This is a genomic window from Clostridium tagluense, assembly GCF_003865095.1.
GTDB classification, from domain to species: Bacteria; Bacillota; Clostridia; order Clostridiales; family Clostridiaceae; genus Clostridium_AD; species Clostridium_AD tagluense.
The window spans coordinates 1-230,686 of sequence record NZ_BHYK01000001.1 but is presented as its reverse complement, the minus strand read 5'-3'; the positions used below and the strand labels follow the sequence as shown (position 1 = coordinate 230,686).

208 protein-coding genes, 9 tRNA genes, 2 rRNA genes, 2 pseudogenes, 1 riboswitch and 3 other annotated features (1 of these 225 cut by a window edge) are annotated in these 230,686 nt (G+C 30.9%); of the genes and pseudogenes, 39 read left to right on the top strand and 182 right to left on the bottom strand.

From position 1 onward, the window contains the following. Nucleotides 1-2,029: the 5' portion of a methyl-accepting chemotaxis protein gene (locus tag Ctaglu_RS01105; protein WP_124997187.1), read on the bottom strand. The gene continues 86 nt to the left of window position 1, outside the view; only the first 2,029 of its 2,115 coding nucleotides appear in the window; it begins with the start codon at nucleotides 2,027-2,029; its stop codon lies beyond the left edge, outside the window. Nucleotides 2,030-2,333: 304 nt separating this feature from the next. On the opposite strand from Ctaglu_RS01105, the gene Ctaglu_RS01100 reads away from it, so the two are divergent. Then, a complete protein-coding gene (locus Ctaglu_RS01100; RefSeq protein WP_185732557.1) occupies nucleotides 2,334-4,058 on the top strand; it encodes an FUSC family protein in 1,725 nt (574 codons plus the stop codon). 105 nt (nucleotides 4,059-4,163) lie between these two features. Here Ctaglu_RS01100 and Ctaglu_RS01095 read toward each other — a convergent pair whose 3' ends face one another. The 10 genes from Ctaglu_RS01095 to Ctaglu_RS01050 form a co-directional block, all read right to left on the bottom strand. After that, entirely contained in the window at nucleotides 4,164-5,039 is an 876-nt protein-coding gene (locus Ctaglu_RS01095; protein WP_124997183.1) for a sulfite exporter TauE/SafE family protein, read from the bottom strand. 298 nt (nucleotides 5,040-5,337) lie between these two features. Continuing rightward, nucleotides 5,338-6,213, bottom strand: coding sequence for a sulfite exporter TauE/SafE family protein (locus Ctaglu_RS01090; protein ID WP_124997181.1), 876 nt, complete (start codon nucleotides 6,211-6,213; stop codon nucleotides 5,338-5,340). A 271-nt stretch (nucleotides 6,214-6,484) separates the two neighbouring features. After that, nucleotides 6,485-7,489: a proline racemase gene (locus Ctaglu_RS01085; protein WP_124997179.1), complete on the bottom strand. Its 1,005-nt coding sequence runs from the start codon at nucleotides 7,487-7,489 to the stop codon at nucleotides 6,485-6,487. A gap of 3 nt (nucleotides 7,490-7,492) precedes the next feature. Next, nucleotides 7,493-7,966, bottom strand: coding sequence for a glycine/sarcosine/betaine reductase component B subunit (locus tag Ctaglu_RS01080; RefSeq protein WP_124997177.1), 474 nt, complete (start codon nucleotides 7,964-7,966; stop codon nucleotides 7,493-7,495). 68 nt (nucleotides 7,967-8,034) lie between these two features. Continuing rightward, nucleotides 8,035-8,799: a proline reductase cluster protein PrdD gene (prdD, locus tag Ctaglu_RS01075; protein ID WP_124997175.1), complete on the bottom strand. Its 765-nt coding sequence runs from the start codon at nucleotides 8,797-8,799 to the stop codon at nucleotides 8,035-8,037. 140 nt (nucleotides 8,800-8,939) lie between these two features. Further along, the gene (prdB, locus tag Ctaglu_RS01070) at nucleotides 8,940-9,665 is read right to left on the bottom strand and encodes a D-proline reductase (dithiol) protein PrdB (RefSeq protein WP_124997173.1); all 726 of its coding nucleotides are present in this window, start codon (nucleotides 9,663-9,665) and stop codon (nucleotides 8,940-8,942) included. Beyond that, a complete protein-coding gene (locus Ctaglu_RS01065) occupies nucleotides 9,665-9,919 on the bottom strand; it encodes a CBO2463/CBO2479 domain-containing protein (RefSeq protein ID WP_124997171.1) in 255 nt (84 codons plus the stop codon). Before Ctaglu_RS01065 ends, prdB begins: the two co-directional genes overlap by 1 nt. Nucleotides 9,920-9,928: 9 nt before the next feature. Next, nucleotides 9,929-12,034, bottom strand: a complete 2,106-nt coding sequence (prdA, locus tag Ctaglu_RS01060) for a D-proline reductase (dithiol) proprotein PrdA (protein WP_124997169.1) — start codon at nucleotides 12,032-12,034, stop codon at nucleotides 9,929-9,931. Nucleotides 12,035-12,056: 22 nt separating this feature from the next. Then, nucleotides 12,057-13,361: a proline reductase-associated electron transfer protein PrdC gene (gene prdC / locus Ctaglu_RS01055; RefSeq protein WP_124997167.1), complete on the bottom strand. Its 1,305-nt coding sequence runs from the start codon at nucleotides 13,359-13,361 to the stop codon at nucleotides 12,057-12,059. Between the two features lie 271 nt (nucleotides 13,362-13,632). Then, on the bottom strand, nucleotides 13,633-15,435 hold the full coding sequence (locus Ctaglu_RS01050) for a sigma-54-dependent Fis family transcriptional regulator (protein WP_233439646.1): 1,803 nt from the start codon (nucleotides 15,433-15,435) through the stop codon (nucleotides 13,633-13,635). Nucleotides 15,436-15,716: 281 nt separating this feature from the next. Continuing rightward, nucleotides 15,717-15,936: a binding site (T-box leader), on the top strand. Nucleotides 15,937-15,940: 4 nt separating this feature from the next. On the opposite strand from Ctaglu_RS01050, the gene proS reads away from it, so the two are divergent. Beyond that, nucleotides 15,941-17,434 (top strand): proline--tRNA ligase, encoded by a 1,494-nt coding sequence (gene proS, locus Ctaglu_RS01045; protein ID WP_444979565.1) that lies wholly within the window; start codon nucleotides 15,941-15,943, stop codon nucleotides 17,432-17,434. Nucleotides 17,435-17,547: 113 nt separating this feature from the next. Here proS and Ctaglu_RS01040 read toward each other — a convergent pair whose 3' ends face one another. Continuing rightward, nucleotides 17,548-19,251, bottom strand: a complete 1,704-nt coding sequence (locus tag Ctaglu_RS01040) for a methyl-accepting chemotaxis protein (RefSeq protein WP_124997161.1) — start codon at nucleotides 19,249-19,251, stop codon at nucleotides 17,548-17,550. A 282-nt stretch (nucleotides 19,252-19,533) separates the two neighbouring features. Here Ctaglu_RS01040 and dhaS point away from each other — a divergent pair, with 282 nt between their 5' ends. Beyond that, nucleotides 19,534-20,109 (top strand): dihydroxyacetone kinase transcriptional activator DhaS, encoded by a 576-nt coding sequence (dhaS, locus tag Ctaglu_RS01035; RefSeq protein WP_124997159.1) that lies wholly within the window; start codon nucleotides 19,534-19,536, stop codon nucleotides 20,107-20,109. Here the strand turns inward: dhaS and Ctaglu_RS01030 are convergent. Beyond that, the gene (locus tag Ctaglu_RS01030) at nucleotides 20,087-20,974 is read right to left on the bottom strand and encodes a LysR family transcriptional regulator (protein ID WP_124997157.1); all 888 of its coding nucleotides are present in this window, start codon (nucleotides 20,972-20,974) and stop codon (nucleotides 20,087-20,089) included. The two genes, dhaS and Ctaglu_RS01030, sit on opposite strands and share 23 nt — an antisense overlap. Nucleotides 20,975-21,123: 149 nt before the next feature. Here Ctaglu_RS01030 and Ctaglu_RS01025 point away from each other — a divergent pair, with 149 nt between their 5' ends. Further along, complete coding sequence (locus tag Ctaglu_RS01025; RefSeq protein ID WP_124997155.1) at nucleotides 21,124-22,131, top strand: YeiH family protein; 1,008 nt, start codon at nucleotides 21,124-21,126, stop codon at nucleotides 22,129-22,131. 117 nt (nucleotides 22,132-22,248) lie between these two features. Here the strand turns inward: Ctaglu_RS01025 and prfB are convergent. The 13 genes from prfB to Ctaglu_RS00960 all read right to left on the bottom strand — a co-directional run bounded on the left by prfB (nucleotide 22,249) and on the right by Ctaglu_RS00960 (nucleotide 34,443). Further along, nucleotides 22,249-23,353, bottom strand: a protein-coding gene (gene prfB / locus Ctaglu_RS01020) for a peptide chain release factor 2 (protein ID WP_185732556.1) whose coding sequence is annotated in 2 segments (ribosomal slippage) — nucleotides 22,249-23,274 and nucleotides 23,276-23,353 — 1,104 coding nt in all. Because the reading frame shifts where the segments join, the coding sequence is not laid out codon by codon here. 176 nt (nucleotides 23,354-23,529) lie between these two features. Beyond that, nucleotides 23,530-26,031, bottom strand: coding sequence for a preprotein translocase subunit SecA (secA, locus tag Ctaglu_RS01015; RefSeq protein ID WP_124997153.1), 2,502 nt, complete (start codon nucleotides 26,029-26,031; stop codon nucleotides 23,530-23,532). A 251-nt stretch (nucleotides 26,032-26,282) separates the two neighbouring features. Further along, on the bottom strand, nucleotides 26,283-26,819 hold the full coding sequence (gene hpf / locus Ctaglu_RS01010) for a ribosome hibernation-promoting factor, HPF/YfiA family (protein ID WP_124997151.1): 537 nt from the start codon (nucleotides 26,817-26,819) through the stop codon (nucleotides 26,283-26,285). A 554-nt stretch (nucleotides 26,820-27,373) separates the two neighbouring features. Then, nucleotides 27,374-27,973: a ComF family protein gene (locus tag Ctaglu_RS01005; protein WP_124997149.1), complete on the bottom strand. Its 600-nt coding sequence runs from the start codon at nucleotides 27,971-27,973 to the stop codon at nucleotides 27,374-27,376. Between the two features lie 53 nt (nucleotides 27,974-28,026). Beyond that, complete coding sequence (locus Ctaglu_RS01000; protein ID WP_124997147.1) at nucleotides 28,027-29,055, bottom strand: hypothetical protein; 1,029 nt, start codon at nucleotides 29,053-29,055, stop codon at nucleotides 28,027-28,029. Between the two features lie 30 nt (nucleotides 29,056-29,085). After that, nucleotides 29,086-31,329 carry an SF1B family DNA helicase RecD2 gene (recD2, locus tag Ctaglu_RS00995; RefSeq protein WP_124997145.1) on the bottom strand — a complete coding sequence of 748 codons (2,244 nt, stop codon included), beginning with the start codon at nucleotides 31,327-31,329 and terminating at the stop codon, nucleotides 29,086-29,088. A gap of 288 nt (nucleotides 31,330-31,617) precedes the next feature. After that, nucleotides 31,618-32,793: a methionine adenosyltransferase gene (gene metK, locus Ctaglu_RS00990; RefSeq protein WP_124997143.1), complete on the bottom strand. Its 1,176-nt coding sequence runs from the start codon at nucleotides 32,791-32,793 to the stop codon at nucleotides 31,618-31,620. A gap of 87 nt (nucleotides 32,794-32,880) precedes the next feature. Then, a riboswitch (SAM riboswitch) is annotated at nucleotides 32,881-32,982 on the bottom strand. A gap of 107 nt (nucleotides 32,983-33,089) precedes the next feature. Further along, a tRNA-Tyr gene (locus Ctaglu_RS00985) sits at nucleotides 33,090-33,174 on the bottom strand. 5 nt (nucleotides 33,175-33,179) lie between these two features. Continuing rightward, nucleotides 33,180-33,254 (bottom strand) — tRNA-Thr (locus Ctaglu_RS00980). Between the two features lie 28 nt (nucleotides 33,255-33,282). After that, a tRNA-Val gene (locus tag Ctaglu_RS00975) sits at nucleotides 33,283-33,358 on the bottom strand. 26 nt (nucleotides 33,359-33,384) lie between these two features. Further along, nucleotides 33,385-33,469, bottom strand: a tRNA-Tyr gene (locus Ctaglu_RS00970). Between the two features lie 5 nt (nucleotides 33,470-33,474). Beyond that, nucleotides 33,475-33,549: transfer RNA gene (locus Ctaglu_RS00965), tRNA-Thr, on the bottom strand. 210 nt (nucleotides 33,550-33,759) lie between these two features. After that, nucleotides 33,760-34,443 carry a hypothetical protein gene (locus Ctaglu_RS00960; RefSeq protein ID WP_124997141.1) on the bottom strand — a complete coding sequence of 228 codons (684 nt, stop codon included), beginning with the start codon at nucleotides 34,441-34,443 and terminating at the stop codon, nucleotides 33,760-33,762. 154 nt (nucleotides 34,444-34,597) lie between these two features. Between Ctaglu_RS00960 and yyaC the strand changes: the two genes are divergently transcribed. Further along, nucleotides 34,598-35,152 (top strand): spore protease YyaC, encoded by a 555-nt coding sequence (yyaC, locus tag Ctaglu_RS00955; protein ID WP_124997139.1) that lies wholly within the window; start codon nucleotides 34,598-34,600, stop codon nucleotides 35,150-35,152. Between the two features lie 106 nt (nucleotides 35,153-35,258). Here the strand turns inward: yyaC and Ctaglu_RS00950 are convergent, their stop codons facing one another. The 19 genes from Ctaglu_RS00950 to Ctaglu_RS00860 form a co-directional block, all read right to left on the bottom strand. Further along, nucleotides 35,259-36,293: a rod shape-determining protein gene (locus tag Ctaglu_RS00950; RefSeq protein ID WP_124997137.1), complete on the bottom strand. Its 1,035-nt coding sequence runs from the start codon at nucleotides 36,291-36,293 to the stop codon at nucleotides 35,259-35,261. Between the two features lie 126 nt (nucleotides 36,294-36,419). Further along, nucleotides 36,420-36,674 carry a sporulation transcriptional regulator SpoIIID gene (gene spoIIID / locus Ctaglu_RS00945; RefSeq protein ID WP_124997135.1) on the bottom strand — a complete coding sequence of 85 codons (255 nt, stop codon included), beginning with the start codon at nucleotides 36,672-36,674 and terminating at the stop codon, nucleotides 36,420-36,422. A 120-nt stretch (nucleotides 36,675-36,794) separates the two neighbouring features. Further along, nucleotides 36,795-37,574, bottom strand: a complete 780-nt coding sequence (locus tag Ctaglu_RS00940; RefSeq protein ID WP_124997133.1) for a M23 family metallopeptidase — start codon at nucleotides 37,572-37,574, stop codon at nucleotides 36,795-36,797. Between the two features lie 229 nt (nucleotides 37,575-37,803). Continuing rightward, a complete protein-coding gene (gene spoIID, locus Ctaglu_RS00935; RefSeq protein ID WP_124997131.1) occupies nucleotides 37,804-38,847 on the bottom strand; it encodes a stage II sporulation protein D in 1,044 nt (347 codons plus the stop codon). 217 nt (nucleotides 38,848-39,064) lie between these two features. Next, the gene (gene murA / locus Ctaglu_RS00930) at nucleotides 39,065-40,324 is read right to left on the bottom strand and encodes a UDP-N-acetylglucosamine 1-carboxyvinyltransferase (RefSeq protein WP_124997127.1); all 1,260 of its coding nucleotides are present in this window, start codon (nucleotides 40,322-40,324) and stop codon (nucleotides 39,065-39,067) included. A 27-nt stretch (nucleotides 40,325-40,351) separates the two neighbouring features. Beyond that, nucleotides 40,352-41,071 carry a YwmB family TATA-box binding protein gene (locus Ctaglu_RS00925; protein WP_124997125.1) on the bottom strand — a complete coding sequence of 240 codons (720 nt, stop codon included), beginning with the start codon at nucleotides 41,069-41,071 and terminating at the stop codon, nucleotides 40,352-40,354. 295 nt (nucleotides 41,072-41,366) lie between these two features. Then, complete coding sequence (locus Ctaglu_RS00920) at nucleotides 41,367-41,765, bottom strand: F0F1 ATP synthase subunit epsilon (RefSeq protein ID WP_124997123.1); 399 nt, start codon at nucleotides 41,763-41,765, stop codon at nucleotides 41,367-41,369. A gap of 43 nt (nucleotides 41,766-41,808) precedes the next feature. Next, a complete protein-coding gene (gene atpD / locus Ctaglu_RS00915; protein ID WP_124997121.1) occupies nucleotides 41,809-43,206 on the bottom strand; it encodes a F0F1 ATP synthase subunit beta in 1,398 nt (465 codons plus the stop codon). Nucleotides 43,207-43,221: 15 nt separating this feature from the next. After that, on the bottom strand, nucleotides 43,222-44,076 hold the full coding sequence (atpG, locus tag Ctaglu_RS00910) for an ATP synthase F1 subunit gamma (protein WP_124997119.1): 855 nt from the start codon (nucleotides 44,074-44,076) through the stop codon (nucleotides 43,222-43,224). Between the two features lie 94 nt (nucleotides 44,077-44,170). Continuing rightward, nucleotides 44,171-45,688 (bottom strand): F0F1 ATP synthase subunit alpha, encoded by a 1,518-nt coding sequence (gene atpA / locus Ctaglu_RS00905; RefSeq protein ID WP_124997117.1) that lies wholly within the window; start codon nucleotides 45,686-45,688, stop codon nucleotides 44,171-44,173. A 16-nt stretch (nucleotides 45,689-45,704) separates the two neighbouring features. Further along, complete coding sequence (locus Ctaglu_RS00900; RefSeq protein ID WP_124997115.1) at nucleotides 45,705-46,238, bottom strand: F0F1 ATP synthase subunit delta; 534 nt, start codon at nucleotides 46,236-46,238, stop codon at nucleotides 45,705-45,707. A 1-nt stretch (nucleotide 46,239) separates the two neighbouring features. After that, complete coding sequence (locus tag Ctaglu_RS00895; RefSeq protein ID WP_373861652.1) at nucleotides 46,240-46,719, bottom strand: F0F1 ATP synthase subunit B; 480 nt, start codon at nucleotides 46,717-46,719, stop codon at nucleotides 46,240-46,242. A gap of 66 nt (nucleotides 46,720-46,785) precedes the next feature. Next, nucleotides 46,786-47,031, bottom strand: coding sequence for an ATP synthase F0 subunit C (atpE, locus tag Ctaglu_RS00890; protein WP_164950408.1), 246 nt, complete (start codon nucleotides 47,029-47,031; stop codon nucleotides 46,786-46,788). A 32-nt stretch (nucleotides 47,032-47,063) separates the two neighbouring features. Continuing rightward, nucleotides 47,064-47,744 carry a F0F1 ATP synthase subunit A gene (locus tag Ctaglu_RS00885; protein ID WP_124997111.1) on the bottom strand — a complete coding sequence of 227 codons (681 nt, stop codon included), beginning with the start codon at nucleotides 47,742-47,744 and terminating at the stop codon, nucleotides 47,064-47,066. Nucleotides 47,745-47,748: 4 nt separating this feature from the next. Next, nucleotides 47,749-48,123: an ATP synthase subunit I gene (locus tag Ctaglu_RS00880; protein ID WP_124997109.1), complete on the bottom strand. Its 375-nt coding sequence runs from the start codon at nucleotides 48,121-48,123 to the stop codon at nucleotides 47,749-47,751. A 682-nt stretch (nucleotides 48,124-48,805) separates the two neighbouring features. Further along, nucleotides 48,806-49,933, bottom strand: a complete 1,128-nt coding sequence (gene wecB / locus Ctaglu_RS00875; RefSeq protein WP_185732555.1) for a non-hydrolyzing UDP-N-acetylglucosamine 2-epimerase — start codon at nucleotides 49,931-49,933, stop codon at nucleotides 48,806-48,808. Nucleotides 49,934-50,009: 76 nt separating this feature from the next. Then, complete coding sequence (locus Ctaglu_RS00870; RefSeq protein ID WP_124997107.1) at nucleotides 50,010-51,038, bottom strand: MraY family glycosyltransferase; 1,029 nt, start codon at nucleotides 51,036-51,038, stop codon at nucleotides 50,010-50,012. 78 nt (nucleotides 51,039-51,116) lie between these two features. Next, entirely contained in the window at nucleotides 51,117-51,605 is a 489-nt protein-coding gene (locus Ctaglu_RS00865; protein ID WP_124997105.1) for a deoxycytidylate deaminase, read from the bottom strand. 219 nt (nucleotides 51,606-51,824) lie between these two features. Further along, nucleotides 51,825-52,553: an ATP-binding protein gene (locus Ctaglu_RS00860; protein WP_124997103.1), complete on the bottom strand. Its 729-nt coding sequence runs from the start codon at nucleotides 52,551-52,553 to the stop codon at nucleotides 51,825-51,827. Between the two features lie 183 nt (nucleotides 52,554-52,736). Here Ctaglu_RS00860 and Ctaglu_RS00855 point away from each other — a divergent pair, with 183 nt between their 5' ends. Together Ctaglu_RS00855 and Ctaglu_RS00850 are read left to right on the top strand one after the other, a co-directional pair. Then, a complete protein-coding gene (locus Ctaglu_RS00855; RefSeq protein ID WP_124997101.1) occupies nucleotides 52,737-53,432 on the top strand; it encodes a Crp/Fnr family transcriptional regulator in 696 nt (231 codons plus the stop codon). Nucleotides 53,433-53,661: 229 nt separating this feature from the next. After that, entirely contained in the window at nucleotides 53,662-54,207 is a 546-nt protein-coding gene (locus Ctaglu_RS00850) for an NADH peroxidase (RefSeq protein WP_124997099.1), read from the top strand. Between the two features lie 85 nt (nucleotides 54,208-54,292). On the opposite strand, the gene upp is transcribed toward Ctaglu_RS00850, so the two are convergent. The 10 genes from upp to Ctaglu_RS00800 all read right to left on the bottom strand — a co-directional run bounded on the left by upp (nucleotide 54,293) and on the right by Ctaglu_RS00800 (nucleotide 61,917). Further along, on the bottom strand, nucleotides 54,293-54,922 hold the full coding sequence (gene upp / locus Ctaglu_RS00845) for a uracil phosphoribosyltransferase (RefSeq protein ID WP_124997097.1): 630 nt from the start codon (nucleotides 54,920-54,922) through the stop codon (nucleotides 54,293-54,295). A gap of 53 nt (nucleotides 54,923-54,975) precedes the next feature. After that, a complete protein-coding gene (gene rpiB / locus Ctaglu_RS00840) occupies nucleotides 54,976-55,425 on the bottom strand; it encodes a ribose 5-phosphate isomerase B (RefSeq protein ID WP_124997095.1) in 450 nt (149 codons plus the stop codon). Between the two features lie 79 nt (nucleotides 55,426-55,504). Continuing rightward, a complete protein-coding gene (locus tag Ctaglu_RS00835) occupies nucleotides 55,505-55,702 on the bottom strand; it encodes a hypothetical protein (protein WP_124997093.1) in 198 nt (65 codons plus the stop codon). Between the two features lie 53 nt (nucleotides 55,703-55,755). Then, the gene (locus tag Ctaglu_RS00830; protein WP_124997091.1) at nucleotides 55,756-56,802 is read right to left on the bottom strand and encodes an L-threonylcarbamoyladenylate synthase; all 1,047 of its coding nucleotides are present in this window, start codon (nucleotides 56,800-56,802) and stop codon (nucleotides 55,756-55,758) included. A gap of 32 nt (nucleotides 56,803-56,834) precedes the next feature. Further along, nucleotides 56,835-57,563 (bottom strand): ZIP family metal transporter, encoded by a 729-nt coding sequence (locus tag Ctaglu_RS00825; protein ID WP_185732554.1) that lies wholly within the window; start codon nucleotides 57,561-57,563, stop codon nucleotides 56,835-56,837. A gap of 98 nt (nucleotides 57,564-57,661) precedes the next feature. Next, nucleotides 57,662-58,255 carry a hypothetical protein gene (locus Ctaglu_RS00820; RefSeq protein ID WP_124997089.1) on the bottom strand — a complete coding sequence of 198 codons (594 nt, stop codon included), beginning with the start codon at nucleotides 58,253-58,255 and terminating at the stop codon, nucleotides 57,662-57,664. Between the two features lie 66 nt (nucleotides 58,256-58,321). Beyond that, nucleotides 58,322-59,398, bottom strand: coding sequence for a peptide chain release factor 1 (prfA, locus tag Ctaglu_RS00815; protein ID WP_124997087.1), 1,077 nt, complete (start codon nucleotides 59,396-59,398; stop codon nucleotides 58,322-58,324). A gap of 137 nt (nucleotides 59,399-59,535) precedes the next feature. Then, the gene (prmC, locus tag Ctaglu_RS00810) at nucleotides 59,536-60,390 is read right to left on the bottom strand and encodes a peptide chain release factor N(5)-glutamine methyltransferase (RefSeq protein ID WP_124997085.1); all 855 of its coding nucleotides are present in this window, start codon (nucleotides 60,388-60,390) and stop codon (nucleotides 59,536-59,538) included. Nucleotides 60,391-60,424: 34 nt separating this feature from the next. After that, entirely contained in the window at nucleotides 60,425-61,330 is a 906-nt protein-coding gene (locus tag Ctaglu_RS00805; protein ID WP_124997083.1) for a DUF1385 domain-containing protein, read from the bottom strand. Nucleotides 61,331-61,332: 2 nt separating this feature from the next. After that, complete coding sequence (locus tag Ctaglu_RS00800) at nucleotides 61,333-61,917, bottom strand: thymidine kinase (protein ID WP_124997081.1); 585 nt, start codon at nucleotides 61,915-61,917, stop codon at nucleotides 61,333-61,335. Nucleotides 61,918-62,089: 172 nt separating this feature from the next. Here Ctaglu_RS00800 and rpmE point away from each other — a divergent pair, with 172 nt between their 5' ends. Further along, the gene (rpmE, locus tag Ctaglu_RS00795; RefSeq protein ID WP_124997079.1) at nucleotides 62,090-62,317 is read left to right on the top strand and encodes a 50S ribosomal protein L31; all 228 of its coding nucleotides are present in this window, start codon (nucleotides 62,090-62,092) and stop codon (nucleotides 62,315-62,317) included. A gap of 48 nt (nucleotides 62,318-62,365) precedes the next feature. Here the strand turns inward: rpmE and rho are convergent, their stop codons facing one another. From rho to Ctaglu_RS00690, 22 genes and pseudogenes are all read right to left on the bottom strand, one after another. Further along, complete coding sequence (rho, locus tag Ctaglu_RS00790) at nucleotides 62,366-63,838, bottom strand: transcription termination factor Rho (RefSeq protein WP_124997077.1); 1,473 nt, start codon at nucleotides 63,836-63,838, stop codon at nucleotides 62,366-62,368. 253 nt (nucleotides 63,839-64,091) lie between these two features. Continuing rightward, nucleotides 64,092-64,436: a hypothetical protein gene (locus Ctaglu_RS00785; protein ID WP_124997075.1), complete on the bottom strand. Its 345-nt coding sequence runs from the start codon at nucleotides 64,434-64,436 to the stop codon at nucleotides 64,092-64,094. Between the two features lie 340 nt (nucleotides 64,437-64,776). Next, nucleotides 64,777-65,787: a VanZ family protein gene (locus tag Ctaglu_RS00780; RefSeq protein WP_124997073.1), complete on the bottom strand. Its 1,011-nt coding sequence runs from the start codon at nucleotides 65,785-65,787 to the stop codon at nucleotides 64,777-64,779. 360 nt (nucleotides 65,788-66,147) lie between these two features. Beyond that, nucleotides 66,148-66,713: pseudogene (locus Ctaglu_RS00775) on the bottom strand (IS3 family transposase); the annotation flags it as partial. Between the two features lie 416 nt (nucleotides 66,714-67,129). After that, the gene (locus tag Ctaglu_RS25815; RefSeq protein ID WP_233439645.1) at nucleotides 67,130-67,501 is read right to left on the bottom strand and encodes a hypothetical protein; all 372 of its coding nucleotides are present in this window, start codon (nucleotides 67,499-67,501) and stop codon (nucleotides 67,130-67,132) included. Beyond that, entirely contained in the window at nucleotides 67,458-67,787 is a 330-nt protein-coding gene (locus tag Ctaglu_RS25810; RefSeq protein WP_233439644.1) for a hypothetical protein, read from the bottom strand. The genes Ctaglu_RS25815 and Ctaglu_RS25810 overlap by 44 nt, the downstream gene beginning before the upstream one ends. A gap of 42 nt (nucleotides 67,788-67,829) precedes the next feature. Beyond that, entirely contained in the window at nucleotides 67,830-69,434 is a 1,605-nt protein-coding gene (gene pyrG / locus Ctaglu_RS00765) for a CTP synthase (protein WP_124997071.1), read from the bottom strand. A 552-nt stretch (nucleotides 69,435-69,986) separates the two neighbouring features. Further along, nucleotides 69,987-70,406, bottom strand: coding sequence for a YwiB family protein (locus Ctaglu_RS00760; RefSeq protein ID WP_124997069.1), 420 nt, complete (start codon nucleotides 70,404-70,406; stop codon nucleotides 69,987-69,989). A gap of 14 nt (nucleotides 70,407-70,420) precedes the next feature. Further along, entirely contained in the window at nucleotides 70,421-71,404 is a 984-nt protein-coding gene (locus Ctaglu_RS00755) for a tRNA 4-thiouridine(8) synthase ThiI (protein ID WP_124997067.1), read from the bottom strand. A gap of 37 nt (nucleotides 71,405-71,441) precedes the next feature. Next, a complete protein-coding gene (locus Ctaglu_RS00750; protein WP_124997065.1) occupies nucleotides 71,442-72,473 on the bottom strand; it encodes a D-alanine--D-alanine ligase family protein in 1,032 nt (343 codons plus the stop codon). Between the two features lie 275 nt (nucleotides 72,474-72,748). Continuing rightward, nucleotides 72,749-74,119: a germination protein YpeB gene (gene ypeB, locus Ctaglu_RS00745; protein WP_124997063.1), complete on the bottom strand. Its 1,371-nt coding sequence runs from the start codon at nucleotides 74,117-74,119 to the stop codon at nucleotides 72,749-72,751. Between the two features lie 79 nt (nucleotides 74,120-74,198). Then, the gene (gene spoIIR, locus Ctaglu_RS00740) at nucleotides 74,199-74,828 is read right to left on the bottom strand and encodes a stage II sporulation protein R (protein WP_124997061.1); all 630 of its coding nucleotides are present in this window, start codon (nucleotides 74,826-74,828) and stop codon (nucleotides 74,199-74,201) included. A 61-nt stretch (nucleotides 74,829-74,889) separates the two neighbouring features. After that, on the bottom strand, nucleotides 74,890-76,065 hold the full coding sequence (locus tag Ctaglu_RS00735; RefSeq protein WP_124997059.1) for a Ger(x)C family spore germination protein: 1,176 nt from the start codon (nucleotides 76,063-76,065) through the stop codon (nucleotides 74,890-74,892). Continuing rightward, entirely contained in the window at nucleotides 76,055-77,170 is a 1,116-nt protein-coding gene (locus Ctaglu_RS00730) for a GerAB/ArcD/ProY family transporter (RefSeq protein WP_124997057.1), read from the bottom strand. Before Ctaglu_RS00730 ends, Ctaglu_RS00735 begins: the two co-directional genes overlap by 11 nt. 33 nt (nucleotides 77,171-77,203) lie before the next feature. Beyond that, complete coding sequence (locus Ctaglu_RS00725; protein WP_124997055.1) at nucleotides 77,204-78,664, bottom strand: spore germination protein; 1,461 nt, start codon at nucleotides 78,662-78,664, stop codon at nucleotides 77,204-77,206. A 41-nt stretch (nucleotides 78,665-78,705) separates the two neighbouring features. Then, the gene (locus Ctaglu_RS00720) at nucleotides 78,706-78,897 is read right to left on the bottom strand and encodes a CLC_0170 family protein (RefSeq protein WP_124997053.1); all 192 of its coding nucleotides are present in this window, start codon (nucleotides 78,895-78,897) and stop codon (nucleotides 78,706-78,708) included. A 275-nt stretch (nucleotides 78,898-79,172) separates the two neighbouring features. Beyond that, nucleotides 79,173-80,015: a 4-(cytidine 5'-diphospho)-2-C-methyl-D-erythritol kinase gene (gene ispE, locus Ctaglu_RS00715; RefSeq protein ID WP_124997051.1), complete on the bottom strand. Its 843-nt coding sequence runs from the start codon at nucleotides 80,013-80,015 to the stop codon at nucleotides 79,173-79,175. Nucleotides 80,016-80,256: 241 nt separating this feature from the next. Further along, on the bottom strand, nucleotides 80,257-81,819 hold the full coding sequence (locus Ctaglu_RS00710) for a DUF3794 and LysM peptidoglycan-binding domain-containing protein (protein WP_124997049.1): 1,563 nt from the start codon (nucleotides 81,817-81,819) through the stop codon (nucleotides 80,257-80,259). A 272-nt stretch (nucleotides 81,820-82,091) separates the two neighbouring features. Next, nucleotides 82,092-82,349 (bottom strand): Veg family protein, encoded by a 258-nt coding sequence (locus Ctaglu_RS00705; RefSeq protein WP_124997047.1) that lies wholly within the window; start codon nucleotides 82,347-82,349, stop codon nucleotides 82,092-82,094. Between the two features lie 314 nt (nucleotides 82,350-82,663). Beyond that, entirely contained in the window at nucleotides 82,664-83,578 is a 915-nt protein-coding gene (yabG, locus tag Ctaglu_RS00700; protein WP_124997045.1) for a sporulation peptidase YabG, read from the bottom strand. A gap of 112 nt (nucleotides 83,579-83,690) precedes the next feature. After that, complete coding sequence (locus Ctaglu_RS00695; RefSeq protein WP_124997043.1) at nucleotides 83,691-84,437, bottom strand: DUF975 family protein; 747 nt, start codon at nucleotides 84,435-84,437, stop codon at nucleotides 83,691-83,693. A 171-nt stretch (nucleotides 84,438-84,608) separates the two neighbouring features. After that, nucleotides 84,609-85,613: a CotS family spore coat protein gene (locus Ctaglu_RS00690; protein ID WP_124997360.1), complete on the bottom strand. Its 1,005-nt coding sequence runs from the start codon at nucleotides 85,611-85,613 to the stop codon at nucleotides 84,609-84,611. Nucleotides 85,614-85,755: 142 nt separating this feature from the next. Between Ctaglu_RS00690 and Ctaglu_RS00685 the strand changes: the two genes are divergently transcribed. After that, nucleotides 85,756-86,883, top strand: a complete 1,128-nt coding sequence (locus tag Ctaglu_RS00685; RefSeq protein WP_124997041.1) for a glycosyltransferase family 4 protein — start codon at nucleotides 85,756-85,758, stop codon at nucleotides 86,881-86,883. A gap of 108 nt (nucleotides 86,884-86,991) precedes the next feature. Here Ctaglu_RS00685 and Ctaglu_RS00680 read toward each other — a convergent pair whose 3' ends face one another. The 4 genes from Ctaglu_RS00680 to Ctaglu_RS00665 all read right to left on the bottom strand — a co-directional run bounded on the left by Ctaglu_RS00680 (nucleotide 86,992) and on the right by Ctaglu_RS00665 (nucleotide 90,183). Continuing rightward, a complete protein-coding gene (locus Ctaglu_RS00680) occupies nucleotides 86,992-88,047 on the bottom strand; it encodes a CotS family spore coat protein (protein ID WP_124997039.1) in 1,056 nt (351 codons plus the stop codon). Nucleotides 88,048-88,135: 88 nt separating this feature from the next. Continuing rightward, nucleotides 88,136-88,900, bottom strand: a complete 765-nt coding sequence (locus Ctaglu_RS00675) for a spore coat protein (RefSeq protein ID WP_124997037.1) — start codon at nucleotides 88,898-88,900, stop codon at nucleotides 88,136-88,138. A gap of 49 nt (nucleotides 88,901-88,949) precedes the next feature. Continuing rightward, entirely contained in the window at nucleotides 88,950-89,168 is a 219-nt protein-coding gene (locus Ctaglu_RS00670) for a hypothetical protein (RefSeq protein ID WP_124997035.1), read from the bottom strand. A 4-nt stretch (nucleotides 89,169-89,172) separates the two neighbouring features. Next, nucleotides 89,173-90,183 carry a CotS family spore coat protein gene (locus Ctaglu_RS00665; RefSeq protein WP_124997033.1) on the bottom strand — a complete coding sequence of 337 codons (1,011 nt, stop codon included), beginning with the start codon at nucleotides 90,181-90,183 and terminating at the stop codon, nucleotides 89,173-89,175. Nucleotides 90,184-90,391: 208 nt separating this feature from the next. Between Ctaglu_RS00665 and Ctaglu_RS00660 the strand changes: the two genes are divergently transcribed. Next, complete coding sequence (locus tag Ctaglu_RS00660) at nucleotides 90,392-91,525, top strand: glycosyltransferase family 4 protein (RefSeq protein WP_124997031.1); 1,134 nt, start codon at nucleotides 90,392-90,394, stop codon at nucleotides 91,523-91,525. Between the two features lie 72 nt (nucleotides 91,526-91,597). Here the strand turns inward: Ctaglu_RS00660 and larB are convergent, their stop codons facing one another. The 7 genes from larB to Ctaglu_RS00625 form a co-directional block, all read right to left on the bottom strand. Beyond that, entirely contained in the window at nucleotides 91,598-92,344 is a 747-nt protein-coding gene (gene larB / locus Ctaglu_RS00655; RefSeq protein WP_124997029.1) for a nickel pincer cofactor biosynthesis protein LarB, read from the bottom strand. A 15-nt stretch (nucleotides 92,345-92,359) separates the two neighbouring features. After that, on the bottom strand, nucleotides 92,360-93,145 hold the full coding sequence (gene larE, locus Ctaglu_RS00650) for an ATP-dependent sacrificial sulfur transferase LarE (RefSeq protein WP_124997027.1): 786 nt from the start codon (nucleotides 93,143-93,145) through the stop codon (nucleotides 92,360-92,362). 310 nt (nucleotides 93,146-93,455) lie between these two features. After that, nucleotides 93,456-94,700, bottom strand: a complete 1,245-nt coding sequence (gene larC, locus Ctaglu_RS00645) for a nickel pincer cofactor biosynthesis protein LarC (RefSeq protein WP_124997025.1) — start codon at nucleotides 94,698-94,700, stop codon at nucleotides 93,456-93,458. 172 nt (nucleotides 94,701-94,872) lie between these two features. After that, a tRNA-Ala gene (locus Ctaglu_RS00640) sits at nucleotides 94,873-94,949 on the bottom strand. 158 nt (nucleotides 94,950-95,107) lie between these two features. Then, nucleotides 95,108-96,292, bottom strand: coding sequence for a glycosyltransferase family 4 protein (locus Ctaglu_RS00635; protein ID WP_124997023.1), 1,185 nt, complete (start codon nucleotides 96,290-96,292; stop codon nucleotides 95,108-95,110). Nucleotides 96,293-96,362: 70 nt separating this feature from the next. After that, nucleotides 96,363-97,352 (bottom strand): lysylphosphatidylglycerol synthase transmembrane domain-containing protein, encoded by a 990-nt coding sequence (locus Ctaglu_RS00630; RefSeq protein WP_124997021.1) that lies wholly within the window; start codon nucleotides 97,350-97,352, stop codon nucleotides 96,363-96,365. A 4-nt stretch (nucleotides 97,353-97,356) separates the two neighbouring features. Next, nucleotides 97,357-98,388 (bottom strand): glycosyltransferase family 4 protein, encoded by a 1,032-nt coding sequence (locus Ctaglu_RS00625; protein ID WP_124997019.1) that lies wholly within the window; start codon nucleotides 98,386-98,388, stop codon nucleotides 97,357-97,359. A gap of 281 nt (nucleotides 98,389-98,669) precedes the next feature. On the opposite strand from Ctaglu_RS00625, the gene Ctaglu_RS00620 reads away from it, so the two are divergent. Continuing rightward, on the top strand, nucleotides 98,670-98,876 hold the full coding sequence (locus Ctaglu_RS00620; protein ID WP_124997358.1) for a hypothetical protein: 207 nt from the start codon (nucleotides 98,670-98,672) through the stop codon (nucleotides 98,874-98,876). A gap of 36 nt (nucleotides 98,877-98,912) precedes the next feature. After that, the gene (locus Ctaglu_RS00615; protein ID WP_124997356.1) at nucleotides 98,913-99,173 is read left to right on the top strand and encodes a spore coat protein; all 261 of its coding nucleotides are present in this window, start codon (nucleotides 98,913-98,915) and stop codon (nucleotides 99,171-99,173) included. A 66-nt stretch (nucleotides 99,174-99,239) separates the two neighbouring features. On the opposite strand, the gene Ctaglu_RS00610 is transcribed toward Ctaglu_RS00615, so the two are convergent. The 15 genes from Ctaglu_RS00610 to Ctaglu_RS00540 form a co-directional block, all read right to left on the bottom strand. After that, nucleotides 99,240-99,905, bottom strand: coding sequence for an ABC transporter ATP-binding protein (locus Ctaglu_RS00610; RefSeq protein ID WP_124997017.1), 666 nt, complete (start codon nucleotides 99,903-99,905; stop codon nucleotides 99,240-99,242). Between the two features lie 10 nt (nucleotides 99,906-99,915). After that, entirely contained in the window at nucleotides 99,916-100,725 is an 810-nt protein-coding gene (locus tag Ctaglu_RS00605) for an ABC transporter permease (protein ID WP_124997015.1), read from the bottom strand. Nucleotides 100,726-100,732: 7 nt separating this feature from the next. After that, the gene (locus Ctaglu_RS00600; protein WP_124997010.1) at nucleotides 100,733-101,608 is read right to left on the bottom strand and encodes an ABC transporter permease; all 876 of its coding nucleotides are present in this window, start codon (nucleotides 101,606-101,608) and stop codon (nucleotides 100,733-100,735) included. Beyond that, on the bottom strand, nucleotides 101,592-102,782 hold the full coding sequence (locus tag Ctaglu_RS00595) for an ABC transporter substrate-binding protein (protein WP_124997008.1): 1,191 nt from the start codon (nucleotides 102,780-102,782) through the stop codon (nucleotides 101,592-101,594). Before Ctaglu_RS00595 ends, Ctaglu_RS00600 begins: the two co-directional genes overlap by 17 nt. A gap of 224 nt (nucleotides 102,783-103,006) precedes the next feature. Next, nucleotides 103,007-103,843: a CPBP family intramembrane glutamic endopeptidase gene (locus tag Ctaglu_RS00590; RefSeq protein ID WP_124997006.1), complete on the bottom strand. Its 837-nt coding sequence runs from the start codon at nucleotides 103,841-103,843 to the stop codon at nucleotides 103,007-103,009. A 90-nt stretch (nucleotides 103,844-103,933) separates the two neighbouring features. Then, nucleotides 103,934-104,395: a pyridoxamine 5'-phosphate oxidase family protein gene (locus tag Ctaglu_RS00585; protein WP_207669431.1), complete on the bottom strand. Its 462-nt coding sequence runs from the start codon at nucleotides 104,393-104,395 to the stop codon at nucleotides 103,934-103,936. Nucleotides 104,396-104,730: 335 nt separating this feature from the next. Then, nucleotides 104,731-105,030, bottom strand: coding sequence for a DUF4491 family protein (locus tag Ctaglu_RS00580; protein ID WP_124997004.1), 300 nt, complete (start codon nucleotides 105,028-105,030; stop codon nucleotides 104,731-104,733). Nucleotides 105,031-105,333: 303 nt separating this feature from the next. Then, nucleotides 105,334-106,119 carry a CAP domain-containing protein gene (locus Ctaglu_RS00575; RefSeq protein ID WP_124997002.1) on the bottom strand — a complete coding sequence of 262 codons (786 nt, stop codon included), beginning with the start codon at nucleotides 106,117-106,119 and terminating at the stop codon, nucleotides 105,334-105,336. A 215-nt stretch (nucleotides 106,120-106,334) separates the two neighbouring features. Beyond that, nucleotides 106,335-106,901 (bottom strand): TerD family protein, encoded by a 567-nt coding sequence (locus Ctaglu_RS00570; RefSeq protein ID WP_124997000.1) that lies wholly within the window; start codon nucleotides 106,899-106,901, stop codon nucleotides 106,335-106,337. Nucleotides 106,902-107,151: 250 nt separating this feature from the next. Further along, nucleotides 107,152-107,730, bottom strand: a complete 579-nt coding sequence (locus Ctaglu_RS00565; protein ID WP_124996998.1) for a TerD family protein — start codon at nucleotides 107,728-107,730, stop codon at nucleotides 107,152-107,154. Between the two features lie 282 nt (nucleotides 107,731-108,012). Next, on the bottom strand, nucleotides 108,013-108,561 hold the full coding sequence (locus Ctaglu_RS00560; RefSeq protein WP_124996996.1) for a GNAT family N-acetyltransferase: 549 nt from the start codon (nucleotides 108,559-108,561) through the stop codon (nucleotides 108,013-108,015). 482 nt (nucleotides 108,562-109,043) lie between these two features. Further along, nucleotides 109,044-110,264 carry an NAD(P)/FAD-dependent oxidoreductase gene (locus tag Ctaglu_RS00555; protein WP_124997352.1) on the bottom strand — a complete coding sequence of 407 codons (1,221 nt, stop codon included), beginning with the start codon at nucleotides 110,262-110,264 and terminating at the stop codon, nucleotides 109,044-109,046. A gap of 37 nt (nucleotides 110,265-110,301) precedes the next feature. Then, a complete protein-coding gene (locus Ctaglu_RS00550) occupies nucleotides 110,302-110,739 on the bottom strand; it encodes a 4Fe-4S dicluster domain-containing protein (RefSeq protein WP_124996994.1) in 438 nt (145 codons plus the stop codon). Nucleotides 110,740-110,756: 17 nt separating this feature from the next. Then, nucleotides 110,757-112,643 carry an anaerobic carbon-monoxide dehydrogenase catalytic subunit gene (gene cooS, locus Ctaglu_RS00545; RefSeq protein ID WP_124996992.1) on the bottom strand — a complete coding sequence of 629 codons (1,887 nt, stop codon included), beginning with the start codon at nucleotides 112,641-112,643 and terminating at the stop codon, nucleotides 110,757-110,759. A gap of 82 nt (nucleotides 112,644-112,725) precedes the next feature. Next, nucleotides 112,726-113,139, bottom strand: a complete 414-nt coding sequence (locus Ctaglu_RS00540; RefSeq protein ID WP_124996990.1) for an RrF2 family transcriptional regulator — start codon at nucleotides 113,137-113,139, stop codon at nucleotides 112,726-112,728. Nucleotides 113,140-113,494: 355 nt separating this feature from the next. Here Ctaglu_RS00540 and Ctaglu_RS00535 point away from each other — a divergent pair, with 355 nt between their 5' ends. The 6 genes from Ctaglu_RS00535 (at nucleotide 113,495) to Ctaglu_RS00510 (ending at nucleotide 121,679) form a co-directional block, all read left to right on the top strand. After that, complete coding sequence (locus tag Ctaglu_RS00535; protein WP_124996988.1) at nucleotides 113,495-114,217, top strand: hypothetical protein; 723 nt, start codon at nucleotides 113,495-113,497, stop codon at nucleotides 114,215-114,217. Between the two features lie 315 nt (nucleotides 114,218-114,532). Further along, complete coding sequence (pepF, locus tag Ctaglu_RS00530; protein ID WP_124996986.1) at nucleotides 114,533-116,347, top strand: oligoendopeptidase F; 1,815 nt, start codon at nucleotides 114,533-114,535, stop codon at nucleotides 116,345-116,347. A gap of 273 nt (nucleotides 116,348-116,620) precedes the next feature. Next, a complete protein-coding gene (locus tag Ctaglu_RS00525; protein ID WP_124996984.1) occupies nucleotides 116,621-117,304 on the top strand; it encodes a response regulator transcription factor in 684 nt (227 codons plus the stop codon). Beyond that, complete coding sequence (locus Ctaglu_RS00520; protein ID WP_185732552.1) at nucleotides 117,297-118,337, top strand: sensor histidine kinase; 1,041 nt, start codon at nucleotides 117,297-117,299, stop codon at nucleotides 118,335-118,337. Before Ctaglu_RS00525 ends, Ctaglu_RS00520 begins: the two co-directional genes overlap by 8 nt. 109 nt (nucleotides 118,338-118,446) lie before the next feature. After that, nucleotides 118,447-119,127 carry an ABC transporter ATP-binding protein gene (locus Ctaglu_RS00515; RefSeq protein WP_124996980.1) on the top strand — a complete coding sequence of 227 codons (681 nt, stop codon included), beginning with the start codon at nucleotides 118,447-118,449 and terminating at the stop codon, nucleotides 119,125-119,127. Continuing rightward, nucleotides 119,127-121,679 carry an ABC transporter permease gene (locus Ctaglu_RS00510; protein WP_124996978.1) on the top strand — a complete coding sequence of 851 codons (2,553 nt, stop codon included), beginning with the start codon at nucleotides 119,127-119,129 and terminating at the stop codon, nucleotides 121,677-121,679. Before Ctaglu_RS00515 ends, Ctaglu_RS00510 begins: the two co-directional genes overlap by 1 nt. A gap of 101 nt (nucleotides 121,680-121,780) precedes the next feature. On the opposite strand, the gene Ctaglu_RS00505 is transcribed toward Ctaglu_RS00510, so the two are convergent. From Ctaglu_RS00505 to Ctaglu_RS00480, 5 genes are all read right to left on the bottom strand, one after another. Then, on the bottom strand, nucleotides 121,781-123,556 hold the full coding sequence (locus Ctaglu_RS00505; protein ID WP_124996976.1) for a M3 family oligoendopeptidase: 1,776 nt from the start codon (nucleotides 123,554-123,556) through the stop codon (nucleotides 121,781-121,783). A 141-nt stretch (nucleotides 123,557-123,697) separates the two neighbouring features. Continuing rightward, nucleotides 123,698-124,480, bottom strand: a complete 783-nt coding sequence (locus tag Ctaglu_RS00500) for a pseudouridine synthase (RefSeq protein ID WP_124996974.1) — start codon at nucleotides 124,478-124,480, stop codon at nucleotides 123,698-123,700. A gap of 48 nt (nucleotides 124,481-124,528) precedes the next feature. After that, nucleotides 124,529-125,578, bottom strand: coding sequence for an O-antigen ligase family protein (locus Ctaglu_RS00495; protein WP_185732551.1), 1,050 nt, complete (start codon nucleotides 125,576-125,578; stop codon nucleotides 124,529-124,531). 388 nt (nucleotides 125,579-125,966) lie between these two features. Next, nucleotides 125,967-126,515 carry a phosphatase PAP2 family protein gene (locus Ctaglu_RS00485; protein WP_124996970.1) on the bottom strand — a complete coding sequence of 183 codons (549 nt, stop codon included), beginning with the start codon at nucleotides 126,513-126,515 and terminating at the stop codon, nucleotides 125,967-125,969. Between the two features lie 191 nt (nucleotides 126,516-126,706). Further along, the gene (locus tag Ctaglu_RS00480) at nucleotides 126,707-128,869 is read right to left on the bottom strand and encodes a DNA topoisomerase III (RefSeq protein ID WP_124996968.1); all 2,163 of its coding nucleotides are present in this window, start codon (nucleotides 128,867-128,869) and stop codon (nucleotides 126,707-126,709) included. Nucleotides 128,870-129,202: 333 nt separating this feature from the next. On the opposite strand from Ctaglu_RS00480, the gene Ctaglu_RS00475 reads away from it, so the two are divergent. Then, nucleotides 129,203-129,979 carry a 3'-5' exonuclease gene (locus tag Ctaglu_RS00475; protein ID WP_124996966.1) on the top strand — a complete coding sequence of 259 codons (777 nt, stop codon included), beginning with the start codon at nucleotides 129,203-129,205 and terminating at the stop codon, nucleotides 129,977-129,979. Between the two features lie 43 nt (nucleotides 129,980-130,022). Here Ctaglu_RS00475 and Ctaglu_RS25805 read toward each other — a convergent pair whose 3' ends face one another. From Ctaglu_RS25805 to Ctaglu_RS00440, 7 genes are all read right to left on the bottom strand, one after another. Continuing rightward, a complete protein-coding gene (locus tag Ctaglu_RS25805; RefSeq protein ID WP_233439641.1) occupies nucleotides 130,023-130,265 on the bottom strand; it encodes a hypothetical protein in 243 nt (80 codons plus the stop codon). 731 nt (nucleotides 130,266-130,996) lie between these two features. Continuing rightward, nucleotides 130,997-132,007 carry a phosphodiester glycosidase family protein gene (locus tag Ctaglu_RS00465; protein WP_124996962.1) on the bottom strand — a complete coding sequence of 337 codons (1,011 nt, stop codon included), beginning with the start codon at nucleotides 132,005-132,007 and terminating at the stop codon, nucleotides 130,997-130,999. A gap of 231 nt (nucleotides 132,008-132,238) precedes the next feature. Then, nucleotides 132,239-132,982 carry a LytR/AlgR family response regulator transcription factor gene (locus tag Ctaglu_RS00460; protein WP_124996959.1) on the bottom strand — a complete coding sequence of 248 codons (744 nt, stop codon included), beginning with the start codon at nucleotides 132,980-132,982 and terminating at the stop codon, nucleotides 132,239-132,241. 6 nt (nucleotides 132,983-132,988) lie between these two features. Next, entirely contained in the window at nucleotides 132,989-133,243 is a 255-nt protein-coding gene (locus Ctaglu_RS00455; protein ID WP_124996957.1) for a hypothetical protein, read from the bottom strand. Between the two features lie 5 nt (nucleotides 133,244-133,248). Beyond that, nucleotides 133,249-134,241, bottom strand: a complete 993-nt coding sequence (gene floA, locus Ctaglu_RS00450; protein WP_124996955.1) for a flotillin-like protein FloA — start codon at nucleotides 134,239-134,241, stop codon at nucleotides 133,249-133,251. Between the two features lie 55 nt (nucleotides 134,242-134,296). Then, nucleotides 134,297-134,815, bottom strand: coding sequence for an NfeD family protein (locus Ctaglu_RS00445; RefSeq protein WP_124996953.1), 519 nt, complete (start codon nucleotides 134,813-134,815; stop codon nucleotides 134,297-134,299). A gap of 134 nt (nucleotides 134,816-134,949) precedes the next feature. Further along, nucleotides 134,950-135,810, bottom strand: a complete 861-nt coding sequence (locus Ctaglu_RS00440; RefSeq protein WP_124996951.1) for a sensor histidine kinase — start codon at nucleotides 135,808-135,810, stop codon at nucleotides 134,950-134,952. Between the two features lie 254 nt (nucleotides 135,811-136,064). Here Ctaglu_RS00440 and Ctaglu_RS00435 point away from each other — a divergent pair, with 254 nt between their 5' ends. Further along, a complete protein-coding gene (locus Ctaglu_RS00435) occupies nucleotides 136,065-136,385 on the top strand; it encodes a DUF1540 domain-containing protein (protein ID WP_124996949.1) in 321 nt (106 codons plus the stop codon). A gap of 77 nt (nucleotides 136,386-136,462) precedes the next feature. Here Ctaglu_RS00435 and Ctaglu_RS00430 read toward each other — a convergent pair whose 3' ends face one another. From Ctaglu_RS00430 to Ctaglu_RS00405, 6 genes are all read right to left on the bottom strand, one after another. Then, nucleotides 136,463-137,008, bottom strand: coding sequence for an NADH peroxidase (locus Ctaglu_RS00430; RefSeq protein ID WP_124996947.1), 546 nt, complete (start codon nucleotides 137,006-137,008; stop codon nucleotides 136,463-136,465). 113 nt (nucleotides 137,009-137,121) lie between these two features. Further along, nucleotides 137,122-137,802, bottom strand: coding sequence for a pseudouridine synthase (locus Ctaglu_RS00425; protein ID WP_124996945.1), 681 nt, complete (start codon nucleotides 137,800-137,802; stop codon nucleotides 137,122-137,124). Nucleotides 137,803-138,022: 220 nt separating this feature from the next. After that, nucleotides 138,023-139,027 carry an isocitrate/isopropylmalate dehydrogenase family protein gene (locus tag Ctaglu_RS00420; RefSeq protein WP_124996943.1) on the bottom strand — a complete coding sequence of 335 codons (1,005 nt, stop codon included), beginning with the start codon at nucleotides 139,025-139,027 and terminating at the stop codon, nucleotides 138,023-138,025. Between the two features lie 4 nt (nucleotides 139,028-139,031). Further along, nucleotides 139,032-140,966 (bottom strand): aconitate hydratase, encoded by a 1,935-nt coding sequence (locus Ctaglu_RS00415; RefSeq protein WP_124996941.1) that lies wholly within the window; start codon nucleotides 140,964-140,966, stop codon nucleotides 139,032-139,034. 53 nt (nucleotides 140,967-141,019) lie between these two features. Beyond that, on the bottom strand, nucleotides 141,020-142,372 hold the full coding sequence (locus Ctaglu_RS00410; protein ID WP_124997350.1) for a hydroxymethylglutaryl-CoA lyase-like TIM-barrel protein: 1,353 nt from the start codon (nucleotides 142,370-142,372) through the stop codon (nucleotides 141,020-141,022). Between the two features lie 421 nt (nucleotides 142,373-142,793). Beyond that, nucleotides 142,794-143,636, bottom strand: a complete 843-nt coding sequence (locus Ctaglu_RS00405; protein WP_124996939.1) for a CPBP family intramembrane glutamic endopeptidase — start codon at nucleotides 143,634-143,636, stop codon at nucleotides 142,794-142,796. 395 nt (nucleotides 143,637-144,031) lie between these two features. Here Ctaglu_RS00405 and Ctaglu_RS26430 point away from each other — a divergent pair. After that, a pseudogene (locus tag Ctaglu_RS26430) lies at nucleotides 144,032-144,641 on the top strand (serine hydrolase domain-containing protein). A gap of 120 nt (nucleotides 144,642-144,761) precedes the next feature. Here the strand turns inward: Ctaglu_RS26430 and Ctaglu_RS00390 are convergent. Genes Ctaglu_RS00390 through Ctaglu_RS00375 form a run of 4 tightly spaced genes read right to left on the bottom strand, consistent with a single transcriptional unit; the run spans nucleotide 144,762 to nucleotide 148,372 of the window. Beyond that, nucleotides 144,762-145,706, bottom strand: a complete 945-nt coding sequence (locus Ctaglu_RS00390; RefSeq protein ID WP_124996935.1) for a siderophore ABC transporter substrate-binding protein — start codon at nucleotides 145,704-145,706, stop codon at nucleotides 144,762-144,764. 17 nt (nucleotides 145,707-145,723) lie between these two features. Beyond that, nucleotides 145,724-146,479 carry an iron ABC transporter ATP-binding protein gene (locus tag Ctaglu_RS00385; RefSeq protein WP_124996933.1) on the bottom strand — a complete coding sequence of 252 codons (756 nt, stop codon included), beginning with the start codon at nucleotides 146,477-146,479 and terminating at the stop codon, nucleotides 145,724-145,726. Further along, a complete protein-coding gene (locus Ctaglu_RS00380) occupies nucleotides 146,476-147,429 on the bottom strand; it encodes an iron chelate uptake ABC transporter family permease subunit (protein WP_124996931.1) in 954 nt (317 codons plus the stop codon). Before Ctaglu_RS00380 ends, Ctaglu_RS00385 begins: the two co-directional genes overlap by 4 nt. Further along, a complete protein-coding gene (locus Ctaglu_RS00375; RefSeq protein WP_124996929.1) occupies nucleotides 147,419-148,372 on the bottom strand; it encodes an ABC transporter permease in 954 nt (317 codons plus the stop codon). Before Ctaglu_RS00375 ends, Ctaglu_RS00380 begins: the two co-directional genes overlap by 11 nt. Before the next feature lie 166 nt (nucleotides 148,373-148,538). Between Ctaglu_RS00375 and Ctaglu_RS00370 the strand changes: the two genes are divergently transcribed. Then, nucleotides 148,539-149,315: a helix-turn-helix transcriptional regulator gene (locus Ctaglu_RS00370; RefSeq protein ID WP_124996927.1), complete on the top strand. Its 777-nt coding sequence runs from the start codon at nucleotides 148,539-148,541 to the stop codon at nucleotides 149,313-149,315. Between the two features lie 84 nt (nucleotides 149,316-149,399). Here Ctaglu_RS00370 and Ctaglu_RS00365 read toward each other — a convergent pair whose 3' ends face one another. Further along, entirely contained in the window at nucleotides 149,400-150,623 is a 1,224-nt protein-coding gene (locus Ctaglu_RS00365) for a hypothetical protein (protein WP_124996925.1), read from the bottom strand. A 301-nt stretch (nucleotides 150,624-150,924) separates the two neighbouring features. Here Ctaglu_RS00365 and Ctaglu_RS00360 point away from each other — a divergent pair, with 301 nt between their 5' ends. After that, nucleotides 150,925-151,893 (top strand): TIM barrel protein, encoded by a 969-nt coding sequence (locus Ctaglu_RS00360; protein WP_124996923.1) that lies wholly within the window; start codon nucleotides 150,925-150,927, stop codon nucleotides 151,891-151,893. A 35-nt stretch (nucleotides 151,894-151,928) separates the two neighbouring features. Here Ctaglu_RS00360 and Ctaglu_RS00355 read toward each other — a convergent pair. The 3 genes from Ctaglu_RS00355 to Ctaglu_RS00345 form a co-directional block, all read right to left on the bottom strand. Next, nucleotides 151,929-152,004 (bottom strand) — tRNA-Pro (locus Ctaglu_RS00355). Between the two features lie 189 nt (nucleotides 152,005-152,193). Then, on the bottom strand, nucleotides 152,194-154,278 hold the full coding sequence (locus Ctaglu_RS00350) for a methyl-accepting chemotaxis protein (RefSeq protein WP_124996921.1): 2,085 nt from the start codon (nucleotides 154,276-154,278) through the stop codon (nucleotides 152,194-152,196). Nucleotides 154,279-154,508: 230 nt separating this feature from the next. After that, nucleotides 154,509-155,576, bottom strand: a complete 1,068-nt coding sequence (locus tag Ctaglu_RS00345; RefSeq protein WP_124996919.1) for a mannose-1-phosphate guanylyltransferase — start codon at nucleotides 155,574-155,576, stop codon at nucleotides 154,509-154,511. Between the two features lie 187 nt (nucleotides 155,577-155,763). On the opposite strand from Ctaglu_RS00345, the gene Ctaglu_RS00340 reads away from it, so the two are divergent. Continuing rightward, complete coding sequence (locus tag Ctaglu_RS00340; RefSeq protein WP_124996917.1) at nucleotides 155,764-155,946, top strand: hypothetical protein; 183 nt, start codon at nucleotides 155,764-155,766, stop codon at nucleotides 155,944-155,946. Nucleotides 155,947-156,026: 80 nt separating this feature from the next. On the opposite strand, the gene Ctaglu_RS00335 is transcribed toward Ctaglu_RS00340, so the two are convergent. The 4 genes from Ctaglu_RS00335 to ileS all read right to left on the bottom strand — a co-directional run bounded on the left by Ctaglu_RS00335 (nucleotide 156,027) and on the right by ileS (nucleotide 165,037). Then, on the bottom strand, nucleotides 156,027-156,419 hold the full coding sequence (locus tag Ctaglu_RS00335) for a HipA N-terminal domain-containing protein (protein ID WP_124996915.1): 393 nt from the start codon (nucleotides 156,417-156,419) through the stop codon (nucleotides 156,027-156,029). Nucleotides 156,420-156,491: 72 nt separating this feature from the next. Then, the gene (locus tag Ctaglu_RS00330) at nucleotides 156,492-160,610 is read right to left on the bottom strand and encodes a PDDEXK-like endonuclease domain-containing protein (RefSeq protein WP_124996913.1); all 4,119 of its coding nucleotides are present in this window, start codon (nucleotides 160,608-160,610) and stop codon (nucleotides 156,492-156,494) included. Between the two features lie 118 nt (nucleotides 160,611-160,728). Continuing rightward, a complete protein-coding gene (locus Ctaglu_RS00325) occupies nucleotides 160,729-161,727 on the bottom strand; it encodes a LacI family DNA-binding transcriptional regulator (protein ID WP_124996911.1) in 999 nt (332 codons plus the stop codon). Nucleotides 161,728-161,935: 208 nt separating this feature from the next. Continuing rightward, nucleotides 161,936-165,037 carry an isoleucine--tRNA ligase gene (gene ileS / locus Ctaglu_RS00320; protein WP_124996909.1) on the bottom strand — a complete coding sequence of 1,034 codons (3,102 nt, stop codon included), beginning with the start codon at nucleotides 165,035-165,037 and terminating at the stop codon, nucleotides 161,936-161,938. Nucleotides 165,038-165,195: 158 nt separating this feature from the next. Beyond that, nucleotides 165,196-165,414, bottom strand: a binding site (T-box leader). A gap of 599 nt (nucleotides 165,415-166,013) precedes the next feature. Here ileS and Ctaglu_RS00315 point away from each other — a divergent pair. Then, nucleotides 166,014-167,912 (top strand): glutamine synthetase, encoded by a 1,899-nt coding sequence (locus Ctaglu_RS00315; protein ID WP_124996907.1) that lies wholly within the window; start codon nucleotides 166,014-166,016, stop codon nucleotides 167,910-167,912. 76 nt (nucleotides 167,913-167,988) lie between these two features. Here Ctaglu_RS00315 and Ctaglu_RS00310 read toward each other — a convergent pair whose 3' ends face one another. Continuing rightward, entirely contained in the window at nucleotides 167,989-169,797 is a 1,809-nt protein-coding gene (locus Ctaglu_RS00310) for an N-acetylmuramoyl-L-alanine amidase (RefSeq protein WP_124996905.1), read from the bottom strand. A 300-nt stretch (nucleotides 169,798-170,097) separates the two neighbouring features. Here Ctaglu_RS00310 and Ctaglu_RS00305 point away from each other — a divergent pair, with 300 nt between their 5' ends. Then, nucleotides 170,098-170,733, top strand: a complete 636-nt coding sequence (locus Ctaglu_RS00305) for an MBL fold metallo-hydrolase (RefSeq protein WP_124996903.1) — start codon at nucleotides 170,098-170,100, stop codon at nucleotides 170,731-170,733. Between the two features lie 46 nt (nucleotides 170,734-170,779). On the opposite strand, the gene nrdG is transcribed toward Ctaglu_RS00305, so the two are convergent. Then, complete coding sequence (nrdG, locus tag Ctaglu_RS00300) at nucleotides 170,780-171,277, bottom strand: anaerobic ribonucleoside-triphosphate reductase activating protein (protein ID WP_124996901.1); 498 nt, start codon at nucleotides 171,275-171,277, stop codon at nucleotides 170,780-170,782. Nucleotides 171,278-171,360: 83 nt separating this feature from the next. Further along, a complete protein-coding gene (nrdD, locus tag Ctaglu_RS00295; RefSeq protein ID WP_124996899.1) occupies nucleotides 171,361-173,469 on the bottom strand; it encodes an anaerobic ribonucleoside-triphosphate reductase in 2,109 nt (702 codons plus the stop codon). 549 nt (nucleotides 173,470-174,018) lie between these two features. Between nrdD and Ctaglu_RS00290 the strand changes: the two genes are divergently transcribed. Together Ctaglu_RS00290 and Ctaglu_RS00285 are read left to right on the top strand one after the other, a co-directional pair. Further along, nucleotides 174,019-174,219, top strand: a complete 201-nt coding sequence (locus tag Ctaglu_RS00290) for a cold-shock protein (RefSeq protein ID WP_071611001.1) — start codon at nucleotides 174,019-174,021, stop codon at nucleotides 174,217-174,219. A 219-nt stretch (nucleotides 174,220-174,438) separates the two neighbouring features. Beyond that, nucleotides 174,439-174,618: a hypothetical protein gene (locus tag Ctaglu_RS00285; RefSeq protein WP_124996897.1), complete on the top strand. Its 180-nt coding sequence runs from the start codon at nucleotides 174,439-174,441 to the stop codon at nucleotides 174,616-174,618. 91 nt (nucleotides 174,619-174,709) lie between these two features. Here the strand turns inward: Ctaglu_RS00285 and Ctaglu_RS00280 are convergent, their stop codons facing one another. The 13 genes from Ctaglu_RS00280 to Ctaglu_RS00220 form a co-directional block, all read right to left on the bottom strand. Then, on the bottom strand, nucleotides 174,710-175,543 hold the full coding sequence (locus Ctaglu_RS00280) for a YhfM domain-containing protein (protein ID WP_124996895.1): 834 nt from the start codon (nucleotides 175,541-175,543) through the stop codon (nucleotides 174,710-174,712). Nucleotides 175,544-175,757: 214 nt separating this feature from the next. Continuing rightward, a complete protein-coding gene (locus Ctaglu_RS00275) occupies nucleotides 175,758-176,342 on the bottom strand; it encodes a hypothetical protein (RefSeq protein ID WP_185732550.1) in 585 nt (194 codons plus the stop codon). A gap of 111 nt (nucleotides 176,343-176,453) precedes the next feature. Next, nucleotides 176,454-177,755 (bottom strand): DUF7922 domain-containing protein, encoded by a 1,302-nt coding sequence (locus Ctaglu_RS00270; RefSeq protein ID WP_124996893.1) that lies wholly within the window; start codon nucleotides 177,753-177,755, stop codon nucleotides 176,454-176,456. Between the two features lie 77 nt (nucleotides 177,756-177,832). Further along, on the bottom strand, nucleotides 177,833-178,669 hold the full coding sequence (gene rsmA, locus Ctaglu_RS00265; protein ID WP_124996891.1) for a 16S rRNA (adenine(1518)-N(6)/adenine(1519)-N(6))-dimethyltransferase RsmA: 837 nt from the start codon (nucleotides 178,667-178,669) through the stop codon (nucleotides 177,833-177,835). Next, entirely contained in the window at nucleotides 178,650-179,213 is a 564-nt protein-coding gene (rnmV, locus tag Ctaglu_RS00260; protein ID WP_124997346.1) for a ribonuclease M5, read from the bottom strand. Before rnmV ends, rsmA begins: the two co-directional genes overlap by 20 nt. A 167-nt stretch (nucleotides 179,214-179,380) precedes the next feature. Beyond that, a complete protein-coding gene (locus Ctaglu_RS00255) occupies nucleotides 179,381-180,421 on the bottom strand; it encodes a resuscitation-promoting factor (RefSeq protein ID WP_124996889.1) in 1,041 nt (346 codons plus the stop codon). A 282-nt stretch (nucleotides 180,422-180,703) separates the two neighbouring features. Continuing rightward, nucleotides 180,704-181,471 carry a TatD family hydrolase gene (locus tag Ctaglu_RS00250; protein WP_124996887.1) on the bottom strand — a complete coding sequence of 256 codons (768 nt, stop codon included), beginning with the start codon at nucleotides 181,469-181,471 and terminating at the stop codon, nucleotides 180,704-180,706. Between the two features lie 197 nt (nucleotides 181,472-181,668). Continuing rightward, nucleotides 181,669-183,186 (bottom strand): DUF445 family protein, encoded by a 1,518-nt coding sequence (locus tag Ctaglu_RS00245; RefSeq protein ID WP_124996885.1) that lies wholly within the window; start codon nucleotides 183,184-183,186, stop codon nucleotides 181,669-181,671. Between the two features lie 188 nt (nucleotides 183,187-183,374). Further along, complete coding sequence (metG, locus tag Ctaglu_RS00240) at nucleotides 183,375-185,315, bottom strand: methionine--tRNA ligase (RefSeq protein WP_124996883.1); 1,941 nt, start codon at nucleotides 185,313-185,315, stop codon at nucleotides 183,375-183,377. A gap of 149 nt (nucleotides 185,316-185,464) precedes the next feature. Further along, nucleotides 185,465-185,699, bottom strand: a binding site (T-box leader). 83 nt (nucleotides 185,700-185,782) lie between these two features. Continuing rightward, nucleotides 185,783-187,447: a putative ABC transporter permease subunit gene (locus tag Ctaglu_RS00235; RefSeq protein WP_124996881.1), complete on the bottom strand. Its 1,665-nt coding sequence runs from the start codon at nucleotides 187,445-187,447 to the stop codon at nucleotides 185,783-185,785. Beyond that, entirely contained in the window at nucleotides 187,440-188,165 is a 726-nt protein-coding gene (locus tag Ctaglu_RS00230; RefSeq protein ID WP_124996879.1) for an ABC transporter ATP-binding protein, read from the bottom strand. The genes Ctaglu_RS00235 and Ctaglu_RS00230 overlap by 8 nt, the downstream gene beginning before the upstream one ends. Before the next feature lie 193 nt (nucleotides 188,166-188,358). After that, on the bottom strand, nucleotides 188,359-188,889 hold the full coding sequence (locus tag Ctaglu_RS00225) for a spore maturation protein (RefSeq protein ID WP_124996877.1): 531 nt from the start codon (nucleotides 188,887-188,889) through the stop codon (nucleotides 188,359-188,361). Between the two features lie 50 nt (nucleotides 188,890-188,939). Then, nucleotides 188,940-189,515 (bottom strand): nucleoside recognition domain-containing protein, encoded by a 576-nt coding sequence (locus Ctaglu_RS00220; RefSeq protein WP_124996875.1) that lies wholly within the window; start codon nucleotides 189,513-189,515, stop codon nucleotides 188,940-188,942. A gap of 171 nt (nucleotides 189,516-189,686) precedes the next feature. Between Ctaglu_RS00220 and Ctaglu_RS00215 the strand changes: the two genes are divergently transcribed. Then, nucleotides 189,687-190,547 (top strand): putative ABC transporter permease, encoded by an 861-nt coding sequence (locus Ctaglu_RS00215; protein ID WP_124996873.1) that lies wholly within the window; start codon nucleotides 189,687-189,689, stop codon nucleotides 190,545-190,547. A gap of 109 nt (nucleotides 190,548-190,656) precedes the next feature. Next, on the top strand, nucleotides 190,657-190,842 hold the full coding sequence (locus tag Ctaglu_RS00210; RefSeq protein WP_124996871.1) for a hypothetical protein: 186 nt from the start codon (nucleotides 190,657-190,659) through the stop codon (nucleotides 190,840-190,842). Nucleotides 190,843-190,946: 104 nt separating this feature from the next. On the opposite strand, the gene Ctaglu_RS00205 is transcribed toward Ctaglu_RS00210, so the two are convergent. The 3 genes from Ctaglu_RS00205 to Ctaglu_RS00195 form a co-directional block, all read right to left on the bottom strand. Further along, nucleotides 190,947-192,626, bottom strand: a complete 1,680-nt coding sequence (locus tag Ctaglu_RS00205; RefSeq protein ID WP_124996869.1) for a PAS domain-containing sensor histidine kinase — start codon at nucleotides 192,624-192,626, stop codon at nucleotides 190,947-190,949. 257 nt (nucleotides 192,627-192,883) lie between these two features. Further along, nucleotides 192,884-193,621, bottom strand: coding sequence for a tRNA pseudouridine(38-40) synthase TruA (gene truA / locus Ctaglu_RS00200; protein WP_124996867.1), 738 nt, complete (start codon nucleotides 193,619-193,621; stop codon nucleotides 192,884-192,886). A 95-nt stretch (nucleotides 193,622-193,716) separates the two neighbouring features. After that, nucleotides 193,717-195,234: a YiiX/YebB-like N1pC/P60 family cysteine hydrolase gene (locus tag Ctaglu_RS00195; RefSeq protein ID WP_185732549.1), complete on the bottom strand. Its 1,518-nt coding sequence runs from the start codon at nucleotides 195,232-195,234 to the stop codon at nucleotides 193,717-193,719. 213 nt (nucleotides 195,235-195,447) lie between these two features. Between Ctaglu_RS00195 and cls the strand changes: the two genes are divergently transcribed. Continuing rightward, a complete protein-coding gene (cls, locus tag Ctaglu_RS00190; protein ID WP_124996863.1) occupies nucleotides 195,448-196,902 on the top strand; it encodes a cardiolipin synthase in 1,455 nt (484 codons plus the stop codon). A gap of 75 nt (nucleotides 196,903-196,977) precedes the next feature. On the opposite strand, the gene Ctaglu_RS00185 is transcribed toward cls, so the two are convergent. The 3 genes from Ctaglu_RS00185 to Ctaglu_RS00175 form a co-directional block, all read right to left on the bottom strand. After that, entirely contained in the window at nucleotides 196,978-198,537 is a 1,560-nt protein-coding gene (locus tag Ctaglu_RS00185) for a hypothetical protein (protein WP_124996861.1), read from the bottom strand. A gap of 124 nt (nucleotides 198,538-198,661) precedes the next feature. After that, complete coding sequence (locus Ctaglu_RS00180) at nucleotides 198,662-201,019, bottom strand: DUF5050 domain-containing protein (RefSeq protein WP_124996859.1); 2,358 nt, start codon at nucleotides 201,017-201,019, stop codon at nucleotides 198,662-198,664. A 199-nt stretch (nucleotides 201,020-201,218) separates the two neighbouring features. Further along, nucleotides 201,219-202,568 carry a GAF domain-containing sensor histidine kinase gene (locus Ctaglu_RS00175; RefSeq protein WP_124996857.1) on the bottom strand — a complete coding sequence of 450 codons (1,350 nt, stop codon included), beginning with the start codon at nucleotides 202,566-202,568 and terminating at the stop codon, nucleotides 201,219-201,221. Nucleotides 202,569-202,781: 213 nt separating this feature from the next. On the opposite strand from Ctaglu_RS00175, the gene Ctaglu_RS00170 reads away from it, so the two are divergent. Continuing rightward, nucleotides 202,782-203,354 carry an anti-sigma-I factor RsgI family protein gene (locus Ctaglu_RS00170; RefSeq protein ID WP_124996855.1) on the top strand — a complete coding sequence of 191 codons (573 nt, stop codon included), beginning with the start codon at nucleotides 202,782-202,784 and terminating at the stop codon, nucleotides 203,352-203,354. A gap of 28 nt (nucleotides 203,355-203,382) precedes the next feature. On the opposite strand, the gene Ctaglu_RS00165 is transcribed toward Ctaglu_RS00170, so the two are convergent. Further along, the gene (locus Ctaglu_RS00165; protein ID WP_124996853.1) at nucleotides 203,383-204,540 is read right to left on the bottom strand and encodes an N-acetylglucosaminidase; all 1,158 of its coding nucleotides are present in this window, start codon (nucleotides 204,538-204,540) and stop codon (nucleotides 203,383-203,385) included. A gap of 294 nt (nucleotides 204,541-204,834) precedes the next feature. Between Ctaglu_RS00165 and rluF the strand changes: the two genes are divergently transcribed. Further along, a complete protein-coding gene (rluF, locus tag Ctaglu_RS00160; protein ID WP_124996851.1) occupies nucleotides 204,835-205,620 on the top strand; it encodes a 23S rRNA pseudouridine(2604) synthase RluF in 786 nt (261 codons plus the stop codon). A 126-nt stretch (nucleotides 205,621-205,746) separates the two neighbouring features. On the opposite strand, the gene Ctaglu_RS00155 is transcribed toward rluF, so the two are convergent. Together Ctaglu_RS00155 and Ctaglu_RS24960 are read right to left on the bottom strand one after the other, a co-directional pair. Next, nucleotides 205,747-206,283, bottom strand: a complete 537-nt coding sequence (locus Ctaglu_RS00155) for a hypothetical protein (RefSeq protein ID WP_124996849.1) — start codon at nucleotides 206,281-206,283, stop codon at nucleotides 205,747-205,749. A 578-nt stretch (nucleotides 206,284-206,861) separates the two neighbouring features. After that, the gene (locus Ctaglu_RS24960; RefSeq protein WP_185732548.1) at nucleotides 206,862-207,011 is read right to left on the bottom strand and encodes a sortase family protein; all 150 of its coding nucleotides are present in this window, start codon (nucleotides 207,009-207,011) and stop codon (nucleotides 206,862-206,864) included. A gap of 123 nt (nucleotides 207,012-207,134) precedes the next feature. Between Ctaglu_RS24960 and ispF the strand changes: the two genes are divergently transcribed. After that, nucleotides 207,135-207,602 (top strand): 2-C-methyl-D-erythritol 2,4-cyclodiphosphate synthase, encoded by a 468-nt coding sequence (gene ispF / locus Ctaglu_RS00150; RefSeq protein ID WP_124996847.1) that lies wholly within the window; start codon nucleotides 207,135-207,137, stop codon nucleotides 207,600-207,602. A 67-nt stretch (nucleotides 207,603-207,669) separates the two neighbouring features. Here ispF and Ctaglu_RS00145 read toward each other — a convergent pair whose 3' ends face one another. From Ctaglu_RS00145 to arcC, 5 genes are all read right to left on the bottom strand, one after another. Beyond that, entirely contained in the window at nucleotides 207,670-209,583 is a 1,914-nt protein-coding gene (locus Ctaglu_RS00145; RefSeq protein WP_124996845.1) for an EAL domain-containing protein, read from the bottom strand. Between the two features lie 363 nt (nucleotides 209,584-209,946). Then, nucleotides 209,947-210,153: a hypothetical protein gene (locus tag Ctaglu_RS00140; protein ID WP_124996843.1), complete on the bottom strand. Its 207-nt coding sequence runs from the start codon at nucleotides 210,151-210,153 to the stop codon at nucleotides 209,947-209,949. A gap of 228 nt (nucleotides 210,154-210,381) precedes the next feature. Further along, entirely contained in the window at nucleotides 210,382-211,380 is a 999-nt protein-coding gene (gene argF / locus Ctaglu_RS00135) for an ornithine carbamoyltransferase (protein WP_124996841.1), read from the bottom strand. A 41-nt stretch (nucleotides 211,381-211,421) separates the two neighbouring features. After that, the gene (gene arcA, locus Ctaglu_RS00130; RefSeq protein WP_124996839.1) at nucleotides 211,422-212,630 is read right to left on the bottom strand and encodes an arginine deiminase; all 1,209 of its coding nucleotides are present in this window, start codon (nucleotides 212,628-212,630) and stop codon (nucleotides 211,422-211,424) included. Nucleotides 212,631-212,658: 28 nt separating this feature from the next. After that, the gene (arcC, locus tag Ctaglu_RS00125) at nucleotides 212,659-213,603 is read right to left on the bottom strand and encodes a carbamate kinase (RefSeq protein ID WP_124996837.1); all 945 of its coding nucleotides are present in this window, start codon (nucleotides 213,601-213,603) and stop codon (nucleotides 212,659-212,661) included. A 421-nt stretch (nucleotides 213,604-214,024) separates the two neighbouring features. Between arcC and Ctaglu_RS00120 the strand changes: the two genes are divergently transcribed. After that, nucleotides 214,025-214,210 (top strand): hypothetical protein, encoded by a 186-nt coding sequence (locus tag Ctaglu_RS00120; protein WP_124996835.1) that lies wholly within the window; start codon nucleotides 214,025-214,027, stop codon nucleotides 214,208-214,210. 68 nt (nucleotides 214,211-214,278) lie between these two features. On the opposite strand, the gene Ctaglu_RS00115 is transcribed toward Ctaglu_RS00120, so the two are convergent. Further along, the gene (locus Ctaglu_RS00115) at nucleotides 214,279-214,869 is read right to left on the bottom strand and encodes a DUF1836 domain-containing protein (protein ID WP_124996833.1); all 591 of its coding nucleotides are present in this window, start codon (nucleotides 214,867-214,869) and stop codon (nucleotides 214,279-214,281) included. A 319-nt stretch (nucleotides 214,870-215,188) separates the two neighbouring features. On the opposite strand from Ctaglu_RS00115, the gene Ctaglu_RS00110 reads away from it, so the two are divergent. Then, on the top strand, nucleotides 215,189-215,833 hold the full coding sequence (locus Ctaglu_RS00110) for a PspA/IM30 family protein (RefSeq protein WP_124996831.1): 645 nt from the start codon (nucleotides 215,189-215,191) through the stop codon (nucleotides 215,831-215,833). A 279-nt stretch (nucleotides 215,834-216,112) separates the two neighbouring features. Here the strand turns inward: Ctaglu_RS00110 and fsa are convergent, their stop codons facing one another. Next, nucleotides 216,113-216,757, bottom strand: coding sequence for a fructose-6-phosphate aldolase (fsa, locus tag Ctaglu_RS00105; protein ID WP_124996829.1), 645 nt, complete (start codon nucleotides 216,755-216,757; stop codon nucleotides 216,113-216,115). A gap of 668 nt (nucleotides 216,758-217,425) precedes the next feature. Between fsa and Ctaglu_RS00100 the strand changes: the two genes are divergently transcribed. Continuing rightward, a complete protein-coding gene (locus Ctaglu_RS00100) occupies nucleotides 217,426-217,671 on the top strand; it encodes an AbrB/MazE/SpoVT family DNA-binding domain-containing protein (protein ID WP_124996827.1) in 246 nt (81 codons plus the stop codon). Between the two features lie 150 nt (nucleotides 217,672-217,821). On the opposite strand, the gene Ctaglu_RS00095 is transcribed toward Ctaglu_RS00100, so the two are convergent. The 3 genes from Ctaglu_RS00095 to Ctaglu_RS00085 all read right to left on the bottom strand — a co-directional run bounded on the left by Ctaglu_RS00095 (nucleotide 217,822) and on the right by Ctaglu_RS00085 (nucleotide 220,750). Next, the gene (locus Ctaglu_RS00095) at nucleotides 217,822-218,922 is read right to left on the bottom strand and encodes a C40 family peptidase (RefSeq protein ID WP_124996825.1); all 1,101 of its coding nucleotides are present in this window, start codon (nucleotides 218,920-218,922) and stop codon (nucleotides 217,822-217,824) included. A gap of 212 nt (nucleotides 218,923-219,134) precedes the next feature. Further along, nucleotides 219,135-219,977 carry a 16S rRNA (cytidine(1402)-2'-O)-methyltransferase gene (gene rsmI, locus Ctaglu_RS00090; RefSeq protein ID WP_124996823.1) on the bottom strand — a complete coding sequence of 281 codons (843 nt, stop codon included), beginning with the start codon at nucleotides 219,975-219,977 and terminating at the stop codon, nucleotides 219,135-219,137. 29 nt (nucleotides 219,978-220,006) lie between these two features. After that, the gene (locus Ctaglu_RS00085; protein WP_124996821.1) at nucleotides 220,007-220,750 is read right to left on the bottom strand and encodes a tRNA1(Val) (adenine(37)-N6)-methyltransferase; all 744 of its coding nucleotides are present in this window, start codon (nucleotides 220,748-220,750) and stop codon (nucleotides 220,007-220,009) included. 198 nt (nucleotides 220,751-220,948) lie between these two features. Between Ctaglu_RS00085 and Ctaglu_RS00080 the strand changes: the two genes are divergently transcribed. Next, on the top strand, nucleotides 220,949-221,605 hold the full coding sequence (locus Ctaglu_RS00080; RefSeq protein ID WP_124996819.1) for a PIN domain-containing protein: 657 nt from the start codon (nucleotides 220,949-220,951) through the stop codon (nucleotides 221,603-221,605). 71 nt (nucleotides 221,606-221,676) lie between these two features. Here the strand turns inward: Ctaglu_RS00080 and Ctaglu_RS00075 are convergent, their stop codons facing one another. The 9 genes from Ctaglu_RS00075 to Ctaglu_RS00035 all read right to left on the bottom strand — a co-directional run bounded on the left by Ctaglu_RS00075 (nucleotide 221,677) and on the right by Ctaglu_RS00035 (nucleotide 227,744). Beyond that, entirely contained in the window at nucleotides 221,677-222,318 is a 642-nt protein-coding gene (locus Ctaglu_RS00075; RefSeq protein WP_185732547.1) for a LysM peptidoglycan-binding domain-containing protein, read from the bottom strand. Nucleotides 222,319-222,544: 226 nt separating this feature from the next. Next, nucleotides 222,545-222,796, bottom strand: coding sequence for a YkuS family protein (locus Ctaglu_RS00070; RefSeq protein ID WP_124996815.1), 252 nt, complete (start codon nucleotides 222,794-222,796; stop codon nucleotides 222,545-222,547). 166 nt (nucleotides 222,797-222,962) lie between these two features. Further along, nucleotides 222,963-223,166, bottom strand: coding sequence for a heavy-metal-associated domain-containing protein (locus Ctaglu_RS00065; protein ID WP_124996813.1), 204 nt, complete (start codon nucleotides 223,164-223,166; stop codon nucleotides 222,963-222,965). 10 nt (nucleotides 223,167-223,176) lie between these two features. Continuing rightward, a complete protein-coding gene (locus Ctaglu_RS00060; RefSeq protein WP_124996811.1) occupies nucleotides 223,177-224,088 on the bottom strand; it encodes a PSP1 domain-containing protein in 912 nt (303 codons plus the stop codon). Nucleotide 224,089: 1 nt separating this feature from the next. Continuing rightward, nucleotides 224,090-225,034 carry a DNA polymerase III subunit delta' gene (locus tag Ctaglu_RS00055; RefSeq protein ID WP_124996808.1) on the bottom strand — a complete coding sequence of 315 codons (945 nt, stop codon included), beginning with the start codon at nucleotides 225,032-225,034 and terminating at the stop codon, nucleotides 224,090-224,092. A gap of 57 nt (nucleotides 225,035-225,091) precedes the next feature. Next, nucleotides 225,092-225,421: a cyclic di-AMP receptor DarA gene (darA, locus tag Ctaglu_RS00050; protein WP_124996806.1), complete on the bottom strand. Its 330-nt coding sequence runs from the start codon at nucleotides 225,419-225,421 to the stop codon at nucleotides 225,092-225,094. 14 nt (nucleotides 225,422-225,435) lie between these two features. Further along, nucleotides 225,436-226,056, bottom strand: coding sequence for a dTMP kinase (gene tmk, locus Ctaglu_RS00045; protein WP_124996804.1), 621 nt, complete (start codon nucleotides 226,054-226,056; stop codon nucleotides 225,436-225,438). Nucleotides 226,057-226,104: 48 nt separating this feature from the next. Beyond that, nucleotides 226,105-227,553, bottom strand: a complete 1,449-nt coding sequence (locus Ctaglu_RS00040; protein WP_124996802.1) for an aminotransferase class I/II-fold pyridoxal phosphate-dependent enzyme — start codon at nucleotides 227,551-227,553, stop codon at nucleotides 226,105-226,107. Continuing rightward, a complete protein-coding gene (locus Ctaglu_RS00035) occupies nucleotides 227,532-227,744 on the bottom strand; it encodes a sigma factor G inhibitor Gin (RefSeq protein ID WP_124996800.1) in 213 nt (70 codons plus the stop codon). The genes Ctaglu_RS00040 and Ctaglu_RS00035 overlap by 22 nt, the downstream gene beginning before the upstream one ends. Before the next feature lie 282 nt (nucleotides 227,745-228,026). On the opposite strand from Ctaglu_RS00035, the gene Ctaglu_RS00030 reads away from it, so the two are divergent. Beyond that, nucleotides 228,027-229,169 carry a zinc-binding metallopeptidase family protein gene (locus tag Ctaglu_RS00030; RefSeq protein ID WP_124996798.1) on the top strand — a complete coding sequence of 381 codons (1,143 nt, stop codon included), beginning with the start codon at nucleotides 228,027-228,029 and terminating at the stop codon, nucleotides 229,167-229,169. A gap of 93 nt (nucleotides 229,170-229,262) precedes the next feature. Here the strand turns inward: Ctaglu_RS00030 and Ctaglu_RS00025 are convergent, their stop codons facing one another. From Ctaglu_RS00025 to Ctaglu_RS00005, 5 genes are all read right to left on the bottom strand, one after another. Further along, nucleotides 229,263-229,754 carry a DUF6106 family protein gene (locus Ctaglu_RS00025; protein ID WP_124996796.1) on the bottom strand — a complete coding sequence of 164 codons (492 nt, stop codon included), beginning with the start codon at nucleotides 229,752-229,754 and terminating at the stop codon, nucleotides 229,263-229,265. Between the two features lie 456 nt (nucleotides 229,755-230,210). Next, nucleotides 230,211-230,285: transfer RNA gene (locus Ctaglu_RS00020), tRNA-Cys, on the bottom strand. A gap of 5 nt (nucleotides 230,286-230,290) precedes the next feature. Next, nucleotides 230,291-230,366, bottom strand: a tRNA-Phe gene (locus Ctaglu_RS00015). A 5-nt stretch (nucleotides 230,367-230,371) separates the two neighbouring features. After that, nucleotides 230,372-230,488 (bottom strand): 5S ribosomal RNA (rrf, locus tag Ctaglu_RS00010). Between the two features lie 81 nt (nucleotides 230,489-230,569). After that, nucleotides 230,570-230,686: ribosomal RNA gene (locus Ctaglu_RS00005) — 23S ribosomal RNA — on the bottom strand; the annotation flags it as partial.

Here is a 230,686-nt window from a genome sequence, read left to right as displayed (position 1 = left end):
TTTCTACCACTATAGTAGATTTTTCAGCAATAGTAGAAGTCCCTTCTGCCCCTTCATTCGCAGCGGTCGTTACACCATCTATTACCTCTGACATATTCTTAATTGAATCAAGAATTTGGCTTGAGGCATCATTGAATTCTGAAACCATATTTTTAATAAAATCTGCATCCATACTATATTTATCCGTAGCCTCAAGCATAGTTTTATAATCCTTATTAACGTTATTTGTCATATAATCCATCATACCATTTGCACTCTGTGCCAGATTACTTACGGAACCTGTTACCTTCTGTGTTATTTCCTGAATCTTTGCAACTGCATTTTTAGAATCCTCTGCAAGCTTTCTTATTTCATCTGCAACCACTGCAAACCCTTTACCCGACTCACCAGCTCTAGCTGCTTCTATTGCTGCATTAAGAGCTAGAAGATTAGTTTGTGCAGTTATTTCCATTATGGTATTTGAAAGTGCACCGATTTCTTGAACAGATTTTGATTCTTCTAAAGCACTTTGAAGCTTTTCTCTTGTTTCTTCATAAACTTTTATCCCTTTTTTCTCAGACTCCAAAAAATTTACTCTAAGTCCCTTTGCCCTATCATTAATTTCTTTGGCTGATATTTCACCTTTTTTAGCCTTATCTGCTATAATTTCTACTGCTCTTTCTATTTCACTTGATGTAGCATTCATTTCTTCTGTAGATGCTGCTGTTTCTTCCATGCTTGCCGATAACTCTTCAGTAGTTGATGCCACATCTTCTATATTTAAAGTTAATTCTTGTATCTGCTTTACAGCATCTATAACTGCATTTTCCACATTTGAGGATTCTCCCTTAACTCCTACAACAAGCTCTCTAATAGAGTTTTGCATTTTATCAATTGATTTCCCAAGTCTACCTATTTCATCTTCTTTATTCAAAAACTCTTTTGGTACTTCCATGGTAAAATCGGCATTAGAGAGTGCCTCTAAATGATTGCATGCAAGACTTATAGGGTAAATAGCTTTTTTAATAAGCATAAACATTAACATAACTATAGCTAATGTAGCAATACCCGTCATTACCACTATTGTATAAAATAGTTTATCATATTCAGCATACATTTTTTCATCTGAAATTATTGACATAAATGCCCATTTACTATCTACCCCTTTTAAACTTATAGGCGTACAAGCTTTTAAAGATAAAAATCCTGTACCTACTGCTTTTGCATGCACTTCAAAAGCTTCTCCCTTAGCAATTTTTTCAACTATATCTGTTTGACTATTATCCACATCAAGTATTTTTTTACTAATAAGCTCTGGCTTTGCACCATTTGTAACAAAGGTTCCTTTATCTGTAACTATTGTTGCATATCCTCCCATAGGTTTTGCTTTAACAGTAAGTTCTTGAAGTGTTCTTAATTCAACATCTGCTCCTACAGTCCCCATAAACTTCCCATTTCCATCAATTATAGGTATTGATAAAGTAGTAATCAAAGTATCTTTACCATCCATTTTATACATATAAGGTTCTATTAAACAAGCTTTCCTTGTTTTCTTTGGAAGAAGATAATAATCTCCATCACCCTCTTTATCATATCCTGTACATGGCTCTATCTTTATATTTCCATTATTCAGTACAACATAGGGAACAAACCTACCTGTAGCATCATGTCCTTCTTTATTTATATAAGCACTATCTTTGCCATCAAATGCATTGGGTTCCCACACAGTGTGCACCCCTACTATGTTTTTATTCTTTTCTAGCATAGCTTTTAAAAGTTGGATTACCTGTTCTCTATTTAAGCTTCCTGATTTTTTAGAGAATACAATAGTATCTCTTATTCCCTCAACGGTAGCCTGCACTACTTTAAAGTCTCCCTGCACATCATTAGAAAAAGCATTTGATACCTGTTTCGCCTGTTCACTTGCCTGATTATAAGAACTTTGTTTAACCTTTTTAAGTGTGATTCCCCCAATAAGAACAATTCCTAAAAATACTATAGTACCAAGTATAATACTCAATTTTGTTGCTAACTTTAATTTTCTAAACATCCTAGTTTCTCCTTTGTAATAAATTATATATGTATATATGTAGAATAGTTACTTTAATATAATATACCATTTTATTCTATTATTCTACATTTTTCATCAAATTACTTTGTTTTTAACCTTTTTTTATTCCGTTTTATACTTTTCATATTAATTTACAATAGGCATGCTCAACAATTATATTTTTTAATATACAAAATAACTAAGCTGCTTTAACTTAGGTAGTCCTTATTAGGATTTTAAAATGTTGAAATATATTTTTCATTGTGATAGTATTGTTTCTTGTATACCAAAAGGGGAATGTAAAATGAATAAAAAAAAGATAATATCTAACACTATAATGTTCTTATCAATTATGTTATTTATAAATGTTTTTCAACGTCTGTTCGGAAATGAAAATACACTTGTTGGAGTAACCGTTATAACAGCAGCATTAGTTTTATTAGAGAGAGATTTAACCATATCACCCTTTAGAAATTTAATTAAGTTGCTTGGAATAAATATGCTTACAACCTTTGCTGCATATTATGCAAACAGCAACATGTGGCTTGGAATAATATTAAATTTTACAATATTATTTACCATAGGATATTTATTTAGCTATAATTTACGCAAATCAATCTTTGTACCCTTTGGTCTTCAATATTTGTTTATATTATTTAATCCTGTATATGGTGAAAGTTTTTTAAAAAGAATTTTAGCTCTAATTTTTGGAGCTTTTTTTGTAATGTCACTTCAATTTTTAGCTAACATGAATAAAATTTCTAAAACAGGCAGTAAAATAGTAGATACTATATGTGAAAATATATTATTAAAAATTAATTTATTAGAGAAAAATAAAGATGTAACTGGAGTAAATATCGATATAGTCCAATTTATAAATTCTCTTAAAAAAATAGTATATGACAAAAGAGTTGGAGATTTCTATATTACTAAAGCTGGGAAAATAACAACTAATATTTTATTTTCATTAGAAAGAATAAATATTCTATTAGATAAATTAAAAGAAGATGATTATGAAAAAGAATCTTATGTGCAGTTTTTAGGGACTATATATGAGAAGGTAGCTAGTATAAAGGAAAAACTATTTAATATAAGTGATATAGAAGCTATCTACTTAAATACTGATTTAAATAGAATATATATACATGAAATTATTAATTCAGTTCAAATCTTATATATAGAAATGTCAAAAATGAAAATGTTAGATAAAAAAAATAAGAACTCTATTGAGAATAATCATAAGATACCAATACATTTTAATAAAGTATCAACCCATAAAAAGAATTTTGAGTTTAACTCACTAAGGGTTTCCTATGGAATTAGATTGGGAATAGCTGGCTGTTTTACAGCTTTTATAACAGCTTATTTTCATTTGTCTGAGGGAAGATGGATGGTATATACTATATTTTCATTAATACAACCTTACGCAGAGATTTCTAATATGAAATCAAAACAAAGAATAGAGGGAACCCTGATAGGTGCTTTAATTGTATTTTTTTGTTTTTCTTTAATTACAAATACAACTATTAGATTTTTAATAGTATTATTGGCCGGCTATTTAAATCCATTCACTGTGAACTATAAAGCCTTAATTGCATGTGTTACAGTATCCGCGGTAGCCTCCTCAGCCATGGTAGGTGGTACTACTAAATTCGTTTTAAGCAGAATTGTGTTTGTAGCAATAGGTGCAGCTGTAGCTGCACTAATTAATAAATTTGTATTACCATACAAATTTGAGGATGGGAAAAAAGAATTAGTATCAACATATAATAATCTTGTAAATCAAATGCTTAGTGACATAAAGGATAATAATGATAATATTGAGGATATCGTGAAAAATCTATTCTTAATTCCTGCACTAATAGAGGATAGAATGAATGTTATTGATTTTGGTAAAAATTGCAGTAAAGAAAAAGATTTTATATATACTCAAAGAGTATTAGTAAACAACCTTTATAATTATTACTTATTGCTCAATAAAGATAAATGCATTAGGAAAAATATTTTTACTAATGATAAGATAATTTAATTCACAAAGCTTATTGTAATTCTACAGCTTGGCACACTAAAAAACACACCTTAAATCATGATACTTTAAGGTGTGTTTTTATTTAGTTACATATTTTTATAAATTCTATGCTTTTAATTCAGCTGGTTTTTTAAAAGACTTGAACATCATAGCAGATGTATAAATAATAACCACAATAACAACCCATCTAAGTATGTTAAGCGGTAATGTTTTAACAAGATATGCTGCAATAAATACCCCTAACACTCCAAATACAGTTATTGCCATAGACGCTTTTCTATCATAAGCTCCCTCTTTAACAAATTTAATAGATGCTGCTGGCATTAAAAATGCACAAGACCCCATCATAATTGGAAAAGCAACTGCTGGACTTAATCCTAGTGCATATACAAGTGCCATGCAAGGAGCATAAAGTCCTATTCCAAGCGTCATTAACGCTCCAAGGATAAAGTTAGCTATAACTGCAACTATTAATTTTATTCCAGAAAGACCAATCGCGTCTCCTCCAGCTGGGAAAATTTTCAATTGTTGTAGTATCATAATAACCGCTACAACCATTAATGCAACTCCCATAGCCAATTGAATTTTTTTCACATCAAGTTTAGCAACTACACCAGCTCCAAGAACTGCTCCTATTGCCGCTGCTCCAAGCAGCGCAACAAGTGTAATTGAGTCTACTTTTATAACTGTAATAAAAATAAATGCCTCCACCACTACCGGGATTGTAGCAGATACATTTAATGTTCCTGGTAACGTCCTATCATCTGTAAGTTTGAATTGTTTTAATAGTGCAGTTGTAGGTGCAAAGCTACCAATCCCTAGTGTATCAAAAAAATTGGTGGCAAATCCCACAGCTCCTGTAGCTAAAAAACTTGGCTTTTCAAGTCTGCCTTCCTTTAGTGCTACCATATAATCCCTAATAAAAATTATTGCAAAATAAAGGGTTAAAAGACCTAGTGCTGATAATACTGCAGTTAACATTTTAAATTCCTCCTTGGTTAATTAAATAGTTATTTAATTTTATTTAGACTAGTTAAAAAATAACGCACTTTTTTAATCGTCAAAACTTTATTTTACTACATTTTTCTACAATTGTCTACGAATTATTTAATTATATTTTGAAAAATATTAGTGAGCATGGAGGCTTTCGAGTTAAATGATACTTCTTTTATTAAAATGCAATAAACGTAAAAAAGATGAATTCTGTTCATTGAACAGAATTCATCTTTTAAACTTAGCCTGATTTCTTTAAAAAATTGTTTTAAACAAAGGGTATATTTTACGCTTTTTTTTCAACTGGTTTTGAATAAGATTTAAACATCATAACAGATGTATAAATAATAACCACAACAACAAGCCATTTCAATATATCAAGTGGTAATGATTGAACAATTTTTATTGCAACAATCACGCCTACTATTCCACCTACCGTTATTGCCATGGAAGCTTTTCTATCATAAGCTCCTTCTTTAACAAATTTAACGGAAGCTGCTGGCATTAAGAATGCACAAGAACCCATCATAATTGGAAAAGCAATTGTTGGGCTTAATCCAAGTGCAAATACAAGCGCCATACATGGAGCATAAAGACCTATTCCAAGTGTCATTAAAGCACCAAGAATAAAGTTACCTATAATAGCAATTATTAGTTTTATCCCAGAAAGACCAATTGCGTCTCCCCCAGCTGGAAATATTTTTAATTGTTGGAGTATCATAACAACTGCTACAATTAGTAATGCAACTCCCATTGCCAATTGAATTTTCTTTACATCAAGTTTTGCAACAAATCCAGCTCCAAGAATTGCTCCTACCGTTGCTGCTGCAAGCAGCGCAACAAGTGTAATTGGATCAACTTTTATAACTGTAATAAACATAAATGCTTCCACTACTACTGGAATTGTACAAGATACATTTAATGTTCCTGGTAGTGTTCTATCATTTGTAAGTTTGAATTGTTTTAATAGTGCAGTTGTAGGTGCAAAACTACCAATGCCTAACGCATCAAAGAAATTTGTGGCAAATCCCACAGCTCCCGTAGCAATAAAACTTGGCTTTTCAAGCCTACCTTCCTTTGAAGCTAGCATGTAATCCTTAACAAAAATTATTGCAAAATAAAGGGTTAAAAGACCTAGTGCTGATAATACTGCAGTTAACATTTTGAATTCCCCCTTGTTTAATTAATATATTATTAGCATGCACTCTTTAAAAAAAATTTTAAAGAGTGCATGTTAATCGTTACCACCAAGTATACATTTCTTGTTAAATTTTTAATGATTTAGTTAAAAAAATCACATAAAATTATAATGTTTAGACTTTCATTTTACTACATTCTACTTGTAATGTCTATAAATTATTCATTTAATAGACAATTCAGTTTATTCCACTAATGGTATATACTAATATTTAATACTAAATATTACCTGTTAATTATAGCTTAAATCCATATTTTAAAGGATCTTCATCGTCAATAACAAATTGATTGAATCCAGTAATATAAGCACTGCCTGTTATTTCTGGAATGACGCCTTTAAATTCACCTACTTGCACTTCTTCCAGTACTTTACCTTTAAACATAGTTCCAACAATACTTTCATATACAAATTCTTCATTTTGTTTCAAATGTCCCTTTGCATACAAATATGCAAGTTTAGCACTTGTTCCAGTTCCACAAGGAGATCTATCTACTTGTCCGTCGCCAAATATTACTACATTTTGAAGAGTAGCCTTTGGATTTTTAGCAGGTCCATATATTTCAACCAAATCTACTGTGTTTATATGAGGAAGTAATGGATGCTTAACAGAAACAGATGCGTTAATTGCATGTAAAATTTTGATTCCTACTTCGCATAGTTTTTGTGCATTTTTAGGACAAATATCAATATTTAAGTCAGTAGCTTTAACAAGTGCAAAAAAACTTCCTCCAAAAGAAATATCAAAAGTTATTTTACCCAGTTCAGGAACATCTACTTGTACGTTTTCCTTATAAAGAAAAGAAGGAACATTTTGGATAGAAACTTCTTTTACCTTTTCATTTTCTACTTTAACCTTTGCTTTAACAAGTCCCGCTGGTGCTTCTAAAGTTAGGTATGTATAAGGTTCTACCATAGGGATCATTCCAGTTTCTACAACCACCGTTGCAGCTCCTATAGAACCATGACCGCACATATTTAAATATCCGCCACCATCCATAAAAATAATTCCTAAATCAGCTTCTGGCATTGTTGGAGCAGTAATAATAGATCCAAACATGTCATTATGACCTCTTGGTTCAAGCATTATTGCTGTTCTTAAATAATCTAAATGTTTTTCCAAGTATTCTTTCTTTTCAGGCATAGTATTTCCTGGAATTACAGGCACTCCACCAGTTATAATTCTTGTTGGTTCTCCCATTGTATGTGAATCTACTGCGTTAATCATTCTCATTGCTTTCATAATTTATCCCCTCATCTTCCTATTTATTTTAAGTTTTAAAAGCGCTACTGCTTTTTTTGCATCTAATTCACAAACTGTATTTTCTCCTACTACTTCTGTTTCAATACCTTCTATTGATTTATTGAAATCAACAATTGTATCCATATATTTATTTGTAACTACAAACTGTGCTTGAGTGCCCACAAAGCTAAGCCCAACTACCGGTATGTTTCTCTTTCCAATTTCTTCGATAGTATTGGCATAGTCTACATGGCTATTCCCCCAACCGTCTACAGATATAATAACACCATCAGCTCTCATTGCTTCTGCCCATGCTGCCGCCCTTTGTCCAACGAATAATTTTTCTTCATTAGATTGGGGTGTTCCAACAATAATTATGCCTAACAAGTCAATATCCGCATCCTTAGATATAACATCCAGCAGTGGATCTCTAAAATGATGCAGTGTTGTTTCCTTTGTAGATGGACCAACTCCCATAGTATTCCTCCTCGCCAGAATTATATATTTTAACGAAACATAGGTTACAATGAAACTGGAAGTGACACTTAATGCATAGCCCTCAAAGCACCATCTCTATATTCATTTGGGCTTAGTATTATTGGTACATTTCCTAAATCTATAATGGATCTACCACTTTCAAAGCCACCCGGTTCTTTTCCAAGTAATTGCGTATCATACATTGCGCCTTGACCTGCTACCTGTTTTATAACAACTACCTTCTTTTTACCAAGTTTAATTTTATCGAAATATTCGAACTTTTCATCGTATAATTTTCCATTCATTTTCTTTAAAGACTCTCTTATTTCCTGAACTAATCTATCACAGGCCCTATGTGCTGCTGTAGGTCCTATCCTTACTGAGCCCATTCCATCTTTGAGTATTACATCTACATGAATTATAATATCTGTTTCATTTGGAGTACCTGCACGACCAAACACTACTTGCTCTGATAAAATGCCTTCTGAAGATCCAAATTCTGCAACTTGAATTCCCATTTCATCTATACCCGTGAGCATAACATAGACTCCTGTTAAAGTATGTGTTATTCCATCACCAATTTTCCCTAAAACCTTAGTTGCTATTGGTGAAAAATCCATAATGCTATTAACAAAAAAATCATGTTGTTTTGGATTTACTATTTTCACTTCGATACACTTTATAATATCTATAGATTCTTGTATTAAATCCATCTTTATATCTTCTCTTAAGTACAATATTTTATTTTGGATAAGAGTTTTTTTACCAAACTCTACTTTTTCAATATGGAATGTTTTAATCAATAATTTTCGCATTTCAATTTCATTTTCCATACATCTCACCACAATTCATTTTTTATATAGGAATGCGCCAAAATTAAATTTGGCGACATTCCTAATCTTTATTTAATTATAACCTTCGAAGCTGTTCATCACCTTCGGAGCTATTCATCACCTTCGGTGCTGCAATATCGTTAAACTTTTGCTGCATACTCAAATGGTAATGGAACAATTTTTCCAGCTGATGGTATTGCTACAAGTTGTAACAATGTAGCTTTTAATATACCTGTTTGCATTTCTTTATCGTTTGGTGCTCCAGCATTTGCTCCCATTGGAACAAGTGGTGCAACAGATCTTGGCGTTCCAGCCTGCCTAACTACTGGTGGTAATGCTGCAATAAGTATCGTAGGAATCCCTGATTCCTCTATCGCTCTCTGTACAAGTACAGCGGAGCGGTGACAAGTTCCTCAGCCAGCTGTTAAAACAACTGCGTCTACGCCTTCAGCTTTTAGTAACTTTGCAATAGCAGGACCAGTTTCGTTTTTAAACTTATCTTGGTCTCCGCCGCCGCCCATAAATCCATAATGCATTGGAGCAACTTCTTTTATAAATCCTTCAGCTGCAAGTTCTCTTAATCTATCAATGGGGAACATACAATTTATATCTTTATTTACATCTCCATTATCATATCCACCATGAGATACCATTAAATCACTAGATTTTGCATCACCTGGTACAGCTCTAAATGTAAAATCTCCTGCTAAATTAAATCTCTTGTCTGATTTTAAATGTACTCCTGAAGCTGTTGCAAACGCAACTGTCATTTCATTTAATGGTTTTGTTACAGGTGTCCAAACTGGTGGTGGTGTAATTGGTACAAATATTTCTGATTGTAATCCTTTAACGGTTGTTAAACTCATTATACTTTCCCTTCCTTTCTGTTTCTTGTCTCTATATTGCTAACGTATTTTTCGTTGGGTTCTTCAGAAAGAACCTCAATGAAACTCATTCTAAATCCGACTTCTTGACCTACCTGCACAGGATAATCTGTAATTAACATCCTCATTGGTATCTTCATGAAGCCTAATCTTCCTTTTAGATCAATTGAAACACATCCATCATGTACTTCTACTATAACTCCGTACATTTCTATTATCTTATCTCCGTATTTCATTGTATCTCCTTATTTTCCTGAATATTTTTCTAATCTTTTTTTACTTACTGGAATTGAAGTTTCATTTTCTACTCTTTCAATAGAAACTGCATATGCTTTCTCAACAGATTCAAGATTGCTTTCCTTAACATTCGCATTCCAATGTCTTTCTGCTGCTACTACTTCTTCTCCTGCTATTGCAGTTTTAAGCATTGCAAGTGCACGAATTGCATCTTCTTTGCAAAGTGTATTACATCCTAAAACTTCATTTTCAATTCCTGCTTCTGATTTATTGTTGTCAACCATGTACTTAGTATACTTATTACCAACAACTAGAGCACCTTGAACTCCACAGAAAGACATTCCTACAACGCCAATTCCACGCATACCTATTTGCTCAATATGACTTGCAAAGTCGATATGGTTATTTCCAAATCCTTCTGTTGTAACAATAGCACCTGCAACATCCATTGTCTCAATAGTCATTCCAAGTCTTTCAGATACATAAAACTTTTCACTATTAATTTGTGGGCTTCCTACAAGTACAACTCCACAAAAATCAACTTCTGGATCATTCATTGCTGCTATAACAAGTGGCTCTCTCCAATAATGTCTTGAGCACTCTTTTGATGCTGGTCCTATGCAAGTTAATGCATGAATTCCACCATCTAATACTTCTAGTGGTGAAAGTACGATTGGTAAATTTCCAAGATCAACGTTTGGTTTTCCACCAAGTATGCCAACTGGCTCTACTGGAAGAATTAAGTTATCATGCATTGCTCCTTGGCCCATGATTTCTTTTACTACTACTATTTTCTTTCTACCAGTTCTTCTGTATTGAACAAATTCTTCATTATTTACTACTAAGCTTTCATCTAGTACCTTTAGAGCTTCTCTAATTTCTTGTGTAATCATATCAGTTGCTTTATGAGCAGCAAAAGGACCTGGTCTTTCCATGTTTGTTCCTGCTACTATTGTAACTTGAGTTTTAATGAAAATTTCACCTTTATCTGGTGCGCTTGGTCTTCCCCACATAATATTTTCTTCTAAAATACCTTCTGAAGAACCAAATTCTCCAATTTGAACGCCATTTTCATCTGTTCCAGTAACCATAACGATAACGCCATCTAATACTCTTGTTACCCCTTGACCTAATTTATGATCTCCTTCTTTTGTAGCAATTGGCTGTACATCCATGATTGTTTCACTATATGTGTTGTACTTATCTGGTGTAATTATATCAATTTTTATATCTGTAACAAGTTGGCTTATTTTTACAGCGTCTGTGCAGATATTTTCTCTAATATAAAGTGTAGTTCCTTCAATTTTAGTTTCAGGACCAAACTTAACTTCTTCTATTTTGAAGTGTTTTTTTACAAGCTTTCTTACAATTTTGTCTTCAAGCTTTACTTCTGGAGTCTTACTTTCTTTTATAGTTTCTTTAGCTAAAGGCATTGCAGCAGTTGCTGTTTTTACTGTTTCTACCGCTTGCATTCCATTTTGACTAAATGAATTAAGAGGGATTTCTATATCAATACCCTTACCTTCTGCAATTTTAATTTTTAACATTCCACCACTTATAACAGATGACATTACTGGTGTTTCAGCTTTCATAGAAACTTCCTCCTTAAATCCTTCTAACATGCTTGGAGTTACAGGAGTTAATGCTACTGCATCTATTTTTAAAGTTGCACCAATTACTTCGCTTCTACTTAAAACACTCTCATCTAATTTTAGAAGTAGAGAGTCTTGTAGTTTATCAAAATGCATCGGGTTTTCTAAATCCTCAACTGTAATAACATCTCCTGCACTTTTATTATCTTTTAATACTGCCTTTTCATTACCATCAGTTAATTCTACTACTTTCTTTTCTTCTGTAGTATCAACTGCACCCTCTACTATTTCTGGTGTTAATGGTACTAGTGAATCAACTGTCTTAATAAGTTTCGCCCCAATAACCTGACCTATTTTTAAGCAGTTTCCAGGTATTGTTAATAATCCTGAATCCACTAAATCTGGGAATATTGATGGATCTTCTAAATTAGCTGCAGTAATAATTGTTCCCTCTTCTGTTCTACAACATACAACTGCGACTTCATTTTTAAACTCTGCTGCGTGCTCATCACTCATTGACATGAACATAACCTCCTTATTTTTTTTACTTTTCTTCCATTGCTAATCTTCTTGTAAGTGGATAATCTATTGTTCTAAATACATGATCTGTGTGGTGATATACTGGAATCCCCATTTTAGGAGCACAACACATTACTGTATTTGAGCAGTCACTACAATTTGCTATTAATACTCTTTTTGCACCTTGTTTTTTAAGGTAAAGTATTGCTTCTGCTTGCCCTGGACAATCTCCCGGAGTTAAGCATTTATTTAAACCTCTTACTTTAACTACATTTTTGCATGTTGCAACTCCAACTACTTCTGAATGCATTTTTTCTGCAACATTTCGTAGTCTTGTTTCATCTGCTGCACAAGCACATACAAGGAGTCCTATTGGTCCTTCATATTTTGGAAGTGGTATTGTAACAATTGCACCACCTGATGTTTTTGTAACAACTGCACTTTCTATATCTTCAGATTTTCCTGTGTATGGTCCACCAATAATGATTTCACCATATTCTCCATCTATTCCACCCGCTTTTTCAATTAGGTATTTAACTGGAGTTCCTACAGGTACCTGTAAGAAAACATGGCTTTCATTTCCGCCTTTTAATTTTCCAACTATTGTAACATCTTTATCTATTACTGGTTTACCTTTTTCCATAGCATTTGTTAGATTTTCTAAAGTTTCTCCATTTAGAACTACACATTTTGCTTCAAAAGGCAATTGATCAGGATTAAGCCATATTCCAAATATTTCATGAATCAATGCTCTTTCCTCACCCATCGGATATATATCTCTTAATTCTTTTACTTCTACATCCGTTGCTCCAGAAAGTGCTTTTTTGATTGATGCAATAGCTTTTTTATTTTTTGCTTTTACTGCTATATAACCCTTTGGTGCCCCAGTAGCAGTCATAGCATATCTTATTCCCTTGATAATAGACTCTGGTTTTTTTTCTAAAACCTCTATATTATGATGTAATGCTGGTTCACATTCAACACAATTTGCAATTACATATCCATCAGGCACCTGCGACTTTAATTTAATATGAGTAGGAAATCCAGCTCCACCGGCACCAACAATACCCGCTTCATAAGCAGTATCTTCTATTTTTCCACATTTTTTGATTTTTATGTACTCCGTACTCTGATTGTCGTCCGCTAAAATAAAGATTTCATTTTCCGTAATTTTAGTTACTTTTCCAGTGATACTAGAATGAATTTTAGCTCCTAATCCCTCTGGGTTTGCAATACACTCGCCTCTTTTAACAATTTGTCCTTCTTTTACAATTGTAGTAGAAGGTGCACCTACATGCATTTTAAGAGGAAATTTATAGATCATTGGCATAAAACCACCTCCATATTATTTCACTTAAATATATACGCAATTAGTATGCCAACTTTTGAATGATTTTATGCTTCACCTATAGATGTTGCAAATACTGGTTTATCAGTCTATAGGGTTCTTAAATACTCACTTTTCTTTTTTAATGAAAAAAAATAGCGTCTGTTTTCTGACACTATTTTCACATTTCCCTACTTAAAAGTCGTTTTATAGTGCTTTATAGTGGTATTTGGAGTGTCGAAAAACGGACATACTATTCAGTTTTCTGACACTATTAGCTTTGCTTTTCTAAAAGACCATATTGATTTAATTTGTAATATAAGGTACTTCTTTTTAAATTTAATATTTTTGCAGCTTTCTGTTTATTTCCACCCACAGATAGCAATACTTCTGCTATGGTGTTTTTTTCCACACTCTCTACAATTTTTGCTAAATCATATTTATTTTGCTCTTGTTCCAAAATTTCACTTTCATTAGTATTTAAAGCTAGCTTTTTTTTGTCTTCACTATTCTCTAGAATGTATTCCGGAAGGGTATCTAATGTAATTTTTCCTTCTGTAGAAAGTACAATCATTCTTTGTATTACATTTTTTAGTTCTCTAATATTTCCTTCCCACTTACAATTAACAAGCAGTGGGTATATTCTTTCATCTATGCTATTTATGTCTATATTTTCTTTATTAGCTACTTGATTTATAAATAAATCTGCCAATTCCTTTATATCTTCTTTTCGTTGCCTAAGTGGTGGCAATTCAATTTGAACAACTGCAAATCTATAATATAAATCCTCTCTAAATTTTTTTTCTTTCATTAAATCATTTAGATTCCTATTTGTGGCCGCTATGATGCGTGTATCTGTAACAACGCCCTTTTCACTTCCCACTCTATATACTATACCATCTTGAAGCACCCTTAAAAGCTTTACCTGCATTTCCATGGGCATATCCCCAATTTCATCTAAAAACAAAGTTCCATTACTAGCAAATTCAAATTTCCCCATTTTTCCTTTTCGGATGGCACCAGTAAAAGCGCCTTCTACATATCCAAAAACTTCGCTTTCAATTAAGTTCTCAGGAATTGCACTACAATTCACCGCTACAAAATTCCCCACTCTACCGCTAGCTTCGTGAATCGATCTTGCAAACACCTCTTTTCCTGTACCACTTTCCCCAGTAATTAATATACTAGCGGAACTTTGCGCTACCTTTTGTGACATTGCAATAGCTTCGATTATTTTTTTGTTTTTTCCCACAATTGAAGAAAAAGTATAGTTTGCTGCAATTTCTTTCTTATATGCAATCTGTAATAATTCAACCTTCCTTTTTTCTTTTTCTAATTGTTTTGATAACGTTACCACTTCCGTAACATCTCGGTCTGTAGATACTACCGCCACTAATTTCCCTATATTATTGAATATGGGTACTGTACTTAGAACAACAAATTTACCTTTAACAGGTTCATTCCCCTCATTATCTCTTCGTTTCCCATCTTTTAAAGTCTTCATAATCAATGCGTTAGGAAAAAAAGATCCAATATATTGTCCAAGTATGTTTTCAGCCCTTACACCATATAGTTGTTCTGAACTTTTATTCCAATAGTTCACTATTCCACTATCACTACAAATACATACTGCTTCGTGTAAGTTATCAATAATATTATTTTGAAGATCAAACATTTCATCAATTTTTAAATAAAAAGTGTCTCTTATATTATTGCTAGTAATTACTCCTTTAATTATTTTATTTTCTATTACTGGTAATCTTCCTATTCCATTCTCTATCATTAAATTTCTTGCAACTCTAGCAGAAGCATTCATGTCTATGGTGACTACATTTTTGTTAGTATATTTTATAACTTCTTCCTGAAAGGATATGTTCTTATTTTTTTTAATTTTAGCTATATCTTTTCTTGTAAAAACACCAATAAGCATACCTGCTGAATCTACTACTAGAACCTCATCTTTGTTTGCATCAATCATTTTATTTAAAGCTTCTTTGATGCTTTCACTAGCCTTTACTTTTATGAATTTTTTATTCATAATTTCCTTTACAGTGTAAAACATTTCTGCAATTACCAATTCATCACCTTCTTTATTATTTCCTATTTATTTCATTATACTAACTTTATTTAAAATAACAAAGCAAACCCTTGAATTATATAAAAAATATTAGGATTCTATGCTCTAAGTACTTTGCTCCATTCTTTAATATACATGCACTTCTTCAAGCATATTTCATTAAATTGTATGCAAAATGTTAAAACTCCTAATTTGAGGTAAAAATAGTCTTGACATATTATTATTTTTATTCTATGATTAATTCTAAAGTATAAAATAAACTATCATTAAAAGTGAATATACCCAATACAAAGAAAAGGATTAGTAAAAATGAAATCTTTTCACAGCGAGAAAATCATTGGTGTAAGATTTTTAAAAGATCATTTTGAACCCACCTTGGAGTTCTGTACGAAATGTTTTTTTTGCAGTAAGCTACAGCGGCTTTCTACCGTTATCTAGAATCTGAGTGGATATTTTTTATATCAACTAGGGTGGTACCACCGATAATTCTCGGTCCCTTTTGGGGATGGAGCTTTTTTTGTATTCATTTTTAAATATTTTGTTAAATGAGAGGAGATTAATTATGGAAAAAGAAAAAAAATTTGTAGAATCTATTGCCTCTATGGAAGATGATTTTGCACAATGGTATACAGATATTGTTAAAAAAGCAGAGCTTGCTGATTACGCAAGTGTTAGAGGTTGTATGGTAATTAGACCTTATGGATATGCTATTTGGGAAAATATTCAGAAAATTTTAGATCAAATGTTTAAAGATACCGATCATGAAAATGTATATATGCCAATGTTCATTCCTGAAAGTCTTCTGAAAAAAGAAGCAGATCACGTTAAAGGATTCGCACCAGAGGTTGCTTGGGTAACACATGGTGGTAACGAATTATTAGCAGAGAGACTTTGCGTAAGGCCTACTTCCGAAACATTATTTTGCGATCACTATGCAAAGATAATTCAATCTTACAATGATCTCCCTAAATTATATAATCAATGGTGTTCTGTAGTAAGATGGGAAAAAACCACAAGACCTTTTCTTAGAAGCTCAGAATTTTTATGGCAAGAAGGTCATACAGCTCATGCAACTGCGGAAGAATCAAAAGCAGAAACCCTTAAAATGTTAAATATATACGCAACTTTTTGTGAAGAAACCCTTGCAATTCCAGTTATAAAGGGCCAAAAAACAGAAAAAGAAAAATTTGCAGGAGCAAAAGACACTTACACAATTGAAAGTTTGATGCATGATGGAAAAGCACTGCAATGTGGTACTTCTCATAACTTTGGAGATGGTTTTGCCAAAGCATTTAATATTCAATATACAGATAAAACGGGTAAACTTGCTTACGTTCACCAAACTTCTTGGGGAATGTCTACAAGACTTATCGGTGCTATAATCATGGTTCATGGTGATGAAAGTGGTTTGGTTCTGCCACCAGCAGTAGCTCCAATTCAACTTATAATAGTTCCAGTTGCACTTCATAAAGAAGGCGTAATTGAAAAAGCTACAGAACTTAAAGATATGTTATCAAAAGTAGCTAGAGTAAAAATGGATACCAGCGACAAAATGGCTGGATGGAAATTTAGCCAATACGAAATGAAAGGTGTGCCACTACGACTAGAAGTTGGACCAAAAGATATAGAAAAAAATCAAGTAGTATTAGTTAGACGTGATACAAGAGAAAAAATCATTGTTCCAATTCCTGAACTAGAATCATTAGTACCAGAAATTTTGAAGGATATTCAAAATTCACTACTTGAAAAAGCTAGAAATATACAAAATAAAAGAACCTTTAGTACAACTACAGTAGAAGAGCTAAAAAATCTTCTAGATAAAACTTTAGGATTTGTTGATGCTCCATGGTGTGGAGATTTGGCTTGCGAAGAAAATGTAAAAGAAGTAGCTGGCGCGTCTTCTAGATGCATGCCACTGGATCAACCAGAGAAAAAAGGTGTTTGCTTATGTTGTGGAAAACCAGCTAAAGCTATAGTAACTTGGGGAAGAGCTTACTAAAATTAGACGTCCGCTCTAAGATTAAATTTAAAATATAAATAAAAATCGTATCACTTTATAAAAAAGTGATACGATTTTTTTACATTTTTTAATAAACACTGTACAATTTCCAACTAATTTACTATACAAATATCGGCCATGACAACTCCATTTATTTCACCATTACTATCTTTAAAAGGCACAGAAATAGCAATGCAATAATTATAAGAGACATTAGATATATATGGCTCACTCCTAAATTCTTTTCCTGCTACTGAGGCTCTAAAATAAGGCCTAAAGGAGTAATTATTACTACCTTTAATTATATTCTCTGTTGCAAATTTCACATTACCCTCTGAATCTATAACTCCAATATATTCAAATTGCATATATGAGTTTTTTCTATGTTTCAATAGCTCAGAAGTATGCTCTATTGAATACCCTTTTGAACTTAATTCTATGGCAATTGACTTCAATATCTCTAGCCCTTCTTTTATAATATTATTTTCTTTTTCTCCTAAGGTAATATTATTTGTAAAATTCTTTAACTGACCATCAATTTCATCTGCAGTCTTGTTCATCTTCCCGACTATCACGGACATATTATGCATTGTTGTGGTTTGTTCTTGCGCCGCTGCTGAAACTTCTTCTGTGATAGCTAGTGACTGCTGTGTTATTGAGCTTACTTTATCCATAAGTTCATTTACATATTCTGCTTCGTTGGCAGTTTCTACTGCTAGTATAGAAATTTCATCTACAGCATCATAGGTTAATTTCGTTGAATCAATTACTTTGCCAAAAGATTCCTTTGCTTGCTCTACAAATTCAACATTTTCTTCAATTTTTTTCACTTCCTCTTTAGCTTCTATACTTATTATAGAAATTTTTTCGATAATATTTGTGGTTATTTTACCAATGTCTCCTACTGAACTTGAGGATTGCTCTGCAAGTTTTCGTACTTCATCAGCCACTACTGCAAATCCTTTGCCTTGTTCTCCAGCTCTAGCTGCTTCTATTGCAGCATTTAATGCAAGTAAGTTGGTCCTTTCACTAATATCTGTAACAACTTGAATTATAGTATTAATCTTATGAATCTCATCTTGCAATGTCTGAATTGTATGCGCTAGTTTGGAATTAGATAATGCTGTGTCTTCCATTTTATCAGTGAATTTAGCAAACATCTCAGTATTGATCTGGATTGCCTGAATCATATTTTTCGCAATATTTTTTGCATTTTCTGCAAACCTAGCAATCTTATCCGCATTTTTCCACATCTGCTGCGTGTTTTCTTTTGTGGAAATTGAAGCCTCCGCTTGAGTTGTTGCACCTACTGCTACCTCTAAAATGGCAGTGGATATTTCATTGGCTGTTGTCTCTGTTTGCTCTGCACTACTCTGGAGCGTATCTGCAAGGTCTCTATTCATCTGTGATACTTGCATAACTTCGCACAATACCTTTTTTATATTTCGGACTATTTCATTAATATTTGTAGCAATAACCTCGCCTACTCCATCTGCTTTTACTCTAACTGTAAATTGCCCTTCTGCTATTTTTTTTGTTTGATTATCTATAGTTTTCATTGAGTGATTCATATTTTTAATTAATATTAAAATAATGCAAAATAGCACAATACTAAAAATCAAACTAAGTCCAATATTATATTTTACATAAATACTATTTATACCCAGTGATACAATTTCCAATTCCTTAGTTGGTATATTACCCTGAGAAAGCACTGCCTTGAACGATTTTGATGCTAAATTTAAAAATAACATATTAAAAACCGTTGCAGAAAGCAAAAAAAATAGTAAGCTAAATCCTGCTGTTTTTCTTTTCATTATTAATCCCCCTAAAGTATATTCTTATTTTTATTATTTGTTTTTAAACTATTTTAAAATTATAATTAAAAACAATATCTTCATTGTATTTCTTCTACATAATGGTATAGAATTCCTTCTTATTATAAATAAAACACATATATCCCAGTGGATACTTTCTTAATATTATACCATATATAAAAATTGCTTTTGTTGAATGCTCCTATTCTTTTTGTTATAATACTATTAGTAAAAGTTAATATTATTATCTTTTATTAATACTTATGTTTGTAGGTGGAAATAATGTCAGGATCACAGCTAACAAAAAAAGCTCTTGCCTTATCAATTAAAAAATTAATGGAAACAATCCCATTATCCAAATTATCAATACACGAAATTGTGGATAACTGTGGAATTAACAGACAAACCTTTTATTATCACTTTAAGGATAAATTTGATCTTGTAAATTGGATTTATTATACTGAGGCCATAGAAAATATAGATAATTGTAAAAACTATGCCCATTGGACTGATGGCATGTATAAAACTTTAGTTTATTTTTTGAGTAATAAATCTTTTTATATTAACGCCCTTAATACTCCAGGCCAAAATGCATTTGATGGATATCTTTTTGAAAAAACCTATGATCTTATTATGGGAGTAATAAACGATATATCCTCAAAAATAAAAGTTTCAGACAAAGATAAAAACTTTATTGCAGATTTCTATACCTATGCTTTTGTAGGTATAACCGTCCAATGGATAAAAAATAGCATGAGGGAATCCCCAAAAGCAGTTGTAGATAACCTAAATGAAATAATTGAAGGGAGTATGCTAAGCGCTTTAACTAGATATGCTACTTATCATAAAGAAAATTAAAACAAAAATCCATAAACTCCTCAATAAATTTTTCTTGGTACAGATAAACAAAATTAAATTCTCTTTTGATACGAAACCCCACAATTGCAACTTCTTTTATAGTTCCGATTTTAAGCTCTTTCCTTATACTTTCTCTTGATATAATTGTATACCCAAGATTTAACTCAACTAAAGATTTAATTGCGCTAATACTTCCTATTTCCATATAACCCTTTAAATCATTTAGTTGATAACCAAGTTTAATAAGACTATTTTCTAATATATCTCTAGTTCCTGACCCTTTTTCTCTTAATATAAGATTACCATTAATTACCTCTTCTATGTCAACTTCCTTTATTTTTGCAAAAGCATGATCTTTTGAAACAGCTAGAACTAGTTCATCCTCTTTAAATTTCTTATACTTAAATTTATTTTTATCAAATAATCCTTCAATCATTGCAAAATCGATTTTTCCATTTACTAGTTTTTTCAATATTTCTTCTGTATTATTTACTTGGAGCAAAATATCTATGTTTTCATATAATTTCTTATGCTCGCCTAATAAATAGGGTAAAACATAGCCTCCAATTGTCATACTAGCACCTATATTATAGGTTTTTATGCTTGCTGATTTATTCTTTAAATTCATTTCTAACCTTCTGTATAATACATCTATTTGCTCAGCGTATTTTAATAAGATTAAGCCCTCCTCTGTTAAATTAAAGCCTTTGCCCTGTTTTGCAATAAGACGAACTTCATAGCTTTCCTCTAAAAATTTTATATGCTGCGATACAGCTGGTTGCGTTATATTTAACAGTGCTGCTGATTTTGTAAAACTTTTAGTGCTGGCAAGGGTTATGAATGTTACAAGTCTAATATCTAGCAAATTTATCTCTCCAATCATAATAAATTGTTATATCTTATGATAACATATAACAAATGCTTATACTTGTATAAGCATTTATAATTTGATTTTAATTTAAACTGGTATTATTATTAGTAAGTGACAAGGATAAAAGATGAGGAGACGTTATTATGAATTGGTTTAAACAAAACATTCAAGGAATACTATTTGCATTTGTTATAGCACTTATTTCCACCTGGCTAGGAAGTATTTTACCTATAGTTGGTGGCCCTGTATTTGGTATTGTTATAGGTATTATTATAAATAATGTAATTGGGAAACCCAAAAATACTTTAAAAGGGATAGGCTTCACTTCTAAAAAAATACTTCAATGGGCAATAATTGTGCTCGGTGCCGGATTAAGTTTTACTAAAGTATTACAAACAGGTATGGATTCATTATCTGTTACCTTTTTCACCTTATCAGCAGCCTTTATATCGGCTTATGTCTTCGGGAAATTACTAGGCATTCCTTCAAAGCTAAAATCCCTAATCGGTGTAGGTACTGCCATATGCGGAGGGTCCGCCATTGCTGCAATAGCTCCTATAATAGAAGCTGATGAAATGGAAATAGCCTACTCAATTTCTACTATATTTTTATTTAATATTATTGCAGTTCTTATTTTCCCACCCCTTGGCCATTTACTTCATTTTTCCGATAAAGCCTTTGGACTTTGGGCTGGTACTGCTATTAATGACACTTCCTCAGTGGTTGCTGCGGGTTACGCTTATAGTAATGCAGCCGGAAGCTATGCAACTATAGTTAAACTTACAAGAGCTACTTTAATCATACCCATTTCAATTATATTTAGTATCGTAGTTGCTTTCAAAAAGAAAAAAGAAGCAAAAATCGATAATACTGTTAATTTTAGCATAGGTAAAATATTTCCTTGGTTCATATTATGGTTTTTAGTAGCTTCACTATTAAATACTTTAGGATTATTTAAAGGAAACAGCATATCTTACATAAATACTTTGGGCAAATTTATGATAGTAATGGCTCTTTCAGCTATAGGTTTGTCCTCTGACTTTAAAAAAATGATGAAAAATGGTGTTAAGCCTATCTTTTTAGGTCTTATAGTCTGGTTTACAGTTGCCATTGTTAGTATAGCTGTGCAAGTTATAACAAAACAAATGTAAAAACCTACATTTGTTTTGTTCCACTAATATTTTTAAATTCACCCTTTCTACTTAATTATCACGTATGTCTTAAATAAAATAATCCGGTAGAATAATTAAATATTCTACCGGATTATTTTATTTATTCATTCTAAGGTACTCTTCGATGAAAATATCTATATCCCCATCCATAACTGCATCTACATTTCCCATCTCTGTATTAGTTCTATGGTCTTTAACCAAATTATAGGGATGAAATACATAAGATCTAATTTGACTTCCCCAGCCATTATCTTTCAAATCTCCAGTTAAATCTTCAATTCTATCCTTTTTAGCTCTTTCCTTTAAATCTAAAAGTTTTGCCATAAGCATCTTCATTGCAGTTTGTTTATTACTATGCTGACTTCTTTCATTTTGACACTGAACTACTATGCCCGTAGGTATATGCGTAATCCTTATGGCTGACTCAGTTTTATTTACATGTTGACCTCCAGCACCACCAGACCTGTAAGTGTCTATTCTGAGGTCATCAGGTCTTATATCGATATCTTGACTTTCAGTGAGCTCTGGAAGCACTTCGCAAGAAGCAAAGGAAGTTTGTCTTTTTCCATTTGCATTAAAGGGTGAAATTCTTACAAGTCTATGCACTCCCTTTTCAGCTTTTAGATATCCATAGGCAAACTCACCAGTTATTTTTAATGTAACTGCTTTAATACCTGCCTCATCAGAGGGCTGATAATCTAAAACTTCAATTTTATATCCCTTCTTTTCACACCATCTTGAGTACATCCTATACAGCATTTCCGTCCAATCTTGAGCATCATTTCCACCTGCACCGTTGTGAAGGGTTAAAATAGCATTATTTATATCATATTTTCCAGACAGTAAAATTTCTATTCTAAACCTGTCAATATCATGGGCTACATCTCTTAATTCGCTTTTTATTTCTCCCATAGATGAATCATCTTCTTCCTCTGCACTAAGCTCAATTAGCACATCTAAGTCCTCTATTTTACTGATCAATAGGTTAAATCTATCAATTTTATCTTTAATCGCCTTAGCTTTCTGAGCAATTTCTTGTGCTAGGTCAGTATCATCCCAAAAACTAGTTTCTTGCATTTTAAATTCAAACTCTCTTAATTCTTTTTCCAATGTTGTTATGTCAAAGAGACACCCTGATTTCTTCTACGTTAACTTTTACTACATTTAATTCACTTACTATTTCTTCTATTTGTACTATCAATTATTGCACCCCTTTTTTAATTAAAAATTGACAGTAAACAGTTTAGTTTTCGTTTTTCCACTGGGAAAAATTTTATTAACTGTCAACTGTCATCTGTCAATTTTGAACTATTACTATTCCTTATTTTATCCATAATTACTAACCCTTGCTAAGTTCTCCGAAACAACTAATAATTATTAGCCTCTGCCACAGCAGTTTTTATATTTCTTCCCTGACCCACAAGAACAGTCATCATTTCTTCCTGGTTTAACTTCTTTTTTATTTGGTTCTTTTTTAGCGGAATCATCATGATTGGTTGATGTAATCTTGGCAACCATTTCTCTTTCAGGTGCTTTTTCTATTTGCACGTGGAATAAGTATTTAACTGTTTCTGTCTTTATGTTTTCAATCATTTCAGCAAACATATCGCTACCTTCCATTTGGTAGGCTTGTGATGGATCTTGTTGCTTATAAGCTCTAAGTCCAATACCTTGCTTTAAATGCTCCATATCATCAATATGATCCATCCACTTGCTGTCTACAACCCTTAGAAGAATAACTCTTTCAACTTCTCTCATTTGTTCCTCACCGAAATGTTCTTCTTTCTCAGCATACATTTTCACAGCTATATCTAAAAGAGTAGTCTTAATTTCTTCATTAGATGTTTTACCCAATTCTTCTATTGAAACAATTCCCTTTGGAAGATATATTTGTTCAAGGAAATTAATTAATTTTACTAATTCCTCATCAAAACTTTCCTCTATGCCTGTAATATGAGATTCCACTGCAGTTAAAACAACATCTTTTATCATTTCTTCAACTTGATCTTTTATGTTTTCTCCTTGAAGAACCTCTGTTCTTTGTCTATATATTATTTCTCTTTGCTGATTCATTACATCATCGTATTGAACAACATTTTTTCTTATATCAAAATTATTTCCTTCAACTTTCTTTTGAGCACTTTCTATAGCTCCACTTACCATTTTACTTTCGATAGCATCTTCATCAGTTAAACCTAATTTTTCTACTACTCCCTGAAGTCTTTCTGAACCGAATATTCTCATTAAATCATCTTCTAGTGATATGTAAAATCTTGAGCTTCCTACATCTCCTTGACGACCAGAACGTCCTCTAAGCTGATTATCAATACGTCTAGATTCATGTCTTTCAGTTCCAATTATCTTGAGTCCTCCAACTTCAACAACTCCATCTTCAAGCTTAATATCCGTACCACGACCTGCCATATTAGTTGCTATAGTAACCATGCCAAGTGCTCCTGCATGTGATATTATATCAGCTTCTTTTTCATGATATTTAGCATTAAGTACTTGATGAGGGATTCCACGTCTTTTAAGCATTTCAGATAATAATTCTGATTTCTCTATACTAACAGTACCTACAAGAACAGGTTGCTTAATTTTATATGTCTCAACTATTTCATCTACTATGGCCTTATATTTTCCCTTAACAGTTTTATAAACTAAATCTGCATTATCAACTCTTGCCAGCGGCCTATTAGTAGGTATTACTAATACGTCAAGTCCATATATTTCTCTAAATTCATTTTCTTCTGTAAGTGCAGTACCAGTCATACCCGATAACTTATTATACATTCTAAAATAGTTTTGGAAGGTAATTGTAGCAAGCGTTTTTGACTCTTTTTCAATTTTTACGCCTTCTTTTGCTTCAATAGCTTGGTGAAGTCCATCACTATATCTCCGGCCTTCCATAAGTCTTCCAGTAAACTCATCTACAATTATAACTTCCCCATCTTTATCCATGTAATCTTTATCTTTTCTCATGATATAGTTTGCTTTTAAAGCTTGAACCACATGGTGTTGTACATTCATATTTTCTGCATCAGTATAATTTTCTAAGTGGAAATATTTTTCTGCTTTGTCTATACCAACATCAGACATTATAACTGCACTAGCTTTTTCATCTATAGTATAGTCTTCTTCCTTCACAAGTCCCTTAACAAAATAATCTGCTACTTTATAAAAATCTGTAGATTTTTCCCCTTCTCCAGATATTATAAGTGGGGTTCTAGCTTCATCTATTAATATGGAGTCAACCTCATCCACCACTACAAAATTTAGTTTTCTTTGAACTCTTTCTTCTTTATAAACAACCATATTATCTCTTAAATAATCGAATCCAAACTCATTATTTGTTCCATAAGTTATATCTGAATTATAGGCCTCTTGTCTTTGAGTTTGGTCTAAATCATGAATAATTACTCCTACAGAAAGTCCTAAAAATTCATGTATTCTCCCCATCTCATCTCTATCTCTTTTTGCAAGATAGTCATTGACTGTAACTATGTGGACACCCTTTCCTGTTAGAGCATTTAAATATGATGGGAGTGTAGCCACTAGTGTCTTTCCTTCACCAGTTCTCATTTCAGTTATTCTTCCTTGGTGTAGTATTATACCACCTATTAATTGAACTCTAAAATGCTTCATGTTAAGAACTCTCCATGAAGCTTCTCTTACTGCTGCAAAGGCTTCAGGTAATACATCATCCAAAGTCTCTCCATTATTTAGCCTAGTCTTAAATTCTTCTGTTTTCGCTTTAAGCTCTTCATCAGTTAAGCTAGTCATTTTTGCATCTAATTCCTCTATCTTATCTACTGTTGAAATTATCCTTTTTATTTCTCTATCACTATAACTACCAAATAACTTATTGAAAAATTTCATAATTTTCATCCTCACTATTCATTTTAATAATTCCTATTAATAATTCGTAAATATATTATTTAAATTATACCACTTAATTTGCTCGTATTCAACTTATATGACTTGTTAATTGTAAAATTATTGTTAATACTCTTACATTGTCATATTGTGTAGAATACAGGTTTAATAAATGATTTTGAAAAAACATCATATTTTTTAAATAAAAAAGGACTAAAGTAAGTTTATCCTTACTTTAGTCCTTTTAATAAGCATTAAAATTCTGGCTCTATCAATCCATAGTTCCCATCTTTTCTCTTATACACTACGTGAACTTCTGATGTTTCATCACTCATATATACGAAAAAGCTGTGACCAACGAGCTCCATTTGAAGAACTGCTTCCTCTGCTGACATAGGCTTAAATGCAAATTTCTTTGTCTTTACTATTTTAGGATCCATGTCTTCTTCTTCTTGGCTACTACTATATAATGGTATGCCCTTAAATTTAAGAGAAGTTCCACGATTTCTTTTTTCTAATTTTGTTTTATGTTTTCTAATTTGTCCTTCTAATTTATCAACAACAAGATCTAATGAAGTATACATATCTTCATTTTCCTCTTCTGCTCTTAAAACAACTTCATTAAAAGGAATTGTAACCTCTATAGTATGTCTATTCTTATGAACACCCAAAGTTATCTGAGCTTCAACATCCGGATTAAAATACTTATCGAATCTAGATATTTTCTTTTCCATAATATTTTTCAAGGCCTCTGTTATCTCTATGTTTTTTCCTATTATTCTAACTTTCATACTGTCCAGCCCCTTTCTAATATCTATACAATGCTAGATTGCTAAGCATGTTATATAGTGTATTTCTATAATATTACTTTTAATACTAAATAGCAACCATTAAAATCAGAATTTACATAATATTATTGCAATTTAAAGCATGTTATCACAATATTGCTTATTATTCCCCTGTTTATTTACGTATATTGTACATTGTTTATAGTCTCACCTTATGGTATAGTTAAATTACACGAATTTTGAAAAAACATATTCAATTATATATATATATATATATATCACATATTCTTATATGCTAAAAAAATAAAAACCCCTAATATGATATTAGGAGTTTTTATGTATTAAGTTAGTTGACCTGGTCTTTGACCCCACACTCGCCTGCTGGAGCTTTTGCTACCCGGAATTAACCTCTCACTACTTACACTCTCGTCTACTAAACGGCAGGACTAACCTCTAAGCCGCACCATGCTCGCTAAACTTTGTTTAACTTACGTGGATCGTTTCGCCTGCGACTGGCATCGACTTTCAACCACAAACCTAACTTACTACAATAAGTATTATACCTTACTTTTGGCTATAGTCAATATGCAAACATTATTTATTCCACTTTTTTTTAACCTGTGTGCACAATTAAAGGCTGTAGCCCCAGTAGTCATAACATCATCAACTATTAAAATATTTTTATTTTTTATAATTTTATTTTCTTTAATCTCAAAACATTTTTCCATGTTACTCCAACGCTCTTCACCACTTAGACCTATTTGATCCTTAGTATCCATAGTTTTAATTAAATTACAAAATACAGGAATATTTAAAAACCTTGATAAATAATTTGCCAAAAACTCACTTTGGTTATACCCTCTATTTTTTTGTGCTTTTTTAGTCATGGGTACGTAAGCTATTAAGTCAAACTTTAGTTCATTGCTTTTTACAAGTTCTAGCATATACTTTGCTAAAATCTCTCCACATGCAAAATCACTTTTATATTTTAGCCTGATAATTAACTCTTTTACTATATTTGAATAATAAAACACTGACCAAACAAGATATTTTTCTTCATTATGGCATATATAAAAGCTTTCGGTGCATCGCCTTAATTTTTTCCTACAATGAGTGCATAATGGTTCGCACTCATTGGTATATTCATTGCAGATCACACAATTTTCATCACCTGAATATATAAGCTGAACTAAACAATAAATTAGATTTTTTATATATTTAATAATCCTTTTTCCCACGCTTTCTTATTAAATTTTCTAGCTATATTTTGAGCCTTATCCATTTGCGTAGTTTCAACATTAGCTAAAAATATTGCCTCACCCCTTTGTATATTTTCATACCTTCCAACCTTACTTGATAGATATAACAGTTGCTTATGAGTAAATTTAATATTATCAGCAAAATAGACTATAACATCCACGGCATGGAATTCTAGATAACTTTCTTCAAAGTCATTAGTTACTATTATTCCCTTATCTTTATTCATAAACACTCTGGGAATACTCGCATCACTTTTTTTACTAATATATAAAAATAAATCCTCACTCAACTTTTCTTTCAAATTGCTTAAATACTTAAATAAAGCCTCTGCTTTTTCGGCGTCTGGCGTAAAAATTATTACTTTTCTATTAGATATAATTGACCAATTTAGATATTCATAAACTACCAAAGGTATGTCAATATTAAGATTTATTCTAGTAGTTATGATTCTAGGCTCTATAATCGGAATTTTATTGTTTGTTAACGGGAAGATAATAGTTGTACCTTCACTTAAAATATTCTCTACTGAAAAAGCTATAGCTGTACCTTCTACGCTGCACATCTTCAATAATATTTTTTTTATTTGTTGTTTGTTATATTTAGGAAAATTTCTAATCTCATTATAAATAACCAAATCAAATTTTTCTTGGAGTCCTAATGCACTTTCATGATTGCATATATATAAATGCTCATTGACACTGCTATAATTTGATCCACTGGTATGTACATATTTTCCTAAATTACTAAAATTATTTATAAAGTAAATAATATCAATTTTGCGCACATCTTCATTAGTTATATACAATATATTTTTCTTTTCATTAGCATATGCAATTATAGTTTCAAGCAATATATCAGATGAATTATAAAACATGGACACAACATCAATTCTTTTTTTGCCATTTAATGAACAGTTTAAAATTTCTTTGCTAATTTCATCTTTTTCCTTACTAAGGTTTAAATTTGCGTAGAAATACATGTAAAATCTCCTTTACAGCTAAATATTAATTTAATTGTGCTGATTTTCATCATGGCTTAAATCCGCATCTACTATTTCTCTTATTCTCCATCCTAGAGCAGAATATCTTTCAAAACTTCTATTATTATCCTTCATAAAATTAATAGCTTTTATTTTTCCCACTAAAACAACCATGTTTTTCGCCCTAGTTATTCCTGTATAAAGCAAATTTCTGTTCATTAAAAGTGGTGGTCCCATAAACATAGGCATAATTACAACTTCAAACTCACTACCTTGACTTTTATGTATAGTAATAGCATAAGCTAAAGTTAGTTCATCTAAAAATACTCCCTCATATTCTACCCGCTTATCGTCATCAAAAACTACAATGACATTTTCATTATCTTCATCGATATCGCAAACATACCCTACATCCCCATTAAAAATTCCAACGCCATCTTTTTCATGATTTGCACTCAATTTATTCCATTTCATAGAATAATTATTTTTAACTTGCATGACCTTGTCCCCTACCCTAAATATAGTATTCCTATATTCCTTTTCTTTCTTATATTTAGACTTTGGATTCAATATTGCCTGAAGCTTTTCATTTAAATTTTCTATACCTAGTATTCCTTTTCTCATAGGTGAAAGTATTTGAATATGTTTCATTTTGTCCCACTCTTTGTTGAATTTCGGAAGCCTTGTATTAATTAACGTGATTATACTGTCTAAAATTTTGTCTGGCTCATCATTTTCAATAAAATAAAAGTCCTTATCCTTTTTGTTTAAGATAGGCATTTCACCATTATTAATTTTATGAGCATTTACAATAATCATACTTTCCCTAGCTTGCCTAAAAATCTCCTTAAGCTTAACCACTTTAACGCAGTTGCTGTCAATTATGTCCCTTAATACATTCCCTGGCCCCACAGATGGCAATTGATCCACATCACCCACAATTATAAGTCTAGTTCCTATGCTGATAGCTTTTAATAAACTATTCATAAGCATTATATCTATCATAGAAGCTTCATCGATAATTAGCACATCACAATCTAAAGGTGTCTCCTCGCCTCTAAAAAACTGCGACCCATCATCGCCGCTCATTCCAAGCTCGAGTAACCTATGTATAGTTTTAGCTTCCCTGCCAGTAGCTTCTGTCATTCTTTTAGCTGCCCTCCCAGTAGGCGCAGCCATAAATACTTTCATTCCTGCTTTTTCAAACACATCTATAATACAATTGATTATAGTAGTTTTGCCTGTTCCAGGACCTCCAGTTATAACCTCCATACTATTTGCCGCCGCACCACAAATAGCAGCTTTTTGAGACATTGCAAATTTTATGTTTTTTTCGCTTTCAAATTTTTCAATTTCCTCTTCAATGTCTAAATCTAATTTTTCATATTTTGCTATAGATAAATTTATAACTTTTTTAGTAATACTTAATTCACAATAGTAGAAAGGCATAGTGAATACACATTTTTCTTCATCAATGTTCTCCACTTTCAATCTTCCCTGCACAACATTGTCAAAAATATTCTTCTCAATTTCTTCCTCGGAAACTCCAAGAATGTTTTCAGCTTCCTTATGTAACCTGACCAGTGGCATATAAGTATTTCCCATAGCACAAAATTCATTAACAACATAATTAATTCCACTTTGTATTCTAAAAGGTGATTCTTTGTCAATACCTAAACTTCGAGCTATCTTATCAGCAATTTTAAATCCTACGCCAGCAATAGTTTCCGTTAACACGTATGGATTATCTTGTACTACCTTTATAGAGTCTCCTCCATATTTTTTATAAATCTTAACGCATTGATTAGGTGTTACTCCATAGGTTTGAAGAAATATCATTATGTTTTTAACTTCTCGTTGCTTAGAATAAGATTCCAAAATTAATTTAATCTTTTTTTCTCCTACACCATCAATTTCCCTTAGCCTTTGGATTTCATTATCTAGTATATTCATGGTATTTTCTCCGAAGTGCTTTACAATTTTTTTAGCAGTTACTGGTCCAATTCCTTGAATAACTCCTGAAGCTAAATATTTTTCTATACCTGCAATAGAACTAGGTATTATTTCCTCACAGGAAACTATTCTAAATTGCTTTCCAAATTGAGGATGATTAACCCATTCTCCCGTTAATTTTAAATTTTGACCTTCACTTATGTAGGGTACAATTCCTACAACGGTTATTTGCTGCTTTACAGCATGCAAATGAGCAATAATATACCCATTTTCTTCATTGTGAAATACTATATCTTCTATGATTCCTTGTATTTCTGGCATAAAATCTCCCCTATTTATAAATTTATATAGTAGCAATACTTATATTAATATTAATATAAGTATTGTTCTTATTATATCATATGTACTTTACGTTTTTCACCTTCAGTATACCCCTATCTTAAGTTTTATCAAAATACCATTTAATAATCCAAATAATAAAATAAAATTTGATATATTTATAATTATCTCAATTGCCTTGGAGTAATTTTTTTTATTACTTAGAAAAAAGAGGGATAACAATTAATAATTGTTATCCCTCTTTTCATTGTAAATATTTTCTATTGCATTTTATAAATATTTTTTTATTTGTTCAACCTTGTTTAGTCTTTCCCATGAAAGGTCTAAATCAGTTCTTCCAAAATGTCCATAAGCTGCTGTCTGTTTATAAATAGGTTTTCTAAGGTCTAACTCTCTTATAATAACAGCTGGTCTTAAATCGAATACTTTTCCGATTATTTCAACAATTTTATCGTCTTCAATTTTTCCAGTTCCAAAAGTTTCAACTTCTATAGATACCGGTTTAGCTACACCTATAGCATAAGCTAACTGGATTTCTAATTTATCTGAAACTCCTGCTGCTACTAAGTTTTTAGCAACCCATCTTGCAGCATATGCAGCAGATCTATCAACCTTTGTTGGGTCTTTACCAGAGAATGCGCCACCGCCATGTCTTGCGTATCCACCATAAGTATCTACTATTATTTTTCTTCCTGTTAAACCAGAGTCTCCTTGCGGTCCTCCAATTACAAATCTACCTGTAGGATTTATATAATACTTAGTGTTTTCGTCTAATAATTCACTTGGAACTATAGGCTTTATTACTTGTTCTATTAAATCACTTTCAATTTGATCATGAGTTGCATCTTCTCCATGTTGAGTTGAAATAACAATAGTATCTATTCTTACTGGCTTATTATCTTCATACTCTACAGTAACTTGAGTCTTTCCGTCTGGTCTTAGATAGTTAAGCTTGCCATTCTTTCTTACTTCACTTAATCTTCTTGCCAGTCTATGAGCCATAGCAATTGGAAGTGGCATGTATTCCGGCGTTTCATTAGTTGCAAATCCAAACATCATACCTTGATCTCCAGCGCCTGTAGAGTCTATCTTATCCTGCGTGCCTTTCTTAGACTCTAATCCTTCGTTAACTCCCAAAGCTATATCTGCTGACTGTTCTCCAATAGATGTTAGAACTGAACAAGTACTAGCATCAAATCCATATTTTGCTCTAGTATATCCTATACCTTCAATAGTATTTCTAACAACCTTAGGAACATCTACATAACAACTAGTTGTTATCTCCCCCATAACTAAAACCATCCCTGTAGTAACTGCTGTTTCACAAGCAACTCTAGCATAAGGATCTTGCTCTAAAATAGCATCAAGTATAGCATCTGAGATTTGGTCACAAATTTTATCTGGATGTCCTTCTGTAACTGATTCTGATGTAAATAGTCTTTTCATTATAATTCTCCTTTCTAATACGGAAAAATTTTGTTTTTTAAAAAATAAAACCCCTTCTAATTATAAGAAGAGGTGTTTTAACCATCCTTCTTATCTCGCAGAATAAATCTACAGGAATTGGCACCATGGTACATTGACCGGTTGCCGGGTTTCATAGGGCCTTTTTCCCTCCACCTCTCTTGATAAGAGTTATCAATATTAAGTTTTAATTATAATACCACATAAGCTTTTCAGTGTCAACAATTCCTATTTGCTTTAAAATTAAATAAATAAAAAAGACATCTACAGATGTCTTTTGGTGGAGGAGGACGGATTCGAACCATCGAAACATTACGTAACAGATTTACAGTCTGCCCCCTTTGGCCACTCGGGAACTCCTCCATATATGGAGCTGGCAATAGGAATTGAACCTACAACCTGCTGATTACAAGTCAGCTGCTCTACCGTTGAGCCATGCCAGCATATATTTTATTTTTAAAAAAATTATTATGGTGGGAACAACAGGGTTCGAACCTGTGACCCTCTGCTTGTAAGGCAGATGCTCTCCCAGCTGAGCTATGCTCCCATAATTTATTGTAAAGCTAATGAAAATGGTGGAGGAGGACGGATTCGAACCATCGAAACATTACGTAACAGATTTACAGTCTGCCCCCTTTGGCCACTCGGGAACTCCTCCACTTTTGGAGCTGGCAATAGGAATTGAACCTACAACCTGCTGATTACAAGTCAGCTGCTCTACCGTTGAGCCATGCCAGCATATTTTGTTTTTATCTCTTTACCCTGTCGACAAGAATTATTATATAACTATAATCATTTAATTTCAAGCTCATTTTCTTCCAAATAGCGATTCCTTCTCTACATTGCTATGGCATTCACATATTTACTCTATTTTAAGCATTAATACAACTTATTATTCGTACTAAAAAAAAAGATACCTCTTTCTTATACTAATTACCACAATATAATTTATTTTAGTCTTTCTGCCGCATCCATATCTATAAACTTTCCAGCTATTTTTCTCACTTTTTCATATTCTTTTTTTGATAAATCGTCTTTTAATAACTTAAGGGCTTTAAGAACTCCTTCCTCGGCATCCACTGCATATAAATATTCTTCCATTTTTTTATAATTCTCTTTGCCTAACTGAAGGCTTACATATAGTAATTTTATTTTATCAGAAGTTGTTAGATTTTCTTGTATTTTCCCTGTTGAGACTTTAAATACTGATTGTGCCTGCTTTTTACTATTATAATTTAATTCCCCTAGACTATCCTCTTTCCCAGGTGAATATATGTCATTGAGCATATCTTCATCCGATTTTTTTTCAATATCTTCCCTTAATGGATTTATGCTCAAATTATCACTACCTTTTTCTTCATCGCTTAATTCCTTCTTAGCCAAATCCTCTTTTCCTGATTTTTTTTTTACATTAGAATATTCTTCCTCATCTTCTTTCACCACTTTACCCTGGTTATTATTTGTATTTTTGGGGCAGATATAAACCTTTTTACATTCAGCTACTACCTGTTTTCTTAGGTTGTTTTCTTCATAATACTTCGCCTTAATTGCAACGCTACTGTAATACACCATATTAAATACGCTTACAACAGTAGAAAATATAATAACAAAGAGTAAATTTTTTTTCTTCATGTTAATATCACCTCAAATAATTAATATATATATAGATTATTTTCCAATTTATCGCTTTTTTATTCTTTTTTCATAATAATACACAGAATTTTTTCATATAAATTATTGGTAAGAAAATAATTTATTCACAGCGCAATACAAGGAGGTATATTTCTTGAGTAAAGCTAAAACCCATTATAAAGACCCTTTAGCATACTATACAATTTCTAACTTTCTAAAAGACTATATTGACCAAAACACTTTAGTTGTTTGCATAGGCACTGATAGATGTATAGGTGATTGTCTCGGACCACTGGTGGGTACATTTTTAAAAGATAGCTCCTTCCCACTACCTGTATATGGCACTATAGATAACCCAATCCATGCCTTAAACATCGATAGTAAATTATCTAAAATAAATGCACTACACCCAAATTGCACTATAATAGGTGTAGACGCATGTTTAGGAGACATATCGAATATTGGTGAAATTCAAGCTAGAAACTATCCAATTCATCCTGGTAAAGGTGTAGGAAAAACACTTCCTAAAGTAGGTAATGTTTCATTAATAGGTATAGTAGATTCAAGTGATGATAGTGAATTATTCACTAATCGAAACATAAGACTTAGTTTAGTAATGGAAATTGCTTCTGTTTTGAGCCGTTCACTTTTGCATTCATATTATTTATATTCACTTAATAATGAAGATAAAAATTCAAATCCAATTTAATAATTACTCAGAGTTTTAAATTGAAAGTGCATTATATAACAAAAAAATAAGCAATACAATTATTAGTTTAATTGTATTGCTTATTCATATAGCTTGTTTACACTTTTTAGTCTGCTAAATATTTTTCTCCACCATTAAATGAACTATCTAGGTTATCCATATAATCCAATACTTTACCTGTTCCCAGTGCTACGCATGAAACGGGATCCTCAGCAAGGTATACTGGGACCTTAGTGATCTCTTGTATAAGTTTATCTAGTCCTTTTAACAGTGAACCTCCACCAGTCATAATTATACCCTTGTCAGCTATATCAGCTGAAAGCTCTGGTGGCGTTTTTTCTAACACTGAATGCGTGCATTCTGCTATTGAATTCACAGCCTCTTTTAAAGCTTCTCGCATTTCTTCCGAGGTTACTTGTAAGTTTTTAGGAAGTCCTGTGATTAAATCTCTTCCTCTTATTTCCATTGTAGTCTCTTCATCTTGTTTATAAGCACAGCCTATATTGATTTTTAAATTTTCTGCAGTTCTCTCACCAATCATTAGCTTATGTTTTCGCCTTATATACTTTATAATATCGTCATCAAACTTATCTCCAGCTACTTTAATTGATTCATGTACAACCATGCCGCCTAAAGAAATAACCGCAACATCTGTAGTCCCTCCACCAATATCAATAACCATATTACCACTTGCACGAGTAATATCAAGTCCTGCTCCGATTGCAGCCGCTAGTGGTTCCTCTATAAGATAAACCTTCTTAGCTCCAGCATTTCTACCTGCATCTTGTACCGCTCTTCGTTCTACCTCAGTTGCCTCGCAAGGAACGCATATGACAACTCTTGGAGCTGACAGCTTTCTTTTACCACAAGCCTTACTAATAAAATGCTTCAACATTTTTTCTGTTATATCATAATCTGAAATAACGCCATCCCTCATAGGACGTATGGCCACAATATTGCCTGGTGTCCTTCCTATCATCTGCCTCGCTTCTTCTCCTACTGCCAATACCTTATTGTTATTTCTATCTATGGCAACAACAGATGGCTCTTTTAAGATAACACCCTTTCCCTTGATATATACAAGCACTGTTGCTGTACCTAAATCTATTCCCATGTCTGTACCCATTCTAAAAAAAAACATCTCAAAACTCACTCCTGCTCTTTAGTATATTCATTATTTAAATTATACTAAACTCTATTCTATAAAGCCATAAAAAAACCCTCTTTTTTTAGCTTTAATATTTTTTTGTTTTTGCTTGAAATGTTTTTATCCTTCTACTGCCTTATATTTAAGTCTTGTTGCTCTTCCTCCCCTAATATGCCTTTCAGATTTATTTAAGTCCAAAATTATTTTTGCCTCGCTGGCAATTTGAGGATTTATTGTAGGCAATCTTTCCGTCATATCCTTGTGTATAGTACTTTTGCTAACTCCAAACACTTTGGCAGTTCTTCTTATTGTAGCTTTTGACTCAATAATATACTTAGCAACTTCTAGTACTCGATCTTCAATATAGTCTTTCAAAGTGTTACCTCCTTGACCCTTCTCTATTTATAAATATGCATTAACTCCATTTTAAATTCCATTCCAATTAGTCATTTTGCCATATATTTCGGAAAAATGACTAATTGATATGGCTATTGGTTATTGTTTTATTACTACCGGTTGATATTTCTCATATTTTACATATCTAGCAGGATCAATATTCTTACTACTTTGCAAAACTTCAAAATGTAGATGTGATCCATAGTCTTCTTTATATGAGTTTAAACTAGTGTTTCCTACAGAACCAATTTTCTGTTTTTTGGTGACTTTATCATTTATCTTTACTAATATTTTTTCTTCCAAATTGGAATATTTAGTAATAAAGCCATTTCCATGATCTATTATAACCATCTTACCCTTTTGCTTAGCTAAGTCAGTTCCAACTTCTTTAACTATTCCGTCCATAGCAGCTATTACTGGCTCACCTATATTTGCCTTAATATCAATACCTAAGTTAGTTCTATAGCTTCCATCGGTCTTCCACACAACTGGATCAATATCTTTTGAATATGCTCTTGCTAAGAGTCCATTAGCTACAGGTTTTTCAAATATAGCATTAACTGATTTAGAAACTGGTGCAGTTAAATTTCCAGTTGTAACCTTTTTAATATTAGGTACTGGTTTAAGCCCCTTAGTCTTAGCCAAATTTTCTTTTTTTACTTGAAGAGCGTCTTGATATTGTTTTTCTTGTTCTTTCAGAACGTCCCCTGCATTTGCTTGTTCCTTTTGAATTGCTGCTTGCTTACTTGAAAGTTTTTTATTATTACCTGCCGTTATAGTTGCTACTGTTGCTACTATACATAAACAAATAAATAAAACTACATAGAAGCCTTCTTTCTTAAAAAAATTTAATGTCTTATTGTTTGCTTTGTTATCCATACAAACACCTCCATTTGTATTTTTGTCCATATTGTATTAAAACATACATATTTTATAAATTTTTTTTGCACTTATTTAACATTTTTATTTTATTTCTTCAAATTTACCTTCTATAGGTTGAAATATAGTCTATATTTAACATTTTTTATTTTTTAATATTATAAGTTTCTCCAAAAAAATTAAGCCAGTTATCTTTATAAAAAGGATAACTAACTTATTAGTATAATTTTTATTTGGATATAACCGTTCCAATGTAATAATGATTTAATATTTGAGTATAGTTATTGCCTTCCTTAGCCATAGCATCTGCACCCCATTGGCTCATTCCTACCCCATGGCCATAACCAGTGCAATCTATTTCTACACCTTTTAAATTAAACACTATTTCAAAATTTGATGAATTCAGTCCTAGCATAGTTCTAAATTTACTGCCTGTCATAGTTATATTACCTGTTTTGATATTTTTAACACTTCCGGCCTTGGTTCTATCAATTATTACTATTTGCTTTTTTATGCTAGCCGAAGTCAACTTAGCATTACTATAATTGTTATTTATAATCTGACTTAGCTCATTGTACCCAAAAATTTTACTACTCTTAAACTTTGGTGCTCCTTCTTCACCTCCGCTTTTTACACTCCTTAAATAAGGTATCTTATTGCTAAATACCTCTTCTGAGTTTTCCGTTTTACCACTGCTAGTTGCAAAATAATAAGGCTCCATTACCAAACTATTGTTATAGGTTAGAACTTGCCCTTGTGTACATTCAACCGCCGTTTTAATCTTATCCCAATATTTTCTACCATCCTTAACCCATAACTTTATGCGATCTTCTTTGTTCATATAGGCTTGACAATGGACTGTATCGCATAAATTTGCTCCATTAGCATTTTTACATAGTATTCCACCTAATTCAGTAACATGAGCCAAAGCGTAAGTCCTAGATGCCACTGCTTGAGCTTTTAAAGCTTCCAGCTCAAATTCTGCAGGCATTTCAGATGCAACAACTCCAGTAATGTATTCTTCTAAATCAATTTCTTTTATAGTGTTTTCCTTTGATATGAGTACTTTCATCTTATAATTTTTTGGAATTGAGCTACTTTTAATAATGTTTTTGTATTCTTCTGATTTAATTTTATACTTTTCACCTTTATTTAAGCTTTTATTATCCCCTACTCCCACTATTAACACAGAAGCTATAACTATAAAAGAAATAAATGCAACACTTAATAGAATAAAGTTTTTCAAGTGTACTGTAATAAAAACTCTTCTCATTCTTTTCTCCTCTCGTTATAAAATAAATATCACTTTATACATATTAAATAAATATAAATAATATTACTTTTTTTAAATCGCTAATTCTATAATGAAAAAAAGAATTGAAATATATTAATAACTTATATCTCAATTCTCTAAATTCCATATTAAATTATCACCTTTGAAACTATAATATTAACTGCATATCCCATTATAATTTGGTTTCTCCACTATTTTAAGAACTCACCCTTTCTATATCTGCACCTAACCCCTTTAATTTCTGTTCAATAGAAACATAACCTCTATCAATATGATATATATCACTTATTGTAGTTGCCCCCTCTGCAGTAAGCCCTGCAAGGATTAATGCCGCTCCCGCTCTTAAATCTGTAGCTGTGACCTCTGAACCTGTAAACGTGTCGACACCTTCTATTACTGCACTTCTACCATCTATTTTTATATTTGCTCCCATTCTCTTGAGTTCTACGGCTTGCATAAATCTATTTTCAAATATAGTTTCTGTAATTATACTTGTACCTTTTACAGTACATAATAAACTCATCATCTGAGCTTGCATATCTGTAGGAAATCCAGGGTATGGCATAGTTTTTATATCTACGGGGTTTAGTTTTTTCCTTCCATCGACTATTATGCTATTCTCATTTATTTCTATCGCAACTCCCATTTCTGTAAGCTTTGCTATTATTGGTTTTAAATGGACTCCATCAGCACCATTAATTTTAATGAGACTTTTGGTAATCGCTGCGGTTATCATAAATGTCCCCGCTTCAATTCTGTCATATATAGGCTTATAAACAACTTCTTTAAAATCTTTAACTCCTAGAATCCTTATAGTGTCTGTTCCTTCGCCACTTATCTGTGCTCCCATAGCCCTTAAAAACCTGGCTAAATCTACAATTTCTGGTTCTTCAGCCGCATTTCCTATTACTGTCTCCCCATCTGCAAGTGTTGCTGCCATCATTATATTTTCTGTAGCACCTACTGAAGGATAATCTAAGTATATATTGCTACCTCTTAATTTCTTTGCTTTTGCTTCCACGTACCCGTGTCCTACTGATATCTCTGCTCCCAGTGCAGATAATCCTTTTAAATGAAGGTCAATCGGCCTAGTTCCAATATTGCATCCCCCAGGTAGTGATATTTTGAAATTTCCAAACCTTCCAAGCATTGGACCCATTATTAAAAAAGATGCCCTCATTTTTCTTACTAATTCATCGTTTGCGTCATTATCAAATAGGTTAGCAGTATTAATTTTCACCTTATTATTTATTTTATCTATACTAACATTTGCTTTAAGAGATTTCAGTACTTCACAAATTACAAATACATCTTCAAGCATAGGCGCATTTTCAATGGTACAATTATTACCGTTTAATATGGTTGCTACAAGTATAGGAAGCACTGAATTTTTAGCTGAGCTAATATTCACTTCACCTTGTAATTTTTTCCCACCTTTTATAACTAATTTATCCATTTTTTTCCTCCATTATATTGTTAGTTTTTAATAAGTTGTAATTATTTCAGGTGTGCCTATAATAATGTACCTTCCAGATGAATAATTACATACAGCATAATTAAAATCAATTAGCTTGTTATTGTTTACCATGCTACCGTACTGTTTTGTATATGCTATAGTACTTAGTCCGTTGTTTATATTTACAGTCTCAATATTACAAGTTCCATGAGATTTTAAAATTTTTATTATCCTTTTATTAACAGCATAAGTATCTTCATTGAATTCACTTATACTACTCTCTAGTATTTTCGCCTTCAAGTATTGAAAGTATTTAATGTTTTCGCCTCTACTGGGAATAGCATGACTAATTTTATTTTTAAGAGACTCTAAACCATTTTGATTATCTATCTTGCTTATGCTTATTGTTATAACATTCTCATTATTGTGTTTTAAGGCTTCTATATACCCCTTAAGACTTCCATTTGAGAATTCTATACAATATGAATCTTCATTTTCATAATTGTTTGATTTTATTTCACTATTGTCAAATTGTAAATTTTTAATTAAATAATTACAAACTGTTTTTGGGTCTTCCCCAGTTTTAAAACATGCTTTCAATCCGTATTCTACAGTTTTGCTTTTAGTTTGTACTAATATTTCATCAAACAAATTAACTTTCTCCTGTGCATTGGACGATATAACATTAATCTGTAAAATAATCCGGCACAATACTATACACAAAAGTGCAATGCTTTTTCTTTTCATTTTAATCCCCCTACCCTTCAATTAAATTGTTGACCATAATTTATTATTTTATTCTATAAATAATGGTTTTTAAATATTTTTACTATTAATAAAATCATCCCTCAGCACAAATGTGAAGAGGGTTATTCCATTGATTATATTAGTAGGGGTATTTTACCAATTTGTTTTATTACAAATCTATTCACTATATTACTAATATATAAAATTTCAATGAAAATGTGCTAAAAAAAATTTAACCAGATTTTTAAGCATAAAAAAAAATGGAAATAAATTAATATCTCCATTTTGTAATCTATTATTCTTTTGTCTTCATTCTCATAATTGATCTTAATATAGCATTTTCTGCTCTTTTAAGATCAATTCCATCAGTATGAAGTAATCTTTCTTCTGCTCTTTCCTTGGCCTTTTTTGTTCTTAAAATATCTATATCTTCCGGCCACTCACAGGCACTGCATAATATTTCTACGTTGTCCGTATATACTCTCAATATCCCTGTTGATGTAAAGACTTTTAATTCTTTACCAGCTAAATCTGTAAATATTGTAACTGTTGGTTTTAATGGAGATACCATAGGAACATGACTCGCAAGGATAGTAAATCTCCCATCCTCACCTTCCGTGTTTAGCCTCAGGATTTCGCCACTATAAAACTCTTTTTCAGGAGTAAGTATAGTTAGTTTTATATTTTTTGCCATATAAAAACACTGACCTTTCTAGCTATATATTCTTAAAAGTATCTTATTCACTAGCCATAGTTTTTGCTTTTTCTATTGCTTCTTCTATAGTTCCAACAAACATAAATGCTGCCTCTGGTAACTTGTCATGCTTGCCTTCAAGAATTTCCTTAAATCCTCTTACTGTTTCTTTTACAGGTACAAATTTACCCTGCATTCCCGTAAATTGCTCAGCTACAGTAAATGGTTGTGATAAAAATCTTTGAACTTTTCTTGCTCTTAATACTACTATTTTATCTTCCTCAGATAATTCATCTAGCCCTAATATTGCAATAATGTCTTGAAGTTCTTTATATCTTTCAAGAATATGTCGAACTTTTATTGTAACATCATAATGTTCTCTACCAATTATTCTAGGATCAAGCATAGTTGAAGTAGATTCTAGTGGATCTACTGCTGGATAAATTCCAAGTTCAACTATCCCTCGAGATAGCACTGTAGTAGCATCAAGATGACTGAATGTAGTAGCCGGAGCAGGATCTGTTAAATCATCTGCTGGTACATATACAGCTTGAACTGATGTAATAGAACCTTGTTTTGTTGAAGTAATTCGTTCTTGTAATTCTCCCATTTCTGTCGCAAGTGTTGGTTGATAACCAACGGCACTTGGTATTCTGCCCAGTAGCGCAGATACTTCTGAACCAGCCTGTGTAAATCTAAATATATTGTCTATGAATAACAATACATCTTGCCCATGATCTCTAAAATACTCTGACATTGTAAGACCAGTTAATGCAACTCTCATTCTAGCTCCAGGTGGCTCATTCATCTGACCAAAAACTAAGGCTGTTTTAGATATAACTCCTGATTCTTTCATTTCATTATAAAGATCATTACCTTCACGAGTTCTCTCACCAACTCCGGTAAATACCGAAAGTCCATTATGTTCTTTTGCAATATTATTCATAAGCTCTTGAATAAGGACAGTTTTTCCAACTCCCGCTCCACCAAAAAGACCAATTTTTCCACCTTTTTGATATGGTGCTATTAAGTCTATTACCTTAATCCCTGTTTCAAACACCTCAGGCTCAACAGACTGCTCCTCAAAAGTTGGGGCTAATCTGTGAATAGGCATATATGTATCTACTTTAACGTCTCCCATTTCATCCATAGGCTTTCCAAGAACATTGAACAGCCTTCCCAGTACTACATTTCCAACTGGTACTGTTATTGGATTACCTGTGTCAAGAGCCTCAAGTCCTCTCCTTAAACCTTCAGTACTTTCCATAGCTACTGCTCGTATAATATCGTCACCAATATGTTGCTCAACCTCAGCTACAACTACTCTATCTTCCATCTGAATTTCAATGCTGTTATAAATATTAGGAAGACTATCTGAGTCAAACTTTATGTCTATAACAGGGCCTATTATTTGAACGACTTTTCCTATATGTCCTGGCATTGTCTTCTCTCCTTTTTACCTTTGAGCTTCTGCTCCTCCAACTATTTCTGCAATTTCTTGTGTAATTGCACTTTGTCTAATTCTATTATAACTTAAATTAAGCTTATCAAGTATATCATTAGCGTTGTTAGTAGCTGATCCCATAGACTCCATTCTAGCCCTGTGCTCACTAGCTTTTGAATGTAGCAATGAATTAAGCATTTTGCCACCTAGAAATAAAGAAATAATTTCATAAAATGTTTTTTCATTTATTTCACTAATGTCTACATAGGCTTTATTACTGCTATCTTTGTTATCAAAATTTAGAGGAAGTAGCTTTTCAATTTTAACTTCATTTTTTAGCGCTGAAACAAGCTTTTTATAAACGATGTAAACTTCACCCACTTCACCACTTATATACATACTAAGCGCATGATTAATAATAGTAGCAGCTTCCTTTTCAGAAGGTGGATCAGAAATTTCAACGTATTCAGCCACCGTTTCAATGTTAAGCTTTTTAAATATAATTCGTCCCTTTTGACCTACAATAATTATATTATAATCTTCTTTACTAATTTTTAAGCTATCAATAATTTTATTTGCTACTGACCAATTAAAGCCGCCACAGAGACCTGTGTCTGAGGTCAATACAACATACAGTTTTTTGCTGTTATTATTTCCTCTCATATAGATACTATCTTCTTCATAATTTTCTTTAACTTGGTTAATAGTTTCCTCAAGCGCATAAAGATAATCATTATTAGTATCTACTTTTTCCCTTATTTTTTTATATTTAGATGTGGCGACTAGTCCCATGGCTCTGGTGATCTTAGTAGTGTTTGTTATGGATTTTATTCTTCGTTTAATTGCAAGAAGCCCCATACCTGCCATGTTTCACCTCTCCTCCGCCTCCATAAATATATTATGAAGGCAAATTAATTATCACCTAAAGGTGGTGTATCAAGTATTTCCTTTTGAAATGTAATTAATACTTTTCTATTGAAAATATTTTTTTAAACTCTTCTATAGCATCAATAAGTTGTTGCTTTATTTCATCATTTAGTGCTTTTACATCTCCTATTGCCTTACCTATATCTCTATGATGTGTATCCATGTACTGCAAAAATTCATTTTCGAATCTGGTAACTTGATGTACTGGAATATCCATAAGATAATTATTAGTTCCAGCAAAGAAAATCATAACTTGATTTTCTACTGATACTGGCATATATTGATCTTGCTTTAATATTTCAATTAATCTTTTTCCTTTTTCGAGTCTCATTTTGGCATCGCTATCAAGATCCGTACCAAATTGTGCAAAAGCTGCAAGTTCCCTATATTGAGCAAGTTCTAGCCTTAAAGTTCCTGTAACTTGTTTCATAGCTTTTATTTGAGCATTTCCACCAACTCTTGATACAGATATTCCAGCATTAACAGCGGGTCTTTGTCCTGAATGGAATAGTTCCGCCTCAAGAAATATTTGACCATCTGTTATGGAAATAACATTAGTTGGTATATAAGCCGTAACGTCTCCTGCTAGAGTTTCTATTATAGGAAGAGCAGTTAATGATCCCCCACCCAATTTATCTGAAAGTTTTGCTGCTCTTTCTAATAATTTTGAATGAATATAGAATACATCTCCTGGGTATGCTTCTCTGCCTGGCGGTCTACGAAGTAATAGTGACATAGCTCTATAGGCTACCGCGTGCTTAGATAAATCATCATACACTATTAATACATCTCTACCCTTGTTCATAAAGTATTCTCCCATGCTGCATCCAGCATAAGGTGCCAAATACTGAAGTGGTGCTGAATGAGAAGCTGTTGATGCTACAACTATTGTATAATCTAAGGCTCCCATTTCAGATAACGTATTAACAATATGTGCAACAGTAGATTGTTTTTGACCAATGGCAACATATATACATACAACATCTTTGCCCTTTTGGTTTAAAATAGTGTCTATAGTTAAGGCTGTCTTACCTGTTTGTCTATCCCCAATTATAAGTTCTCTTTGTCCTCGCCCAATTGGTACCATAGAGTCTATTGCTTTTATGCCTGTTTGAAGAGGTACTTTAACGGATTGTCTTTCAATAACTCCAGGGGCTTCTACTTCTACCGGTCTTGTCTCTGTAGTCTTAATCGGACCCTTTCCATCTATTGGAACACCTAGAGAATTTACAACTCTTCCAATTAGTGCTTCCCCAACGGGAACTTCAACTACTTTGCCACTTCTCTTTACTACGTCACCTTCTTTGATACCTTCTCCGCTTCCAAGTAGCACACATCCCACATTGTCTTGTTCTAGATTTAGAGCCATGCCATATACTCCACCTGGGAACTCTAAAAGTTCACCTTCCATGCAATCATCCAAACCATATACTCTAGCAATCCCATCACCTATTTGAATTATGGTTCCTGAGTCAACAGTGTCAATTTTCTTTTCATATCTTTCTATTTCTTTCTTTATTATGGATGTTATCTCTTCTGGTTTTATATTCATAAACTCACCTCTATTCCTATTTAAACATTAATTTTTTCATTTCGTCTAATTTGTTTTTTATTGTACCATCAATAACGTCATCGCCAACCCTAATATATACTCCACCTATAATGTTTTTATCTAGCTTTTCATGAAAGATAATCTTCTTATCATACATTTTAAATAATTTCATTCGTAAGTTTTCTCTTTCAGAATCGTCAAGAGGTATTACTGTTACAACATCCACCAGTAGGGTATTGTTACGCTCTAAGTGGATTTTTTCCATTTCTTTAAGTTTTTCTTCAGTATACATTATTCTATCTTTTTCTATAAGAATAAGTAAAAAAGATAAAAGATCCTCATCAATTCTGCCCTTAAAAATATTTATAAACATTTTCTTTTTTGCAGAAGTACTTATTTGTGGATATTTAATAACTTTAAGAAACTCATCATCGTTCTTCATAAGTGAAACAATTTCCCTGAGGTCATTTAAATATTCTTCTACTTTTCCTTTTTCCTCAGCAACTGTGTATAGTGCTAGTGCATATCTTTTGTCTAAGTATTCATACATTTTAGCTACCTACCTTAAATATAAAGTCCTCAATCAATTTTCTATGTTCTTTTTCATCTATATGTTGCTCTAGAGCTTTTTCAGACAATATTAAAGATAAATCTATAACTTGTTTTTTAATTTCACTTTGTGCTTTTTCTTTTTCTCTTTCAATTTCAACTCTTGATCTTTCCAAAATTAGATTTGCTTCTTTTCTTGCGTCTTCGACAATATCCTGGGAAATATTCTCCGCATTAACTTTGTATTCCTCGACTATTTCTCTTCCTTTTATCTTTGACTCATGCAATAATCTTTCTTTTTCTTTTCTTGAAATTTCTGCTTTTTGTTCATTATCTTTAGCATTCTTAATAGATGTATTTATTCCATTTTGCCTGTCATCCATTATCTTATTTACTGGTTTACTAAAAAAGTACTTTAAGATATATAGCAATAAAATAAAATTTATTATAGTGAATATAATTGTAGAAAAATGTATGCTCAAATTCATAATCTATTAAAGCCCCCTTTAGTCCTAATTTCAAAATTTTTCATTTTGATATGTACCATATTACTTAAATGCTAAAATTAATGCTATTAAGAATGCATAGATAGCTGTAGCTTCTGAGAAAGCAGCACCTATAACTAACGTACTAATTATAGATCCCCTAGCTTCTGGTTGTCTTGCAACGCCCTCTACAGCTTTAGCCGCGGCATTACCTGTTCCTATTCCTCCTCCTATACATCCTATTGCTGCAAGACCTGCGCCTATTGCAGACATCGCTGTGACAAGTACTTTTGGATCGATGTTATTCATATTGAATTCCTCCTTATTTTTTAAAACTAGATTTAATGTTCTGCTATGACTTTTATATTAACCATTGTCAACATAACAAAAATAACCATTTGAATAATTCCATCAAACAAATCAAAATAAAAATGTAAGGGTATTGGGACAATTAATTGGGCAAGCCCATTTAAACTAAATAAACTTTTATATGCCAAATCTATTATTACAACACCTGCAGTCATGTTTCCAAATAATCGAAAACTTAATGATACTGGTAACATAACTCTCTCTATTAGGTTAATAGGTAATATAAATGCATATGGTTCAACATATCCTTTAAAATAGTGTCCTAGGCCTATCTTTTTAATAGCAAACCATTGAACAACAACGAATGTTATTAATGCTAATGCTAATGCTACACTATAATCTACTGTTGCAGGTGTAACACCTATCAATCCCGTGAGATTTACAATACTTAAGAAAATTACTATTGTTGCTACATAAGGTACAAACCCCATATACTCTTCTCCCATATTATCTCTAACAAGATTGTTTATAAAATCCATAATTATTTCTATTATATTCTGCTTCTTATTGGGAATTACTTTTAAGTTTCTTGTAAGGCATATACATAATATAGCTACTATAGCTATTATGCACCACTGAACAAATATACTTTCTACAATTCCAATACTGTACCCAAAGAATTTAATATGAAATAACGGCACTACTTTATCCATTAAATCACTTCCCTCCACTATTCTTATTATTTAACCCGTAACACACTAAAGATATAAATTGTGAACTATATCCGAAGATATATGCAATTATATTGAACATATTGTGTCTGCCTATTGCAAACCCAATAACACTCACCAATAAAACCCTAATGAAAGACCCTATTACTATTATGCCTGTATTTTTTACATTTTTACTATCAAGAGAATACTCCACTGTAATTCCATTAACATAAAAATTTATTACTGCTACTAATAGCCCTAATAAAAAAAATAATACATATGGCTTGGCTGTAAAATAAATCACCGCAGTAAAAATTAAGGAAATAAAAAAATCATACATAAGAATTTTTTTAAACATATTTTTAAAATCACTATTCACTTTTTCCTTCTCCTCGCCACATACTAACAAATTCTATTATAGTCTACTAATTTTCATAAATAAAACCTAGAATTTCTCAATTATTTGATGTATAGGAGCATTTGAGTTTGTTTTTTAAAGAAAATCGCCTCTTTCCTCTGAATATGTCTATATTATGATATATTACGACTTTTCACATAATTTGCAGTTATATTTTTCAATTATTCTATTTCTTTTAACATGCTTAACATTCATAATATTCTTAATATTCAGGCCAAAATTTTCAATACTACTGGGTTTGTCAACATTCAAGAACTTTTTATTATAATTTTTATTCAGTTAAACATTTACAAAAATCTTATAAAAATAAAAATTTTTCGTTAATTTTTTTATTTTTATAAACAATTGCAATATTACATTTTTTATAATTCATTTTTTCACTATATTATTTTTATTATTTATTATATTTTTATCATTCTTCACTAAAAATATGCATTAAATTATTCTTATTTCACTCACTATAGGCTTTTAAATACCGCATATCAGGATAAATAATACTTTTAAGTGCCTCCGTTTGTTGTATTTCGATATGATTTTCTTAACAATGAAAACTTTTACTTTTAAAATTTTCATTTGTGTAAGATACTAAAAAAATAGGTTTAATAATTTAATTTCTAAATTATCAAACCTATTTTAACAATATTTAGTATATCTTAAAATACTTTAATAGTGAATCTACTATTTTAGCAGAAGCATTTCCATCACCATAAGGATTAATTGACCTACTCATGTGATTATACGCCTCTGAATTTCTTAAAAGCTTATTAGCATTTGATACAATTTCCCCCACATCTGTTCCAACTAACTTTACTGTACCAGCATGCTGCGCTTCAACTCTCTCTGTAACATCCCTAAGCACTAAAACCGGTTTACCTAAATGAGGAGCCTCTTCTTGAATTCCTCCTGAATCGGTCATTACTAGGTAACATTTTTTCATTAAATTGTGAATTTCACCCGTGTCAATAGGGCTTAGCAAATGTATTCTGTCTACACCTTTTAAAATACTGCTTACCATATCCTTCACTACTGGATTGGGATGAACTAGATACAATACTTCTACATCTTTATTTTCGCATACAACAATTTTCAATGCATTACATATATTCTCAATTCCACTTCCCCAATTTTCTCTTCTATGAGCCGTAACAATTATAACTTTTTTATTTTTATAATTAATTGCATTTAGCTCATTATTTTCAAAAATATACTTTTCTTTAATTGTATACTTCATAGCATCTATAACTGTATTTCCTGTAACAAAAATAGAACTCTCGTCTACTCCTTCTCTTAATAGATTTTCCTTAGATGTAGTAGTAGGCGCAAAGTGTAAATCTGCTAGTGCTCCAGTTAGCTTCCTATTAATTTCTTCTGGATATGGGAAAAACTTGTTATGCGTTCTAAGACCAGCTTCTACATGCCCAACTGGTATTTTTCTGTAAAAAGCTGCAAGGGATGCAGCAAATGTAGTGGTAGTATCTCCATGTACAAGAACTATATCCGGCTTCTCACTTTCAAAGATTTCCTCTAAACCCTCAAGTACAGAGCAAGTTATCCCTGTTAAGCTTTGTTTTGATTTCATTATGTTTAAGTCATACTGAGGCACTATATTAAAAAGTTCTAAGACTTGGTCTAAGAGTTCTCTATGCTGAGCAGTTACGCATACCACACATTGTATTTGAGGATTTTTTTCTAATTCTTTAACTAGAGGTGCCATTTTTATAGCCTCAGGTCTTGTACCAAATATTACTACAACTTTAATGCTTTCCACCATATGACCTCCTAATTTAACTCAATTTAAACTATAACCACATGAAAATTAATAATTATTAAATCCATAGATATACAAGCTACTCTTTATGCTGGAAAATACCATATTTCCAGGCTGCTGAAACTGTTATAACTGCTGTAAGTCCTAACAAAAAATACGCCCTTTGATTACTCATCTGCATTGCTATAATTGCAATCCCACCTAGCACAGCACTTATAAAATACATAATAATAACTGCTTGTTTTTGGCTGAGTCCCATATCCAAAAGCCGATGGTGCAAATGACCTTTATCTGCTTGCATCATAGGTTTGCCACTAGCTTTCCTTCTAATCATAGCAAAAAGGGTGTCATAAATGGGTAATGCAAAAGCCAAGATTGGTACCGCTATAACAAATGCTGTTGCAGATTTAATAGCACATTGAATTGAAATTGCAGCTAGTAGAAACCCTAGTAATTGAGAGCCCGTATCCCCCATAAAAATAGAGGCTGGATTAAAATTATAGGGTAAAAACCCTAAAATCGCTCCACTTAAAACAGCTGTTAAAAATGCTGCCTCCAGCCTTCCACTAATTATAGATACTATCATTAAAGTAACACAGGCTATAAATGCTATCCCTGCTGCCAAGCCATCTAATCCATCTATTAGATTAAAAGCATTAGTCACACCTACAATCCATATTATTGTTACCGGTATACTAGCCCACCCTATGTTTAGATAAGGATAAAATTCTCTAAAAGGATTAGTTAAAATTGATATTTTTACACCTGACATTAAAAGGCATACAGCAGCCATAATTTGTATTAGAAGCTTGTATTTAGGACTTAATTCTTTAATATCATCTATCATTCCACCCATAACAATTATAGTCGCACCAACAATTATACCTAGTTGAGAAGGTGTTAAAATTCCATTATATAAAATTGCTCCTATAACAAAAGATATATATATAGCGAGGCCTCCCATAATTGGGACAGGTTTCTTGTGAACTCGCCTTTCATCCTTAGGAATATCTATGGCATTAACAAGTATTGCAAATCTCTTAACTAAAGGGGTAATTATAAAAGAAATTAAAGCTGTAATTATCGCTAAAATATAAATATTACTCATAAAAAAACCTTTCTTTCACAAAAACAGTGTTTTTATTTGATAAATATAGTTTAAATCATCACCTAGGGTGCTGACATATTAATATCCACCATCACTTTGAAGTGAATCATCATTTTCTATCCATTCTTCTACATATACGATTTTATACTGTATTTTGCTATCTCTAATTATTACCTTATCTATACCCGAATTAATTATAAATCTCTTGCATAAAGAGCAAGGAGATGCATTATTAACTAATTCACCATTACTAACTTCTTTTCCGACTAAATACAAAGTTGACCCTATCATATCATTTCTTCGAGCTGATATAATTGCATTTTGTTCTGCATGTACCGATCTACAAAGTTCATACCTTGTGCCTCTTGGAATTTTCAATTCTTCTCTTCTACACACCCCTAAATCGGAACAATTCGCTCTACCTCTAGGTGCTCCTGTGTATCCAGTAGAGATAATTTCATCATTCTTTACTATTATAGCTGCAAAATTTCTCCGCATACAAGTCCCTCGTTCAGATATGGTTTCACATATATCTAAATAATAATTATGTTTGTCAATTCTTACCATAAATATACCTCACATAAATATATTTTAATTATGTAGATGAGAAATCAAAACTAAATCTATAATCTAATAATCAATCTATACCATTTTACACTAAAAAATCAAGAATTTAAAGTGTTTAATACTGTATTTATATTAATTTACTATAAACTAAAGAAAGTATATATTATTTTTCATAATATATACTTTCTTAAATATAGTTTTAAAGAGTAGCTATAAGTGTTAAATTATTACTCCGCTTATACCAATAGTTACCTCTTTATAAGGTACTATTATTCCAGCCTCAAGCATAGCTCCCTTTACAGAACTAACAATACCTGCGCAACAAGGTACTTCCATTCTAACTACAGTAATACTCTTAATATCATTGTTTTTCAGTATTTCACAGATTTTTTCTTTATAATAATCATTGTCATCAAGCTTTGGACAGCCTATCAAAGTTACCCTTCCCTTGATAAACTCCTTATGAAAATTTCCATAAGCATAAGCTGTGCAATCTGCTGCAATCAATATATCTGCACCATTCAAAAATCCAGCCTTAGAATTAACTAACTTTAACTGCACTGGCCATTGATTTAATTCAGAAGATACTGATACTTCCGCCACCTTATCTATTTTATTAGGCATCTGTTTTATCTTTAAATCAACATTTCTTTTTATGGACTTTTCCATTGTACCAGGGCATCCACAAGGCAAATTAGGCTTCGCAGCATGTTTCTCTTTTTTTATAGAAACGGCCTGTAGATCATAGTCTGCAGCATCTCTTTGGATTATTTTAATAGCATCTGTAGGGCACTGCGGTAGACAATCCCCCAGTCCATCACAATACTCATCGCTTATTAATTTAGCCTTGCCACAAACGAGCTCTATGGCACCTTCATGACAACCGCTTATACATATTCCACAACCATTACATTTATTTTCATCTATACTAATAATATCTCTTTTCATTTTAACGCCTCCTGAATTTTTTTATATATTTTCTTTAAGTTACATTTAAATAAATAACACTTAATTTCATTTGTTTTATCGAACCCAGCAATGATTTAATTGACTGTATATACAAATTATATTAGAATTACTTATGATAATATGTAACCCATGTTACCAAATTAAAAATTTGAGGGTGATTTTATGGATAAACTAATAGATTGTTTAAAGCATTGTATTTTATTTAAAGGTTTAACTTATGATGAATTGCAAAATTTAATTAAAAATGTAAATTACTCCATTTCCGATAACTGCAAAAACTGTGATGAATGCCGCACTTGCATAGTGGCATTAGAAGGCGATATCTGCGACTATTTAGGAATTGTAATGGCGGGTGAGCTTGAAGTACAAAAGCACTATGCCAGTGGTAAAGTTGTTACCCTGGCAAAATTAAATATAGGAAAAACCTTTGGTGAAGCAATAGCTTTTTCAGAGACAAATATATACCCAGCTACTATAGTATCATCTAAAGGTTCAGTGATACTTTATATTTCAAAAAAAGATATTATAGCTATGTGTAGCTCCTACCCTAAAGTATTGAATAATTTTATGCAACTTCTATCTAGTAAAATTCTTTTATTAAATAGAAAAATTAAAGAACTATCTTTTGAAACACTAAGACAAAAGATTTCTAATTACTTACTCTCTCAATACGAAATTCAAAAAACTACAGCCCTTACTCTGCCTATGTCTAGAAAAAGCCTTGCTGAGCATCTAGGTGTTCAAAGACCTTCCCTTTCAAGGGAGTTCGTTAATATGAAAGAAGATGGCTTAATAGATTTTAATAAGAGTTTAGTGAAAATAAAAGATTTAGAGGCTCTTGAAGATATATTAGTTTAATCTAAAAATATAGAACATTTTTTACTTTTTTCATGTAAATATTAAATTTTACTTGATAATAGTTATCCGTTCATGTATAGTTATTATTATAAGTAATCTAAGTTCAAATTTCCTATTTACATAGTAAATTGTATTACTTATAGTAATGGTTATTTATATAAAAGAATACGAGGTAAATGACAGTTAATAATTGCTATTTACTCAAAACAACTAAAAGGGGGAAAATAATATGAAAAAATTTGTTTGTACAATATGTGGGTATGTCCACGAAGGAGATTCCGCACCAGATGTCTGTCCAGTTTGCGGTGCAAAAGCTGATAAGTTTGTAGCGCAAAATGAAAATGATATGTCCTGGGCAGATGAACATAAAATTGGAGTTGCTAAAGACGCAAGTCCAGAAGTTGTAGAAGCATTAAGAGCTAACTTCGTTGGAGAATGTACTGAAGTTGGTATGTATTTAGCAATGAGTCGTCAAGCTGATAGAGAAGGCTTTCCAGAAGTTGCAGAGGCTTATAAGCGAATAGCTTTTGAAGAAGCTGATCATGCTTCAAAATTTGCTGAGTTACTCGGAGAAGTAGTAACATCAGATACTAAGACAAACCTAGAAATGAGAGTTGCTGCTGAACATGGAGCTTGCCAAGGTAAGAAGGACTTAGCTACTTTAGCTAAAAAGCTTAACTATGATGCAATCCATGATACAGTACATGAAATGTGTAAAGATGAAGCACGTCACGGTGCAGCATTTAAGGGTTTACTTACTAGATATTTTCAATAAATTGAATTAATTAAATATAAAAGCAACTTACAGATACTTTTCTGTAAGTTGCTTTTATTTTTTAATGATAAATTATTATAATTAACTACTTAGTTCCGAATAATCTGTCTCCAGCATCGCCAAGACCTGGTACGATATACCCTTTTTCATTTAATTTTTCATCAATTGAAGCTACATATATATCCACATCTGAGTGTGCATCCGTAATAGCTTTAATTCCCTCTGGCGCAGCTATAAGACACATGATTCTTATATTTATGGCTCCTCTTTTCTTAAGAGCTGAAATTGCATCTATTGCAGAACCTCCTGTAGCAATCATAGGATCTGTAATAATTACATCTCTTTCATTAATATCCTGAGGTAATTTACAGAAATACTCAACAGGTTGCAATGTTTCTTCGTTTCTATACATTCCTATGTGTCCAACCTTAGCTGCTGGTATAATCTCTAACATACCATCAACCATTCCTAGACCTGCTCTAAGTATTGGAACTATAGCCATTTTCTTTCCAGCTAAAACCTTACATTTAGTAATACAAATAGGAGTTTCAATTTCTACTTCTTCTAATTGTATATCACGTGTAACTTCATAAGCCATAAGCATCGCAACTTCTTGAACTAAATCTCTAAAATCCTTTGAACCTGTGTTTTTATCTCTTATGTATGCCAATTTGTGTTGTATAAGTGGATGTGTTATTTGTGTTACTTTACTCATATATATTGCCTCCAATTATTTAATGTTTATTTTAAATGTTTATATTTTAGTGTTTATTTAGAATATTTTTTCTCAATTTCAGTAATTTTATTAATTCTTTTTTGGTGTCTTTCTCCTTGAAATTTAGCATTGATAAAAGCATCTACGATATCTAACGCTAACCCTACGCCAATAACCCTTTCACCAAGAGTAAGTATGTTGGCATTGTTATGCTCTCTTGAAGCATGAGCACTAAAAGTGTCATGGCATAGTGCAGCCCTTATTCCAGGTACTTTATTAGCCGCTATTCCTATTCCTATTCCTGTTCCACATATTAATATACCTAGTTCAAACTGCTCTTCTACTACGACCTTTGCAACTTTTAATGCATAGTCTGGATAATCACAAGAATCTTCAGTGTAAGTACCTAAGTCTGTTACCTCAATGTTTTTACTCTCCAGATGCAGGATTATATGTTTTTTTAAATTTAAACCACCATGATCACTACCCAATGCTATTTTCATAGTAAAACACCTCCAAGATCTATTTTCTTATTATAATATGTTATATTACAAAAAAAGAAGATATCAGCATTTAAATAAACTATTTAAATACCATTATCTTCTTTGTATTATCCCATAATAAGAATGCATTATTTTTTAATCCGTCAAAAAACTTTGAATACATTGGAATATAGACAACATATGGTCCAATATTATTTATAGTAAATATTTTGTTGCAAATAGCTTCTATAATATAGCTTTTTCGCATTTTTTCATTACACATATACAATATATCCATAGTTCCTCCTCATATTCCTCTAGAATAGATATCAATTAAAAACTGCTATCTACCTATACGTAAATTATATCAAAACCTGCTGACTTCTTAAGCCTATTCATTATAGCAACACCTATTCCCTTTTCTTCAAAGGCCTCTGACAATATTAAATCTACATCTATAGCATCAAAACTTCTTAAAACTTCAAAAAGATTTCTTCCCACAGTATCTAGATGTTTTCTGCTACCTAAAGAAATAACAGTGCCACAAGGATATTTATTCTTAGTTTCATCTGTTGCCATAATCCCTATTTTTTTCTTGCCCATACTATTCTGCACTATTTCATTGATTTTTGCAATAGTTTTTTCTAAATCTCCACATATAATTTTTACTGGGGCTTTTGGTGCATAATGTCTATACTTCATACCAGGTGCTTTAGGCTTAAAATCATTTTTCGGTTTCGACATTATGGTTTTATCAATATATATTCCCTCATCTATCTCTCTTAACATCTCAAGTGTTATAGCTCCTGGTCTTAGTATGCATAGAGGAGTACAAGTACAATCCACTATTGTTGACTCAAGACCTACCTCACTTTTATCTCCACCTATAATGTATTCTATCTTTCCGCTTAAATCCTCGATACAACTCTCTACTTCAGTAGGACTAGGTCTACCAGATATATTAGCCGAGGGAGCTGCAATAGGTGTTCCCGCTGCCTCAATGAGTTTCCTGGCAATTAAATTTGAAGGCATTCTTATGCCTACCGTATCCAGATTTGCACTTGTAGTCATGGGAATCAGCTCAGACTTATTAAAAATTAAAGTTATTGGTCCAGGCCAATATTTATCCATAACTCTCTTTGCAATATTGGGTATTTCTTTCACTAGAGGCTCTATATTAAAATCAGCTACATGCACAATAAGCGGATTATCCTGTGGTCTTCCCTTAGCCTTGAAAATCTTTTCTACAGCCAGTGCATCTAAGGCATTACATCCAAGACCATAAACTGTCTCAGTAGGGAAAACAACTAATCCACCGCAAGCTATAACAATCCCTGCTTCCTCAATTATATTTTGCTTTATATTATTTTCCTCCATTATTACTATCTTCGTTTTCATCCTTACACCTCTCAATTAAATCTTAAATCATCTTAAATCACATTAGTCATTATTAACCCCACTATTATCCCCAAAAGTATTCCCAATGTATTTGTAATTCCCGGCCAAAGCTTTTTAGACTGCGGAAGCATTTCTCCGTAAATAACATATAACATAACACCTGAGGCAAATGCTAGGGAACTACCTAATATATTTACAGATATACTACCAATATACATTCCTATCCAGGCACCAACTGCAGTAGGCAGTGCTGTTAAAAATGCATAAAACAATATTTTTCCACTTTTTGTCCCGGAAAGCATTAGAGGCGCTGCAACAGCTAAACCTTCAGGCACATCATGTATTGCAATTATCATACTCATTTTAAGCCCTAAATTTTCTCCATTAACAAACCCAAATCCCATTATTAGACCTTCAGGAAAATTATGTAGCATTATTCCAACCGCAACCATAAAAGCCACCTTTGTATATTGAGAATTTGCATTACCACTTAAATTGCTTATTTTGTCTATTATTACAACAATAATAATACCTAGACTTAAAAACAATAAGGTTCCTAGAAGTCCTGTCTTTTCTGTAGCTTCTGGTATGAGTTCAAAAACCACAATAGAAAGCATAAGTCCTGATGCAAATCCTATAATATTTCCTAGGAACTTTCTTGAAGGTTTCTTTATAAGAACACCTAAAAATGCCCCTATCATAGTACCAATCAAAGCTATTACTCCAGAAAATATGATTATCAAAACAATCTTACTATTCAAATTTATACCCCCACTTCTTAATTTACAATTCCATATGAAAATAAAGTATAGAAACTTTTATACACTATACTTATTTCTCTATATGTAATTTTATTCCATCAGTGGGGCTTTATGCAGTATTCTCTATATTCTTTAATTTTTTCTATAGCATCACTTGAAAATATTGCACCAACGCAAGATCTATACACGTAATCCAATAAGACATATTTTCTAAATCCACCATGTTTAATTATAAAATAGAAATATGTTTCTTCCGGATTTTCAATTTTAATTTTCCTATACATCTGTGCTACATAGGGGTATTTTTTTAAAAATTTTACATCTAGGGGATGAATTTTTTCATTTCTAAATTTAGATTTTGTTATTATAATAATCTCTAAGTCCATGCCTTGATTTTCAGTATGAACAAAGACAACTTTTTTGCATATAATAATAAATTTATCTTTGGCAAATCCACACCATATGCTTATTTTATACCCTTCCAACTTGAAATCAATATATTCTTCATCAAATCTAAGAATCATAACAATAACAATAAGTAGCTCATTAAAAATTAAATATATTATAAAGTATATGTTTGCAATTTTTGACACTATTAACATAATAGGTAATAAAACAAAAATAAAGCACATCGATAGCATAAACCCTTTATAAGTTTTTTTTTGCTTTCTAATGGCTTTATTTATATTCATTACTCTCACCTTTCGCTTCTGAAGTTCCCACACCTAAATGAGTAGGTTTTTCGCACAAAGTAATTTCTAATTGTTATTACCCATGGCTTTCATCTTTTCTGCTTGGTCAGCAGTTATTAATGTGTTCATCATTTCATCTATTTCGCCATCAAGAAAAGCTTCTAACCTATACAATGTTAAGCCTATTCTATGGTCTGTAACCCTGCCTTGAGGATAGTTATAAGTTCTTATTCTCTCACTTCTATCTCCTGTGCCCACTTGACTTTTTCTATCTTCAGCTATTCCTGCGGATCTTTCAGCCTCGGCTTTATCAAACAATCTAGATTTTAATATCTTCAAAGCTTTCTCCTTGTTCTTTAACTGGGATTTCTCATCCTGGCAAGAAACTACAAGTCCTGTAGGAATATGTGTCATTCTTACTGCTGAATCTGTTGTATTAACACACTGCCCGCCATTACCAGACGCTCTAAACACATCTATTCTTAAATCATTAGCACTAACTTCAATATCTACATCGTCAACCTCTGGAAGCACTGCAACAGTCGCCGTAGATGTATGAATTCTTCCACTTGATTCTGTATCTGGAACCCTTTGAACTCTGTGTACTCCACTTTCGTATTTAAATTTACTATAAGTAGAATCACCTTTTACCATAAATACTACTTCTTTAAATCCGCCAATATCTGTTTCATTAGCACTCATTACTTCAACTTTCCATTTATTACGCTCTGCATATCTTGTATACATTCTAAATAGATTTGCTGCAAACAATGCTGCTTCATCTCCACCTGCTCCAGCTCTAATTTCGATAAACACGTTTTTATCATCATTAGGGTCTTTAGGCAAAAGCAAAATTCTTAATTCTTCCTGCATAGTTTCTTTAATTTGAATCAAGTCTTTTATTTCATCTTGAATCATCTCTTTCATGTCTTTATCAGCTTCATCTTTAAGCATTTCTTTGTTTGTTTCTAAATCTTCTTTAGCTTTTTTATATATTCTATATTTCGTAACAACTACTTCCAATTCTGCGTGTTCTTTGCAAAGTTTTTGCCATTCCTTTTGATTAGCAATAACCAAAGGGTCGCCGATTTTCATTGTAATTTCTTCATATTTGCTTTCTGTAAACTCAAGCCTATCTAACATTTTTATCACTCCGTATATATATTTTCACATCCTAATATTATACCATAGTTATGTACAGTATACAATTCCAACATAACTATATACTTACTCTACTTTGCTTATCTAATTCACAAGATGCCATTACCCACTAAAGTGTCCTACTCCATTAAGATGCCTTTAATAACCCTATCATTTCCAGATAAATCTTTAATACATTCTATGCTCTTAAATCCTGATTTTAAAAGAATATCCTGAACTTCTTCTCTTTGATCATATCCTATTTCAAAAGCTAAAAGTCCGCCCTTTTCCAAAACTTGCAAACTTTCTTCGGTGATTCTTCTATAAAATTCCAACCCATCTTTCCCACCACTAAGTGCTATGTAGGGCTCATAATTTTTTACATCCTCCATTAAAGTAGGTATGACTGATTCTCTTATATAGGGAGGATTAGAGACCACCACTTGAAATTTCTTATTCTGCTCTATAGCACTTTGCAATAAATCGCTACGCTCCACATTGACCCTACTCGCTAAGTCAAATCTTTCTATATTTAATTTTGCCACAGCTATTGCATCATAAGATATATCATAAAGCATTACCTCTACACCTTTAATAAATTCGGCTATAGCTATTCCAATAGCTCCACTTCCAGTACAAACATCACAAACCTGCGTATAATCTTTTTCATTTATATGCTTAATTACTTCTTCAACTAAAATTTCAGTATCAGGTCTTGGTATTAATACTCCAGGCTTTACTATTAAATTCATACCCATAAATTCACATTCACCGAGAATGTATTTTATGGGCATCTTACTTTTCCTAAGCTGGATTAGCTGTGAAAATTCTTCTTCTTGCTTTTCATTAAGATTAAAATCTCTATTAAGCATTATGAACAATTTATCCACATTTAAAACCTTAGCCAGTAAAAGTTGTGAATCTAACAAATAGCTCTCAATGCCAACTTTTTTTAAAATTCCATAAGACTTAAGAAGTATTTCTCCTATATTCATCACTAACCACCGCCTTTTATGATCACAATTCTAATTAATTTTCAATTCCCTCCGCTACTTTAAGAGCTTTTATCGCAACTTCTAATTGAGACAAATCCGGTTCCCTTGTAGTCAAGTTCTGCAACTTAAGTCCTGGATAAGAAAGGATTTTAGCTAAGGGTCCCTTGCTTTTTCCCATCCATTTAATAATTTCATAGCTTACCCCTGAAATTAGTGGCAGAAGTATAACCCTATACATTATCCTCTCCCCAATTGAATTCCAACCAGTAAATGAGAACATTATTATACTAACTATCATAACTAAAAATAAAAAATTCGTGCCACATCTTGGATGTAATCTTCCAAATTTAGCTGCATTTTCTGGAGTTAGTTCAACATTGTTTTCGTAACAAAATATAGTTTTATGTTCAGCACCGTGATATTGGTACACTCTTTTAATATCTTCCATTTTTCCTATAAGATATACATATAGTAGAAATATTAAAACTCTAATAATTCCTTCTACAATATTCATGCCTATGGTGCCTGTACCCATTTCACTAAAAACATTAGCTACAAGAGTTGGTAAAACAAAAAATAATCCTATAGATATAACCAGTGAAATAACAAGGGATAACCCCATAATTATATCATTACTCTTATCTTTAAATATTTTTTCTATCCATTTATCTATTTTTGAAGCTTCGCCCTCTTCTTCGAAAAAAGAAGCTGAATAATTTAAAGTTTGCACACCTATAACTAAGGATTCAATTAGTGAAATAAATCCTCTTATTATAGGCAATCCAAAAAATTTATTCTTTTTCGTATAGGAGGTATAGCTTTTTTTTTCCACTACAATTTCCCCTTCTGCAGTTCTCACCGCAGTGGCAATACCCATACTGCCTCTCATCATAACTCCTTCAATTACTGCCTGACCTCCAACATTAACATTTTTAGCCATAGTTACACCCCTTCTCTAGGAACAATATGACACTTTCTACAACGCGCCTCATAGGATTCTGTAGCTCCAATTAATACAATGGGATCCTCATATTTAGCTGGCTTTCCATTAATCAAACGTTGGGTTCTAGTGGCAGGATTACCGCACACCACGCAAATAGCCTGGATTTTATCCACAAATTCGGCTACAGCAAGAAGTACAGGTATAGGCCCAAAAGGTTCTCCCCTAAAATCCATATCTAATCCTGCGCATATAACTCTTTTGTTATTATCAGCGAGTGTAGTAATTACGTTAATTATACCTTTATCAAAAAATTGAACCTCATCGATAGCAACAACTTGTGTATCTTCATGTAATAGAGCCAGTAACTCTGCACTATCCTTAACTGGAACAGCCTCTTCCTTCTCTCCGCAGTGGGATACCACATCTCCCTTGCTATATCTATTATCAATTTCTGGTTTAAAAACTTGTAATTTTTGTTTTGCAATTTTTGTTCTTCTTATCCTACGTATAAGTTCTTCAGACTTACCACTATACATAGGTCCTATAATTACTTCCACCCAACCATGGTTTTTTGGTCCATACATACTTTTACCTCCAATATTATAAAAAAACTTACTACATGTATTTTATCAAATATACACTATATAATAAAGTCAAATTTAATTTTATTCTTATTGACTTAATAATCAATTATATGATAGACTTGAGTAGTTGACAATACGGGTATATATCTATTTTTTGAAAGAGGTGAAAAATATGCAAGAAGGAATACATCCAGAATACCATAAAGACACAGTTGTTAAATGTGCATGTGGAAACACTTTTATTACAGGATCTACTAAACAAGAACTTAAAGTAGACGTATGTTCTAACTGCCATCCATTCTACACTGGAAAGCAAAAGAATATTGATGCTGGTGGAAGAGTAGACAGATTCATGAAGAAATTCAACATAAAAAACGAAGTAGAAACTGACGCAGAATAATATATTAATGGAAAAGATTTAATTATCTTTTCCATTTTTTTATTTATATTATCTAGCTAATACTTCAAAGTTCTTATTTAACATTTCTAAAAATTCCTTATTATTCTTAGTGGTGGATATTAAATTCAGGAGTTTTTCTGTTACTCCCATAGCATTACCTTCTCTATACATTATCTTTCTTAAATTATATATAGTTTCCATTTCAATTTTAGTAAGTAATAAGTCTTCTCTTCTTGTTCCTGACTTATAAATGTCTATAGCTGGGAATATTCTTCTTTCTTGAAGCTTTCTATCTAAATGAACTTCCATATTACCTGTTCCCTTAAATTCCTCAAAAATCATATCATCCATTCTACTTCCTGTTTCTACTAATGCAGTAGCAAGAATTGTTAAGCTTCCACCCTCTTCAATATTTCTAGCCGCTCCAAAAAATTTCTTTGGCATCAAAAGTGCACTAGGGTCAAGTCCACCGGATAGTGTTCTTCCTGAAGGCGTTACAGTTAAATTATAAGCTCTAGAAAGTCTAGTTAAACTGTCTAATAGAATAACTACATCTTGGCCTTGTTCTACCATTCTTTTAGCTCTTTCAAGTACCATATAAGCAACTTTTGTATGGTGATCTGGTTCTTCATCAAAAGTTGAATAAATAACTTCGCCTTTAATAGATCTCTGCATATCCGTAACTTCTTCCGGTCTTTCATCTATTAAAACAACAATTAATTTTACTTCTGGGTGATTTATAGAAATACTGTTAGCGATTTTTTTAAGAAGTGTTGTTTTTCCTGCTTTTGGTTGTGCTACAATTATGCCTCTCTGGCCTTTACCTATAGGAGAAATAATATCCATCATTCTCGAAGACAAGTCAGTTGGAGTGGTTTCTAATGTCAACCTTTCTGTTGGGTAAATAGGAGTTAACTTTTCAAAAGGTCTTCTACCTACAGCTCTATCTGGATTTTCTCCATTTACTCCCTGTACATACAATAGCGCTTTAAATTTTTCTCCCTCTTTAGGTGTTCTTACTTTACCTTCTACCTCATCACCTGTTTGCAAATTAAATCTTCTAATTTGAGATGGCGAAACATAAATATCATCCTGCCCTGATAAATAATTATGCCCTCTTAAAAAACCATAACTATTATTTTCAATTATTTCTAGAACTCCTCTTGCTGACCCTGATTCATTTATCATTTCCTGTAACTTTTCTTTTTTATTTTCATTTTGATTTTTAAAACCAGTATCAATGTCTTCATTATCAGGAGTTTTCTCAGTTTGAATTGGATTATTTGGGACTTGCGCCTCTGAATTTTCTATAATAATATTATCTTGAACTTTAGAAGTGATTTTAGGACTTATCTTTTCTTTTAAAATAACTCCGTCTCTTTGCAATGAAACTGGCGTCATCTTCTTTATTTCCTCTATTAGCTCACTCTTTTTAAGTTTAGAAATGTTTTTAACACCAAGCTCTTTGCAGTGTTCCCGCAGCTCAACTACTGTCATATTTTCAAAATCTTTGTTTATCAAAAATCTGCACCTCCGAAGGGTATATTATATATAATATCTATTTAATAAATATCATGGGAATTAAAAACGTATTTACTATCCAATGAATTTTTTGAAATGATATACTTTTTTAAGTATATCCTATTTTAAAACTTTAATCCACTATATTAAATCATAACCTGCACAGCTGTTCATCTTCTTCGAAGCTACAATATTAATGATTCCAGAAGGAGATTTATACTCCTTCTAAGGTTTGTGTCTTTTTTAATTTATCTTATATCATAGCATAAATCTTCTCTGTAATCTGTTTATGTTCATTTACTTTTTTTATAACTTTTTCATTCTTGCCAATGAAAAATATAGGCAATGCTAATTGCTCACATCCACCAATGACCATATTAGTTTTTAAAAGTTCATTAATATTATAATGATATGAATGATACTCATTGCATAGGCAGCATTTAACATCAATTAATATTTCATTTCCTTTATGCAATTTAACATATAGACATGGAAATTTAGTCCTCATACTCTCTATTTCAAATATTGTCAGTTCTTCCACCTTATATTGACCATTAGAATCCTTTAAAGCTATAGCAATATTCGTATCGAGTATCAATTATTCCACCTCCATATTTTATTATCTTGTGAAAATATATTTTTCAAAAAACAATTATCAAAAGTAAAATCATTTTTCACAATAATATTCTTTAATGTCTTTAATGTCTTTAATGTCTTTAATGTCTTTAATGTCTTTAATGATTAGATTCTATAAATTTTATGAAATTCCTGCTTAATTTTAATTGAAATTATTGGTAATATCGTTCGTAAAAATTTCCATTACTATTCAATACTCTTCTATTATAGGTTTAGATATTTGCTCCCTATTGTTTTTTCAATATGCTTTACCTTGCTGACCTGGATGCTTCAATAGACGCATTTATTATTCATTTTTAGCATTACTTAAATAATGTAGAATGAGTAATTGATTTTCTTCTTTTGTTAATGAGCTTATTCTTAGATTTAATAATTAAATCTCCTATAAGTGTTCCGAGTAATGAAATGAATGTGTATATAAAACAGTAAATCAGGAAATTGGAATTAAATAAAGTAAATGCTGCAATCATCCATAATGCAAAGTTAATCAGTAAAATAATTAACCTTTTCCTAAATATAAATTGCATTACTATGGATATTATAAAAACTAACAATGGAAGTGTCAATAAAGTCAATTTAAATGGGTCAATGTTATTTAAATTAGGCATGTCAGTAGATTTAAGATAAAAGGACATAACCATTTGTTTTAAATTAACACTCATTATAATCCAAACAACTATTTGCAATATTGTAACAGCATAAACCTTTATTTTGTCTTTTAATGTTAATTTCTTTACCGTTTTATTAGTGGAAAATTTATTGAAAAAGTTAGAAAAACGTTTTTCAGAAAGATTTAATAATTCAAATCCTAAAAAGGCTCCTAAAGTATTCAAAATTATATCATTAATGTCCATATATCTCATAACAAAAATCTGAATAATTTCAATTACTAGAGATAGTCCTGCACCTGCTATAACTGTATGTTTTATCCTCTTGTCTTTTTTAGAGAATAATGCAACAAAAAATCCAAAAGGAATAAACATAAAAATGTTTCCGAAAATATTTACAACACCATGTATTCCAAATTCAATCATTCCTTTAAATGGAATAATATTTATATTTTTTATTGAATCATGAATATGTTGAACAATGAACTGTAAATCAAAGAAAAAAATACTTGATCCAAGGGTTAATGTACCTATAAAAATTAACGAGTAAATTAACGCAACAGCTCCTACTTCTCTATACCTTGTTGTCTTAATGCCTAAATAATGGTATTTTTTTATCTCTAAAATTCTATGTATTAATACAAATGGTATTAATACAAAAATAAATGGTACTACCAGTAATAAATTATGTTTTATGAAAAGCATCTTATTTCCCCCTCTTATAAAGTGAGCGTTCACGGAAACTCCTTAGATCCTGTGATTACTCATTTTTAGTATCATTATTTTTTGTTGATTGCCCCACTTTTTTTTGCATAAAACACTTGACAGGTTTGTAGAATTTTGCGGTCCTCCTCTTAAAGGCATGTTTTAACATAGTGTTAACTGACTTATGAAAAAACCGCATGAAAATATTTGTATATTAATTGCAACTTTAAGAAATAAGGTCTTTGTCTTTTTAGCCTTAACTTATGGACTTTAATGTTTTCGTTCTTAAAAAAAATGAAAAAAGGGTAACAAAAACTAAACTGGTACCTATGTCAATGCCACTCTAAAAAAAAGGTGCTATCAAGCTAAGAGATGATTTCTGTATTGTACAGGAGCCACCTTTTTCAAGTCCCACCGGTATCTATAATTATTATAATATGTGATATACCTATCTATCATTTTCTTAACATTTTCAAGAGTAGTACAGGACTTTAAATCTATCTCATCTTTCATATGTCCAAAAATGATTCCTGAGGGGCATTGTCCCAACAGTTACCTCTACGCGATATTGACTGTGATAATTTGTGCTTTTTTAGTAGCTTTTGAAATGTTGGGCTTGTATAATGACTACCTTGATCTGAATGAATAAAGGCATCTTTTGTTAACGTTACTCGTCTGTTTTTAACTAGCTTCTTTATTGTATCTAAGGATATATCAAGTGTTATTCTATCTGAAGTTTGATACGCTAATATTTCATTTGTTGATGAGTCCTTAATTGTGGATAAGTAAGCCATTTTACTATTACCGTATGGTAAATATGTTATATCAGTAATAAGAACCTTCCCTGGCGTAGCCTGCTTGAATTCACGATTCAAAATATTTTTTACTACGCTATTCTCTTTCGTTGCCTTAGCAATTCTTCTATATGTTGATTGTTCGATTCTGCCTAATCCAATTACATTTATATCAAACCCATTTTCGGCAAAAATCTGTCTTGGTAGTTTTCCAGCTATATATTCATCTATAAATAATATTTTACATTCATAATTATATGTGATCGCATATTCACTAACTTTTTAACATTTTTATTATTTTCAAGGGTTATAATATCTTTTGGGGTAAATAAAATCTTACTCATTTGCCACCATCCTATCTATATATAAATTATACGAAAAAAATACCTATAATCCAAACACTTTTTTTCAAGTGTCCTTCCTATAGGTACCATTATAATAGTCTAAGCTCTTTTTCTTTATACTTATTTTTTTACAGATAGCTTTTTTGTATTGTCTTTATTTAACTTATATGAAAATGTACTCATATCATCATCCTTAACTTTCTATTAATTTATTACCATTTCATCTAATCTCATAGTCTTACCCAAGCCAATAATGCCAAAATGTTTGTCCCAATATATAGTAATATTCATATTTATAGGTAAAAATAGATTTATTATTGTATCTATTTTTCTTTTTAATTTTTGTGTTTTAACTTCTCCTAAATAAATCAATAACACTTTATTATTATCATTATTTATGTATACCATATTATTTTTAAATATTTTTCTTATGACCTTGTTAAATAAATGTAAGGATACACCTGTAACATATAAAGTAATTATTCCGCTTAATAAACAATCTATTTCTTCTTTATTAAATTCACTTATACTTTCAGATATCCCACTTCCAAAAACACCATTTTGTATATCTTTCATGATAAACTTTTTGTAATACTCTTTTTTTGCATAGACCTTTTGTGAAATCTATTTCTGCTAAAAAGTGAATTACTATATCAAAAAGTGTTTCTACAAGTTGTTTACTTTCATTAAAATTAACATCAAGTAACTCTTTGAAAATATTTTGAAATCTATAATAAGGATTTATCTCAATAGTGTTATCTTCAGGCAGAGAACTTGTATTAAGATCTGTAAATGCAATTTCCATATAGGGACTATATATTTTTGCTGGTATAAAATTTATATTTTGTCGTAAAAAATGCAAAAAAAAAGACTGCTTATTTTTCATGCAGCCTTGTAACAAGATTTATTTATGATTTTCTAATGATGCCTTAATAAACTCTTTAAATAATGCATGTGGTTTATTGGGTCTAGATTTAAGTTCCGGATGAAACTGAACTCCAACAAACCAAGGGTGATCTTTAATTTCAACTATTTCTACTAATCTTTCATCAGGGCTTGTTCCCGTAATCAAAAGTCCTGCATCAGTTAATGCTTTTCTGTATTGATTATTAAATTCATATCTATGTCTATGTCTTTCATATATTACTTCATCATTGTAGGCTTCATGAGCATTAGAGTCTTTTGTTAATTTACACGGATATAATCCTAATCTCATGGTGCCACCTTTTTCATCTATATCCTTTTGATCCGGCATTAAATCTATTACGGGATACTTCGTATCCGCATCAAGTTCTGAACTATTTGCGGTTTTGAGTCCTACCACATTTCTTGCATATTCTATAGCAGCACATTGCATACCAAGACATATCCCAAAAAATGGTACTTTGTTTTCTCTAGCATATCTTGTAGCTTCTATTTTCCCTTCTATTCCTCTGTCACCGAATCCTCCTGGAACCAATATACCATCAGCATCCCCTAATATTTCGCTGACATTTTCTGAAGTTACGTCGCTTGCATTTACCCATTTAATCTCCACTTTAGAATCATTATAAAGCCCTCCATGGCTCAATGCCTCAACAACAGAAATATACGCATCATGAAGTTCTACATATTTTCCCACTAGTGCTATTTTTACATTTCCGGACAGATTTTTTAATCTATTTACCATGTAAGTCCATGCAGCATTATCTATTTCATCACAATCTAGTTTTAATTTTTTACATACTAAAGTATCTAATCCCTCTTTGTGGAGCATAAGTGGTACTTCATATAAGTTCTCCGCATCCAAATTTTGAATTACGCTGTCTGCTTCTAAATTACAGAACAGCCCGATTTTAGCCTTCATATCATCAGATATTTCCTTCTCAGAGCGGCATACTATAATGTCTGGTTGAATTCCTATACTTCTAAGTTCTTTTACAGAATGTTGAGTTGGTTTAGTTTTAAGTTCTCCTGCCATCTTTAAATATGGCACTAACGTAACATGGATAAAACAAACATTCTCTATTCCTACTTCATATTTCACCTGTCTTATAGCCTCTAAAAATGGTAGTGACTCAATATCTCCAACCGTTCCACCAATTTCAGTTATAACCACATCTACATCTTTTTCTTTAGCTACTCTATAGACTCTTTCTTTAATCTCATTAGTTATATGAGGTATTACTTGTACTGTACCACCTAAATAATCGCCCCTTCTCTCTTTTGATATAACTGACCAATAGACTTTTCCTGTAGTTACATTACTACTCTTACTTAAATTTTCATCAATAAATCTTTCATAATGCCCTAAATCCAAATCTGTTTCTGCTCCATCATCTGTAACAAAAACTTCTCCATGTTGATATGGACTCATGGTGCCTGGATCTACATTTAAATATGGGTCAAATTTTTGAATAGAAACCTTTAATCCTCTATTCTTTAAAAGCCTACCAAGGGACGCTGCTGTTATTCCTTTTCCTAGAGATGAGACTACCCCACCTGTTACAAATATGTACTTAGTATTCATAATTATTCCTCCTATGCTTTATTATCCACTTTATTTATATGTTTTTATTTACTCTAATATTGCTAATATATACCTCTATAAATGTCGTTAAATCATCATCTGCGATGCTGCAATTAACGACTTCAGAAGGAGATTTAAACTCCCACTGAAGTTTTTTATTTGTTATAGCTTGCAACTCCCACTTATAGAAGCGGGAGGCTTTCCTTCTGAAATGTCGTTAAAAAATTTATACTGATTTTTTTAAAAATAGCTTGACAGAAGCTCTTTATAACCCTATAATAGAAATTACCCTATAAATACAATAGTAAATTAAAATGGTATATTTGTTTTCAAAAACAATAATAATATCTTATCACACTTTTTTATCATTAACCAGTGTTTTTTTTGGTTTTCTTTTTTTTGGAGAATTTTATTATATAAAATTTTATTACAAAACAAATAAAAGCTATGAAATTAAGGTGTTTATCCTATATTTCATAGCTTTTTTCATTTGAAATTTATATTTTATAAAATCACACAACCCGAATTTTTGAAACAGCCTCTTAATTACTATTATGCTTTAATATTAATTTTTAAAGTTGTACTTAAAATTTGTTGATTTCCTATTATCATATCATAATCTATAAATACATCTCCACCATTATTATCCACGTTCATCTTTAACTCCCTAGTATCTACAGTTAGGTCTAACGCGCCATGAGGCGTATTGTATAAAGTTAAATCCCTTCCATATTTTTTAAATTTCATTTCTGTATTCGTAGTTCCAGTTCTAATAAGGGTAAAATGTTCTTCATCAATTTTTAATGTAGTAGTAGTTCCCTTCATCCCTGAAATTTCTGTCTCTTCGTATACAGCATAATAACAATTATCTTTTTTGTAAAATTCACCAGGTGTCACTACTTCAATAGCATCTCCATCTTCTTCACTGTCAGATTGCTTGCTAACAATTGAAATTACTGCATTTGTCTTCATAAGCTTACTCCTCACTAATTTAAAATATATTTATTTATTTCTTCCTCTGTTGCTGGCGCTATCTCTATAGATTCATCTAGGGGGTCACCATATTTGCCATACTTAACAGATACCATTTTTTCATCCTTGCCCTTACAATATCTTCCTGAAATCTTAGCTGCAAACTCAATGTCTTCATTTGTTGCTTCACCAATTATAGCAATAGTAGATCCATTATAATCCCTAGTTTGGAATATTAAATCTTCCGGCCTTAAAAGTGGTTTTATTAACTCTCCCTCTTCCTGCGTTCTCGTAGATATAATTTTAGCATCTTTAGATAACCTAAAATGTCTTCCTATTTTTAATAAGTCTAGATCTACTTTAGAAGTATCCTCTTTATGCTCTATGAGTTCCCTAAGTCTTACAGAATAATTAGGTTCCGTAAGTTTACATCCACCGGCTGGCGATGGATAATCTTTAATACCCCACTTTTCCGCTAGTTCCATTTGTACCTTTCTATTCCTTCCACTTATATCCAAAAGAGCCTCTCTATCTATTAAACCATCTAACTCCATTTCAGTTGGTTTCAAATTCTTAGCACATAAGGGCCTTAGAATTTTATGTCCTATTCCACATTCATTTTTCACTATGTCTAAAGCTGACCTATTTTGAGACATAGGTCTTTGATTTAAAACTTCTCCTGTTATGATGAAGTCTGCATGAAATTTCTCTAATAGCTCTCCACAACGTCTCATCATCATAGCATGGCAGTCGATACAAGGATTCATATTTTTACCATGTCCATGTTTTGGATTCTTTACCATTTCAAAATGTTCTTCTGAAAAGTCCACAACTACTAAGGGTATATCTATTTGTTTAACAATTTTCAATGCATTTTCCTCATTAAAAAAGTAGGATTTAAAGCATATTCCTATAACTTCTATGCCCTGATCTTTTACAAGTTTTGCTGCGAGTATACTATCCAGACCTCCAGAAACCATAGCTAAAGCTGTTGTCATAAAACTCCTCCTCTAATCATTAGATTTTATAAAAATATTATTTATTGTTTCTTTCTATAGCCAGCTCAATAAGTTCATCAATAAGTTTCCCATAAGTTTTTCCTGTAGCTTGCCACATTTTAGGGTACATACTTATTTTAGTAAAACCCGGTATAGTATTAACTTCATTTAGATAAACCTCTTCCGTTTCTTTATCTACTAGAAAATCCACTCTTGCCATGCCAGCGCAATCTAGTATTGTATAAATTTTCACGGCCTCTTCTCTAATTGTTTGTAGCTTAGCTTCACTAAGTGCTGCCGGTATTAAAAGTTTAGATGCTTCACTTTTATACTTAGCTTCATAATCATAAAATTCTTTGGCTGGGATTACTTCTCCTGGCATAGATGCTTCTGGATAATCATTTCCCAGTACAGCCACCTCAATTTCCCTAGCATTTATAGCCTGTTCAACTAAAACTTTTCTATCGTATTTTAGTGCTTCCTCTAATCCTAGTATTAGTTCCTCTCTATTATGTGCTTTTGTTATACCAACAGATGAGCCGCCATTAGCTGGTTTAATAAATACGCAGTAGCCCAATTTTTTTTCTATTGTTTCTACTAATATATCTTTATTTTCAGCATACTCATGGGTATTAATTACCACATAATCAGCTTGCTTTATATTAAAGTTTTCCAATAAGTATTTTGTATATATTTTATCCATGCAAATAGCAGAAGACATTACCCCAGGACCCACGCAAGGAATATTTAATAATTTACACATACCTTGAATTGTACCATCTTCTCCAAATAGTCCATGCAATAACGGAAATACTACATCTACTTCTTTATTAAATAAAAACTTTTGTCCCTGCGGCACTTTAAAAAATTGATCCTTTTCCCATTCTCCGCTTTCTATATTATCTAATTTTCCGGTATATTGAAACCATAACCCATCCTTAGTTATTCCAATAGGGTATATATCATATTTTGTTTGATCAATGTTTTTCAATACTGATGTTGCTGATGCTCTAGAAACCTCGTGTTCAGTGGACTGTCCACCAAATAATACCGCTATTTTCTTTTTCATTTTTCATCTCTCCTTACAACCATGATAACTAGTTTATGAATAATAAAAACATAAGTTTACTAAATAAATTTATCATCATATTATATCATTTATATTACTTTGTATTTTAATTTCTAAGATTTATTTCTCAATTTTAAACAGCCTCCATAATGACACCACTACAAATTATAATGGTAAATCTAAAATAATTCAATAGAAAAGAGGATATATGTGCACTTAATGCAATATATCCTCTCTTACGTAAGATAGCCTTTGCAACGTCTTAGCCCTTACGGCTAAATAGTTAATTTGCCATTAGGAGTATCTATTATTTCCATTATTCTTTGCTCATACCCAGTATCAGCATTAATATATACTATAAAGTTTTTCTCCTTATATGAGCCTAAAAATTCATAGCACAGAACCTCTTTATTCATCTCAGTAGGTATAATAGCTAAGCTTATTTTACTTATTTTCAGACGCTTTCCAACTCTTTCCTGCGCTTTTACTGCATTTATTTTTGGCGCATTTATTTTTCTCTTTTCAACATGTGATACCAAAAATTTTTCAGATTCAATTCCTATAATACTACCATCATCTAGTGCAATCTTAAGCTTTACTTGATCTGGATAAATAGCTACTTCTCCTTGTTTATATACATAGCTTACTACTGCTGTGTTTTCATAATTTAAGGTATATGTAGGTTCCATATTTTTATATCCTATTTTTCCAATAAATTCACTTCCACCCTTTATTGCCTTTTTAATATCTATTGTTGCCTTTCCTATAGACCTATTATCTAACAAATATAATATTCTACTTCCGTTTTTGCTTACTTCTATTACTGTTTTAGGCTCCTCTTTAGCTCTCCCTTTAAATGTTACGTAAAAGGTGTAGGAGGGTATTTTAGTTTTCCCTTGTACTTGTTTATTTTCTATGCTTTCTATTTTATCTTCGCCAAATATATTTTTTATTGTTTTAACTGCATCACTTTGACTTACCTCTTTTTGAGATATTATTTTAGGCTTTATTTCTAAGGTATTATCAGAAAAAGGCCCATCATAAATTAATGCTGGATATTGAACTACTTGTTTTTGTATTCCCTTGAATTTCTCATTCACAAGGTCATCTCCTACTTTTGCAAATACGGAAGTACTTTTTTTTCTAATCTCTCCCCATTTCACTTTACCATCATTTATATCAGATAGCACTGCATTTAATTGCTCCTGAAGTGTATATGATTGCATTTCTAATTGGTCAATTAACTCATATTGCTTAGCACTCAAGTCCTTTCCTTCTGATGTTGCCTTTGCTAAACTATAGCAGAAATCCCCTACTTGAGTTAAAAATTTACTAGTGTCGCCAACAACTGATTGTTCTATTGGCAAGGAATGCAATTTATCGTTTGCAGTATCCGAGTGTCTAAAAATTTCTTCGAAAACTACTATACTTTGCTCTCTAGAACCCACAATAGCAGCTTTACCTAGATTTACTCTTATGTTTTGTACAGAGCTAATAAGCTCATACATATTTTTACTATATTGTCCTTGAAGATAATTTCTATAATCTAGCCTCTCTAAAAACATTAGTATAGCAAAAGTAGTTGAGAATACAACAATTATAGTTACCGCACTTGTATACAATATTCTTTTCTTTAGCATTTTCATATATTTTCCTCCTGGAATTTCTCACTAGTAAACACCAATTACGACTTGGTATCTAGCAGTAGTTTTGTATATATTTTATTTAACTAAATAATTTATCAAAAATTTCTACTAATTTAAATTTCGCAACTATTTTATTATTACTTGCAGTATTATTCACCAAGTTATATTCATCATCTGATAATACTTGTTTCATTTCACTCTCAGTTTTATCATAAGATACATTTCCTTTTGTAATATCTACAAAACATAATGGCGGAAACATAACGCACCACCAGTTTTGACCGATACCGCTTCCAATAATTATTCTATAAGCCTCATATTTTCCTTGAGGCAGCGTTATATTTCCATAAGTTTTAATCGGAAAATTTTCCTGTGACAAAGTTGTAGCTACTGAATATTTAAAACCATTTTTATTTATAACGCCTTGAGCAATTTTTTTAATATTTTTATCTTCATTATTTATAATTTTTCTTGATTGTTCTATATTTTTGCAATCCACAAGTTTTGGTGATATATATTTTAAAACAGAATCCCTTACTTTTAATTTTAACCCTTGATCTATTTTATCATCACTATTAGCTATTACGTGAAACCTTATGAGTTTACCAGCAATATCGCTTTGAGTAGCTTTCGTAGCTACGTTACTTCCACTTAAAACTATGGATATTATAATAATTATGGTAATGCTTGTTAATATAAATTTTTTCATGGTTATCCCCCCTGTATAGAATAATTTATATTAGAATTATTACCACATTATGTAATTATATTCACTGAACTGCTCCGATTCTTCTTATTTCAGTATTAACAGTAACCTTGACTATTGCATTTTTATATTTCCCTTTCCAATCCTTTTCTATCTTATTCCATAAGGAAGGTTTAAACTTTTCAATATGCTCCCGTACGCCAAAGGGATCTATTTCAAATTCCTCTTTAGCAACCTTCATAATTTTTTCACACTCTACACTAATGGAGTCATTAAAAGTATTCTGTAGCCTTTGCAATTCCTCTTTTCCCAGTATTTTTTTATCTACATAATACCCATTTATCTGACCCTCAAGTCCTAAATCAATATTAATGACTAGCTTATCTCCTTCTTCCTCCACCCTCATTTTCCTTTCATACCCATTGATTACATAATCAACAGGATGACCATCAATGTAAATAACTTTTTTGCCAGTGTTAAACTTACCACTTAGAAGTTGTATGTCCATTAGTTCTAAGGGATTAAAATATCCTTTTAATTCATAATTGTTAATTATAGCAGCACCAGTTAAAATCAATTCATTTTTTTCCTTTTCTAAAGTTATTCTAGGTAATAATGCATTCCCATTTTCACTTAAAAGAATAAGGAACTCATTTAAATTTATGCTCATAATCCTTGAGTTTCTTTTACTATTAGCCATAAGTCCAGATATATAATATTGGGTACTGTTTTCTGTCATAGGTTTGAATTTTATATAGTCTTCAGCTTTGCCGTCTGAGACAACAATATCCATCATTCTATTTATATTAGGATTTCTTTGCAGATAATCTACTACCTCTTTTACAGTATCTTTATATTTCAATAAATTACTACTTAATATAAGTAACTTAGCATGACCCATATATATGTCTCTACTGCTTTTAGCCATAGCTTCTGATGATGCATCTTCCATAGAGTAAGCCTGCGTATTAATATATTTTTCCTGTGCACTTCCACTTTTTCCAGCCCCTAGCATACTCATATCTGGAAATCCATAAGTTACATTAATTTTTTTAATCTGCCCCTCAGCAAAGGGCTCTTTTGGATTAATGCTTTTTAATTCCTTTTCTTTACCAATATCTTGTCCTGGGTCAATAGCTATAGTAGATATGAAATTGAGCCTATCTATTTCTACTTTATCCCAACATCCGCTAAGTAAAACGCAGCTTAGGATAATGGGTAAAGCCATCTTAAATTTCATCTGTACTTTTCCACCTCCCTTTACCTTTAATTTTGCCCATGAGCAGTATAAGTATGGGTAAAATTACAAAAACAAATATAGAAGTGTATATAATTGGAGTGGTTTTGTATTGCAATGTATAAACTTCTGCTATATTTTCTGGATATAACGCTACGACATAAATAATAGGCATAATTAAAAGTGAAGATATTTTAATATCTTTCAATTTAAATACGTTTTTTACAATCTCACTAGAAAAGAAGTATGTGTTAATAAAGGTGGTGAAATAAAAAAGTATCCAAAGCGCCATTACTATTCCTTCCCAACGCTCTATAAATGTTCCTGGTATATATAAAGATCTGATCATAGAAATAGTTGGCCATAATAAAATTCTACTCTGTGCTTTAGATAAAATAGCTAAAACAAGTATCATTACAATTGCATAAAAAATCGATACAAACATAATACCCTTTCTTAGGATACGGAATGAATTTTTCTTATTCTTAACGTAAGGAAGAATAAGATAGGCTATTTCAAATCCCCCAAAACAGAATATTGCATATCTAGAAGCACTAAAGTAATTGGAGGGTTTATTGTTAAGTACTGGTAATAAATTTGTAAAGTCCGCATTTATAGCGATAAGTATGAACACTACAAAAGTTGGGAGGAAAATAATCCAGAAGGAAATTTCATTAAACTTAACTAAATCACCTATTTCTCCTCTAACTAAATAGGTACCTGCTAAAATCGTGGTAATTAAAATAAATTCTGACGGTGTCTGTCTCAATAAAAACAGTCTAATTACTTCAACAAATTCCCTCATCCCAAGAGACACAATAAATATACTATAAATCGCAAAAATAATAGCAAATGCTCCTCCAAGGAATCTACCAAAATTATTCTGCAATATGTTTGTAAGATCTTCAAAATCATTTTTTTTCATAACCAGGTATATAAGATATAGTAATAAAAAAATTACTATTCCTGAAGTTAAAATAACTATCCAGGCGTCACTACCTACTTTATCTGTGACTTCCTTTGGGCAAGAAAATATTCCTATACCTACCATTGCCACCACTACAGTAGTAAATAAAGCGAAATCTCCAATTATTTTTTTATCTTTCATAATACTTCACCTCCACATAAAAGATGATACAAATTATTTCTGTCTTATCTTATCTCCCGTTTTCATATATTTAGGCCTTTCTTTTAGCTTGGATATTGGTGACCTAATATACATATCTTTTAAATCCGCAATACTCGTATCTACTGCTGGTGCTAAATAAGGTATTCCAAAACTCTTCATTCTAACTAAATGAATGAGAAGTATAATGAGCCCCATTACTATCCCATAAAAGCCTACAATTGCCGAAGCGATAATAAGGAGAATTCGTACAAATCTAAAAGCCGCAGTAACTTCATAATTAGGAGTTACAAATGTAGTAATAGCAGTAATTGCCACAATAATTATCATAATGGGACTAGCTATTCCTGCACTCACTGCAGATTGCCCTATAATAAGTCCTCCTACAATACCAATAGTCGCTCCAATAGGCTTTGGTAATCTAACCACAGCCTCCATAAGAAGAGCTAAAAACAATTCCATAATTATAGCTTCTACAAATGCAGGAAATGGTACTCCTTCTCTAGAAGCTGCTATAGCATAGGCTAATTTAGTAGGTATTATATCTGTATGAAAAGAGGTAATGGCTACATAAAATGCCGGTGCCATAAGCGATATAAATATAGAAATCATCCTAATAAATCTAACCATAGAGCTATGCATCCACCTTTGGTAATAATCATCTGGAGATTGAAATAAACTAGGTAAAGTAGTTGGAACAATAATTACAAAGGGAGAATTATCTACAACTAGTGCTACTCTACCTTCGTACAGCGCTGCCGCTACTACATCTGGCCTCTCTGTACTTTGTATTTGAGGAAAGGGAGAATATTTATTATCCTCTATTAGCTGCTCAATATAGGCAGAATCAAAAACTGCATCAATGTTTATTTTATCTACCCTACGATTTAACTCTTCTAGTACTTCTTTATTTACTATATCGTCAATATACATAATGGCCACATCGGTTTTCGATCTAGCTCCTATAGCTTTAGGTTTAATTCTTAGCCTGGTATCTCTAATTCGTCTTCTTATTAAAGCAGTATTAAATCTTACAGTTTCTGTAAAGCCATCTCGTGCTCCTCTAATTACAGTTTCACCAGATGGGTCACCTACCCCCCGAACGGGCCAAAAACGCGTTGCAATAACATAGGCACAATTTAACTCATCTATAAACATTAATGTATCCCCGGAAAGTGCTGCATTAACTCCTTCACTTAATTTTTTGACTTCGTGCATATCAGTAACTGAAAGTATATTGTCTTTTATTTGCTTGGTTTTCTCTATTCCCTTTGAACATAACATTAATGGTTCTAAAACATAGTGGTCTAATAGAAGTTTATCTGCCATTCCATCAATATAAACTATAGCTGCCTTCCAATCTCCTACATTGAAAGTTCTAAAAATCACATCAGAGTTATCCTTCAAAAGTTCTTTTAAATACTCTATGTTTTTTTCAGCTTCAAGCTGAATTTCATCATCAATCATCTCTTTCATATTGCTTCACCTCCTTATATATATGTATAAATTCACATAAATTAAAATATGAACCTCAGTGTAAATAGAATTATAGCTATGATAATTGCGAGTAAGCCTAAGGTACGTGCTTTTTTACTGGTAATATCATCACCAGATTTTTTAAAATTTCTTGCATCCACAGAAAGTACAACTGAACCTTGCAACACCATCATTATTAAAAAATATACATCAAATAAGTTTAAGATTCTCATTATTTTTCTCCCTCTTTTAGTATAATTAGCAAAAAAATAAATTATAAAACTTTATACGTAAGCAAGCTGATTTTACTTTGTTTAAACTAGTTTTAACGACACTTGCAGAAAATATTCACTTAGTCATGGAAAATAAATAACAAGACAATATACTAATACACTGTCTTGTTATTTAAATCTAGCTTATGGTTCGCCCATACTGGGCTAACCACATAAAAACGTGAAAAAACCACAAAGGCTTTTCCACGTTCTTATATTTCACTATAAAATTAATTCTAAATGGTTCTTGTTATATATACTTCTTTATATTGAGTTTTAAATTTATCATAACATCTTTGAGCTTTTAACATATCATCAAAAAAAGCAAATATTGTGGGTCCACTTCCGCTCATCATTGCACCCATTGCCCCCATTCTAATCATATCCTCTTTTATTCTTTTGAGAACTGGATATTTTCTTAGGGTAACATTTTCAAGTAAATTTTTCATATTGTTGCATACATCTTGTAATTTTTCTTCTTCCATAGCTTTTATTAAGGCCTCTGTATCTGGATGCTTAAAGATTTTACTAATATCTAAGTTTTTGTAAACTTCTTTAGTTGATACCCCAAAATTAGGCTTAACTAACACTAAAATTTGATTTTTAAAAGGGGCGAGTGGAGTAATAATATCTCCTATACCTTCGCACAGTGCAGTCCCCCCTATTATACAATAAGGGACGTCTGCGCCTATTTTTACCCCTAAATTCATAAGTTCATTGTCGTCTATATCCATTTCGAATAACTCTTTCAATGTTTTAAAAACAGCCGCTGCATCTGTACTCCCACCTGCCATACCAGCAGCTACAGGAATATTTTTCTTGAGATATATATTTACACCTTCGCTAATATTATAAGTTTCCATAAAAAGTTTTGCAGCTTTATATACTAAATTCTTCTCATCTGTAGGTATGTAAGGTTTATTACAACTTATATTAATACCTTTATTGCATTTTTGAAAGGACATAGAATCATATAAATCTACATTTTGCATAATCATTTTGAGCAAATGATATCCATCTTCTCTTTTACCTACTATATCTAAAGATATATTTATTTTCCCATAAGCTTTTACTAACATGATTTTCCTCCAACTCTTTATTGTGAATCCACTAAAGCCTCTTAATTAATTAATAATTGTTTATTCCTCACTAGGAATTCATAGCCTTATATAAGATTAGCCTTCTCTTGTGAAATTTTGTTAATGAAATTAGTATATTACAACAAATTTAATATTGCTACATATAATTTAAAATAATGCATATATAAAATAAATAACAAGTCAAATATTATATAATGACTTGTTATTTATTAAAATTTGTTTATATAATTATTCTACCTGGTATCATAAGTTTTTGTGAAACTTTTATAACATTAGGATCTTCTATCCCGTTAACCCTTGCAACTTCTTGCATTGTAGTATTATATTTTTTAGCAATTTTCCATAAGGTGTCCCCAGATTGAACTACATAAATGGTAATACTAGCTTTTTTCTTAGGCACTTCTCCCTCTATTGGATAAACGTCAACTAAAAATTTCTTTTGCACCATGTAATTTACTCTTGCATATACTTTAACTACAGCTCTAATTGCTATATTTCCAACCTCAATATCTGCATTTATATTTTCTAGAGAAACCTTACACACACTGCTCATATTTATCTTAGTTCCTAATATCTCAGCCCCACAGGTAAACGGAATCTCTTCTGAAACCGAAGAAAGGTATTTTTCTTCATCATCACTTCTATATAATACGGTTACATTCATTATACCCTCAATTATAACCTTATCCTCAATGACTTTTTTGTCTGTTACACAAACGCTAGCATTACACATAATAACCTTGCTTGGTTTTGCCATAGTATTATTTAATTCTATATCTCCCTTAACTAAGGTCTCAGTTAATAATTGCCCTTGCATTACATTAAGTCCATAATCTTTTTTATCCATCTCAAGCTTTGTAGTTGGTGAATAAACATCTTCAATCATATCCACTTCTTCTTTGTGCACAGCCCTGGTATTAGTTTTTATCAAAAATTCTACATCAATAATCCTTTTTTCTCCTAAATCATCTTCCTTAATGTCAAATCCCATAGCATCCACTCTAAAGTCTGTATAATTTTCCATATAAGGGCTTACATCTTCAAAATCCAGCTCTTTATTTAGCATAACTTCCTGCTCAATATAAAATAATTCCCTACTATCTCTTCCCTTATACATTATATTAATACATGCAAAAGCATTAATTTGAATTTTACCGTCGTACAGTTTTACTTCTTTTTTGTGAACATTAACATCATATTTTATAACTTTAACAATTTCCGGTTTATCATTTGGAACTTTTATATTTGCTTTACCAATAAGCTCTCCATTAAAACTCTTTGTAACTTTATCTATGCTGGCTGGATTTTTCAAATATTGAACATCCTTTACAGCTTCAATATCTTTAACTATTTGAAAACTAAAACTTTTATACACTTCAGATTTTAACTTCAAAATACCTTCTAGACATATTTTTCTCTCATTAACTATCCTACACTCCATATGTTCTAGAAAACACTCAGCATCACAAAGCATTTCAGGCCTGGCACCCATTACATCTATTGTATTTGAAAATTTAGAACTATATACTACATTTTCCACATCACTGCGTTCTTGATCTTTTGAAATATAAAGTACATTATATTGAAGTTGCCCTTCTAAATATACCTTATCTTCAATTATTTCTTTAGAATTTATAATGGCTTTAACGTCTAACATAAGAATTTCTCTAACGTCTGGATGAGTATCTGGTATTACATATTCTTCTTTTACTACAGTATCCGCAGTATTTTCTCCTAGCAGTTGTTCATACTCTATATTTTCTCTTATTAAATTTATCTCCATGCTATGCCTCCTCATATTTCTATTGTGGCAACACTTATGAATTGTTACCCTCTTAAAATACCTACTATATAATATATATAGTAATAGTGAATAAAATATGATATTCAATGTTTTTATTCGTATTTCAAAATTCATCATAATTTTACATTTAAATAAAAAAAAGCACATATCATGTAAAATATATTCCATTATTAATAACGAAATATATTCTATATAATATGTGCCAGACTAATTTATAATTGTAAAAAACGATACCAAGGTACAGTATCGTTTTATCCTGCAAAAACTATTTGAACTGTTTTTGTCAAAACATCTGAATAACTGTATGTCACGGTTCTGTGGGTGTCATTTTCTAATCTAATAACAAAAATACTTGCATATGTCTTTTCAATAACTCCATTATCTACAAGAATTTTTCGTCTTCCACCATTAGCTTTTAATGTTACTCTTTCGCCTACATGACTTTCAATTTCATCTTTTATTGAAGTCAATACATTTATCTGTTCCAAGTAAACACCTTCTCTCCACATCTTATATTATACAGGGTATTTTTATATTTGTCAAGCAAACTTATTATTTTATCACTAATATAACAATTTTGTCAATGTTAATTATATGTTAACAAAGTACACCTTTATAGATTATTCTACAGAGAATTGAGTTTTCTCTGTTTTATGGAGCTTAACATTATGAGGTACTAATATATTTTAAATACTAATCTTTCTAGTATCTCCTTTAATTATATATATATTCAGTTTTATAAACAAAGCTCCCATACAAAATATGGGAGACCATTTAGGTACTTAAAATAATATCCATATATTATTTTAAGATTTATTGCTATCTAAATATACTGTGACTTAGGAAATCCCTCTCTATACTTACCTCTAGTTTGTAATCCTCCTATGCCTTTTAGTCCTGTTATAGTGTTCTGTATAACGTCTTCTATGGCTACAACATTTTCTATATTTGTATATGCTATCTTCTCAGCTACTAGAACAGGATCCAAGCAATGAATTAAGACACGATTTGGAGATGAAGCAAAATTAGCACCAGCATCTAAAATTGACTCATAACAAGATTGACATGCTCCTGCAAATATAACTAAATCATCATAGTTACTATTATAAGACCTAAGAGCTATAACAGACTCTACAAAATACTTTGAATTTCTGTAACTATTTAAATTTATATAATCAGTTACTCCCTTTATCATACCATCATGGCCCGTAATTACTACTATATCTGGTTTAATTTCTTTTACTAAATTTACTATTTCATTTGGCTGGTCCTTTTCTGATATTACTCTTCCTACAGCGTTTAAAGACAACTGCTTATATGTTTTTAGGCAAACCTCTAGATATTCTGCATCCCCATCAACATGTAGTATTTTCCCTGGTCTCCCAAAGACCATTTCTTTATTTTTGTATTCTTTGTATTCCTTGTATTTTTCTTGTTTTAACTGCAGATCTTTAATTTTCCCATTAATATCTATAGCCGATCCTCTAGCCCCTTTAATCCTGCTCATTAATATTTTTTTAATAGTTGCATTTACTTTTTTATTAAAGACCTTATCAATTTCACCAACGTTGTCTTCTGATACTAATTGTAAATCCTCACTTAAAGAATCTGCTTCAATTCTTAAATTTATTCCCTTAAGTAAATACACATCCGCATTATTTACAAACATAATGTCTATTATTTTAAATGTAATGTCTCCACCATATGATTTTCTTACTACAATATCCCCTATTTTCACAATATCATCTCCATATTAAGCTTGTAATATATATTATGAAAATATAGTTAATAGGTGAAAGTAAAAAAAAATTTCTCCATTTATTAAACTACTGGAGAAACTTTTATTGAATCTATTCGATACTATTTACCTTATAGTTTTCATCAGTACCTGCATATTCTGAATTATCATTAGAATCATCCTTTAAATCTTGATAAAAACCGGCTAAGGATCTTTGTAAATAGGGGTTAAGCCATATAAACCCTATGCCTAAAGTTAACAAACACAATATAAACCACCCTACAAAGCTTAAATATAAACTAAATAGCTTCCATTTTTGTCCATCCATCATATCTTTGCTACGGTTTATAGCATCCATAGCGCTCAATTCCGGATTGTCTATTAATATATAGTATGCCATTGCATAACTTAAACCAACAACTATTCCAGGTATTATAAGCAGTAAAGTCCATAACAATATAAATATACCCATTAATAAATTCAACAAAAATGTTTCGAAAAAATATTTAAAACCCATAAAAACATCTTGAACTTTAGGATTAGTATTACGTATTAAATTTAGAAAAAATCTTGAAACTCCAAAAGATATGGGACCTCCTATAATTATTGATATAAGTATTCCTAATTTCTGAATCTCCCCATTATTTCTTGTCGTCCAATATTCAAATATTCCATGTATAGGATTATTAATAACACCAGTTACTCTTTCTTTAATCTGAGGATCCTGTGTAAGCATTTCTGTTAAAACCCAGGCTAACATACATACTAATATAGCTACAATCCAATTGCCTGACAAATCTTCCCTTGCCTCTCGACGTATTTCCTTATTGCTTTTTAATTTTGAAGAATAAATATACATGTATATTCCCCCTTGCGTTATTTCCATTTTATTATTTGCCTTAAATGGCAATCTATACTATTAAAGGTGATTGTATAGTACCTGATACTATTTGTCAATTTTTCTTTCATAAAATAATAATGCCATGTAAATAATTTATTTACATGACATTATTACATAATGGTAAATGTACTACTTTTGATTGAAGACTTTCTTATATTCTTCAATAAATGCCATACACTTTTCTTTTTCAGAAATTAACTCCTCCATCTTCTTGTTAAAGGTATTTTGAATCCAAGTAACTTCATTATAATAATATCTATTGCAAAGCCTCCAGTAACGTTGTGGAAATACTAAAAATGCATATATAAGCCTATACTCTTCTTCTAACAGAGGATTTACACTACTATATGCCTGGAGTATTATTTCAGCATATTTTATGTCCCAATCCTGCTTTTTAAGCACTTTAATTAAAAAATTAGATAAATCAAATGCTTTCACTTCTCTTTTGCAGTAATCAAAATCAATTATGTTGACATCATTATTTTTATCAAAAATAATATTATGATGTGTATAATCATGGTGGCAAAACCCTTTTTCTTCTTCCGTTTGCCTGCATATATCAAAGTACATGGAATCATCGAGTATTGCCATAGCTCTTTTTCCGAGCTCCTTTTGAGCATCCACACTCTTAATATAATTAATATCAAAATCAGTTTTTAAATTCTTCTTTTTTCTAATCATGTCTTTCATTTTATCAAAGGACTTTATTCTTTTTTCCATTAAATGAGGCCATCTTCCAAGATCCGTTTTTAGCTTACTATTTTCTGGTGGTTCATATCCCTTAGATGCAATATGCATATATGCTAATTGTTTCGCTGCGAAAGTCAAATCCTTCTCATCGTGGAAATCACATTCACGACCATCTATCCATGAGGATAGTGTATAAATATCTTCATTAACTAAGGCATAAGGATTTCCTTCAGTATTCAAAAAATATCTATCCAACTTGTCAAATCCATTATTTACAAGATGCTCTTTAGCTCCGTATACAAACAAAAGTTTTTGTGTTCCATAATTGATTTTCTTTAGACATTTAGCTCCATCATCCGTTTTTAGCAAATATACTCCCTTGTTGGGACGTATACTTTCTATTTTAATACCATATTGTCTTTCAATTTCAAATTCCCTCATCATGTTACTCATCCCCTCCCCTTATAATTTATATTACTAATATTTTTTTTTAGAATATATTCTTATATGTTTTAATAACATTTATGATTTCTTTTAATATAATAAAGTATATTCATATATCAATCAGTATTTAAGGAGTCTTAAAATGAAAATTGGAATCGATGCAAGAGCTGCAAAATGGTATAGGGGAACTGGTATAGGAACTTATTGTTACCAACTAATTCACTCTTTAAATAAAATAGACAATTATAATGATTATTCGCTTTTTGTACCAAAGGATTGTATGCTTGACATACCTTTTAGGGAAAATTTTCACATAAGAAACATTAAACAAGAAAATCAAAATAACTTCTGGAATGAGGTGAATATTCCTAACCCATTAATAGACAAAAACATGGACATATACCACGTTCCTCAAAATGGTATTGGGTTACCTTCAGATAAAGATTGTCCCTTTGTTATTACACTACATGATGTTATACCCTATAAAATGCCAGATACAGTTGGAGAACAATATTTGAAAATTTTCAACGAAAAATTACCCAATATTATCTCACTATGCGATGGAATAATTACCGTGTCTGAATATTCAAAGCAAGATATTGCTTCCGCTTTTAACTTTCCAAAAGAAAAAATATATGTTACTTATTTAGCTAGTGAAGATATTTATAAACCCTATGATAAAACTCTTAGTAAATCTATTATTGAGAAAAATTATTCTATATCAGGAGATTATATTCTATATATTGGAGGATTTAGTCCTAGAAAGAATATTCTTGGATTACTAGAATCCTTTAGCCTACTCCTACCAAAATTAAAAAAAGATATGAAACTCGTCATTGCAGGTAGCAAAGGTAAATCCTACGATATGTATAAAAAAAGAGCAGAAGAGCTGCATATTGAAAATAGTGTTATTTTCCCAGGGTTTATATCTATGGACCATATCCCCTTCATGTATAATGCTTGCCAGCTCTTTGTATATCCTTCTTTTTATGAAGGTTTTGGATTACCACCAATTGAAGCAATGGCATGTGGCGTCCCTGTAATTGCCTCAAATGTTACTTCAATTCCTGAAATAGTTAAAGATTCAACGCTGCTTGTAAATCCATATGATATTGTTGACTTAAGTGAAAAAATGTATAATGTGCTCCTTGATAATGACTTAAGACAATCGCTTATAAGTAAAGGTTTAAAAAGAGCCTCGACTCTAACTTGGGAACATACTGCCACCGATACTCTAAAAGCATATAGAAATATATTGTTAAATAAATAACATTGTTAGGCATCTTCATAAAACAACTAATATATGGTCTAGTTGTTTTATGAAGATGCCTGATTAAATCCCTTTATAGTTTATTTAGAACTACAAAGGGATTCTTAGCTAACAATTATAATGATTTTTAAAAGCCTCTAAAAACTCTTCTCTATTTTCTCTATACTCCACCTTGCTTTTTAATCTGCTTAAAAACACATCTTCACTCCACTGTTTTTTCCTTGTATAATAATCTCTTGCTATACTGTAAAAATCCTCTGGGAAGCTAAGCATACCATACAATACCTCTAGTTCCCGATGTTCTAATGGATTTACTGATGTATATTCATTTAAAATGCTATGGCATTTTTCTATATCATAAGCGAAATTTTTAATGGCTTTATTTATAAAATTACAAATATCATGTACCTTTAAATCTACCACTGCATAATCAAAGTCTAAAAAATATACTTGCTGCACATTAATCAAAATATTATGGTGAGCTAAGTCATGGTGACAGAATACAATTTTGTCTTTTTCCTTACATAAATTGTAATATTCGGAATGTTCCAGTATTTTTATACTTTGTAATATATTCTCCTCATAATATTTTTCATTGTCTAAAAATATATAATCAAATTCATTTTTATTTTCGTATAGAGTTGCTATACTTTTAAAAAACCTAAGCTCCCCTAATTTTTTATTAAAATTTTGTATTATCTTTCCAGATAAATACCGCTTTTGATTTTTTACTAATAGCATTTTGAATGCCTCTTCATTAATAAGCCCCTCCGACGCTCTGTGAAGCTCAGCTAATGCCCTAGATGTTAACATAACATCTACTGGATTGCTATACTCACACTCCCTCCCCTCCACTAAATTCATGATACAATATATATCATCTTTCCAAGGAACATATATATTATTATTTTTCGCCTTTTCAAATTCAATAATTCTATTAAAATTATTACTTTTGATATACTCAATGCCATAATTAATAAATTCAAGTAGAGAAACGCTGTAGCTCACTTTTTTTAAGACCTTATCACCTTTATCCGTATTAAGTATAAATACTTTCCTTACTGGAATAACATCGCTGACCAATAAATCGAATTCACTAAATAGATTTACATCTAAATCATATTTACTTAAATAAGTTTTATCTTTATATCTAACGTCTAACATATTCTCACCTCTTCAACTCGTGCCTATTGCAGCTATTCATCACCTTCGAATCTGCAATATTTTGTTTTTTTATTATGACCTTTTTAATTTAAAATAAGGAATCTCCATCTTGAATTAAGGCTTTTGAAAGCTTTTTATAAAACCTATCCTCGTAATCCTTATTTTTACCTTCTCTATATTTATTGCAACATTTCATAAATTCATGCGGATAAGAAACTAAGGCTGTTATAAATTCGGAGCTACTTGTATCTAATCCTTCTATATAGCAAAATTCGCGAGCAAGTCTTTGGAAATCAAGCTTTGCTCCCTTTCTTCTTAATTTACTTAGCAAAATAAAACAATCCATTTCCACCACGTTATAACTACAATGTTCGAAACTAACCACGTAAGTATAATTTTCCTTTTGAAGGTTTTGAAAATCCGTATTGCCGAGGCATACCTCATTTCTTTTCATACTTCTTGATATAATCCCTATATAATCTGTTTGATATACTGCGCTTATACAGGCCTGCCCTCTTTTTACAGCTCCTTCTCCATATTCAATAATTAACTCTTCAAAGGGATTTTTAGGTTCATCTCTTTTAATGTTATTTATATCAGAAACCAGTTTTTTAATATAAATCTTATATTCTTCTATTATTTTTCCTGTATTATTATTTAACCTATTCCTGAGATATCCATTAAAGCCCCAAGATTTTTGATGAAAATCATAAATAGCATCAAACTGCTTTATTACTAAGTCTTCAGTTATGTCTACATCTATATTTTTATATTTAAAATCAGTTGTTTGTACATTTTTAATACCTTTAAACAGCATATAGTCTGAAAAATCATTATAGATGCTTATTGCCACTGGCACCACCTCTAATTAGATCTATTAATTGCCCTATAATATTCAAATACTATCTATTCTTTTTATAGTTTTTGTCCATCTTCTTTAATATTTCTTTTTGCTCAAATTCTAATTCTCTAAGTTTCTTTTGTCTTTTCTTTATTTTTTTAAGTTTTTTAACCTCCTCCTCCATCCTCTCAAGCCTCATATCATATTCCTCTACAGTGGATTCCTGTGGATCAATGATTTCACTTTCTTCCATGTACATATCATCTTTGTTTTTCCCCACAATACTACCTCCCATAATTTATTTTTCTTAATTTTTCAATAAAAATTTGCCTATCCATCCTATCTTCATTAATCTTTTCAAGTTTCTTTAAGAAAAATTCTTCTCCCCAGTCCTTTTTCTCCCAATAATACTGAATTCCTGTTTGCCAATATTCCTGAGGAAATTCCATAAATGCTGCCATTACATCTATGTCACTTTTATATATTGAATTTGTAGCATTATACTCATCCATTATAAAAAGTGCATTTTCCAGGCTCCATTTGCCATTTTTCATTCTTCTTATAAGCAGGCTACTTAAATCATGTAAATGAGTGTCTAAGATACAATAATCAAAATCGATAATGTTGACGCCTCCATTTTTTTCTATTAACACGTTATGATGAGCATAATCATGGTGGCAAAATCCCCTATGTTTAATTTCCTCTTTCATTTTATCTATATATTCACTTTTGCATAAATTATAGATGGCCCTACTACTCCGTGCTAATTCTTCCTCCATTATTATTAAATAATTTTTATCAAATTCCGTAATGCACTCTTTTTCATTTATTCTTCTTTTGAAATCTAATATTTCTTTTTGTCTAGTTTTAAAAGTTTCTATCCATTTAAGCCATCCTATCCTTGGTTTCATGTCAGGTGTGACTTTGAAATTTAAACTTTTTTTATGCAACTGCGCAAGCTTTGAGGTACATAATTTTATTTCTACTGGATTATCATAATTGCATTCCCTTGCGTTTAACCAAGGTGTTAAATAAGCATATTTTTTTTCAAAGCCAATATACTCTTTGCTATCATTAGTCTCAATAATTTGAGGTATTTTTTGAAAACCATTGCCTTGTAAATGTTTTATTGCACCAATAATAAATAAAAAATGCTTAAAGTCATAATTAATGATTTTCAAGCAATACATCTTATTTTCAGTTTCTATTCTGTAAACATTTTTTATTTTCTCTATATCATTAATACAAAGAGAATAATTGTCTTTTACTAAATCCTTTAATTCCTGAATTTCCAAATGCCTGCCTCCAAAGTATTGTTCTATTGTAGTATATGAACACACTAAATAATTTGTGCACAATTATATTCATGCAAATAGCACACTTTTTAAGTTGAAATAATATATTAATATATATTATCTTTTAAATAGGATTTTTAATATCACCCCAGGTGATAATTTAATTATGAATACAGGGTTTTTCTAATAATTTTGAGGAGTGAATACTATGAGGATTGGAATTGATGCTAGAGGTATCAATTTCTATAGTGGCACTGGTATAGGAACTTATACAGAAAATGTACTTAAAAATTTAATTAACATAGATTCTATAAATAACTACAATATTTATTGGTCAGGTAATAATTATGAAAGTATAAAAAAAGAAAACTGCAAAATAATAATGACCTCTAAAAAACATCAGAGATTCTTTGAGGATCAATATTTTCCAGCCAACTTATCAAAGGAAAAAATAGACATATATCATATGCCACAAAATGGAATAGGTTTTTCTGAGGAAATATATTGTAAGAAAATAATCACTATACATGATTTAATTCCATACCTTATGCCAGAAACTGTTGGAAAAGGCTATTTGCTAAAATTTCTAAAAGAGATGCCTCTAATCATAGGGGGTTCTGATGGAATAATAACTGTGTCAGAATTTTCAAAGCGGGATATTCTTAAATTTTTTCCTATAGATGAAAACAAGATTTTTGTAACTCCACTAGCTGCAGATAAAAAATATACCCCTTTAGATAAAGTCTTCTGTAGGAATTTCCTAAAGGATATGTATAATTTAGCAGATCCTTTCATACTTTATTTAGGTGGTTTTAGCGAAAGAAAGAATGTAGCTTCTATCTTGTCTGCTTTTTCTAAAATATATAAAGACTTAAACAAAAATTATAATTTAGTTATTGTAGGTGGCTATAAAGACTCCAGCCAAAGGCTTCTAAAGCTTACAAATGAATTAAAAATAGACTCTCATGTTATTTTTACTGGTTTTGTACCAGAAGAACATTTGCCTATTTTCTATAATTCTTGTGATGCCTTTGTATATCCTTCTTTTTACGAAGGCTTTGGACTCCCTCCACTGGAGGCAATGAATTGTGGCGCTCCTGTAATAGCATCTAACCTTACCTCTATTCCAGAGGTAGTTGGCGATGGTGGGATTTTAATAAATCCCTATAGTATCTCAGAAATATCTTCAGCTATGGGCAACTTGCTAAGTAACGATAAATTAAGAGAAGAATTGAGTTATAAAGCAATAAAAAGAGCAAGTGAATTTTCTTGGGAAAATACTGCAATTAATACTCTTAAGGCTTATGAGAGTGTTTATAATGCTAATTCTCCATCACAATAAAAAAAGTAGCTAATCAGCTACTTTTTTGAGCAATTTATAAATGCTGTGCATGTAAAATACCCAACATTTATCTTATAGTTTATTAATAATACTAGCTAAATATCCGGCCCCAAAGCCGTTATCAATATTAACAACACTAACTCCACTAGAACAACTATTCAACATGGATAATAGTGCAGCAAGGCCACTAAAACTAGCTCCATAGCCTACGCTGGTTGGAACAGCTATAACTGGTTTATCCACAAGGCCTCCTACTACACTAGTTAAAGCACCTTCCATACCTGCTACAGTAATAACTACCCTAGCACCTCTTATAACATCTAGATTTTCAAAAAGCCTATGAATACCAGCTACCCCTACATCATAAATTCTTTCAACTTTATTTCCAAAAATTTCAGCTGTAATAGCTGCTTCTTCCGCTACTGGTATATCAGAGGTTCCTCCTGTTACTAATGCAATATAAGAACTTGAAATTTCTACTTCCTTCTTTTTAATTACAATTGTTCTTGCAAGCTGGTTGTACTCTGCACCATCACATATTTCTTTTACTCCTTCATACATTAACTGCGATGCCCTTGTGCCAAGAATATTTATATCCTTAGTAAGCATTACACTAACTATGCCCTTTATCTGCTCTACAGTTTTCCCTTCACAATATATAACCTCTGGGTAACCAACTCTAAGCTCTCTATGATTATCTATTTTTGCAAATCCTAAATCTGAATAGGACAAATCTTTTAATTTGTCTACACCATCTTCAATAGATATATCACCACTTTTTATGGACCTCAAAAATTCTTTGGTTTGTTCTGAATTCATATATTCCCCACCTTTTTAATTTAAGCTTCCCATTTTGTATCCTTCTAGGTCTAATGTTACATATTTAAATCCAAGTTCCTTAAGTTTCATTGAGATTTCCTCTAAGATTTTTTGATTTAGAATCTTGTCAAAATACTTCTTTGGCAATTCAATTCTTGCTAAATCTACATGGCTTCTAACTCTAACCCCACTAAAGCCTAGTCCCATTAAATATACCTCAGCAGCTTCTATTCTTTGAAGTTCTGCCAAAATTACTTCTTGCCCATAAGGTATTCTTGACAAAAGGCATGCATAAGCAGGCTTATTCCAAGTTTGCAGGTTAAGTTCTTTAGATAAGGTTCTTATATCAGCTTTCGTAAATTCATTTGCCAAAAGTGGACTTATTATATTTAATTCCTTTAAAGCCTTGAGTCCTGGCCTATAATCTTTAGTATCATCAAAATTAGTTCCATCTAAAATATTATATATTCCCTGGGCACTGGCTTCTTCTTTTATTTTAGTAAAAATAGCATTTTTGCAAATATAGCATCTATCTCTTGGGCTAAATTTTATTTCATCTATCATTTCCACTTCAATAAATTTATATTTAACTCCAAACTGTTTTAGCAAAACTTTAGCTTCTTCAACTTCCCATTTAGGCGTATAAGGAGCTATTACCATAATTGCTAACACATTCTCCTTAAGTACATCACTGCAAACTTTCAATAATAGAGTACTATCCACCCCTCCTGAAAATGCAACGGCAACACTGCCAAGATTTTTTAAGTAACTTATTAAATTATCATATTTTTGTTTTAACATACTTTGCCTCCAATATTATGTGTAGAATAAGAACTTTTTTCTTAAAGGATGCTCTAACAAAAAGTATATATTGCTGGAATGCTTTCACTTCACCAAGTAATTCTAAAATTTATTTTATTTACAGCTGCTAAAAAACACAAACTCGCTTTGCTCAAACATGTGTTTTTCTTAACGCATCTGAAAATAAAATAAATTAAGAATTACTATGGTTTGTTCAAATGCATTCTGCGCAATATATACTTTTGTTAGCATCCTCTGAGAAAAAAGAGTTTATTTTAAAATGGACATTGCATCTTATTATTTAGTAATCTTAGATTTCATTTGTTAAATTTTCATATACTTCTCTTAAGGATATTCCCCTATCTTCAGCTATTTTTTTACACTCCTCATATTCTAACTTGCTTTTTATCTTTTCACCTTTGTAGTAAGCTTCTTTAAGAGTAATTTCACCATAACTTGTGTTAACTTTAACAAATTCTCTTTGTAGCATAGTTTTATCTACCTTAAAACTTCTTACCCCAAAGGTAGTAGTTTCTCTAAATAAGACTTCTTTCATCTTTTCTAATTTAGCTGCCTGGCATAAAACGCTTATTTTCACACCTGGTCTGCCCTTTTTCATTATAATTGGAATTAAATATACATCCAAAGCACCCTCATTAAAAAGCTTATCAATAATGTACTCATATAACTCTGGATTCATATCATCTATATTGCATTCCACAATTTCTTCAAATACCTTATCTTCATTTTCTACCTTATAATTATCCGATAAATTATTCTCTTCTACGAGCATTACTCTTAGTACATTAGGAATTTCAGTATCTCTGTTACCTATACCATAGCCGATTTTATTTACAATAAAATTATTATTATCTTTAAATTCACAAACATTAACCGCAAGAATTGCAGCACCAGTAGGTGTGGTAGTTTCAAAGGGTACAACTCCAAGTTTTACTGGTATTCCCTTTAAAATTTCTACAGTAGCAGGTGCTGGTACTGGTATAATTCCATGAGCACATTTAACAAACCCACCACCAAGCTCTATGGAAGAACTCATTATTTTATCAACATTTAAATGACTTATGCAGATAGCTGCTCCTACTATGTCTACAATAGAATCTATTGCGCCTACCTCATGGAAATGAACTTCATATAATGGTTTTCCATGAACCTTTGCTTCAGCCTCTGCAACCTTCATAAACATTTTCTTGCTTAACTCTTTGACATTAGAACTTAATTCACTGCAATCTATAATTTTCTCAATATCTTTAAGATTTCGATGGTCATGATGATTATGATTCATATGTCCATGAGAGTGTCCATCTTCATTTCCATCATGAGAATGCTCATGATTATGCTCTTGTAGCATTACATCTACCTTAGTACCATCTATGCCTTTTCTAATACCTCTTGATACTTTTATTTCATATCCATCTAGCCTTAGCTTATCTAATTCCTCTATTAAATATTTCTCATCTACACCTAAGTCTATCAATGCTCCTAAATTCATATCTCCGCTAATACCTGAAAAACAATCATAATAAAGTATTTTCATTTTCATTCTCTCCATTTCTTTTGTATTTATCTCATTGTACCAAAAAAACAAATATTATAGAATAAATATAAAAAAATATCTGATAATATAGTTTTATAAACTTATATCATCAAATATTTTTTTATTTGTTAGGATGTCATAATCTTGCCAAACACCATAGGTAGATTTTTTTTGGTGGAGATGATGGGGCTCGAACCCACGACCCCTTGAATGCCATCCAAGTACTCTCCCAAACTGAGCTACATCCCCGCATATTAAAACGATTTTTTAAATGTTTAATTAAAACCATTTTTAAATCTATTATATTACAAAAATAGTATTTTAGAAACATTTATTTATAAAATTATTAAGCTGCCATACCACTAATGAATCTCATGCATAAAGCAGCTCTATTATTTATAAATTGATTATGTTACCTTTTGATTTTGTAACATACAATTTTGTTTTTCAACTTCCATGTAAACTTTCTCCACATTTTCACCAAAGCATTTAGAGGATAACGGCTCTATCCCATTATAAGCATTTTCCACTATTGTGTCACATTCTTTTTTATCCGTTAAAACTTCGAATAATATTCCAGCTAAATCTTCATCTTTATAAAAAATTCTTCCGTTGATTCTATCTTGAATTAAATCATCTAAATTTTTATCATACTTAGCTACCACAGGAATTTGTGCCGCCATAGCTTCTGTAAAGGTTAATCCCTGGGTTTCAGTTAGAGAAGCACCTACAAACACATCTCCCATTTGATAATACCTACCAATTTCTGCCCAAGGTTTTTCACCAGTAAATACTACGGATTTTTCAATATTAAGTGATCTAACTAAAGCTTCTAAATTCTCACGCTCTGGTCCATCACCTACAACCAGCAGTTTACAATTTGGTATTTTCACCACTAGCTCTTTCATACTATTTATAATTATATCTACGCTTTTCTCTTTTGCGAGGCGCCCAATAAATAATACAACTGGCTCAGTTTTCTTTATTCCAAAACATTTTTTTTCATCTTCTATAAGATCTTGATTGTAATTACTTCTTTTGAAAGGTTCAATTTCAACTCCCGTGGGTATTACATCTATATGTCTTAATAACCCGTAATTCTCTAATGCATCTTTCACCTTTAATGTGGGCACTATTATAGCACTGCAATCCCTGCAGTATAGTTTACTTGCCTTCTTTGCAATCTCTGAAACGGGCTTAAGCATTATACCACTGGATACATAATGCATATAATCCTCATACATAGTATGATAAGTGTGCACTACAGGAATATCTAATCTTTTAGCAACTATTCTTCCAAATATACCTATACTAAATTCTGTTTGTGTATGTATTATATCTAAATCCAATTTTTTAATTTTACTCATAATTTTACGTGAATATATCATTCCAACTCTTTGAGTTGGTAAAAGAAAAAATGGTAAGCTAGGCAATCTCATTATACCTTCTTCCTCTTCTACATCTGGATGTGCAACTGTAATAATGGTTACACTATGTCCTAGTCTAATTAACTCATTTTTCAATATAAAAGTAGAAGTAACCACTCCACTTACTTGTGGATAATAAGCATCAGTAAAAATTCCGATATTCATAATCGGCCCCCTTTTAATCCTATAATTTCCTTGTAAAAATCTTCTTTTAATATGCTTTTATTAATTGTACTTACTTCTTCATAAATGCATAAAATCCAAAAATTATACAGGAGTAAAATGTAATTAATCTCCATAATAATATAGCAGCCATTATGTTATTAGTTGCAAAAAACAAACTAAAAAACATGAAGAAAGCACCCTCTGCTCCACCCACCGCTCCAGGTAATGGTATAAACGCTGTTAGCATCATTACAAACGCAGTTCCAGCTATCATACTTTCTATGCTAGCACCTCTCATCCCAAAGCTAAGATAAATAAAATAAGGTATAATAAAAATTATTGTTAGTTGTAATATTGTATAAATAACAGCCTTAGCCATCATTGCTTTACTATGTTTTACTATCTCCATATTATCATGAAATTGATCTAAATTGTCGTTAATATGCATTTCTAACTTTGATATATCTTTTACCAATCTAAGTTTTTCTAATATCTTAGAAAAAGTTGTTATTAATTTATGTGTTAATTTGCGATATTTTGAAAATATAATTAAAAATATAATTACGCTAGCATTAACTGTAAATCCTATGGCTATTAAATAAAACAAATTACTCATTTTAGCTTTGAAGAAGCTAGACTTCCAAAATATAAGGACTAAAGAATATACAGTTAGCACTGATTGATAGATAATAAATTTAATCATCAGCGCTGATCCAGCGCTACCAGCCCCTAATTCTTGTTTTGTAAGTGAATATAGCTGCATTGGCTGTCCACCAGATGCAAAAGGGGTAATTGAATTAAAATATTGTCCTACCATAGTAACTTGAAATGCTTTTTTAAATTTATAGTCTTTTTTCATTAAAAGTACAATACTTTGCAATGTTTTAGCTTCAAAAATCCAATATAATACCATGGCAATAGCCGCTACAATTATCCATTCAATTTGTAAATTTTTCATTTGATGAATTAAATCCATCCACCCATTTGTGAAAACAATAAGTAAAATAAATATAACACCTGAAGCTATCCCCAAAATAAAGTTAAATTTATAATTTTTCATTAATTTACCGTCCTTTTATTCGATATACCTTTTTATAAAAGTCTTTCCACATAGCCAGAACATTCTCTCTTGAATAAAACTTATGCCCTCTTATTGCTTTTTCTTTAGCCTCTTTATAATAACTTGAATCATTTTTAAGTTTTCCTATAGCCTCAATAAAGCCTTGGTTATCATGTTCTTTTAAGTAATAATCAAATAATATATCCTCATATAACTCCAAATCCCTTAATAGTATTGGAGTATAAGTATTCATTGATTCGAGTATTGACATAGGGAAAAGCTCATTATAAGACGGCATAAAAAGAACATTTGATACATTATATATATCATTCATCAAATCTCTTTCAACTATCCCTGTAAATAAAATATTTTTGGGTGCATGCTCTATTTGATCTTTTAATTCCTTATACCCATCTGTAATATTACCAAAAGAAAAACCACCTGCCCAAATGAATTGTACTTCTGGCATTTTTCTTGCAATATCAATAAAATCAATTACCCCTTTGCGAGTTTGTATTTGACCTACTCCAAGCACAACAAAAGCATCCTTCTCAATTTTTAATTTTTCTTTTGCTATACAGATATCTTCAGTTGAAAGATTATAGAATTTTTCTTCCGAAACAAAATTAGGTATATATGTTATTTTTTTTCGGTCAATATTGTAAGCCTCAAGCTTAGTTATAAAATTGGGGTTTACTGTAACTAAATAATCCATCCTGTTATAAAAACTTATAATATATTTATAAAATATTTTTTCAATTAACTTGGGTAATTTTATACTTCCTTCAATAGTCTCAGGCAAAAAATGCACGTAGCCCACTGTTACACCTTTCTTTTTAGCAAAAGGTATGCTCAAATAATGCTTAAAATCAATAGTATGATAATGCATTATTTCAGCTCTTACTTTCTTATTTGTTACAACTTTATATTCTTTATCTAATCCATTTTTCACTAAATTTACTTGTTCTAGGTAAGCTGATCCTACACCTTGGCCTTTGACTTTATCTGCTGAAGAAAGCATATTTATAGTAGGCATAATTGTCACTCCCATCTAATTCAACCTTGTTTATACATTTATTGTACACTACTATTATTAAGAATTGATTAATGTGACCTTAAAGTTTTCTTAAATTTTAACAATTTACTGTAAAAATTTATAATAAACTTTATATTTTTTTTGTTTTATAATGGATAAAATACCTTTAGATGATAATTTAATTATATATTATTACATTAATTTACCACTTATATTTTAATATAAAAGGCGGATAATATTCTTGTAGTGGATTTAATAAAAAACTGGAGGTAATAAATATGATGAATACTACTAACAAACAATTAGAAAGCAACAACCTAAAAGTCATTAAAGATCAATTAGGATATGAAGCATTGCTTAACAAGAAGTTTAATGAATATGGTTCACAGTGCACTGATCAAAATTTAAAAAACCTTTGCACTGAAGCTAGCCAAACACACAAACAAAACTTCAACACATTAAAAACTTACCTTGATTCTCATCAATAATATATATAAATGGAGGGATATTATATGAATACTAGTATGTGTGAAAAAGATTTAATGCAAGACTTACTTGCTACAGAAAAACAAGTTATTTCTGCTTACAGTACAGGGATAACTGAATCCTCTTGTCAAAATTTGAGAAATACATTAGTGGATAATTTTAAAAACAATCAAACTATTCAATATAAGATATTTGATGCTATGAAACAAAAAGGATGGTATCCTACAAAAGATGCTCCAGATAATGAAGTTCAACAATTAAAAAATGAAGCTACACAAATGATGAATGAATTAAAATAATTTAATAAACCACTATAAGTTTTAACCCCCTCTAAGGTATTATTCCCTTAGAGGGGTCCTATGTATTTATAAAATTTCCATTTCATCTATTTTCCCTTTCGACATAATAAGAATTTTATCAGAAAGAAAATTTGCTTCTTCTTTAAAATGAGTTACGAAAATAGTTGTAACTTTATTTTCCTTATGCATTTTATGTAATAGCTCTCTCATATCTACTCTTAATTCTTCATGTAATGCGTTAAAAGGCTCATCCATTAAAAGCACTTTAGGCTTTACAGCCATTGCTCTTGCTATTGCTACTCTTTGCCTTTCTCCTCCACTTAGCTGTGATGAAAATCTTTTTTCTAGTCCCTTTAAACCAAGATTACTAATTATCGCAAAAGCTTTGTCTAATCTTTCGCCTTTACTAACCCCTTTCATTTTTAATCCAAAGGCTACATTGTCTATAACATTCATATTTGGAAATATCAAAGGCTGTTGAGCTACCAATGCAAAGTTTCTTTTCTCAATGGGCATTTCTGTAATATCTATATCTTCTACAAAAAGGCTACCACTATCTGGCTTTATAATTCCTGCAATAATACGCAATATAGTGGTCTTACCGCAGCCAGAAGGACCTAAAATAGATACAAATTCTCCGCCTTCTATAGTTAGATTTATATCACTCAGCAAAAATGAGTCAGCTCCTGACTCATACTGCTTACATATATTTTTAAGCTCTAGCTTCGACATTAAATCACTCCTAAATAATTTTAAAATATTTCTTTTTATAATATTTTTTAAGCAGGAAGTCTATTAAAACTAAATTTATTATTGCTAGTGAAGAAAATAATAAACCATATACTGAACCAATTGCATTGTCCCCTCCACTTATAAAAGGAAACATTAGTATAGATATAGTAATGACCTTTCCTCCACCAACTAAAAAGGTTAGAAAATACTGACTTATAGAAATTAAAAAACAAAGACTAGCCCCTGCAACCATACCCGGAAGTATATGCGGAAGACTTATATAAATAAATCTAGAAATTGGTCCAGCCCCTAGCACTGCTGCCTGATCCTCTAAGGCTGTATCTAAAGTTTCATAACTTACCATTAAAGCCTTTATCATGTAAGGTAGCGTAGGTAAAATATGCGCTAAAATAACCCCATATACAGATTCTGTTAAACCAAGTTTTATAAAAACTACATACATTCCCATAATTGCAGTAAAAGCTGGAATAATAATAGGTGCAAATAAAACCACTTTTATTATAAATTTCCCCTTAAATTCATATCGCACTAAGGAAAAGGCTGCCGGAACAGCTATTATGACATCGATAACAACTACAGATGTAGCAATAATTAAAGTGTTAAAAATCGCCTCATAAGTATTTTGATTTTCGTAAAAGACATATTTAAAGGCCCTCCACGTGGTGTTACTTGGAAGTACCTTGGGCCATCTGAATTCATAAGCAAAACTATTTATAACCAAAGGTATAAATGGCAATAAAAAAATTAGTAGTAGAATCCCTATTGTAACGTAGTATTTACCCTTATTCTGCTTTTTCATTGCTATTTCACCATCTCGCTTCCTTAGTATCTCCTTGTTTGGCTAATTTATATGCTATAATCCCTAGCATGGCTGTAATAATGGCTAAAATAAAGTTTGCAGCTAGAGCCAAAGGTCTATCTGAAAGTTGTCCATTATAATACATATTATAAGAATATACAGAAATAAACTTTGGATAGGTTACACCTAATAAATAGGGTACCTCAAAGTCTGAAAAGGTAAAAGCAAATACTATAATCACCGAAGATAGCCAAGTTGGTATAATTAACGGCACTATTACCTCCTTAAAAAATTCTTGCCTCCTAGCTCCAAAAACCTGTGCTATTTCTAACCAGGAGTCTTTAGTTCTACTAATTATAGGAAAAATCATAAGCATTATAAATGGCGTTTCTTTCCATATGTATGTTAAAATAATGCCTAGACTATTGGAATCATTAACTACACTAGGAAATGCATCCATGCTTTTAGTTATCCCCACAGAATAGGCTATACTAGATAACCACCCGCTTTTCATAATTAATAGCATTATTAAGTATGCCGCAGTAACATGGGGTACTAACATAGGTACTTGAAAAAACTTTCTAAAAATAGCAGTTTTTTTATTTTCCCCTAATATAAATAATAATCTTATTATGATTATGGCTAAAATCCCAGATAAAATACTTGAAACTAATGCCACCTTTAAAGTTAAAACTAAAGAATCCGTAAAATCTTTTGACAAGACAAGTTGTTTATATGCATTTATAGTAAAGTGTGAATTTCCTCCAACATCCATGAGGCCCAGACTCTGCAGTAGTCCTAGTATTAATCCTCCAATAAATAATGTACCTATAATTATTAATGAAGGTAAAATTAATATATAAGGTCTACTTTTTTGCCACATTATCGTTCCATCCCTTTTCAATAAATTTTACGTAATCAGCTTTTATCTCGGGGATTCTATGGCTTTGAAGCTCTTTTAACCCTAAAGTCGATTTACCTCTATCTATTGCATTTACCTTTTTAACATCCTCTGGTGATAACTTATTAATATCTATTGACAGTCCATCTCCCCAATTATTCGGGTTAAATTTTGCTATTTGCGCCTCTGGAGATAATAAAAAATCTATTACTTGCTTTGCCGAATCTTTATGGTTTGAGTTGAATGGAATAGTTAAAAAATGAGTGTTAGCAAGTGTCCCCGCATCTAATACAAAGGTCTTTGTAGATTTAGGAAAGGTTCCTTTTTTTATCTCACTTTCAGCTCTTGCTTCATCATAGCCCATTGTCATCCATACTTCTCCATTAGAATAGAGCTTATCCAATTTTGCAAGGTTTTCTGGATAAGTCTTGCCTTGCTGCCATAGATAAGGCTTTATTTCATTAAGATAATTCCATAGTGGTTTTGATGCATCCTCCATGGCTTTTTCATTGAAATCTGTCATGAATTTTTTATAACCACCATTTAGTTCAAATAATCCTTGTCTTAAAAAAGCACTACCAGTAAAGTCCTCTGAAGCTGGATAAGAAAATTTACCTGGATTATTTTTCATCCATATTTTTAGCTGTTTAAAGGATTTAGGAGGATTCTTTACTTTTTCAGAGTCATATATAAAAACAAATTGAACTTTCCCCCAAGGTGCTTCAAGGCCATTAGTTTCTTCCCCAAAGTCATATTTCACTTCTGGAGAATCCACTGCAACATACTTATTATAGCTTGGTAATGTATCTACAAAAGGTTCTGATAAAATTTTACTATCCTTTGAAAGTCTAAAATTCTCACCATTTAACCAAAGTATATCTACACTTCCATCATCTTTACCTACTTGTTTTTCAGTAATTAATTTATTTATTGTATCCTTTATATCCGTTACTGGCACTCTATTTAATTTTATGCCCTGTCCCTTCAATTTAGGAGCTACCCACTTATCCATATAATTATTTATAGATTCGCTACCTCCCCACATATACATGCTTACGGTTTTTTCACTATTATCTTTGATTTTCCCACACCCTACAAATAACATTGCCAAAATAACTAAAAATACTAAATTCATACGCTTACACTTTTTCTTCATAAAAACACCTCTTTATATTTTTTTACATAATTTTCACATTCATTATATCATTAAATCATCACCTGTGGTGCTTCAATATTAAACACTTCATAAGTGATTTAGACTCCCATTTATAAATGTATTTAAATTTATAGTTTGCTATAATACAAAAAAAATCTCCACCCTATGACAATATTAATTATCCTAGGCTGAAGATAGACTTTGACATCTAATTATTTATATTTCTATGAATTTATTATATATATATCTGGCACCTTTCTAATTTTATTTTGTTGGTACCCTATGCAAGCTATGACTAAAAGTACAACGCCTAAAATAAAAAGCACTCCATGAATTCCCAAAGCATGTTCCCCTCCTATTAATGCAAACCTAGAGGAAACTGAAAGCGCTAGTAAGTTATTTATAAAATGTGCAAATATACTTAAATAAATTGAACCCGTTGTTAAATATATAAATCCAATAACTAGACCTAGTAAAAATGCATTTATACCTTGAGGAACGTTTAGATGCACTACTGCAAAGAATAATGCAGATACCACAAGGGCTATAATCGGATTTATTTTTTTAGCCATTCCTTTTAATAGTATACCTCTAAAAATTATTTCTTCATATATAGGTGCAACCACCGCAGAGCTAAGTATTAATATAATTGGTGAAACGGTAAGTTCCTCGAAGGCTCCATTTATAAAATCTGGCATGGATATTCTACTAACCCACAAGGTTAAACTGTTATCAAATACAAGACGAAATGCTATAATCATGATGGCCGTAAAAAGAAAACTCATTGGATTTAAGTGATATTTAAGTTTTTGCTCATTCCTTGAGTTACTAAGGCACTTTAGTAAAATGATAACAACATAATATTTAAAAATCACCCCAAAAGCAAAAATTACATAGGGCAATGCTTTTTCAAATCTCCCAGAAAATAAATTTTTAATTTCTACAGGTACTTGTCCTAACACCTCCAACAAAATTGATAGAAGTACTACAAGAAACCCTTTAATGATTCCCATTCTTTTAATATTTATGGCTCCATTTTCTATGTTTCTTAAAAATTTCATTCTATCACACTCTCTAACTTATTATAACCCTTTAACTACTGTAATAACCTACCTTAATAGCTACTCCAATTAGTTTTCAGTTTAATATATTTATATTCTATGCTTTCCACTAAAACTATATATCTCTATTTTTATTAATGTAGTTATTTTCTTGGCTTTATCTATATATAACTGTCCCTCTTCTATAAATTCAGGACTATATTTTCTTATAAACTCCATTAGTGGTTCATATTTTTCCTCTTCCGCAAGCCTTATAGCGCGTCCAAAAGCTACCACACTTTCATACTCCACACTAAATTGCTCTTTCAAAACTTTAGTTTTTCCAACTACTGTAAAACTCACCTTATCATTTACACTGATATTATCTATTTTAGTGCCAACACCTGCACAATGAATATATATATTTTTATCTATAAGCACATAACTTAGTGGTATTCCATAAGGCTGGTTATCCTCATCACAAGTAGAAAGTATACCATATTCGCCTTTCTTTAAAAGATCAAGCACTTCCATCTCGTTCATTTGTCTTTCAATTCTTCTCATTGTTTTCATATACAATTCACTATCCTTTCTACATATTATATTTTTAAGTGTAACATAAATTTCATACAAAAATCTATGAACTTAATGGCAATTTTAGTTATGTATAATTCTTATTATAAGCCTATTCAAAGTCTTCTATTACATAAAAAAATCTCTGTTTTCAAATATTGTCAGAATCAATATTTAAAAACACAGATCTAAATTTAATTATTTATTTTCCTATAAAGTGCTGTGTCCAATAACTAGTTCTATTTTATCACGGTAAAGAGATTTTTAGTTTTTTTATTACTGGTATATTTGGATTTATATGTCTTAAATACACTTTTACTATAGTTTTTAGTATACTATAATTTAGAGTTTATTTTTTTGCTTTGATTTTGTGGAAACCAGCCTTTCTTTACTCTCTCTTCCTGCTGAATAAGTTCATGAATACTCCATAGGCAGGAAAATCCTAAAACACCCATGCATGCTGATAATATTTCATTCTTTAAGTAAATAGAAATTATGATGAAAATAATTCCTGAAAACAAAAATATAGGCCAGATTTTCTTACCAAAATAGTATTCTCCCTTAATAACAATTGGGTGAAATATACCGATTATTGAAAATGATATAATTCCGATAATTATTCCATAAAAACTCATTACACTCTCCCCCTTTAAAGATTAATGTAGCCAATGTTTTTTATATTTTTTAGTATATCCTTGAAAACTCATTTATTCAATGTTTATTTGAACTCTAATCCATTTGCAATACATCTCTGATAAACAGTAACTATTGCAAAGTGTACTGTCTCTCAAAAAATAAAAGTGATACCCAACCATTTAAGCCAGGCGTCACTTTGCCTATTTACATTAAAAAAGCTCATAATTTAAAGAAATAAAAAATCTGTGTTTGTAAATATTTTAAAATAAAATATTTACAAACACAGATCTATATTAAATTATTTATTTCCCTATAAATTCTTGAGTCCAATAAATAGTTCCACTTTTATCTTTTGCCACTCCAACTCCTATTTCAGTAAAATTCGCACTTAAAATATTAGCTTTATGTCCTGGAGAATTCATCCAACCATTCATTACTGAAGCTGCGGTTTGTTGACCCATTGCAATGTTCTCTCCAGCTGCATTATATGTTATACCGAATTTTTTCATCATATCAAAAGGTGATCCATAAGTTGGTGATGTATGAGAAAAATAGTTATTAGCTACCATATCCTCTGACTTAGTTCTAGCTACATTTGAAAGTTGAGAATTATCCTTTAAGGGAGCTAGTCCTTGTTTTGCTCTTTCCTGATTAACTAATGTTACTACTTCTTTTTCTAATTTATTATTCTCAGTTAAATTTGTTGCTGTTGGTGCTTTTGTAGGAGCTGGCTTTACTGGTGTTGCTGCCGGTGCTGGTGTTGCCTTTGTAGGCGCTGTCTTTACTGGTGCTGGTGTTGCTTTACTAGGCGTCGTCTTTGCTGGCGCTACCTTTGTAGCTGTTGCCTTGCAAGTATTACTTACCTGAGGTTTAGCATCTAAACCCTTTGGAACTACAACACCATACTTAGCACACATATCCTTCAAACTGTCTCCTGCCTTAACTGTGCAATTAATAGTTTTAGAATCTTGAGCGTTAACCACTTTATAATTAGTTGTATTACAATCTTGGGCGTACACCGCTGAACTTATTCCTGTTGTTGCTAAAACACCTAAAGTCAATATTAATGTTCTTAAAGTTTTCTTCATTTTTTTGTACCTCACCTTCATAATTTTAATACACAAAGTAAGTTTTTCTCTTTGTATACACATAATATCATCTAAATGAGGTTTTTGCATCTTTTGTTAGTGGTTATTTTGTAATATTATGTCGTAATTGCTCATATTTATGGTTATTTTGCTGTTTTACTAAAGCTAGATATCAATATACTGCTAGGAGATGACTTAAACCTATCCCCTACCTTTTAGTTATATCTTGCTGATAATTCTTTTATACCAGTTGCAGTTGCACCTTCACCTGTTGCTGTGAACTTCCATTCTCCATTATTTCTGTAAACTTCACCCATTATTAAAGATGTCATATTATCATAATCATTAGAAAGATTAAATTTAACTAACTCACCGTTAGCTGATTTATCCATTATTCTAATGTATGCATTTTTAATCATTCCAAAGTGTTGTCTCTTAGATGCGCAATTATAGATATTAACAACGAAAACTATCTTAGCTATATCCTCTGGTACTTTTGTTAAATCTATAACTATTTGTTCGTCATCACCTGCGCCTGCACCAGTAAGATTATCCCCTTGGTGAATTACACTCTTACACTTACTTGACTTGTTACCAAAGTATATTATGCCCTTGTTACTAGATAATTTCCCATTTTCACCCAACATCAAAGCTGATGCATCACAATCAATAGTGTCCCCACCATTGCTACCATCCCAACCTAGACCTACTACTAATGCCTTTAATGCCGCATTACCCTTTGTTAAATCTACTTTTTGGCCTTTTATTAAATTAACTCCCATATTAATATTCCTCCTTGTGAAATGTGGTTAAATCATCATCTGCGATGCTGTAATTAACGACTTCAGAAGGAGATTTAGACTCCCACTGAAGTTTTTTATTTGTTATAGCTTATAACTCCCACTTATAGAAGTGGGAGACTTTCCTTCTGAAATGTCGTTAAATAATCACCCATGTTTCTACCTTCAATAAACCAAATAAACTACTGTGCAATATTTAAGGTACACAGTAGTTTATTATTATTGTTAAATATTAGATATTAACTCCAAAGTTAGTACATAAAGCTCCGAGTCCACCTTCGAATCCACTACCTAATGCAGTGAATTTCCATTCAGCTCCATTTCTATATAATTCTCCAACTACTACAGCTGTTTCAATACTGAAGTCTTCTCCCAAGTCAAATTTAATTAACTCGGTAGTGCCGTCTCCACTCATTACTCTGATATAAGAATCTGAAACTTGTCCAAAGTTTTGTCTTCTTTCTTCTGCTTCATTAATTGTTACAGTAAATGAAATCTTCTGAACAGTTGCTGGTACTAAAGATAAATCAACAAGTATTTGTTCGTCATCTCCATCTCCTGCTCCTGTCTTGTTGTCTCCCATATGTTTAACTGATTTAGATGTATGTTCTGCATTATTGTAGAATATAAAGTCTGCATCTGAAGTTACTTTTCCATTTTCTCCTGTTAAAAATGCTGCTGCGTCTAAATCGAAGTCTGAACCACCGTCATACTTGTTTGTACTCCAACCTAGCCCTACCAATACCTTTGTTAATCCTGGATTTGTCTTTGTTAAATCTACTTTTTGACCTTTTTTTAAACTAACTGCCATTTTTATAAACCTTCTTTCTTTTTTTGAATATGTTTTGTAATTGTTAATATATAGTAAAGTTTGCATACTCTCTGCTAAACAAATTGCTATAGTATATGCAATCACTTACTTTCATTTTTATTCCCAAATATTCAAGTATAAATGCTAGGAGAGGCCATAAATGGTCTCCTTTTCTATATTTGTTACTGTATGTAATACATTGTAACATAAAACTCAAGTAACAACACTGCATATCAATAGTAGCGTGGACATATGTAAATATTATGTTTTACTTGTTAATATCTATTTATCTAATAATCTTCCCATTATAACTGTATTATAATAGTTTCCATCTTTATGAATACGGTCCTTTATTAATAATCCTTCTTCTACAAATCCATATCTTTTATATAATTCAATTGCTTTTGTATTTGTTTGTACCACAGTTAATGAAATTTTCTCAATTTTCACAGTATCTGCCCATATCAAAATTTTTTCTAGTAGTACTTTACCAATTCCATGGCTCCAATATGCCTTTGATATACATATTCCAAACTCCGCTTTATGTCTAAATCTACTTAGCTTATTTCCTTCTAAGCGAGCGAATCCAACAATTTCACCTTCTACTTCTGCAACTAAAAACAAATTTTTTTTAGCTATTGAATCTTCATAGATAAGTTTTTCAAAATCTTCTGGCGTTAATAACCCTTCACCAGATTCTCTATCAAGATTTTCTGTTTCTCCATCAATTTTAACTCTTAATTTAGATAATTCAATTGCATCATATTTTGTTGGACAGCGAAGTATCCATATTAGACTTTTACATTCTATTCTTTTATTTTCAATAATCATACATTACCTCCAGCAGTATTCTCTGATTTGTATGCTATATTAATATATGTTTTACCACTTCCTGGGCCCCCAATAATATGAATCTTTTTTACTGTCATATTAAATCCTCCATTATAAGTTATTGAACAATAAAATACTAAGGTGACATATCCACACTATTCTTATAACGGAGAAAGCTCTTTATAAAACATGATTTTAAAATAATTATAATTACCGTCCTTATTCTAATCTTGTTCATCTTTATTATACTACAAATTTTACTTCTTCGTCCTTATTTTCCCTATAGTATTTTCTTTATTTTTATCCACTACTGAAATTGGAATTGCTTTCTCGCAGTCACTTGCCCAACAAAAAATAACACAATTTTATTAGTCTATTTATATTTATATCCTTAAACACCAGTGCGCTTCTTCCCTGCTCTAAACAACACAAATCCAGATTATTACTTATACACTAATAATCTGGATTTATATATTTCTACATTAATACATGTATTGACCATCTTCACTAACTTTATAGAAGTCCCCATAATTAATATCTAATACACTCTTATTGATTTTAGAAACATCAACTTTATTTTTAATTAATTGGGTTAAAATTCCACAATAAGAAATATCACCTTGTAAAATAGCTCCATAAATCACTCCATCTTTGTGTATAATTTTCTTATAAATATCTCTATACACTCTTACTTCAACTTCATAAGTATTATCTGGAGCTTCTAAAACCCCTAAGGATACAGTCTGAATTCCAAAGAAATTCATTGAATTCTTAAAGCTAAAATAATCATCTAATTCTTTTAAATTTCCTGTCATGTTATATGCAGCTACAATTCCCTGTTTTACAGCCATAGGCCAGATCGGGGATATTCCACATACATCACCAGCTGCGTATATATCTTCTACTGATGTTTTGCATCGTGAATCTATAACTATGCCTTTTTCTATTTTAATCCTGTCATCCTTTAGAAAATCCACATTAGGTCTTACCCCTGCTGCACATATTATAAAGTCGCAATTTATTTTTCTCCCATCTCCCAATTTAACTGCTTTCACATCTTTATTTTCATCTATAATTATTTCTTCAACAGATACGCTTGTATATACCTGTGCACCATTTTTAATAAGTTCATTTTCATATACTTTTGCAGTTTTAGCATCTAGCTGAATTGGAAGAATTCCTGGCGCCATCTCTACAATATTCACCTTTACACCTTTTTCTATTAAACCTATAGCTGCATCTATTCCAACTAAACCTGCTCCAATAATTACTGCTGAAGTATTTATTTTGGCCACACTGTTAATGTTTACTACATCTTCCATGTGTCTAAGAGCATAAACATTATTTGCTCCTCTTAAATTCTTAATAGGAGGTATAAATGAATCTGCTCCAGAAGCTATAAGCAGTTTATCAAATGTGACAATTCTTTCATCATCTGTTGTTAAAAATTTATTATATATATTAATTCCTATAATCTTTTTTCCTGAAATCCAGTTAATTTCATATTTATTAAAAAAATCATCTTCAGTAAAACATATATCTTCCTCAGTTTTACTCCCACTTATTACATAGTGTAGCATGCATCTTGAATATACTTTAGTATCCTTGGATATTAAAGTTATTTCTGCATCCTTGTCTAATATTCTTAAAGTCTTAGCTGCATTTATACCAGCAGCACTAGCACCTATTATTACGTATTTCATCATTACCACCCCTCAACTATACTAGATATATTGCTCACTATACTAGATATATTGCTCCAGTAGGGCAACTCTCCACACATCTTGGAATTTCCCTACCATCACACATATCACATTTTACAATAACTTTTTTAGTTTCCTCATCGGATTTTAATACACCATAAGGGCATGACATTACACACATGTAGCAGGAAGCACATTTTTCTTTATTATAATTTACTATACCGGTTTCACTATCTTTAGTCATTGCACCACTCATACACGCAATAACACACTCTGGCTCCTCGCAATGTCTACAAAACATAGGACAATTCTTATTATCTTTATTTTGAATAATATAATTTTTGCTCACATTTTTTATATCTTGAAGATCTAAATCATATATGGATTTCCCTTTTTCATTATGCTCTGACATACAGGCAAGGCTACAATTAAGGCAACACTGGCATTTTTCATTGTCTATCATTATTCTCTTCATTATTATCCCTCCTGTTCTTATAAATAACTAATTCCCAATTCTCGTCTTTTATTTAATATTATTTGTTCTAACTTATCCGCAGCTTTAACAACATCATCTTCAAGAATCAATTTTCCACCAGTTAACTTTTCTAGATCCTGCGTCAATAGCTTTGTAACTACTTTGCTTCCTGTTATAAATGGAGGAATCGCAAGATGAAGTGGCAGTCCTAGTGCTAGTCCAAATACTCCGTCTGCCAGGGCTTGTTCTTCAAGCCATTGTGGTGCTGATAGTACAAGTGGAAGCTTCGGAATATCTATATCTAAATATTTTGCAAGTTCTGTGGCAACAATTTCGAGTCTTCCTATAGCTAAACAGGGTCCAAAGTTTAATACTGGAGGTATCCCGAGACTTAAGCAAACTTCTTTTAAGCTATCTCCTGCAAGACTAGCGGATGATGGCGACATTAATCCAACATTCTCAAGCCCTCCGCTAGAACATCCTGCTGAAAGTACAAGTATATCTCTCTTAATAAGCTCTTTTGTAAGCTCTACTGTAAATATATCATGTCCTTTTGCAGTTAAGTTAGAGCATCCAACAACTCCAGCTATCCCTTTTATTTTTCCTGATACAATTAAATCTATGAGCGGTTTCCATGTACCACCAAGGAAATTCTTCAAAGACTCTTCACTGAGTCCTGTTAACACATCGTCATGTCCGTGATTTTTAGGGATGTTTATTTGTACTTTATCTCTTCTATTTTTATAACTTTCCAATGCTTCTTCAATTATTCTTTCACTTATATTTTCTCTATCTTTAAAAGTATACTCAATGTACTCTGCATTTGCTTTTTTAGCTACATCATCAAGACAAATTTGTTTAACCATAAATTTTTCTGCGATTGGCTCTATTCCTGGAAGTGTACAGTTAAACTCAGATACTATAGCATCTATTCCACCAGTTGCAATTAAAGCTTCACTTGTAAAGTTATTTCCTGCATGACCTGCAAATACTTCTTTATAGTGTTCTCCTCTTAATTGTAAATCCTGACCTACGCATGTACAACCTACTATTCTAAATCCCTTAGCTCCAGCACGCTTTGCTTTAGCAGTTACCTCTTCCTCTATTAATCTATCTTGCAGATGGGCAATCACTGAATGCTGGTGTCCTGTTACCATTAAGTTTATATAATTTTCATCTACAACTTTAAACCCTACTTTAGCTTGTCTAATAACTGGCTCCCCAAGCATTACATCATTTAAAAGATTTGTTAATGTTAAACCGTATAAGCCTGTTGAAATGCCTAAACTTAAACTATTTAAAATCATATTTAGTGGATCGCTACTTAAGTTTGTTGATGTCTTTACCATAGCGTCAAATACTTCTGATTTTGCTCCACCAGGCATAATCCCAAGCTTTTTCCAATTTTCTACTCTTGGTGCATATGCTAGTTTGCAAACAAGCTCCATTTTTTCAAATTTTGGCTTATATAAATCTGCAATTATTTTATCTGCAACTTTTATTGCCTTTTCATAAATATCCTCTTCTTTAATTTCAAACATGTTAGCAAGTCTATTTAAAGTTGCTTCACTTTTTATTTTGCCTTTAGTCTCTCCTATGGCTTTTAAGTTTCTAGCAGTTGTTTCTACTATATGTATATAACAGGCAGAACCTGCGCCAACAGCTCTTAGAAAATTTCTAGCAACAATAGTATCTGCATCAGCTCCACAAATTCCTTTTGGAGCTTTTGGTGTAATCCTGCATGGCCCATTTGAACAAAGTCTACAACAAACACCTTGCATTCCAAATCCACACTTAGCCTTTTGGCCTTCCACTCTATGATGGGATGTCTCTACATCTAATCCTCCAATAAATCCCTCAAGTACTGTATCTGCTGATTTGCATATATTACAATTTCCACACATTTTAAAATTCCTCCTCATATTATCTTTCTTATTTACTCATATTTTTATTTTTAAATTTAATAGCATATAAACCTTAAACTATCTAAACTTCTCCATCCATTAATTGTTTGAAATTTATACTTTCTAGTTCTGAACTTAAACTTTTTTGTACTTTTGTCATGGCTCTATGGATAGTACACACACCGCTTCTATTTAGATTGCAAAAACTTGGTTCAATTACACACCTATTAACAGCAATGGGTCCATCTATTGCTTCTATAACATCTTTTAAATTTATTTGTTCTGGTAATTTATTTATAGTATATCCTCCATTAACGCCTCTATAAGATTTTACAATTTCTACTTGTGTAAGCTTTCTTAAAAGCTTCAAAAGAAATCTTAGCGGTATACCTTCTTTTTCTGAAATTATCTTTGCTTCTACTTTTTTACCATATCCTAATATACACAAGTTAAGTACTACTCTAAGTCCATAATCTGCTTCTCGTGTTATTTTCATGTTATATTCCTCCTTAAAGTATACCAATTTAGTGTACTTTGATTCTAAGCATTTTATCCTATCTTGTCAATAGATGAATTATATTTTATATCATAACATAGAGCACTAAACCCTATTCTGTACAAAAGAAGATATGCCAATAAGAATTAACTTCCCGTGCCCTACTAAAGTATTTATATTTTTTATATTATATAATATACTACTAAATACTATAAAGTGCGTTTAATTGACATATTTTTTATTTTGTTATATATTATACAAGTTGCTATAATTTATACCATATATTTCAGTATCATTATACAATAAATAATATGTAAATTAGCAAATACCGCACAAATTTCAGGGGGGTTTTAAAATGTATAAAAAAGCAACTGCTTGTCTTCTAACATTATTACTAACATTTTCATTTGTTGGATGTAGTAAACCATCTACTAAAGAGGTAACTAAAGAGGTACCTAAATCGGTAACTAAGGAAGTACCTAAAGAGGTAGCTAAAGATAAACAACTCACTTTAGGTAAAAATGAAGGTAATCTTTATACGAATGATTTCTTTAAGATGAACATTAATATTCCTGATAAATGGATAGTAGCAACTGATGAAGAAAAAACCGAAGTACTTAAACTAGGTAAAGAAGTAATTTCTAAAGATGATAAAAGTAAAGCTAAAGAACTAGATTTGAGCGAATTAAGAACAGTGTATCTTCTAATGACTTCACAAAAAGGTCTAAAAGTTCAATCTACTACTGCAAATCCCAATTTTATAGTTATAGCAGAAAACCTTTCCTTTTTCCAAGGTGTAAAGGATGGTGCTAACTACTTAGACGCATTAAAAAAACAATTAAAAACTGTTAAAAGCACTATGCCTTATAAATTTGACAAAGAAATTTATACTGAAAAAGTGGGTGGAAAAAGCTTTAGTGTATTAGAAGCAACTATTGAAACTGGTACTATAAAGATGACTCAAAAGTATTATGCTTGTGTCCTAAATGGATATGCTTTAAGCTTCATTAGCACATACACTGACGATGTAGGTGCAAAGAGTTTAGATGGGGTAATTAAGTCAGTTACTTTCAAATAACTCTTATGGATAAACACTTAAAAAACTCGGTTTATACGAGTTTTTTTTCATATCTTCTTAATCATCTTAACATTTCTTTTTCTATTTTTTCTTGTTCTAATTCTTCTATTTCAATAATCGCTCCCTTATTAAACTCTTGATTCCTGTATCTATTCCTTCTTAACTTAATACCATCTACTATTTAAACTACCCCCCCTAACTTTTTGTTCCACTTTAAAGGAATTCATGCGTCTACTATAGAATGTATATAAAATACATTTTGTAATATTCAGACACTTTAAAACAACAGTATAACTAAAAAAAGGGGGCTTTATAATGAAAACAGCTTTAAAAGAAAGAAAAGACGTAGATAAGTCACTTACTTGGGATTTATCTTCAATGTACCAAACAGAGGAGCAGTATAATTTAGCTATAAAAGGTTTAGAAGCGCTTACATTAGAAATAGAAAAAAACTATAAGGAAAAACTAACTTCAGCTAATATGATAAATGAGTGTTTGGATAAAATGAGAGTCGTACTGCAAAATGAAAACCTGGTAGGCTCTTATGCAAATCTTGCAGTTTCTACAGATCAAACTAATATAGAAAACCAAGCTAGATATATGAAGTTTATTAACATATCATCGGATTTGGAAAGCAGATTAAGCTTTGTAACAAGTGAAATTAAGGAAGCAAACGAGAAAATAATAGATGAGGCAATCGAAAAGTCAAAAGAAAATAGCCATTATTTAAATGAAATAAAAAGACTTACAAAACATTCACTACATCCAGAAGTAGAAAAGGCATTATCAGCTTTATCAGGATCTTTAGATTCTCCCTATTCCATATATGAAACAACTAAATTAGCTGATATGGATTTTAAAAATTTCAATGTAGCCGGCACTGAATATCCTCTTAGTTTTGTGCTTTTTGAAAATGAATGGGAGTATGAAACTAATACTAAAATTAGAAGAGCAGCTTTTGAAGCTTTTTCTTCAAAACTCGGAGAATATCAACATACAGTAGCAGCACTTTATCAGACTCATGTTCAAAAAGAAAAAACATTAGCAACTCTTAGAGGCTTTGATTCTGTTATAGATAGTTTATTATTTCCTCAACAAATAGAGAGGGAATTATATGATAGACAAATAGATATAATCATGGAAAAGCTAGCGCCACATATGAGGAAATATGCTAAACTACTTCAGAAAATTCATAAAATTGATGAAATGACCTTTGCAGACTTAAAACTTGAAGTAGACCCTGCTTTTGAGCCAACCATATCTGTAGAGGAATCTAAGCAATATGTGGAGGGAGCATTATCCGTATTAGGTGACGATTATTTAGAAATGGTTAAAAAGGGCTATGATGAAAGATGGATTGATTTTACTGTAAATAAAGGAAAATCAACAGGTGCTTTTTGTGCTACGCCTTACGGAAATCACCCTTTTATTTTGATATCTTGGTCTGAGAAAATGAGAGAAGCATTTGTACTTGCTCATGAATTAGGTCATGCAGGGCATTTTCAGTTAATTAATGAAAATCAAAATATATTTGATGCAGAGCCATCTTTATATTTTATAGAAGCACCATCCACTATGAATGAATTACTTATGGCAAATTATCTTATGAAAACAAATGATGATCCTAGATTTAAGAGATGGGTCTTATCTTCTATTATTAGCCGTACCTATTATCATAACTTTGTAACTCATCTGTTAGAAGCTGCGTATCAAAGAGAAGTTTATAAAATAATAGATGCAGGTGAAAGTGTGCAGGCTTCAACTCTTAATGAAATAAAAAAAGGTGTGCTAGAAAAATTCTGGGGAGACTCTGTGAAAATAGTTGATGGCTCAGAACTTACTTGGATGAGACAGCCACACTATTATATGGGACTTTATCCATATACATATAGTGCTGGGCTTACCATAGCTACAGAAGTAAGTAACAGAATTTTAAAAGAAGGACAACCAGCCGTTGATGACTGGAGGAAAGTGCTAAAAGCAGGAGGAACTAAGTCGCCAGTAGAACTTGCTAAAATGGCTGGAGTAGATATAACAACAGAAAAACCGCTATTAGATACTATAGAGCATATAGGCGATATAATTGATCAATTAGTAAAACTTACAGACGATATGGAAGGATGCATTTAAAAAAGATCAGCGATAATGGGTAACTGTATATTAACCTACGTAATTAATAATATTTATGTGTAATAAAAAGCATCTGCTATCTAGATGCTTTTTATTATGGCTGAAAATATTATAGCAACAAAAATAATTATGGTATAATATTCTATAATTGGATGTATGACGAATATTAACTCCAATATGCGAATTTTTATATTTTTTTTTGTGGAAATCTTGCTAAATGTAAACTAAATTACGAATCCTACATAGAATGGAGAAGGTGATTTCTTGATAACAATGCTTATAGTTGAGGATGATGTTACTTTGAATAGCGGCATTATGCTATCCCTCCGTCAAAATGATGTTGATATCCAGCAAGCATATAATATTAAACAAGCTAAACAAATGCTATGTGATAAAAAAATAGAGCTGATTATACTTGATGTTAATTTACCAGATGGAAGCGGATTTGAACTTTGTAAAGAAATTAGACAAGCATCTCAAGTGCCTATTATTTTCTTAACTGCAAATGATTTGGAAATTGATATTGTTACAGGTCTGGAACTTGGGGGAGATGATTATATTACCAAACCTTTCAGCCTTATGGTTTTGCGCGCAAGAGTAAGGGCAATATTAAGGCGTGCTAGGGATATAAAATCTGATAATAAAATTACAATAGATAATATGGTATTTAATTTTGATACCATGGAGTTTACTAAAAATGGGGTGGCTCTTGTATTGAGCAAGACCGAGCAGAAACTTTTAAAAATTTTATTGAATAATAAGGGCAGTATTTTATCAAGATCTCAGCTTGTTGATAAGGTTTGGAGTGATGGAGCGGAGTACGTTGATGAGAACGCTCTAACTGTTAGCGTAAGTAGACTTAGGAATAAAATAGAGGATAACCCCAATTCCCCCAAATATATAAAAACAATATATGGAATGGGGTATATGTGGGCTGGAGGAGAATCTTTTGAATAAAATTACAGAGGCTTCATTTCAAAGGACTTATATTATTTTTGGAGCAGTATTTGTTTTATTTACTGTAGCAATCACCATGTTTTTATTACTTATATATGATTCTACAATAATGTTTATTTTAATCATATTTGCATATTCCTTGGCTGTGATCATTTTGGCATATATTTTTATAACTGTGCTAGGTAAGAAAGTAACTAGGTCTATTAAGACAATTGATGAAATTATGGATAATGCAATAAGTGGTAAAAAAAATATGTATACAGGATATGAGGAAAACATGCTTTCCTCCTTTGAGAGCAAAATGTATCGTTTTATTGCCATGTCAAAATCCACCACCGATGAAATTGAAAAGGAGCGCAACAAAATAAAAAGCCTTATTTCAGATATTTCTCATCAGACCAAAACACCTGTAGCAAATATCATGCTTTATTCTGAACTGCTGCTTGATGGTTATAAGTTAAATCAGGAGCAAAAAGAGTTAGCAAGTGGAATAAAGCTTCAGTCTGAAAAACTTAGATGGCTTATAGAATCTCTTATAAAAATGTCACGGCTTGAAACAGGAATTATAAATTCTGTTAATAAAACTTTAATGCCTGTCTTTCAAACTATCAGTACTTCAATTGGGACAGTATTTTCCTATGCGGAAAAAAAGAATATACAAATTCAGGTATGTTGTGATGAAGACATAAAGGCATATCACGATGTTAAATGGACAAGCGAAGCATTTGTAAATATACTGGAAAATGCTATTAAATATACACCAGAATGGGGCAAAATTGATGTAATAGTCAGCCAATATGAGATGTTTACTCGTATAGATATCAAAGATACGGGTATAGGCATAAATGAGGGTGAGCTTAATCTTATATTTAAGCGATTTTATAGAAGTGCCGATGTGTCACAATATGATGGTGTTGGCATAGGCCTTTACCTTACAAGAGAAATTATTTCCTCTGAGGGTGGATATATTAAGGTTAAATCTAAACTTAATAAGGGCTCTGTATTTTCCGTATTCCTGCCTAATACAAAATAAATATCAAATATTGCAAAACTGTTATATTTGAGAAAGCAGTTTGTTAGATTTGAGGAATATAGTGTATACATACCTAGGTATAAACTAATATTTTTAGGGAGGAATTGTTATGGCAGTATTACAGACGAAAAGTTTGAAAAAGTATTATGGTAATGGAGAAAATATGGTAAAAGCTTTAGATGATGTAAATTTAGTTATAAATCAGGGTGAGTTTGCTGCAATTATAGGAACATCAGGTAGCGGTAAGAGTACCCTTTTACATATGCTAGGCGGGCTTGATAGGCCAACTTCAGGATCAGTGGAAGTAGAAGGCGAGGATATATTTAAATTGAATGATGATAAACTTACAATATTCCGCCGAAGAAAGATAGGATTTATATTTCAAAATTATAACTTGCTTCCTATATTGAATGTTTATGAAAATATTGTTCTTCCTATTGAACTGGATGGAAACACTGTTGATAAAGAGTATTTAAATAGTATAATATCTGCTCTTGGAATTCAAAGTAAGATTAAGTCTTATCCAAATAATCTTTCAGGAGGACAGCAGCAGCGTGTGGCTATTGCAAGAGCTTTGGCTACAAGGCCTGCTATTATTCTTGCAGATGAGCCCACAGGGAATCTCGACAGTAAAACAAGCCTTGATGTATTGGGACTTCTAAAAGCCACAGGAAAGCGGTTTAATCAGACCATAGTTATGATAACTCATAATGAGGAAATAGCACAAATGGCAGATACTATTATAAAAATCGAAGACGGAAGAGTTGTGAATAAGCTGGTGAATAATTAATGATAGCTACACAAAATAAGAGGACTATTCGTAATATTTCCATTAAAAGTCTGAAAGCAAACAAACTAAGAAATATATTTGCAATAATGGCAATAGTATTAACTACTTTATTGTTTACAAGCTTACTAACAATCGGAATAAGCATGAACAAATCTCTCCAGGAAAGCACTATGCGTCAGGTGGGAGGAAGTTTTCACGGCAGTTTTAAATATTTAACAAAAGATGAATTTGACCATATAAAAAATCATAAGCTTATTAAAGATATTGAATATTCAGTATTAGTTGGTTTTGCAAAAAATAGTGAGCTTTCCACAAGACAAACTGAAGTAAGGTATGCAACAAATAAGGAAGCAGAATTTATGTTTGATCTTCCTACAAAAGGAACAATGCCACAAAATGAGAATGAAATAGCTTTTGATACCATAGTACTTGATAAGCTTGGTGTGCCACATGAAATAGGAAGCAAAGTAACATTAACATATACTGTAAATGGCAAACAAGCTACGGATAAATTTACTCTTTCAGGATACTGGAAAGGAGACGCTGTAGCTCCTGCAAGTATGGCATGGGTATCAGAAAAATTTTTAAAAGGAAAGCTTTATGGCATAGATGATAAATATGTAAAAAGTCATTTTAAAGAAACTGAAAATCTCACAGGACTTGTATTTGCAGATGTAATGTTTTCAAATAGTTTTAATGTAAAGAATAAGCTATTGAAAATTTTAAGTGATAGCGGATATACACAGGCCAATATACCACTAGGTGTAAATTGGGCTTATACTTCAGAACAAATCATATCTAATTTAGGCAGCATAGTTTCGCTTATTGGTGCAATGCTACTTGTTATGTTAAGTGGATATCTTATTATCTATAATATATTTTATATTTCAGTGGCAAAAGATACTAAATTTTATGGTCTGCTTAAAACTATAGGAACCACATCAAAACAGATAAGAAGTATTGTTAAAAGGCAGGCTATAATACTTTCTATTATAGGAATCCCCATAGGATTAGTTATAGGATATATGATGGGATCAGTGCTTATACCATTTGTAATGCAGAGTGTACAAGTTACGCACACTGAAATATCTTTTGACCCTCTTATATTTATAGCAGCATCATTATTTTCACTTGTAACTGTGCTTATAAGCTGCCGAAAGCCGCAAAAGATAGCTGCAAAAATATCGCCTATTGAGGCAGTTAGGTATACGGATGTTCAGGATAATGGAAAAAGGAAGAATAAAGAGTCAATTAATGGTGCTAAAGTTTACAAAATGGCATTCTATAATGTGTTCAGAAATAAGAAAAAGGCTATTGTTGTAATGATTTCACTCTCACTTAGCATAATACTTCTTAATAGTGTTTATACAATGGTTAAAGGTTTTGATATGGATAAATATGTTAGTGGTATTATAGTCAGCGATTTTGGTATTGCTGATGCAGGTTATTTTAATCCTTATATTGGATATAAAGGCCAAGATACCTTGAAAGAAAAAACGGTGGATGAAATAAGTTCTTTGAAGGGAATAAAAAACGTTGGAAGAGTATATTTTAAGGAATTCAAACATAAGCTAACAGACAAATCATTAAAATGGCTTAAAGGTCAGCTTGAAAGTGAGGCTGCCATAAAGGATAAATCTGGAACTACAGAAGATACAAAGAAAATATTAGAAAGTAAAGAACTGAAATTAACCTTTGGTGGACTTGATAAGCTTATATCGAATAAAATTGAAATTTTCAAAGGTACATTTGATGCCAAAAAATTTGCAACAGGTAATTATATTATAATTGGAAGACCTTATTTCCAAGGAACTTCTAATATAGAAAGTTATTATGATGTTGGTGAAGATTTTAAAATGACTTATGAGGATGGAACAGAAAAGACTTATAAAGTAATGGCAATAGGCGAAATTCCATTTAACGTTTCTGTAAGGACTGCAGATCCTCAGGCAGTTCAGATTTCTATTCCGTCTGATGAATTCAAATCGCATGTTAAGAATCCTGTCATAATGACAACGTTATTTGATGTGGAAAAGCAAGAGATTCCAAGTGTTGAAAATTATATTAAAAGCTATGTAAAAACAAAAGAGCCTGCACTTAGTTATACATCAAAAAATTTTTTTGAAAAGGAATTTGCAAAAACTCAGTCTACTTACAATGTAGTAGGATATTCACTCAGTTTTGTAATCGCATTGATTGGGATACTTAACTTTGCTAATTCTATGGCTACAAGCATAATATCCAGAAGAAAGGAGCATGCAATGCTGCAAAGTATAGGCATGACTGGCAGACAGCTTTATAAGATGCTTTTATTTGAAGGATTATACTATGCTTTGTTTACTATGTTAATTGTTGTTACATTTGGCATGGCATTTAGTTATATTATTGCTAATGCTATTGTAGGGGGTTTTACTTTTTTTAGTTACCATATTACACTTGTACCAGTAGCAATTTGCCTACCCTTTCTTATAGTGATTTCTTCAGTTATTCCTATTATATGCTATAAGACTACAAGTAAGATGAGCATAGTGGAGAGATTAAATGAAGGATAGGTAATATGGGTTATAAAATTTCAATATAAAATACCTAAACTAGAATTCTTTAATTAATTCTAGTTTAGGTATTTTAGTTATATTGATAATATTACAGTTAGTTAGCTATTGCAGAACTCCTCTATTTGCTTTTTCACAATATTCATAGAACCTCTCCAGAATTCTTTATCATGTATGTCTATGTCAACTGATTTTGCAACATCATATATAGTAGATTTACCTGTGATACACAATAATTCATTATATTTTTTCACAAATGAAGAACCTTCATTTAAATACATATTGTAAAGTCCTTTTGAAAATAACAATCCAAAAGCGTATGGAAAGTTATAAAAATTTGCATCTGGATAGTAGTAATGATTTTTATGAATCCACGCAAATGGGTCTAATGTCTCCTGGGAAATGGCATCTCCATAAGCTTGTTTTTGCGCCCATATCATTAAATTTTTTACTTCTTCTAATGATAATTCCCCTTCACTTCTTTTTTCAAATACAGCTTTTTCAAAAATATATCTTGCATAAATATCTACAATTACAGAACTGCAATTTACAAGATCTGTACCTAAAATTGATAGAGCTTCATCCCTGTCTGCTGTTTTTAGTGCTGCATTTCTTACTAGGGTTTCACTGAAAATTGATGCAGTTTCTGCAAGTGGCATTGGATATGATGAATTTAAAACACTTTCCTTTTGAAGCATCATTCCATGATAAGCATGTCCAAGTTCATGTGCTAAGGTACATACATTTTTAAAGTTATTATTATAGCTACATAAAATTCTACTTTCCTTTATACAATGTAAATTTCTGCAGAAAGCTCCCCCTCTTTTTCCTTGACGTACTCCCCAATCTATCCATCCATTATCAAATGCTTTTACTGCCAATTCTCCCATTTCCTCTGAAAAAGAACTAAAATGCTTAACTATAAATTCTCTTGCCTTTTCAAATGTATATTCCATATTTTTATTGCCGAGAGGAGCCATAATATCATAATATGGTAGTTTGCCTTTATGTCCTAGTAACTCAGCTTTCTTTAAAAAATATCTTTGGAATTCTTGTAAATTTTCCTCCATAACCTCAATCATAACATTTAAAGTTTCTTCATCCATTCTAGAGTCTTCTAATGTTCTGTGAAGCGGTGATTTATATTTTTTAATTTCACTTAAAGTAATTACTTCGCCTTTTATAGCATTTAATGCTGCAAGTACCCCCTCCGCAATTTTATCATTGCTCTTTCTTTCCGCAAAATACGCTTTCTTTCTAAGTTCTCCCTCATTTGAAAACTGCATATTTTTAACTTCATTTATACCTATACTTTGAATTTTACCATCTAACTCTATTTCTACATTATGACTGGCAGTTATGTGATTTCTATATTTTGACCAAGTACTTGAACCTGTTAAACGCATTTTCGCTATTAAAATCTCTTCCTGCTGACTTAACATATGAGAGCTTTTTATCTTAATTTCCTTAAAATAAAACTCATACTCTTTTAGCTTATCAGAAGAATTTATTACACTGTCTAAATCTTCCATATTTTTTATCCATTTTGCAGTGCTAACTTCAACTTCTTTAAGATTAGTTTCCATTTTCTCTATCATGCTTAAATATTTTTTTGCGCTAGAGTTACTTGCATTTGCTGAAATACTTAAACTGCAAAAGGCGCTTATTCTACTATATATCCTTCGAAACTCCTCCATTTTATCTACATAGCACTCTAACTTGTGGGCAATATCTTCATAGCTATTCAAGTTATTTTTGCTCCAATTTGTTAAAGTCTTAATAAGTTCTTCAAATAATTTAACATCATTTTTAAAATCTGATCCTTCAAAAGAAGAATAAAGCTCTTTTAAACTCCATTTACCCGTCCCACTCATCATTTTAATTACTCCTTTTCTACAAATATAGTTTATTATAAATTATTCTTTGCAAATTCTAATTTACTTAATTAGTACATTATACCATAAATTTACCATCAAATAAAAATAACATGATGTATAAGCGCCCACTTATACATCATGTTATTTTCCCAATACCTTTTGAATCTCCACTTCTGTTAAGAATCGATGCTGACCTTTTTTCAATGATTCATCTAAGAATAATCCTCCAATGGAAGCCCTCTTTAAATAAACCACATAACAGCCTACTGCCTTTAACATCCGCTTCACTTGGTGCTTACGCCCCTCCGAAATAGTAATATATCCAGCGACAACTGACTGATTATAATGATTTGAATCTATATTGCATAAATTATCAATAGGCATCTCATGTTTAAACTCTTTATACATTCCAGATTTTTGAACTTCTAATTTTGCAGGTTTCGTTATCATTTCATCTTTCCCCATGTAAATTCCCTGCCCTAATTGCTCCCGGTCTTGCTCGTCTAAAGAACCCAAAGCCCAAAAAAAATAAGTTTTTTCAACATGCTTTTGTGGGTACATTAATTGATGCTCAAAATCACCATCATTGGTAAGGAGCAATAATCCTTCTGTATCTTTATCTAACCTTCCAACATGAAATACTCCATTCATATTAACATTATCAAAAAAATCAAATACTGTTTTATTAATTGCATCTTTTCTTGCAGTAATGTAACCTCTAGGTTTATTAAACATATAATATACTTTTCCAGTATAAGCAACTGCTTTACCAAGATACTCAACAACATCAGAACTTTCGTTAATTTCTATGGCAGGTTCTGTTATCACGTCTCCATTTACCTTCACCATACCTTCTTTGATATAAGTCCTAACCTTTTTTCTCCTTCCAATATCTGATTCTGCTAAAAATTTATCTAATCTCATATCTCACCACTTCTCTTCCTTTGAAAAATCATTTGAATAACCATTGCCCTATGAATTTTCATATTGTTTTGCAAGAGCAGTTATTATGGCTGAACTAGCTATAAATAATAACCCAGTTTGTGGTGCAATCATTGTAAAATCAACCAAACCATGTCCAATTATTATGGCTTGAATGCCTGCTAGCATTGGAGCCAACTTACAATCTTGTACATGAAGTATCTTTAAATTTCGGAATAAATTAATCTTCATATAAGCATATATTGAAAGCCCAACAATTCCAAGTGAAGTCATAATAGTAATGTAAATATTATGCCCATGGTATAAGGTTGCATAATAGTAACCTTTCATAAAATCTGCTCCATGGTCTGTAATTCCCATAAGCCCCCAACCTATAATAGGCTTAAGCTTTATCATTTTTAAACATCCATTCCATATTCCAAAACGACTAGTAAATGAACCATCCAAATTATGACCAATTACATTTTCTAAAATCTGTGATGGCATAAATGTAACTACAGCTGTAATTATAAATATTGTTATAAACAGCCACCTATCTTTTTTATTACCTTTAAGGAGATAATAAATAAAAAGTCCACATAATAGACCCATAAAAGCCCCACGGGACGCCGTTAAATACAATGCAATAATAAAACAAAATGTTGCTATTCGATAGAATAATTTTGTAGTTTTAGATGTAGTGCTACAGAAATAAAGCCCTAAAAGAATCATTATAGCAAACCAATTCCCCGCTACATTGGGGTTTCCAAAGGTACTATATATTCTGTCATTAAATACTGGCTGAGCCGTAATTTCAAGAAATTTCGCCCAAATATTGTAATTAAAACACACATATATACCTTTTTCAATAATTCCGAAAATGGCTGATAGCAATGAAAAACACACTAAATACCTGCATATCTTTTCTACCTTATTTTCATTTTGACAATAATCTTGTAAAAAGACACTAATGCATAGATACATAAAGAGAGCAAAAGATGCAGCAATTGATGTAAAACTATAATTTACAGCACCTGCTATCAAAGCCCATATAAATAGTAACCCAAGCCCTATATTCCAGTGATTTTTGTGTATGCTCACTTTTCTAGACAACACCATATATGTCATGTATATGGCTGGTATTATGTTCGTATAAGGGGAAATGACTGTTAATAAAACTAAAATGCCTATAATAAAACCCACTTTCTTTTATAATAATATTTATAGTCAACCAAACTCCGCCAAAAATATATCCCGCATAAACATCACTTGGGTATTCAGTTTGAATGAATATTGGATTTAGCACTGAAACTCATGTGCTAAATAATCTTGTATGATTGCATTTACAATTTACATTTTATCATATATTTGCTTAATTTAAAATTATATATATATCACTAGCAGTAAATATTATTATATGTGAACAACTATCGCAACACAAAGTAGTGACTCCCATATACTCTTTTTGACTTGCACAAGGAATGCTTCCTTACATTCTAGCCTTAATATTATTGTTTTCTTTACCAAATAAATAGATTATTATCACACTGCACATAAGCCCTAAAACTATCCCTGCTAAAACATCAGTAGGATAATGCACATATAAATATAACCTTGAAAATCCTATCAAAGATGCTAAACCTAAAAATCCAAATGTATAACGTTTAAAATACTTTGCGAGTACTCCTGCCACTGCGAATGAGGAAGTAGTATGCCCCGAGGGAAATGAATAGGATAAAGGCTTTGCAATTAAAAGATCCCATGCCGGTATATTTGCTGATGGCCTTATACGCTTAACTACATTTTTCAATATTTCTTCTCCTAAAATTGTACTTAATATTAAAGCTCCTAAAGCCATAAACCCTATTTTTCTATATTTTTTATTAACCATGAGTATGGCTACTATTATAATCCATATAATTCCTCCATTGCCTAAGTACGTTAATGTAACCATACTTTTATCCATAATAATTCCATGCATATTATCTTTTATATATAATAATATTGAACTATCAAATCTTTGTACTAATGATATCATTTCCTTGATTCCCCTTTTTTCTCTTGTCTTTACTAAATGTGTCTATAAACATTTCCCTATTTTATATTATATAATGCTAATATTAAAAACAGATTAAAAAAACCTTACATTTAGCTTAATAATTATTTACCAATAAACTAAAATAACATGATGTATAAGCCCCCACTTATACATCATGTTATTTTTTCCTACTACTTTAAATTAAATTTAGCAAAAGCCTCTGCCATAGCAGAATTACCCGTTGGTTCATCTTTCTTATTCTGCTGACTTAAAAACCTACTAACATCTTTTTTATCTAAAGCACCTTTTTCTTTATCGCGACGCTTAGTAAAGGCTGAAAGTTTTTCTCTGTAGCCACAGCCACAAGCGAAAATCTTGTTGTCTCCATCGCCTCTAATCTCCATTTTCTTGTGACAAGTAGGACAACGTGCATTTGAAACCTGTGAAACACCCTTACGATATCCGCAGTCTCTATCTGGACATACTAGCATTTTACCCCTTTTGCCATTAACCTCAAGAAGATACTTGCTACATTCAGGACATTTAACTCTTGTAGCGTTGTCATGTTTGTATACTTCGCCAGAAGCTGCAACGGTCTTCACAAGTTTTGAAGCGTATTCTCTCATTTCTTTTACAAAATTCATAGAATTCGCTTTTCCTTTACTTACAAGTTGAAGCTGTTTTTCCCACTTAGCAGTAAGCTCTGGAGATTTTAATTCTTCTGGAACTAAGTCTATTAGCTGTATTCCCTTTGAGGTTGGGAAAATATCTTTACCTCGTCTCTCCATATAAAAGATGTTAAATAATTTTTCAATTATATCTGCACGTGTGGCCGGAGTTCCAAGTCCTGAGGTGTTGTCTAGGGCTTCTCTTAGGCTCTCATCTTGTATATCTTTTCCTGGATGCTCCATAGCTGTAAGCAGCGTTGCTTCATTATACCTAGCTGGTGGCTTTGTCTTTTCATTTACAGAGCGAGCCAAGGTAAGTTTAACTGCTTCACCTTTATTTATTGGTGGAAGAGACTGATCTTTATCTTCCCCATCATCTGAGCTACTTATTTCTCTCCAGCCCTTTGATTTAACTATTTTTCCTTTTGCAGAAAAACTTTCACCCTTTACATCTATCTTTACAGTAGTTTGCTCATACTCGAAAGCTGGGCTTAGAACTTCTAAAAATCTTTTTACAACTAAGTCATAAATACTTCTTTCTTCTTTATTTAGGCTTGATAGATCCACATGTTGCTCTGTTGGAATTATAGCATGATGATCTGAAACCTTGCTATTATCAACAAGTCTATTTGTAGTTTTTATTCTACCTTTTATTATATTTCTAGCAGCTTTTTCATAAGGTCCTACCGCTATACTCTTTAATCTATCAAGTAACGTAGCTACTATATCTGTAGTAAGATGCCTAGAGTCTGTTCTTGGATAAGATAATAGTTTATGATTTTCATATAGTCTCTGCATTAAATTAAGAGTTTGCTTTGCAGAATAGCCAAATCTTCTATTTGCATCTCTTTGAAGCTCTGTTAAATCATATGCCAGTGGAGGAAGCTCTTTTTTAGAGGCTTTATTTACTTCTACCACGGTGCCCATTTGATTATTTACCTTAGCAACTACATCTTCTGCCTTTTGCTTGTCAAAGGTACGTGATTCACCATTTTTACTTGACCAATTCACTGTAAAATTATTTACCTTACCATTTACTGTCCAGTAATCTTTTCCAATGAATTTCTTTATTTCATTTTCTCTATCAACAATAAGTGCTAAGGTTGGTGTTTGAACTCTTCCCGCTGATAATTGAGCATTATATTTACAAGTTAGTGCCCTAGTTACGTTGAGTCCAATTAGCCAATCTGCTTCTGCTCTTGATTGTGCTGCCCAAAATAAGTTTTCATAATCTCTTCCCGGTTTGAGATTGGCAAATCCATCCTTTATTGCTTTTTCAGTTTGCGAGGAGATCCATAGCCTCTTTATAGGCTTTTTAAATCCTGATTTTTGAATGATCCAACGAGCAACCAATTCTCCTTCACGTCCTGCATCTGTGGCTATAACAAGCTCATCTACATCAGCTCTTTTAAGGAGTTCGTTCACAATCTTATATTGCTTTGAAGTTTCTTTAATAACTACCAATTTCAAATCCTTTGGTAACATAGGAAGATCTTCCATTTTCCAACTTTTATATTTTTGATCATAATCCTCTGGACCCGCTAGTGTAACAAGATGTCCTAGTGCCCAAGTTACAATGTACTTTTGTCCCATTAAATACCCATTTCCGCCTTGAGTGCAATTTAAGACCTTTGCCAGTTCTTTCCCAACGGAGGGTTTTTCTGCTAAAACTAATATTTTTCCCATATATAAAACTTCCTCTCTTATGTTCAATAATTTACTGTATGTTAATCAATTTTTTTATTTCGTAATTAGGCAATTATTCCATTACGACTAATGCCATTAACCCAATATGTACAAAATCCTATAAAAATATAATATACGTACTATCTATATTATAAACTACTTTATACAGATTGTTCAATTTTTTGTTATAGTATAGGACTCCCACTTATAAAATTAGGAGACTTTCTTCTGAAATGTCGTTAAACTATGGAGCCCGTGTAAGTGTTTTTTATGCACATAAATGATATACTATATAATGGGTATTAAAAAATAAAAAAGGTTAGAGGTAATTTAATGAATTATATAGTATTTGATTTAGAATTTAATCAAGGTTTCAACTTTGCAAAAGAAACTAAAAGCATAACAAACCCCAAATGCCCTTTTGAAATAATTCAGATAGGTGCTGTAAAATTAAATGAAAATTTTGAAACAATTGGTACTCTAGATGTATTAGTAAAACCTGAAATATATACTACCCTTAATCCCTTTGTAAAAGAACTTACTGGGCTAACAATGGAGATACTGGATACTGGCAAATCTTTCAAAGAAATGTATAGTGAATTTACAGAATTTTTCAAAACCGATTCCAGTGTATTATGTGTATGGGGAGTAGCAGATATAAAAGAGCTATTTCGTAATATAGAGTATCATGAATTAGATGCAACCATAGTACCCACCGATTACATAAACATCCAATCTTACACTTCTAGGAAACTTAATTGCAAAAAAGGAATTAATATTGGACTAGGTAATGCAGCTGAGCTATTAGGCGTGCCTATTGAAAGTGAGTTTCATGATGCTTATAATGATGCATTCTATACAGCCGAAGTTTTCAAGAAAATTTATAGTAGTGAAGTTAAAACTAGAATTTATAATCCTCATAAAAACACAAGGGTGACTAGACCAGATACTGAAAATTATAAACTTGATACTTGTAATTTATTTAAACAATTCGAAAAAATGTTTAAAAGAGAAATGACCCAAGATGAAAAATCTATAATTAATCTAGCTTATATCATGGGCAAAACAAATCAATTTCAAATCAAAATTCCTCAGATCCCGAATAAATAAAAGCAGTATAGAACTATCTTCTACACTGCTTTTATAATGCTTTTTAGTTTTCTGTTTCTGTATCTGTTTCTTCGCCTGGTTTAACAAATTCTAAATCTGCTCTTTTATTTTCTAAATTAGCTTTTCTATTGTCTAATGTATTAAGATTTATAGGATGAGTAACCATATCTTCAGCTGTACCCATTATATATCTATTTAAGAAAATTTTGCCTTCAGGAGTATTCGCTATAGCATAAGGTTCTGTATCTTTCTTAAATAGAACCCATGTATATCCATTATTTACCACTCTATTTAGGTCTTCTTTATCAATGAACGTCCTTGATCTTTCTTTACCATATCTATCTCTTAATATTACTGCAACAGTTTCTTCATCTAATGCTTCATAATCATTAATTGTATTTTGATCATATACTTCTAAATTAGCTTTTCTGTTATCTAGAGAATCTCCATTGATATGTCTAACAGGTGCTTTTGGATGAACATCTAATATAAAAGATTGAAGGCTTTGCTTTCTTCTATATTTTTTTTCTTCAATATAATAAGTACCTAAATTTTGTGCTAAGTAATTATTAAGATCTTTATTCCATTCTGCAAACCAAAGACCTTTTTCTAATACCTTTTTTAAATCCTGCGTATCTATTTTACCATCAATAGTTGTTCCGTCTTTTTTAACTAATTTTAAAATTGTAACTTCTTCTAGTGTTTGGTGTTTGTTAGATTTAATCTCAACTTTAGCTTGTTCTTTTTTATTTTCCTTATTTATAATAGGACACCTCTTTCTTCTATTTAAGAATCTTCAAAAAAACAACTAGTCAGTTACATTTTTGACATGTTATTTCTTTCAGATTTCTATATGGGATTTAAAGTTGCGTATAACTTTAATATTTCCCTGATTTTTAATTAATATTCGAGTTTCTCTCTATAATACGCACGTTTACTTTTACTGCATTATTTTTATTATACCACATTGATTAGTTTAAAAACACTTAATTTAAAATGAATTTAAATTATATTTATTTATTTTATTATCCAAGCACTTGGAAGAGGCCTTTCTCCATACTTACTACTTGGACTATTTATAAGTTTACCCTGGTGGTACATAACCGAAGATGAACCACCATCTAAGTTAGCAGCATTAACACAACCCTCTTCTATCATTATATCTTGCACCTCTTTTATTGTAGCACCTATAGAGTTTAATTGCCTTCCATCTATTACAACAAAAATAATTGTTCCATCTTGCTTTTGACCAATGGCAGTTCTAGGATTAATACCCCAGCCTCCATCCCCATATATCGTTGCAGGTTTATTATTTACTATGAGAAATGGGCCAAAGGATATCCCATCTTGTATATTTAAATCTTTCATTTGTTTTATAGTGTAGTTTCCTAAAGTCAATATGCCATTTTTATCAAAACCTATAAGACTATAGGTTTTAAAGCCCTTCTCATAATATAATACTTCCCCATCTTTTATAATTACGCCTGTAGGTACTCCACCATTACCCTTTCCATCAACATCTACAAATCCTGAAGCATTAACTCCCGCTATACCATTTTCCTGCTTAATTAAATCATTTAAGTTTGTTCCGTATTCTCCTAGATCTTTTGTTACAGCTAATTTTATTTTTTTAGGATTACTAACAGTAAGTATATAACCTTTGAACTTATCACTATTTATATTAGTTATATTTACATCTTGTTTGTCCTTATCTTTAAATAAATTCGTTACCTCTGCAACCTCCTCCACCTCTGGCTGCTCATCAATTATTGTTATATTGTCTTTATTAGTATCCTCACTGATTGTTGCCACTGTATTAGCACCCATTATTTTATTAATAGTAGCGTCACTAGCTACAATTTTTGCTATATATTGATGTCTCATAGTAACCATGGCAGTTGTGACTAAATAACTCTGTACTCTTGGAAACACTCCAAATCTAATTGAGCTTATACCCATTGCTACGTTTATAATTATAATCAATGCAAGGCTTAAGAAAAAAATCAAACTCTTCTTTATGAATTTCATAGAACAACCACCTTTTACAAAGTCACACCCCCGGTGCGAAATTCGTATAAATTACTAATTATCCAATATATTTTATCAAATCGCCACTATTAATACCATAATATGTTTTTCTATATACTATAGTACGTATTGCAAATATATAAAGTTGCTAACTTATTTTAAAATTACGAAAAAAATATTCTTTTATAATATAAAAGCAACATAGGAGTATTTTCCTATGCTGCTTTTTCACTATAAGCTAAATATGTCTTTTAGAACCTCGTACCGCAAGTGGGTAAGAAGAGCATCTTTATCAGTATTTTTTAGTTTTATCACATAAGTCCATCTACCATAAGGATAAATTTTATAAATCATAGAAAGATTTATAATATAAGATTTATGACTTCGAAAAAATTGATTTTTATCTAGTCTTTCTTCTAATTCACTTAATGCCTCAGAAGTGATATAACTATTATCTACAGTATAAATAACCGTATTTCTATCCTCTCTCTGAATAATAACAATATCTTTTGTATCTACAAAACTTATACCTTCTTTATTTTTAATTAGTATTTTATTTAGACCATTTTCATGTCGGATTATTTTGTGCATTACCGCCTTATCTTCCTCACCATTTAGTGTTTTAATACGGTTTAAAGTTTGGTAAACCCTATCTAATTTAAAAGGTTTTACAAGGTAATCAAAAGCATAAAGTTGAAAAGCGTCTGTCATATAGGTAGCATGTGCAGTAGCGAAAACTATTATGGTTTTAGGGTTTACATCTATTATTCGTTTTGCGCATTCTATTCCGTTAAGTTTTGGCATTTCCACATCTAGAAATACAACTTGTGGTTTTGATTCTTCAACAAAGGTGAGGACAGCCTCACCATCAGCTGCCTCACCTATCAATTTAAATCCTTCTACCTTTTCAATGGCCTTTCTAAGGACCATTCTCATTCCCTCTTCATCGTCTCCTATTAACACTTTAAATTCCAACAGTAATCACCGTTTCCTTCTCTTCGACTTTGGTTTACCAAATATTTCAGAATACACCATTGCTTTCACAATGTTTTCTTCTTTGAAATCTAAATCTAAATATGATATTTCTTCTTTTTCTACTTCCACCTGGGCTACTTCTGGACTTTCATTTTTAGTCGTAGTTAGGTTAGTATAATTCTCATATTCCATTGATAGTGATTCTCTAGTCTCTTCTGCGTCCATTTCTATTGGTTCTCCATTGTTTATAGATTTAAACATAGCTTCTACTCCTCGATATTCTTAGGTGCAGTATTCATATTTTCTTGCTTTTTATTTTTACTACCCTTTGAAATAGATTCTCTCATATTTGTATCTGATATCACATTTTGCATATCATAATAATCTAAAACTCCCAGTTTTCCTGATCTTAATGCTTCCGCTAAAGCTCTTGGGATTTCCGCCTCGGCTTCTACTACTGCCGCTCTCATTTCTTGCTCTTTTGCTACTGCCATAGCTCTTCTTTCTTCCGCTTTTGCTTGAGCAATATTTTTATCAGCCTCAGCTTGAAGTGTCTGAAGTTGGGCACCGATATTTCTTCCAACATCTATATCTGCAATATCAATAGATAATATTTCATAAGCAGTACCTGCATCTAGCCCTTTGGCAAGAACTGTTTTAGATATGGCATCTGGATTTTCTAAAACCTCCTTGTGAGAATTTGCAGTACCAACTGTAGCTACTATGCCTTCCGCAACCCTAGCAAGCACTGTTGCCTCTCCCGCTCCACCTATTAATCTATTTAAATTAGCTCTTACTGTCACTCTTGCCTTTGCTAAAAGTTCAATTCCATCCTTTGCAACTCCAGAAACATTTGGTGTTTCAATAACTCTTGGTGTTACACTCATTTTTACTGCTTCAAGTACATCTCTACCTGCAAGATCAATAGCTGCTGCTCTTTCAAAAGACAAATCCAAACTGGCTCTATGAGATGCAATAAGTGCATTTACTACTGCTTCCACATTACCTCCAGCTAAATAGTGAGCTTCTAATTGATTTACGCTTACTTCGACTCCACCCTTTGTTGCTTTTATTAATGGTAGCACAATCTTCTTAGGTGAAACCCTTCTGAGTCTCATACCTATCAAAGTTGAAAAACTAACCTTTACATTTGCAGCTAGAGCTGAAATCCATAATCCTACTGGAACAAAACTTAAAAACAAAGCTACAAAACACGCTATAACTCCTATAATAATAACTATAGCAATATTACTATCCATAATGTTACCCCCTTCTATTTTTAAACAATACTAATTAATATATCATTATTTACTTTTAATGAGTACTTTTACTTTCAGTAATTACTCTTACAACAATCCTTCGGCCTTCTACTTTTATAATTTTCACCTTTGTGTTCTCAGTAATAAATGCCCCTTCTGAAACTACATCCATTTTTATTCCATTTACCTCTGCAATACCTGATGGCCTTAAAACTGTTAATGTAACTCCTTCTTGGCCTACAAAGTATTCCAAATCCTCTGCTCCGATGTATCCATCTTCCTTGTTTTGTGTTTCATGCAATATAAGAGTTTTTGAAAGACGTCCCTTTGTTACAGATTTCAAAACGAAATTAAGCATTACCCCCAGTATTGCAATTATAATGCCCAGAAGTACCAATACCTCGATAACACTATTTGCAGTAAATACTACCCCTGCAATAAGAAGTATTGCCCCTAAAACTCCCGGTATCCCAAACCCTGGGTGAAACATCTCTATAATCACAAATATAAACCCAAATGCAAAACACATAATAGCAACAGCACTTATATTGGATAAAAAACTTGTTAATTCCATATAACCACCCCCTTAAAAATTTATATATTTTCCTTATGACACTACTATACATTTTCTATGTTTTAAAAAGAATAGATAATTGCTAAAGAATACATACGTTTGTCTAAAATGTCATATTTACAGTGTTATACTTTTTATCTTGGAACCCACCCTTCAAAAATAGTAACCTCATTATCACTAAATATTTCAATATCACCCTCATATTTTATGAGAATATCTTTTACAATAGATAATCCCATTCCCTCTCCTTTTTCTCCCTTTGTAGTAACTCCAGCGTCAAAAATTCTATTAATCCATTCCTGGCAAATCTTAGGACCATTGTTTTTAATCCTAAATCTGTAGGTCTTTAAATCTTCAAATAGCTCGATTTTAATAATTTTATTTTCACCTTTCTCTTGAAGTGCATAAATAGCATTATCAATAATATTACCAAGAACTCTACAAAATTCCCAGGCTGGCACCAATAAATCTTCTAGTGAAGAGGTTACTAAAATTTCTGTTTTAATTCCTCTTTTTTCTCCATAGTCTATTTTTGCTTGAAGCAGTGCATTTACTGCAGGCTTTGAGGTTTTTAATACCTTGTTTATCCTTTGAATATCTGTAAATACCTTTTCAATATATCCTGTGGCTTCAGCGTATTCTTCCATTTCCATCAAACTATATACTACCTGTAAATGATTCATAAAATCATGCCTTTGACCTCTAAGGGTTTTATTTAAGTTTTCTAACTGTCCCAAAGTATCCTTTAACATACTGTACTCAATGTTATGTTCATTTAAAGAACTAATATCTTTAATAACAAAAAAACTGTTAATAACCCCGAGAATTATTAATACATATATAATCAATTCGCCGTTATTAAACTTTTCTTGAAAGTTCATAAGATTTTCATTGAAATAATTGTATAATACCACACCTAAAATGGTCATAATTTGAATTATATTTAAAACAATTACTGTAATTATAGTTTTATTAATATTTAATTTTTTCTGCATATTTTTCTAGTCCCTCCTATATTTTACACTTCCTAGTTTATCAAAAAAATTACCATAAGGGAATGTTTATTATTTAGAGACAGTATAAATACCATTAACTACAACTCTATTTTTTTAAGTAATAATAAAATCTTTAATATAAATATTTTCTTTTATTTTTGGTTAAACTTCTTAGTAGATATATTGTGGAATCTGAAAAAAAAGACTAGCAACCTAACTTGTTATTTTTTCAGGATGCCTAAGGAGGAGATGTAATGGCAAGAATTAATTGTAGCGTTTCAAATTGCTCTCATAATGATGAAAATACCTGTTTTGCTAACATAATTAATGTTGGTGGAAAAAGTGCTAAAAAAGATTGCGACACTAGCTGTGCTTCTTTTTTAGATTCAAAAATCTATAGCGATCTTACAAATAATATTAATGAAAATGGTAACCAGTGTAGCGCAATTACCTGTAATGTAGGTACCTGCACCTATAACTCTAATGATCTCTGCAATGCTAAGTCTATAGATGTCAGTGGAAATAATGTAAATCTATATTTAGAAACTAATTGTTCAACTTTTAAAAGGGAATAAGACAATAATTTTTACAAAAAAATAAAGGGTTCCTTAGTATGGCTACAACTGTAGCTCCGCAAAGGAATCCTTTATCTTTATTTATCGAAATATCTTTCCAACAGCCCTTTAAAAGCTCTTCCATGCCTTGCTTCATCTTTGCACATTTCATGTACTGTATCATGAATAGCATCAAGATTTTTTTCTTTTGCAAGAGCTGCAAGTTTTTTCTTTCCAGCACAGGCACCATACTCGGCCTCAACTCGCGCCTTTAAATTTTCTTTAGTACTGGGTTTTACAACTTCCCCTAACATCTCTGCAAACTTAGCTGCATGCTCTGCTTCTTCATAAGCAATCCTTTTATAAGCCTCTGCAACCTCTGGAAATCCTTCTCTATCCGCCTGCCTTGACATAGCAAGATACATACCTACTTCTGTGCATTCAGCTATGAAATTGGCTCTTAGATCACTTATGATCTCACTATCAACATCTGTTGCCACACCAATTCTATGCTCATCTGCCCAGGTTAAGTCATCTTTTACCTCATTAAATTTACTAGAATCAGCCTTACAAATTGGGCATAGGGTTGGTGGCGCATCCCCTTCATGGATATATCCACATATAGTACAAACAAATCTTTTCATCTATAATCCTCCTAAACGATATAATTATTCAATATAGTATCTTTCTTTTATATATATTTTAGTCAAGGATTATAAAAATTTCATTTAACAAAAGCAAAAATAACTTATTACTTTTATCCATTTTTTAATTCTATTACCTCTTTATCTGTTAGGTAACGCCAATTGCCATTATCTATTCCTTCAATCTTTATATCCATAATTCGAATTCTTTCTAATCTCACAACTTTGTATCCAAAAGCACTACTCATTCTACGAATTTGTTTATTTAGTCCCTGAGTTAAAATAATTCTAAAAGTATCACTGCTTACTCTGCTAATCTTGCAAGGTCTTGTGATAACACTACAAATTTCCACGCCTTCAGACATTCCTTTAATAAAAAGGTCATCAAAAGGCTTATTCACCCTTACTATATATTCTTTCTCATGTTCATTTTCCGATTCTAAGATTTTATTTGCTAGGTCTCCATCATTGGTCATTAATATTAACCCCTGAGATGCTTTGTCCAGTCTACCAACCGGGAATATATATTCTGGATAATTGATAAAATCAATTATATTGCTTTGCACTGCCTTTTCTGCAGTACAGGTAATTCCCACTGGTTTATTTAGTGCAATATATATTTTATCTTTCACTGGAATAGGCTCATTATCAATAATAATAATGTCCTCTTCTTCCACCCACTGACCTGGCGTTGCAAGCTTCCCATTTACTATTATTCTATTTTCCGCGATAAGTCTATTAGCATCTGTCCTGGAACAAATACCATGATTGCTAAGAAGTTTATTTATTCTCATTTTAAATTATTTATCCTTTCACTTACTCCAATATATTACTTTCATTATAACAAATATATATCCCTTTAAACTTAGATATAAATAAAAAAAGTTTACACTCAAAGCATTATATAAATAAGGGAGACTGAAAGATCTAAAATCTTCTTTAAAATAGCACCCAAAAAGGTATGATAAAATCTATTATCATACCTTTTTTTATAACTATTGAGTTAATATATATTTATTTTGCCATTTTTTCAATAACAACTTCCGCAAACTCCTGGGTTCCAGTAGTACCACCTAAATCACAGGTTAAATATTTTCCCTCTTTTAAAACAGCTTCTACAGCTTTCTCTATTTTATCTGCCGCTTCTGCTTCTCCAATATATCTTAGCATCATAACTCCAGATAAAATGCAGGCAGTAGGATTAGCTATATTTAAACCTGCTATATCTGGTGCAGATCCATGAGCTGGCTCAAAAACTGCCCCTTCTTCTCCAATATTTGCACCTGGAACTAGTCCAAGTCCTCCAATTAGACCTGCTGCCATATCTGATAGAATATCTCCGTATAAATTAGGCATTACAAGTACATCGTATTTTTCTGGATTCATTACGAGCTTCATGCTCATAGCATCTACTATAACATCTCCAAAGGCTATTTCTTTGTGCTTTTCTGCTATATTTCTTGCGCATTTTAAGAATAATCCATCGGAAAGTTTCATAATATTTGCTTTATGAACAGCTATTACTTCACTTCTATTTTGCTCTTTTGCCAATTTAAAAGCATATTCTACTATTCTATCACTAGCTTTCTTGCTTATTATCTTTATGCTCTCTGCAATATCCTCTGTAATCATATGCTCTATTCCTGCATATAAATCTTCACTATTTTCTCTTACTATTATTAAATCTACATCTTCATACCTTGAGGTAACCCCTTCAAATGTCTTTATAGGTCTTATGTTCGCATAAAGATTTAATTCCTGTCTTAATGTAACATTAACACTTTTAAACCCCATACCAACTGGTGTTGTTACAGGTCCTTTAAGTGCAACTTTATTTTTTTTAATACTTTCTAAAACGTAAGCAGGTATAGGAGTGTTAAATTCCTCTATGACCGCAGCACCCATGCGTACTATTTCCCAATTGATGCGAACTCCACTATTTTCTATTACTTTAACCGCAGCCGAGGTTACTTCTGGGCCAATTCCATCACCAGGTATAAGTGTAATATTATACTCCATACGTCTACTCTCCATCCTTTTTCTTATTTTTCATAAGATTTATTAAGCCACCATAGATAAGCATTTCTTTTTCCCTTTGCGTTACTTCTGGTAGAGTTTTATACTTAACTCCTTTTGTTATATTACGTACAATAACAACATCTCTTTTAATCTGCTCCGCAGCATCTTCAATAATTAATTCATCCATAACATCTATATCTTCATAGTCATGAGTATTCTCAAATACTAAGGGGATTATAGCATTATTAATTAGATTAGCCTTATGAATTCTTGCGAAAGATTTTGCTATAACAGCCTTAATACCTAAATAAAGAGGTGCCAGTGCTGCATGTTCACGGCTGGAGCCTTGACCATAATTTGTTCCTGCAATTATAATTCCACCGCCGTTTTCTTTAGCCACAGCTGGGAAATTCTCATCACAGGGAGTTAAACAAAATTCTGCAAGGTACGGAATATTGGACCTAAAGGGAAGTAGTTTAGCATTGGATGGCATTATATCATCCGTTGTAATGTTATCCTGTAATTTAGTTAAAACTTTCCCGCCCACATTTTCTTTTAATTTTTCTGCTTTAGGAAATGGTTTTATATTAGGACCTCTTTTTATTTCTATATCGGTGCCATCTTCTGCTGGACTTATTATTAAATTATCGTTAATTGTGAATTTTTCTGGCATATCCACTTTAATAGCTATTCCAATCTCCCTTGGATCTGTTATATACCCTGTAAGTGCTGATGCAACAGCCACTTCTGGGCTCACAATATAAACATTAGCTGACACCGTTCCAGATCTACCTTTAAAGTTTCTATTAAAGGTTCTTAGTGATACTGCATCTGTTGAAGGTGCTTGACCCATTCCTATACATGGACCACAGGCACTTTCTAAAATTCTTGCACCAGCATCTATCATATCAGAAAGTCCACCATTTTTAGAAAGCATACTTAAAACCTGTTTAGAACCTGGTGCAATAGAAAGTGATACTTCTTCAGGTATATTTTTTCCTTTAAGTATTTTGGACACTTTCATCATATCAACATAGGATGAATTAGTGCAACTTCCTATTAATACCTGATCTACCTTTATATCTTTTAATGATGATACAAGAACTACCTTATCAGGACTATGAGGACAAGCAGCAAGAGGCTGGATTGTGCACAAATCTATTTGGATCGTCTCATCATATACTGCACCCGCATCTGCCTTAAGCTCTACAAAATCAGTTTCTCTATTTTGTGCACTTAAAAATTCATAGGTTATCTCATCACTAGGGAAGATTGAAGTTGTGGCTCCAAGCTCTGCACCCATGTTTGTAATAGTTGCTCTTTCTGGTACACTTAGAGTTTTAATTCCTTCCCCTGCATATTCAAATATTCTATTAACTCCACCCTTAACTGTTAATCGTCTTAACAATTCTAATATAATATCTTTAGCTGAAACCCAAGGACTAAGTTTTCCTAGTAACTCTACCTTTACAATTTTAGGCATTGTTATATAGTATTCTCCACCACCCATAGCAACGGCTACATCTAGTCCTCCTGCCCCTATAGCAATCATTCCTATGCCCCCGCCTGTAGGCGTATGGCTATCAGACCCAAGTAGTGTTCCACCTGGAACTCCGAATCTTTCTAAGTGAACTTGATGACAAATACCATTTCCCGGTTTAGAAAAATATATGCCATGTTTTTTGGCAACAGTCTGTATATACAAATGATCATCTGCATTTTCCGGGCCAGTTTGTAAAATGTTATGGTCTATATAAGCAACAGATTTCTTAGTTTGTACTTTATTGATTCCCATAGCTTCAAATTGAAGATAAGCCATTGTACCTGTAGAATCTTGAGTTAATGTTTGATCTATTTTAATTGCAATCTCAAGACCCGTTATCATCTCGCCCTTAACTAAATGAGCCTTAATTATCTTTTGTGCAACAGTATATGCCATGATATCCCTCCATTTATTCTTATATAATTTAAGCTTAAAATATCTAACCAGTTTTAACAGGCCTTAGTGTTTTGTTTTTTTATGCTTAGCTCTGGAATGACATCTTTTACAATTGACTCCAGCTCCTCATTTTTCATTACAGTGTTTCTACCAGTCTCATATTGCTTATTTACCCATTCTTTTATAATATTAATTCTTTCATCTTTTTTACCTATCTTGTCTTCTTCCACTAATCTAAAATAAGTATTAACCCAAGCTGCTATGCCTGCATGTCCTGAATGTTCATTAACTGACACAACAATTGGCCTACCTAATATTTTTTCAGTATCAAAAATATTATATATCTCTTCATCTTTTAATATTCCATCCGCATGTATACCCGCTCTAGTAACATTGAATTCACTGCCTACAAATGGTGTTCTAGGTGGAATACTATATTTAAATTCCCCTTCAAAGTATTGTCCAATTTCAGTTATAAGCTTTAGATTCATATCCTTTACAGTTCCTTTTATTTGACCGTATTCTATAACCATAGCTTCGAGTGGGCAGTTACCTGTTCTCTCCCCAATACCAAAAAGCGAAGTATTTATGGCTGAGCATCCATGAAGCCATGCTGTAGTAGCATTTGGTACTACATTATAAAAGTCATTATGTCCATGCCACTCAAGATATTCCGAAGGAACCCCGGCATAAACTCTTAATCCATGTATGATATGTTGAACACTTCTTGGTAGCTGTGTTCCTGAATAAGGTAATCCAAGTCCTAATGTATCACAGGCCCTAATTTTTATCTTAATTCCAGATTTTTTAGAAAGCTCCATAAGTTTTTGTGCAAAGGGCACTACAAATCCAAAGAAATCAGCTCTAGTTATATCTTCAAGATGACATCTTGGAACTATACCATTTGCTAAGGCTTCTTCCACAAGTGAAAGATACAAATCCATTGCCTGCTCTCTTGTTTTATTTAACTTTTTAAATATATGATAATCAGAACAAGACATAAGCATTCCCGTTTCCTTAAGTCCCATATCTTTTACCAGTTTAAAATCTTCCTTATTAGCTCTTATCCAAGAAGTTACCTCTGGAAATTTATATCCTCGCTCTAAACACTTCCTAGCAGCATTTCTATCCTTTTCAGTGTATAAAAAAAATTCAGTTTGTCTAATTATACCAGAGTTATTATCAAGTTTATGTAAATAGTCAAATATTGTAATGATTTGTTCCTCAGTGTAGGTGTCCATAGCCTGCTGTCCATCTCTAAATGTAGTATCTGTAATCCAAATATCTTCAGGTATAAACATTGGAATCTGCTCACTTCCAAAAACCACCTTTGGAATTTCCGAGTATGGGAATATATCTTTGAATAACATAGGCTGCTGTTCATGCTTCGCCTGTAAATTTATCATTCCCATCCTACGCGCATCATTATAATTTGTTATTTTCAGCTTATTCATTTGTTATCCTCCTTGATAATTGTTTTTCTTTTTAACTACTATATATAATTATAACTTTTATGAATTGTATGGTTATTAAAATTTCAATTTAATGATTATTATATAGTCAAAAGACAGTTTTGTAAAGTTATTATGCAATGTCATATGGTTAATCCGTCATTTTTTTTAATAATAACTCTCTTAGAAGCTAAACCTTCAAGTAATTTTCCATCCATAACAATATATTCCTTTGATCTAAAATTATAATTATGTGGTTTTAAAAACAATAATTATGATAATCTAAAACAAGCATTCCATATAAAATACCAATAAAATAAACAAGTCCTGCATTATAAATATAATTATAATGCAAGACTTGTTTTGTAATTTACTATTATACTTCTATATATTCTTTGTGTATGGCTAACACATCTCCTGGTTTATTTCGCATGTACCATCCATAGGCAGCAATTAAAATGGAAATTCCTACAATGAAAGCTGTCCCATGAATTAATATGGCATACTTACTGTCTATTGATTGGAAGGCTCCTGAAATTGTAATTACCACAAAATTATTTATAAAATGTGAGAATATACACAAATATATTGAACCTGTATTTAGATATATAGCTCCAATAATTAATCCTATCAAAAATGCATTTATGCCCTGTGGAATATTTCCATGCATTAGTGCGAAAAATAATGCCGATACTACAAGTGCTACTGTTGGATTTATTTTATTTGCCATACCCTTTAGCAATATTCCTCTAAAAATAACTTCCTCGTATATAGGTGCTATAACAGCAACACTAAGTATCAATATAATAGGTGAAATCGCCAATTCCTCAAATGCTTGATTTATAAAATCAGGCATAGGTATCTTATCAATCAAGTAAATTAAGCTATTATCATATGCTAAACGAAAGGCTATAATGGTTAAAGCCACATAGATAAAGTTCTTTATATTTAAACTCTTTTTACGGGGTTGTTCACATGAATCTTTACTATACCACTTTAATAAAAGAATTATAGTAAAATAGTAAACTAATACTCCTGCAGCAAAACTTATATATGGTGCTATATTTGTATACTGTTTAAAAAATAAATTTAAAATTCCTATAGGTATTTGTCCTAATGATTCCAATAATAATGCTAGCAGCATTACGAGAAAGGCTTTAATTATGCTCATTTGTTTAATAGTTATAGCTTGATTTTCTATATTTCTTAAAAATTTCATAATATCACGCCCTCTAAATTATTGTATTCTTTAAACCCCAAACTAATTTAAGTATACTATATATTTGTTGAAATGTCGTTAATTTACTCCACGGCAGCTTCTGAAAATTACGCACTATATTTGTAAATTAAAAAATCCGTTATAAAATCGTAAGAAATAAGTTAATTCATAATAAAATCCTTGCTGTATATTTAAATTAGATTTCATTTAAATATATGTTGAAGGGATGAGTTATTTAACGAAAAAATATTAACAAATAAGTTAAGAATTATAAATGTCTTATTTGTATTATTTTGCATGTTATTTGGTTTACAAAATACGGTTCATGCAGAGTCACATGTAAAAAATACTGGCAAAGAAATAAAGAGTCTCGTTGAAACTGAGGTAACTAATTTATTAAACAAAAAACTATAAAGGGGGCAGTTGTTTCAATAATAAAAGACGATAAAAATGTTCTTTGCCACGGGTATGGTTATGCAGATGAGGAAAATGGAATTTTAGCAAATGAAGAGAATAAAGCCTTTAGAATTGGCTCTGTATCGAAAACTTTTGTTGCTCTATCAGCAATGCAGTTAGTTCAGAGCTGCAAACTTGATATGAATGCACCTATAACAAAATATCTTGAGCAGGATTTTCCAAAATTTAAATACCCAATTACTATGCAAAATCTGCACACACACAGCTGGTTTTGAAACAATGAATACAGGTTTGTTTATAGCAACAGATGAAAAATCCAAGCCATTAAAGGAGGTTCTTAGAAAATATAAACCTAATCAAGTTTTTAAACCTGGAGAGGTTGCTACTTATTCCAATTATGGAATTTCCCTAGCAGGTTATATAATAGAAAGGATTTATGGGAAACCATATTACGAAAGTGTACAGGAGAATATATTTAAACCTCTTAGGATGCGTAATTCAACTTTTAAACAGGGTTCAACCCTTGCTCCCATTGTCTCAAAGGGATATGGAATTGATGGGAAAGAAAGGCGTCCCATTCATACCTGATAATTTATTAAGACAGCAGCACTTATAATGTACTAAACTACAGATTTAAGTATAGAAAAAGGTGACTTTGTAAGTCACCTTTTATAAAATGCTATATATTATTACTATATTAAGTCTATGCTACTTTAGAACACTTCCTGCTTGCTCAATCATCTTATTAGTTGAATCAAACCCGCCTGATGAAAGGTACCATACATCTGGAGTTAGATAAACTATATTTTTGTTTTTGTATGCCTTTGTTGACTTTATTAAATCATTTTCTAGAAATTGCTTTGCTGAAGTCTTCCCACCTACAATTGCGCCTCTATCTATTACAAATAGGTATTCTGGATTTTTTTCTACTATATATTCAAAGGAAATCTTCTGACCATGACCAGATGATTCTATATTCTTATCCACGGCTTGAAAACCAAATTCTTTGTGCAACATACCAAATCTGGAAGCTTCACCATAAGCACTAAGTGAACCATCACTTGCCATAATAACTAAAGAATTTTTGCCATCTTTTTTAGACTTTTCATTTAAAAATTTTATATTGTCGTCTATTTTTTTCAACTCTTTATCTACAAAATCATTCTTATCAAAAATATTTGCTAAGCTCTTCATATTAGTTTTGAAAGACCCAATATAATCTTTATCATCTGTATCCATATAAACTGTTGGTGCTATTTTCTTAAACTCCTCATATTTTTTAGCTTGTCTACCGCCTATTACTATAAGGTCTGGTTTAAGTTCACTTATCTTTTCAAAATTTGGTTCTTGCAGCGTCCCCACATCTGTATATTTATCATCCTTAAACTTACTAAGGTATGTTGGTACATTAGACTTCGGTAATGCTTTAACCTCAACTCCCATCTTGTCTAAAGAATCTAATACTCCATAATCAAACACAACTACATTTTTAGGAGTTTTCTTTACTGAGGTTTCTCCAAGCTTATGCTTAACCTTAATTTCAATTGCTTTATCTTCTTTTTTATCACTACTTACACCAGCATTACTGCACCCCACAGCTCCTATCATAAATAACATTGTTAACCCTAGCCTTAAAACTATCTTTTTTTTCATTACTAACACTCCTTTTTTTAAAAATATATACAAATATTTCTTCCATTTATATTCTGTATATTAAATTCCATATCATATATGTCCTCTAGTACTTCTTTGTTTATTATCTCATTAACCATACCCTCCTTTTCAACTTTACCATCCTTTAGTGCCACTATATAGTCTGAATAACAAGCTGCAAAATTTATATCATGAATAACTAAAACTACAGTTTTATGGAGCTCGTCTACAAGTGCTCTTAATATTTTCATAATCTCAACTGAATGTTTCATATCAAGATTGTTAAGGGGCTCATCAAGTAATATATAATCAGTATCTTGAACTATAACCATAGCTATATATGCCCTTTGTCTTTGCCCACCACTAAGTTCATCTAAATATTTGTTTTCTATGTCCTTAAGCTTGGTATACTCTATTGCTTCATCTACACATCGCAGATCTTCTTTAGATAAAGTTCCTCCGCAATAAGGGAACCTTCCAAAACTTACAAGTTCTCTTATGGTAAGCCTTATATTTATATTATTTGATTGCTTTAATATAGATATCTTTTTAGATAACTCATTACTTTGCCAATCTTTTATTTCCATCCCATCTATGATAACCTCTCCACCGTCCTTACTAATGAGCCTACTCATAGCTGAAAGCAAGGTGCTCTTCCCGGCACCATTTGGGCCTATAAATGAAGTTATTTTCCCCTTTTTTATCTGTAAATTTATATCTTCAATAACACTCTTATCACCATATTTTTTAGTTACCCTTTTAACCTCTATCATAATGACTTATTCTCCTTTAAAAGTAAGTATATGAAGTATACACCCCCAACTAGATTTATAATTACACTAAGCGTGGTTTTGAAATTTAGCATCCTTTCAATAATAAATTGTCCTCCAACTAGTGCTATAATACTTATTAGGGCTCCTCCAGCAATTAAATACTTATGCTTATAGTTATTCATAACCTCATAGGTTAAATTAGCAACTATAAGTCCTAAGAAAGTCATTGGGCCTACTAATGCCGTAGATATAGAAACCAATATACCTATAACTATAAGCATTTTTTTCACAATACTATCGTAATTAACGCCTAAATTTATAGCCTGCTCTCTCCCTAATACCATAACATCTAAAATATTTATATATTTATAAACATAGCACAATACTAAACCCACTATTATTATGCTAATAGTAAGAATCCCAGTATTTACATTGTTAAAACTAGCAAACATCTTGTCTTGTACTGCCATAAAAGCTTTAGGCTCTATGGTCATTTGCATAAACGATGACAAACTTTGAAATAAGGTTCCAAATATTATTCCTACAAGTAGCAGAAGAAATATATTACTTTTTTCCTTTAAAAAAAGTAATTTAAAAAGTAAAATAGAAAACCCAACCATGACTAATGTAGATAAAATAAAATTAATGTTATTATTTAAAACAGTTATGTTGTTTGCGCCAAACATAAATACTAAAAAAGTTTGAACCAACATATATAAGGAATCTAATCCCAAAATACTTGGTGTTAATATTCTATTGCTTGATATAGTTTGAAATATTATTGATGAAACAGCTATAGCTCCACCTGTTAGTATTATTGCAAATATTTTAGGAATTCTTTTAGAAATGGCATACTCAAAGGTATTTGCATTAAGACCAAAGAGTAAAAATAATGCTACTATTATTAATGATATGAATGATAATACACCTAATTTCTTGTTAACTCCCATATACTCCTCTCCTTTTTATTAAATAAAGGAACATGACGCTTCCTATTATTCCAACAATAAGTCCTATTGGAATTTCATAAGGATATATAATCACTCTGCTTAAAATATCACAGGCCAAAAGAAATACTCCTCCAAATAAAGCTATATTAACAATACTTTTTTTAACGTTATCACCCTCATAAATTGTTACTATATTAGGGATTATAAGTCCTAAAAATGGTATGTTCCCCACGGTTATAATAACTGTTGAAGACACTAACGCCACAATAACTATGCCTACATTAACTACCACCTTATAATTAACTCCAAGATTTGTTGCAAAATCTTCCCCCATACCCGCTAGCGTAAACTTATTTGCATATACAAAGGCAATTACAAGCATCGGTATACTAAAATATAAAAGCTCATATCTCCCTTTTATAATTCTTGAAAAATCCCCCTGTAACCAAGCCCCTATATTTTGAACAAGGTCATATTTATATGCAAAGAAAGTGCTTATAGAATCCACTACGCCGCCAAGCATTAACCCAACTAATGGTATAAAAATATCATTTTTACATTTAATCCTATTTATTATCTTCATAAATATAAATGTTCCAATTAAAGCAAACAAGAAGGCTATAATCATCTTTTCTATAGATTTAGCCTCTGTAAAAAACATTAAAGCTACTACAACTCCAAGTTTGGCAAAATCTTCTGTTCCAGCAGTTGTCGGTGATACAAACTTATTTCTCGTTATCTGTTGCATTATAAGCCCTACTATACCCAGGCTTGCTCCTGTTACAATTACGCTAATTAGCCTTGGCACTCTGCTTAAGAATATTACTTCTATCTTAGATGAATTTAAATTTACTATATCCCTAACTGAAATCTCTTTAACTCCAACAAAGATAGATACCAATGATAAAATCACTAGAATCAAAACTAAATATCTCTTTTTCATCTTTACTCCTTTTTGACACACACTGCCTTATAATGGTACAATCAATATCATTCAGTTGCTATTGATTATTATTCTCAATTAACTATACCATTTTAATCCCATTTTATTTTAAATATATTTACCTTTTTTATAAATATATTTAGACGTTTTAAGGAGGAGTATATTTTTGATAAACAAATATAAAATTTCTAATATACTAGAAACATTTTACCAGTGCGTAAATTTACCTATTAGAGCTGTATCTTTAGCTGGACAAACGTTGGGAAAGGCAGGTTATTCATCCTATTGTGATGATCTTTTTATGTCAAACAAAGCATTTGAAAAAACTAAAACTTATTTTAATACTTATAATGATAATGACTTTGAAAAAGATATATCTACACTTAATTGTTCGTATAACATAAGCTTTGCAGCTTGTTATATCTTTCCTTTACATCATAATGAAGGTGTGGTATGCATATTAGGGCCTTATTTAAATTGTCCAATGGAATATAAAAATTTATCATATAAGCCAAAGCATTGCATACCTCATATGTTTTCCTTGCTTGAAACTATATCTAAAGACTTACTTATTTTCCCTAATGAAAAAAACTGCTTTAATGTGAATAAGTATAATCCTCATATAAATAAAGCTATTAATTATATAAGCAAACATTATTCTGAACCCTTAACACTGAACCATATAGCTAAGAATTTGAACATAAATAAATATTATTTTTGTAGCTTATTTAAAAATGAAACTGGCCAAACCTTTTCTCAATATTTAAATATTATTAGGGTCGAAAAAAGTAAGAAGCTTCTATTAAATAATAGAAACTTCTCTATATTAGATGTAGCGGTGGCTGTTGGTTTTAACAGTCAAAGCTATTATACTACTGTTTTTAAAAAACTTAATAATAAAACTCCTTTAGAATTAAGAAATTCACATACCACACATACTTAAAAAGAACATACTAGGTTTATCCCTAGTATGTTCTTTCATTTATATATCAAATTCTAAGCTTTTGTAGCTGAATTTCAAAGTAACCTATCTACCTTTTAACCCTGACATATGTCCACCAAAACCTACTTTGTCAGCTTGGGCCTGAGTTATAATTCCACTATCTACAAGAGCTTTTAATGGATTAATATGATTACCCTTGTTTGCATCCATATATGCTTTGCATTCTTCGGGGGTCATAGCTTTAGTCTTTTCAAAATCTGCTTTTTTTGCAGCTTGCTCTTTAATCATGGCAGCTTTAATTTTATCTGATTGATCCTGAGTTATAGTATTATTAGTTACAAGCTTTGCTAAATTTGTTTCTAAATCTAACTTACTTTTAGCATCTCTTTGGATTTGCTCACTAGATTTTAAGGCATCTGCCTTTGCCTGTGTCAATATGTTACTAGTAACCAATTCTTTATAAAAATCTGGTTTTTCTCCTTTATTCACTTTTTTGTTATCCTTAGTTTTAATTTTGCTACTTTCATATGCTAAAATTTTATCGCTTTCTGATTGTGTAATTATGTTTGAACTAACAGCTACTTTAAGTGTAGCTTCTAGTTGGACTTTTGGTTGTCTAAATTCCTTTCCAAAAGTTGCCTTCTCATTTGATTTTCCTGGACCACCAAAGCCTATTTTTTCAGCTTGAGCCCGAGTTATAGTTCCACTATCTACAAGAGCCTTTAGTGGATTAACATGATTATTCTTGTTTGCACCCATATATGCCATGCGTTCTTTAGGGGTCATAGCTTTAGTCTTTTCAAAATCTACTTTTATCGCAGCTTGCTCTTTAATCATAGTAGCTTTAATTTTATCTGATTGATCTTGTGTTATAGTCTTATCAGTTACAAGCTTTGCCAAATTTGTTTCTAAGTCTAATTTCATTTTAGCTTCTCTTTGAATTTGCTCACTTGATTTTAGAGCATCCGCCTTTGCCTGTGTCAATATTCCGTTACTAACTAGTTCTTTATAAAAATTAGGTTTTTCTCCTTTATTCACTTCTTTATTATCTTTAGTTTTAGTTTTACTACTTTCATATGCTAAAATTTTATCACTTTCTGCCTGTGTAATTATGTTTGAACTAACACCTAGTTTAAGTGTAGCTTCTATTCCACCCTTTTGTTGTTTAAACTCATTTTTAAAAGGCGCCTTTCCATTATTACTTACTGGTTTAGTAGTTGTTGCAAAAGCTAAACTAACAGAGGATAAAAGCATGCCTCCTGTTATTAATCCTGTTACTATTTTTGTTTTTAAAGATATACTTTTCATATTAATCTCTCCTCATTTATAATTTATTTTGTTTCTATAGTTTATATCATATACACTTATCATGTCAGCGCGGTGTCAACATTATGTGTATTTCGTGTATTTTGTGTAAATTGTTATAATGAGGAGATTATTCTTTATTTTATTAAATGTATACCTATTTACCATATTATCTGTGAAATTAAAAATAACCATATATTTCTTATAAATGAATATTTTAAAAAATATATGATATACTATTTTTAAAGTCACACTATCGATGCAATCTGGATTTGAAATACGTATGAAAATGGGGGAATACTAATTGCTAAAACTTATAAATCTTTCAACCTACAAATGTGATATGGATAGATTCCATGACAACAGCTTGGAAATAACAAATTTATTAGAAAAACATAATATGGATGGCGTAGAGCTTTTAAATTCTTTAATGTGGGATGAAAATATTATTCCGAGTAGTATAGTTCGCGGTGTACATTTAAAATACTATCCTACATGGCTTGATTTTTGGAATAATAAAAAAAGTGAATTATTAAGGCAGTTTGGTAGCCATGAGGAAATAAAAAATTATTTTGGTGGAACAACTAGACAATGCATAATAGATAATTACAGAAAAGAAATACAACAGGCTGATAAAATTGGTGCTGAGTATGTGGTTTTTCATGTGGCTCATGTGCAAGTGGAACATGCATATACCTATGATTTTACATATACTGATGAAGAAATTATAGATGCAACATCCGAATTAATAAATGAAGTTTTTAAAGGTTTAAATACAAATATAAAACTATTATTTGAAAATCTATGGCTACCTGGCTTAACATTTCTAAACAAAGATATGCTATTAAGATTATTGAAAAAGGTTAATTACTCTAATAAAGGATTTATGCTAGACACTGCTCATTTAATGAATACTAATTTTGCCCTTACCAATGAAAAAGAGGGGATACAGTACATTTTAGATACAGTAAATAATCTTGGTGAATTAAAGAAATTCATAAAAGGTATACATCTTAACTGTTCCATGTCAGGTGAATATGTAAAAGAGCAAATACAAGCAAATCGCAAATGTAAATTACCATTTAATGAAATGAAAGAAAATGCACTTTTTCATATAATGAAAATAGACATGCATAAGCCATTTAGTGATACAAATGTAAAAAGAATTATTGATTTCATTGATCCAGAATATGTTATATATGAATTTATAACAAGATCTTTGGAAGAGTTGGAGGAGTATATTACAATTCAGAATAAAGCATTACAAAAATAACATAAAAAAAGAGTTGCCATATGACAACTCTTTTTTGGTCGGGGTGACAGGGATTGAACCTGCGACCTCATGGTCCCAAACCACGCGCGCTCCCAGCTGCGCTACACCCCGCTAACAATTTTAATTATACTAAAAAAAATCATAAATGTCAACAGTACTTACAAATATTTCTGTAATAGTTATAATAATTGAAAAACTCCACCACATTATATGCGATGGAATTATTTCTTATTCAGCTTTAGCACCTGATCTTCCTAGGTTATATCCTATAATTTAAATATAGGAACAACTTATCCATATTTAAATTTTAAACATTTTAACGATACCATCCATTTTAGAAGATACTTCATTAAGATTTTCCGAAGCATTTACTATTTTTCCGATAGAAGCTATTTGTTCCTCCATAGAAGATGAAACCTCCTCAGTAGATGCTGCAGCCTCTTGTGAAATAGCCGAGATCTGTTGAACCGAAGAAATAGCCTTTTCTTTATCATCATCAATGCTTATTATACTCTCTGTTAACCCTTTAATTTGCATTAAGGTACTATTTATAGATTCTTGTATAGATTTAAAAGATTTTTCCACCTCTACCATAGCTACATTTGCCTTACTTATAGAGTCAACACCTTCATCCATATTAGTTTTAGTAGTACTTACCTCACATTGTATTTCATTTATAATAGAAGATATTTCCTTAGTAGATTTAGCCGTTTGTTCAGCTAATTTTCTTATTTCATCAGCAACTACGGAAAACCCTTTACCAGCTTCACCAGCACGGGCTGATTCTATTGCTGCATTAAGTGCAAGTAGGTTGGTTTGGTCTGCAATGGCTTTAATAGTTTTTATTATATTATCAATATAACTTGATTTGTTAGCTAAGTTATCTATATTATTTGATACTTTATTTGTAACTTCAATATTTATTTTAAATTTATCCATAAGCGTATTTAAGGATTTCGCACCTTGTTTACTTAAAGCACTAGTTTCATTTGAAATTTCCTCTACTTTTTTAGAACTGGTTGCAATAACCTCTATTTGAGTGCCAAGTCCTTGGAGTTTTTCTACACTTGCTTGAGAATCGCAAGCTTGCTCACTAGCACCTTTAGCTACTCCTTCTACCGTTTTGGTAACATTATCGATAGATATTAACGTTTTTTCAGCAACAGCTGATAAATTTTGAGAGTGTTTGTGTACAGTTGATGAATTGTCTTTTAAATTTTCTATTATGTTATATAAATTCTCTTTAAGTTGTAATAACGCATTTATCATAATTCCACACTCATCTTTTCTGTTAATTAGATTTAATGAACTTGTAGGAATACTATATGCAAGGTTTAATTTTGAAAGTTCATTAATAAAATTGGTAGCTACAACAATAGGTTTTGAAATTTTATTGCTTAAAATTAAAGCAACTAATATTGAAAGCGCAACTCCTATTATAGAAGCAATTATCATCATATTTATTAAGCTATTATAACCACTAAATATTTCTTTGATAGGTGGTGCTACAGTTAAAACCCAGCCGTTTGAAATGGTAGCATAACCCAAAATTTTACTTTCTCCATTTTTACTTTGATATCTAACATATCCAGAGCTTTTACCTTTAATTTTATCATAAATATTTTTGTAGACACCGTTCTTTACAGTAGCTAAATTATCTTTAGATGAAAAATCAGGATGAACTAAATAGTCAAATTTTTCATTGTATAAAACAGCATAACCAGAGTCATATATCTTAATATCTTTTATAGATTTTATAATATTGTCGAATTTAAAACCTACCCCAATTACCCCTATCAATGTGCCGTTTTTAAATATTGGTTTTGTGTAAGAAACTATATTCATATTTAAAATTGAAGACATTTGAGGCTTTGAATATATTGCTTTTTTTTGTTTTATAGGTTCATAGTACCAATCCATGCTTTTATCGTCAGGTTTGAATCTCTCTTTTACATATTTCTTCTCAATCTTAGAAACACCCTTATTGTTGACATCAGAAAAGTGTATATTTACTGCTTCATCAGTTAATTCCGGGTTAAAATAAATATAACTTTCAACAAAGTTGTCATTACTTTCTAAAAAATTTTTTAAGGTTGGCATTAAAGAATTTTTATATTCATTTAAATATTTAGGATTTTTTTTAACTTTATTTAAATCAAAAGTTTGTGTTACTTCATAATCTAAATAACTCAAGTCATTTTCAGCAATTGATAAATGCTTACTAAGCTTATTCGCATTGCTTTCGGCCATTAAAACTAACTTATCACAAGCTTCTTTGTGAATTATAGAACTACCTTTAATTAAGGATATACCTCCTATGATAGTTGATATGCTTATGCAACATAGAACTATAGCTATTATAATTTTCGTGCTTATTTTTTTCATGTTTCCCCCCTAGTAATTTTATATTTATATTTCAGTATTTTATTTGGAGTTTTATTCAACGTTTATTATAGCATAATACTTCATGTATTATCTTATTTTTACATAAACTTAGTATCGAATCAGACATTTGTTGACCTTTTCTGCTATTTAATTGCACATAATATTACACTAATAAAAAAGAGTTGTTATGACACAACTCTTTAATTATGGAATTATTCCTTACTATTAGATTATATATATTTTTCCGTTCCTTCATTCCCTTTAAGCTCATTAACTAGGTGCTTTATCTCTTGATCCTTATTTTTATCCATTACCAATATAACATCTCCTGCATCTACAATTATAAGATCCTTTACACCAAACCCAATTATCAATCTATCTTTACCAAATACTGAACAATTTTGGCTTTCCTCCATAAATGTATTACCCAAAACATTATTGCCACGTAAATTGCTTAAAAATCTTGAAAGTGCTGCAAAGGTACCTATGTCATCCCACACAAACTCACATTTTATAACAAAAGCCTTTCTAGTTTTCTGCATTATACCAAAATCTACTGATATTCCATCTATCTCATTATATTGCTGCTTTATTACTTCACTTTCTTCATCAGTATCTAAGGCTTGATATACTGTCATTAATGGTTTATACATTTTAGGCAGGTACTTCTCCATCTCTCGCAAAAATACATCTGCTCTCCATACAAACATACCACTATTCCAAAGGAAATTTCCTTTCAAGAGCAAATCCTTTGCTACTTCCGTGTTAGGCTTTTCTAAAAAACGTTCTACTCTGAACGTAGGTATATCACCAGGGGTCCTATCTCCCATTTCGATATAACCATAACCAGTCTCTGGCCTTGTGGGCTGAACACCTATAGTGACTAGGCCTCTTTTTTTGTTTGCAATTTCAACTGCTTGCAGCACAGTTTCTTTAAATTCCTTTTCGTTTTCTATATAATGATCAGATGGTAGCACTATCATGGTTGCTTCCTTATCCTGTTTTAGTAGTTTGGCAGCAGATAGACCTATACATGTAGCAGTCTCCTTATTACTAGGCTCAACAATTATATTTGATTTACGAATTTCTGGAATTTCATTGCAAATTTTGTCAAAATAATCTTCATTGGTAACTACGTAAATATTTTCATTACTAACTAAACATTTTATTCTATCCACAGTGCTTCTTAAAAAGCTCTTATTATTAATAATATTCAAAAACTGCTTTGGGTTTTGGGCACGAGATAGAGGATAAAGTCTTGTTCCTTTTCCACCTGCTAAAATTAGTACATATAGCAAAAAATACCACCCCAATTTATTACTCATTTCATTTTATGAAACCTTAGTCCATGTTGTGAGCACAATTTAAAATAAATAATATTATACAATTTTTTTCTGCATAATTTAATAGGTTTTTATCCACTATATATAGTGAAAATAAATTTTGGGCTTTTTAAAAATATATTGTGAAAGGAAGAATTAGAATATGTCCCCTAAAGATACGCCTTACCCTTTTGATGGCATGCCTGATGAGAATTATTTTGGAGAGTTTAGAGAGCTCGTAAGTTCTACAGGAGCCTATGTAGCGGAAGATAACAGCCACCATGATAAGGATAATAATGACCCTGATGATACTTTTAATGAATTTTCAATATTTCCTAAAGTCTAAAATTTGTGTAGTTATAAAATATAAAGTGTGTAGGAGGAAAATATATATTTCCATCCTACACACTTTATATTTAAGCATATTTATTTTTCTTCTAAACCAATGCACTCTTCATCAAAAGGGGGAACAAATTCAAAGCTATCTGTTGAAATTTTACCTCCGCTTTTTTTTAGTAATTCAAATGCATCATATTGCTTAAGGTTATATTGCTTTAAAATAGAGCTTACATCCCTTTTATCATTCCCAGGAATGCGGTTTAAAAATGAACTAAATAGTTCTTCTCTAAAGTACTCTACATCTATTCTAGGTAAATTGGGCAATGGAGAGAATCCATATTCTTCAGCCTTTTCCACACCTGAAATATCATATTTGAAATAGTACTTTTCTCCTCGTCTAGATAATTCTCCTACTTTAAAGGATTCTCCTTGGCTATTTTTCCATATCATCCACATCATATTATTCACTTCGCTAGTCATCCCTCTCACCCTCTTATCAAAAAGATTTATACTTTAGTATATTTATACTTTGGTATATTGCTATTATGATAACTATATACTTAAATTGTTTAATTTTTGTTTCAATCTCTCCATAACTACACTTGGATTTCTATAGAATTCACTAGCACGTATTTTATAAAATTCCCAACCCATCCTTTCAAGGCACATCTGCATTTCATAGTTCTTTTGCCAATTATAATCTTCATCCGCAGGCATTCCAATACACTGAACTGCTATTTTTTTATAATTAGCGCCTTGAATTTCAGATGATAAATCTGTTTCTACAACAAAATCTATAGTATATTTTCCAAGCTTAACTTTTGGTGTAAGCTTATATCCAATGCCTTTTATACTCTTTTCTATATGCTGCTCAAAATCATTTAATAATAAATATTCAGAGGATTTAAGTTCTTCCTTAGGCTGATTCTGCTCAAGGCAATATTTTAATAAGGAGTACCTAACACATTTACTATTAAGGTCCTCTAAATCTACTGAGTGAAATAACCACATTTGATTTCTTGCACGACTGGTAGCTACATTAAATCTTCTTATATCTGACCCTTTAGTTAGGGCTGCGAATTTAGCATTATTTGCAATAACCATAGATAGGAACATTACATCTCGCTCGTCCCCTTGGAATGAATAAGCATCTCCACAGATAAGTCTTCTTTGTAACATTTCCTCCATGCCAAGTCTTTCTACTAACTCACTTTGGATTAATTCAGCTTGTGCATCACCTAGAAGTGATATAACTCCCATAGTCATTCCAATATACTTCTTATCACTACAACACTCTAATATCTTGTCTACAAGGCGGTGTGCCTCCAGTGTATTTAGTGCCTTAGTTTCATCCCTTAATCCCCCTACAACTTTAGAGGTTACTATAAATGGACCAACTTTTTGGGTGGCTTCTATTCTTCTTAAAGGTATTATTTCATTAGCATAACATAATGCATTGCTAAAACCAATTATCTCTGGCACGCATCTAAAGTGCTCCTTTAATAATAACCTGTTTGGAAATACTCTTAGAGCTGTATTATATAAACTAGTTTTTAAATCAAACCATTCTGAATGTGGGATATCTTCTAAATATCTATTAATTAAAGTTTCTACAACAGTATGGTCCTTTCCAATTGCTTCAGGACTTATCTGCTTTTCATCTCCTACAATAATCGCCTTCTTAGCCCTCATTAATACCGTTATAGCTGATATGTCGCTTTGACTGCTCTCATCCACAATTACCACATCAAATAAATTATCTGTAAGCTTTAAATTTTCCATAACCCTATTTATTGGCATAATCCACACAGGAATTACATCTTTGCAATTGTCCATTTCCTTTTGTGCAATTTTTCTATACTTTACCGCCTGAGTACCTGTCCCCTTTCCTATCCTTTTTATAGCTTCCATCCATGTAAATAAGCTTCTTTTTTGAGCTTCAGTAGTACGCTCTATTTGATTAAGCCAACTTTTTTTAGAAACAAGTTCTCCTACAATATATTTTTCTTTATTTTTTTCGCGAGTTATATTTTTTTCTAGCGATTCTACAGAGTCTCCGTCTAATTCACACAAGAAATCATTCCATTTTCTCCACTTCCATGCCTTTTCCCAATCTGTGCACTGTGATTTCTTCATAATTTCATCTTCACCATTTGTTATGTTTTTAAGTAGTATTGGACAACATGCTTGTAATTTATTGCTTAGTTCTTTTAATTCTAACACCTGATGAGCTACTTTCATTAGACTATCTATTTCTACATAAACAGCTTTTATGTCCTCAATGCTCCTTTTGCTTATAGCATTTTGTAATTTTTCTAAGCAACCTATATTATTAAAGGTCTTCTTTATTTCTTCAATTTCACAGCACAATTTATTATATTTATTTATGTGCTTTAAACTCTCGAATCCCTTTTTAAGATAAATATATGTTTCTTTTTCATACCAAGATAGATTACTCGTCAAAGTTTTGACGGTCAAATCTTTGCCAGACGAAATTTTACCGGTTATATTCTTACTCGGCAAAAAATTAATTATATTATTTCTAAAGTCCTTGTCAAAGTCTATAATACTTTGAATACTTTTAATATCCACAGACAATGCACTTATATAGTTTGTGTCTGTTTCATCTATAATCACTGTGCCATAATCTTTTATTGTATTGTTCCAAAAATTTTTAAGTTTTCTTTCTAATAGCTTCAATTTTATATATAAATCAACCACCACTATTTGATCGCTATTATTTATAAGCTCATAATCCACCTTAACGTCTTCAAATAAATATTTAAGATTTCCATGAAGCATCTTGAATATGATTCCAAGTTTGCCTTTTTCTCTAATCGCTTTTGCTACAACCTCAAAGTCATTTTTGAATTTGTTTATATCAACATCCTTTGGTAACTCTAATTTATGATTATTTAATTCTTGCCTTATTTTATTTATGTCTTTTGTATACTCATTACATTTTTCTACTAATTGTTGCCAAAATACCTTTGACTCATTATTAGAGTAATAATGAGTCATCACATTATTTAGCCAGTTATTTTCAAACCCTTCAAGCCTTTCTATGGCATCATCTACAAGTTTTAGAAGCCTTCTATTTCCATAGTCTATAGAATCTACATTATTCCACTCTTTAATATTATCCTCATGAATTTGCTTCTGCTGTTCTAATTTAGATAATTCTGCTGTTTTATCACATAGATCAATTTCTTTAGGCAGTACTCCTATATACTTTTTCATGTTATTTACTTCATAAATTTGCTCTTTTTTAACTACACTTGATAATGAAACTAGCTTTTTAAATTCTTCAGTGCACAATGGCTCTTCCTTATTAAATGCAAGCTTATCTGCTATCCAAGAATAATCATTTTCATTATCTTTAACCCACCTGCCCATATCCATCAATGTATATTTTCGACCCTCATATTCTATTTTCTCATTTTCTCTATCTTCAATACATTTTAAATCTCCATATAAATTTTTCTGTGAATCACGGCATTTAATAAGTTTATATTTTAGTAGCTTTATTTCTTTACGTAATTCTTTAGTATCCATGGATAAATTTTCTGTTATTTTTCTAACAGACTCATCCAATTCTTCCAGTGATTTTGTATCATTCCCCAATATTGAAATGCATAATGCCCTAACTTCTTCTGGTATTTTATTAGATAAAACTCTTAATGCCCTATCTGTTTGACTTGTAACTAGTACCCTCTTACCATGAGCCAATAAATGACATATTAAATTAGCTATAGAATGGCTTTTGCCAGTACCTGGTGGCCCCTGTACAACAATACCATAGTTCTCAGCCAATCTTTTAGTTATTTCCATCTGTTCTCGACTAGCAGGCAGTGGAAATAACACATCTTCTCCTACTTCCTTCCACTCATCCCGCATTTCAATATCTTGTACTACTTCACTCTCTGAGACCAGTGCCTCTATAGTTTTAGGAATAGGAAATCCTGCTCTTATTTGCTCCAGCACATCATTTAGTTCCATATTCCAAAGTCTTGTGTCCACCTTGCGTAGTATTATGCACGGTGCATTGTAAAATCCTATATTGGCTTGGACTAGTATATCTTCCTTTGAACTTAGCTCCTTAACATAGAACCCTTCTTCCTGGGCATTTAAAAGCATAGCTATCTCTTCAAAAATTTTTGAAGCCCTTTCGATATTTCTCACATCTAGAGCCATGTCTTTTGCTTTATTGCGAAGAACTAGTAAACTATCCAGGTTTACCTCTAAGTATTCATTTAAAAACTCAAGTTCCACATTGGTTTGATTATTATATGGCTTTAACGTAAATGCTTTTTTCATGGAGTCAAATTTTATTTCCATCTTAGTTGTAAAAATAGGATGGACTATTTCTTTATCTTCCTTTTTCCAAGTTAAAAGCCCATTTGACCAAATTATCTCTAAATCCTCACTATTTTTTTCTAATTGCAAATATATTTTTTGAAACTTACTATATAACACTTTTGCTCTCTCATCTATAGTTAACCAACAATCCTTATTTTCATCACAATTAAATGTAATTCCAGGAGTATTTTGAATTTCTTTTTGCCAATATACACTTTCATATTCATTAATATTTCTTATAGTTTTCTCATTCATATTTTTAATGCTTAATAAATAGGAAAATACTTTTTCTACTTTATTATTAATATCCAAAGTTTTGTTACCTCCAACATCTTAATTAAATCATCTTCTTCAAAGCTGCAATATAAGTCACATTCAAATAATGTAAAAAGTCTTATTAAAACAGAATTCGTTTTAACAAGACTTATAATTATTTACAGGAGTCTCTCTCCACTATTCTATAAGGTAATACAAAATGTTTTTCATCAACCACTAAATTATTTATAGATTTTATAAGCATTCTCATACTTACAGAGCCCATATCATACATTGGTTGAGATACGGTAGTAAGTTTAGGATAAAATATTGAAGCTGAATAAATATCATCAAAACCCATAACATCTACATCTTCTGGAACTTTAATATCTCTATCTCTTAATGCATTTATTACTCCCATGGCAATTTCATCACTAGCGCAGAATACTGAATCTATCTCCATGCCTTTATCTAATATAGCATTAATTCCCGCATAACCGTCTCTAGCCTTAACTCCACCAAAATAAACTAAATCATTATCCAGGTTTATTTCCATTTCCGTGAGGCCCTTTTTATAACCTATGTACCTTTTAGATAAGGCATTGACTTTTTCTGTAGTGGTACCTACATATGCAATTTTTTTGTTGCCCTTATTTATCAAATATTTTACCGCGTCTGATGCTGCCATTACGTTGTCAATAGAAACGCTAGGAAATATTCCATCCTCATCTGTAGTTTCTACTAAAACTGTTGGCATTTCAAGCTCTTTTATTAAACTTATAATATTTTGACCTATGGAATTACTCATGTATATAACTCCATCTATCATTTTCTCTTTAAGTATTCTTAGTGCTTCCATTTCTTTATCTAAATCTGAATCCGCATTACAAAGCATAATATTATAATTATAAATATTAGCTACATCCTCACAACCTCTAACTATTTCAGGATAGAATTGATTTGATATATCCGGTATAATTATTCCTATTGTGCTGGATTTTTGTGTTTTTAAACTTCTAGCAACTATATTGGGTCTATATGATAATTTTTTTATAGCGTCTTTTACCTTTTTCTTAGTGTCTTCGTTTACCACATCTATGTCATTCAGAACTCTAGATACTGTGGCAATAGAAACTCCCGCTTCTCTTGCAACATCTTTTATTGAAGCAGCCATATTCTCAACTCCTATTTTTTTATCCGATTATTTTTCTTATTATATCATTATACTTATAAAATCTGCTTATTTCAAGCTATAATGCTAACTTTTAACTATTAGTATAGTTATAGTGTTGCCCATTTAAATAAATTTTACAATAATATCCGCACTTTATGATTAAAAAGAAAGTATACGACTAATATCGCATACTTTCCAAAATTACTAATTATACTTTTTCTACAGCGAGCTGCAAATCTTCTCCATTTATCTTAACTGCATTGTATTCCCTTTTGATATTATGAATAACTTCTACTGATAATGTATCTCGCTTGATTTGCTCTTCAAATTTTAAAATTACATTTTGAAGCATTTCATTTCCAGTAGCGAAGAGTCTAATCTTATCAGCAACTTCAAACCCACTTTCTTTTCTCATGTTTTGAATCTTGCTTAAGATCTCCCGTAGGTTTCCTTCTTCTTTAAGTCCATCAGTTATATTAGTATCTAAGACTACTCCCATTTCGCCTTCTCCAGCAAATGCATAGCCGGAAAGGCCTTGCATAGTAACAAGTAATCTTTCACTATTTAATTCTATTTCTATTCCATTTACATCTATAGTAACTACTCCGCCATTATTTATTGTTTGAGCAAGCTCCATCTGGTTCATAGCAGCTATCGCTTTTTTGATGCCAGGTATAAATTTACCATATGGTTTTCCCAATACAGGAAGGTTTGGTTTTATTTCAAATTGAACATATTTTGAAAGATCAGCTCCTAGCTCCACTTCCTTAATGTTAAGTTCTTCTTTTACTATATCTCCATAATATTCTGGAAGGGATCTAAGGCTAACTAACATTTTAGCTAGTGGCTGTCTATTTTTTATATTAGCAGCATTTCTAGCACTTCTTCCTAGTTTAACAGTCTTATAAGCTTTATCCATTTCTTCTTCTAAGAGAGTATCCACAAGGTCTTCTCTATACTGCGGCCATGCACATAAATGTACACTTTCTGGTGCATTTTTGTCAAAAGTAACTACTAGATTTTGATATAATTCCTCTGTTACAAATGGTATAAAAGGAGCTGCTATTTTAGCAAAAGTTGTGATAACTCTATATAATGTCATATAAGCGCCTATCTTATCATCTGTAAGTGACTCTACCCAGTATCTTGATCTATTACGTCTTACATACCAATTAGAAAGTTCATCAACAAAGGCTTCAAGTTCAAGAGCTCCTTGAGTTATTCTGTAGTTTGTTAAATGATCATCTGTATTCTTAACTAATGAGTTTAATTTTGACATCATCCATTTGTCCATAATATTTTGGGACACGAAATCCTCATATTTAGTTGGATCAAAATTATCTAAATCAGCATATAAAATGTAGAATGAATATACATTCCAAAGTGTTCCTATAAACTTTCTTTGTGCATCAATAACTGCATCTTCATAAAATCTTGAAGGAAGCCATGGAGCACTAGCAGTATAAAAATACCATCTTAGAGCATCTGCTCCTTGATTCTCAAGCACTGTAAACGGACTGAGCACATTCCCTTTATGCTTAGACATCTTAATACCGTTTTTATCTAAGACATGGCCAAGTACTATACAGTTTTCAAATGGGTTTGTATCAAACACAGTAGTAGATATTGCAAGTAGTGTATAGAACCAACCTCTTGTTTGATCTACTGCTTCTGAAATAAATTGAGCTGGGAAATTAGCTTCAAACATTTCTTTGTTTTCAAATGGATAATGATGTTGTGCAAATGGCATTGATCCTGAGTCAAACCAACAATCTATAACTTCTTCTACCCTAGTCATTGACTTATTACATTTTGGGCATTTTAAATGTACCTTATCTATAAATGGTTTATGAAGTTCTATTCCTTCTGGAACATCTATTCCCTTTTCATTAAGTTCTGCTATACTTCCTATCATTTCGCGGTGACCGCAGCTACATTCCCAAATCGGAAGTGGAGTTCCCCAGTATCTACTTCTACTTATACTCCAGTCTATAACGCCTTCAAGGAAATTACCCATTCTTCCCGTTCTTACGTTATCTGGCATCCAATTAATCTTATTATTATTTTCTACAAGTTTTTCTCTTACTGAAGACATTCTTACAAACCAACTATCTCTTGGATAATATAAAAGTGGTGTATCACATCTCCAACAGTGTGGATATGAATGTGTGAATTTCTCTGTTTTATATAAAACATTATTTTCTTTTAGGTATTCTAATATTTTAGCATCCGCATCTTTAACAAAGACACCCTTCCATGGAGTAACACAATCTACGAACTTACCTTCTACATCAACTAAATTAATAAGTGGTAAATCATTTTGTTTTCCAAGCAAGTTATCGTCTTCACCATAAGCAGGAGCTATATGAACTATACCTGTACCATCTGTTAGTGTTACAAAGTCTCCATGAACTATATAGAAGGCTTTTTCTTTTGGAGTATAGAAATTAAACATTTGCTCATATTCAAGGCCTAAAAGATCTTCTCCTTTAAATTCGCGTACCACTTCATACTCGCCTTCTAATTTACTAAGTAGTTTTTTTGAAAGTATTAAAGTCTCATTTTCTTGAACCACTTCAACATAGTCATATTTTTTATTAACTGCAAGTGCTACATTGCTTGGAAGAGTCCAAGGAGTTGTAGTCCAAACAAGTATAGATTTGTCTTCACCTTTCACCTTGAATTTTACATAAGCTGAAGCTTCTTTTACATCCTTATATCCTTGACCTACTTCATGAGAAGATAGTGAAGTCCCACACCTTGGGCAATATGGCATTACTTTATGACCTTTGTATAATAGGTCCTTATCCCACATTTGCTTTAATGCCCACCAAACTGATTCAATATAATTGTTATGATAAGTTACATAAGGATTATCCATATCTATCCAGTAACCCACTCTCTCAGACATTTCTCTCCACATATTAACATAGCTAAAAACACTGTCCTTACATTCTACTACAAATTTTTCTACTCCATAAGCTTCTATTCCTGGTTTCCCAGAAATACCAAGTTTCTTTTCTATTTCAAGTTCTACTGGCAGGCCATGAGTATCCCACCCTGCTTTTCTAGGAACTTTGTACCCTTTCATTACCTTATATCTTGGAATTATATCCTTCATAACTCTTGTTAAAACATGACCTATATGTGGTTTACCATTGGCTGTTGGTGGACCATCATAAAAAGTGAAGGACTCTCCACCCTCATTTAAATCAAAATTCTTTTGAATAATGTCTTTTTCTTTCCAAAGCTTAAGTATATCTTTTTCTATATCCATAAAACTTTTTGAAGCATCATTTTTCTTGTACATAATAAAACTCCTTTCTCTATTTCATTTAATAATAAACACTTAGCTTGCACTGAATTTTTGGAATAATTAAATCATCACCTAGAGGCCTGTTCATACTCTTCGGAACTGCTCATAAACTTCGGGCTACAATATTTTTAAATATAAAAAAACTCCACCCTAAATAGGACGAAGTTAAATTCGCTATGCCACCTATACCATAAATACAAATTAAAGTACTATCATACTTTATTCTTTAACGCAGAAATACGGATAAGCTTACTAAATTTTCAGCTTTCAGCTCCTAGGTGATTTTCTTCAAACTTTCACTATGGGTTCGCACCTTTCCCCACTCTCTGGAAGTTACCTGCTTAAATACTTTTCCTAATCAAAGCTTTTTTTAGTCATAATTAATATAAATAAATTATAAATCAATATGAACTTCTTATGATTATATAATAGTGAATTTTTATTGTCAATTCCTTTTTAATTTTTATTGTATTTTCCATGCTATAATATTGTTAAATCATCACCTTCGGTGCTGAAATGTCGTTAAAAATTATTTTCACGAACATTCATGGATATTTTATTAAAATAGTACGTTAATGCTATGGTTTTATGCCTATAATTACAACTTTTATTGTGAAATATGCATATTTTCATAAATATATGTGATATAATATAAGATAAAAATGAAATTCACGATACTTTAAACTATAAATAGCTACAGAATACGTTTACGTAAATGAATTTATGTTTTACCATACTTGCAAAATATCCTGATTATTTTGTTAATAATTATAATTGATGATGTTTTCCATTGACATACTTTCATTATTATAATAAAATCATTTTATTTAGTTGTGTATTAAAAGAAAATCTTACACTTCTATAAATAAAATTATTATTTTAATGAGAATATAATTCTATTTCTAAAAATATTAATGGAGTCGTTTTACTGGCTTTTAAATAAAAATATATATTTTAAAGGAGGAAGATTATTTTGAAAAATTTAATTTATGTAATTCCAAAAGAAAATCATTCTGACAAAGATATTAAAGAAATTCTACTTGCCCACTCTGAGGTGAAATTCGTTTCTCTAGTAGGTATTGACCTATCTGGAAATGATACCGATGAAAGAATTCCAATGACTATATTTTTAAATGACATTAGTGGTTTCGCTAAGGGTGCTATACAAACTGACGGTTCATCGGTAGTCTTCCCAGGCATTGCTACTCTAAATAATGCTAAAACAGACATGCTGGCAGATTTTGATTGTAATTGGTTCATAGACTACAATTATGAAAACATTGATTTTGAAACAAAATTGCCTGTAGGAACCTTAAAAATTCCATGTTTATTATTACATAATAACATTCCAGTAGATTCAAGGTCTATCTTAAAAAAATCCATTAACTGCTTTAAAACAACTCTTCACAATTTATTCAAAGAATATCCATCTGCACTCGCTTCTTTTGATTTTTCCTATGAAGATATTGATGAAATCCTACTTACCTCTGCTACTGAATTAGAGTTTTGGGTAAAAACACCTAATGATGACGCAGATATAGAGGAACTATCCACTTCTCAAGAACTAAAAGAGCAATATTGGAGTAGACTTAAAGGAAGTGTTCGAACTGCCTTAGAGCAATGCCTTACTTTAATGGAATACTATGGTTTCGAACCAGAAATGGGACATAAAGAGGTTGGTGGCGTAAAAGCTCAACTAGGTGAAACTGGTTCTCTAACTCATATTATGGAACAGCTTGAGATAGATTGGAAGTTTTCTGATGCTCTTCAATGTGCGGATAATGAGCTATTTATAAGAAATTTAGTAAGAGAAACTTTTAGACGCAACAGTTTAGATGTTACCTTTTTAGCCAAACCTGTGCAAGATGTAGCTGGAAGTGGTAAACATGTTCATATTGGTGTAGCCGTAAAATTAAAAAACGGAAAAAGAGTTAATTTATTTACTTCTACTAAAAAACATTTCCTAAGCACTATAGGTTATGCCTCCGCCATGGGTATACTTAAAAATTACGAAGTAATAAATCCATTTATTTCTCCAACAAATGATTCACTAAGAAGACTAAAACCTGGTTTTGAAGCTCCTGTTTGCATAGTAACATCCCTTGGACACAGTGTGGATGTTCCTTCAAGGAATAGATCTATACTCTTAGCATTAATAAGAGATCTTGATAATCCACTTGCTACAAGATTTGAGCTTAGAGCGCCAAATCCACATACTAATACATACCTGGCTTTAGCCACCTTATATATGGGCATGCTAGATGGGCTTGTATACGCAATAAAAAATAATAAATGTGAAGATGACCTTTTAAGTGAATTATCTAAAGCACCCGGCGAGGACAGTGAGTATCTAGAAAAACATAGAGCATACCGAAGTGAAGAAAATGTATTTGATTTCTATACAGATGAAGATCGCGAAGAGTATTTTGGAAAAGCACCTAAAACTATTTATGAAAATCTTCTTGGACTTGATGAATATCCTGAAAAACTTGAAGTTCTTAAGGCTCACGGTGTATTTACTCCTAGTTTACTAAATAGTTTTAAAATGGCTATAACCACTAGATGGGTTACTGAAATAAATAATAGAATATTAAATGCTTATGCAGAAGAAATTCGAAATTCTAAAATGATTCATACTCCTGAAAAGGCTTTAGATTTAGATTTAGCAAATTGGCAAAAAATTAATGATTTAAGGCATTTTATTATGAAGGACACTTATTCTAAAACTAGCCTCTTTACTAAAATAAAAGAAGCTTCCAAAGTTGAAAACTACAAAGAGCTTTCTGCCTTACAACTAGAATTAGATGCGCAAATGGAAGAACTTAGACTCTGTTATAGCAACTATAAAAAGAATTTGTTAGATATTTAAATTATATATTTTAAGTCATTAAAAAATCACCTACATAGTAAAATACTATGTAGGTGATTTTTTATGATAATTTAAATTAATATACTATATTAGTTATCCCTAAACTCTTAAGAATACCTGTTGAAATCGCCTTAGCTAATTTGTTTTGGTAGTCTTCAGTTTTTAACAGCCTTTCTTCTTCTAGATTTGATAAAAAAGATGTTTCCACCAATATAGCCGTAGCATCTGTATTCCTTATAACATATAATTCTGTAGTAACAGGTTTAATCTTCCTATCTTTTCTTCCAGTTGCTTTAATTAATTCAGTTTGAACATTTTGAGCAAGCTTTTCTCCAGCTGAACTCCCACTAAAATAGAAAGTCTCGATGCCACTAACAGTAGAACTATCAAAAGAATTAGCATGAATGCTTACAAAATAATCTGGTTTAGCGTTATTTGAAACATCACATTTATCTTGAAGATTTCTAGCTTGATTACTAGTTGAATAAGGTATATTGTCATTTTTTCTTGTGTACACCGTTTCAACACCATTTTTAACTAATATATCTCCTATTTTAAAAGAAATTTTCAAAACTACATCCTTTTCCTGCGTTCCTTTTACTCCTACTGCTCCTGAGTCGCCCCCTCCATGACCTGGGTCTATTACTACTTTGTAGGTGCTCTTAGTAACATTAATTATAACTTTAACTTTTCTGTCATTATCCTTTATAACTCCTTCATAAGTATAAGTCCCTACTTTATTTAGACAAACTGAATTTTGAGACCATACCACTGCAACATCTTTTTTTGAATTATTACTCATAGTAGCTTGCACCATTTTAGGGAATGTGTATGTGCCACCCACTTGTAAATTAGCCATTATATCTTTCACTGAAGATATTTCATAAACAGAGTCATAACTCGTATCTGTATTTGCAAATCCAGCATAATTCATTAACCCATTAGCTATAGCCCTTGCAGCATTATTTTGATACTTGTCGCTACTTAATAATATCTCTTCATTTGGATTGCTTAGGAACCCTAATTCCATCATTATAGCAGGACAGCTTGTCTTTTTTAATATCCCAAAATTTCCCGTTTCCATTGCTACTTTTATTTCCCTATCATTTGCCGCTGTTGCCTTTATTAGTTCTCCCTGTATTGAACTAGCTAGTAGCTTATTATTAGCAACATCAGATAGATAATATGTTTCAATACCACTGGCCTCAGTATTTGAAGCACTATTAGTATTTATACTTAAAAATACATCTGCCTTTGCATTCTTTGCTATTGCAGCTTTTGCATCATCCTCGCCAGCCGCAGTCCAAGGTACTGAATCAGCGTTTCTGGTGTATACTATATTGAATCCTCTTGTTTTTAGTATATTGCCTAGTTTCAGCGCTACCTTTAAATTTATATCCTTAGCCTTAGCACCATATGCACCAGTGTTTTCCGTATAGAACTGCGCCGGATCTATACATACAGTAAACTCACTTGGTTTTGTAGGTATACTTGGTTTTATAGTTTCGGTATTAAAATTCATTCTAACTTCTTTAGGAAGAGGCTTTCCATCATTAGATTTAACCTTTTCCGTAACTATCAAGGTATATGTCTTATTAGATTCATAATTTTTTACAGGACTTACTATTACCTTTTTATTGTCATTAGCTAAACTAACATTTACGTCTATGTAATTATTATTTTCTCCAACCACCTTAATGTTTGTGCTAGTAGCCGTAGCAGGGCTCAGTGATTTGTTGAAATTCACTGTCCATGGCTTGCTAACTACCACATCGTTTTTAGGACCCATATCTACATAGGTACTAGCCTTAACTATTATTTGCATAGGTATAATCAATGCAAAAGTTAAAATCATAATTGTAAATGCTTTAAAGATATTTTTCATATAATCTCCCCTAACCCTTCATATTTAATTATTTATATAATTTTAAGCCTTCATGTAAATTATGATATTAATCCTGAGATAATTATATTACCATCTCTATAGTTATAAATATTTTTCAAGAATTTATTCAAATTCAATATATTTACTTTTAAAATAGTATATTACCCCATAAAATGTGCCATAATTTAATGATAAATAGTCATATAAAATATTGTCTCTCTATAAAATACGTGTAGTGACAGAATTTGTTTCAATTTAAGGTGAAATATTTAAAAATCATTTAATAAAAGGAGAATTTACATGGAAATAACTTGGCTAGGTCATTCATCCTTCCTTTTGCAAGATTCAAAAGGTAGAACGCTTTTAACAGATCCATTTGATACTACACTAGGATATGAAATTTATAAAGGAAGTCCGGATATTGTAACTATAAGTCATAAGCATTTCGATCATAATTATACTAAAGAGTTAAATGGTAATTTTAAAATCATAGATAAAATTGGTGTGTTCTATATATGTGATATACCTATAAAAGGTACCCCCTCTTATCACGACAAAGATAAAGGCGCAAAGCGTGGTGATAACATAATATTCACTTTTAAGATGGATGACTATACCTTATGTCATTTAGGAGATTTAGGCCATAGTCTTTCAAATGATGATATAGATGCTATTGGAAGTGTAGACATATTGTTTATTCCTGTGGGTGGTAATTACACCCTGGATGGGAAAGAAGCTGCGGAAGTTACTAAGAAAATAAATCCCAAAATAGTTATACCCATGCACTATAAAACTTCACTAGTGTCCTTTCCCTTAGATGGGGTAGAAACATTTCTTATGTACATGAAAAACGCCTCAAAAATAGATAGTAATAACTTAATAATCAATGGTGAATTAAGAGAATCACTGTCTGTTAAAATACTAAATTATATTTAAAAAGGAAGCCCTCCATTTTAAAATTGGAGGGCTTCCCTTTGTATATTTATTCCCATAATACAATTTTATTTTCTGAAATACTCTTTTGTACATCGATGATCCTCTGGTTTGAAGAACCAGTATACTTACTAGCATCTGTCCTTAATTCTTCATGAAATTTACCATCAATAAGTACATCTATAAATTTTAGTAGCCCTAGTTTATCTTTATCTTCACTATTTATTATCTCGTCATATGTGTACCCACTATAACACCAAATATTTAATCCCTGCTTCCTTATTCCTTCTGATAATTTTGATAGTGCTAATGCACTTTCAAAAGGTTCTCCTCCTGAAAAGGTGACCCCTTTTATTATAGGCACATTCTTCACTATTTTTTTCAAAATATCTCCTACTAAAACAGAATCACCATAATCAAAACTTTGCATAAGCTGATTTTGGCAACTTTCACAGTTATGTATGCAGCCAGACACAAAGAGCACAGATCTCATTCCGTCTCCATTGACTAATGAATTATCTAAAAACCCACCTATTTGTAGTTTCACTAAATACACCGCCTTTTATATGATAAAGTAAATCATGAGCAATTGTAGTAATACAATTGCTCATGATTTTAAACAAACTTTATTTAATAGACAGCTGCATGATCCTCAGTATGAGATATCCTATCTGCTCTCTCTGCTGTTTTCCCATTACCAAATCTCTCATCCAAACTTAAGTAACCTGTTACTCTTGAAATTCCTTGTATATTATGACTGCCACATTTCGTGCATTTTTGAACTCCACTTTGAAGATAAGTTCCGCAATCTTTACAATATCTTATATGGAAATTAATTCCCAAATAACTAATGTTTGTTTGCTTATATGCATAATCTAATATATCCATTATAATTTCCCCTGTTGGGTAATCGTCAAGTTCTATATAACTAATATGTCCACCATTACATAATTTATGATAAGGTGCTTCAATATCTATTTTTCCCACAATGGATATTGGATATCCTACAGGAACATGATAACTATTTGTATAATATTCCTTATCCGTAACCCCTGGTATTTCACCAAATACAGCCTTATCTTGAAGTATAAATCTACCACTTAACCCTTCAGCAGGCGTTGCATAAGTGCTCCAATTAAGCTTAGTTTCATCTATTAACTTGTCAGTATACTTTCTTATATAGGATATTATTTCAACCCCTAATTTTCTAGACTCTTCGCATTCACCCTGATGCTTCCCTGTTATGGCTGCTAGAGTTTCCGCAAGACCTATAAATCCAATAGCCCATGATCCATTCTTTAAAATAGGTTCAATGGAATCATTAGGAGTTAATCCTTCACTTCCAAGCATTAGTCCTTGACCTGCTACAAAGGGTAAATCCTTAACCTTTAATTTTTTTAACACATTATATCTATGCATAAGTGCTTCTCTGCAAAGTTCTAACTTAACATAGAGTAATTTATAGAACTTGTCTACATTTCCCTTAGCTAATATACCGAGTCTAGGAAGATTTATAGTTGCCGGTGCAATATTTCCTCTGCCCTTTGTTCCTGCTTCTCCATTTATATTAGAACAAACATAAGTACGACACCCCATGGTAGCCGGTGTAATGCCTTGATCATAGTAAAATTTATTAAAATCAGCATCTAAATTCATAAAAGTAGGGTTCATTCTCTTGCTAGCAACCTTGCAAGCAAGCTTATATAAATAGTGATATGGATCAGTTTTTTCTCTATTTACTCCTTTTTTTACTCTAAAAATTATATTAGGAAATACTGGTTGTTCTCCTTTTCCAAGCCCTTTTTCATATTCTATTAGAAATATTTCACATACCAGCGCTGCGTCTTTAGATTCTGGTATTCCGATATTCATTGAACTAAAAGGCACTTGTGATCCTGCTCTGCTATGCATTGTATTTAGGTTATATACTATGCCTTGCATAGATTGCTCTATAGCTCTTCTTAATTTACGCTCTGCAAACGCATTGATCTTATCTTCATCTACACCCAGGTCTCTAATTTCTTCACGTATTTCTTGCCTTGTGTATTCTATAAATGCTGCCATGTCATTATCAAAATCTGGATGTGACTGGCCTCCAAACATATCGTTCTGCGTTGATTGAAGTAAAATACATGAAAGTTCAGCTGCAGACTCTATCCTTTTTGCTCTCCTTATATAGCCATAGCCTGTATTAAATCCTCTTTCTAAAACTTCTTTTGTTGGTATATGCAAACAATTTACGGTTAAATTGTAACTATCCAAATCATGGTAATATACGTCTCCATTTTCATGTGCTTTTGCTAAATGCTTAGGCATCATAGATAAATTATGCCATTTATTAGATTCACTAGCAATTCTAAGTAACTTAGAACTAAAATTATTGCCCACATTAGCATTATCTCTATCTGTTTCTACTCCTATTTTTTCTATAGCTTTCATAAGATCTGATTTTATTTCTCTAATCTTATTACGTTCACGCCTGTAATTAGAAAAAGCTACTCCAATAGGCTTATGACCATTTTCTAAAAGTTTATCTTCAACAATATTCTGTATTTCTTCCACAGAAAGTTGCTGTTTGTCCAAATCCTCAATTCTTTCTAACACCTTTTGAGTTAGCTCGATAATTTCACTTTCTTTTAAATTAAAAGCTATCTCATCCGCTGCTCCCCTTATGGCATTTGTGATTTTTATCGAATCAAATTGAACCTCTCGTCCATCTCTTTTGACTACATGTAGCATAACTAGGCCTCCCTAAACACAATATCTTGTACTTTGCTTATTATACTCTAGTAAAAATTTTATATCAATTTCACAATTAACTTCTATCATATAATACGCCCATTTAGGTTTTGATTATCTCAATATCCTTTGATTTTTTATCCTTATTGTGCTCTTGACATTATAGCTTAACCTCTAAACTTATTTTATTAATATCTGCCTAAAAAAAATAAAAAAAATAAAACAGTATAAAAAAAACATTAAAAGCCAAACTATATTTAGAACATAAAGCACCCACTACTAAAACTATTATAAATAATGTGCTGCCTTAAGTTAAAATAGTTTTATAAAAAATAACTAAACTGTATGCATTTTAAATTATATTATAATATAATTAAGCAAATTAAGTTTAGAGGAATTCTTAGTAAATAAATAAAAAGATACGCAATTATTTATTTTATTTTTGAAAAACTATTTAAAATTTTAACAAAGTGTAGTATTATAATACTTATGTTACAAATGTTTTATGTTACAAATGTTACAAATTTTTTTATTCAGGAGGAAAGTTATATGAAAACAGGTACAGTTAAATGGTTTAATTCAGAAAAAGGGTTTGGTTTCTTATCCGTAGAAGGAGAAGAAGATGTATTCGTACATTTTTCAGCTATTCAAGGAGACGGATATAAATCTTTAGAAGAAGGACAACAAGTTCAATTCGAAATAACTACTGGCGCTAGAGGCCCTCAAGCTTCAAACGTTACTAGATTATAATTCAAATTCTAAAGTAATCTATAATATACATCAATTATAGATAAAACACCTATCACACTGTGATAGGTGTTTTTTAGTTTATATCAGCTATCCTTAAGTCTACTTTCGTACTTTGTTTTATTCATTTTATAAAAATATTATCACTTTCATGAATATAATATCTACCTTTGCTAAAACTATACAGGAGTTAGTTTATAGACTGAGAAAGGATGTTTTATAATGATTGGTAAAATAATAGATATGGACAATACAGATGCTTTTATAAATTTTTCAGACGGAACTACTGTGGATATATGTATTGCTCGTTTACCTAAAGATTCAAAAATAGGAGATACTATCGATTTAAATATGGCATCTCCTACTAATTTGAGAAACAATATAATGGAAAGCTTTTTCTAATAAAATTTTAACAATAAAAATCTGTATTTGTTTTCCAAATACAGATTTTTATTATTTAGACATCCTGAAAAGATGTCGCAATGAAATTATGTTAGAATTTAGCTGGTTTTTTATCTTCAAAAGTTTCAATGTTCCATAGTCCTTTATAATATTTAGCTACTACGTAATACACTTTTTCTTTCTCACTAAGTGTAGTCTTAATTGTAGCAGTAGCCTTGTATATAGTGGCTTTATATCCTTGCGTTTTAACTTTTATTAACACATCATAATCCGTAGCTTTACCTTTTAGTAATGTAGCATTATAATCATCTATTAAGTTACTTTTAAAGGATTCTAAATCAGTTGATAGTACAAATTTAGCTACACTATTATCCTCACTTATATCAAGTCCTATTTTTTTGCCCTTGCCTTCGCCCTCTACATACTTATCTAATACCTTTGAAATGGAATCATAATATACAGTTTTAAAATCTATTGGCTTTCGTATATTCCAAAAGTTTTGTATTATATCATTATCAATTCTTTTAGATACAATATAGCTCTTATCTGAACTATACAAATTAGCTCCATCTTTTTCATCCAGCCCTGCTATATAGTTAAATTTGTGGACTTTATCTACGCCCTCATACATTTCAAATATATAATCAGACTCTAGTGTTGATTTTTCACTAACTTCCTTAGATGTTGATAAAATTTCATACAAATCCTTTATGGCTATTTCATCTGTAACCACAAATCTAAAGCTTTTATCCCTAGTACTTTGTATTATTATCTTTTTAATTCTGCCATCCTTAATATATTCAAAATCATTATTTTTTAGCCCAAGCTTTACTTTGATCCCATCAAAGCTCTTACATCCTGTAAATATAAATGCAGCTATAATTATAAAAGAAAATATCAGGAGCTTGTTTTTATTTTTGTGCATTTTTTATCCTCCTTGCTTTCCTCTGAAGATGCCTCAACACATTATTTAAGCTGCCTAGCGCAATAAAATATTAAGAGAAGCATAGTGCCACCCTTAGTCGAAAACTCGTTAAAAACTCATTAAACACGCTTTATTCACTAACAATGTAGCTATGGATCTTTCTTTTAAAATGACATTAGATAAATTATAATACTTTAAAAAGTATTAAGCAACTTTAATTAATTTTAAAGGTCTCTACTATACTTTCATAAATAGCTCCAAAAGATTCTTTAAAATTAACATTCCTTGTAAAAAATGAAATTCTATAAAATTCATTCCCATCATCAATAAAATATTCATAGGCCTTGTACCAATTATTATCAGTTACACTAATTAAGTATTGCACTAAATATGTTTTTTTACCATTTATAATAATACTGTCTAGTTTATAATTTTTAACTAGATTTTGCTCCTCGGATATTTTTTTACTGCTATCTAAAAATGCTTTTAAATCATTTTTGCTCCTCCACACTTCCACAAATCCATGAATTACCGCGTCCGATGATTGAAAATCATTGTGATATATAATTTCTCCACCAGGGAACTTTTTTTCTTTAGTTGTCCACCCTTCCGGTAATTTATAATTTACTTTTCCGTTTAAAGCAGTATAATCATTTAGCAAATTAATATTATGCTCCACAAGAATGGTAGTTTTCAACTGTTTATCAAATCCTTTTGATATCCCCAAAAGCGTTATCATAAGTCCCATTAGTATTACTATAATTCCAACTTTTTTTCTGTTTATAAATATAACCCTCATTGTATCCCTCCATATATTAATGTTAATATACTATATGATACATATTAAAAGAATATTAAAAAATTAAATGTGCTACTAAATTATATAGTCGCACATTTAATTTCATATATATTATTTTTTTAAAGGGACAACAATTGTAGATTTTTTGAAATCATAAAACATCAGCCAATGTCCCATTTCATCATTTTCATTATTTGAAATCCAAGTTACAAAACCAGTTTTACCTCCATAGGGTTGATGACATTTAGCTCTGCTTCCAGGTATTCCATAAACAATATATTTCATTTTCCCACTAGAGTCACATTTATATCCTAGCATAAAAGATTTATGGTTTCTAATATATGGATAGTAACAAATCATAGGATAATATGCTATTGCATATTTATTATAGTCACTGAAATCATACATATTCTCTAAACTACTCGCAGGTATTTTATACCATTTACACCATTTGATTTCTTTAGAAAAATTAGGTACTTCTTCAAAACCTAGTGCTACTGTTTTAAAGAATTCTCCCATGGCACCTTTAGGGTATTTGCATTTATCATAATCCTCTTTCTTATCATGATGCTTATCTTCTTCATCTTGTTTTTTATCCTTGCTTCTATTTCCACCTAAAACATCTTCAGGTCCTCTAACTTCGAATTCTTTGACCTTAGGCTCTTTAACTTCAGGTTCTTTGGCTTTAGGTTCTCTAGCTTCAGATTCTTTGATCTCTGATTCTCTAATTTCAGATTCCTTAACTTCAGGTTCTTTGGCTTTAGGCTCTCTATCTTCAGTTTCTTTAGCTTCAGGTTCTTTGAATCTAAGATCTCCACCTTTAATCTCTTCGAATCCACCTGATGTTTCAACATTTTCGGCTTTAACGCCTCCTGAAGTATCTACTTCATCACTTTTTATTTTAATTAATTCAATGTTTTGTTCATATTCATCAAATTCATTAATTATATCATCTGTTCTTGTGTCTTTGTTTTCATTTTTGACATCGGCGAGTTTATAGTTTCTCCATTCATTTGGTTTATCTGTTGTTGAAAATCCGCTCATTATTGAAACCACATTGGTATCTAAAAACTTTACAATTGCAGCTCCAACAATCTTTTCAGCAGCTATACCAGTTTCCGCTATATTTTCCATGTCATATTCATTAGAAATATCTACTCTACCATAGTCGTCTATGTTCAATTTGCCCAGTTTTATGATTTTATTTACATCTTTTTTACCACATATTAAAACCATGTAATAAGGCTGTTTTTCTTTCCTTAAGTTTTGCACATAGTATGAAATCTTACATTTGTTATTTTTCATTTCTAACTTTGCATATCCAGAAGGAATTTTACCCGCGTCTAAAGAATAACCTTTTTCATCTTCTTGTAATATAATAAAGTACCTACTATAACTTTTTTTAGGTGTCACCTTCTTTTACCTCCATATAAAACTTATTCATTATACTATATGAAGTATATAATAGAAAGTGAACAACATTTGAAAATTTATTTTGCAGATCCTATTTCATCCGAAAGCAACGCAAACTCTTGAAGTGATAGTGTTTCCCCTCTTCTTACGGGATCAATATTTGCTCTTTCAAAACATTTTAGTAAATTTTCTTTATCAATTCCTATATCTTTAAGACCATTCCATAAGGTTTTTCTTCTCATATTAAAAGATTTCCTTACTATAGAAAAAAACAAGGCCTCGTCTTTAACCTTAACTTTAGGCTCCTTTAATCTATCCAATCTAATAACAATAGATTCTACCTTAGGCTCTGGGATAAATGCTGTGGGTGGCACTAATCGTATAATTTTCGTATCACAGTAGTATTGAACCAATATTGAAAAAGCGCCATAAGCCTTGCAATTTGGCTCAGAATCTATTCTCACCCCAACTTCTTTTTGTATCATTATTGTTAGTGATTTAAAATCATAACCTTTAGTAAGTAAGTTAACTATTATTGGAGTAGTGAGATAATATGGTAAATTCGCTACGAGTTTTACAGATTTTTCATCTCCCATTAACTCATTAAAATCTACTTTAAGAGCATCATTATGAATAAGCTCAAAATTATTGAAATCTTTAAGTTCCTCTTCTAAAATGGGGAAAAGTTTTTCATCCAATTCTATAGCACAAACTTTTTTAGCTCTTTTTAAAAGTTCTCTAGTTAATGTTCCAAAGCCCGGTCCTATTTCAATAACAAAATCCTCTTCATTAACCTCTGCCCCATCAACCACGTCGTCTAGCACAGAGTCATCTATAAGAAAATTTTGTCCCAAACCTTTTTTAAACCTGAAATTATATTTCTTTGCAACCTCACTAATAGTTAAATTTTCCATAATTCATCTCCTTGTCTATCTCTTTAAGGGCATCTATAAATTCTTCCTTTATAATCCCGTAATTATTTAACCTAGTTATAAACTGTGATGAATTACCATATCCTATCCCTAATTTATTACCTAAGGCATCCCGTCTTTCCTTTGCGCGACTATCAGCTGTCAACTTAAAATATATCATATCTTGCACGTTAAATTCTTTTCTTTTCTCCTGAACTTCAAATTTTGCAGCTTCAAGAGCTTTTAATATTGTTTCAGGTGATGCATTTTCAACACCTATATCTCCATCTTTAGTTCCTTCTTTTTGAGATATATATGCATGTTTTACATTAGCTACTCTTTTGGTAATAATTCTTCTTATCTTTTCTCCAGCAAAATCTGGATCTGTAAAGATTATTACACCTTTTCGCTTTTGAGCTTCTCTTATTTTATTAATTACCTTTTCATTGATTCCAAAACCACCTACAGAAATTAGTTCAGCATCTACCGCTCTTTTAACTGCTGTAACATCATCTCTTCCTTCAACTACTATTACTTCTTTAATCATATTATTATCCATATTATCCTCCATACTATACTATTGTAAGACACTTACTATTATATATTAATAAAAAAGAAAGATATCCTTTAGTATTTCTTTTTATTCCTGTATCTATAATATCATTTTACTTATTAATAGTGAACTGTAAAGCAAAAAAAAAGGAGCTAATGCTCCTACTTTAAAATATATACATCTACATTACGCGATCCCCAATCCCACATTTCATCACTGGAATGGAAATATAAATCTATTATATTACCTTTTATAGCTCCACCTACATCTTCTGCAATAGCATAGCCATAGCCATCTACCCAAACCTTGCTTCCCATTGGTATAACCCTAGGATCTACAGCTATAGTACTAAAGCCATCAGCGTTTCTTTTTGCTCTTGCTCCAGTGGATGTTATCCCTAAGTAGGGATCGTCAGGGCCTTTATTCGTAGAATTATAATCAGCAGTATATGCTGTTGCCCTAACCTTAATTTTTTTGGTGTAACGAACGTTACCTCCACGGGATGGTGTATATACATTAACATTACCTAGTGCAACTATTTGTTTAACTGGCTGTGATTTAATCTTTTCACTTACTAAATTTCTAGATACCTCTTTGCCATTTTCATAGACAATAGATGAAGTAATAACCTTTAGGCCTGCTTTTCCAGGTTGGATAACTTTTTTTACACCCTTATCCAGCTCATCGCTACTTTTAAATTCAGTTGCAAAGTCAATCGCTTTAGTTTCTTGAAGAACATCAGTGTTTACTCTTGTTATTTGTACTTGTAACCCTGATTTTAGCGATTCACTTTTTAATGGGGTAATCTTGTCTTCATTCTTCAATACAATATTTTCTGCTTTCAGCATATCTGCTACTGTATTTTCAGCAGTTTGAATCTTCAATTCTTTCCCATCAACTTTTACTTTAACATTTACAGCTTTTTTTATATATATTTTGTCTCCGTCTTTTACTTCACTGTCTAAACTAACTGTAATTTGATCTTTTGCCCCTAGCGCTATATTATTAGTTTTTAGTATTTGATTAACATTGCTTTTTAAAGTTATAACCTGTATGGATTTACCATCAACAATAACAGATATAACTTTTTTCATGTTAAATATAGTCACCGTAATACATGTTAATAACAGCATTACTATAAAAAATGTCTTGGGCCCATTTGAAAAATAGTACTTCAAATTATTTTTCACGTTTTTCATCATAGAGATTCCCTCCCTTAGTCAAGAGTACTTGGGTATTATACCTTGAAGCAAGAAATATGTCAAATTTTAAACCCACTACTCTTAGTTTTGACTGTTAATGCATCATTGTGCATAAAATTATAATATTAAATTATAATTTTAAAATAAACCAACTAATCCAGTCTTTCAGGGTAAATTAGTAAAATAGTATTTACCATTAAAATTATATGTGATCTACACAATTTTAATTACAGATATATTTTTATATTTTTTCCAATAATTAGAATTAATAATCATTTTACACTATTTATTTATTTTTAGCAAGTTTTCAATGTTACAAATTGTAATATATTCAATTTCCTGTATGGTTTTTTCCTTAATCTCTGATATCTTTTCAATTATGTATTTAATATAAGGGGATTCATTTCTTTTACCTCTATTTGGTTCTGGTGACATGTATGGACAATCCGTTTCTACTAATATTCTGTCCATTGGAACAACTTTGGCAACCTCACCTATTTTTTTTGCATTTTTAAAGGTTATAACTCCAGTAAATCCAATGTAATAGCCGAGTTTTAAACATTCCTGCGCAAACTCAACACTTCCTGAAAAGCAATGGATGGTGCCTATAACCTCTGGAAATTGTTTTAATATGTCTAAAGTATCACTATGGGCATCCCTATCATGGATAACTACCGGTAATTTAAGTTCTCTCGCAAGCTCCATTTGAAGTTTAAAGGCCGCCTTTTGAATATCTCTGGGCGGATTTTCTTCATAATGATAATCTAATCCTATTTCTCCTATAGCTCTAACCTTTGGATTTTGCGCTAAATTTCTTAGTTCATCAATAATTTCATCATTAACAATGTCTGCATGCTCAGGATGTATTCCTACTGCGGAATATATAAAATCATATTTACTGGATAGTTCTACCGACATTCTTGCGCCTTCCAGTGATGCGCCACAGTTTAAAACACCTATTACACCTTTATCCTTTAATCCCAGTATTACATTTTCTCTATCTTCATTAAAAGCCTCATCATCATAATGTGCATGTGAATCAAATATCATAATAAACACTGCATTAAACTAATAATTTCAAAAGTTTAATTACAGTTTTCACCTTCCTTTCATGTTGTTAAATCATCTCCTTCGGAGCTGTAATTAACGACTTCAGAAGGAGATTTATACTCCCACTGAAGTTTTCTTTTTATTGTAGTATGTGACCCCCACTTAAAGACGTGGGAAACTTTCCTTCTGAAATGTCGTTAAAGTGAACCCAATATAGGAGATAATAATCCCATAACTGCCCCTAGTAGTGCTCCAAGCCAAGTTATAGCATTTAGCTCTTTACTAGCAATATCCAGTATGATTTTTTCTGAAAAATCTACATCAAATTCATTGATTTTATCTTCAACTATCTTAGCAACATCCAACACTTCAACTACGTCCGCTGCCTTATTCTCTATAAATTTATTGTATAATTCTTTAACTACTACAGAAATAGACTTAGATAATTTATCTCCTTCTCCTTCAAATATTGATTTCATCTCTACATTTAGCAATCTATTAATCATTACTGAAACTATTTCTGCTATTTTTATTTTCACAGAATTGCTTTCTGTCATAGCTTCTATTCGACTCTTTATAATTTTTTCTATTTCACTTTTATAATCTATGCCTGTTTTTTCTAGCATCGCCTCAATAGATATATAATTGCTAAACTTACCCTCAAGCTTATCTAAGGTATTTCTAATAAGTTTTTCATCTACAATCTCTGTTGTGAATAAATGGATTAAAGGCTCTATGCCATCATGAATTCCTTCTTTAGAAAATTCAGAAAACACGCTAGAAACTGAACTTTTCAAAAATTTATCGATTATATCATTAATCATTAATGCAATATCATTATGGTTTTCATCTTCATCTAAGAATTCATTTATACCCGTAACAACTTTTTCATAAGTACTGTCAGCATTCATAAACATTGCTATCATTGGATTTAGTTTAGTTGCTATTGTTTCTCCTACAATTTGTCTCAATTTCTTTTTAGTCTTTTCTTCTTTAATTATTTTCTTTATTGCCATTGCAATATCATATCTTTTTCCATAAACATATACTTTTATATTATCTGTTATGCCTTTAGGTATAACCTCCTCAAAGCTCTTATCTAAAACCTTTAATCCATTTACCTTTTCTTCTAATATATTTTCTATTTCTCCATAAAATTTTTCTGTATCCTTATACTCAATAGCAGCATTTAAGACTTTATTTTTTATTGAATTATATAATTCACTTTGACAAATCACTTCTGGTTTAGCAGCTAATTCTAATATTATTTGTCCTTTTACATATTTACCAATAGCTTGTTTAACATCTTCTTCATTTATATAATCAACAAATAATTTAGAAACATTCCTATTAGTATTTTGTATAAAATTAGAAAATTCATCGCCCAATAAGCCCTTTATCTCATTTTCTACTGTAACATCACTATTTTCTATAGCACCAATTTTACTTTGCACCCAAAAATCCAATTGTTGATTCATATTTTCACTGCATAATGACTTCAGAATTGTCTCCTTTGTCAAAAGATGCTGCCCTATACTCTCACCTACACTTTTAGCGATTCTAGACTTTTCCTTTGGAATAAGCCCTGGAGTAAATGGAACTTTGAATTTACCAATTTTAACCTCTTTATGTGGTCTAAACAACATTTTTATAGCTAACCAATTGGTTATGTACCCGATAATAGCTCCAACTAAGGAACCAATAAGAAATTTCATATTATTTTTCCTCCTCACAGTTCTTTGTAGTACAAAACAATTATGGATTGTTTTGACCCTTGTAGTTCTCTGTAATAGTCACAATTACTATTGTAAATCTAACCCTCTTAAAATTCAATAGACTGTTCTATTTTAAATATAAAAGCATGAAGCCTAATTTACTAGCACTTCATGCTTTTTTATTAGAATTACCTTACTGTACTTCCAGTAGGCAATTCACCTGGTATTGATACTGCAAATAGCTTACTATCATCCGGGGTTGCTGCTGCAATTATCATTCCCTGGGATAATTCACCTCTAAGTGTAACAGGCTTCAAATTAGCTACGAGTACTACATACTTTCCAATTAGATCTTCTGGCTTATAGTTCTGAGCTATTCCTGAAACTACCTGCCTTATTTCTCCGCCTAAATCTACTTTTAACTTTAGAAGTTTTTTAGATTTTTTCATTGGCAGGCATTCTAGTACTTTAACAACTCTCATATCTATTTTCTCAAAATCTTCTATTGTAATTTCTTCTTTTACTGGTTCCATAGTAGGTTTTTGTGCTGCTTTCCTAGTTTCTTCTACAAGCTTGTTAAGCTCTTCTATTTTAGCTTCCACATCTATTCTTGGGAACATTACTTCGCCTTTATTAACTTTTGTTCCTGCACTGGTTCCATTGAATGATGATAAGCTATCCCATGTGATTTTATCTACATTTAGTTGAGCATTTATTTTGCCACTTGTAGTTGGTAAAAATGCTGATATTAACACTGATGTCATTCTTAAGGATTCTGCTAAATTGTACAATACTGTACCTAGTCTTCCCTTTTGACTATCATCCTTTCCAAGTATCCATGGAGTTGTTTCATCTATATACTTGTTAGTTCGCCTAATAAGTGCCCAAACATGGTCCAATGCTTCAGGTATTTTAAGTTCGTCAATAGCTTTTTCTACTTTTCCTGGTGCTGCAAGTGCTATTTCTATAAGTTCATTGTCAACATCTGCTATATCTTTAGGCACTGGAATAACTCCATCAAAATATTTTTCTATCATTGTTACAGTTCTTGATAATAAATTTCCTAAATCATTAGCCAGGTCCGAATTTGTTTTCTTTATGAATATTTCACTAGTAAATATTCCATCAGAACCAAATGGTATTTCATGAAGTAAATAATACCTTACTGCATCCACTCCAAAATGATTAACTAGTACTACTGGGTCTACTACATTCCCTCTAGATTTTGCCATTCTTACTCCACCATCAACAAGAAGCCATCCATGACCAAATACTTGTTTAGGAAGTGGTAGTTCTAATGCCATGAGCATTATTGGCCAATAAATCGTATGGAATCTTAGTATATCCTTACCTATTAAATGTACATCTGCTGGCCAGAATTTTTCATAAAGTGAAGTATCCTCCCCATTATATCCAAGAGCCGTTATATAGTTAGACAAGGCATCTACCCAAACATATATAACATGGCCTGGATCAAATTCCACTGGTATCCCCCAGTTAAATGTTGTTCTTGAAACGCATAAGTCTTGAAGACCTGGTCTTAAGAAATTATTTAACATTTCATTTTTTCTTGATTCTGGTTGAATAAACTCTGGATGAGATTCAATATACGCTATAAGTCTATCTGCATATTTTGACATCTTGAAGAAATATGCTTCTTCCTTTGCCTTTTCAACTGGTCTTCCACAATCAGGACATTTTCCATCTACTGCTTGAGTTTCTGTCCAAAATGATTCACAGGGAGTGCAGTACCATCCTTCATATGAACCTTTGTATATATCTCCTTGATCGTATAACTGCTTAAACAGTTTTTGAACAGCCTTTTTATGATAATCATCTGTAGTTCTTATAAATTTATCATAGCTTATATCCATCATTTCCCACAAATTTTGTATGCCTGCCACTATTTCATCTACATACGCTTTTGGAGTAACTCCTTTTTCCTCCGCTATTGTTTGAATTTTTTGACCATGCTCATCTGTTCCTACTAAGAACATTACATCATAGCCTATAAGCCTCTTAAATCTAGCAATTGCATCCGCAGCTACCGTTGTATAGGTATTCCCGATGTGTAGATTTGCTGAGGGATAATAAATTGGTGTAGTAATGTAATAAGTTTTTTTAGTCATAGTTTTATCCTACCTCTCAAATTAAAATTATTTATAGTTTTTAGGAAAACAAAAACATATATAAATATGTTATTTAACTTATAATAATCCTAAAATATTATAAGTTCCCGAAAAATAAAAAAAAGTCTCTAAACAGAAATAACTTTCTGTTTAGAGACGTATTAACGTTTTACCACTCTAATTCATCTTTACATCACTATAAAGATCTCATTTGGTGACCATCATCACCTGTCAATATAACGGTTGCAACCGTATTATCCTAATAATTAAATTCAGATAATCTGCTTAGAGACCATGTTCATAAGCTGACCTGCTACTGATTTTCACCTATCTCAGCTCTCTTTTAACACTTAAGCTTATTACTCTTCTCATCATTGCATTTGTTTAATGGTAATTATATTGCAAATAAATCACTATGTCAACATTTTATCCTAAAACCATAAAATTATACTTAGATCATCAATATTTTATGATTCTATTTTTCTTAACATTTTTACGCCTTTTGTACCTAGTAGATAATATAACAGTAAATCCAAAACCCCATATAACCCTACTATTAATGCAAATACTATCCATTTAGTTAGCTCAAACTTGATAATCATAAATACCGTAAGCCCGCCTAAAGCTATGCAAATAATCATACTAATCATCACGTTAAAATTTCGCTTTACTGCTTCCTGCTCTGTATCCCACTGAAGTTTAGGAAAATTCAAATCAATAAATATACCTATAAATGATGTAAATAATATTCCCAATAAGCCAACTATAATCATTAATAAAACTAAATCTAATGGCAATTTAAGTAATATCAAAGCAAGTATACTTATCATAAGCATTCCAGCTACTCCTAGTACTACTGCAGATAATGCTTTTGCCATAAGCTGATCTTTATATTTCATAGGTATATATTTTAACATAAATAGATTCTTACCTTCTCTTGATATTGCTGTAGTTGCGATTGAATTGCTAGAAGATGAAAAAACCATAAATGCGAAAAAAACACCTAATACTATACCTGTACTTTTACCATTTTGTAAAAAACCAGTTAATTCCTTAAGTTGCCCTGAACCGCCCTTTTGAGCGAAAATTGGTATAAGTAAAAATATGGGCCATAAAAAATTCATAAGTACACAATTCATAAAATAAATTGGCGTTCTGAACAAAATCTTTAATTCTTTTAATATATATATCTTTAAGGAAGAATTTTGTGTTGTATTATTTGTAAGTTCTTTACTACTAAGTGTCTTCCGCTTTGAAGATGTTTCAGATACTCCCATAACCCCTTTAAAGTACAATGCTTGACCTAATATTATAAATATCATTACTGCAGCCAGTGTTATGGCTATAAATAAAATTAAATTTATAATACCCTTAATATTATTAGTATTAATCAGACTATTTACAGCTATCTTAGTACTTGGAAACATTTTTGTTGCCAACTCAACTAGGGAGTTATTTCCCTTTGAGAACATTTCAGTAATTTCTGCTCCACTTAAATCTTGTGAAAACTTCTGGACATATATGTTTATTCCTACACCAAAGCCCATAGCTATAAGTCCGCCTACTAATCTAAACCTGTCCTTATTCCTTGCAATATTAGTAAATCTCATTATAATCATATTAATTACAGAAGCAATTACTAGTGGTACTATAGGCAATAGTAAAAATATTATAACTCCATAAATATAATACAATACCCCTCCACCGCTCTTTATCCCATAAGCAATTAGTGTAGGCGCAAAAAATATAATTTCTGTAAGGTATTCATAAATTAATACTACAGTAAATTTAGCTCCCATAATGTGCCAAGGCTTAAAAGGTAGTGGTAATAAATTTTCTACATCCATAGAAAAGTAAAATATGCTCATAGCATAAAATATACCAAAGAAGAAAATAACGACACTAACAATAGATAGTCCAAATCCCAATATAACAGCTTCCTGACCAATTTGATGTAGTCCATCATAGGCCGCAAATATAAACTCTCCAAACCCTATTGCCATAGGTGTGAATGCTAGTACTAAAATTAGTCCAAGCAATAGCCCCTTAATCTTGTTTTTATTTTTCTTACTGCTAGAGGATCCAGTTCCTGTTTTTAATAGCACCTTAGTTAGCGCTATAAATTTACTCATTTTCAGTCATCTCCAAGAAGATTTTCTCTAGGGACCCACTTGCTTTAAAATGATCCCTTAGTTCATCTAGAGTTCCACAGAACAATATTTTTCCCTTGTTTATTACTGCAACCCTATCACATAGTTTTTCAGCTACTTCTAGAACATGAGTTGAGAAAAATACGCTTTTCTTTTTATTTGCATGTTCCTTCATCATTTCTTTTAAAACATAGGAAGATTTAGGATCAAGTCCAGTCATTGGTTCATCTAAAATCCAAACTTCTGGTTCATGAAGGAGTGCGCCCATAATCATTATCTTTTGTCTCATGCCGTGAGAATAACTTTGAATCTGGTCCGTTAATGCATTACTCATTTCAAATCTATTTCCTAAGGCTTCAATTTTTTCTTTTCTAACAATACTTGGCACATCATAAATATCAGCCATAAAATTTAAATATTCGATACCTTTAAGCCTTAAAAACATGTCCGGATTATCTGGTACAAATCCAAATTGTTTTTTAGCCTCTAAATCATTTTTTTCTATATCAATTCCATTAATAGTGATTTTTCCACTATCAGCACTTAATATTCCTGTAATCATCTTTATGGTAGTAGTTTTACCTGCTCCATTGGGACCTAAAAATCCAAATATTTCTCCATCTCTTATAGTTAAACTTATGTTGTCTACAGCTTTATTCTTGCCATTGTAACTTTTGTTTACATTCGTAATTTCAATCATATTTTAACCCTCCTGTATTCCATAAGAGTAGATAACAATTATTAATTGTTATCTACTCTTATGGTATATTTTCTAGCTTACTAATCTTTCAGCAAATTAACACACCTATTATGTTATCATACTTTCTTTTTTTTTACAATATATCCTATAATTGTTTCCTTATTATGTAATTGTTTAACTTTTTAAAATTCAACTAAAAGAAAAACTTGGCTAAGTTAACTGCCATTATAATTGCTGTAATATCTGCTAGTATAGCTGCGAATAAGGTGTGTCTAATTTTTTTTATATTTACTGCTCCAAAATATACTGTCAAAGTATAAAAGATTGTTTCCGTTGAGCCCATTATTATAGATGAAACCCGTCCTATGTAACTATCTGCACCATATTGTTTTATGATGTCAGTAAATACTCCTAGGGCTCCACTTCCTGAAAGAGGTTTTATTAAAACCAGAGGAACAACCTCCGGTGGAAGTCCAATAAGCACAACAACGGGTTTTACTAAATAAATAAAAAAGTCTAAAGCCCCAGAAGCTCTAAATACATTAACAGCTATAATCATAGCTAGAAGGTATGGAAAAATCCTAAGACAAATACTTATTCCCTCCTTTGCTCCTTCAACGAAGCACTCGTATACCTTCACCTTCTTAATAACTCCATATATTACTACAAATCCAATAATAATTGGAATTATACCCTTTAATAAATATGATAGTAAATTACTCAAAATCACACCATTTCACCTACCCCATTTAAATTTAATAGCAATATTTCAAATTAAAAATACCGTTGTAAAATTTTACAATAAACTACGCCTAAAATCGCAGCAGTACCCGTCGCAATTATAGCTGGCAGTATAATAATCGCTGGGTTTCGTGAATTGTAAGCAGCTCTTATAGATATCACTGTTGTAGGAAGAAACTGAATACAGGCAGCATTTAAAACTAAAAATAATGCCATGTCATTACTCGCTGTATCTTTAACCTTATTAATTTTCTGCATTTCTTCCATAGCTTTTATACCAAAAGGAGTGGCAGCATTAGATAACCCCATCATATTTGCTGTTAAATTCATAGTAATGCTAGACATTGCGCTCTGGTTTTTTCCAGCTTCTTTAAATATAAGTTTTAAAATTGGCCTAAGTACCTTTGCCAGTTTATCAGTTAATCCACTTTTTTCAGCAATTTTCATTATGCCACACCAAAGACACATCATTCCAAGCAGACCTATTACGAGTTCAACCGCACTAGATGCTCCTAAAATAACAGCCTTTGATAGAATTTCTGCTTTTCCTGTAAAAATCCCAATAATTATACCTAGGAATAGAATTAAAAACCAAATAATATTAATCATACATTTTCCCCCTAGCATTTAAATCAGTGTTTCATTAATATATATGTATCCATTTCTATATAATTGCATATATTAATATTTTATTAGTTGCATATACTATAAAAAAAACTTTTTTTGTGTTATTATTTTCTTGTTGCATATACAATTGACAATGGAAAAAGGAGTTACTATATGATTAATGTACCTTTATTAAATTTTAGTGTATTTACACTTTTTTATTATTTTATTATCTATTCTTTTATGGGATGGTGCCTTGAAACAGTGTACGCTACAATAAAGAAAAATGAATTTGTTAATAGAGGCTTCCTCCATGGTCCCTTTTGCCCTATTTATGGTTTTGGTACACTATCAATAATTGTTTTACTAAAACCTATAGAATCTAATTATATTTTTCTCTTTTTAGGTTCAGTAATTTTAACTTCTCTTCTAGAATACATAACAGGATATATTCTAGAAACTACGTTTAATAGTACTTGGTGGGATTATAGTGACGAACCCTATAATCTTCATGGAAGGATTTGCTTATCCTTTTCTATAATATGGGGGCTTGTTTCCATGTTTATTTTGAAGGTAGTCCATCCATATATTGCTTATATAGTAAATTCAATACCACCTACACCCGGCATAATACTTTTCTATATTATTCTCCTATATTTCGTTGCAGATTTTACAATTACTGTAATAACAATATATAAATTGCGCTCCCTGTTAAACCAAATAAATGCAGTATATTCAGAATTAACTGAGAAACTTTCAGATTTCAAATTGAATTTAGGGAATACTAAGGACATATCTGAACTTAAAATTATGTTGGATGGATTAATAGAAAGTGCCGAAATGAAAGTAAGTAAGAAGAAATCTGAAATTGAAAATATTGTAAAAGAATTGAAATTAAAATATGACTCCTTGGTTATTAAAAAATATCCTGATTACTCAAGACTTATAAAAGCTTTTCCAGACTTAAAATTCAAGGGGCTAGATTCCATTTTAAAAGATATTAAAAACAAGGTTTACAAGAATAAGAAAATGTGATTTTGTTATTTTCCATAAAATAAAATTTTTTATTAATTCCAAATTAGTGGTCATTAACATTAGAACATATATATATTAAAAAATAACATAAGTTAAAGGAGATTAAAAAATGAAAGAAACAAACATAAAACTAGCACAAAAGGGCATTGATGATGCACTAGAAACTATAGAAGCCCTAGAAAAAACTATAAAGGAAACCCCTCTTCCCAAAAATGTATTAAAAGAAAGCTTTTATATTCTTTCTAAAAAAGTTGATGAAATTGAAGATATATTAAAAAATGAAGGTATACTTTAATTCACTAATCCAAATATAAAAAGTATCTTGAAATAAATATCTAGTTTATATTTATACTCATAAAAGCAATTAAGGGACTAATGACATTAGTCCCTTAATTGCTTTTATGAGTATATATCAGAAAATTCGATTTTCGATCTTTCAATATAATTTTCGGCTGCATTGTAATTTTCATTGCTTTCTTTTATACTATCTAAAACCTTAACTGGCAGTTCAATTATAAATTCACTACCTTTAGTTATTTTTTTGTTAATGTAAATTTTTCCTTTATGCATTTCAACTAATGACTTTACTAAAGATAACCCTATACCACTACCTTCTTGTTTCCTAGATAGTGATTTATCAACCTGACTAAACCTTTCAAAAATTTCCTTTTGCTTTTCTAGTGGTATGCCAATTCCTGTATCCCTTACAGCTATTACTATAGTATCCTGTTTGTCATATATATTAACATATATTCGTCCACAGCGTTTAGTAAATTTAATAGCATTTGATATTAGGTTTAACATAATTCTTTCTATCTTATCTGCATCAAAGGCCATATATTTTTCTTCAATATCCGTATCAAAAATAAGTTCTAAGCCCTTACTCTCAACATATTCTACTACAGATTGTGCTATGTCCTCTACAACTTTCACAATGTCATCATTTTGTAGACTAATATCTAGGTAGCCTGCATCGATTTTTGTAATATCTATAAGATTATCTACCAACTTCAATAATCTATAAGAATTTTGCTTTATAATAGACATATATTTTTCAACCTTAATATTAGGGTTTATTAAGTTCTTATCATTATTTGTAATATTTACCAGTTGAATGGTTCCTAGTATCATATTTAGTGGTGTTCGTAATTCATGAGATATATTTGCAAAAAATTCTGTTCTGAGTTTATTATATTCAATAGTTTTATTTAATAAAAATGTTTTTTGTCTAACCTTTTGTTTTAAAAATTCTATTCTTTTACGCTCAGATATATCTCTTGTAATATTTAAAATTGTTTTTTCTTCTTCATATGATATTACTGTAGACGTAGTCTCTACCTCCAAAAATTTGCCATCACTTTTCCTAAAATATTTTCTTTCAACTGGAGGTAAATATCCACTTCTCATAGTAATATCCTCTTGTTGCTTTATTAATGTCTTACTATAATCATCAATTTCCAAAAGTTCATATGATGATTTTCCTAATATTTCTTTTGGCTCTAAATATCCCATTAATTTAGCACCGGCTTTATTTGTATACACAATCTTCCCATTGTCATTTACATACACAGCATCCGGCATAAGTTCCAAAAGCTTTTTATATCGGTTTTCACTTTCTATTAACGCATCTTCAGTTTTCTTAACTTTACTGCTACTTAACCCCTGACTGCAAGCTACTATTTCTAATTCATCAAAAAATCGCTCTATATAATTAGTAATTTTCAGCTTAACTTTATTATTGCAGCCTTCTTCTAAAACAACATCAATATATGAATTTCTATAACACTTAAATGTTCTTATAATAAATCCAATATTAAGCTTTTCAGTGCCTTGCACTTGAATATATTTAAGCATATTATTAATAATAATATGTGATATTTCATTATACCCTATGACCTTTTCTAAAACATATTCACCTTCAATAAAGTCAACAATACAACTAGATATTTTTTTTATAGCAAGAATGGAAATAAACTTTTCACCTAAATAATTATTGCTATAGCCATTTTTTTTTATATTATCCATTACTTTGAATTTTAAATATTCAGTATTACTAATATTATTACACAAGTTTTCCACACCCTACCGCCTTCGTACTATAATTAGATATTATATATTTTATAACATTATCATACAGCAATACAATATTATAGTAAAGCTTGTATTTATAAATATTACTATATTATATTTCACATTTGATATTTATTTAATAATACCCGCAAAAATACCTCCCATCCATTTTTAACACATTTGGATGAGAGGTATCAATATTATATTTATTTTTTATAACCATTTACTGTTATTATATAAATTATGACCTAGTAACCGCTAAGTTTTTAATAATTAACTTCTTCTAGGAATAATCCTTTAGCTGGTGCAATGTGTCCTGAATATTTTCTTTCTTTTTTATCTAAAATATCGTTGATTCCATCTGCTGGTCTTTCACCTAGGCCTACTTCAACAAGAGTTCCAACTATTAATCTTACCATATTTTTCATAAACCCATTTCCTTGAATACTAATTTCTACATTTCCATCTTCATTCACAATATTTATAGTATAAATGTTTCTGACAGTAGATTTTTTCTTAGTTTTAAGTGTTGTAAAACTTTGAAAATCATGTTCTCCTATTAAATATCCTGCTGCTTTTCTCATTTTTTCAACATTTAGAGGTTGTGGTATATGATATTCATATTTTCTATTAAATACATTATGTGCCTTGTTATTACATATATTATAAACGTATTTTTTAACCTTGGCATTGTATCTAGCATGGAAATTTAAATCTACTTCTTCCACTGTCTTAACTACAATGTCGTCCGGTAAATATTCGTAGCAATAACTACGCATCTTATGTGTAGGCATTTCAGCGTCTATTCTAAAATTTGCTACTTGATTTGTTGCATGAACTCCTGCATCTGTTCTACCTGAAGCTGTAATTTCAATATTTTCTCCAGCCATCTTACTTAAAACAGTTTCTATTTTGTGTTGCACAGTATTGTCACTGTCTCCAAGTCTTTGCCATCCTTTATACTTAGTACCATCATATTCTATTACAATTTTTATATTTCTCATATTTATTATTTATCCTACTTTCTATTTTAGAGTTTAATCTAATATTTTAACTGTGTCTTTTAATACATATCTTATATTATATACATATATCACGATTAATAAAACATACCATATAAAATAATTCTTAACTTTGATACTGCTGAATGAAATTTTACTACAGGATACCTTGTTTCCGTATTTAAAATGATCCTACGCTTTACAATTGCCCACTTATTCAACTTCCAAGTTGTCTTTAAATCTTTTGCACTTTTCCTTACAGCTTTTCTTTCTCTCTCACTACCATCATAAAATAGTACAAAATCAAGTTCTGCATTTTCACTATTAAATTCTGCATCGAATTTTTTAATAATACTATTAGGTGAAAGTAATAATCTCCCTGCTTTTGGCTCTAATATAAATGTAATCCCTTTCTTATTACTTGAAGATAAATAAGACTTATAAATTAGCTCACTACAAAACAAAGCGTTATCTGTCATAATGTCAAAATTATAATCGTATGCCTTTCCTAAATATTCAAAGGCTACAAATAGTGCTTTTAATTTGTCTTCCTTTGATAGTTTAGGGCGTAGTGCAGAAAAATAATCAACTTTTGCAATAACTTCTAGAGAATTTATTACCACACCAGGGGCAATAACTTCTATAATATATTGTCTATTATTTTCTCCACATAAACTATGGTATACTTTAGGATATATTACTTTTAAATAATCTGACACACACAAATAATCCCCTAGTGGCATGTCCTCAAAATACTTATCTAATTCTTCTAAGCGGCCTATATAAATAGCAGAATGAGTCCAAAATCCAGGTAATCCCATGTTGGTTAATTGGTAATTATTTCTCTTTAAAAGTACATCACCTGGTAGCAATTCACCTTTTATAATATTAATATCTTCATCGCTAACATACTTTTCTTTTCTACTAGAATAATCTACTCCAGTAATACTTATAGCAACCCATTTTTGAAATGGGAACCAAAAATCAAAAACATTTTTTCCAAAAAATTGGATCATGTTGTTAAAAACAATACTTCTATGATTTCTAACAAGCTTAATTAGATTTAAATAATTATAACTTGCATAATCTAATAATTCTCTTTCATACCCAGAAACTTCATAGTATTTCACCATAAAATCGAAGTAGTGTTTATTTCTAAACAAAGATATCATATAAGAAATTTCTGTAATTTCTTGTGTAATGTAATAATATTGTTTTTTGTTAATATTGTATTCAGGCCTACTTTCATTTAACATTGACTCCAGATACTTGTTTTTATCTATTATGCTGGCCAATAATATAGAGTTTTTTCGTATTGCTATGGTAGAAGCATAAATTAACAATATATTTTTAAATTTAATGTGTGAATCTTCTTCACCTTTTAATATAAGTTCATTCTTATATTTTTTCCTGATTTCATTAAGTCTATTATAACATCCTACGTAACTAACCCATTTATCTAATATACTCAGTTTGTTCGCTAAGGACATATTTTGAATGTCAGAACTAAATAAGACTTCATTTTTTTGAATCTCACTTACCACATGCTCTAATTCTTTTATAAGCTCTAAGGATTGGCTTATTTCCTCATTAACTTCGCTATGAACTACGCCCATACCCCTATCCCCCATAAATTGACTTTTGCAATTTAATATTATTATACCATATAACTCACTATTCCTTTACTAATATAAATTATAAAATTGAATTATTTATTTTTTTTAAAAAATATTCAATGGTAATATAGATATTTTATTTTTACATGTTTCTTTATGCACTTTTATATGTATACTATAGTTATGTTATATAACGAATTTTTGGAGGCTCATATGTTTACAAGTGAACTATTATTACGTTTTTTCAATTTGTTATTTTTTATAAATATCATTTTTGCTTTAGCAGTTGTCTTTTTTGAACGAAAAAACCCTGCAAGCACATGGACTTGGCTTATGGTTCTACTATTTTTACCTAGCATAGGGTTTATATTATACTTATTTCTTGGTCAAAATTTAAAAAAGAAAAGAATGTTTTTGCTAAAAAAAGAAGAAAAAGAAAATCTCACCTCAATTATTGATAAACAAAAAGAATATTTAAACAATGAATCACTAATTAAAACTAATCCTTTTTTGAGTAAATATTCTGATATGATGGAACTTAATCTTTGTAGTGATAATGCCTTTTACACTAATAATAACCAAGTAACTATATTTATTGATGGCAAATCAAAGTTTGATCAGCTTAAAGAAAATCTTGAAAATGCAAAAGTATATATTCATATGGAGTATTATATATTCCAAAATGATAATTTAGGAAATACTATTCTTGATATTCTATGTAGAAAAGCTAAACAAGGCGTAGAGGTAAAATTACTCTATGATGGTATGGGATGCCTCAAAGTTCCTAAATCTTTTTTCGCCTCTTTAACTGAAGCTGGCGGAAAAGTTGCATGTTTCTTTCCACCATTTCTTCCCTATATAAATCTTAGAGTAAACTTTAGAAATCATCGTAAAATTTGCACTATCGATGGGGAGTATGCCTTTATAGGTGGTTTTAATATTGGTGATGAATATTTAGGACTTTCTAAAAGGTTTGGTTTTTGGAGAGATACCCATTTATTCATACAAGGAGATTCAATAGATGCATTGGAATTGCACTTCCTAATGGATTGGAGATTTGCTTCCAATGAAGATTCTGTTTTTGATAGCAAATATTTTCCACGGAGGACCCACCTTGGGAAAACCGGTCTTCAAATGGTTTCAAGCGGTCCTGATTCCACTTTCAATTCTATTAAAAATGGTTATTTAAAAATGATTAGTAAAGCTGAAAAAAATATTTATATTGAAACCCCTTATTTTATTCCAGATGACAGTATATTAGAGGCTTTAAGAATAGCATCTTTATCTGGAGTAGATGTGCGTATTATGATACCTAGTAAACCAGATCATCCCTTTGTGTATTGGGCTTCCACATCATATATGGGAGAGTTATTAGAATCTGGTGTCAAATGTTATACCTACACTAAGGGTTTTCTTCATAGTAAATTCCTTTCTATTGATGGCTCTATAAGCTCTGTAGGTACTGCCAATCTAGATATTAGAAGTTTTACTTTAAACTTTGAAATTAATGCCTTTATATATGATAAAAATATAACTTCTAAGCTAGATGATTTTTTTAATGATGATTTAAAGTTTTGTGAGGAGCTAACTCTCCAGAAATATACTAATAGAAGTTTTATCGTTAAGTTCAAGGAATCTGTTTCAAGATTGCTTTCTCCTATACTATAAATAAAAAATACCACAAACTTTTTTAATGTTTGTGGTATTTTTTATTTAAGAGCGCCTAACATACTATATTAGGTTTTAAAATGTAATAAAAAAAGGTACAAATATCATCATAGTTAATATTGTATCCAATACTAAAGCTATACCAAATTTACCAATTGGCATTGCTTCTAAATCTTTTTTATAAAGCTTATATCCAAAGGAATAGCATATTGTACTTATAACAACACCAACCAATACTGCAACCCATTTTTGTGATAAAATTTGTGGAAGTAAATATAAATTATCTCCATAGGAGTTACTTAATACAGTTGAGGTTTTTAATGCAAAGCTTACAATTGAAATAAGTATGAAAGATAATTTCTTTTTCTTGTCTGAAAAACTGTAAGAGAAAAAAGTTATAATAGATATTAGCATGATTACAGGTATTGTCCATTTAATAGGATATATTATATAAACAAAACTATATAATATCCCCTGTAGAGTATTTAATCTGGTCTGCTTTGTTTCTACTGCTAAATGTATATTATTAGCTTTCTTAAACCTTTCATTTTGTGATCCTATATAAATCCCATATTCATCTTCTTTATTGTAACTGGCGTACGCAATTGTATCTCCACTTATGCCAGGATAAGTAGTAAGTCCTGATAGTCTAGATGCAAAGCTATAGCTAGCTACCTTATTATCTTTTAAAATAAAGTCAACTATACTGCGCTGCCTATCTTTAGTCCCAAATATCCTATCAGTTGTGGCAAAAAATCTAGCCCCTTCTTTGGAGTTATTTCCAACCACGTTATATATATTTCTATTATTACCAATATACAGTTCACTAGAGTTTTTACTGCTTCCATCCAGAGCAAATTCTAAAATTCTAGTCCCTACAATTTCTCCTTGCACACTGTATTCAATTAACAAATATCCATTTTTACTATCGCTTGAGGTAGCAGTATTCATGAATGTCATAGAATCGCTTTTATTAAGTACTCCTGCTAATTTAGGCAATGATGCTACTCCATCTTTTATAGTTATATAACTAAATCCGTCTTTTCCATTATAGTATGTAAATATACATCCACTTTCAGTTTTAACACCTGAAAATAAGCTCGCACCCTTTATATCAAAATTCATCTTAGCATTCTTAGCCATATCTAATACTTGAATTTTATCTTTATAACCCATTATTAAAATATCTTCACCTATTTGATAGGTCTCCGTTATATTTTCTATTTTCGTTCTATTTAACTCCTTTAGTTCTTTATCCAATTTTATAATTTTTAAATTGTTGGCACCATTATCATAAGAATTGTAACTAAGATAAACCTCCCCTTGCCCTTTTAATAAATTCACCTCTTTAACTAAAGTATCCTTAGTTTCAAAGGTTTTTTCCATTACTTTTTTTCCTAAATCATCTGTTACTACAAGTTGTAACTTCCCTCCATCATTAAAGGCTACAATGTTATTTTTATCATTCTTTAATATTTTAGGAAAGCATGTTATATTCCCTTTAGATATAGCAACCTCTTTACTCCATTTATCAGATGGTGGTTGTTTCCTTATATCATATTCCACTTTGTATTGGAAACCTATTATTGCAAAAAACAATACTATAAAACTTATTATATACATCTTCTTTTTCATTCTTTTGCCCCCCATTAATATTTCATTGTAAACCTTTAGATTTTTCACCCCATAATTGACTTAAATATTAACGAAGTGGTTAATTTCTTGCGAAACTAACCACTTCGTTGTTATTTTTCAGATACTAATTTACTAATTGTCTCTCACTTCCATCTTTCCTTATTTTATAATTTTTGTTATCTTTACCGTTTTTATATAAAATCCAATCACCCTGTACCTCAATGTCCACAGTCCACTCATTATTTAACTTAGTATTTCCCAGAGCATCTTTTCTGATCTTATATAAAAATCCCCCATTTGAATAGTTACTGTAATAAATCCACTGTTCATCTACGGCTTCAAACCAAGATACAGAATCAACAAGTTTCGCTTGTATTTTTCCATCCAATGACATTTTATATAATTTATCCTCATTTAACGGATTAGTAAAATATATCCAAGTTCCATCAATAACAGCATGTTTCATTGATTGTAAATATTGAAATTTTTCATTGACACTTATTGGGTAATTCTTCCTCACCCACTCATGGTCTTTAGAGATTTTTTCATCAGATAAATTAAAATAAGTATATGCCACCTTATCCCCTTCATCTGGAACTGGATCATCTAAGGTTGCATCTAGATGATAATATTCCCCATCTATTTTTACCAAATTCCAAGCATGGGGCTCTTTTTTTGCATAGGCATCGACTTCTAATACTTTAGCTTCTATTCCCGCTAAATTTAATAGTAACTTCATTGTATCAGCGTATCCTTGGCAAACAGCCTTTCCAATAATTAATGTTCCATAAGCTGTATAGGAATCCTTCGTCAATGTTCCATTTTTATAATTTTCATAATCATAAGCTGTATTTTTCACAACGTATTGGTGTATAGCTAATTCCTTCTCTAAATCACTCATATTATTATTAGTTATATTATTTACGATGTCTTTCGCTTTATCATATACTGCAGCTACCTTAGCATCATTTATTATTACATCATATTTGTTTTCTATAGCAGCATACAATTCTTTAAACTCATTGACTACGGTGTATGGCCTTGCTGGTTCTACTTCATTACCATCGTCGTTTTCAGGTACAACTTTTATAACTTTTAATTTCCAACCTTCATAGAGTTTTCTACTTGGATCACTTTTCATAACTTGCCATAGTGTAGAATTAGAAGACATTGTCCATAAATCTAAAACGTATGTGCCAGGTTCAGTGGGGATCCATTCTGTTTTCCCTCTATATTCTTTACTATCTAGCGTCCACTTACCTGTTGTAGTATTAAGAATGTGAAGCTTATAAGTATATGGTCCAGCCATTCCACTTATATCTTTAATTCCACCTACTGTTACTTTCTCCCCTACTTTGAAAGTACTTTTCTCTATATCCATATCATTTATGGTATAAACTCTATTACTATCGTTTTTTTCAACACAATTGAGATAAGAAACATAATAATTATCATATTCCTTCAGTGATTTTTCTTCTCTAACCCGTACCACAAGTCTATATTTTCCAACCCAAAACTTCTTATCTGGAGAAATCTCGTAAGGTTTATCTGCATCCACTAAAGGAGTATAACCATTAGTGATATCTTCGGATGTTTTTGTGTTATCACTATATATCCAAGCTCTATATTGAACCTTTTTTGCATACTTTGAAGTAATGTAAAATTTCTCTTTTTCACCTGCCACTAGTGGCGAATGTCCAACACCCACAAAAGATACTTGTACACTTTTCTCCGTATCTTTTACTGTAATAACTTTAAGCTTCCATCCTTCATATAACTTACTTTCTGGACTTTTAATCATGGTCTTCCAGAGTGTAGAATTATAAGACATATCCCAAACTACTAAAACATAGGTTCCTGGTTTGGTAGGTACCCATTCTAAATTGTTCCTAAACCCCTTATTATCTAATATCCATTCATTAGTTTCAGTATCATATACATGAAGTTTATATGTATATGGACCTTTCATTCCACTAATATTTTTTATCCCATTTATCGTTACCTTTTCGCCTACTGTATAAACATCTTTAGAAATATCAACATCACCTGCTGAATACACTCTATTATTATCATCTCTATTTACACAGTTTAAACTAGCTATATATTCACTATCATAATTTTTTACAGATTTTTCTTCTTTAACCCAAATTATAAGCTTGTATTTACCTAATTTAAATTTTTCACTAGGCGTAACCATATATGGTTTACTCGCATCTAATGATTCTGTATACCCACTAGTAATTTCTATCTTTTTATTCATGTTAGCATCAATTAAAAACACTCTATATTTAACTCTCTTAGCTCCCATAGCCGTTAAATAAAAGCTTTCACTATCCCCTGCAATTAATGGAGAATGATCTACTCCTACAAAGGCTATCTTGACAGCGTTTTCTACTGCCATTACATATTTAAAATTCCCACATAAAATAATGGTAAGGAATATAAGTAACAAAACTTTAAATCCTTTTCCAGTTTTCCTCAAAAATCCACCCCCTTTGATTTTAGAACCACAAGCGTTATAAATAAAATCTCAGTATGTATTTCACAATTTACACAACACTTGTTAATATTTTGTCATAAACATTTTTTGCTATAGTTGGTAAACTTCCAACAAGTTTCCAATGAATATATTATACACGAAATACTTTTTTTATTCTATATACAAAGGCTATGATATTTATTTATTTTTTCCTTGAAATAGGTATACTAAATGAAAAATCACTGCCTTTTTCTATTTCACTTTCAACCCATATTTCTCCACCATGTTCTTCGATAATATACTTACATATAGCTAGTCCAAGGCCTGTCCCCTTGGGTTTATTTGTAAGAGTATCACCAACTTGGCTGAATTTTTCAAATATATTTTTTTTATCTTCCTCTCTAATTCCAATCCCTGTATCACTAATACTTACTATTACATTCTCTTCCACCGCTCTAGCTGTACATACGATACACCCTTGCTGCGTGAATTTTATGGCATTAGAAATAAGGTTAATTATTACCTGAAGTAATTTATCTTTATCTGCCATAATTTTAGGAAGTGATTCTCTTATATTTAGTATAACTTGAACAGATTTGTCTCTAATAATTGGATTAGTTAAGGTTATTACCTGGTTTATAATTTCTTCTATATCAATTTCTCTCATATTCAAACTGATTTTTCCAGCTTCCATCCTTGATATATCTAATAAATCATTTATAAGACATGATAATCTATCGCCTTCTGATAAAATTATATTTATATCTCTTTTTATCTTAATGACTGCTATTTTATTTTTATCATTTTCAAGATCTAGCTGCTCCACTATAACTCCTTCAAACTTGCGCTTAACCATTTCTGCAAAGCCAATGATTGAAGTTAACGGAGTCCGGAGCTCATGAGAAACAGTCGATAAAAAATCTGTTTTCATCTTATCCACATCTTTTAGTTTTTGAAAAAGCGTAGCATTTTCTATAGCTATGGCTACTTGCCTAACAAAGGAAAAAACATTAGCTCTCTCACCTTCATTATAAGCTGATTTTTTATGATTTAGCATTATCACTGCCCCATATATATTTTCTTTATAAATTATTGGAATTATAAATAAGCTTCTCATATGGTATAATAATAATAATTCAATCCCTGTGCTATAATTTGTATAATCTGCTTTCTTTAAATCCTTAATATAGTAGGTTGTCCCAGACTTTGTGATTTTTTTTAGTAGTTCAATACATTTATTATCCTTCAAATAACTGCTTATGTTTGTTTCTTCTTCACACCCATGACAGGCCGTAAGTTCAAAATTATTACCATTTTTAAGTACACTTATAGCAATATCATAATCTAAAATTTCATATAAATTTTCCAGTAGCCTATTAAAAATATCATTGATATCTGTTGTAGAACTAAATATATTAATAGTAGCATTAATTTTCTTATCAAATTCATTAGATTTTTTAATCATTAGCATTTTTATATGAACAATTGCAATGCTTGCTATAATTAAGATGCCTATATATAAGTAACCGTTGTTCTCTAATATCTTTATCATACTATACCTCTATTTATTATTAATCATCTTCGATGCTATTAATCATCTTCGATGCTATTAATCATCTTCGATTCTGTTAAATATTTTATATAATTTTACAATCAAAACACAATTTAATACTGTGCTACAATGAAAATAACAATTATTTTACGTTATGTCAAGTATTAATAAGTATTTAATGTATTCTATCTATCATATGAAAGAGGTGACTTTATGAGAAAAGCTGGTAAAGTAATCAATATTGAAAAAAATAAAGTATATATCATAACCGCAAAGAATGAATTTGCTACTCTCGAAAAGCATGCGGCTTCACCTAAAATAGGTGAACCCTATGCAGGTGAAGAATTTCATAGTGTTGCCATTTGGAAATATTTATTAGTAATCGCTTGCATGGCAGTACTTTTATTTTCAATAAAAAAATTATATTTAGATAATAAAAATAATTATTCCGTTATTGTAGACATGAATTCTTCTATAAAGATGGAGGTAACTGGTATGGATAAAATAAAAAAAGTTGAAGGAGTAAGCTCTGGAGGCTATAAAATTAAGCAACTTCTTTCTTTAGAAGATAAGCCATTGGACGTGGCCTTAACATTAATTCTAGATGAATCTATTAAGCAAAAATACCTAACTAAAGCACATGCAGATGATGGTTTTAAAATTTCTATATTTATTTCTGGAAACAAAAATAAGAGTCCCATTAACTTGACTGAGTTTATAAAATACGCCAACACTAATAATTTCAAGGTATTAGTAAATAATAATGAACAAGTTAAAATTGACTAAGGGTATCCCTTCCAGGATACCCTTAGTTCTATTTATACTGAGGTATTTCAAATATTAAAGATGCATTACTGCATTTATCTAAAATTTCTTTAATTCTGTAACTTTGTTTATATGCCCAAGCTATATCCGTAGCATATTGATGAACTCCTGGACTCTCTGGGTTCCATCTCATTTTATATAATGTGTTCTGTTTACGAGTGCTATTGTTAATATACTGAGTAGAAACAAATTTAATTCCACCTTCTATAGCAGCCTCTACAGTAAACCACCCCTCCTTATATGCTCTTTCAGAGCCTAGTTTATTTGGATTTTCATCCCATGCACCTATACCAAACATATTGTATGTTGTTTTACTTACAACTGGTTTTCCAGCAACTTGATTAACCACTATACCTTTAGCCAGTGCTGATGATCCATGACCAGTTTCTAAAATAGCATGGGCAATAATATAGGCTGGATTAACATCATATAGTTTACAAGCATCTATTAGTGTTTTTCCTTGTCCTTCTAATATTCCCTCGCCCTTTAATAAACTATCTACATCTTCTACAGTAATTCCATCAATATAATTCAATGTTAAAAATTGATACACAGCATAATCATGATTTTCAAAATTTTTAGGGTTGAGATATTCATAAATATCTTTATTACTAGCCTCTAACATATAATTAGGTACAACATTAAAAGCGTCACCTTTACTTTGCATTCCTACAATTTGATCTATTGTCTTATCATATTTTTCATAATTATATTTCTTATTGCCACTATCTATTCTTGGACTCTTATCTAATACTTCTATAGTAAAATTCATGGTTACAGGCGCCTTCAGTGCATTCCTCTTTAAATCCTTTATACTTTGATAAATTTGCAAAGCATAAGTTTGTCCATTTATATATCCTCCATCTGGTGGTTCTACTTTTATGGTATTATTTATAATGTCATATGATATTTTTACCTTTGCTGGTAGTCCTATGGGATTATAAACCCTAACACTATCACTAAGCTTGTCTACATTAATTCCTTGATTAAACTTAATCTTCCACACTTTATCAGCTGGTACATTTGTCTTATGTTCCATTTGAATAGGCCTGGTGGCTGCTATAACATTATTGGGAATAAATATAAATAAACCACACATTATAATTAGGAATAATTTTAACTTGTTTAAAATAATTTTACTTATCAATTTATCTTCCCCCTATACTTTTTATTAAAAATCAACTAAAGTATCTCAATCCACTAACTTGTCTTAATCAACAACTTCACTCCAAAATCTAATTAATTTGCCATTTCTCTTTATGTTTTGATGATTATTTAATATAATGAAATAAAACATTATTTTTGTTAATAAACGGTTTGTCCACAATTATTCCATTGCTTATATTCATATGGATATTCTGCCGTATATTATAACTATTTTACCATATATTATTAATTATTCAACTTAATTTTACTTTACAATTCCAAAGGACGGTGTAAAATGAAAACCATAAATAATGATAAAGAAAAAAACATTATTCAGCACTATGAAAATTTTGCTTCAAAAACTAGATTAAATAAATTTATAAGTGAAACGGGTTTTTGCTCTAGGCGCGCGGCTGATAAAATGATTGACGAAGGCAAGGTTAAAGTAAATGGTAAAATTCCTGAAATGGGCACTCAAGTATCTGCAGCAGATTTCATTGAAATAAATGGTAAGCCATTAAAAAAAAGAGAAGAATTAGTTTATTTAGCTTTCAATAAACCTGTTGGAATAACCTGCACTACAGAGCATAAAATCAAGGGGAATATTATAGACTTTATAAATTTTCCAAAAAGAATCTTCCCCATAGGTCGTCTTGATAAACCTTCTCAAGGTCTCATCTTTCTAACAAATGATGGAGACATTGTAAATAAGATTCTACGATCAGGTAATAACCACGAAAAAGAGTATATTGTTGCTGTGGATAAACCCATAACCACAGATTTTATAAAAAATATGGCAAATGGCATAGCTATACTTAATACTGTAACTAAAAAGTGTTTTGTAAGAAAAGAAAGCAAATATGTTTTTAGAATAATTTTAACAGAAGGCCTTAACCGTCAAATTCGAAGAATGTGTGAGTGTTTAGGTTACGCGGTGGTAAGACTTGAGCGGCTTAGAATTATGAATGTTTCTATAGCTAAATTACCTATTGGTAAATGGAGATATATAACACAAAATGAACTAGTAGGTATTAATGATTTAATTTCTGATTCTATTAAAACTGAAAATGCCTCAAAATAATATACCTATACAAAAAAAGCACACAAAATTGTGTGCTTTTTAATTTATATAGAGTTATAAACATTATCAACAAGTCATTTGTGGATAACTTGTTACTCTTAGTTAACAATGACTATTTTATTTAACTTATAATTCTTTTGGAAATAAGACTTTAAATTCATCAGTTATTATTGCTTTATTTTCTTTAACTTCTTTCAAAGATGGTTCGTCTTTATCTGAGAGTGCTATTATCACGTCGTATACTGTTGTAGGCACTTTACTTGCATCATATACTACTATGTAATCCTTTTCAAAGCGTACGCCATTAACATTGTTGTAGTACTTATAAGTCTTTGAACTCTTAGCATCAATTTTATTATCTGCCATAGCTTTTTGCCTTACGGTAGTTGCCTTTGCATCGTAAGCTACTAGTGCATCTTTTTTCAATATTTTTAAATTGTAGTGATCTGAATAATACTGGTCTTTCTCTGAAATACTGTCCATCATTTGAGTTAGTGACTCAAACTTAATAGCTTCTTTAGCCGGTTCTGTAGTTTCAGTCTTTTTAGTTTCTTCTTGCTTTGTAGCTGTATCGTCTTTAGTTACATTTTTGTTACCTGAGCAAGCTACTAAAGAACCCGCCATTACTAATACCAAAATACTAGATAAAACCTTTTTAACCATTTAAAATTCCCCCTAAGTGATGTTATTTATATTTACTACTGTCTTCATAATTTAAAGCAAATAGTATAATAATAATTTAAATTTATGTAGTTTTTTTCCAATGTATTAATTTGACACAAAATATATTATATCATTAAAAAATATTTAAGCAAGCGTAATGATGGCAAAGTTTCTTTATTTTATATATATAAATTATAAATTTCATATTTTATACAAGTATTCTTTACTTATATATTTAATTATTTTTATAAATTTATTGATAATCTAATTTATTTAATGTTTTTTATTTAGATTAACAGATTATACACATTAAAACTTACTAGTCCACAAATGTATTAAACCTATATAGGTTTTTTTAAAAAAATTATATACAATTCAATACTTATGCACATTATCCACAATTGCCTTGTGTATAAGTTGTGGAATTGATGTTATGAACTGATTATTAGTATTAATTAGAAATATTTTTTATGAAAATATGTATTTTTTTTCATTTTAAATAAAATATTTGAAAATTTTAATTTTAAGTTATGCACATTATCCACAGTTTTGTTGATAACATGTTAATAACTTTTATTCTATTTATTCACATTTGTTCCTTTTATTATAATAATAATATTGCTGGTTATTATTATTATCCTACAGGTTACTAATATGGTTTCTGCACCTTGCGTATCATCTAGAACAGATATTTCTTCTGATTTTACCACTTTACTTTCGTAACACATAATAAAATGCCTTGATTACATCCGTATAAAATGCTATATTAGGCACATGAAAAAAATAAATAAGTTAAATATGCTAGGTCTATTGAACTTATTTATAAATTAAATTGAAAAGAGGTAATTTGCTTGAGAATTGGAATGGGATACGATGTTCATAGATTAGTTAAAGATAGAAGTTTAATAATTGGCGGAGTAAACATACCTCATGAAACTGGGTTACTAGGTCATTCAGATGCCGACGTTCTCATTCATGCTATTATGGACGCTCTTTTAGGAGCTGCAGCTCTTGGTGACATTGGGAAGCATTTCCCTGATACCGATGCTAAATATAAAGGTGCCTCTAGCATTGATCTCCTTAAACATGTAGGAACTTTAGTAAAAGCTAAGGATTATATAATTGAAAATATTGATGCCACAATTATTGCACAAAGCCCTAAAATGGCACCGCACATCCCTTATATGGTAAAAAATATAGCATTGGCATTACAATTACCCATAGATAAAGTTAATATTAAAGCTACTACAGAGGAAGGTCTAGGTTTTACTGGTAGCTGTGAGGGGATCTCATCCAATGCCATATGCCTTTTAAAATAGAAACTTATAACTTTTTCGAAAATAAAAAACTAAGGACATTTCTTATAAAAGAAATGTCCTTAAAACCCTAAAATCCTTTTTCCCAAATTTCATAATCTGCATGATCGATAAGCATAGCAGAAGAAAAATATGTTCCTTGTCCGTATTCAATACCTAGCTCTATTAACTTTTTCTTTTCTTCTAAAGTTCGTATTCCCTCAGCTATAATTTTCATATCAGTTTTTATAGCCATTTTAACCATATGTTCTACCATTAATGCTTTTATTTCATCTTTATGAACATCTCTAACAATTTGTTGGGAGATTTTTATAAAATTCGGTTTCATCTTTATTAATTCTACCATATTAGAGTTTCCCTCTCCAAAATTTTCCATAGCTAATTTGAATTTTAGCTCATGAGCAAAATTACGCCAGAATGCACTTCTTGGTATTCGTTGTGTAATTTCTAAAACCAAGTTCGTCCCTTGTAATTTATTTATGACTTTTTTGATAGTATGCCTGGTTGTATCCGATTGAAGTTTAAAAAATAATCCCTCTTCAATAAATGGCCTAAGTCTATTTAGATAATTACACAACTTATCACAAGCCAGCAATGTAAGCTTTTCTAAGTCCCCAGTAAGCCTAGCCTTTTCAAACATTTCATCTGGGAAAAATTCTAATCTTGAATCTCTGACTAATATTTCTAATGATTTAACCTTCCCACTTTTTAGATTTATAATAGGCTCTACAGTAAGTTCTATAGATTTGTTTTTTATTATACCTGAAATATGATAAGCCTTTTGATCAATCTTATAGATTGATTCCTTATCTAAATACTGACTTATGGAAGTTTCGTCTAAAAACCATTGAATACTACTACATGATGATAGACTAGGATTATATAAATCTATAAGTTCATGTTTTAAAACAGCTCTTAAGTTATACATTGTATATATCATTGCTGCCATTCTTTTATTTTCGTCCTTGGTTTTACGGATGAAGTTAAGTCCTGCAGAAACTCCAGCTAAATAAAAAGATGGCTCATATAGTTTATTTCTAGAATCCGAAAGCAAATAATCTATGCCATGTCTTAATTCCGGTATTATATCCCTTAATATACTAGCTCCATCACCATCAGGTATATCAACATATTTTACATTTTTTGTTAACTCTTCACATAAACTAATCCAAAATTTTCTTTGCTTATTATTATCAAACTTTAAATAATCCATTAGTGAATGTAATTCTAAATACCTTGTATCATAAAAAATGTTACTATGAGTTTGATAACTTCCAAAATCGATAATAGATGGTTTCTTCACTGAAACAATTATATTTCCTCCATGGAAATCTCCATGTATACAGGAATGTAAATATTTTATCTCACTACCTTTCCAAACCTCTTCATCTGTAAAGAATCTATAGGGATTGGGGAAAAATTTATCAGCTCCATCAATAACTAACCATTTTTTATCTTCATCAATCATTAAGGTCTCAAAAGCCCTTATAAGTTTTTCATCCATAAATCTATAGCCTAAGGAGGTTTTCATTATATCAATGGGAGATTTAATTTCTGAGGTATGCGGTTTATTCCAAGTATATAAAAATTTAGCTACTTGTTCTGAAGTTTGTTTAACTAATGCTAATTCATTTTCCAAAGAATATTTTAGGGTTTTAATTCCTAATACGTTATCTCCCCCAAGTTCATATAGCACTCCAAATCTTTTTAAATTATTTTTACATTGTATTTCCACTTCATCAATAATTTTAGGTATATATCCTTCAACTGCATTCTCTTTTGATTGTAAAAAGGCTTTATTATGTAATCCACTTTCATTCATTTCTTGAATCTTTAAAACTCCGAGTTTGCGAGATTCACCAAATTCCACAGTATATACCGCTGCACCAGATTCTCCATCATTTAATTCATTTATTATTTCTATAGGTTGATTTTCTTCCTTAAAGTTTTCTAAAACCATTATCTTCTCTTGCTGGCTTAGCATATTTTACCCCCTGTATCAGTTATTGTGATTACACTATTATTTATAATATAGATAAACATACATTTCTCCAGACTTACTAATTTTCACATGTTAATATTATAAAATTATAAACCATTTCTAGTGAATTTAACAATGTATAAACTATTAACTTCTATAAATTTTATGGTTTTCACTAATTATAGGTTAATTCACACTTATATTTATAGATAATCTTTTTTGGGTATGCAAAACATAATCTTCTTAATTTGATTATACTACAAATATATTATATTGCTATAAATAGAAAAAATCACACAAGTTTATAATTTATAACTCTTGTATGATTTTAAAATTTCTCCTGCTAAAGCCATGTTTAAACTTTAGTTAGCTAAATAACTTTCTTGTGCAATAGTACTTATCTTCTCTTTTTTCTAAGTCAAACTCATTTATAGATGTAATTCTATCATGTTGCTCTACATGAAGCACATATCCCTCCTCATTTTTATTTATAAAATAAACTTTTGTATAATTCATAATCTCTACTTTATCCCCAAAAATATCATAAATTAATAGTGGTATCTTATTTAGCATATATATCTACCCCTTTTATATTTAATAACTATAAATTAATAAATATTACGGTATACAAATATTTATGCTTAAAATTTTGATATCTTTGATTTATTCTTTTATATTTTATTAAAATATAGGATATAAAAAACTTAGATTAACAAATCAAAAAAACTTTCGAAATAAATTCGAAAGTTTTTTTAATAAAATGTATCATCTAATCAAATCATTACCTACTATGATGATATATTAATTTCCTAATGTTGCCACCATAACTGCTTTTATAGTATGCATTCTATTTTCAGCTTCATCAAATACTATTGAAGCTTCACTTTCAAATACTTCGTCTGTAACTTCAACACCATTCATTCCGAATTTTTCAAATACTTCTCTACCAACTCCAGTTTTTAAATCATGATATGCTGGCAGACAGTGCATAAATTTAGTATCTTTATTGCCTGTTAACTTCATCATTTCTTTATTAACTTGATATGGTTTTAATATATTAATCCTTTGCTCCCACACTTCATCTGCTTCTCCCATGGATACCCAAACGTCAGTGTATATAACATCTGCATCTTTTACTCCCTGCGCTACATCATCCGTAATAGTGATTTTTGCTCCTGTATCACTGGCTACTTCTCTACATTTATTAACTAGTGCATCTTCAGGAAATAATGAATTTGGGGCAACTATTCTAAAGTCCATACCCATCTTGGCAGCTCCTATCATAAGTGCATTTGCCATATTATTTCTTCCATCACCAGCATAAACAAATTTGATTTCATTTAACGGTTTAGAAAAATGTTCTTTTATAGTTAAGAAGTCTGCAAGGATCTGTGTTGGATGGTCTTCAGTAGTTAATCCATTCCAAACTGGCACTCCTGCATATTTTGCTAGTTCTTCAACTACTTCTTGTCCATATCCTCTATATTCTATTCCATCATACATTCTTCCAAGAACTCTCGCTGTATCTGCTACGGATTCCTTTTTACCAATTTGAGTGCCTGTAGGTCCAAGGTAAGTTACATGTGCCCCTTGGTCTAGTGCTCCTACTTCAAAAGCACACCTTGTTCTTGTTGAGCTCTTTTCAAATATTAATGCAATGTTTTTACCTTTTAATGTTTGCTGTTCTGTACCTGCATATTTAGCTCTTTTTAAATCTCTAGCTAAATCAAGAAAATAATTAATCTCTTTTGGTGAAAAATCCATAAGTGTTAAAAAATTTCTATTTCTTAAGTTAAACATAATAAATTCCCCTCTCTTATCAATACTAAATTTTTTTATAGTTATATTAAATCTTCTCTATAGAATGGCATAGACATACATCTAGGACCACCTCTACCTCTTGATAGCTCACTAGAAGCCATTTGAAGTACCTTTATGTTGTTTTTATCTAAAATCTCATTAGTAACATAATTTCTCTCATAAGTTATTACGGTACCAGGAGATATAGCTAGTGTATTTGATCCATCATTCCATTGTTCTCTTCCTGCTATAACCTTATCCCCGCCACCACAGCGTATCAAAGTAATATCTTTTTTTAAATGATTAGAAAGTATCTTTTCCAAACTACCTTCTTCTTCTCTAAATATTAATTCCTTATTCTTATGATCATAAGTTATTGCTGTTACCTTTAAAGTACCTTCTATTCCTGGATGAACAGTAAATTTATCATAATCGATCATTGTAAATACAGTATCTAGATGCATGAACGCCCTAGTTTTAGGGATATCAAAAATTAAAATTGTTTTAAAAGATTCACCATTTTCAAATATATTCTTAGCCATACTTATAACCGCTTCTTTATCTGTTCTTTCACTATGTCCAATGGCAATAACGTCTTTTGACAAAATTAATTCATCGCCACCTTCAATATTATATACCTCATTTCTATCATACCACAACGGAATACCTGAATCCTTCAGTTCTGGATGATATTTAAAAATATATTTTCCAAACACTGTCTCACGTCTTCTAGTTTTAGTTTTCATAGAATTTAAGCTTATTCCATTTCCAATACATGCAAATGGATCTCTTGTAAAATATAAGTTAGGCATCGGATCCATTATAAATGGATACTCATCATAATATTCTTTAATCTCAATCTCTTTTTTTCTTATTCCTGACATGACCTTATCTATCATTCCCTTTTCTGACAATGAATATAAATAATCCTTCAGAGATGTTATGATTCTAGTCTCGTTTATACCACATTCATCTATAACTTCGTCTAGAAATAATTCCTTAATTTTGGGATCTTTTACTGCTTCTACTACTAAATTTTCAAGATATAAGGTTTCAACACCATTTTCTTGCAATATCTTAGCAAAATTATCATGTTCTTCCCTTGCTACCTTTAAGAATGGAATATCATCAAATAAAAGTCTTTCTAGATACTCTGGTATAAGATTTTCAATTTCTTCCCCTGGTCTATGTATAAGAACAGTCTTTAAATTTCCTATTTCTGAATAAATATTGATTTTTCTCTTATCCATCCTCTTTTAATCCTCCTATTTGAGATAATTAGTATACAATTTTTGTTCCTGATAAGCCTTTTAATGCTTCTTTAGCTTTTGACAATGATGCTATAATAGCTGTTTTATCTTTATTATTCATTATGAATTTCTTACAAGCCTCCACTTTGGGTAGCATACTCCCTGGAGCAAATTGCCCCTGCGTAATATAATTATTAAGCTCTTCAATATTAATTTGTTTAAGTTCCTTTTGATTTGGCTTATTATAATTTACGCAAACTCTATCTACTCCTGTTAATATTAAAAGCACATCTGCGTCTAGTATTTCTGCAAGTTTCTCAGCAGCAAAATCCTTATCTATAACTGCTGCAACTCCTTTAACCATTCCGCCTTCACGAATAACAGGTATTCCACCACCACCACATGATATAACCACATTTCCCATATCAACTAATTCTTTTATTAAATCTTTTTCTATAACATCAATAGGCTTTGGAGATGCAACCACTCTTCTATAACCTCTTCCTGCATCTTCCTTCATTATATAACCATGTTCTATTTCTAACTTTTCAGCTTCCTCTTTTGTATAAAAAGAACCTATTGGTTTAGTTGGGTTTTTAAAACCTTGATCATCTTTATCAACTACTACTTGAGTTACTATAGTTCCTACCGTCTTATCTATACTTCTATTTCTTAATTCTTCACCTATAGCATTTTGAAGATGATATCCTATATATCCCTGTGAAAAGGAACCACATACATCAAATGGGAACAATACATTTCCTTCATCGAACTTTTGGGCAGCTTCTATTGCTGCAACAATTTGACCTACTTGAGGCCCGTTTCCATGGACTATTGATATTCTGTGTCCATCTTCTATAAGATCCACTATTGATTTAGCTGTTTCCTTGCATGTTTTAAGCTGTGCCTCTGGACTTTTGTCTTTAGGATCTGATTGAAGTGCATTTCCGCCTAATGCTAATACTATTTTCATAACTAAACCCCCAAAATATTTTTAATTTTTACAATAATTTTATATTATCCATATTTTTATACTATCCTCTTATACAATCCTTGTCAACCACTACGATTTAATTTTACTTGCATAAGTATTCTCGCCATCTCCCATTGAATTATTAAATATAAAAAAAACCGACGTCTTACTTGTATAAATATATATATTTAGTGAATAAATTTTATAAAAATTTATTTTATATTTTTACATTTTATTTGACATAATAATATTTAACACATATAATAATAGTAATATATACCCCTAGTGGGTACAAGGAGGATAATATATGAATATTTCTTTTGATGAGGTTACTAAAAATGCTTTAAGCAACCAGCTTTTAAAAAAGGGTAAATCTTCAGTTAGATTACTTATAAAAGGCTTTGGTTGAGGAGGCCCAATATTGGGTGTTGCTCTGGACGAGCAACAAGAAGACGATATTTTAGAATCAGTAAACGGAATAAACTTTATAGTAGACAATGAGTCTTCATTTGTTTTTGAAGATACAAAAATCATGTACGCTAAAAGCATATTTGGAGAATCATTTAAAATAACAACTGCTGATACTGCAAATAGTTCTTGTAAATAATAATTCCCTATAAAAAAATAAAAGACCTATATTTTATAGGATCTTTTATTTTTTTAATATTTTGTTTTTTAAGATTCATAATCGCCTACAATTTTTTGAACTAATTTTTTTATAGCACTTGCTTGCGATACTAAATTCATTACAATCAAAAAAACTGATATTCTTTCCTCGTCACTTTCTTTTAAATCTAGTGAATCAATTATTTTTCCTAATTTTTCTTTATCACAAAACTGCTTTTGAGAAAAATCATCAAAACTTTCCTTTTGCATATCTGAAAAGAATTTATAAGCGTTTTCCCATGAAATAATATCATCATCTCTATCATTAATTTCATTAAAAGCCAACCTAAAAACTTTTTTAATCTCTTCTGCTGTAAGTATGGGTCTCATATGGCTAAGCAATACTAACTGCGCAAGATGTAATTTTGTATAGCCTCTTTTTTTACTATCTTCGGGTTTTGATATAACTTCGCTTTTTATATAATTCTGTACTATATTATTAGTGTAATTGTCATCCTCAAATTTATCATTTAAATAATCAATAACTTGAGATAAAAATAAGTCATATTGAGGTAATTCCTCATATGGAATTATACTATTTTCTGATATTGATTTTGCTAATAAATTTATACTTTCCAGGGTAAATTTAGCCTTCTCCAAGTTTTATCACCTTCCCAAAATTAATATTTTAAATAAAATATGCTTTTTAGTCTGTCAAATATAAACATAATTATATTTTTATTATAAGGTAAATATAAACCCATTACAAGTTATTTTCTATATGCTATTTTTTTGCATTTTCTTTAATCCTATAAATATAGGTTACTTTATATTTTTATATAAAAGTGTATTTATAAAATATAGTATATATAAAGAAATATATTACCATAATAGTATTAATAAAATTTATATATATAAGCTATTAATTTTATTAAGTATTTTTCATCTTATATAAAAGGGTACCATTAAGGAGGTTGCTATGACAATACTTAGTAGACTATTTTATCTTATAAAATCTAAAATAAGCAGTATTTTAGATGAATTAGAGAACCCCTTAGAGCTACTAGATCAAAAAATAAGAGATATGGAGTTCATTTTAAATGATGCTAGGATTTCATCTGCTAAAATCTTAGGTAATATACATGAAATTGAAAGAAGACTCGAAAGCTTATCTAAAGAATCTGATGAATATATTGTAACAATTAAACTTGCATTAAATAAAGGTAATGAAGAACTGGCTAAAAAAATCCTTGAAAAAAAATTAGATAATGATAAATATTTTAATTCATTAAACACAAGTTATAATCATGCAACTTCAAAAGGTGAAGCTTTAAAATTACAACTAAGGCAACTACAGCAAAATATATATGATATAAAAATATACAAAAATGAAGCATTGGCAAGATACAATGCAGCTGAAGCTCATAAAAAAATAAATGAAATCATTGGCAATACATCAATTAAAAATACTTCTTTGTGCATTTCAAATATTGAAGCGAGTATACAAAAAAAAGAATGCTTTATATCCGCGCTGACAGAACTCGATTTTGATAATGAATTGTATAATGAAATAACAAGTCTTACCAATCTAGATTTAAACTTAGAACTAAAAAAATACATGTGATTTAACTCACAGTTAATATTGCAGATAGATAAATTCTAAATATTACAATTAAATTATCCACAGTTTTTAACATTTAATCAACAGAACCTGTGGACAACTTAATTTATATTTAAATCACTATTTATAGGCTTTTACATATTAAAAGTAATTCCGACAAGTTTATTATCCACATTGATCATTATAGGCTGTGTATAACTTGTTAATTCTTATGTGGAATAAACAGTACCATATTACTTATCACCCTTCAATTTTCATCTTTTTCTGCTATTTCTTTTTCTATTATTTTAATGAATTATTGTAGTCCGCTAAAAATTTCGCTATGCCCTTATCAGTAAGAGGGTGTTTAATCATATCCATTATTAGGTTGTACGGAATTGTAGCTATATTAGCCCCAACTTTTGCACAGTCTAAAATATGTATAGGATTTCTAATGCTAGCAGCTATAATTTCTGTATTTATGTTATACATTTTAAAAATTTGAGCTATATCTGAAATTACTTGTGAACTAGATGTTCCTATATCATCTAATCTTCCCATAAAAGGACTTACATAGTTTGCACCTGCTTTTGAAGCAAGCAATGCTTGTTGAGGTGAAAATATTAAAGTAACATTTGTTTTTATATTTTCTTTTGAAAGAATATTAACAGCTTTCAGGCCTTCCTCACACATAGGTATTTTAACAACTACGTTTTTATGAAGCTTTGAAAGTTCTCTTCCCTCTTCCACCATCTTACTGGCGGTCATATTTATAACCTCTGCACTTATTGGTCCATCAACAATAGCACATATCTCTTCTATTACTTCTTTTATGTTTCTGCCTTCTTTTGCTATCAAAGAAGGATTTGTGGTTACTCCATCTATTATCCCTAATTCTGCGGCTTTTTTGATTTCGTTTACATTTGCAGTATCAATAAAAATTTTCATATTATTCTCTCCTTCGTTTTAAAAATATTTACTTCATAACTATATCACTTTGTTTAGATCAACACATTAAAATTAGCAAATATTTCTTATCGCAATATGACTTTTATTTCTTTCTTCATTTGTTTAATTTTAGAAATTGCGTTTACAATAAATTTTCTTTTTTTTTACAATCTATTAGTTTAAAATAATTTTCTTCTTTATTTTTAATTTCTATTTTATAATTATTTCCACTAATGCTAAAATAGTTAAACTTCTTGATAATTTACATATTATTTTTGTTTTTTTATTTAATAGATTATTAGATAACCAATTATTAGTGCAACCCTTCGACATATATTAATGGATATATCCATAAAATTACTATTTTACTTTTCATATATTCTTATATTGTAAAACCGTCTTTTCATTGCGTTTTATGATTTTATTAGGTATTTTTAGCTCTATTTATTGATTTTAAAGACTTAACAAGTATAGTAAAAATTTGTATTTTTTTTAAAAAATATATTGACATTTGTATTATATGGTAGTATATTAACTTTAGATGGAATTAAATATTAATTTTGTAATATTAACTAAATTAATCAAGTGAAATTTTGACTTTATACGTCATATTTATTAATATTTCAATATTAAGATGTCGGAAATTGTTATCCTAAGGAGGAATTATTATGAAATCAACAGGTGTTGTAAGAAGAGTAGATGAACTTGGAAGAATTGTTATCCCAATAGAACTTAGAAGGACTCTAGATATTGCTGAAAAGGATGCTTTAGAAATTTACGTTGACGGAGAGCTAATTATTCTAAAAAAATATCAGCCAGCTTGTATTTTCTGTGGTGATGCCAGAGATGTAGTTAACTACAGAGGCAAAAACATCTGCAAACCTTGCCTAGAGCAACTTAAACAAGAAAAATAAATTAAATAATTAAGTAAAAAGAATCCTATAATTTATAGGATTCTTTTTACTTAATTATTTGATAAATACATATATATAGCTATTCAACAAAAAAATGATTTTCTTCCCACAAAAAACAGACTATCTGAAATAGCCTGTCCAATATTAAACTTATTTAACTCTTCTTGCAGTAAGGTAATCGCCTCTCGTCAATGCTGATATTTTAATAACATCTCCGGTACGTGGTGCATGAATATATGAATTATTGCCTACATACATTCCCACATGATGCGGATCTGAACTTGTACCAAAGAAAATTAAATCTCCAGCTTGTAAATTTTCTCTAGCAACATATGATCCTTCAGTTATCTGTGTAAATGTAGTCCTAGTTAAGGAAACACCAAAATGACCATATACATATTGCATAAAACCAGAACAATCAAAGTTTTCAGGACCTGCAGCACCCCAAACATATGCTGTTCCTAAAAAATTACTTGCATAAGCAACTACAGAATCAGTGCTAAGTGATGAAGCTCCTCTAGATGGCGTGTACTTAGGTACTTTAGCTATTGTTGCTTGTATTTGCTCCATAGTAGCATTTACAGTTGCTTCTGCATCACCTATTTTGCTAGCATATAATTTTTTTTGCTTATCAGCTTCTGTAATTAATACTTCTTGTTCTTCTCTTTTCACCTTAATGTTAGCTATTTTGTTTTCATTATCAGTTTTCAAAAGTACTAATTTAGTCTTTTCAGTTTCAAGTGTTAACTTTTTATCTTCAATTTTACTCTTTTTGCCTGTTAACTCTCCGATAATTTTATTATCATATTCAACAATTTTTTTAATGTTATCAACTCTTGAAATAAGATCTTCTATTCCCTCTGAGTCCAATAAAATTTCTACATAGCTATCCACACCATTTATATACATGCTTCGCATTCTCTTATTAAATAAGTCTTCCTCTTCTTTAATACTTTCCTCTGCAACTTGTATATCTTTTGTGGTTTTTTCTATTTGCTGCTCCGTTTCGCCTATTTTAGCTTTTGCTTTATTTACTTCTGCATAAATTTTTTCTATGTTTGCATCCATTTTTTCAATAGAGGCTTCTATGGCATCAACCTTACTTTGAGCTTGCTTATATGCGCTCTTTTGCTCCTCAAGCTGAGTCTTTTGATTTTTAAGCTTGTCTGATAACGGGTCTGCAAATATTGGCATACTTATTGTAGTAACAAGTCCAAGTGTTACTATCAATGATATCATCCTTCTACGCAATGTAATTCCCCCTATATATATATATATATATATGTATTATTTAAACATTTTTAAATCAACATTTTTAAATCAACAATTTTATTATAACACTACTTTAAACCAACCTCAATGAAAAACATAAATTGAAATGTAAACTTTTTGACACTTTTTTAAATTTCAACGTATATTCTCAATAAAATTGCAAAAAGCGTTTTATTTCTTATTTTTGTATATTAAATGTTCAATGAATGCTTATATATTTCAGATTTAGCCATACCTCTATCTTTTGCAACCTTTTTCATAGCATCTTTTTTATCCGTTCCGGCCTTCATATATTTTTCTATATGTTCCTCTATAGTTAGTGTATCCCATTTTGATCTTTCATCTTTATCTATATCTTCCTGACTCTTTCCTTCAATTACTAATACATATTCGCCTCTTGGAGCTTTCTCTTTATAGTATACTATAGCCTGTTCTAACGTCAGTCTAATTATTTCTTCATACAATTTTGTAAGTTCTCTACACATTGATATTTTTCTATTACCAATATTTTCATATAAAAATTCTAATGTGCTTAAGAGTCTATGAGGAGCCTCGTAAAAAATTAAAGTTTCGCTCCTGTTTAATAAGTCATCAATGATAGGCTTTCTTTCTTTATTCTCTCTAGGTAAAAATCCTCTAAATATAAATTTTGTAGTATCAAGTCCTGAATATACAAGCGCAGTAGTAATTGCTGTGGCTCCAGGTAAGACTTCAAATTTTATATTTTGCTCTATGCACTTTTGAACTATTACACTTCCAGGGTCTGATATCCCCGGTGTACCAGCGTCACTAATTATAGCTATATTTTTACCCTCTTTAATCTGATCGATTAAATTTCCACTTTTACCTTGTTCATTATGTTGATGATAACTTATAAGCGTTTTTTTTATATTGAAATGATTTAATAGCTTTAAACTTTGCCTTGTATCCTCTGCTGCTATTATATCTACATTTTGTAGCACTTCTAATGCTCTTAGTGTAATATCCTTTAGATTTCCTATAGGAGTTGGAACTAAGTATAATTTTCCTACCATTCTTACCACCCTTTACTTTGATATTTGCATTAAATTGTATCCGAATTGTACATATCAATAATTTCCTGAGTATAACCACCATCTTCACTGTGAACATAAAGAGGTGTCTCCCATTTTAAAAAGGTTCCCCCATCTCTTTGCCCCTCTATAAGTACAATGTTTGGTGCCTTATTCACGCTAGGATGAACCATTCTTATACGTTTAGGCTCAATTCTATGCTTCCTCATAGTACATAGAATATCAACTAATCTATCAGGTCTGTGTACCATATACACCCTTCCGCTATCTTTCAGTAGAATTCTAGTTGCAACAATTACGTCTTCTAATGTACAACAAATCTCATGTCTTGCTATTGCATTTTTATCATTTAAATTTATCAAACCTGAATTTTGAAGTTTATATGGTGGATTAACTGTAACAATATCTACTTTAGGAATGCTTTTAATAAGTTCTATATCCTTTAAGTCTCCACATATAAATTTCATTTTATCTTCCAATTTATTTAATTTTATGGAACGATTGGCCATTTCAACAAATTCTTCTTGAAGTTCTACACCAATTAAATCACTTGCATAGGTTTTACCTGCTAATATGAAAGGAATTATCCCTGTGCCACTGCATAAATCAACAACTTTGGCATTTTTTCTTACCTTAGCAAAATTAGCAAGTAATACTGCATCCACACCAAACCTAAAATCGTCTTTTTTTTGAATAACTTGAATACCCTTTAAATTAAGATCATCCAAAGTTTCATCATTTCTTAAAAACTCCATTATGCATCTCCTCTCTATAAAATTTATGTTAACTATGTAAATAGCATTAAAAGAAGTATACCTCAATTTTTATTGCTAAATCAAGGGGCTACCATTTATAAAATAATAAATTCATTATTCATAGTTTATAAAACTACTATTAGTAAGCATTGCTGAATATATATTAATTATAGAATAATTGATTTTGATGAGGTTAAAATGGAATTAATATTATACCCTTTTAAAAATATAGTTTTCAATAAAAATTCTGTACTATTAGATGCCTCTTTCGTGCTTAGCTTGATATATGATGATGATATTAAACATAGTGATTGTCTATCATGCTTAAAACAACTTTCTGAAGGAAGCTCGCAATTTTACACTACCAGTATCATATCTGCCGAAGTTTTAAATCAAATACTTTACAAATTATTCATTAGTGACATTGAATCCAAAATAAATAATACTAGCCCCTATAACTCAATTGACAACATTAGGTCTATAACAGGTAGCTTTAGCCGCCATGACACAAAGATATTAAAGCAAAGGAAAGAAGATAGGCTTATTCATATTCCATATAAAAGGTATTTTGATAATATTTCCAAAAATTCTATGAGAAGAAACCTATTGAATATCTATTACAATAAGTCCGTAGAAATAATTTCCGAACTAGAAAAAATTATAAATATAAAATACCTCAACATTTCTGAAGAGTGTATATCCCTAGTTAAAATTTTCATGTGCGAAAACTTATTGTCTGTAAATGATGCCTTCCACCTAGCTACTGCGGAGTACAACAATATAGATTTTCTACTAACTTTGGACGGCGATTTTCTTTTTGCTGAAAGCAGTAAAATGAAAATCCTTAAAATTTAAACCATTTAGATTAATTAAGCTAAAAAAGAAGCGTATTTTAATTTTCTCAAAATACGCTTCTTTTTTAGTTGTTATTTGGGAATATAAATATGTGTTCCTTCTTTAATTTTATTCTCATTTGTAATTTTATTTGTTTGTTTTATCATTTCTATAGCCTGTTTTACAGCATAAGAAGGCATGTTATTTTTAGCAATTGAACTTAAGGTATCTTGCTTTTTAATAGTGTATTCCTTAGTATTAACATTTGAATCTACAGCCTTTGCTGTTGCTCTTGCTTTTTCATAAGGAATTACTATCTTCTGCCCCTCTGAAATCTTATAAGATTCATCTATACTATTTCTATTTCTAATAAATTCAACAATTTTGCTTTTATCCTGACTGGGCATATATGTTTTTGCTATACTGAATACTGTATCATCTTTTTTAACAGTATAAATCCCAACATTACTTTTGTCATTTATATAAGCAGCATCCATTTCATTAGTACTTTCACCCTCAGTATTTTCAATTCCTTGCTGTGTTTTCGTAGCGCCTAGGTTACTTTCTTCATTTTCATTTTTTAGTACCTCATTATTTTTTTTAACTATACTATCATCCTTTGTTTTTACATTAGTAGCAGTTTCTCGTCCTCCAATAAATCTTAAAGAAAAAAATACTCCTAAGATTACTACAACAATAGTAGATACAGTAATTATTCCTTTTTTCATTCTCATATTTATAACCCCTTTCATATCTATTAGTAAATTATTTACATTCAAATTATTGACATAATTTAAAAATCTCATACATAAAATATATTTTTGTTTAAATTAATCTTATTAAAATACATTTAAAGTATCCTTGCCAAACAAAAAGAGGTTGTTAACTTTGCATATAAGTTAACAACCTCTTTATTTCCTATTTTATAAATTTTAGTAGTAGTTGTCAGTTGACTATCTACTACTTAGCTTCTATTCTCTGCATAACTTCCTTGGCTGTCATTCCAGTTGCATCAATAATTGGAGTGCTTGAGATAGTATCCTCTATTCCCATAATGTTTTGATTTTCACCTGTAACAACAATTGCATCATATTTATTTAAAAAATTGCCTGCATTTTTCTTTCTGTTATCAAACTCTTTCACTGTATATCCTTCTTTGCATAAGTAATCACTAATTATGCCCAATCCATTTTGTACTGCCACTTTCTTCATACTTCATACCTCCCTTCAAAATTATTATCTCCAATAAAAAAAAGAGTATTCACAGGAAGTAATTATACTTGTGTCTTTAATATTGTAAAAAAATACCGAATAAATAGTTATCCAAACCATCTACTCGGTATTTATAAAACTCTAATTGTGGGTCTTTTTTGTTTTTTTATATAACTGCGTACCCAGCATCTTCAATAGACTCAATTAAATTATCTAATGAAACAAAATAATCATCATATATTATTTCTATTTCTTTGCTTTCACTATTTATTTGGCAAGCAATAACTCCTTGATTATTTGATATTGCCACATTAATGTTACTAATATCATCTGAAGTATTCATATTGCATACTTTTATAACTGACTTCATTTATATCCTCCTAATTATCTTTGAATAATTCTTTTATTATATATGAATCTTCTTCATTTCCAACCAACTCCAATTTAATATCTGCAACAACTACAGTATCTTCATAGCTTCCTGAAATTAATGTTAGGTCTTCAATTTTAACCTCCACTATTTCTTCATCACTACCATTAAGTTTTATCTTAATTTTAACAGCTTCTTTTACTACACTGTTCCCGATAACTTCTGCTCTACCATAAGGTGTATCAACTATGGAGCCTAAAGTAGGTAATGTTTTTCTTATTTTTTCATAAGTATCCTGCTCATAATTTAGGCAGCACATTAGTCTCCCACATATGCCTGAAATTTTTGTAGGGTTTAATGATAAGTTTTGCTCTTTGGCCATTTTTATAGAAACTGGTGCAAACTCTCCTAAAAAAGTTGAACAACACATAGGTCTACCACATGGTCCAAGCCCACCTATCATTTTGGCTTCATCTCTAACGCCTATTTGTCTAAGTTCTATTCTTGTTCTAAATACAGCTGCAAGATCCTTTACGAGTTCTCGAAAATCTACTCTTCCATCTGCTGTGAAGTAAAATATAACTTTATTATTATCAAAAGTATACTCTACATCTATAAGTTTCATATCAAGTTCATGTTTATGAATTTTATCTAAGCAAACCGCGTAAGCTTCCGTTTCTTTTCTTTTATTTTCAGCATCTTTTTCTGCATCTGCATCTGTAGCCTTTCTAATAACGCATTTTAGAGGAGATACTATATCATCTTCTTTTATTTCCTTTATTCCAATAACACATTCTCCAAATTCTATACCTCTTACTGTTTCAACGATAACCTTATTTCCCTTTTGAATATCTATATCGTTTGGGCTAAAATAATATATTTTACCAGCTTTTTTAAATCTTACTCCTATGACTGTAACCATTTTAAACCTCCTGCATTTTAAGTAGCATTACCTGAAACGTAAGCCCTGGGTTAACGTTCCTATCTAAATTCTCTCTAGTATCGTTTATTATATTTATAATACCATTTAATTTGTTAAATGAAAATATATTGGCTAATTCTTTTATACTTAATAACTTATCTATGTTAATAATTATATTTTCTTCTTCAATTTCTTTATATATTATAGTATCCCTAATATACGAAAGAAATGCAGTTAATATTTCTTTAAAGTTTTCTTTTTGATCCGATAATTTCTTTTCATATTTCATTAATTCTTCAGTTCCCACTTTACTAAGCTTAAGTAATATTTCCAATGTAATATTTCTAATATTTTTAAAATTATTATCGAAAAGAAATTTTTCTGCTCTCCCAGGTATTCCATCACTAAAAGCCACAATAACTTTTGTTTCCTCTAACGATAAACTTGGATGATTTATTTTTAGAAATTTTTCCATTTCATCTACAGTTAAGCTTTTTAATTTATGTATTTGACATCTTGATTTTATTGTATCCAATATTACTTCTAGATTTTCACATAGCAAAAGTATAGTCACATTCTTAGGTGGCTCTTCAATTGTTTTTAAAAAAGCATTTTGAGCTTGGGTTGTCATTTTATCAGCTTCATAAATAATTATGACTTTCTTATCCCCCTCATAGGGTTTTTTATTAATTTCTTCAATTAAAGTTCTTATAGAGTTAACTCCTATTGTACTTTTACTTTTTTCTATGTGCCATTCCACCAAATCAACATATTGCATATCTTTATTTTTTCCTAAAATCTTAAACCCTATATTCCTAGCGAGTATGCTTTTTCCTATTCCATCCTCTCCAACTAAAAGATGAGCATGTGATAGTTTATCTAAATTTATAGATTTACTTATTTGGTTTTTTATATTATTATGGCCTATTATGCTCTCAAAACTCATTTTAGTCCTCCATATGCATATAAGCAAGTATAGATTTATATACTTGCTTATAAATAGTTATAACTTTATATATTTATCCACATCAACTACAAATACATTTGCTCCACCTGCGTCCACTTCAATGGGAAATGGCATATATACTCCTGTAGATCCAGCTACTGGTGAAGGTGATGTTACTATTTGCTTTCTTGACTTGCACACATCTTTTATAATAGCTAAAACTTCATCTACCTTTTCTTTCTCTACACCTATTAGCAATGTTGTATTTCCTGCTTTTAAAAAACCACCTGTAGTCGCGAGTTTTGTAACTCTAAAATCTTTGTCTGTTATTACTTCAATTAAATCGCTTGCATCATCATCTTGTACTATTGCAATAACTAATTTCATATAATCCCATCCTTTTATAATTTTATTTTTTTAATAGCTTTTATTATATCTTTATGTACTTCATCTACATTTCTATTACCATTGATTACTTCTATCTTATCATATTTCTTACAAATATCTAAGTAACCTTCAAAAACTTTTTTATGAAACTCATTTCCACTATTTTCTAAACGATCTAAAGTCCCTTGCATTTTTTTCCTCTTTAGACCTTCTTCATAAGGAATGGTAATCATAAAAGTTAAATCCGCCTCTAGTCCATCTAAAGCAGCTTCATTAATGCTTCTTATTCTTTCCATACCAAGTCCTCTACCTATCCCTTGATACACCATTGAAGAATAAACAAACCTATCACATATAACCATCTTACCAAGTGCTAATGCTGGCTTTATAACCTCACTCACTAGTTGTGCACGAGATGCTGCATAGAGTAATGCTTCACACATATCGCTCATATTAGAATTATCATTGTCTAGTATTATATCTCTGATTTTCTCGCTAATTTCTGTTCCTCCTGGCTCTCTTGTTCTTACTACCTCATATCCTGCCTCTTTTAGATACCCTTCTAATAATTGTATTTGAGTAGTTTTTCCTGAACCATCTGGACCTTCTAATATTATTAGACGACCTATTTCCATGCAATCCCCTCCACCAATATATATATTAATATATAACAATAATAATATCTATTTCTCTACTATTGCTACTTTTCCTTCATTAATTCCAAGCACTGTTACATTGCAGCGCATGTAATATTCTATGACAGCTATAGTATGCTCATCTATCCTTTCTCCAGGCATTACAATAGGTATTCCTGGTGGATATGGGACTATTGCTACCGCACTTATTTTACCCTCTAAATTTCTTACCTCCACCATAGTTTTTTCTCTATCCATTACTTCATATGGGTGCATAAGCGAAACTGGAATATCGTAATCTATTAAATCTACATATTCTTGCTTTAAAGTATTCATATCACAGTCTTTAAGCGCTATATATAAGGCCTTAAACTCTTGCTGCGAATTAAATGGAGAAAATATTAAAACTACATTTCTACTATCACTCATTTCAGCTTGAATTTTGTTTACTCTTAAATATTCTAATAATTTATGCCCACTGTAATCTTTGGGTACATTTAGTATATACCTAGTTAAATCCATAGTATACTTATTAATGTCTTTATCATATATTCCTGACATCTCACGTAAATCTTCAGGGCCTAAAACATAAAATTTATTAAGGCTATTAATTTTTTCTCTATAAAACTGGCAGAGTTCAATTAACTTTTCATAGTCATTTTCACCATACTCCTCCATATAAAACCTTGCATAATCCATAGAGCATAAGAGCATATAGGAGGGACTTGTACTTAAAAAAGCACTTACATAAAAATCTACTTTACTAATATCAATCCCTTCTCCTACATGTAAAAAAGCTGTTTGTGTTAAGCTAGGTAGTGTTTTATGTGCACTCATGACTACCATATCCGCTCCCATTTTCAAAGGACTTTCAGGTAATAACATAGATGATCCAAAATGAGCACCATGTGCAGAGTCTACTAATACCTTCATGTTATATTTTCTAGCTATTTCAATAACATATCGTAAATCTAAGCATATACCATAATAATTAGGGTAGGTAACGATAATCCCTTTAGCATCTTTATTTTTATTAATTAAATATAAAAAATGCTCCTTATCTAAGGGAAAAGGAGCATCATATTTCGAATTAATTTTATTTTTAATATATACTGGTTTTAATTTTCTCATGATAATGGCATTAAATATGGAACGATGACAATTTCTCTCTACTATAATTTTATCACCCTCATTGAAACATGAAAAAATCATAGCTAAATTCCCACTAGTACTCCCATTCACTAGAAAATAAGATTTAATACTTCCATAGTATTCACTCAACAACTTTTGAGATTCTTTTATTATGCCTTCTGCACAATGAAGATTATCTACTCCATCAACCTCGGTGATATCTCCTTTTATGAGATTTTCATAAAGCTCCCTTCCTTGCAACGTTTTTAAAAACCCGAGTCCACCCTTATGACCTGGCATAGAAAAGGGAATATTCTTTTCTTTTATATATTTTAACACTCCTTCTACAAGTGGTAATTTTGACAATCCTTAGTCACTCCTCTTGGCAAGCACTGTACCAAAGTCTTTCTTATACAGTTCTTGTAATATTCATAGAAATCTGTATTAGCCTTTGCCTTTATAATTCTTCCTTCGCAATTCACACAAATTCCTCTTCCATTTATTATTATACCATCATTTAGAGGCTTTCTACATATAATACATTTTTCTTTTTTCATAATTTCCCCCTTAAACTTGCTCTTTTAAATCATATCTTGAAATGCCGTTAAAACTAACTAAAGTATAGCCTCTTATTATATATTTTATTCAAGTAAGTACGGTTTCTTATTTTGTCCACATAATTATTGGAAATATATTTATCTACATTTTAAGTCAAAACAAGCTATTAAAAATTGTTATATGACCTTATAAAACTTTATTTGTTATTATCAATATATTTATGGACCTTAGGTTATACTAACTGTGTTAATAATAACAAAAATTTGAAAGGAGATTGTTCCATGAGACAAAAAATTATAAGTTATTTAAGCACTATAAAAGAAGATATATATAATTTATCTAAATATCTTTATGATAATCCAGAAACAAGTTATAAAGAATATAAAGGTTGTTCTTATATAATAAATATGCTTAAAAATCATGATTTTGAAATACAAGAAAACTATTGTAATATTCCTACTTCCTTTTACGCTAAATATGGAAGTGGTCACCCTAAGATATGTTATATATGTAAATACGCATCTACAGAAAATGCAGGTCATATTTTTGGTAATAACGTGAATGCAAGTATTTCTACTGCAGCGGCATTAGGTTTATCAAAGGTAATCTCTAAAATTGGAGGAACTGTAATTTTACTAGGATGCCCAGGTGGTTACTCCAATGGAGCAGAACTTATTTTAACGAAAGAAAAATGCTTGGATGACATAGATATTATATTTGCACCTCACTGCGATATAAGCAATGCGGAAAGTGGTACTTCCATGGCTACCATCCCAATTAAAATTGTGTATAATCAAGATATTAACACTAATAATAAAGAGATTGGTAAATTTTCATCTTTAGATGCTTATTTATATATATTTAATACATTTAGTCAATTGTTAAAGTTAAACAACAGTTGTTATATTGATGCTGTCTCCATAAGTAATGCTTCCTCTTGCGCTAACTCACATTCTCAATCAGGGGCTAAACTTTATTTGACAGCTACTAAAATAACCGAGGCTAAAGTATTAGAAAAAACTATGGGTGATTTTGTGAAGTCACTGTCTGGAATAATGAATATAACTCCAGAGATTAGCCTATTTGAATTACCTTCAGAAGAACTTTTGACTAATAAATCACTATCAAGAATATTTACACATAACTTAAAAGAATGTGGCATTATTAATATTGATCCTTGTAAAAACGCAACATATGGCCTCGGAATAGGAGCTATAAGCCATGTTACGCCGTGCATATACCCCTCAATAGCTATTACAAATAAATCCCTAATAAGTTGCCCATCAACAGCATTTGCTTTAGAAACTCAAACAGACTTTTGCAAAAGTAATATTATAAGAGCTGCTGAAGCTCTTGCTATAACCGGCCTAGACATTATTGAAAAGCAAGATTTATTAAAAGAAATTATAGTTGAATTAAAATAGCATAAAATTAGTATTGTTAAATATCTTTGCGATAAAAAAAAGAAGTATAATTTTAATCCAATTATACTTCTTTTATATATTTACCAATTATTTTTAAAATAATGGTTTTGCTTTTAATGACCTAATTTTATTCATAAGACCTTCGCTAGGCTCAAAGTAAAACTTTTTGAATTTATCTCCTGCTTTATATACACAACAAAACTTACTTCCATTAAATGTAGAACATATATACTTTTTACTGCTACTAATATGAATGTGTGTATTACAATTACTATGTTTACCGATAAATTCTATATCCTTTAATTTAATGTCCTCTAGTATTTTAGACTCTTCACCTCTTATTTTATGAATAATGAATTGGTCTGCAACAATAGAATACTTATACTTAATCTTACATCTTGAAAATTCAATAAAACAAAGAGCTACCATTAATGTATTAAAGAACATAGTTATGAATGTTTTTAAATTTATGCTACCTATATTTATCTTAGGTAATAAGTCTGATAGGCATATAAATGTAATTAGTGTAATAAACAACACCACCACAACTGGAAACTTTTTTCTTTGAACCATCTCTTTATACATAAAATTTTAGACCCCCTAAAGTAATTTAAAATGTTAGGCATAAATAGTTTTGTGTCCAACATATGTGATTATACTAGCATTTCATACATTAATCTACTTGTACCAAGTTCCCTATAGTGTGTATAGCCTCAGTATATTAGCATATTACTTGCTTAGGCTAATTTGTATGTATCAACATATGTATTTCTAAGTTTATCTCTAAATTGCTACTTTTCATAAAAATTTATGTATATTTTATTTATTTATATATCTTAACTAATATAAACTTAGTATAAGTATATCAGTATGAATGTAAACTTATACATTTTAGCTTGTAAAATTAGCTATTATACATTTTTTCATTTTACAATATTTTATATAATTGTCTACTTTATAATTGATATGCAGTTTTCCTTCAACATATACACTCAAAATATTGAACGTAAAAAAGCACTTTGTATTATTTACAAAGTGCTTTGGAGGCGCCACCCGGATTTGAACCGGGGAATAAAGGTTTTGCAGACCTTGACCTTACCGCTTGGCTATAGCGCCATAACTGGTGGCTAGACCAGGAATCGAACCAGGGACACGAGGATTTTCAGTCCTCTGCTCTACCGACTGAGCTATCCAGCCACATTACCTGGCGACGACCTACTCTCCCACAAAGTTACCCCTGCAGTACCATTGGCGCATTGAAGCTTAACCGACCTGTTCGGTATGGGAAGGGGTGTTACCTTCATGCCATAATCACCAGATTGAGAAAATTATATTCTCTCAAAATTGCACAGTGAAATTATCTTCTCGCTTTCGCTTGAAGCTTACGCTTTATATATATTAAGGTCAAGCCCTCGACTTATTAGTATTAGTCAGCTGAACATGTTACCATGCTTACACCTCTAACCTATCAACCTGGTGTTCTTCCAGGAGTCTTACTAACACCGTGCTTACGCACG

Bases quoted from the DNA above. Each gene is read 5' to 3' on its own strand.
- Ctaglu_RS00060 (WP_124996811.1), bottom strand. From the start codon at position 224,088: ATGGTTACAGTCATAGGAGTAAGATTTAAAAAAGCTGGTAAAATATAT.
- tmk (WP_124996804.1), bottom strand. From the start codon at position 226,056: ATGGAAATAGGTCGTCTAATAATATTAGAAGGTCCAGATGGTTCAGGA.
- Ctaglu_RS00835 (WP_124997093.1), bottom strand. From the start codon at position 55,702: ATGGATATATTGTATATGTGTAATGAAAAAATGCGAAAAAGCTATATT.
- Ctaglu_RS00425 (WP_124996945.1), bottom strand. From the start codon at position 137,802: ATGAGAATAAATAAACTTCTTAGCAATCATGGTATTTGTTCCAGGACA.
- Ctaglu_RS00415 (WP_124996941.1), bottom strand. From the start codon at position 140,966: ATGGCATATACTGTTGCACAAAAGATAATTAAGGCTCATTTAGTTAAG.
- Ctaglu_RS00230 (WP_124996879.1), bottom strand. From the start codon at position 188,165: ATGATTGAAATTACGAATGTAAACAAAAGTTACAATGGCAAGAATAAA.
- Ctaglu_RS00730 (WP_124997057.1), bottom strand. From the start codon at position 77,170: ATGAAAGATAAAAAAATAATTGGAGATTTCGCTTTATTTACTACTGTA.
- murA (WP_124997127.1), bottom strand. From the start codon at position 40,324: ATGGATAAATTAGTTATAAAAGGTGGGAAAAAATTACAAGGTGAAGTG.
- Ctaglu_RS00570 (WP_124997000.1), bottom strand. From the start codon at position 106,901: ATGGGAGTTAATTTAATAAAAGGCCAAAAAGTAGATTTAACAAAGGGT.
- Ctaglu_RS00280 (WP_124996895.1), bottom strand. From the start codon at position 175,543: ATGCACAAAAATAAAAACAAGCTCCTGATATTTTCTTTTATAATTATA.
- Ctaglu_RS01065 (WP_124997171.1), bottom strand. From the start codon at position 9,919: ATGAAATACGGAGATAAGATAATAGAAATGTACGGAGTTATAGTAGAA.
- Ctaglu_RS00615 (WP_124997356.1), top strand. From the start codon at position 98,913: ATGTGTGAAAAAGATTTAATGCAAGACTTACTTGCTACAGAAAAACAA.
- Ctaglu_RS00940 (WP_124997133.1), bottom strand. From the start codon at position 37,574: ATGGATAACAAAGCAAACAATAAGACATTAAATTTTTTTAAGAAAGAA.
- Ctaglu_RS00390 (WP_124996935.1), bottom strand. From the start codon at position 145,706: ATGAAAAAAAAGATAGTTTTAAGGCTAGGGTTAACAATGTTATTTATG.
- Ctaglu_RS00220 (WP_124996875.1), bottom strand. From the start codon at position 189,515: ATGATTAATATTATTTGGTTTTTAATTCTATTCCTAGGTATAATTATT.
- Ctaglu_RS00695 (WP_124997043.1), bottom strand. From the start codon at position 84,437: ATGTATATTTATTCTTCAAAATTAAAAAGCAATAAGGAAATACGTCGA.
- Ctaglu_RS00680 (WP_124997039.1), bottom strand. From the start codon at position 88,047: ATGTTAGACGTTAGATATAAAGATAAAACTTATTTAAGTAAATATGAT.
- Ctaglu_RS00195 (WP_185732549.1), bottom strand. From the start codon at position 195,234: ATGGGCGTAGTTCATAGCGAAGTTAATGAGGAAATAAGCCAATCCTTA.
- Ctaglu_RS00255 (WP_124996889.1), bottom strand. From the start codon at position 180,421: ATGATGAAAAACGTGAAAAATAATTTGAAGTACTATTTTTCAAATGGG.
- Ctaglu_RS00925 (WP_124997125.1), bottom strand. From the start codon at position 41,071: ATGAAAAGAAAAAGCATTGCACTTTTGTGTATAGTATTGTGCCGGATT.
- Ctaglu_RS00455 (WP_124996957.1), bottom strand. From the start codon at position 133,243: ATGTTTAAATCTATAAACAATGGAGAACCAATAGAAATGGACGCAGAA.
- spoIID (WP_124997131.1), bottom strand. From the start codon at position 38,847: ATGAGAAGAGTTTTTATTACAGTACACTTGAAAAACTTTATTCTATTA.
- prmC (WP_124997085.1), bottom strand. From the start codon at position 60,390: ATGAATATAGGAGAAATACTTCTTAAGTCTTATGGAATTTTAAAAAAA.
- nrdD (WP_124996899.1), bottom strand. From the start codon at position 173,469: ATGCTACATGTAGTCAAAAGAGATGGACGAGAGGTTCAATTTGATTCG.
- Ctaglu_RS01095 (WP_124997183.1), bottom strand. From the start codon at position 5,039: ATGTTAACTGCAGTATTATCAGCACTAGGTCTTTTAACCCTTTATTTT.
- Ctaglu_RS00800 (WP_124997081.1), bottom strand. From the start codon at position 61,917: ATGTATGGACCAAAAAACCATGGTTGGGTGGAAGTAATTATAGGACCT.
- rnmV (WP_124997346.1), bottom strand. From the start codon at position 179,213: ATGATTAAAGAAGTAATAGTAGTTGAAGGAAGAGATGATGTTACAGCA.
- Ctaglu_RS00525 (WP_124996984.1), top strand. From the start codon at position 116,621: ATGCTTATAGTTGAGGATGATGTTACTTTGAATAGCGGCATTATGCTA.
- Ctaglu_RS00920 (WP_124997123.1), bottom strand. From the start codon at position 41,765: ATGGCAAAAAATATAAAACTAACTATACTTACTCCTGAAAAAGAGTTT.
- Ctaglu_RS00170 (WP_124996855.1), top strand. From the start codon at position 202,782: ATGAGAAAAGCTGGTAAAGTAATCAATATTGAAAAAAATAAAGTATAT.
- Ctaglu_RS00475 (WP_124996966.1), top strand. From the start codon at position 129,203: ATGAATTATATAGTATTTGATTTAGAATTTAATCAAGGTTTCAACTTT.
- Ctaglu_RS00435 (WP_124996949.1), top strand. From the start codon at position 136,065: ATGGCAAGAATTAATTGTAGCGTTTCAAATTGCTCTCATAATGATGAA.
- Ctaglu_RS00070 (WP_124996815.1), bottom strand. From the start codon at position 222,796: ATGAAGAAAGTGGCAGTACAAAATGGATTGGGCATAATTAGTGATTAC.
- Ctaglu_RS00335 (WP_124996915.1), bottom strand. From the start codon at position 156,419: ATGACTAGCGAAGTGAATAATATGATGTGGATGATATGGAAAAATAGC.
- Ctaglu_RS00285 (WP_124996897.1), top strand. From the start codon at position 174,439: ATGATTGGTAAAATAATAGATATGGACAATACAGATGCTTTTATAAAT.
- atpD (WP_124997121.1), bottom strand. From the start codon at position 43,206: ATGCCAGGACATATAGGAAAAGTCGTTCAAATAATAGGCCCTGTTATA.
- hpf (WP_124997151.1), bottom strand. From the start codon at position 26,819: ATGAAAGTTAGAATAATAGGAAAAAACATAGAGATAACAGAGGCCTTG.
- Ctaglu_RS00565 (WP_124996998.1), bottom strand. From the start codon at position 107,730: ATGGCAGTTAGTTTAAAAAAAGGTCAAAAAGTAGATTTAACAAAGACA.
- Ctaglu_RS00510 (WP_124996978.1), top strand. From the start codon at position 119,127: ATGATAGCTACACAAAATAAGAGGACTATTCGTAATATTTCCATTAAA.
- Ctaglu_RS00465 (WP_124996962.1), bottom strand. From the start codon at position 132,007: ATGAAATTCATAAAGAAGAGTTTGATTTTTTTCTTAAGCCTTGCATTG.
- Ctaglu_RS00780 (WP_124997073.1), bottom strand. From the start codon at position 65,787: ATGCTTTTCATAAAACATAATTTATTACTGGTAGTACCATTTATTTTT.
- Ctaglu_RS01080 (WP_124997177.1), bottom strand. From the start codon at position 7,966: ATGGGAGTTGGTCCATCTACAAAGGAAACAACACTGCATCATTTTAGA.
- Ctaglu_RS00705 (WP_124997047.1), bottom strand. From the start codon at position 82,349: ATGTGGAGAGAAGGTGTTTACTTGGAACAGATAAATGTATTGACTTCA.
- Ctaglu_RS00750 (WP_124997065.1), bottom strand. From the start codon at position 72,473: ATGAAAAAGAAAATAGCGGTATTATTTGGTGGACAGTCCACTGAACAC.
- Ctaglu_RS01040 (WP_124997161.1), bottom strand. From the start codon at position 19,251: ATGAAAAGAAAAACAGCAGGATTTAGCTTACTATTTTTTTTGCTTTCT.
- Ctaglu_RS00235 (WP_124996881.1), bottom strand. From the start codon at position 187,447: ATGAGTAAATTTATAGCGCTAACTAAGGTGCTATTAAAAACAGGAACT.
- Ctaglu_RS00405 (WP_124996939.1), bottom strand. From the start codon at position 143,636: ATGAAATTTTTAAGAAATATAGAAAATCAAGCTATAACTATTAAACAA.
- Ctaglu_RS00620 (WP_124997358.1), top strand. From the start codon at position 98,670: ATGAATACTACTAACAAACAATTAGAAAGCAACAACCTAAAAGTCATT.
- Ctaglu_RS00310 (WP_124996905.1), bottom strand. From the start codon at position 169,797: ATGAAAAATATCTTTAAAGCATTTACAATTATGATTTTAACTTTTGCA.
- Ctaglu_RS00065 (WP_124996813.1), bottom strand. From the start codon at position 223,166: ATGAAGTCAGTTATAAAAGTATGCAATATGAATACTTCAGATGATATT.
- Ctaglu_RS00580 (WP_124997004.1), bottom strand. From the start codon at position 105,030: ATGAGTTTTTATGGAATAATTATCGGAATTATATCATTTTCAATAATC.
- Ctaglu_RS00250 (WP_124996887.1), bottom strand. From the start codon at position 181,471: ATGATATTTGATTCACATGCACATTATGATGATGAGGCTTTTAATGAA.
- Ctaglu_RS00275 (WP_185732550.1), bottom strand. From the start codon at position 176,342: ATGAGGGTTATATTTATAAACAGAAAAAAAGTTGGAATTATAGTAATA.
- Ctaglu_RS00635 (WP_124997023.1), bottom strand. From the start codon at position 96,292: ATGAATATCGGAATTTTTACTGATGCTTATTATCCACAAGTAAGTGGA.
- fsa (WP_124996829.1), bottom strand. From the start codon at position 216,757: ATGAAAATTTTTATTGATACTGCAAATGTAAACGAAATCAAAAAAGCC.
- Ctaglu_RS00500 (WP_124996974.1), bottom strand. From the start codon at position 124,480: ATGAGATTAGATAAATTTTTAGCAGAATCAGATATTGGAAGGAGAAAA.
- Ctaglu_RS00540 (WP_124996990.1), bottom strand. From the start codon at position 113,139: ATGAAAATAACACGAGAAGCAGATTATGGACTTAGAGTAGTACTTAAC.
- Ctaglu_RS00420 (WP_124996943.1), bottom strand. From the start codon at position 139,027: ATGGAGTATAATATTACACTTATACCTGGTGATGGAATTGGCCCAGAA.
- Ctaglu_RS00100 (WP_124996827.1), top strand. From the start codon at position 217,426: ATGAAATCAACAGGTGTTGTAAGAAGAGTAGATGAACTTGGAAGAATT.
- arcA (WP_124996839.1), bottom strand. From the start codon at position 212,630: ATGGATAAGAGAAAAATCAATATTTATTCAGAAATAGGAAATTTAAAG.
- Ctaglu_RS00085 (WP_124996821.1), bottom strand. From the start codon at position 220,750: ATGGAGTTTTTAAGAAATGATGAAACTTTGGATGATCTTAATTTAAAG.
- rluF (WP_124996851.1), top strand. From the start codon at position 204,835: ATGAAAACCATAAATAATGATAAAGAAAAAAACATTATTCAGCACTAT.
- Ctaglu_RS00210 (WP_124996871.1), top strand. From the start codon at position 190,657: ATGAAAGAAACAAACATAAAACTAGCACAAAAGGGCATTGATGATGCA.
- Ctaglu_RS25815 (WP_233439645.1), bottom strand. From the start codon at position 67,501: ATGAAAGATATACAAAATGGTGTTTTTGGAAGTGGGATATCTGAAAGT.
- Ctaglu_RS00870 (WP_124997107.1), bottom strand. From the start codon at position 51,038: ATGAGTAATATTTATATTTTAGCGATAATTACAGCTTTAATTTCTTTT.
- Ctaglu_RS00485 (WP_124996970.1), bottom strand. From the start codon at position 126,515: ATGATATCATTAGTACAAAGATTTGATAGTTCAATATTATTATATATA.
- dhaS (WP_124997159.1), top strand. From the start codon at position 19,534: ATGTCAGGATCACAGCTAACAAAAAAAGCTCTTGCCTTATCAATTAAA.
- Ctaglu_RS01025 (WP_124997155.1), top strand. From the start codon at position 21,124: ATGAATTGGTTTAAACAAAACATTCAAGGAATACTATTTGCATTTGTT.
- Ctaglu_RS00365 (WP_124996925.1), bottom strand. From the start codon at position 150,623: ATGAAAAGTATATCTTTAAAAACAAAAATAGTAACAGGATTAATAACA.
- ispE (WP_124997051.1), bottom strand. From the start codon at position 80,015: ATGTTAGTAAAAGCTTATGGGAAAATAAATATATCTTTAGATATAGTA.
- prdA (WP_124997169.1), bottom strand. From the start codon at position 12,034: ATGTCAATGAGTGATGAGCACGCAGCAGAGTTTAAAAATGAAGTCGCA.
- Ctaglu_RS00185 (WP_124996861.1), bottom strand. From the start codon at position 198,537: ATGAAAAAGAAGATGTATATAATAAGTTTTATAGTATTGTTTTTTGCA.
- Ctaglu_RS00900 (WP_124997115.1), bottom strand. From the start codon at position 46,238: ATGTATGAATACTTAGACAAAAGATATGCACTAGCACTATACACAGTT.
- Ctaglu_RS00480 (WP_124996968.1), bottom strand. From the start codon at position 128,869: ATGGGAAAAATATTAGTTTTAGCAGAAAAACCCTCCGTTGGGAAAGAA.
- rpmE (WP_124997079.1), top strand. From the start codon at position 62,090: ATGCAAGAAGGAATACATCCAGAATACCATAAAGACACAGTTGTTAAA.
- Ctaglu_RS00505 (WP_124996976.1), bottom strand. From the start codon at position 123,556: ATGATGAGTGGGACGGGTAAATGGAGTTTAAAAGAGCTTTATTCTTCT.
- pyrG (WP_124997071.1), bottom strand. From the start codon at position 69,434: ATGAATACTAAGTACATATTTGTAACAGGTGGGGTAGTCTCATCTCTA.
- cooS (WP_124996992.1), bottom strand. From the start codon at position 112,643: ATGTGTGGAAATTGTAATATATGCAAATCAGCAGATACAGTACTTGAG.
- Ctaglu_RS00035 (WP_124996800.1), bottom strand. From the start codon at position 227,744: ATGAAAAAAGAAAAATGTATTATATGTAGAAAGCCTCTAAATGATGGT.
- metG (WP_124996883.1), bottom strand. From the start codon at position 185,315: ATGACTAAAAAAACTTATTACATTACTACACCAATTTATTATCCCTCA.
- Ctaglu_RS00075 (WP_185732547.1), bottom strand. From the start codon at position 222,318: ATGAGAATGAAAAAAGGAATAATTACTGTATCTACTATTGTTGTAGTA.
- Ctaglu_RS00080 (WP_124996819.1), top strand. From the start codon at position 220,949: ATGGAATTAATATTATACCCTTTTAAAAATATAGTTTTCAATAAAAAT.
- Ctaglu_RS24960 (WP_185732548.1), bottom strand. From the start codon at position 207,011: ATGTGTTACGAAAGTAAAGTGGTAAAATCAGAAGAAATATCTGTTCTA.
- Ctaglu_RS00245 (WP_124996885.1), bottom strand. From the start codon at position 183,186: ATGAAATTTCTTATTGGTTCCTTAGTTGGAGCTATTATCGGGTACATA.
- Ctaglu_RS00155 (WP_124996849.1), bottom strand. From the start codon at position 206,283: ATGGTTAAAAAGGTTTTATCTAGTATTTTGGTATTAGTAATGGCGGGT.
- Ctaglu_RS00325 (WP_124996911.1), bottom strand. From the start codon at position 161,727: ATGGCTGCTTCAATAAAAGATGTTGCAAGAGAAGCGGGAGTTTCTATT.
- Ctaglu_RS01085 (WP_124997179.1), bottom strand. From the start codon at position 7,489: ATGAAAGCAATGAGAATGATTAACGCAGTAGATTCACATACAATGGGA.
- ileS (WP_124996909.1), bottom strand. From the start codon at position 165,037: ATGTACAAGAAAAATGATGCTTCAAAAAGTTTTATGGATATAGAAAAA.
- Ctaglu_RS00575 (WP_124997002.1), bottom strand. From the start codon at position 106,119: ATGAAGAAAACTTTAAGAACATTAATATTGACTTTAGGTGTTTTAGCA.
- Ctaglu_RS00685 (WP_124997041.1), top strand. From the start codon at position 85,756: ATGAAAATTGGAATCGATGCAAGAGCTGCAAAATGGTATAGGGGAACT.
- secA (WP_124997153.1), bottom strand. From the start codon at position 26,031: ATGAAATTTTTCAATAAGTTATTTGGTAGTTATAGTGATAGAGAAATA.
- Ctaglu_RS00760 (WP_124997069.1), bottom strand. From the start codon at position 70,406: ATGAAGACAAATGCAGTAATTTCAATTGTTAGCAAGCAATCTGACAGT.
- Ctaglu_RS00865 (WP_124997105.1), bottom strand. From the start codon at position 51,605: ATGGTAAGAATTGACAAACATAATTATTATTTAGATATATGTGAAACC.
- Ctaglu_RS00610 (WP_124997017.1), bottom strand. From the start codon at position 99,905: ATGTCGAAGCTAGAGCTTAAAAATATATGTAAGCAGTATGAGTCAGGA.
- metK (WP_124997143.1), bottom strand. From the start codon at position 32,793: ATGAAAAGACTATTTACATCAGAATCAGTTACAGAAGGACATCCAGAT.
- Ctaglu_RS00630 (WP_124997021.1), bottom strand. From the start codon at position 97,352: ATGAAAAATTATAAATTTAACTTTATTTTGGGGATAGCTTCAGGTGTT.
- atpG (WP_124997119.1), bottom strand. From the start codon at position 44,076: ATGGCAGGTATGGGGCTTCTTGCAATTAAACGAAGAATAAAATCCATA.
- atpA (WP_124997117.1), bottom strand. From the start codon at position 45,688: ATGAATATAAAACCAGAAGAGATAACATCCATAATAAAGAAAGAAATA.
- darA (WP_124996806.1), bottom strand. From the start codon at position 225,421: ATGAAATTAGTTATTGCAATAGTACAAGATGATGATGCAAGCGATTTA.
- Ctaglu_RS00535 (WP_124996988.1), top strand. From the start codon at position 113,495: ATGTATAAAAAAGCAACTGCTTGTCTTCTAACATTATTACTAACATTT.
- Ctaglu_RS00140 (WP_124996843.1), bottom strand. From the start codon at position 210,153: ATGCTAAATAAGATACCACTATTAATTTATGATATTTTTGGGGATAAA.
- Ctaglu_RS00110 (WP_124996831.1), top strand. From the start codon at position 215,189: ATGACAATACTTAGTAGACTATTTTATCTTATAAAATCTAAAATAAGC.
- spoIIR (WP_124997061.1), bottom strand. From the start codon at position 74,828: ATGAAAAAATTTATATTAACAAGCATTACCATAATTATTATAATATCC.
- Ctaglu_RS00290 (WP_071611001.1), top strand. From the start codon at position 174,019: ATGAAAACAGGTACAGTTAAATGGTTTAATTCAGAAAAAGGGTTTGGT.
- truA (WP_124996867.1), bottom strand. From the start codon at position 193,621: ATGAGAAATATAAAAATTGTAATAGAATATGATGGTACTAAGTATAAA.
- Ctaglu_RS00830 (WP_124997091.1), bottom strand. From the start codon at position 56,802: ATGAAAACGAAGATAGTAATAATGGAGGAAAATAATATAAAGCAAAAT.
- Ctaglu_RS00380 (WP_124996931.1), bottom strand. From the start codon at position 147,429: ATGGGAGTTAACAAGAAATTAGGTGTATTATCATTCATATCATTAATA.
- Ctaglu_RS00725 (WP_124997055.1), bottom strand. From the start codon at position 78,664: ATGAAAGAGATGATTGATGATGAAATTCAGCTTGAAGCTGAAAAAAAC.
- prfA (WP_124997087.1), bottom strand. From the start codon at position 59,398: ATGTTAGATAGGCTTGAGTTTACAGAAAGCAAATATGAAGAAATTACA.
- Ctaglu_RS00550 (WP_124996994.1), bottom strand. From the start codon at position 110,739: ATGAAGAGAATAATGATAGACAATGAAAAATGCCAGTGTTGCCTTAAT.
- Ctaglu_RS00145 (WP_124996845.1), bottom strand. From the start codon at position 209,583: ATGCTAAGCCAGCAAGAGAAGATAATGGTTTTAGAAAACTTTAAGGAA.
- cls (WP_124996863.1), top strand. From the start codon at position 195,448: ATGTTTACAAGTGAACTATTATTACGTTTTTTCAATTTGTTATTTTTT.
- ypeB (WP_124997063.1), bottom strand. From the start codon at position 74,119: ATGAAAATGCTAAAGAAAAGAATATTGTATACAAGTGCGGTAACTATA.
- Ctaglu_RS00805 (WP_124997083.1), bottom strand. From the start codon at position 61,330: ATGGCTAAAAATGTTAATGTTGGAGGTCAGGCAGTAATTGAAGGAGTT.
- pepF (WP_124996986.1), top strand. From the start codon at position 114,533: ATGAAAACAGCTTTAAAAGAAAGAAAAGACGTAGATAAGTCACTTACT.
- Ctaglu_RS00350 (WP_124996921.1), bottom strand. From the start codon at position 154,278: ATGAAAAAAATAAGCACGAAAATTATAATAGCTATAGTTCTATGTTGC.
- Ctaglu_RS00600 (WP_124997010.1), bottom strand. From the start codon at position 101,608: ATGTGGCAAAAAAGTAGACCTTATATATTAATTTTACCTTCATTAATA.
- Ctaglu_RS01000 (WP_124997147.1), bottom strand. From the start codon at position 29,055: ATGTATTTCTACGCAAATTTAAACCTTAGTAAGGAAAAAGATGAAATT.
- Ctaglu_RS00590 (WP_124997006.1), bottom strand. From the start codon at position 103,843: ATGAAATTTTTAAGAAACATAGAAAATGGAGCCATAAATATTAAAAGA.
- Ctaglu_RS00430 (WP_124996947.1), bottom strand. From the start codon at position 137,008: ATGAAAAGATTTGTTTGTACTATATGTGGATATATCCATGAAGGGGAT.
- Ctaglu_RS00410 (WP_124997350.1), bottom strand. From the start codon at position 142,372: ATGATAAATTTACAGGCGAAGCATGAACAGCAGCCTATGTTATTCAAA.
- Ctaglu_RS00305 (WP_124996903.1), top strand. From the start codon at position 170,098: ATGGAAATAACTTGGCTAGGTCATTCATCCTTCCTTTTGCAAGATTCA.
- Ctaglu_RS00555 (WP_124997352.1), bottom strand. From the start codon at position 110,264: ATGAAATACGTAATAATAGGTGCTAGTGCTGCTGGTATAAATGCAGCT.
- Ctaglu_RS00440 (WP_124996951.1), bottom strand. From the start codon at position 135,810: ATGCAGAAAAAATTAAATATTAATAAAACTATAATTACAGTAATTGTT.
- Ctaglu_RS00585 (WP_207669431.1), bottom strand. From the start codon at position 104,395: ATGAAAACAATGAGAAGAATTGAAAGACAAATGAACGAGATGGAAGTG.
- Ctaglu_RS00595 (WP_124997008.1), bottom strand. From the start codon at position 102,782: ATGAAGAAAAAGTGTAAGCGTATGAATTTAGTATTTTTAGTTATTTTG.
- Ctaglu_RS00735 (WP_124997059.1), bottom strand. From the start codon at position 76,065: ATGAAATTTAAGATGGCTTTACCCATTATCCTAAGCTGCGTTTTACTT.
- Ctaglu_RS00385 (WP_124996933.1), bottom strand. From the start codon at position 146,479: ATGATAGAGGTTAAAAGGGTAACTAAAAAATATGGTGATAAGAGTGTT.
- prdC (WP_124997167.1), bottom strand. From the start codon at position 13,361: ATGCCAATGATCTATAAATTTCCTCTTAAAATGCATGTAGGTGCACCT.
- Ctaglu_RS00885 (WP_124997111.1), bottom strand. From the start codon at position 47,744: ATGGATAAAGTAGTGCCGTTATTTCATATTAAATTCTTTGGGTACAGT.
- Ctaglu_RS00690 (WP_124997360.1), bottom strand. From the start codon at position 85,613: ATGATGAGGGAATTTGAAATTGAAAGACAATATGGTATTAAAATAGAA.
- Ctaglu_RS00175 (WP_124996857.1), bottom strand. From the start codon at position 202,568: ATGATAAAGATATTAGAGAACAACGGTTACTTATATATAGGCATCTTA.
- Ctaglu_RS00755 (WP_124997067.1), bottom strand. From the start codon at position 71,404: ATGACAACAGCTTTAGCTATGGTTTCTGGAGGTCTGGATAGTATACTC.
- prdD (WP_124997175.1), bottom strand. From the start codon at position 8,799: ATGGAAAATGAAATTGAAATGCGAAAATTATTGATTAAAACATTCCAT.
- Ctaglu_RS00660 (WP_124997031.1), top strand. From the start codon at position 90,392: ATGAGGATTGGAATTGATGCTAGAGGTATCAATTTCTATAGTGGCACT.
- argF (WP_124996841.1), bottom strand. From the start codon at position 211,380: ATGTTTAACTTAAGAAATAGAAATTTTTTAACACTTATGGATTTTTCA.
- Ctaglu_RS00375 (WP_124996929.1), bottom strand. From the start codon at position 148,372: ATGAAAAAGAGATATTTAGTTTTGATTCTAGTGATTTTATCATTGGTA.
- Ctaglu_RS00055 (WP_124996808.1), bottom strand. From the start codon at position 225,034: ATGAGTTTTGAGAGCATAATAGGCCATAATAATATAAAAAACCAAATA.
- Ctaglu_RS00025 (WP_124996796.1), bottom strand. From the start codon at position 229,754: ATGTATAAAGAGATGGTTCAAAGAAAAAAGTTTCCAGTTGTGGTGGTG.
- Ctaglu_RS00215 (WP_124996873.1), top strand. From the start codon at position 189,687: ATGATTAATGTACCTTTATTAAATTTTAGTGTATTTACACTTTTTTAT.
- Ctaglu_RS00720 (WP_124997053.1), bottom strand. From the start codon at position 78,897: ATGAGAATCTTAAACTTATTTGATGTATATTTTTTAATAATGATGGTG.
- Ctaglu_RS00960 (WP_124997141.1), bottom strand. From the start codon at position 34,443: ATGAAGAAAAAAAATTTACTCTTTGTTATTATATTTTCTACTGTTGTA.
- Ctaglu_RS01100 (WP_185732557.1), top strand. From the start codon at position 2,334: ATGAATAAAAAAAAGATAATATCTAACACTATAATGTTCTTATCAATT.
- Ctaglu_RS00855 (WP_124997101.1), top strand. From the start codon at position 52,737: ATGGATAAACTAATAGATTGTTTAAAGCATTGTATTTTATTTAAAGGT.
- Ctaglu_RS00560 (WP_124996996.1), bottom strand. From the start codon at position 108,561: ATGATTATTGAAAATAAAAGAATAGAATGTAAAAGTCTAATATGGATA.
- Ctaglu_RS00605 (WP_124997015.1), bottom strand. From the start codon at position 100,725: ATGAAAAAGCAGAATAAGGGTAAATACTACGTTACAATAGGGATTCTA.
- rsmI (WP_124996823.1), bottom strand. From the start codon at position 219,977: ATGGTAGGAAAATTATACTTAGTTCCAACTCCTATAGGAAATCTAAAG.
- atpE (WP_164950408.1), bottom strand. From the start codon at position 47,031: ATGAATAACATCGATCCAAAAGTACTTGTCACAGCGATGTCTGCAATA.
- rpiB (WP_124997095.1), bottom strand. From the start codon at position 55,425: ATGAAAATAGCATTGGGTAGTGATCATGGTGGTTTAAATTTAAAAAAA.
- larC (WP_124997025.1), bottom strand. From the start codon at position 94,700: ATGAAAATACTTTATTATGATTGTTTTTCAGGTATTAGCGGAGATATG.
- Ctaglu_RS00445 (WP_124996953.1), bottom strand. From the start codon at position 134,815: ATGGAATTAACAAGTTTTTTATCCAATATAAGTGCTGTTGCTATTATG.
- wecB (WP_185732555.1), bottom strand. From the start codon at position 49,933: ATGGTGGAAAGCATTAAAGTTGTAGTAATATTTGGTACAAGACCTGAG.
- recD2 (WP_124997145.1), bottom strand. From the start codon at position 31,329: ATGCCAGAAATACAAGGAATCATAGAAGATATAGTATTTCACAATGAA.
- Ctaglu_RS00340 (WP_124996917.1), top strand. From the start codon at position 155,764: ATGTCCCCTAAAGATACGCCTTACCCTTTTGATGGCATGCCTGATGAG.
- Ctaglu_RS00820 (WP_124997089.1), bottom strand. From the start codon at position 58,255: ATGAATATAAATAAAGCCATTAGAAAGCAAAAAAAAACTTATAAAGGG.
- larB (WP_124997029.1), bottom strand. From the start codon at position 92,344: ATGAATTCAGAACAAACCAAAGAATTTTTGAGGTCCATAAAAAGTGGT.
- Ctaglu_RS00850 (WP_124997099.1), top strand. From the start codon at position 53,662: ATGAAAAAATTTGTTTGTACAATATGTGGGTATGTCCACGAAGGAGAT.
- Ctaglu_RS00710 (WP_124997049.1), bottom strand. From the start codon at position 81,819: ATGGAGATAAATTTAATAAGAGAAAATATAGAGTATGAACAACTGCTA.
- Ctaglu_RS00515 (WP_124996980.1), top strand. From the start codon at position 118,447: ATGGCAGTATTACAGACGAAAAGTTTGAAAAAGTATTATGGTAATGGA.
- arcC (WP_124996837.1), bottom strand. From the start codon at position 213,603: ATGAAAATAGTATTAGCATTAGGCGGAAATGCACTTCAATCAGATCCT.
- rsmA (WP_124996891.1), bottom strand. From the start codon at position 178,669: ATGGAAAATTTAACTATTAGTGAGGTTGCAAAGAAATATAATTTCAGG.
- Ctaglu_RS00625 (WP_124997019.1), bottom strand. From the start codon at position 98,388: ATGCCTACTATAAATATGCTTTCTTCAGCAGATAAAGTCAAAGGCCAA.
- floA (WP_124996955.1), bottom strand. From the start codon at position 134,241: ATGGATAGTAATATTGCTATAGTTATTATTATAGGAGTTATAGCGTGT.
- upp (WP_124997097.1), bottom strand. From the start codon at position 54,922: ATGAGTAAAGTAACACAAATAACACATCCACTTATACAACACAAATTG.
- Ctaglu_RS00860 (WP_124997103.1), bottom strand. From the start codon at position 52,553: ATGAAAAGAGATATTATTAGTATAGATGAAAATAAATGTAATGGTTGT.
- Ctaglu_RS01090 (WP_124997181.1), bottom strand. From the start codon at position 6,213: ATGTTAACTGCAGTATTATCAGCACTAGGTCTTTTAACCCTTTATTTT.
- larE (WP_124997027.1), bottom strand. From the start codon at position 93,145: ATGTTAAAACAAAAATATGATAATTTAATAAGTTACTTAAAAAATCTT.
- Ctaglu_RS00030 (WP_124996798.1), top strand. From the start codon at position 228,027: ATGAGACAAAAAATTATAAGTTATTTAAGCACTATAAAAGAAGATATA.
- Ctaglu_RS00950 (WP_124997137.1), bottom strand. From the start codon at position 36,293: ATGTTTTTTTTTAGAATGGGTACAGACATGGGAATAGATTTAGGTACA.
- proS (WP_444979565.1), top strand. From the start codon at position 15,941: ATGGAGCTTTTTTTGTATTCATTTTTAAATATTTTGTTAAATGAGAGG.